The sequence below is a fragment of the Alteromonas sp. ABH4_454 genome (genome assembly GCF_056311775.1).
Map to the genome: position 1 here is coordinate 1614799 of NZ_CM149972.1, position 230686 is coordinate 1845484.

Below are 230686 nucleotides of genomic sequence, written 5' to 3' on the forward strand. Positions count from 1 at the left end.
TCTTTAGTAACTAAAGCACTACCTGGGCGAGGATTCAAGGTTTGAAGCAAACGCATTGCTTCGCGCAGCTGATCTTCTTTCAATCGGCTCTTACGCATTAGCGTGCGGTAGTCTTTACTGCTCAGTAAGTCTGAATATTCCTCAATAAGCTGCTTCGCTTCAGCAAGCCACGGTGTGTCTTCTGAAAACTGGCGCAACTGCACCATAAGGCATTCTTGAGGTGTACGAGAACCTGAACCAATAGGGTCGAACATTTGAATGCGCTTAAGCACACACTCTATTTCGTCCATTTCGATAGGCTCTTCTAGATCATCGTCGTTGACCGCTTCTAAGATGTCGTCAAGAGTAACGGTTAAATAACCTGATTCGTCAATTGAGTCGATGATTGCTGTAGCGATAGCGCGGTCAGTATCTGAAAAATGAGTGAGGCGCATTTGCCAAAGAAGATGTTCTTGGATGTCTTCTGTGGTCTCACCTTGGAAGATTTGTTCATCATCATTAGATGGGCCAGGTGCAGGCGCGGAAGAAGCCGAATAATACTCATCCCAAGTGCTGTCGATAGGTAGCTCATCGGGAAGATCATTCTTCTCCAGTGCATCTCCCGCTTCTAGCGTATCGCTTGATGCAGAAGCGGTCGCTTCAGCAGCGCTATCGTCACCGTCGACATTGTTCTTTTCTACTTGTGGCTCGTCGTTACTTTCTTCCACTTCTAAAAGCGGATTAGAATCGAGGGCTTCTTGTATCTCTTGCTGGAGATCAAGCGTAGAAAGCTGCAGCAGTTTAATCGCCTGCTGAAGCTGAGGTGTCATTGTAAGTTGTTGGCTAAATTTTAGCTGTAAAGATGGTTTCATCTACGTCTTATTTAAATGCTCTAAATTAAATATACCAGAGCGAAACTGAAAAATGACAATTAGGTTACACTAACTATAGCCTGAATTGTTCGCCTAGGTATACGTCCCTTACTTTTTGATTACTTAAAACCTGTTCCGCAGTTCCTTGCGCAATAAGCTCGCCATGACTCACAATGTACGCTTTTTCGCAAACATCCAATGTTTCGCGTACGTTATGGTCCGTGATAAGGATACCAATACCCCTATCTCGCAGATGCTGTATTATCTTCTTTATATCATTAACTGATATTGGATCAACACCGGCAAATGGTTCGTCTAACAAAATAAATTGTGGTTTTGCTGCCAGAGTCTCAGCAATCTCCACGCGACGCCGTTCTCCCCCTGACAAACTCATCCCCGTACTATTACGTATATGGTTGATATTAAATTCATCAAGTAGGGCGTCTGCTTCTTCTTCTTGCTGTTGTAAATTTAAATCTTTACGGGTTTGCAAAATGGCCATGATATTTTCATGTACCGTAAGCTTCCTAAATATTGATGCCTCTTGCGGGAGGTAGCCTATACCGCGGCGTGCGCGCTCATGCATTGGCTGGTGAGTAAGCTCATTATCATCAATTTCGATCTTGCCTTTGTCTAAGTTGACTAAGCCTACAATCATGTAAAAAGTGGTGGTCTTACCAGCGCCGTTAGGGCCGAGAAGACCAACAATTTGACCGGTAGACACTGAAAGGCTTACATCGCGAACAACCTGTCGCGATTTATACGATTTAGCAAGGTTTTTAGCGCTCAAAGTTGCCATTGCTATTCATTGTCCTCGTTGTCTTTCTTAGACGATGTTTTACGAATGGTGTCAGGAGTAAATACTGTGGTAACACGACCTTCACCATCTTCACCGGCAGCACCCGTTGCAAGCAATTGTTCAGTAATCATATCGAACGTAATCTTATCACCTTGCACTTTACTGGTATCTTGCTGTAGCTCAGCATTACCCGCCAGAGAAATAGTGCGATTAATTACTTCATAGCGAATTTCATTGGCTTTCGCTGACACCGGTGTACCGTCTTCTAGTGATTGAGAATAGCTTGCAGGGTTGCCACGGGCGATAAATATTTCACGGCCGCTACCATCTGTAGCTATTACTTCTACTTCATCAGCTTCGATTAGGAGTGAACCTTGGGTAATAAGTACATCTTCCTTGTACAGCGCGGTTTTGTTTTTACCATCAATAAACTGGGTGTTTGACCCTATCTTAATGGGTTGTGAAAAATCTTCTTCACTGGCTATTACCGCACCGCTAGCGATGGCAAGTAGAAGGCTAGTTGCTAGGGGAATAAGTCGTTTGTACATGATCTAAAAGCTCGTATTCTTGTGTGCGTAAATTCGCGTTAAACCCATTGCTTAAAATAAGATATTGCGTACCCAGTATCTCAACGGGTTGATCAGATGTCATTTGTTTCGTGTCTAAATTTATCTGGATGTATTCCGTGGATAAACTTTTGACAAAATCGTCGCTGGTTTGATTTTCAATAACAACGCTATCTTCAAGCTGAATTAATTCATTGTTATAAAGCGTTCCTTCCTCGGCAGTTACAACCCAAGGTGATGAAGCGCTTTCTGTATAAAGGGTATATTTAGGTTGCTGGAATAAAACAAAGCCTAATTGGTCGTAATGCTCCATCGACTCTGCAAAGACTTTGTGATTTAACTCACCGTCTTGGTTGTACAAGGTTGTTGTTAAGTTTTTGGCCTTGTAGGCAGGCTTGAGCGCATCATTTTCGCTACTACCTTGAGTTTCAGGCTGCTCTTCCATCCACGTTGGGATGTACATAAGCATAGCTAAGATAAATAGCGCCGATATACTTAAACCTAAGCGATTGAAGCCAAACTGGCTCATACACTAGCTCCGAAAATATCATTTGCAACGCCTTTAGCTTGCAAAATGGTGTCCGATATTTCTCGAACTGCGCCAAATCCACCCGGAAGTGTGGTGATCCAGTTCGCTTGCTTTGCAACAAAAGGGTGAGCATCGGCAACCGCAATTTTTACCGCTACGTGCTGATACATACCTGTATCGGGCATATCGTCTCCTACGGCGGCAACTTCGCTTGAGTTCAACCCTAGGCTTTTCATTAATTCGCCGAGGGCGTCAGCTTTGTTTTCTTCACCCTGAATAATGTGTGCTACGTTTAGCGCCTTCATTCTGTTTTCTACAATTGCTGAACGTCGTCCTGTTATCACGGCGACGTTAACACCATTACTTACCAAGGCTTTCACGCCATATCCGTCTCGGGTGTGAAAAGCTTTAAGTTCTTCACCGTCGTTGCCCAAGTAAATGCGACCGTCTGAAAATACGCCATCCACGTCACAAACCAGTAGCTTAACATTTGCTAACTGCTCAAAAAGTGACTGGTCTAAATCGGTGTATAGAGTTGTCGTCATTTAGAGTACTCCCGCTTTCAAAAGCATGTGCATGTTGAAGGCTCCGACAGGGTTGCGCTTTTCATCGGTAACCATCAGTGCGCTTATCTTATGGGTTTCCATTAGGTTTAGGGCTTCTACAGCTAGCTGCTCTGCTGTGGTTGTTTTGCCGCCTTTGGTCATTACATCTTCTACTGTCGCACTATGCACATCTATACGGGCATCAAGTATTCGGCGTAAATCACCATCAGTAAACACGCCTGTTAACGAACCATCGGGTGCGATAACACCAGTCATGCCTAGGCCCTTTTTGGAAATTTCTAAAAGTGCATCAGCAACAGTTGCATTCAAATTTACTAGTGGGATATCACTGCCACTTAGCATGATATCACTCACTTTAAGCAGCAGCTTTCTACCTAAGCTACCGCCGGGGTGCGACAGGGCAAAGTCGTCTGAAGTGAAACCCTTTTGGTCAAGTAGGGCTACCGCAAGGGCATCGCCCATAACCAGTGTGGCCGTTGTGCTTGATGTGGGCGCCAGACCCAATGAACACGCTTCTTTTTCTACACTAATATCCAGCACTACATCTGCGTGTTGTCCTAACGAACTATCGGCACTGTTGGTCATTGCCACTACCAGTATACCTAAGCGCTTAACAACGGGCAGCAAGTTAACTAATTCATTGGTTTCACCAGAATTAGAGATGGCTAATAGGACGTCTCCTTTGCTTAGCATACCCAAGTCGCCATGGTTGGCTTCACCGGGATGCATGAAGAACGCTGGAGTACCTGTACTGGCTAGCGTAGCCGCAATTTTATTACCGATATGTCCAGATTTTCCCATACCGCTTACAACCACTTTGCCTTTGCATGAGAAAAGAATGTTGCATGCAGTGATAAAGTCATCATTTAAGCGCTCTGCAAGGTTGGCAATAGCCTGCGTTTCAATGTCGATAACGCGCTTTGCCGATTCGATATAGTGCATCTGAGTTTGTGTATTCATGATTATCCGAACAGCCAATATTGGTAGCCGATAAAGCAAGCCAGAAGTATAAATCCATTGGTTCTTGATATTGTACGCTTTCCAATTAAATCAAAGCTGAACAAGAACAACAGCAAGGTTAAACCGAGCATAACGTACATATCTCGGTTATAAACGTCAGGGTCTAGCAAGCCTGGGGCAATTAAACCTGGCATACCAAGTACGGCTAGCAAGTTGAAAATATTAGAGCCGATAATATTACCAAGTGCTAAATCATCTTCACCCTTAAGCACACCTGCGACACTTGCTGCTAATTCAGGAAGGCTTGTGCCAAACGCGATAATCGTCAACCCAATAACCAAATCAGAAATTCCCATGTATCTGGCAATTTCAACGGCTGAGTTTACAAGAAAGTGGGCACTTAAAGGCAATACGACAAGGCCAACACCAATCCAGATAAGTGCAGATGTATTAGAAACGCCTTTAGGGATTTCATCTGCGGTCTCAGCTACCAACGGGTCTTCTTTATCGACTTGTAGCGATAACCAAGCCATCATTGCCAAAACAAATATAAATAGGCCTAGTAAGATTATCCCTTCGTAAGACTTTAGCTCACCATCGAACATAAATCCGATTGCGATTAATGAGATAATAAGAAGAGCGGGGAGTTCACGTTTAAGCGTTGTAGATGAAACAAGAAGCGGCTTTACTAATGCAGTTACACCTAACACTAGTGCGATATTAGTTATATTTGAACCAAGGGCATTACCCACGGCTGTGTTCATATTGCCATTTGCAGAGGCAATAGCGGAAACCACAATTTCAGGTGCCGAAGAGCCCATAGCGACAATCGTTAATCCGATCATCATAGGAGAGATGCCGATGTTCTTTGCTAGTGCGGAAGCACCGTACACAAAACGGTCTGCACTCCAACTTAAGACAATCAGCCCAACCAGAAAAATGACAATGTTTAAAAGCACAACAACCTGTAATAGTTAGTATTTCGATAGATTGTCGCAAAAAGAGTGCCATTTGCCTATGCTAGCGTTGCTTTATTTTCACCAAAAATTGCTATTTGCTGTGAATTTCCATTTATCAAGCACTCTTGCAGTTTGAACATACTGCTGGTCAGCATTCAGTTTCAGTTAATAAACAACGAAATAGGATGGAGTCTGGAACTACCCGTGGGAATTAGTTAAGGCACTGGCATCACTTCAGCGCGGGATACAAATACCAGGCCGCGTAGATAATTGCCCACTCAGAAGGCGCTGGCAAGTTTCCTAGCAAAGCGTGGGAATGTAGGAATGGCTGTTCCCTTTCAAATTCCCAGAATGAAGCTAGGGAGCTTGCCAGACCTTCCCGAAGGGCGAGTTTAAAATGTCCGTACTCTTTGTTGTGTCACCTTGATGTAGAACCACTATACCTGCGGTAACACGCCGCGATTACGAACTTTTTAACTCTCGCTGAGTGGGTAATTATCTATGCGGTCTGGTATACAATTCGTCTTAATAGAACATAACTTGTAACTTTTTGACTTTGGCGAGGCTCTTGAAAAAGCGTACAATGGCTCCAAATTACACGGCCCATAAGGTATGTCTACTGGACAAGCCAGCCTGTAAACATAAAAAACTACACTGCAGAGTAAACTTTTTTGAATTTGTTGGCTCTTAAAAGTAAACTGTTCAGTAAACTTTATGAGTTATGTGTGTGAAGGCATAGAAATTGAATATGCACATCGCTCATACACTTTTAATATTTTCTAAGTGGATTGATTTTGCCGTTAAAAACGAAATTAATCCAGCGTCAGGGGTCGACATTTAAGTAACTATGGATCATTTAGTTGAAGTAGATAACCTAACCTTCAAACGCGCAGATCGTATCATTTATGATGGGATTTCATTGAAGGTACCTAAGGGCAAAATTACTGCGGTAATGGGGCCAAGCGGAATAGGTAAAACCACGCTGTTGCGCCTTATTGGCGGGCAGTTAACGCCAGATGAGGGCGACGTAAAATTCGACGGCGATTCAATTGTCTCTATGTCGAGAAAGTCTCTTTACGAAACCCGTCGTAGAATGAGCATGCTATTTCAAAGTGGTGCGCTATTCACTGACATGAGCGTGTTCGACAATGTGGCGTTTCCGCTTCGCGAGCATACTGAGCTATCTGAAGACTTGATAGCTACTATTGTCGCTTTAAAGCTACAGGCCGTAGGTCTGAGAGGCGCCGCGCAATTAATGCCGAGCGAACTTTCTGGTGGAATGGCGCGCAGGGCCGCGCTCGCTAGGGCGATAGCGCTAGACCCCGATTTAATTATGTACGATGAGCCTTTTGCGGGACAAGACCCTATATCCATGGGCGTGCTGGTAAAGCTTATTCGAGAGCTCAATGATGCACTCAGCTTAACAAGCATTGTCGTGACCCATGACGTAACGGAAGTGCTGACCATCGCTGATTATATTTACATTTTGGCGGATAAACGCGTCATTGGTGAAGGTACTGCGCAGCAAATTAAAGAAAGTGATTCCGAATTGGTTCAGCAATTCTTAAAAGGTAAAGCAGATGGCCCGGTTCCATTTCATTACCCAGCGCCAGACCTGAAAGCAAGCTTTCTGGGGGCAGATAAATGAAGTTCTTCCAATCATTAGGCGCTAAAACTATAGGGAAAGTTACTGCGATTGGTCGAGCAGCACTCATGCTGTTTGGCGCACTCATCGCTGTTCCCCGAGTTAAAAATGTTCCGCTGGTTATCAAACAGCTTTATGTAGTGGGTGTTCAGTCGTTACTGATCATCATGGTTTCTGGCCTATTTATTGGCATGGTAATGGCGCTGCAAGGCTATACCATTCTAGTGGATTACGGTGCAGAGGGTAGCTTAGGCCCCATGGTTGCGCTTTCTCTTTTACGAGAACTTGGTCCGGTAGTCACCGCATTGCTTTTTGCTGGGCGTGCCGGGTCAGCGTTGACCGCTGAAATTGGCCTCATGAAAGCCACCGAGCAGTTAAGTAGTTTGGAAATGATGGCAGTAGACCCACTAAGGCGCATAGTTGCTCCTCGTTTTTGGGCGGGAATGTTAGCTATGCCTATGCTCGCCATTATCTTTAGTGCCATTGGTATTTTAGGCGGTCATTTAGTTGGCGTAGACTGGTTAGGTGTTGATGCAGGCAACTACTGGTCAATCATGCAGTCGACCGTTGATTGGAACCAAGATGTTATAAACGGCGTAATAAAAAGCCTCGTTTTTGCCTTGGTTGTGACGTGGATTGCCATATTTAAAGGTTACGATTCTATTCCAACATCGGAAGGGATCAGCAAAGCGACTACCGAGACGGTGGTCTATTCATCATTAGCAGTATTAGGGCTGGACTTCGTGCTTACCGCCCTTATGTTTGGTATCGAGTAGGGGATTGGAATGAGTAAGTATAAAACGGAAGTAATGGTTGGTGTGTTTGTCATGCTTACGATAGGTGCTTTGTTATTGTTAGCACTTAAAGTTGCAAACCAAACGGTCGCAACCGAAGGCGATACCTATACCTTATATGCGAAGTTCGACAACATTGGCGGGCTAAAGCCTCGCTCTGCTGTAAAAGTGGGTGGCGTAACCGTAGGTCGAGTGTCATCTATTTCTCTCGATCAAGAAGATTTCACACCGGTAGTAGAGCTATCTATTTTAAATGAATACAACGGCTTCCCTGAAACAAGCTCTGTGTCTATTTTGACCTCGGGTTTATTAGGTGAGCAATACGTAGGTTTCCAGCCAGGGTTTTCTTTTGACGGTGTCGCCAATTTACAAGATGGTGATTACCTACAGGATACGAAGTCAGCGTTGGTACTTGAAGACCTTATCGGGCAGTTCTTATTTAACCGCGGTAGCGACGAAGACTAATCGCAACATAGCGACTGAGCGTATATAACGAAGTCGTCAATCAATTCCAGCGGCCTGATGAAACTATATACCTCATTATCAGGTCTGCTTAAAAGAGTTTGAAGTTAGGAGAGTTATTTTGAAAAAGTTTTTCGTAGCAATTGGCATTTTTATGATGTCTATAGCCGGTATGGCTAATGCGCAAGAAGTTAATGAACAAAACCCTTATGAGTTGGTTCAAGATGTGGCTAACCGCACATTCGAGCGAATTAAAGCGAATCAGGCTGAAATTAAAGCTGACCCTGAAATGCTACGCACTATTATGGAAGAAGAGTTAGTGCCGCACATTGATTATAAATTTGCAGCTTTTATGGTACTAGGTAAGCACTTTAAATCTGTGCCTCAGGAAAAGATGGGTGAGTACATCAGTGTTTTCCGTCAATACCTAGTGACTACGTATGCTGTGGCGATGGGGTACTATGACAATCAGGAAGTTATCTTTGAGCCTGAATCCTCTTTTGATGATAAAAAGTCAGTAACTGTACGCGCGGTCGTTCAAGACCCAAGCCGCCCTGAAATTAAGATTGCATTTAAGGTTCGCAAAGACAGCAAAACGAACGAATGGAAAGCCTACGATATGGTTGCTGAAGGCATTAGTATGTTAAACAGTAAGCGTAGCGAATTTGAATCAATTCTTCGTCAAGATGGCATTGATGCAGTTATCGCACTAATGCGTGACAAAATTGGCAAGCCGGTAGAGCTTGAAACAAGGCGAGCCAATTGAAATCGAAGGAGAGGCTGAGTGAGCCTGTTCGAGGTAAATGACACGGGTAGAATAGTGGTTCACGGTCAATTAGACCGTGAAACGCTGTCGAAAAACTTTTGGGAAAGTTTAAGCGGAGACCAACGTAGCACATTGGTTAGTAACAAAAAGTGCCAAGTCGATTTAGGCGATGTGGAGCGTGCAGACAGTGCAGGTTTAGCATGGCTTATTAATGCTGTTAGGGATGCAAAGCAAAATGGTGTTAGCATGACCCTGTATAAAATGCCCGAGAAGCTACAAAAGCTTGCGAAAATTAGCGACGCGGATAGCTTTTTACCCGTAGAATAAACACCATCAATCGAATAAAGAAGTAAGTTATGGAATTGTCTGAAATTGAAAAAATCTTGAAAGATGCGTTAGATCTTCACGAAGTCCACGTAAAGGGCGAAGGTTCGCATTTTAATATCATTGCGGTAAGCGATGCATTTAACGAAATGAGTCGTGTGAAGCGTCAGCAAGCAGTATACGCACCTTTAGCAGATAAAATTGCGGACGGCAGCATGCATGCAATTACCATCAAGACATTTTCAGTAAAAGACTGGGAGCGCGAGCGCCAGTTCAACATTCCTCAATAATAGGCGTCGTTCGTGGATAAACTTGTAATAAAAAAGAGCCCTGCACTTAACGGTACAGTGCGTATCTCCGGCGCGAAAAACGCGGCATTGCCGCTGTTAATGACCAGCCTACTTACCGATTCCCCTTGTCGTTATACCAATGTTCCTCGTCTTCGGGACATCAATACCACCACGGCGCTTTTGCGCGAACTAGGCGTAGAAGTAGCCCTACCGGCACCTAACGATATCGTTATTGATGCCAGCACACTCCAAAGCGTCACTGCGTCGTATGAGTTAGTACGTACTATGCGTGCATCTATCTTGGTGCTTGGGCCGTTGCTGGCTAAGCAAGGCAAAGCGAATGTCTCTTTACCTGGCGGTTGTGCCATTGGTGCACGCCCAGTAAACCTTCATTTAACTGGCCTCGAAAAGATGGGCGCTAAAATTGAAGTAGACGAAGGCTATATCCGTGCTGAAGTTGATGGTCGTCTAAAGGGCGCTCGTATCTTTATGGATATGGTGAGTGTAGGCGCTACCGAAAACCTACTGATGGCAGCAGCGTTGGCAGACGGCACGACTATTTTAGAAAACGCCGCGCGTGAACCTGAAATTGTTGATTTGGCTAACTGTCTCATTCAGATGGGCGCCAAAATCAAAGGTGCAGGAAGCGATAAAATCACTATTGAAGGTGTAGAAACCTTAAATGGTTGTGATTATGCCGTATTGCCAGATCGCATTGAAACAGGTACTTTCTTGGTAGCGGCTGCCGTAACCGGCGGCAAAATTCGCTGTACCCATGCAGCACCAGATACGTTAGATGCTGTACTAGACAAACTAGAGCAAACTGGTGCGAAGATCACCGTAGGCGAAGACTGGATTGAGCTAGATATGGAAGGGCGTAAGCCACAGGCTGTGCGTGTTAAAACTGCACCACACCCAGCATTTCCTACTGATATGCAGGCTCAGTTTGTTACCCTTAACTGCGTAGCCGAAGGTACAGGCGTAATTACCGAAACGATTTTTGAAAATCGCTTTATGCATGTGCCAGAGTTACAACGCATGGGCGCAGAAATCGCACTTGAAGCTAACTCAGCCGTGTCAAAGGGCAGTTCAAGCTTGAAAGGGGCGCCAGTAATGGCTACTGACCTTCGCGCCTCAGCAAGCTTAGTTATCGCTGGGCTTATCGCAGACGGTGAGACTCACGTAAATCGTATTTACCACTTAGATCGTGGTTATGAATCGATAGAAGAGAAATTGGGTGGCTTAGGAGCCATCATCGAGCGAGTTAAAGAGTAAACCTTATACCTTTGACTAGTCCTGAAATAGGTTGACACTTATTTCGGTTAAAACGCCCGATGTATTTCATCGGGCGTTTTGTATTTAAGAGCCAGATGTGGCCTCCTACCATTATAGATTGTTACTGACTCTGCAACCATCTTTCTCGCTTCTTCTAAATCTCTTGGCTTATGGAGTAAGTATTCATTTTTAAGAATACCGTTTATCCGCTCTGCAAGGGCGTTTTGATAGCAGTCGTAGCCATCTGTCATTGAGCACTGTACATCATGTTTTCTATGGATTTTTTGATACTCTTCTGAGCAATACTGTATACCTCTGTCAGAATGATGTACGAGTTTTTCGTTTGTGCTTTTTTGTTTAAGCGCTCGAGTAAATGCTTGCTTTACTGACTGCGTTCGCATGTTATCGTCGACCTGATAGCCCACAATCTTCCGCGAATAAGCATCTGTAATGAGACTCACATAACTCTCTCCAGTTCGCGTCGGTAAGTACGTGATATCCGCTACCCATAGCTGATTGGGTTTATCCGCTTTTAACCCCGCTTTAATAAGATTGGGATGACAGCGAAACCGATGATGACTGTTCGTTGTTTTGTGATAGGCACGCTTTGTAGGCACTAATAGACGCCTTTCTCTTAGTAAATTAAAGAGATGATCCCTACCAATATCTATTTTTACGAGCGCAAGAAGATACTGTAGTTTCCTAGTGCCGATGCGAGGTTGAATCATTCGCTCATGACGTACGAATTGAATGACTCTAGCCTCATGCGCTTCGCGCTTGATTGAACGAGCACAATGTTGGTAATAGGCCTGGCGAGAAATATTCAGATAACGACAAGCTTTGGCTACGGAAACCCCGTCTATCACTTTTTCCTGGATGACTTTCTTTTGCGCTTTTTTACAACGCTTACTCCATAATCAGTTTCAAGAACATTCACGACGGCTTCAAAGAAATCAGCTTTCATTTTCGTATCAGCAAGCTCTTTCTCCAGTGCCTTAATACGCTGTTCTGGAGTGAACTCTACTTTGGACTTATCCATGCTGTTACCTCGTTTAAGAAGCTTAGGTGTACCACCCGTCCAATTTAGACGACCATGCTTACGAAGCCAAACTAAAACCGTTGAACACCCCTGAATTCCGTAGTGGTCTTGTGCTTGTTTATATGTGAATTCGCCTTTTTCAACTTGGTCTACAACGGCCAGTTTAAAAGCGAGGGAATAATCGCGTTGAGTTCTTTTGCTATTTGATTTCATTACACTCTCCAAATTAAGTTTGAAAAGTGTCAACGCTATTTAGGATGGGTCACTTGCACAAGAAAAAGCGCCGCATTTTCTAATGCGGCGCTTTTTTATATATAAAAATTTACTACCTAATTTTTTCCCAGATGCTTTCTACAAGCGTTGTAGAAGTTTAAGCGTTAACTGTTGGTAAATGCTACTAAGGCTATTGTCCCGCTCGGAGTTCTCCAACAGTTGCAGTCAACGTGATTGATTGCCCATCGCGGCTAAGTTCAATCTCAAGCTCAGTGCCAGGCTCTGTTTCAGCAATCATATCCAGCGTTTTAGATGCGCTTTCCAAACGCACACCATCAATGGCTACTATGATGTCTCCAGGGCGAATACCCGCGATGTCGGCAGGGCTGCCTTTAGCTACCGCTTGTACATCAATGCCTGGTCGGTTGCGGTTCTCTCCGCCTACAAAGCCAAGCTGACCGCGCACAACCCGGCCATTACTGATAATTTCATCCATAACGCGCTTAGCCAGTTCATAAGGAACAGCGAAGTTAATTCCATCTACATTGCGTGCGCGATTGTTAGAATCTAGCACCTGGAAATTGGCGTTGGTGATACCCAGCAAAATGCCATTACTATCTACCAAAGCACCACCCGAGTTTCCTTGGTTTAATACAGCATCGGTTTGAATGAAATCCACATAGTTCGACAGGCCATTGCGACCTGCTCTACTTACGATCCCTTGGGTTATGGTTTGCCCCAAGTCGAAGGGGTTGCCTATTGCCATTACTACGTCGCCGACATGGGTATCGGGTTCTGAAACCTGAGGGATAATATGTAGGTTGTCAGCCGTGACTTTCAATACGGCAAGGTCAGTGAGTGGGTCGGTACCTACAATTTGTGCTTCTAAAATACGACCGTCTTGCACTGCTACGTAAATACTGTCGGCATTGGCTACAACGTGGTGGCAGGTAAGCAGGTAGCCATTCTCTGTCATGATAACGCCAGAGCCCAAGTTGGTACGCCCACGAGATTGATTTCGAAATAGACCTGAGCCGTTTTCGATACTAACACTATAAATGTTCACGACAGCAGGTGCGGACCGGCTCAACGCTGAAAAATAGCTTTCGCGACTGGCGCTAACAGATGGCTCATTAAAAAAGCCTTGGGCGAGCCCCTTACCTTGCCTAAGTTCTGGCAAAAAAATCAACAGTAGAGCCGCAACGGCAACGCCTAGGATGATAGATTTTAGTAAGAAGTTAAATATTGAGCGGCCAGTCACAAGTCACACTTATTGTTGTCTGTTGCACTTACTCCATACGTACCGTTATTGAGGTACTACTTCACAAATTAAAAGCGCAACAATCTGAATTTATCTTTATTACTGTAAAGGATATCACTTTATTCACTAAACTACCGTAATGAAGCGCAAATTTTGTGTAACTCAATACGACAGAAAAGATGGTTGGAAAGTAAGCTAATGTGGATAGGGCTAAGGGGATAGTTTAGCCCAATAAAAAACGGCGCTTTAAAAGCGCCGTTTAACATGTATTCCTGCTTAGGAATTAGTAATTTTGAGAACTGAGCTCTACTGTCTGATAACCAAGTAAAGGGTAGAGTTACCGCGTTTTACATTAAGTGCGATAACGCCTTTGGCTTCGTCTAGCGCGTTTCTGAACTCCGCAACCGTTGATGTGCGAACGCGGTTAACGCCAATGATCACATCTTCAGATTGAAGGCCGATACGCGCCGCAGGTGCACCACGCTCAATCTCAGATACGACTACACCAGCATTGCCAGCATCGTCTGTGCCATTAGACAGTGTGGCGCCTTCTAGGGCTGGGTGAATCTGAGCCGCAGTTACCGTGGTATCAGTAGCATCGTCTAATACCACATCTACGTTCATTTTCTTGCCTTTACGCATAACGGTTAGCTCAACCTCTGCGCCGGCCCCCATACTCGCAATTTTTGCACGCAGTTCTTGGAAGCTGTGAAGTTTGCGACCGTTAATCGCCGTAATAATATCACCTGCTTGAAGACCGCCTTTCTCTGCAGCCGAGTCAGGCTGTACTTCGCTTACGAACGCACCAATATTAACTTCGGCATTCATAGCTTCAGCAAGGCCCGCATCAATATCACTACCTAGAATACCCAGAAGGCCACGGCGTACTTCACCATATTCAGCAATTTGATCAACAAGGCTTTTCATCATATTGGCAGGGATAGCAAAACCAATACCCACGTTGCCGCCATTAGGGCCAAAAATAGCGGTATTGATACCAACCAACTCACCGTGAAGGTTAACTAATGCGCCACCTGAGTTACCCCGGTTAATTGCTGCATCAGTTTGAATGAAGTCTTCGTAACCGCCTATGTTTAAGCCTGAACGGCCTAAAGCACTTACAATGCCTGAGGTTACCGTTTGAGAGAGACCGAAAGGATTACCAATGGCGACTACAAAATCACCAACCCGTAGTACGTCAGAATCGGCAAGCGGCAAGGCTTTTAAATCATCCGGCTCAATCTTAAGCAAAGCGATATCACTTTGCTCATCAGAGCCCAACTTTTTCGCTTTGAACTCGCGTCCGTCTGTTAATTTAACGGTGATTTCGTCCGCGTTGTCTACAACGTGATTGTTGGTAACTACGTAACCTTTGTCAGCATCAATAATGACACCAGAACCAAGACCACGGAAAGGACGTTCTTGAACTTGCTCTTGCGGCGCACCGAAGAAGTAGCGAAACATTTCCGGCACGCGCTGTGTTGAGGTTTGGGTGCCCTCGACCGCAATGCTAACTACCGCAGGGGTAGCTTCTTCAAGCATAGGGGCTAACGAGGGAACCTCATCTTTTGTATCAGAAAAAAATGGTAACGCCGCCTGTGTGCTAGCAGTAAAGCCCAATGAACTTACAACAACGGCAGATGCCAATAGACAATGGCGAAAAGACATTTTCATGTTCGCTTACACTCCTTCATGTTATATGCGACATAGCATGGTTTCAGTAGAAGAGTCTGACGTTGGAATAAAGTTCCCGATGTTACTGTTTTTCTGCGTTATTCTGCTCAGAACCACCGACGAACAGCCCAGAACCTGAGTTAGCGAAGTCTCTTGGCTGTGTGTCAGAAACACGCTTAACTCTCGATTTGTCAGACCCTTTCAAGTTGTTACGTAAATATGTTGTTGCTTGTTCCCCGTAAAAGGGAACTTTGCTGTCATCATCGCCGCCTTGTTCAAGCAGCATTTCATACTCTTCAATTTGTTGCTTAAGCGTATCGCACTGACTTTCAATGCTTTCTAAGCTTTGACGAGTTTGATGAATGTGGTGCTGCGCTTGTTGTGCGAGGATCTCTTTAACTTGCTTTTCAGTTTGTGCAGTATTGCCTGCGCCTTGCTTTTGTTGAAGAAAGCGACCAGCGAAAAAGCCAATAATTAAACCAACAACTAACAAAGCAAGAGATACTAACAATTCCATTATATTCTCCGAATAAATCTACATCGTGCAGCCGACCTTTCTTTCTACGATCTAAAAGCTGCTTTCGACCATATGCTGAATATAGCAAGGTCAAACCCGAAAAGCGCATACATAGTTTCATTTATTCAGTGTATGTCGAATTTCAATGTGAGATTCTACCGTGATTTCCATTAAAATTAAGGTCATAATTGAGAAATTCAAGCAGGTCGGTGCAGCAAGCGCCGCTATTGACTTTTGTACGGAGTGGTTTCGGCGATGACGCCATGGGAAAAATATCAGCTAGATCTGCAGTCGTCTGATTTTCATTATGACGCGGCACAAGAAAATGCAGTAAAAGAACTTCAGCGTTTGTACGATGAATTGACCGAGCCCAAAAAGAAAATGACTTGGCGGGTTAAGTTAAAAGCTGCGTTTGGGAAAGGACATGCCAAGCCGGGTATTCAAGGCATTTACTTTTATGGCGGGGTAGGGCGAGGTAAAACCTATTTAGTAGATACCTTCTACGATTGCTTGCCTTTTGAAAAGAAAATGCGCGTGCATTTTCACCGCTTCATGTATCGCGTGCACGACGAACTTAAGCAACTTAAAAGCGAACAAGATCCTTTGAAGTTGGTGGCGGCAAAACTGGCAAAAGAAGCACGAGTTATCTGTTTTGACGAGTTTTTCGTATCCGATATTACTGATGCCATGATTTTAGGCACGTTAATGGAAGAGTTATTTGGTCACGGTATTGTGCTGGTGGCAACCTCTAACATAGTGCCAGACGATTTGTATAAAAACGGATTGCAGCGTGCGCGATTCTTACCAGCCATCGACTTACTAAATCAGAATACCCGCGTGGTGAATGTTGATAGTGGTATTGATTATCGCTTGAGAACCCTAGAGCAAGCCGAAATTTATCACTACCCACTTGATGAGGAAGCCACAGAAAACTTACATAGCTACTTTTCTCAATTAGCGCCAGAAGAAGGCACCAAAAGCGAAGAAATTGAGGTGAATAATCGTAAAATCGAAACCCTTCGAAACGCAGACGGTGTATTGATGATCGACTTCAAAGCTCTGTGTGGCGGCCCCCGCAGCCAGAGTGACTATATTGAACTCAGTCGCTGTTATCACTCGGTGCTTTTGGCTAATGTCGCGGAAATGGGCCAGCATAATGACGATGTGGCGCGCCGCTTTATTGCTATGGTAGACGAGTTCTATGAGCGTAACGTGAAACTGATTATATCGGCAGAAGTTGCACTGGAAAACCTTTATACCGAAGGACTACTTAACTTCGAGTTTAGACGCTGTCTTAGCCGCTTAAAGGAAATGCAGTCACACGATTACCTAGCCACAGAACATTTACCATAGCCAAAGTGTGTGGGGTCAGAGTACATTTATGTCTAATAAGAGCGGGTAAGCACTATGCTTGCGTCCCTTGAAAGGGGATTCACATTGGTATTAGAGGAAAATTAAGGTAGAATTTCGCACAATTTTTCTGTGTTGCTAAATCAGCGTTTAGTTTGGGAAAGGTTGCACCTAGCAATTTTTGCAATGCCTCGTTTCGCATTAACTCCAAATAAGACAAAGCGGCGCAGCCTGATAAAAGGTTCAGGCAAATAGTACCCCGATAAAACCCAACGCAGCATTTCTAATTGCGAGAAAGAGAATTTTAAGATGGGAAGAGCATTCGAAGTTCGTAAAGCCGCCATGGCAAAAACTGCCGGCGCAAAAACTAAGGTTTATTCTAAGTACGGTAAAGAAATTTACGTGTGCGCAAAAAATGGTGGTGCCGATCCAGACACTAACCTTTCACTTCGCCGCCTTATGGAAAAAGCGAAGAAAGACCAAGTACCAAGCCATGTTATCGAAAAAGCGATTGATAAAGCCGCTGGTGGCGCTGGTGAAGACTTCCAGCCTATGCGTTACGAAGGCTTTGGCCCGGGTAACTGTATGGTTATTGTTGACTGCTTGTCTGACAATGCAAACCGCACTATTACTGAAGTTCGTAACTGCTTCACGAAAACCAATGCCAAGTTAGGTGCGCAGGGTGCGGTATCGCATATGTTCGATCACCAAGCGGTATTCCAGTTTGAAGGTGACGACGAAGACGCTATTCTAGAAGTGCTGATGGAAGCAGACGTAGACGTAACTGACGTTGAAGTTGAAGACGGTAAAGTTACCGTTTATGCGCCGCACACTGAATTCTATCAAGTAAAAACAGCGCTAACTGAAGCTTACCCAGACATTACGTTTATTGCCGATGAGATGAGCTGGATGCCTCAGACTGAAACTGAGATCAGCGAAGAAGATATGCCTATGTTTGAAAAATTCATGGACATGCTTAACGACTGTGACGACGTACAAGACGTTTACCACAACGCGATTACGCCGAGCAGTAACTAAAAAGCGCAAACCTCATGAACAAAAAACCTCGCCAATGCGAGGTTTTTTTATGTGCTCAAACGTTTAACGGCGATTATAGATAAACCGTTTCGTACTTTATCGGCGCTAACTTTTTTAAAATACGATTTTCCTGCTGATAGGTAAGACCTACATCACGCATAGCACCTTGAACATACTCTACCAAAATATAGAATTCACGCTCTTTGATGTTGAGACCTTTGTGAGACTCTAACATTGATTTGCCATCGTACTCGCAAGGCCCGCCAATAAGCTCACAAGTTTGCAAAACGAGCTGATCTCGTAGATGCTTTTTTGGCACCCCTTTAAAGTAGTGGCCAATGACAGGGTCAGTGTAAATACGAGTGATAGCCACACCATAGACAGTGTTCAGGGTTTTATGGCCGCCAATTTCATCATATAGACTTTGCTTTTCAGTGCTTGCACAACCAAAAAGCAAAATGTTTAGTAGCGCTATTGCTGCAATGGGAATACATTTCAACAACTTCATAGGTGGTATCTCCCCATTAAAAATTGCCATTTACCGTTAGGTAGAAACCACTTGAGCTCTCTTGCAGCGGTAAATTACCTAAATCCACATAGGCAGCGGTAATTGAAATAGACTTATTTGGAAAGTAAGCAATAAAAGCATCAATAACCGTGTCCTCTTCGGCTAGCCCACCTAACCGATTCGTTTGCGTTCGAAACTCCGTGCCAATTGCCGTGGTGGGGCTGATTAATACTGCAACGGAGCCTTCCCACTCAACTTTTTCACTGTCGTTACCTTCAGCACCAAAACCCAATAGGCCAAACACATTTGCCTTAGTGTACCTGGCGGTTAAATTAGTGAGTAAATTATAGCCTGACGGTGTGCCCAACCATAATTTAGTCGCCGAAAGGTAAATGTCAGTGCCGCTGTCGTCCTTCGCACCTAACAGTAAAGGTACTCCTATTTTAGGAAGTGGAACGGTGCCATCTGGTAATGAAAGCGAACTATCAACATCTCTATTTTTCTTATACTGGGCGCCTAAAGCGATTTGTGGGGCCCATGAGTTTTGGGTAAAAACACCATCACCGAACAATTTAACCTTTGCCCCCACAATATCTTGCTCGATAGTTGTACTGTTAGCATTGGTCACCGCACCTTCAGTCAGTAGCGCAAACACATTGCTGGTTAACCCAGCTGAAATATCTAAACGCTGGCGCTGTATGCTAATTTCAATGCGGTCAAAAAGACTTATGCCTGCACCAGCAGTAGTGAGCGAGTAATCGTTAAGGCTTAAGTATTGCACATTGGCAGAGTAGCTGACTTCTTCTTTACTCGTGTAGCCGCCAATAAATGCCCAAGGGGTTATGCCGCCCCCTGCGGTGCCTTCAAAGCCGGTAATTCCACCCGAGGCGATTAAGCGAGAACCACTGTCTGCTAACGCGAACGATGAAGTAAAAAGTAGCGGTAGCAGCAAAAGCCTCTTCATAACAAAGTCCTAATTTTATTTTGTGTGATTTTTTAATTAGTCCAAAGCATAGCGGCTAGACAAATAATTGTGAAATTATTGATAAGACTACTAAACTAAAGCAGCTTAATAGTCCGATTACCGATACCCACCGGGGAATAAAACGCTTACTTTTCTCAACGTTAAACGCAGCAAGGTTTGTAATGCCGTAGTACAGAAGTACCGTAAGCGCACTTAATGTCCACGCAAATTGAATACCTCCCAAGGCAACAATTACAGAAATAACGGCAAAAGTAGCCCAGGTTGCAGCGGGCGCAGATTGATTATCGTTACTTAGTTTGCCAAGCGTGTTGGGTAAGTCACCTCGTCTACCCATGGCTAAGATTACCCGCGACACTCCTAATAGTAGATTTAAGATGACCCCACACATGGCAGTGATGCCTCCGAAGAGTACAATTTTCTGCCAAATACTATCAGGTAATAAATAAGCGATGTTGTAGTTATTACTGACAAGTTGCCCAGTGTCGATGCGCAGAATGGCTAGCCCTAGTAGAACATAAAGCAAGCTGATGATGGTCAGGGTAATAACCACAGCTCGGGGGATATTGCGTCTAGGAGCAATAATCTCTTCTCCCATGGTGGCAATGCGTCCATATCCTGTGAATGCGACAAACATTAAGGCCGCGGCGTGAGAAACAGATAGCCAAGAGACCTCTAAGTGCTCATGTACCGTATTATCGCTTCCAGTGACCTGATGTGATGCGGTGCGAAGATCTAAAGACATTGCAGCGATAATGAAGGTTAGCAGCCCAGCGACACTAATAAGGACAAGTAAAGTATTGAGCCAGTTGGTACGTCTAACACCATTTAGCACAAGAAAGGTAAAAAGTAGTAACAGCCCAATTGACAGTGCACTTACAAAAACAGTGTTTAGATTTACTGTAGAGGGCATAACATGTTCGAAAACGTGTAAAGTAAACACTGTGACAGCAAGCGCAGCGGTGGCCGCCGATGCGCTTTTCGCTACCACAAAAAGCCCGCCAGCAAGTTTTCCACTAATCGGGTTAAGGTAGCGATAGCCATATTCATACGTCCCTCCGCTTACAGGGTGTGCAGCGGCAAGCTGCGCAGATGATAGCCCGTTGCACAATGCCGTTAATGCGGCTATAGCTATGGCGAGTACTAAAAAATGTCCAGCGAAGGTTGAGCTTAGGCCAACACTGACATAAGCGCCCGTGCCTAAAATTGAGCCTAGCCCGATTACCAATGCGCCCCACAACCCTGTGGTTTTTGAAAGCATGGTGTGAGTGTTTTGTGTCATTAAATATTGAACCCCGTTTAAAAGATGGAAGGCAGCGCTGAGTAGGAATTGAAGCTGAAAAGTGTGATAGTGTTAATCCATCGACGTATCTCTTTTCTCATGGAAGCAGATATTTGGTGAAATTTTTGACTGAGCTAATTGTATTGATGCAAATGTTTACCTATGCGGTCAGCGTTTTTATCAAATCGTTCCAGTTAAGCGGTTTAGACAAGTAATAACCTTGTGCCCAATCACAGCCACTTTCTTTTAGATATTTGAGTTGTTCTTCAGTCTCAACGCCTTCAGCGATTACACGTAGCCCATACAACTTAGCTAAATTCTGTATGATCATAACCATTTTTTGTCTGGCTTCTCGCTCAGAAAATAAATCATTCACAAATGAACGGTCTATTTTCAGGCAGTCAGCAGGGTAATTGATCAATTGGCTAAACGCAGTGTACCCGGTTCCAAAATCATCTAACGCTAGTGACACTCCCAGTGCTTCTAACGCTTCTAGCGTTGCTATACAGGCGGTATCTCCTGCAACAAAAGCGGTTTCTGTTACTTCAAGCTCAATGTACTCGGGTGATACATTGTAGGTTTCCAGTAAGGCTTTAACTTGGGAAGGGAAAAGTTCGTTATGTAACTCTACGCCAGAAATATTGATACAGATTTTACCGTTGAAGCTATGTTCCGACTGCAGGTTAACGAGTGCCCTTAACGCATTATTGATGACCCAAAGGTCGATATCTTTTATAAGCCCAGTTGCTTCCGCGACAGGGATGAAGCGATCTGGGCCTATTCCTTTGAGGTCTGGCGTATGGCACCTAAGCAAGGCTTCAACAGCAACTATCGAGCTATTTCGGCAGTCGTATATTGGCATAAATGCTAAAGAAAATTGTTCTTCACTTAACGCGCGTTTGAGACCCTGCTCTATTTGTTGGCGATCTCGTAAGCTATCTGCAATATCTTGTGTAAAAAATCTGAAGCAATTCTTACCACTGTGTTTTGCGTTATACATAGCAGCATCAGCGTGATTGATCAGGTCTGAAGGTTCAGTAGCATCGTCTGGGTAAACAGCGATTCCTATGCTCGCATAAGTCATATGCTTTATACCATCAACTTCAAAGCCCCCGTTAAACACCTCTAAAATACGTGAGGCGACGGTTGCCGCATCTATAGGTTCTTTGATGTTAGGCAATAATACAACAAACTCATCCCCAGCGAGCCTAGCTAGACTTTCTGAACTACTTTTGAATACTCGATCTGTTGAGCGAATCGCTTCCCAAAGGCGTTCACTAAATTTAAGTAACAAGCGGTCCCCCGCGTCATGACCATATTGATCATTTACTTGCTTAAAATTATCGAGGTCTATGTATAACAACCCTATACGCTGTTTGTCTTTTTCAGCCCGGCTTAGCATTCGATTTAAATTTGTTTTAAAACTCCAGCGATTAGGTAGACCTGTTAATGTGTCGTAATAGGCCATCTGACGAATATCGTCATCATGAAGCTGCATAATGGTTTGATAAGATTGTTCTTCAGACTTCAACGCCGCGAGACATATTGTATTAAGAGCCAGTGTAGTAAGGATGAAACGAATAGATTCAACAAGTGTGTAACTAGTTACTAGCAACGCGGATAATGGTGTAAACAACAGTAAAGTGCTAGTCACAGTGAAGATAGCAAATACAGCGACTGCAGGCCAAAAGCGGTTGATAAAAAGGTTAATTGCAGCAATAGGGTAAACCCAAAGTAAACCTGTATTATCCTTACCCCCCGTAATCAGCAGGGTCATTGATAGAGTAAATAAAATGCCGCTTAAAACAATAACTGCGCGTTCAACATTATTGCTGCGCTTTAATAGATAAAGGTTAAATAACCCAACTGCCGCGTTGGCAAGGAGGATACTACCTAACAGTACAGACCCATCGTATAAACTGAATCCGCCTAATGCACATAAAAAAATAACGCCAATGGTGGTCAGAACATAGCACAGTGTGTAACGCCTACTTTGGCGTACTGCCCTCATTTCTTGATGTCCTGCAGTGGTTTGTTGAGATGATGAAGTGGTTGTCAAGGTTACCTAGGATCCATGGTAAGAATATCGGCTTTTAGGTTTATAAGAATCTAACTGGCGAAAAATTACAATTATCAAAATAATAGACCACAAAACTAAGCAATTCAAAATGAAACAAAGTGCGCTACCTAATTGCGCTGGAATTACAACGACCACTTAGCTTAGCTGTATAAACCTTGAACGAATTTTTACAATGCCAGTTCAGTTTCAAAAATATTTTGAAACTGATTCATTTTTTATCGGGCTTATCATTGAAAAGCTGAATCTATACCATACACACAACTTTTGAGTTTTCCCTATTTAATGTTCTGAGGAGTTAGTTGTGTCTCATCCAATTATTGAAGATTTAAACAAGCGTTATACGGTTAAGAAGTACGATGCAAACAAACGCATCTCAGCGGACGACCTTGCTACCATTCTTGAAGCTTTGCGTCTATCAGCGTCTTCTATCAACTCTCAGCCTTGGAAGTTTGTTGTAGTAGAAAGCGATGAAGCAAAGCAGCGTTTGCACGATAGCTTTGAAAATAAGCATCAGTTTAACCAACATCACGCTAAAGAAGCATCGCATACTATTTTGTTTGCCTACGACCCTAAATTCACCAAAGAAAAATTCGTTAAGCGTGTAGATGCGGAAGTCGCTTCTGGTCATTTACCTGAAGATATGCGTGAAAACTTTATGGGGGCTTATGCCTTCGCTGAAGCGAACACCGATGAAAACGGTAACAACGCAGCGTGGACTAAAGCGCAGGTTTATCTTGCGCTCGGCAATGTAATGCATGCGTTGGCTCGTTTAGGCATTGCGTCTACACCGATGGAAGGGGTTGACCCTGATATGTTAGGTGAACTGTTCGCTGACGAGCTAGATGGTCATATTTGTGAAGTGGCACTGGCTATGGGTTACCCTGACACTGAGCAAGACTGGAACCATGGCTTACCTAAGGCCCGCTTGCCAAAAGATGACGTAATTGCAGTAGTTTAATCCTTATAGAACAGCCAGCTGTTTTAAGTATAAAATGTAAAAGAGCGCCTTTAACGGCGCTCTTTTATTTGCAATACTGGTGCAATCTGGCGTTGAAAATATTCTGTTTGCCCCCATCTCACTGGCTTGTCTGAAATCGTATTGTTAATAAAACCAGCCTAGATATCGTGCGCGCTTTTTTAAAACGCTATTACCCTTCTTCATTTACGCCGTTTTTCGTGGCGTGGGTATTGTCGTATCTAATTGTTAGCACGGGTTTTCAAACATCTGATGTAGCGAGTAATGCTGAATTTACATCGCAATCTCCGCTGGCCAAGTTTGTTCACAGTACGCAAAGCTACTCCCTTAGGTTTAGCGCAACTAAGCTAACCGGTGATAAAGGCGAAAAGCCTACAGACGCAGAGCCGCAAGACTTAATATCGGCATCGCTAAACTTTGCCTTCTACAACTTGTCATCCACCAAGGTGCCATCAGCAGGCTCTTTCTTTACTGATAAAACGTGGGTAAAAGCGAACCCTCGAGGTCCACCTTCCATCCTGAGCTAACCCCTTTACACGCGCTAACGTGAAAGCAAAACCTCTTGTTTCTCGTTAAAGCGCTTTAAAATTTAATTATTCAGGATTTAAAATGGCACGATTTTCATTTCGTGGCTTTGTGTATGTGCTCATCGTTATGCTCGGTTTACTGAGCGCTGCGCCCAACATATTGCCACAATCAGTTAAACAGCAGTTACCTTCGTGGTACACCACATCAACACTATCTCTAGGCTTAGATTTGCAAGGTGGCTCGCATCTGCTCTTAGCCGCAGACACCGACGCGTTGTTTGAGAAGCAACTCAGCAGTTTTTCCAGCGATGTACTTAGCGAATTACGTACCCAAAACGTACGCTATACCAGAACATCTCACTCGCTTTCTTCAAAGGCGAGTAGTGATAATAATGCTGGAAGCGTTGTATTTACCTTGCGTAATGCAGGCGATGCTAGAAAAGTTAAGGATGTTGCCTATCACATTTCAGCTCAACCGAACGGAGCAAGTGCACTTGATGTTGCAGTAAAGCAAAACACTGTCACCCTTACACTCAACGAACTCTATTCAGAGCAATTGATTAAAGACACATTAAGCCGAAGTGTTGAGGTTGTAAGGAAGCGTTTGAACGAAACCGGGCTTACCGAGCCTAGCGTTACGCTACAAGGTAAAGACGCCATTTTAGTTCAGATGCCGGGTATGTCTGACCCGACCCAAGTTAAAAAGCTTCTGGGTACTACAGCACAAATGACCTTTCACTGGGCGGCAAACAGTCGCTCAGAACAAGTAATGAGCAAGCAAGATGCGGCGGGTAATACCTATCGCTTAGAGCAAAAGGTGGCGCTAGAAGGCGAACATATCACTGACGCGGCCGGTGTTTTAAGTAGCGAAACCGGTCAGCCGGTAGTGACGTTTCGATTAGACAGCGCAGGTGCTAAGCAGTTTGCTACTATGACCCGTGACAACATTGGCCGAGTGCTTGCTATTGTTCTTGACGATAAAGTGGTGACCGCTCCGGTTATTAACAGCGTGATCCCAGGCGGTCGTGGAGAAATTACCGGTAACTTTACGCTGCCAGAGGCTGGTAATACCGCATTAATGCTTCGCACTGGTGCGTTACCTGTGCCCCTTAATATTATAGAAGAGCGTACGGTTGGGCCTGATTTAGGTAGCGACGCTATTCAAACCGGTGTAGAAAGTGGCATAGCAGGTGCGTTGCTAGTTTTAGCATTTATGGTAGCGATTTACGGCAGGTGGGGGGCTATTGCAAGCTTTGCTCTGTGTATAAACATGGCATTGGTGTTTGGCGCGTTAACCTTATTTGGTGCAACGCTGACTCTACCTGGCATTGCAGGCTTGATTCTGACCATGGGTATGGCGGTAGATGCGAACATTTTGATTAATGAACGTATTCGTGAGGAAAGTAAAAAAGGCCGCACTGCAGCCAGTGCAATAGAAGTGGGCTTTGAAAAAGCTTTCGCGACAATAGTAGATTCAAACTTCACTACGCTCATAGCGGTAAGCTTGTTGTTTATGTTTGGTAGTGGGCCTATCAAAGGGTTTGCTATCACCATTGCCCTTGGTCTTGTATCTTCAGTATTTACTGCGGTTGCCTTAACTAAAATGTTGATGCTAAGAGCGGTTAAGTTGAAAAAAAGAAACACGAGAGATCGCACGCCCATGCGCTTCTCATCACCGCTACTGCGGTTGAGTGATAAGCTAAGCGGTATTAATTTTCTGGCTAAACGTAAGATTGCATTAGCTATTTCGGTAGTGCTAACAGTGCTCTCAATTGGTTTATTTGCCAAACCAGGTTTACATTATGGTGTCGATTTTACCGGCGGCACCATGATTGAGTTGACCGCACCAAGCCTTTCTACCGATGAGCTGCGCAATGTCATTGAAAGTAATGGCTTTGATCAGATAGCAATTCAAGAATACGGCAGTGAGCATCACTATTTGTTGCGAGCTCCTGTTCTGGAAAACAGTGGCGAGCTTGAAAATAGTAATGCAAAGCAGACTGATGCCCTAAAACGTGCGATTTCACAGGCTGACGAGCAGGTAAGTTTTGATAAAATTGATATGGTTGGACCCAAAGTCAGCGGAGACTTCGCAGAGCTATCAATTCTTGCGCTACTTATCGCTGGTGGCGGCATGTTGGTGTACTTGTGGGCGCGCTTTGAAGCGCATTTCGCGACGGCAGCACTGCTTACCGTGTTACTGGATTTAACCAAAACCATAGGCTTTTTTGCGTTAACCGGTATCGAGTTTAACTTAACAGCGGTTGCAGCGTTATTGGCGCTGATTGGTTATTCGATAAACGATAAAGTGGTGGTGCTTGATCGTATCCGCGAACTATTACGTTTAGACCCAACCAAACCTTTAGCAAATACCATCAACGAAGCGGTAAACAGCACATTAAGTCGAACGGTATTTACGTCCGTTACCACGCTGTTAGCGCTGCTTCCAATGGCTTTATTTGGTGGTGACGCAGTAGAAAGTTTTGCAGTGCCTATGGTTTTCGCTGTCGTAATTGGCACGTCTTCAACCTTGTTCATCACCTCTACATTATTGTACTTGTTGGGTAGTAGAAGAGAGAAACAGGGGAAAGCACAGTTAAAGCCCACTGCGGAAGAAATTAAGGCTTCGTTGTCGCACATCCCTTAGGCGACACTAGTTCCTTAACCTTATTACCCTGCCGTGTTTTTGTGCCTCAATACTTTGGAACAAAAACGCGGTAAGGTAGCAGTATTAACAGGAACCCTCGATGCGTACTTCCAGTTTTGCGTAAGCATGCATCAGTGGCAATAAGGAACGTATAATGTTTGCAGTTGATCACATTATTTTACTTAGCGCAGTGCTGGCCATTTTAGGTGTGCTGGCCAGTAAGCTGTCTCCGCGCTTTGGCGTACCTGTATTGGTGCTATTCCTTGGTGTTGGTATGCTGGCTGGTGAAGATGGGATTGGCCGAATTTTCTTTGATAATGCCGATGCCGCCCATGCTATAGGTACATTCGCGCTTATCCTTATTCTATTTGATGGCGGTCTTCAAACATCCAAAAAGTCTATAATTCAAGCGTGGAAGCCAGCAGCTTTGCTTGCTACCTTTGGCGTTGTGGGTACAGCGGTGCTTACCGGTGTGGCGGCCATGATTATCCTTGATTTACCGCTTTATAAAGGCTTATTGCTTGGCGCTATTGTGGGGTCAACAGATGCTGCTGCGGTATTTTCGGTTTTGCGCAATGCAGGAATACGAATTCCCGCTAAGATAAAGTCGACGCTGGAGCTTGAAAGTGCGTCGAACGATCCTATGGCCATATTCCTCACTATTGGTCTTATTACACTTATTCAAGACAGCACCACTAAGCCAGTGGACTTACTTTCCCTGTTTGCCAGTCAAATGGGGGTGGGAGCGATAGTGGGCCTAACCATTGGCGGGATCGCAGTGTGGCTTTTCAGAAGAGTCACCTTAATGGCGATAGGTTTGTATCCCGTTTTTGTGATGTTATTTGGTGTATTGTCTTTTGGCCTTGCTGCGAATTTAAACGGCAGTGGCTTCCTCGCTACTTTCATCACTGGCGTAATAGTGGGCAACAACCGCTTTGCGTATCAGCGTAATACCTTTGTGTTTCTCGACGGGCTGGCTTGGTTGGGGCAAATTGCCATGTTCGTTATTCTCGGCTTGCTCGTTACACCCACTGAGCTTTTCGTAAACTGGAAGGAAGGCTTACTCATTGCGTTTGTGCTTATTTTTATTGCCCGTCCGCTGGTGGTTATGCCTATTTTGTTGCTTTCAAAATTCTCTTTCAAGGCATCATTGCTCATATCATGGGTAGGGTTGCGCGGTTCAGTGCCGATTATTTTAGCTATTTTTCCGCTAATATTTGGTATGCCTTACGCTGAACTAATTTTCAATGTGGTGTTCTTTATTGTGCTTATTTCAGCCCTGCTACAGGGCTCAACCTTGCCCTATGCGGCGCGCAAGTTAGGTTTAGTATTAGAAGACCAAGTAAAGGAATCGAGCACGCTGGAAATTGTGAAAGTTGCCAAAAGTAAGCGCGAACTTATAGAGATAGAAGTATCCAAGTTATCGCCGGCGTTAAACAAAACTATCAGTGAAATATCGCTTCCTGACAATACAGTAGTGGCCATGATTGCCCGTGGTGAAGAAACTCTTATACCTAAGGGCAGCACCAAAATAGAAACGGGTGATCAGATTTTTATTATCACAAAACTGCTCGATAAAAATGCTGTTGAGCAATGCTTTTACAACGAGCAGGAATAGGGTGCTATTGTAGGGCACTTCATGTAGAATGCGCCGCGGAGTTGGCCAGGCAATCGCCGCTTTCGTAAGAAAGGGGAGGAAAGTCCGGGCTCCAAAGGGCAGGGTGCCAGATAACGTCTGGGCGGCGTGAGCCGACGACAAGTGCAGCAGAGAGAAGACCGCCTAAGCATGTTTACATGCCGGTAAGGCTGAAAGGGTGCGGTAAGAGCGCACCGCACCTCTGGTAACAGAGTGTGGCAAGGTAAACTCCACCCGGAGCAAGACCAAATAGGATCCCTCAACGTGTGGCCCGCATGGGGATCGGGTAGGTTGCTTGAATCAGTGAGCGATTGCTGATCTAGAGGAATGGTTGCCCACGACAGAACCCGGCTTACGGCCAACTCCACTCTTTTCTTTGATAGCTTCTCAAAGCATGTTTATTGTGCCGCTTTTAGACGATACTTTTCCTAAAGTAGAAAAAGGCTATTCCTTTAGCGGGTGAAGCCTCTACCTGAAGGGACATTCCCTCAGGCAGAGACATATATCGCTAGTTACTGGAAGAAATAGCGGAACGTCGCGCCTACTGTGCGAGGCTGGTTCACCGTAAATCCAAGTCGAGCACGTCCACCACGTTCTCTATCAAACGAAAGCTGTGCGTTTTCATCAAACAGGTTGTTGGCGTATAGCAAGATTTCGTAGTCATCGTAGGTAAGACCAAAGCTCATGTTCATTGTGCCGTAGTCGTCTAGCAACAAGTCTAACTCTGTTGTTTCTGTACCGGTTGCACCACCAAAGGCAAGCCCTGAAGTGAATATACCTGCACCTGCAACTTGGTCACTAGGCTGGGTAATACGGTCGCCCACGTATTGATAAGAACCTTGGAAGTAGGTGCTGTTTGACGAGAATAAAGGCTGCGCTAAATCATAGGTAAATGCGATAGCGAAGCTTTCTTCTGGTACTGACGCCAAACGGTTGCCATCTTCAACGCCACCTAGCACCGCACCATCACCGTCAACAACGGTTGAATCGAACTCAGCTTCGATGATGCTACCGGTCAATGAGAAAAAGAGCTGGTCAGTAAACTGACGTGTAAGTTCAAATTCAATACCTTGGGTGTGGGCTTCAGGTACGTTAAATGACACCCGTGAAGAACAAGAACCCGCATCCAACGTAACTTGAAGGTCTTCAATGTCGTTGTAGAAAGCTGACACGTTCGCCGTCCAGCCCCGTCCTGACGACTTCATACCTATCTCATAGTTGGTGAGTTTTTCATCGTCATAGTCTTGGAATGAACCAAAGATGGCTTCATCTTGGTCGGTACACAAGCTTCTATTTAGCGGATCATTTACACCACCAAGTCTAAAGCCTTGCGATACTTGCGCATTTAAATTCACGTTTTCGTTAAGGCTATACTGACCAATTACGCGTGATGTGAAGCCGTCTGACTCTGTCGAATCAGTTTGGTTGTCGCCATTGGCAAATAAGCCGCCGGAAATAAATTGACGCTCTTCTTCATAATCGTAAAAGCGAGAGCCCACGGTCATCTTGAAGTCATCGTTAACTTGATAATTCACTTCACCAAACACAGCAAGCTGCTTTAAGTCGTAAGGCAAGTAGGCGTTGTATGGCGAATCGGCTTCAAAGCCATTGGCAACCGCTGCTGACGTGCCTTCACCTAACGTAGCATCTGTAAACGCATCATAGCCGGGGGTAGGAAGTGATTGGTCGTAAACGCGTTCAGTTGAAGAGTAGAAAGCGCCAACTAACCAGTCTAGTGCGCCATCGTCATTAGACGCGGCGCGAAGCTCAAAGGTATCTTGCTCTACTTCGGTTCTGTCTAATAAATTCGACGGTAATAATACGGCTTCATCCGGAAAACCTAAGTCGATACTCACCGAACCGGAGAGTGCGCTGGCATCACGGCTAACCAGTATATCTCGGTCGGTATAGCTATAAACAAAGGTAAAGTCGGCAACATCAGCTTGATATTCAGCGGTTACATCAGCTATCAAGGTTTCATCAGTAAACCCTTCCTCAAGCAACAGATACTGTTCGCGCTCACCTAATTGAATAGCAGGACGTGACGTGGTGTAAGGGTTTGCAAACACGTTATAGACTTCTTCCCTATTAAACCCGTTCATCTCGAGTTCTTGGTAGATCAGTCGTGGCGTTATGGTGAGTTTATCATTAGGTGCGATAACAAACGCTACGCGTCCGCCAGTTCTGTCACCGTCATTAACGTCTTCGTTAAACGCGCCATTTTCACCTAACGCATCAATAAAGCCCGCGTAATCAGTGCGGTAAACCACCGCGCGCATAGCAACTGTATCTGAGATTGGTACGTTCACCATACCTTTTACATGACCGCCCACACCGCCGTCTGTCACACTATTGAGGTTAGCTTCAAACTTACCTTCAAATGTGTCTAATTCAGGCTGGTTGGTAATGTAACGAAGGGTCCCGCCGATAGAGCCAGATCCGAAAAGTGTACCCTGCGGTCCACGTAGAGTTTCTATGCGGTTAAGATCAAAAAGATCGAGATCTGGGGTAAACAAAGATAGTGAAATAACGCTTTCATCAAGATAGACGCCTACTTGCTCTTTAACGCCTGGTTGGTCACGCACTATTTGCCCTGCCGATACGCCACGCATTGAAACCTGGCTTTGGCCTGGCCCCAAATTTTGAATAGAGACGCTTGCCACATTTCTAGCTACATCCTCTAAGTTACCCGCGCCGCTGCGTTCAAAGTCTCGCTGTGTTTGCGCGTTAATTGAAAAAGGAATGTCTTCAATGGATTCAGCGCGCTTTGTAGCGGTTACTATAATCTGCTCAAAGTTATCGTCATCCGCTTGTTGTGTGTCCTGGGCAATTGCACCAGAGCTAAGCAGCCCCATTACCGCAATGCTAAGTGTGCTTCGTCTAAACGAAGGTTTATTTATTTTAAACATAAGTCCATCCAGTGTGGTTGTTTCTATTTTGTTATTAGGCAAGGGGGTAATGTGGCAAAAAAAGTTGTCTTTTTCTATATGTAGCGAAACAAATATTTCTACTTTAGTAGTGTGGGGTGATTTTGATTTTCCCATGTTTCTTTTTTGTTAACTAATGTTATGGCCTGAAAATGCGTCTAAAAGGTCAAAATAAGTGTCTATCAGGCTAATTACATCGTAAGTAATCTAGGTATGATCCCGCTTAGATGAGGTTTAGCTTTTACATAAAAATATCTTAGTTCTAGCAAACGGCTGGTGAAAAGATATTCAAAGTGCAAACCCCTTACCTAAGCAGAAGAGCGAAAACGAAAGTCATACGAGAGAGGTGCAATGGAAAAGCCAGTAAAAGCCAATGAACTACTAAAAGGTATGCTAGCAATTGTTGTTGCAAGTTTTCTGTGGGGGACAACAGGTACTGCAGCACAGTTTGCGCCCGAAATCAGCCCATTGGCCATCGGTGCATTTGCAATGGGAATAGGTGGCATTCTGCTTTGCTTAAGTGCTAGAAAATCGCTAGTAGAAGATGCCCGAGTCCTATTGGCTAAACCACTTACCTTTCTGTTTGGTAGTGCTTGCGTAGCAATCTATCCGCTCGCTTTTTACAGCGCTATGCGCTTGTCAGGTGTAGCCATAGGTACTGTAGTATCTATCGCTAGCGCACCTTTATTCGCGGCGCTTTTAGAATATTTTCTAAGTAAAAGGCCTGTATCTTTAAAATGGTTTATAAGCTTTATATTCGGGGTATTGGGAATTGGCCTTCTAGCTATGGGCAAAGCAGAGGGGGCATTGGAACTATCAGCCTCTAAAAGTAATCAGGTATTCGGCGTTATTTTGGGGTTAATTGCTGGTTTAACTTATGCGGGATATTCGTGGGCTGCAAAACAACACATTGACACTGGCGCAAACTCAAAGTCTGCTATGGCCGGGCTGTTCGGCTGCGCTGCAATTGTCCTACTGCCCTCACTTTGGTTTACCGGTCAGAACCTCTTTGATACCGTAATTCACACTAGCGTGTCACTTTATATGGCCGTGGTGCCTATGTTTTTTGGATATTTATTATTTGGTTATGGTCTTCGCACTACTGAAGCCAGTAAAGCTACGCTTATTACACTAATAGAACCACTGGTTGCGACACTTTTCGCTATCTTCCTTATTGGTGAAGTCTTCAAGCCGGTGGGGTGGGTTGGCATGACGCTAGTGTGTCTTTGCCTTTTAATCCAGTCGATTAAATTTCCTTTTGCTCTAAAGCGCTATGGCAGAAAAGCAGCGGCGTAATGTCGAAATAGCGTGCAGCTTATAATGAGAAGTCAGAATACTTTCCAAGTATTCTATCAATTTGACCCGTTTGTTTTAGTTCAGCGATAGCACGGTTTAAGGCAGGAAGCTTATCTTTATGTCGATTGTGAACACGCAACGCCATTTTGCCCGCGGTATGGATGGGCCCCAAGGCAATTTTCATTTCGTGAATTGAAGACCAGTAACGGGCCGATGCCTCCTCCATTATGATGACATCTACCCTTTTTGCACCTAGGGCTAAGATAAGGTTGCTCTCGGCTTGAAAATCCATTCTGACGAACTTATCAGAATCAAAATACACATAGCCGGAGATCATCCCTACAGTTTCACCGTAGATAGAGGCGACGGTTTGGTATCGGCTATGGTTTTCAGGCAGAGTAATAAAGTGTTCTGTGATGTCTATAATGGGATCTGAGAAAGTGAAGTCGGCTGCGGGCTCATCTTTAGACAGCCAGCTTGGACTGAAGAAGTCGAAATCAAGATCGCCTGTTTTAAATGCAAGCATGGCGCGTTTGGTAGACAGCATGACTTTTTCCGTCTTAATACCTGCTTTATTCATAATAAGGGGGAGAATTTCAACTAGAATACCGGCCCTATCTTCGTCGACAGCATTTTCGTACGGGATAGAGCTGCCTGATGTTCCAAGATTATACCTCAATACTTCATCGGCAGTCGCGCCACCGCAAAAAAACGAAACGTTAACCAATAAACTTAACGAAACAACTATTTGGATAAGAGGTGTTAATACTGTTAATGCATACACTCAAGATGTCCTAATATAATAGGTTATGAACTACGCTTTCTTTAGTCTTTCTTTCAATACTTGCCCAATGATCGACTTTATCGATAAGGTCTTCAGCATCGAAGGGCTTACTTAAATAATCGTCCATTCCCGCTTCAACACAGCGCTCTTTATCACCTTTCATTGCATTTGCGGTCAGGGCGATAATCGGAACGTTGAGGTAACGCTCTCCAGCTTCACCGTTTCTAATGCGCTTAGTTGCTTCAAAACCATCCATTTCCGGCATCTGACAATCCATCAAGATGACATCAAAGGTCACCTTCATTTTATTCAGAGCCTCTAGTGCTTCTAAACCAGATTTGGCGCTAAGGGTAGTATGGTTGCTGAGATGCTGTTTCACGATTATTTGATTAATATCGTTATCTTCAACAATAAGTACTTTACGTTTTTTACCTTTTTCTCGTTTTAACGAAGAGGCGTGGTGCACAGGGACCAGTAAAGTTTCATCCGCGGGCTCAAGAGAAATAGTAAAAGAGAACGTACTTCCGTGACCTTTTACACTTTCAAGTTTAATGTTGCCACCCATAAGTTCGCAAAGTTGTTTGCTAATTGATAAACCCAGACCGGTTCCGCCGAACTTGCGGGTGGTTGATAAGTCTTCTTGCGTGAAGACATCAAAAATAGTGCTTTGCTTGTCTTGCGCAATACCTATTCCCGTGTCTTTTACGCTACATAAAAGTGTAAGGCTGTCGTCTGCGTTTTGTTTAATGCTAGTGGTAACTTCAATGCATCCAGAGTCAGTAAACTTGACTGCGTTGCCCAGCAAGTTCGACAAAATTTGCCTGAAACGTACATCATCACCTTGTACAACGTGGAACCCTTGTAGATCAAAGTGGAAGTGTAGCTCAAGACCTTTTTCCTGGCACATGATGGCGTACTGACTTTGAAGGTTCTCAAGGGACTCTAAAATGTCGAAAGGGTTCTCTTCAATCTGTAGCTGACCTGCTTCAATTTTAGAAAAGTCCAAAATGTCATTTACGATATGTAAAAGGCCTTGAATACTAAACTTAGCGAGTGAAAGGTAATGCTTCTGCTCTTCGGTAAGTTCAGAGTTTGCCATTAGCTGCAAAACACCAGATATACCGTGGATAGGCGTGCGTATTTCGTGGCTCATACTTGCTAAGAAGCTAGACTTCAGTCGAGCAGACTCTTCGGCTTTCTCTCTCGCTTCTTGAAGGTATTGCTCCGTTTGTCGTTGCTGCGTAACATCTTGCTGAAAACCGATGTAATGCGTCACTTCGCCATTGGTTTTAACTGGTGTTAAATTTAGTCGGTTATAAAAGGCGCTGCCGTCTTTTCTGTAGTTAAGTAGTGTAGTTTCAATAGGCTCACGTGTCGCAATGGCTTTACGAATTTGCTCAACAGTTTGCTTACTGGTTTCATCACCTTGCATAGAGCGACAGTTGTGCCCAATCATTTCACTTCGTTTGTAGCCAGTTAATTCTTCAAATGCACTATTTACATAAATAATTGGCTGTCCGACCCGTTTAACGTCAGAAATAATAATTGAAACAGTTGCTTCATCCATGGCATGGGTAAGCACATTTACGTGGCTTTCTAATGCGCGCTGCTCGGTAACGTCATTTCCTACATATATATCACCACGAATATTGCCATTTGCATCGGCAAGGGAGGCTTTTGTCCAGCGAATATAACGTTCTTTGCCCGAATTCACTGAAAAGTGCGTCAGCTCATCGCTTAGTTGTGTCGCTAGCTTCCGTACTATCAGCTTTAATATTGCACTCTTTTCACCGTATTGGTCATCGCAAAAAATGTCGAAGCGTTTGTTTGAAATGAGAATTTCTTGATTCTGATCGACCACGACCAGCATGTCGCCCATCGATTCTAATACATTCGAAAACTGTTCGTTAGACATTGAGACCTCGGTCAAATCCCAAATAAGCTTATCGAAAGCGGCTCGAATGTCGGCTAACTCTTTTGCCTCAACTTGAGACTCATTGTTTAAAGACGTTGTATTGTCACTATTAAGGCGATTTTTAATATCTTTATACAGTGTTGAAAGGGTTCGCTCGGCCAAGGTTCCGGTCATACTCACCATATGCAATATAATGAAAATGAACCCCACAACCATTGCTAATAAAACAATGCCTGTCCAGGCAACCTCTCTGTATGCAGTAATAGTTGGTTTAACGCTATATAACTGAAGGTTCTTCCAGCTGGTTTGCTTAATAGAATAGCCACTTTGGTTAAACGCTAAAAAGCTTGAGTTTGGCGCTATTAAAGAGGGCTCGCTACTAAATAGTACGTTTCCGTTTGAATCTGTGACTAACTGGTTAGTCAGTCTAGGGTAGGGCGCGAGCAATGATTGAAGGCTATCGACGTACATGACAAGGGCACCTTCAGAGACGCCATTGAGCAGAACGGGGACGCTGATGACTACTCCGTATTTAGATACGGACGAAAAGGTGTTTGATGAGCCAAGCGTTTGCTGACGCCAAGCACTGCTTAACGACTCAGGAAGCGTAGCACTCCAGTTTTTGTCGATAACTTTCTCACCTGCAAAATCAAACAGTGCAAATTCTACAGTTTTTGCCTGGGTAAGATTTAAAGAGCGAAAAAACATAGGTAGGTAATTATCTCGCTGCTGTAAATCAACCAGCGAATTAATAATAATGTCGTTTGCCGCTAGATCGGCTAACTGACGCGTTGTATCGCTAACAATGAAGCTAATATCTTGCTCGAGCCCTTCTACCGACTGCTGCTGAAGGGCATTACTTTGCTTAACAATGAAATGAAAGGAAAGGGCAACTAGCGTAATAGACAGCACTGCTATTAATAGCGCTAGCCTTGGGATCATGCTTGAAAGCAATAAAGAACGCAGCCTCATAGGTTCATGCTGCATTATTTCTTGCCCGTTGTTACCAAATGGCCTTTATCATTAATCTTCGTCATAAAATAATCCTTTGACCAAAGTGCATCATGCCTTTCTTTAGTGAATGGAGCTTCATAGTATTTTACCGCACCCTGGATGTCTTTAAGCGATTCTAGAGCATTGCGTAAATCGTTAACTTGTATGCTATTAGCTTTATCGGCAGCGATAGCAATTAAGTGAATTAAATCATATGCATGGGCTAAACCTGTGACACCTTCAATAGCTGCTGCATCAATAAGCCCATATTTATTATAATAGGCTTCTAATAATTGTTTAGCCTTGTTATTTTTCTGATGGTGGAAGTGAAACGTTTGAAGAACTGATATGTCGTGCTGATTGATAGGGTTGGCTAATTGAGATGCGAACTGACCTGACGCTATACCCCAGTGAGAAACAACAGGGAGCGAGCTTAGGCCTTGTTCAGCCAATGCATCTACAACAACCACACCTTCAGGTACGTTGGTAACTAATATTACACTGTCCGCCTTCGAATCTTTTATCGCCTTAGCATCTTCAGAAAAATCTTTCTGTTGCCAATTAATCCAATAGGTTGCGCTAATGTTCACCCCTTGTTCCTGTGCCGCTTTAGTTAAAGACTCAAGGTTGGAACGTCCCCATCCTGTTCGCTCCAAGATCAAAGCGACATTAGATAACTCTCTGGATTTTACAAAGTCTATCAGTACAGACGCTGCTTCAGCGTCACGTACTGAGATTCGAAAAACATTATTGGGTGAGTGAGCATTGTCTACTATGGGCGTGCCGGCGGCCCAGGGAACCAGCATGAGAATATTTTTAGCATGTATAATATCAATTTCCGCAAGCACCACGGGAGTATGTACCCCACCAACGACGGCTAGCAAGTTTGGCATTTGCGCAAACTGTTCAATGTTGTAAATACCGCGAGCAGGATTTCCTCGGTGATCTTTCGCAATCACTTTGAGTGTACGGCCAAGTATCCCTCCATTCGCATTAATTTCCTCAACGGCTAGCTCTACGCCTCGAGTAATAGCAACGCCTCCCTCTACAGCAACCGCCGAGAGGTCTGCATCAATACCAATAATTAAAGGCTCTTGAGTACTGTCAGCTCGGCATGAATTAAAGGATATAAAGCAGAGGAGCGCTGATAGAAGAAGATATACACGCATGAATTAGCTACCTGATTGACTACTCTTAAAAGTGTATAGCAATGTGCAGGGCGTTTTATTATTTACGCATTATCCTTTAGTCTAAATTTGCTTGTTATGTAAGCAGTCTTTCTATGAGTTTGCGTTCACTCTCCTTTTTGGAATAACCAATGTGGCACGATTCTGCTATTAAACATAAGGAGTGAAGCTTAATGTTTGTTAGGTGAGCAGCTATGTGAGAGCGCAGAGCACGATGAAAAATAAAAATACCTGTGCCAGTGAGAAGGATATTCTCTTTTGCTAACACAAATTAAGGAGAACAGTAGTTTGGAGTATAAGTGCGAAATACAACATTGCCTACAATTATAGATGTGGAAGCAAGTGGATTTGGGGCGGCAAGTTACCCCATAGAAATAGGCATTGTGCGCTATGATGGTGCAAAGTGGTGCAAGCTACTAAGGCCATTTGACTCTTGGGTACACTGGGATACAAAAGCAGAATCGCTTCATGGCATCTCTCAACAAATGTTACAAGCACGAGGCGAGGAACCTCATAAGGTGTGCGTTGAGCTTAATAATTTTCTGGGGAATACAGTTGTATACAGTGACGGGTGGGTGGTAGATAACCCTTGGCTTATAAAGCTGTTCTCGGCTGCGCAAATTGAAATGTCGTTCACCTGCCGCGCCCTTGAATATATATTGAGTGAGTCTCAAATGGATAACTGGCATGACGTAAAAAATAGTCTTTCCGCTGAACTAGACGTTAAGCGTCATCGGGCGAGTTCAGATGCAATGATAATTCAGCAAACCTATGCTAAAACAATGGCACTCACTCAGAAATGATTCTGTATTGCATTTGTTGTTAGGGTGCGTCAATTTTGGTATCGAGGCGTTCGAAAAGCTAAAGGTAGTGATATTTCTAGAACAGGTAATTAACACCTAATGAAAGCGCCATATTCTCTTCTTCTCCAACTTGTCTATGCTCAATCTCAACGGCCATATTTAACCCTTCGCTTTGGCCAAGTAGCCAGCCTAATCGCGTAAAAGTACCCACATCGTGCGGTAAATAAAGCCACTCAGCATAATGTTGAAAAGCGGTATTGTTTGTTTTGTAGGTCGCATAAACCTTTTGAGGCACCCAGGTGTTAAAACGCCGGCTGGCGCTAAACATACCTTGTGAGCCCGCTGGATAGGTATAACTGTTGTCGTAAAGGTAGGTTTCGGTCGTAGATTGAACGCGGTACATACTGTTTAGCTGCCACCGAGCTATCTTCTTGCTCTTAAATTGAATTGGGCTGTAGAGGGTATCATTTACATTCGCGAACACAGGTAAGGCTGTTATTGAGACAGCCAGCGTGAACGCTATAAGAGTACCGGAAACTACATTCATGGAAGAGCCCAAGTTGTTGTTATCATGGCTTGTAAACAACCAGAAACTACAAGCGATAGTGTGTTGGTTATTTAAGCATAGCTGCAAAAACAAAGGATGGAAATAGGCTTTACCGTATTTAATTTAGGGGGCTAGCTTGTCTCACCTGAAAGACTCAACAAAAAACACCGCTAGGTTGCATAGCTTCAATGTAAAGCGTAACAAGCTAACGGCGTTTTCAAAGAGCGTTAATGGCTTATCGTATTAAATCGATGCTTTTAACGCTTCCGCTTTATCTGTTGCTTCCCATGGGAATTCGTCACGACCAAAGTGACCGTATGCAGCTGTTGGGCGATAAATTGGGCGCTCAAGATCTAGCATTTGGATAAGGCCGTAAGGGCGCAAATCAAAGTGTTCGCGCACTAATGCAACGAGTGTTTTCTCATCTACAACGCCAGTCCCAAAGGTATCGATGCTGATAGACGTTGGCTCTGCCACACCAATTGCATAAGACACTTGGATTTCACAGCGCTTAGCAAGGCCCGCGGCAACAATGTTCTTAGCAACGTAACGACCCGCGTATGCTGCACTGCGGTCTACTTTAGATGGATCTTTACCAGAAAACGCGCCACCACCGTGACGAGCCATACCACCGTAAGTGTCTACGATGATTTTACGACCTGTTAAGCCACAGTCGCCCATTGGACCACCGATAACGAATCGACCTGTTGGGTTGATGTGAAAGCGCGTATTTCCATCAATCCATTCACTTGGTAGTACTGGCTTGATGATTTCTTCCATTACCGCTTCACGTACTGTTTCAGTGCTTACTGAATCACAGTGCTGAGTTGAAAGTACAACCGCGTCGATGCCTACAGGCTTGTCGTTTTCATACTTGAAAGTAATTTGGCTTTTCGCATCTGGGCGCAACCAGTCTAGCTTACCAGATTTACGTACTTCCGCTTGTTTTTGAACAAGGCGGTGAGAGTACGTGATAGGCGCCGGCATTAATACATCAGTTTCGTCGCTCGCGTAACCAAACATCAGGCCTTGGTCACCCGCACCTTGTTCTTCTAGGCTTGCGCGGTCAACACCTTGATTGATATCAGGAGACTGTTTACCGATTGCGTTTAATACCGCACATGAATCGGCGTCAAAGCCCATATCTGAATGCGTGTAGCCAATTTCTTTAACAGTTTTTCGGGTAAGTTCTTCAATGTCTACCCATGCAGAAGTGGTTACTTCACCACCTACTAAAACCATACCGGTTTTTACATACGTTTCGCAGGCCACCCGAGCGCGAGGATCTTGTTCTAATATAGCGTCAAGAACCGCATCTGAGATCTGATCAGCAATTTTGTCCGGATGTCCTTCAGACACTGACTCGGATGTGAATAAATGCGTGGCCATAAATGCTCCGTAAGCGTTAAATTATCAAAATAGTCGTATATTGTACTAAAACAAGTTATAAATACCAGTCTTTACTTCTAGACGTCTAAAAGTCTCTTTGTTACGAATAGTTGACATAACCCGATCATTTTTGGGGTTATTTCGATGTATAACAAAGACAAAGACATATAAGTGTTATCGGTAATGCCGTGGGCTTTATAAGCTTCTTTGATGTTTTTGGATTTACTTTCGATAATGGCAATGAAAATCCATTGAACTGAAAGGTGGCATGGGTAAGAATAGCCTCACATTCAAAAGTGCCTAGAAGTAGAGCAAGAGCAGACAATTGATGTTCCCCAGTGCTCACATCAATTACTACCATGGTACCAAAAGATACAAAATAAATCAGGAGACAACATGCCCTCTCGTCGTGAACTCGCCAATGCTATCCGTGCATTAAGCATGGACGCCGTTCAACAAGCTAAATCTGGTCACCCAGGCGCCCCAATGGGGATGGCTGATATTGCGCAGGTATTATGGGGTGATTTCTTATCACACAATCCTGCGAACCCATCTTGGGCTAACCGCGATCGCTTTGTGCTTTCAAATGGTCACGGCTCAATGCTGTTGTACTCTCTTCTTCACCTTTCAGGCTACGAACTGCCAATTGAAGAGTTAAAGAACTTCCGTCAATTGCATTCAAAAACGCCAGGCCATCCAGAATATGGTTATGCGCCAGGCGTTGAAACCACCACTGGCCCGCTAGGTCAGGGCATCAGTAACGCAGTGGGTATGGCGCTTGCCGAGAAAGTGTTAGCGGCACAGTTCAACAAAGACGGTCACACTATCGTAGACCACCACACCTACGCGTTCCTAGGTGATGGCTGCTTGATGGAAGGTATCTCTCACGAGACTTGTTCACTGGCCGGTACACTAGGCCTTGGTAAGTTAATCGCATTTTGGGATGACAACGGCATTTCAATTGATGGTGAAGTTGAAGGCTGGTTCACCGACGATACTCCAGCACGCTTTAAGAGCTACGGCTGGGAAGTGATTGAAGGCGTTGACGGTCACGATGCTGAACAAGTAAAAGCTGCCATTGAAAAGGCGCAGGCGAATACGGCGCAGCCTACACTTATTTGTTGTAAAACCACCATTGGTTTCGGCTCGCCTAATAAAGAAGGTACTGAGTCTTGCCACGGTGCACCGTTAGGTGATGACGAAATTGTCGCTACACGTGAAAAACTTGGCTGGAGCCACGGCGCGTTCGAAATTCCAGACGATATCTACGCGGGCTGGGATGGCAAAGAGAAAGGCTCAAAAGCGGAAAGCGCGTGGAACGACGCTTTCGCTGCATATGAAGCCGCCTACCCAGAGCTTGCAGCAGAATTTAAACGCCGCGTAAATGGCGAGTTGCCAGCAGATTTCAGCGACAAAGCAGATGCTATCATCGCTGAGCTTCAAGCTAACCCACAAAACATTGCTTCACGTAAAGCGTCGCAAAATGCATTAAACGCGTTTGGTCCTTTACTTCCTGAGCTATTAGGCGGCTCTGCCGACCTTGCTGGTTCTAACCTTACCATTTGGGAAGGTAGCAAAGGCGTTGAAGCAAACGATGCATCAGGTAACTACATTTACTACGGTGTACGTGAATTTGGTATGTCGGCCATGATGAATGGTATTGCTCTTCACGGTGGCTTTAAGGCATACGGTGCAACCTTCCTAATGTTTATGGAATATGCACGCAACGCGGTACGCATGGCCGCACTAATGAAGCAGCCTGCAATTTTCGTTTACACCCACGATTCAATTGGTCTAGGTGAAGACGGTCCAACGCACCAGCCGGTAGAGCAGGTGGTTGCGCTACGTGCAACGCCTAACCTTGATAACTGGCGTCCTTGTGATCAGGTTGAGTCTGCTGTGTCGTGGAAGTCTGCTATTGAGCGCACTGACGGCCCAACAACGCTAATCTTCACACGTCAAGGCTTAGCGCAGCAAGAAAGAACCGCTCAACAAGTTGCTGATATCGCGAAAGGCGGTTACGTACTTAAAGACTGTGAAGGTACACCAGAGCTTATTCTTATTGGTACTGGTTCTGAGGTTCAGCTAGCCGTTGAAGCAGCAGAAAAACTAACCGAGCAAGGCAAAGCCGTTCGCGTAGTGTCTATGCCATCAACTGACGTATTCGACCGTCAATCTGCTGATTACCGTGAAAGCGTACTGCCTTCTAGCGTTGTTAAACGCGTAGCGGTTGAAGCGCTGTCTAAAGATAGCTGGTACAAGTACGTTGGCTTTAATGGCGCTATCGTGGGCATGGACACCTTTGGTGAGTCTGCGCCTGCTGGCGACCTATTTAAGCACTTCAACATTACCACTGACGCTGTAGTAGAGGCTGCACTGTCTCTGTAAGAGGTAATAGATAAGCCTATGGTAAATATTGCCATAAATGGGTTTGGTCGTATTGGTCGTAACGTGTTGCGCGCGCTGTATGAAAGCGGGCGCAACAACGAATTTAACGTGGTGGCCATTAACGACATTGCTAAACCCGAAGGCATTGCACATTTACTTAAATACGATACCGCCCACGGGCGGTTCCGTTTTGATGTGGCCTTAGAAAACAATACGCTTAATGTCGCAGGTGACGATATTACACTGCTTGCGATAAGCGATATTAAAGACCTACCCTGGAAAGACTTGGGCGTTGATATTGTGCTTGAGTGTACGGGCAAGTTTGATGACAGAGCGTCGGGGCAAGCACATTTAGATGCGGGCGCTGGCAAAGTGCTTTTCTCGTCACCCGGGTCACCAGATTTAGACAATACGGTCATTTTCGGAACCAACGAAGACACGTTGACCAGTGAACAAAAATTAGTCTCCAACGGCTCTTGCACCACAAACTGCATTGTTCCTGTTATCCAGGCGCTAGACGCTGCGTTCGGTGTTGAAAGTGGTACGATTACAACCATTCACGCGTCTATGCACGATCAGCAAGTTATCGACGCTTATCACGAAGATTTGCGCAGAACGCGCGCTGCAAGTCAGTCAATTATTCCCGTTGATACCCGCCTCGCTGCCGGTATAGAGCGTATTCTGCCTAAGTTTGCGGGCAAGTTTGAAGCTATTGCGGTTCGAGTGCCTACTATCAATGTTACTGCCATGGATTTAAGTGTAACGCTTCAGTCTAAGGTAACTATTGAGCAAGTGAATCAAGCCCTTCGCAATGCAAAAGCGGGGCGTTTACAGGGCATTTTGGACTACACCGAAGAGCCTTTGGTGTCAGTAGATTTCAATCACGACCCTCACTCGTGTATTGTAGATGGCACACAAACAAGAGTCAGTCACAAACAGCTGGTTAAAACACTGGTGTGGTGTGACAACGAATGGGGTTTTGCAAACCGTATGCTCGATACCGCTAAAGTGATGTTCGACGCAAAATAAAGCATTGATGCTGCCAAGGGTTGGTGGCACCAGCCCGCGCAGCTTTCACAGTTAATTTGAGCGTGTTTGACTTGTTAAAACACGCTCTACTGAATTTAAATTAACATAGGAAAGACGATGGCAATTCCAAGCATGAGCGATATGGCCCTAAATGGTCAGCGCGTACTAATTAGACAAGACTTAAATGTGCCGGTAAAAGACGGCAAAGTAACTTCAGATGCGCGTATCAAAGCATCTATTCCTACTATTAAAGCAGCCCTAGACGCTGGTGCAGCAGTTATGGTGATGTCTCACCTTGGTCGCCCTACTGAAGGCGAGCCTGCGGACGAATTCTCTCTTCAACCTGTTGTTGATTACCTTAATGATGCCCTAGACGTACCGGTTAAGCTTGTTAAAGACTACCTAGACGGTGTTGAGCTTAGCGAAGGCGAATTGGTTATCCTTGAAAACGTACGTTTTAATAACGGCGAAAAGAAGGACGACGAGACGTTAGCGAAACAGTACGCCGCACTTTGCGATATCTTTGTTATGGATGCCTTTGGCACCGCTCACCGTGCACAAGCGTCTACTCATGGCGTTGCTAAATTCGCGCCAAAAGCCTGTGCTGGCCCATTACTTGCTGCTGAATTAGATGCACTGGGTAAAGCGCTGGACAACCCTAAGCGCCCAATGGTTGCTATTGTTGGTGGTTCAAAAGTATCGACCAAGCTAACCGTACTAAAAACACTAGCTGAAAAAGTTGACCAGTTAATTGTTGGCGGTGGTATTGCTAATACTTTTATTGCGGCGCAAGGACACAATGTAGGTAAGTCTCTGGTTGAAATGGACTTAACTGAGCAAGCTACGCAGCTTATGAATGAAGCACAAGCAAATGGCGGTAATATTCCAGTGCCGACTGACGTAGTAGTAGGCAAAGCGTTCGATGAGAATACCGAAGCGACGCTTAAAGTAGTCAGTGATGTTGCAGACGACGATATGATTTTTGATATCGGTCCAGACTCGTCAAAAGCGTTAGAAGATATTATTAAGAATGCGGGCACCATTGTTTGGAATGGCCCTGTAGGCGTTTTTGAATTTGAACAGTTCAGTGCAGGTACGAAAGCGCTTTCAGAAGCGATTGCAGCAAGCGACGCATTCTCAATCGCAGGTGGTGGTGATACACTAGCAGCGGTTGATAAATACGGAATTGCCGATAAGGTTTCTTATATTTCGACAGGTGGTGGCGCGTTCCTTGAATTCTTGGAAGGTAAAACACTACCAGCGGTAGCAGTACTAGAAGAAAAAAACAAATAAGCCTAAGCGCTGCACATGAAAGCAGCGTGCTATAGCGAATAAGAGTTCATAGAAGCTCATGAAAGCTAAGGCCTAGTGCAAAGTTGCCCCAACATGCGTCACGCTCAGTAACAGCATTTTTGAGCGTGACCCTATAATCGGAAACGATTACACCTGCGAAACAGTGAAGTACGCAGGCATAAATACCAATCTTATTACAGATGTGTTTACTTAAGGTGTCGGCGTGCCGAGTCTGAGACAAACAGATCTTTAATAGAATTGGTATAACAATAAACCCTACACCTGTCTATTAAGGCAGTAATATACAAAAGGAGTGTTGCAATGGCATCACAAGCTCAGCAGGCAATGTTGGATAAACTGAAAACACAAACCGGTTTTATTGCAGCGTTAGATCAAAGCGGCGGTAGTACACCTAAAGCGTTACGCTTATATGGCATTGAAGAGTCTGAATACAGCTCAGACGAAGAGATGTTTAACCTTGTTCATGAAATGCGCACGCGCATTATCACCAGCACCCCTTTTAGCGGCGAGCGCGTTCTTGGCGCAATCTTATTTGAAAACACCCTTGATAGAGAAATTGAAGGCATGCCTACTGCTCACTTCTTGTGGCAGAAAAAGCGTGTTATTCCTTTCTTAAAAGTTGATAAAGGGTTGGCAGAAGAAAGTAACGGCGTGCAGGTAATGAAGCCCATGCCTGGTCTTGATGCATTGCTCGCTAAAGCAGTAGCGCAAGACGTGTTTGGCACTAAGATGCGCAGTGTTGTAAAGCTTGCGAATCATCAAGGTATTAAAGATGTTGTTGCTCAGCAATTTGAAGTAGGTAAGCAGATTTTAGCTGCCGGCCTTGTTCCAATTATCGAGCCAGAAGTTGATATTCACAGCCCGCAAAAAGCAGAAGCTGAAGCGCTACTTAAGCTAGAGATTTTAACCCAGCTTAATCTTCTTAGCGAAGGTCAAGAAGTTATGCTTAAGCTAACGTTACCAACCGAATCTAACTTTTATAAAGAGCTTGTTGATCACCCTCGCGTACTTAAAGTGGTTGCACTTTCTGGCGGCTACAGCCGTGACGACGCAAACGCAAAACTAACAGAAAACCAAGGCATGATCGCGAGTTTCTCTCGCGCTTTAACTGAAGGTGTATCTGCACAGCAATCTCAAGAAGAGTTTGAAGCAACACTAGATAAAGCGATTGAAGGTATTTACCAAGCTTCTAAAGCGTAACAAATACATAAATGCTACCTTTAAAGTAAACCCGTAAGAGCGCCATTGGCGCTCTTTTTTGTTTAGCCATTTACTTGCTTCTTATTTGCGCTTAGTCGCCTTGCTAAGGTCGCTCAACGCATATTTCTTACCGAACAAAATTATTTAGTAGTATGGGAATTTAACGATCATCACTCGACAGTGATTACACCATCAAAAATAAAATGTCTGGGGCTATTTCAATTAGGTGTGCCGCGAAGTTCATCGCCCCGAAAAATGAAAACAACAAGGTGAAATATGTCTATAAATATTAATCGCAGAAGTGCTTTGAAAAAGGTGCTCTGCGCTTTAGGGGCCTCGTTATTGAGTGTAGGTGCCTTGGCAGTACCAACCACTGCGTTTGCAAATGTTGAAGCTACACTTAGCGAAGACGATAAAAACCGCTATTTTAAATCGGAAGATATTTTTAACCTTGAATACGTGAGCGATGTCCAGATATCGCCAGACGGTAAACATATCGCCTATGTACGTCGTTCAAACGACATCATGTCAGACAGTAGCCGGGCAAATGTCTGGCTAGCGTCGGTTGATGGCAAGTCAAACCGCCCCTTACTTTCATCAAAAAAAAGTTACTACTCTGTTCGCTGGTCACCGGATGGAAGCCGGCTCGCTTATCTATCCAATGAAGAGGGCAAACCTCAGCTTTATGTGCGCTGGATGGACACGGGGCAAACGGCGTTAGTTACCAACGTTACTTCAAGTCCCAGTAACATTACGTGGTCGCCTGACGGTAAATACATTGCTTTCACCATGAGCGTTGATGCAAAGGAAAAGCCGCTTGACGTTAAAATGCCGAAGAAGCCCGACGGTGCAAAGTGGTCTCCTAGCTTTGAATATATCACTAAGGCGCGCTATCAAGCCGATGGCAAAGGCGTGCTCGACCCTGCCTATACTCATATCTTCATTGTTCCTTCAGACGGAGGCACGGCAAGGCAATTAACCTCGGGTAATTATCATCACAAGGGGCGTTTAAGTTTTGCGCCGAATGGGGAGAAAATCTATTTCTCTGCTAACCGCAGTGATAACTGGGAATATGAACCAGTTGAGGCCGATATATTTTCTGTTGATATGACGGGGAATATTGAACAATTGACGCAGGATAAAGGGCGAGAGTCGTCACCTGTTGTATCGCCGGACGGAAAGCATATTGCTTATGCGTACCGTGACGACGAAAAAGTGATGTACAAAAATAGCTATTTGTATGTAATGAATAGCGACGGCTCTGACCAAAGAAACATAACAAAAGACATTGATAACTCGGTGTCTAATTTTTACTGGAAAGACAACAAACGTATCTATTTTCAACAATCAGTACGTGGCCTAGTACAAGTTAATACAGTGTCTCTGTCGGGCAGAGTGAAAACAGTGGCTAGTGGATTAGGTGGCACTACCCTTGGTCGACCTTATGTGTTTGGTACTTATCATGCGGTAGGCGATGTGATCGCTTACACCAAAGGGCGCACAGACCGCCCTGCAGATTTGTTTGTCACTACAAAAAACGAACGACAACTTACGGCACTTAATGAAGACGTTTTAGGGCATAAAAAATTAGGTGAAGTTAAGGAAATAGTCTACCAATCTTCTATTGATGGTGAAGAAATTCAAGGTTGGTACATCCTGCCGCCTAACTATGACAGCTCAAAAACCTACCCACTAATTTTAGAAATTCACGGTGGACCTAATCTCGCTTATGGCCCCGTCTTTACCGCTGAACTTCAACGCATGGCAGCCGAGGGATATGTGGTGTTTTATGATAATCACAGAGGCAGTACGGGTTATGGTGAGCGCTTTGCACTGCTACTTCAGGGGAAGTATAGCTCTGAGTACGACTTTGCCGACCATATGTCTGGAGTAGACGCGCTGATTGAAAAAGGCATTGCCGATCCAGAGCGTTTATTTATAACGGGTGGCTCTGCAGGTGGTATTGCATCAGCCTATGCCATTGGACTTACAAACCGTTTTAAAGCCGCCGTGGTTGCTAAACCTGTTATTAACTGGCTGTCGAAGGTATTAACCGCCGATTCGGGCCTGTACCAGATACCTTTCCAATTCCCTGGCAAGCCTTGGGATAACGTAGAACACTACTGGAAGCGCTCGCCATTATCGCTAGTAGGCAATGTAACTACCCCCACCATGTTGATTACTGGAGTAGAAGATAAACGCACGCCTATGTCTGAAACTGAGCAGTTCTATCAAGCGTTGAAACTTCAAAAGGTTGATAGTGTACTCGTGAAAGTACCCGGCTCGCCTCACGGTATTGCCTCTAAACCTTCTCGAATGATTGGTAAAGTTGAAAATATTTTGGCGTGGTTCAAAAAGTACGACAGCGTGCATTCAGATAACGCCAAAGCCGAAGATAAATAATTAAGTTAACGCGTTGAGCAGTTAGTTTCGCGAGGAAAAAGATAAATGGGGCTACTGTTCCGATTCAATCGGTTCAAGGCCCCATTTTTTTAATATTCGAGCGTACTCGCCATTCGCTTTTAAAATAGAAAGTGCATTTTTTAGCGAGTTTACTTTGTCTTTCTCTGTCTTTAGACCAGTAGCAACAAAAAGATCTGCACCCAATGCTTCAATGACATACTCGCTCGTTGCGTCGTTGGGGTTAAAGCCAGCGTCACTGATTTCATACTTTCCAGTCTCTAAATTGGCAAGTGCAAAGTCTATTCGTTCCATATAAAGCAAGTTCCACAGGAGTTCAGGCTCGGCAACTAGAGCTAGATTTTTGTTTTCTTCAAAGCCTTTTTGTTGCAGAAAAGATGCTGAACCATAGCCGCGTATTGAACCTATCCGAAAGTTTTTCGCATCCTCTAATGAACTGACATGTGCTGTGTCTCTTTGCTTAAGCCGAATAAGTGCTGCCTGAACATGATTTACTTCGCCCAACCACTCAAACTGGCTTTCTCGCTTTGGAGTCTTTAATAGTGATAACAGCACAAGGTTTGGTTTTTCAAGTGTCTCATGATAGGCGCGTGCCCAGGGCATATGTGCTAGAGAACTGCTAAAAGGCAGCAGAGGCTTTAGAGCGTTAGCAAGGTCTACATTAACCCCTTGCGCTTTACCATTGTTGTCAAACCAATAATAGGGCGGGGTAACCTCGCTGAGAAAAAAGATATGGTTAGGCGAAGCAAACGCTGATGAACTGACGATCAGCAACAAATATATCCAAATACTACGAAACATAATTACTGTTAAGAACCTATAGAGACAACACTAATCGCAGGTATAAATAAGGTAATGCTAATGCGTAGTATACTAGGATTTTAGGCAAATAATACCGATATTTGCCTATAAAATGTTCAGCTTAGTGTGTTGTTTTACCGACTTTGCCTACTCTACAGTGGGATGTAACTGCGAGATATCAGGAAAAACAGAAAGCTTCAAATCAAGGGATTTCCAGTAGTGACTTTCACGTAGTAGGTCAGCAGAGATTATAGGTTTTTCATCTAACCAGCCTTCAGGAAAGGTAATGGCCAGTTCATTCTTTTCTACCTTAACAACGAGATCAGGTACAAAACCCTCTTGGCGTTTAATATTAAGCAGCACACCCAAACGCAGTAGTGCAATTAAATGCTTTACCGACTGCTCATCAAAAAGGTTGAACGTGGGGAGTTCATTGGTTCGAATTTTCTTTCTGTGAAAACGCACGAGTGTAGCTAGCAGTAACTGTTGTTCCTGCGTAAATCCAGGCATGTCCACGTTGCCAAGAATATAGGCGCTGTGTTTTTGAATACCCCGAGAGTTAATTTGCATGCCTACTTCATGAAGTAAAGCAGCCCAACCCAGCATACTTTTAAAGTCACGCCCTTTAAGTTTCCATTCTTTTTCAACATCATTGAAAAGTGACAGCGTTGTATTGAGCACCATGGTTGCTTGTGACGTATCTACATCGTAGCGGGTGGCCAAACTGCTCGCCGTTCTGCCGCGAATGTCTGCGTGATGTAATTCATCTTCCATTTGATAAAGTACGCCTTCACGCAAGGCGGCAGGAGAGTATACCAAGCCTTCAATCTCAAGCGCTCTGAAAACGGCGATAAGAATAGCAAGGCCGCCAGCAATAACCACACGACGGTCTTCACTTAAATCTGCATAACTTAATTTGTCGATATGGCCTGCGCTTATGAACTGCTTCATCAAATTGCGTAAACTTTTAAGCGTTACCGGGATATCGTGGCCATTGGGCCTGTCTTGCTGACAAAGAGTGAACAGAGAGCGGATGGTACCTGACGTACCGATACATTGGACCCAGCCAAGTCTGCGGTATTTATTGTCAATTAACTCAAGTTCTTGCTGCGCAGCAGTTATGGCGCGATTGAACGCTTTGGACTTTAGCTCACCGTTAGGGAAAAACCGTTTGGTATAGCTAACACACCCCATTTGAAGGCTGCGGCAAAGCAAAGGGGTAAACCCTTCGCCAATAACAAATTCTGTTGATCCACCGCCTATATCAACTACCAGTTGTTGACCGTCTGCGTGATTAGTATGGGCAACGCCAGAGTAAATAAGACGCGCTTCTTCTACGCCTGAAATCACTTCTATAGGGTAGGGAAGGATGTCTCTTGCTGCGCTGATAAAGTCTCGTGCGTTATGGGCCTTGCGCAGCGTATGAGTGGCAACGATTCTGACTGAATCAGGCTCAAACCCTTTAAGGCTTTCTGCTACTACCTTAAGCATAGATAGCCCGCGCTCCATTGCCTCATCAGACAATACATCGTCTTCGTTGAGCCCTTCGGCTAAGCGAACTTTTTGTTTAACTCTATGCAGAATTTGCACAGACCCAGCAACAATACGTGCTACTACTAAGTGAAAACTATTCGAGCCAATATCGAGTGCTGCAACTTTACTGACTTCGCGGGTTTCCACGTCATTAAAAACTGATTCGTGCTGGGTCATGTACTAATCTTTTATCCTACATAGTGTCTTCTTGCTTCTTCAAATAGTCGTATATTTCTATTTGCGAGCGAAGTTTTTTACGGTTTCCTCTGCGAACGTACTTGTTGCTCTGATCCTTGTCAATCACTCGCGCCTTCAGGGTGTCTTTAAATTGTAGCTCCATTATATCAACAATGCGCTGTTGAAGACCTTTATCATACACTGGGCAGCCTACTTCTATGCGGTTGTCCATGTTTCGTGTCATCCAATCAGCAGATGAGATATACACTTTTCTCTCGCCGCCGCCTTCAAAAATCATTACGCGAGGATGTTCGAGGAACCTATCAACAATAGAAATGATTTCGATGTTTTCGCTTATCCCTTTTATCCCAGGGTTAAGCGAACACATACCACGAACTATTCCGCGGATCTTAACGCCAGCCTGGCTGGCTCGGTACAAATCATCAATCAGTTCTTTATCAACAAGGTTGTTAATTTTGAAGGTGATTTGAGCCTTTTGACCTTGGTTTAGGTGCTGAATTTCTTGGCGAATTAGCGACTGAATTTTGGTTCTCGCGTTTAACGGCGATATTTGTAGGTGCTGGAATTTATAACGTCTATAAGGGTATTGAATAAGATCGAATACCGCTACCCCTTCATTGGCCAATTCTTGATTGCGGGTGAATAAGCTGTAGTCGGTATAAATTTTCGCGGTTTTCTCGTTGAAGTTACCCGTACCGAAATGGGCATAGTTCACCAAACTGCCCCGTTCTTCGCGGGTTACAATACACAGCTTAGAGTGAATTTTTAGGGTGGGCACACCAAGCACTACACGAATGCCCGCATCTGTCATGCGCTTAGACCATTCTATGTTTGCTTCTTCGTCAAAACGTGCGCGAAGCTCTACCACTACGGTTACTTTCTTGCCGTTATCTACCGCGTCAATTAACGAGTTTATTATGCGCGAATTACTCGCCACCCTATAAATATTGATTCGTATAGTTTTAACGTTCGGGTCGAAAGCGGCCTGTCGAACGAATTCGGTGAAATGCAGGAAGCGGTGATATGGGTAGTATAGTAGTATGTCTCGTGCAGTAATTGCATCAAATACCGTGTTGTATTGAGAGAACGCTTTGCTGTCGATAGCAGGCAGCGTGGTGTGCTCTAAATATTCTCGACCTACGTTGGGGAAGCCAATGAAATCTTTAAAGTTGCGATAGTGCCCAGCAGCGTGCATGGTATCGAGCTTGGTAATTTTAAGGCGTTTGCGAAGGTCTGACTGCATATCTTCTGGCATGTCAGTGTCGTAGATAACACGCACTGGCTCTGCAATAAGACGCTGTTTCATACTTTCTGACATTTTTTCTACGAAACTTTCGTCAATTTCTTCGTTGATCGAATACTCTGCGTCACGGGTCATTTTGAATGAAAAGGCTTCAATTTCGTCAAACTTTACGAAGCCGCGGAAGATATCCTCAATACAAAGCTGAATCATGTCATCGAGCATGACGATGCTCTTTTTCTTACGGCTTTTTTGCGGAGGGATCAGCATAAAGCGCGACATCTCAGAAGTGGGAACTTGAATAACGGCGAATTTAGGGTTGCGTTCTTTTCTACGTAACGCAACATATAAATAGACAGAGTTTCCGTTTAAGCGGCTTAGCAGATCTGTTTTCTTATCAATAAGAATAGGCGCAATATGGCGCAATGCTTTGTTGATAAAATAATTGCGTACCCACTGCTTCTGATAATCGTCTAAGTCATCTTTACGCAGGATATGAATATTGTACCGGGCAAGGGTTTTGACGACGTCTTTATGGATTAGGTCAAATTTTTCAGAAAGCTGTACTACTTTCTTTTGTATCTGCGCCATAAGTTCGGTGAGGCGCTCTGCTTCTTCTTCGTTTCCGTCGTTTTGCGCGATAGTGATAAGGCGTTTAACATCTGCCGCGCGTACCCGATAAAATTCATCAAGGTTATTAGAGTAAATACCAAGAAAGCGAATGCGTTCTATTGCAGGGTTATTTTTATCCGCGGCTTCTTGCAATACGCGTTCGTTAAACGATAGCCAGCTTAGCTCTTTGGGATAATATAAAACGTCGTTATCCATAATGTCTCAATTCACGTTCATAAAAATGGTCAAAGACTGCCACCAGTCAGTGACACTACTGTGACAACACGTATTTTGGCACTAAAGCCTACGTAATACGTTGCGGTGATTCCGTTACCTATGGGCATGACTATGAGACACTGCGATTGTCCCTCGCGCACTCATGCCCCTATATTTATCGCGTTGCAGTAATATCTACGACTAAGTCATTAGCTAACGACTCTAGTGCATCTTGTAATGCTCCGTCGTCGAAGTCTTCCGTTACCGCAATTTCAGCTTTTGCTTTGAAAATCAGGCTACCCCAGTTAGGCGCGCTTTCACAATGAGAAGCAAAAGTGAGAATATTTAAGTTAAACTGGTTAAGTACGGATGTTAACTCCTGAACAATACCTGTCTTGTCATTGCCCATTACATCTACGGTTAGCTTAGTTGTGTTGTTATTTTTATTGCTTGCAACAGCAACAGATTGAACAGACAAGTCTTTGATGGCGTCTAGCGAATCTACTAAACCTTGCTTATTTTCATCGGCAACATGTACTTCTACAAAGCCGGTAAACATACCCGCCATATGCGCAAAGCTCGACCCTTGCCAGTTACCTCCGTGTTTGTAAACACACTTAGCCAGTGAGTCTACCAAACCAGGCTTGTCTTTACCCATAATGCTGATAACCAATGATTGCATGCAAAGCTCCTTATTGGGCGTGTAGAGAAAAACTTTGATCGTCTTCCTGTAGGGTAATACCATAAGCGCAGAATAGGTTGCGCGAAGGTAATGCCATAAACTTTCACTTGCTATTAGCATAACAAAACTTACACTGCTCACCAGTGCAATTTAGGGTTATTCTTCTTAAAAATGAAGAATTTCGAAAATAAGAATTATTAAACAGCCCCATGACTTTCGACAGCAACAGCATAAACAAGAAACGCCAGCGCAGAGATAGTTGGTCGCGCTATGTAGTGACGGGCTTTGGCGGCCTTGTTTTGTTGACCCTGGTTATTCTTATTACCCATCTCATTAGCCAAGCGCTCCCCCTAGCTTACACTCCTACCTTACATCATCAGTTAAGTGTTGAAACACCAGACAATGAAAAGGTGATAAGTGCAGGTGACATTATCAATAGCCAGCCTATGCTGGTTAGAAAATCAGACTGTCGATTAGGTCTTAAATTGCTCCAAGGCAAAGATCTGGTAAGTAACCACGAATATATTCGTCCATGCGAGCATAGATTGTCGGCTCACAGCGTGATGGGGGAGAACTATATTGTCGACGTTTCTCCCAACGCGCAGGTACGGGTCTTACCGGTAAGGTCTTTTAACTTGGCAGGCAGTAAGGCAGTGGATATCGCCACTAATGCACCCCAAACAGCCCTATCGAATAGCATTACGTTCGCGCTTCCCAAAGATGAGTGGGATAAGCGCAGTAGCTGGAGCATGGCATTGTCTTCTAAGTGGGCTGTAGCCTCTATCGCTCAAGACGACAGCTTTTTCATTCGTTGGGTAAATCGGCATCGCCCTACGCAGGTGGTAGATAAACGTTTTTACAATATAGACAGACTAGTGTTGTTACCGGGCAGCGAAAGTGTGTTGCTTCAAGTAGATGACGCCCTTTACCTTAACCGGCTTAATGATAAAGGCGCTTTACTGCTCCCTATCGCGGGAGGCATATCCGGGTCATTAGATGAAACAATTATTTTTCCTTTAGCTAAAGATCGCACCTTCTTCCTAATGGATTCAGAAAATCAAACATTGACCCGCTGGGTGCTCAGTAAAAGTGAAAAAGGTCTCACCTTTGAGCAAACTTATCAGATAGCGGTTCCGGGTGAAAAAGTAAAAGCGGTAACAGAGCACGCCAGTATGAACTTAGTGGCCGTGCTAACTGACAAAGCACGTGTATTGCTAGTAAATAGGGTGTCTGGCGATGTGGTGGCTTCTCAACAAATAGAACGCACCGCTGATCATATCATTTGGTATGGAAATAAGCTTTACAGCTACTCTGACAACATCTTGTCGGTGTGGGAGGGCAAGCATTTAAGTGGTATTACTACGTGGGCATCGCTTTTTGAACCTCAGCACTATGAGGGATATGAAACGGAAGAAACTGTATGGCAAACTACCAGTGCCTCTGACTTTCAAGAGGCAAAATTCAGCTTAACCCCGCTTTTAATCGGCAGTATCAAAGCTTCCCTCTTAGCGCTGCTTATTGCGATACCTGTTGCTATCGGCGCTGCAATTTACACCGCGTTTTTCGCTAAAAGCCGATTGCGCAACATCGTTAAACCTGCCATCGAACTGCTTGAAGCTATCCCCAGTGTTCTTATTGGTTTCATTGCGGCCATTTGGTTATCGCCAAAGGCTGAACAGTTTTTGTTTTCTTTTGCTTTTTTTCTGATTGTTATTCCCTTTGTGCTTATCGCAGTTGCTTTGGTGCAGCGCCCCGTAGCGGAGTATTTACCTAAGAAGTTAAGGAATGGTGCGGAGCTATTCTTTGCAGTTGGTGGCGTGTTTCTTTTAGGTTATGTCAGTGTGGAATATGCGCCATCGCTCATCTTCTCGCTGATGGGGATTGATGGGTTTACGTTGCTAGCGGCGGAATCAGATAGTCCTATTGGAAAAACGACCATAGTGGTAGCCCTAGCGTTGGGGGTAGCTATTTCACCCAGTATTTACTCGCTAGCTGAAGATGCCATCAATGGTGTGCCTAACGACTTAAAACATGCTTCATTCGCATTGGGAGCGACCCGGCTACAAACTTTGCTGTATGTTGTGCTACATGTTGCCCTACCAGGTATTGTTGCCGCAATAATGTTAGGCTTCGGGCGCGCGTTTGGCGAAACTATGATAGTACTTATGGTAACGGGGAATACGCCAATCTCCAGACTGGGGGCTCATAGAAGGTTTGCGAGCACTCACTGCTAACTTGGCAATTGAACTTCCTGAGGCTGATGTTTCATCAGCGCATTACCAAATTTTATTCTTCACGGCGTGCATTTTGTTTGTGTTTACCTTCGTAGTAAATACCATAGCAGAGCTATTGCGACAGCGTATAAGAAGAAGGGCGTATTATGGCTAATCAAGCATCTTTTGGATTAAATCCAGTCCAACGTCAATCGCTAGTCATTAGTTTAACCGCCTTTTTCACTAGTCTATTGCTGATCGCGCTAGTAAGTGTACTTATACTGATTAGTTTTCGCGGTACCGCCTATTTTTGGCCAGAGCCTATTTACACGGTAAAGGGCGAATATCAAGACGGCTCCACGTTCTCAGTACTTGCGAACCTCTTTGATGAGCCATCAAATAACGACATTACCCTTAAGTATTCGGATGCTCAGCATCCTTATGGTTTTCAAATTCAGTTATCCCGCCGACAAGTAAAAGATACGCGACTTGCGAAAGAGAGCGCTGAAATTAAGCTGATAGATGGTAGGCGTATTTTAGCGCTACCTGAGTATATCGTTGTACCGTCTAAGCCACCCCAAACCCTAGATAATATTGATACAGTAATAGAAGAAGTAGCACAGATTAGTGCACAAATTGAAGTGCTCAATACCCGTCATCTTGCGCCTATACACGAAGCGCTGTCTCAGTTTGATAAACGTAACGTGGTTGAAGACGCGCCGGCAAGAGAGCGCTTAGTGGCTTCATTTAATGAATACCAAAAACGAGTAGAGGCGCTGGAAAAAACACGGGCTGAATATAACTTGCTGGTGAGTTTTGCAGACGGTGCGCCCTTTGTTATCCCCATTTCAAGCATTCAAGATGTGGATTTCGTAAGCCGTTTGAGTACATTCGAAAAATGGCAGGTAGTGTTTTCAGAAATTGGCGTGTTTCTTACTGATTCCCCTAAGCAAGCTAATACTTCTGGCGGCGTATTCCCCGCCTTGTTTGGCACTGTCCTCATGGTTTTTTTAATGACCATAATTGTAACGCCTTTTGGGGTGCTAGCCGCTATTTACCTAAGTGAGTATGCGCCCAATACCGCGCTAACTACCATTATTCGTGTGAGCGTAAGTAATATGGCGGGGGTACCTTCGATAGTATACGGGGTATTCGGACTTGGTTTCTTCGTTTATACCCTAGGTGGCAGTATTGATGAGCTATTGTTTAGCGAAACACTACCCGCGCCAACCATGGGCAGTCCAGGTGTGTTTTGGGCGGCGTTGACCATGGCAATTTTGACTTTGCCTGTGGTTATTGTTGCTACAGAAGAAGGCTTGCGCCGTGTACCAGAAGGGTTGAAAGCAGGCAGCTACGCATTAGGTGCAACTAAAATTGAAACCATAGTGCGTACCGTTTTGCCTATTGCGTCTCCTGGCATTATGACTGGCGTAATTTTAGCTATTGCAAGGGCAGCAGGAGAAGTTGCTCCTTTAATGCTTGTAGGGGCGGTTAAGTTTGCGCCAACGCTGCCCATAGACGGTGAATTTCCTTATCTTCACCTTGATAGACAGTTTATGCATTTGGGCGTGCTTATTTATGACGGTGCTTTCCACAGCCAAACCGATGGGAAAAGTGCAAGTATGATGTTTGCTGCCTGCTTGCTTTTACTCGTCGTGGTCTTTGTATTAAACATACTGGCAGTGGTACTTAGAGCGCGCCTGCGCAAACGCTACATCAAAGGATAATACAGGTTTTATAACATGTTGAAGTTGTTTGAACACAATACGCTAAACGTTAATGATATTAGTGAAGCACAAACTGCAGTTGAGGTGAAAAACCTTAATTTATGGTTTGGTAATAAGCATGTGTTAAATGACATCAGCATGCGAATACCCAAAAACAAAATTACGGCGTTAATTGGTCAAAGTGGTTGCGGCAAATCAACCCTAATCAGTTGTTTTAATCGCCTTAACGACTTGTATGATGGCTGTAAGTATGAAGGCGAGATCATAATAGACGGTCGAAATATCAATAGCCGTAAAGTAAACGTATCACGCCTTAGATCTAATGTAGGTATGGTATTTCAGCGCCCGAATCCATTCCCGATGAGCATTTATGAAAACGTGTGTTACGGGCTCAAGCTTCAAGGGGTTAAGGTTCGCCGACACTTAGACGATGCCGTTGAAGGCGCATTAAAACAAGCTGCATTGTGGGATGAGGTAAAAGATCGCTTATTTGAGTCTGCCCATGTTCTATCCGGTGGACAGCAGCAGCGTTTAGTGATTGCCAGAGCGTTGGCGTTAAAACCTGACATACTTCTGTTAGATGAGCCCACGTCAGCGCTTGACCCTTTAACCACACTCTTTATCGAAGAACTGATGGATTCGCTAAAAAAGCAGTGCACCATTATTATTGTGACGCATAACATGCAACAAGCAGCGCGGGTAAGCGACTATACTGCCTTTTTCCATCAGGGGAGGCTGATAGAGTATGCCGACAGTGACAAACTCTTTACCATGCCTGATAAAAAGCAAACCGAAGATTATATAACGGGGCGATATGGATAAGGTACCAGTGAACGAGTGTCCTAATTTCGAATTATGCCGCGAGGAGAATTCACCATGCGTCAAGTAGCCCTAAATACGCACATCTCGGGTACGTTTAATATCGAGTTGGAAAACTTGCGTAACTCGGTATTGACCATGGGCGGTGAAGTTGAACAGCAGCTGGTTGATACGTTAAGAGCGGTAAAGCACAACCATGCCGCACTGGCTGAGAAAGTGGTGTTGAATGACTTAAAAATTAACTCCATGGAAATTCAAATTGACGAAGAATGCCTGCGTATTATTGCAAAACGTCATCCTACCGCCAGCGACCTGCGTTTAATTATGACTATTTCAAAAGCCATTACCGATATAGAGCGAATGGGTGATGAGATTGAACGTATTGCCAAATTAGTAACGCGCAATAAGCTGCCAAGCTCAGATACAATTAAAAGCAGCATGTTGCTTATTGGTGAAAGGGTAGCGGCTATGATGCGTGGCACGTTCGACGCCTTTGCCCGTCAGGATGAAGCTGCTGCATTAGAAGTGTACGACCAAGACAATCGCATTGACAGTGAATACAAACGGTTATTGTCCTATACCACTTCAGAAATGCAGAAAAGCACCGACGATATGCAGGATTGGCTGGATGTTTTATGGGCAATGCGCTCGTTGGAACGTATTGGTGATAGATGCAAAAACGTGTGTGAGTATGTGGTTTATCTTACTCGCGGTACAGATGTAAGACATACGCCGCTGGAAAATATGCAGCAAAAACTGGAAGATTTGACGTAATCCTGTCCAAATGGTCAGTGTTATTTTGCGTATCAGTGTATAAATATGAATATTTGCGAAATTTATTTGTCATAAAACTGCAATATTTGATGGATTTATCATCGCATTCAAATAATTCCGTATACTTTTATCGTTTTTCAGTGATTTTCGCTATGGCTTCTATGACGATTACGTTATCATGCGCCGCAGCCAAGAACAGATCGTGCAAAATTTAATCGAACTTTATGATAAAACACAATTTGTCTTTAACTTCTTTCTCTAACCCTTGGGGTGAAGAGATCATGCTACTTACTCAAGTAGCGTCCAGCCTAAATCGCGTTTAGATCGGGAGCGATTATCCGTGGAATTTTTTGAAAGTTATGGCCTAATTCTTATAATCCTTGCCGCCGGCGTCGGTTTCGTCATGGCATGGGGTATTGGAGCGAATGACGTTGCCAACGCAATGGGTACGTCAGTGGGTTCTAAAGCTTTAACCATAAAACAAGCCATTATCATTGCAATGATATTTGAGTTTGCTGGCGCCTACCTAGCAGGTGGCGAAGTAACGTCTACCATTCGAAAAGGGATTATCGACTCAACCTTTTTTATAGACATACCTGAATACCTAGTATTAGGTATGATCTCGTCACTACTTGCGGCTGGAATATGGCTAGCGGTAGCGTCTTGGTTGGGATGGCCTGTATCTACAACGCACTCTATTATTGGTGCAATCATCGGCTTTACGGCAACTGGCGTCAGTATGGACGCAGTAGCGTGGGATAAAGTGGGTGGTATTGTAGGTAGTTGGGTAGTAACACCGGCTATATCGGGCATCATTGCTTATCTTATCTTTATGAGCGCTCATAAGCTCATCTTCCAAACTGCTTCTCCGTTTGCCAATGCCAAGCGTTATGTGCCGTTTTATATGGCATTAGCGGGCTTTGTGATGTCGCTTGTTACTATTAAGAAGGGGCTTAAGCACGTAGGCTTGGAACTTAGCGCTCTTAACGGTTATCTGCTAGCAATTGGGATAGCTGTAGCACTTGGTTTCTTGGGTAAATGGTTCATAGGCCGTATGAAATTCAGCGGTTCTGAAGATGCAGACTTACAGGCAGCAAACGTTGAAAAAGTATTTGCTTTGCTTATGGTAGTAACTGCGTGTTGTATGGCATTCGCCCACGGTTCTAATGACGTAGCGAACGCAATTGGTCCTCTTGCGGCTGTAGTAAGTGTTGTCACCAGTGGCGGTGAGATTAACGCAAGCGCCACACTGGCTTGGTGGATTTTACCACTAGGCGGTTTAGGTATTGTTGCAGGTCTCGCTTTATTTGGTCATCGCGTTATTAAAACCATCGGTCAAGGCATTACACATTTAACGCCAAGCCGTGGCTTCGCCGCAGAACTAGCCGCAGCGTGTACGGTAGTTATTGCTTCAGGTACTGGTTTGCCTATTTCAACTACGCAAACGTTAGTGGGTGCAGTTTTAGGTGTAGGTTTGGCACGTGGTGTTTCAGCGCTTAACTTAGGTATTGTTAGAAATATCGTTGTGTCTTGGATTGTGACCTTGCCAGCAGGTGCACTGCTTTCAATTGTTTTCTTCTTTATACTGAAGGCAGCATTTGGCGTAGCTTAGTAAGCTTACCCTATTGTTATATTCAAAAAGGCCGCGCTTCAATGAAGCGCGGCCTTTTAGTTTAAGTCGATAGCTGATTAACCTTATCAATCTCGTGAGATTGGCGATTCAAACCCTCTTGGTTTAACGCCTACCACAGCACATTTTAACTGGTGAATAGTCTCTTCTGCAGTATCACCCATGATGTAACCAGGCACTCCCAAGCGAGATACTGTACCCATAACAATTACATCAGTATCTAGCGATGTAGTTGTAGCTGCAATTTCTCGACGTGGGTAACCATGCACAATATGGTTCTTAGGCTGTAAATATTCCCAAACATTGTCGTCGAGTTCATCAGAAAGTTCAGAAAGTAGCTTCTCTAACTCCTTTTCACGCTCAGCGTGAATTTTAGCTAGGTCAGTTTCCATCCTGTCGTTATCGACGGTAATAAAGCCATCTCTGGCTATGTTTTCCGGTACCGCATCAAATACGTGAACAATATGCAGCTGAGCAAATTCTAATAAGGCTATTTGGCTAGCATGTCGTAATATATCGCGGTTAAGGTCGCGTCTTATTGATACCTCGTGACTGGGGTAGTGGTAGTTAAGATCAAGTGCTGCCACTACGTTTTTATACTGGCTACGCGGTTTGTGATTGATAACCCACAGAGGGCAGGGGCATTTGCGAAACAGTTGCATATCCAAACTGCCAAATAGTTTATCTAAAAAGCTTTCTTCTGCTCGCTTTATCACTAAGTCGATATTATTGTTCATCACATAGCGAACGATATCAATCAACGGGTGCCCAACCGTTACAGCTGTTGACACTTCGTATTGTTTACCCCAGCTCTCTGCCTGCTGCTTAAGCCAAAGCTGAGCCTGAGTTTCCATGGTTTGTTGAGAGTCCACGTAAGAGAATGACTCCATGACCATACTCGCATTAGGCGGGAGTGATTCGAGAGAAAGCATAATGGTAAGCGAGGCTTGGTGAGCTTTGGCGATATGCAGTGCTTGAGCAACTGTGTCATCTTGACGATGTGAGTCGCTCAACACACATAAAATGTTTTTATAATGTCCTTTCATACTGCCCTCAATAGTGGTTCGCTTAATTGATTGAATGATACAAGAGCGGGTCTTACTTCGCTGTAAAAACATGTGGTAATTGATGCATTTCTTTAATCCTAACGCTACTTATAAAGGCTTTCCAGTTGGGAATGGCAATTTCTTAAAAGCTTCTTATAGAAGGAAGTAGACAGGCTAATATGCAAAGGCGGTCTTAAACAATAAGTTTAAAGGGTGGTTAACCGTAAGCAACAGCCCTAGGCTGTATTTAATCTTTATGTTAGATTAATCCAATATTTTTTAATCCCTTTTTGAATCATTGTGAGATATCCATGAAATGGCCTAATCTTAAGCACCTGCACTATTTGGTGACGCTACATCAAGAGCAACATTTTCATCGTGCTGCCCAGCGCTGTAATGTAAGTCAGTCAACACTGAGTACGGCCATTCAGAACTTAGAAGAACATTTTGGAAGTCAGCTTCTAGAACGTGAACACAAAACGTTTGTGTTTACTTCACTAGGTTTAGATATTGTTGAGCGCAGTAAGGTGCTGCTACAAGAAGCCGGTGAGCTAGTTGAATACGCGCAAAACGCGGGCAACTGGCAACGAGGGACCTTAAAGTTAGGCGTTATTCCTACCATCGCACCGTTTTTGTTTGAAGGCATGATGGGTGCGTTTTCTACGTTTCTACCTGAGATCAATTTAGAGATGCAGGAAGACACCACCGAAAAACTGCTACAGCAATTGACTGATGGCCGATTAGACTTACTGATCTTAGCGCTTCCAATGGAAACCCCAGGGTGTAAACAAATGGTTTTGGGGCACGACCCCTTCCACCTCATCGCTCATGAAGATATGGCCGAGCAACTGCCTAACCCAGTGGATATTTCGACCTTGCCTAAAAAGAGTATTTTCTTATTACAGCAAGAGCATTGTATGACAGGACACGCCGTAAGCGCATGTAACCTTCAGCATAGCGACCAGATTAGTAGCGTGGCAGCAAGCAGTCTCTACACTTTGGTGCAATTAGCGAACAGCAAAATGGGTTACACCTTTCTACCTGAGCTCGCGATCAATCAATCCATTCTTGAGCACACGGGACTTAAAAGCTTCCCAGCTGAAGAGCAGGGCTTTAGAGAGATTGGATTAGTATGGCGTTCAGGCACAACACGTATGCAGCTGTTTCGTCGTATTGGTGAGATTATCTCGCCTTTGCTGCCAAAGCCAACGTTGAAATAGTTTTTGCCTAACAGCACGCGCGGTTTAGTAATGTTTATTGCCGCGCGTTTTTAATGACCTACATTTTAGGTGCGATATGCCCTAATTCTGCAGCCCAGGTGAGTTCGGATCTTTTAAGATTATTTGCCGCACTAGCGCCAAAGCTGTGCAGCGCATTGTAAGCGCTGTTAGAGGGAACACGGCAATAGTGGCAAAGCGCATAGAACAAAAGACTACAGCGGTGCTGTGAACCGTCGCAGTGTAGATATATCTTCGCTCCCTCAGTTAGCATTTGAGATAGCTCATGAAGGTATTGATGTAGGTGTACATCTTCGGTGGGTGACTCTGACGACGGGTGTAAAAAGGGAACCCATAACCATTCTAACCCTGCCGCGTTCGAGCTATCGCGAATAACCGGAGCTTTTTCTTCACTGGTTTGCACCGTTGCAATATGGGTAACACCCAGTGACTTAAGCCGTTTAAAATCGCTTTCTACGGGCTTTTTCCCCAAGCATATTTGACCTGCGTGTAGTGAAAACCACGCGATATTCGGGTTTGCTGTTGTGCTGTCTTCTTTTTTCTCAGCGTCTTGCATAGCTGCGTTATCTAAAACCTTTTGTTAAACGACGAAATAATAAATAGAAAAGTAATGGCAACTGCATCCGCCAATTACGAATAAGTGCCAAATTGCATGGGTGTACTTTACCTTTTTTGCCACGTAAAAGCACACGCCTACGCTGAAACACAGCCCACCTGATACCAGTAACCAGAGTCCAGCGCCTGGCAGGGCAACATAGAGCGGGTAAATAAGGCCTAGAGCAATCCAGCCCATTAATAAATAGGTCATTACCGACACTTTTGGAAACCTGTGCTGAGCGATAAGTTTAAACGCGACGCCACCTAGCGCTAAGCTCCAAATAATAGCGGTCATGGTAATACCTAAGACGCCACCAATCGAAACCAGTAACAATGGTGTGTAAGTACCTGCTATCAATAAATATATTGCACTATGGTCGAATAACTTAAGCCAGCCCTTTGCCTTTTGATGCGAAATTGCATGGTAAAGCGTAGAACTTAAAAAAACGAGAATGAGGGTAGAGCCGTAAATGGCGGCTGTGGTTAGCGCTAATGTATCTTCAGCGCGGTACAGCATAAATATTAAACCCACGATAGCCGCTATAAAGCCAATACCGTGAGTAATACTATTCAACCACTCTTCTAAAACGGAGTAAGCTTTGGCAGAAATAGCTTTTGTTTGTTCCTTTACGTCTGTCATCACGTTTCCTGTTTTGCAATCAGTAGAAATATGCACACCTCTTATTTATCTTTCCGCATATCTATGACAATTATAGCGCACACTTGTTCGCTCAATATGAAAATATTAACAGAACACGCCGATAGTCTGATGACGATAAGATTACAAAGGAACTTATAAATCGGTGTTTTCGAAACAGCCGCCCAATTTATCCAGAAGGTGTTTTAATGTGCGACTTTCTTCTGTAGTCATACCATTGAACTTGCAAAGCATTTGCGCGGGTACTTCTTCTGCTACGGCTTTTTGCTCCTTACCCATTTTGGTCAGCTGTACACGCTTAACGCGTTTGTCGACCTCATCTTTATTCACGACTAAAAAGCCTTTTTCTTCAAGCTTTTTTAAAATCAAAGACATGGCACCACCGTCAATCACTGTTTTTTCAAGAAGCTCAGCAATAGTGATGTCATCGGTTTCCCAAAGGGCCATTAAAGTTACGTATTGAGGGTAGGTAATATCTAACGCTTTAAGAAGTGGACGATAAGCGCGAGTGAATGCATTCGACAGCGTATAAAAACGATGACAAAGCTGATTTTCCAACTTTAATAATTCTGACATGACACTTAACCCTTATTGTTACTAGTCTCTGAATGTCATTTATATTTTGCATACAAAATACTTGATCTGCAACTGGGTTCAGTGCTAATTTATTTTGCACGCAAAGTAAGTTAGCAGTTCATTATTGAGGAGAGCGACTATGCATAAGCTTCAACAAGTCGTTTATACCGGAATCGCAACAGCAACCGGCGGTCGCGAAGGTACAGCAAAATCTAGCGATGGTAATTTAAACCTTAAATTGTCTACCCCTAAGGCGCTAGGTGGCGCTGGCGGTGAAGGTACTAACCCTGAGCAAATGTTTGCGGCAGGCTATTCAGCGTGCTTTATTGGGGCGTTAAAGCATGTAGCAGCATCGCAAAAGGTAAAGCTAGCTGATGACATTAGCGTAACGGGCGACGTTTCAATTGGCCCTATCGAGCAAGGTTTTGCTATTGCGGTTAAATTAACCGTAGATTTAGGTGATATGGACAAAGCACAAGCACAAAGCTTAGTCGATACTGCCCATCAGGTATGCCCATATTCAAACGCGACCCGTGGCAACATTGAAGTAGAAATTAGCTTAGCCTAATCTCACTTCAATTGGTTTAGCTGTTAACGCCAATAAACACAGATAATAACGCCCGCCGTAGCGGGCGTGCTTATTGAATTAGATTCGCCAGTCATATAACAGATTGATACACTGATATCGTATCAATCATCCTTTAGGAAGTTATATGAAAAAATACGGATTACTGGCTACGTTCGTATGTGCGCCTGTATTGTTTGCGTGCAGCGATAACAGCAATGTAGACGCAGCCAAGACAGACAATGATCAAGCCGTCAGCGTAAGCTCAGATTCAAACACTGAAGCAAAAACAGCTTCGGTAGAAAATCACGCCGATGCAGCCATTGCCTCTGGGGTAGATTATCACTCCTTCGCGAACCCTAATGAGATTCGGGTTACCCATCTCAGTCTAAACCTAACAGCAAATTTTGAGACCCAGCAGCTAGTTGGTGATGTGACTCTTGATATAAAGCGAACAGAGCCTGAAAACAATACATTGGTCCTAGATACCCGCGCTCTGGATATTAAGAGTGTAACCGTTGACGGTGAAATCGTTCCTTTTGAAATGGGGGAGACGGACGCTGATTTAGGTACGCCTCTTACAATTACACTACCTAGCGCGGCAGACTCAGTAACGGTAGCGTATTCAACCTCGCCTGAAGCATCTGGTGTACAATGGCTAACACCAGCGCAAACTGCGGGTAAAAAGCACCCGTTCCTATTCACTCAAGCACAAGCAGTGCATGCGCGCAGCTTTATTCCGCTTCAAGATTCTCCGCAAGTACGGGTAACTTATGACGCAACCATTAAAACACCTGAAGCGCTATTGGCGGTGATGAGTGCGTCGAACGACCCTACTACTGCGCGCGATGGAGAATATGAGTTCACCATGCCGCAACCTATCCCTTCGTATCTTATTGCGTTAGCAATCGGTGATTTAAAGTTTAAAGCCATGGGCGAGCGCACGGGTGTGTATGCAGAGCCCGCACTTCTTGAAAGCGCCGCAAAAGAATTTGAAGATACCGAAGCCATGTTGGAGGTAACAGAAGAAACTTATGGTCCTTATCAATGGGACCGTTACGACCTTCTTATTCTCCCGCCGTCGTTCCCGTTTGGCGGTATGGAAAACCCTCGTTTGTCGTTCATCACGCCGACAGTTATCGCAGGGGATAAAAGCTTGGTGTCGTTAATAGCACACGAACTGGCACACAGCTGGTCAGGTAACACCGTCACTAATGCTACATGGCGCGACCTTTGGTTAAACGAAGGCTTCACGACTTATCTAACTTACCGCATTATGGAAATGATCTATGGCCACGATCGCTTCAAGAAAGAAGCCGTGCTGGGTTATCAAGATTTAGAGAACGACATTGCAGCCCTAGATGAGAATGATGAAATCCTTGCCATCGACCTTCGAGGCCGTAACCCAGACGACGTTTTCTCTAATATTCCCTATGAAAAAGGCGCTCTTTTCTTACGTGAAATCGAACAGAAAATTGGCCGCGAAAACTTTGACGCATTTTTAATGCAATACTTCAAAGACTTTGCTTTTAAGAGTATTACCACTGATACATTTATTACCTACTTAGACAATACGTTATTGAAGCAGTACCCAGATAAGCTAGACGCAGAGCGAATTCATACTTGGATCTTTGAACCTGGTATTCCAAAAGACGCACCACAGCCAGAATCTGATGCTTTTACTAAAATCGATGATACGCGAAGCGCTTGGCTTTCTGGCGACGTGAAAGCGGCGGATATTGAAACCGCGCAGTGGACGGTACATGAGTGGCTATATTTCTTAAACAACATGCCTGAAACGTTAAGCGAAGCTCAGCTTGCTGAACTTGATTCAGCGTTTTCATTAACCTCGACGAAAAACAACGAAATTGCACATAGTTGGTTAATGATCGCAGTAGAGAATAACTATCAGCCTGCGTTTGAACGTTTATATAGTTACCTGGTTTCGATAGGTCGAAATAAACTGGTTAAGCCGCTTTATCGTGAGCTTTCAAAAACGCCAGAAGGCAAAGCCTTTGCAAAGCGCGCATTTGAAGAAGCCAAGTCGGGCTATCACCCACTAACTGTGAAAGCGAATGAAGGCTATGTGGATTGATCATCAGTCTTTCTGTTAAGTGAGTAACAGGTAAAGCAGCGCATTAGGCGCTGCTTTTTTATTTCTACCACGAGTAATACTTATACAAAAAGAATTGAACGATTGTTCAATTGGGCGATCTTAAAGTTAGGACAAGCGTACTAACGCTTACCTAGTGTCGTTTACCTAGTGTAATTCAAGTGCAGCTGAACAGCTTATTTGCTAGCCGCACGCTGAAGGATTTGAATTAATCGTTAAGGAGTTTTTATGTATACACAAAAGATGCACCCAGCTACTACTTTTCCTGAAGTAAAAGCGACGCTATCAACTGGTGAAACTATATCACTGGCTGACAAGGGCGAAGGATGTGACTGGAAGATGGTGGTAGTGTACCGTGGTAAGCACTGTCCGATTTGTACTAAATACCTAAACAAACTTGAAGATTTCACAGGTCGACTACGTGAGCTTAATATTGATGTTGTTGCAGTAAGTGGCGATAGTAAAGACCAGCTAGAAGCGCATCTAGATGACTTGTCGATAAACTTTCCTATTGCGTACGGATTGTCGCAAAGCGATATGGAAAAGTTAGGTCTGTATATTTCTGAGCCGCGTTCAGAAAAAGAAACGGATCATAACTTTGCAGAACCAGCCTTGTTTGTGCTTAACGGTGATAACGAGATTCATATTGCTGAAATTGCTAACGCGCCTTTTGTTCGTCCGGACTTAGAGCAGCTAGTATCTGGCCTAGAGTTTATTCGCAACCCAGAGAATAACTATCCTATTCGCGGTACGTTTAATGGCTAAGATTACGAGTCAGTAATAGTGATATGTCGTTCAAAAGTGAGGCTCTAGTGTTTATGAAATGACCCCATACAGTTGGACTCATTTTTTAAACGGCAACCAAGGCCTGATTTCGATATTGTATCGGACTCAGGCCTTTTAATTTTCTTGAGCTTACTCGTTTTTAGCAGATACTGAAAAAGCAATGGGCGCCATCTGCTTTCTAAAGTCACCTAGTGCATCTAAAGGTAGCTCAACCTCTATTGCTACACTGCTTCCATAGTTGCAATTGGCAATTTTACCTTTGGCTTGTTCTACCAAGTGACGTACGAACTGTTCATGTTTAAAGTCGATATCCACGCTAAGTGCTTCTAGCTTAATTTCTTGTCTTATTTCAAGAGCGTCAATGGCTTGCTGAGCAGCTGCGGAGTACGCGCGAACCAAGCCTCCTGCACCTAATTTAATCCCGCCAAAATACCGAGTAACAATAACCATAATATCGCCAATATCTTTGTGCTGAAGCACATTCAATATGGGTTTACCGGCAGTGCCGCTAGGCTCGCCGTCATCGGCCATCGCCGCACTAGTAGGCGCGTTAGGGTTTCCGAAGACATAAGCCCAGCAGTGGTGTCTTGCGTCGGGATACTGCTGTTTAACGCTTTCTAAAAGCGCCATTGCACTTTCACGAGAGTTGGCAAAGCCAGCACAAGCGATGAATTTGCTTTTTTTAATTTCGTACAGGGTTTCAACCTGTTTAGCGGGAACGGGATAAGTCATCGGCACATTGTAAGCTAAGACAATAGCAAGGTACAACGCACTCGGCTTCTCAAAAAAAGGGAGCTGCCAATAATCGACAGCACCATTTGGTTTGTGTGATTGTTCTTAACGCAATATACCCGAAACCGTTTCAGATACGTTCAATGCGCCTTTTTGAATTTCATCAATTATGCTTTGAACTTGTGCAATCTGCTGACTGTTTTGGTCAACACTGTCTTTAACCCCTGCCATTTTCTTCGTGGACTTGTCTGCAAGCTTTCTGTTTTCTGCAACCACGCTTTCTATTTCAACCGTCGAGTCGCTAGTGCGTTGTGCAAGCTGTCTAACTTCATCTGCAACCACGGCAAAACCCCTGCCTTGATCGCCAGCTCGTGCTGCTTCAATCGCCGCATTTAACGCTAACAAGTTGGTTTGCTCAGCAATACCACTAATGGTCGTCACGATGGTTTCAATCTTAAGCGACTGTTCACTGAGCTCGTGCATGAGTAGATTGGTCTCTTCAACCTCTGAAAGAGCAACGTCGAAAGTTTCTACGCTGCGCTGTAAGGAAGAAGCGCCATCAGCAGCAATTTGTGAAGTCTCTTCAGCGGTTGATACTGCTAATTCAGCTGCTTGTGCAATGGCATCTTTCTCATTCACTGCATCGGTGATATTAGATGCGAATTTAATCACTTTCACTACTCGACCTGAAGCGTCGAACACGGGATTGTAGGTTGCTTCTAACCACAATGCATTACCGTGTGCATCTACTCGTTCAAACTGGCCTGAAGAGAAATTTCCGCGAGCAAGGTTATCCCAAAAAGTAGGGTTTTCTTGATAGAACTTATCGCGGCAAAACATGCGGTGGTGTTTGCCCTGAATATCAGACAAACTGTATTTGACTGTAGCAGTGAAGTTGTCATTTGCTGTAATAATAGTGCCGTCAGGCTCGAATTCGATAACCGCCATCGATTTGTTTAGCGCATCAGTGACTGCTTTACCTTCGAAGTACGCTTTTTCGTGCTCAGTAACATCATGATAAATAGCGTGTATTTCCACACTACCATTTCTATTCACAGTAACATAGCTTGCTTTAAGCCATTTGGTTTCACCAAGTGCTGACTTTCTAGCCACAGTGTCGCTAAAACTGCCACCATTGACGAGCTGTTGCCAAAACGTCTTGTATTGAGATTCGGTTTCAATACCTTCCACGCGCATCGCAGCATGGGAAAAAGATGCTACTGTGGAGTTTGGATAATTTAAAATGGAAAGTAATGCTGGAGAGGCATAGGTGCACTGTCCATCGGTACTGTAGATGGCGTAAGCCATATTATTTTTAAACGCATCCAGCGTACCAAGCAAACCTTGACTCTCATCCCTAAGAGCCGATATGTCATTATTGTATCGAGAGCTTGATACAAACATAATGTCTCCTTAAGTTACATACATATTTTTGAATGCGCGCAGTATAGATGCTCTTTGTTGAAGAAATATTTCGTTTAAACATTTAGCGGATTTCACGAGCTAGGTATTATCCATTTGGCTTAATTCCGCCAAGAATGGTTGTGTTTTTATTACAGTGAAGTAACTATCAGCATTGAGCAAGAATTAATAAAACTGATAAGACCACCCGATGCCATTAGAACGATTTATTCCTTTTCGTAAACGAGATGTCGCTAATTTATGTGAGGGATTACTCTCTTACGATTCTGCGGGTTTTCGCACTTTCTCTACGTTGTTGGTCAGCCGTATACACTACCAGTACCATGAACAATTAGAGGCGTTGAAAAACAGTTATAGCCATTTCGATCCAAATAAAGACACACGTGAATTGCAGCCTTCAGATGAAAGGGTACGCAAACAGAACCAAAAAGCGTTTGCCAAGGGGTTTGCCAGCCTCTTAAACGCAGCTAATTTTGAGAAAGTCACAGATGATGATTTGGAAGCTGCGCTGAATGAAGAATCCTTGTTCAAAGTGCGTCTCGCGGTAAGTTTCAATGACTTTGAAAATGTGGTGTTTTATCGACGGGGGGAGTCTATAAAAACGGAAACTGTACGTACCTTTTTCGGGCTTCGCAAAAAGCAGGTGTCATTTACCAACTACGACAAAGTGGCCGTTTATATCACTTTTAAAGATGAAGCCTACTTCAAAGAGAAAGGGCAAACGCCAGTCACCTTTAAACCTGGCTCCACCATAGTAAAGCTTTTCCAAAACGTACCTAAAGCAGACTTGGAGATGCTGTTTCCCAATAGCGAAGTCAAAATGCGTCCGCTCGATAAGTTAATTATAAGTGCATCGGCTGCAATAGGCGGCACCGTCGTCTTGGTAACTAAGTTAGGCGCGTCGCTACTTCTTGTGGCGTCCTTTTTGGCGTTTTGGCTGGGCTTTAAAAACGAAGAAGTGGAATTGACTAAGCAAAGCCTAATAACTTTTGGTATTGGCATGGGTGTATTCGGCAGCTTTATCTTTAAGGAATGGACAAAGTTTAAAAACCGAAAAATACGTTTTATGAAAGCTTTGTCTGACAATCTTTATTTTAAGAATTTAGATAACAATGCAGGTGTATTTCATACGTTAATTGACGCTGCAGAGGAAGAAGACTGCAAAGAAGCTTTGTTGGCTTATACGTTCTTGCTTAAATGTAGTGAAGTGTCCGTAGAAGGTGATGCTGCATTTTGCGCGGTGCGTGCAGAGCGGGAGATTGACGCTGGTGGAATGACATTAGCAACGCTTGATAACATTATAGAAAATTACTTTTCAGAAGAGCTTGATTGTGCGCTCGACTTCGACGTTACCGATGCTATTACTAAGCTGGTGGACATGGAACTAGTCGAACAAAACGGCGATGTTTTTGTTGCGCGTGCGCTTAATGATGCCGTGAAAATACTTGATGAGTATTGGGATAATATTTATCAGCCTGTTTGATTGTTTCTTGTACCGTCTAGCAGATTGCCCAAGCTAGGTTATTTCATCTGGTATCCTTTGCGACGCCTTTGGTTTTAAATAAACGAGGCCAAGGAAAAAAATAAGACCGGCAATCGAAGTTCCAAACCATTGTCATAAAAACACAAAATCTCTATAGTTGATGTACGGTGCGTTGATTAACATCGACACTCCATAGCAGCAGCGCCATTGCGCCAAATGCGTTTCTCTATCTCCAATGCAACAAGTCTGGTTCACTTCTACATGAAAATATTGCATACATCTGACTGGCACTTAGGTCAGAGCTTTTTTACGAAAAGTCGCAAAAACGAACATGCCGCTTTCCTTAAATGGCTTCTTCAACAAGTAGAAGTGCATCAAATAGATGCGATTATTGTTGCGGGTGATGTGTTTGACACGGGTACGCCGCCTAGCTATGCCAGAGAGCTCTACCATGCATTTATCGGTGAATTACAGGGCATGCAGTGTACATTGGTGGTGCTGGGGGGAAATCACGATTCAGTGTCGGTGTTGAACGAAAGTAAGGCGCTACTGAAATACTTAAATAGCCACGTAATTGCCAGTACATACGGCGAATTAAGTGAACAAGTCATTACGCTGAATGATCGCAAGGGGCTGCCCGGTGCCGTATTGTGTGCCGTACCCTTTATTCGCCCACGTGATGTGCTGGTCAGTGAAGCAGGGCAAAGCGCCACTGACAAGCGTCAAGCGCTGGGCGATGCGATAAAGCAGCATTATGGAGCGCTTTATAATGAAGCCCTGTCACTGCGCGCCTCAATAGAAGAAAAGCGGGTAGAGGAACAGCATGTAGAAGAGGGCAGCGAAAATAGCGCAGCCATTCCTATTATCGCTACAGGGCACTTAACCGCTTTGGGCGTGAGTCAGTCAGAGAGTGTACGCGATATCTACATTGGTACTCTTGAAGGCTTTGATGCCAAAGGGTTTCCGCCGGCTGACTACATTGCACTTGGGCATATTCACAGGCCACAAAAAGTAGCAAAAACCGAACACATTCGCTATTCAGGTTCGCCAATACCGTTAAGTTTTGATGAGCTGAATACACAAAAACAAGTGGTGTTAGTCTCGTTCGAATCTGAAAGCACAACGCCAACTATCTCAACGCTTCCGGTACCGCGCTTTCAGGCCATGGAAGTAATAAAAGGCGATTTACAAGCGATTGAGGCGGCCATTAATGAAAGCGAAGCCATCGCGCTAGCTTCTTCTCAAACAGGTGATGCCGTTAGCGAAGTGGATAAAGCCCTTAGCGAGGTAAATAAACCCCTTAGCGTAACGGATAACGCCATTAGTCCTCAAAACCCTGTGTGGTTATGCATTGAAGTTGAAACAGAGGACTACCTAACCGATTTGCAGCAGCGTATACAAGCCTTGTTAGAGGGTAAAAACGCTGAAATTCTTCAGCTAAAACGCAAACGTAAGCCCACGGTAAATAGCTTAACGGAAAAGCAAAACGTCCAGCTTAGCGAACTATCGGTAAACGATGTGTTTGAAGCGCGTTTGGCACTGGAGAGCATAGAAGATAATCCAACGGGTGAGTCGGCACAAGAAGCTTTGCTAGATGATGATCAAAGCGCCGAAGAAACGAAAGAAGCCGGTTCAGAGAAAAACGCTCCACGCATAAACCGGATAAGGCAGCTGTTCAATGAAGCAGTAGAGCGGGTGCATACCAATGATGAAGATGCTGAAGCGCCAATAGAGGCATCATTGGCAAACACGACAGACAACAAAGGCGAGTAATACAATGAGAATATTGACCTTACGCCTTAAAAACCTAAACGCCCTAAAAGGGGAGTGGAAAATAGATTTCACCCAGTCGCCGTTTATCGACAATGGCCTGTTTGCTATCACAGGCCCAACCGGGGCGGGTAAAACCACGCTGCTTGATGCCATTTGTTTAGCGCTTTATCACCAAACCCCTCGCTTGGGGCCAATTTCAACATCTAACAACGACATCATGACCCGCGGCACGGCGGAGTGTTTGGCGGAGGTTGAGTTTGATATTAAGGGGAAAGCATACCGTGCGTTTTGGAGTATGCGCCGTGCCAGAGGAAAAGTAGACGGTAACCTGCAAAGTGCCGATGTTGAGCTTGCCGAAGTTGAAAGCGGCAAGGTATTGGCCACCCAAGTTAGGCCGAAAAGCGAAGAGATCGAAAAGCTGACTGGCCTTAATTTTGCCCGTTTCACAAAGTCTATGATGTTGTCGCAAGGGGATTTTGCTGCGTTTTTAAATGCTAACGAGGCCGACCGAGCTGAGCTGCTTGAAGAGTTAACTGGCACCGAAATTTACGGGCAGATATCACAGGCAGTACATCAGCAATTCAGTGACGCTAAACAAAAGAAAAAAGAGTTTGCGATAAAGCTAGAAGGCGTAACCTTGCTTAGCGACGAGCAAATCACCCAGCTTGAAGAGGAGCAAGCACAAACCAAGATCCAAGTCGCAGCGTCTAACCAAACACTTGTTCAGTTACAAAAGCAACAGCAGTGGCAACATGCGTTTAACACAAACGAGCTAACCATAAAAGAAGCCAGTGAAGCGCAGCGGAGCGCGAATAACGCCATCAATGAGGCGAAGCATGAGCTTGAACTCCTCACCCAAAGCGAGCCAGCTGAAAAGCTTCGCCTGCCATTCTTGCAAAGAAATGGGCTTCAGCAAGATGTAACCCGCTATAAAGAAAAACTTGAAGAGAAAGCAGCCCAGCTGCCCGACTTAAAAACGCAAAAGGCACAGCTCAGTTTGGAAGTGACCAATGCTGAACAAGCGTTAGTTCTTACAAAGCAACAAAGCAGTGAGCTTGAAAAGCGCGTAAATGAGCAGGTAGTTCCGCTAGATAACCAAATAGCGCAGCTCACTACTGAACAGCAAAAAGCAAACGAAAACGCGGCACTTTTAAGGCAGTCAATAAACGCGTTAACGCTAAAGCGCACAGAAATTGAAAACGCTTCGGCAGATAACAAGACCAAGCTTGGTGAACTGGAAGCTTACTTGAGTGAGCATCATTCACTCAGCGGCATGGCAGAATTTATAAGTGGTTGGAGTGAAACGGCGCGTCATATTGAACATGATAAAAAGCAGTTAGAAACACTGACACAAAGCGTAAAGAATGATCGTCAGGCGCTTTCATCCCTAGATGAAGCTATCGTAAAAACAAATGCGTCGTTGAGCGCGTTAACGCAGACCTTCGATGACAAAAACGCGCAAGTAGCCAAGTGCGAAAAGGCACTTCAGGCCGCGCTATCTGACAAACCAAGTGATACTAATAGTGCTAATGCAACCAGCAAAGCAAGCCTTCAGAAAGAGCGTGATACAAAACTTCAACATTGGGATAACGTGTTACAGATAGGGCATATTCAACAGCAATATTTGGCACTAGAGCAAGACAAAGTAGCGCTTAGCTCGCAGAAAGAAGACTTGGCGAAGCAACTAGCGCAGCAGCAATCTGACCGCCAAGCCTTGGTTGATGCTTACAGGCAAATTCGTAGTAATTTAAAAGATATAGAATCGCTTATCGCCCTGGATGCTGAAGTGGCGCACCTGCGCGCACAGTTAAAAAGTGGCGAGCCATGCCCTGTTTGTGGGGCTAACGAACACACCACGTCTAGCGTGGCGATTGATGTACCTGAAACTATTCAAAAGCGAGATAGCTTAAAGCAGCAGTTAGATGATATTGAGCAGCAAGGGGCGCGGGCAAAAGAAAGCGTTACACACACTGAATTCACTCTTGCTCAGGTTAATAAGCAGCTAGAACAGGCAAGCGGGCAACGAGATACGCTGCTAGAAAAGTGGCAGCAGATTTCAAGCGTACTTAGCGCTGATATATCGAGTTTTGAAAAGGTCGACATTAATACATCGCAAAGCGTCGCTCAATTTACCCAGCAGTTTAAAACTCGTCTTGATGATATTAGTGCCCAATTAACGCGTTTAGAAGAGTACGAGCAAGCTCTAAATGCTGCATTGCAGGCTAAAAATGAAGCGCAACAGCTGCTACAAGCCAAACAGTCAGAACTTGCAGTTTCTCTGCAGCAGCGCGAAACCTTGGAAAAGCAATTTACCGAACATAGTGCAGAGTTAGAGAATAAAACAAAAGGGGTTAACGATGGTATTTTAGCGCTCAGCGAGACTATGACGGCGCACGGTGCTGACATTCACAACCTGTCTATTGATGGAATTACCACGTGGTTAAATGAAAAAGCCGAAGCGCTTAAAACCTATAAACACAATTATCAGCTACACGCCAAACTTAAAGATGAGTTGCAAGAGGTAAGTAGCACCTTGCTTGTGGTCAATCGTGATGTCGAAAGCGCTGAGAACCAGCTTAAGGGCGTATCCGAAGAGCTTGTGCAGCTAGATGATAGTTTAAAGACGCTGCGAAACTCACGCACAACTGTATTCCCTGAAGGCAATATTGCTGAAACAAGGAATAAGGCAAGCGCTGCCCAAGAAAAGGCTGAGCAAAACGTAAGTGAATGCAAATCTCGCTTGCAACAAACAGACACTATTTTGTCTCGTTTAGAAGCCGAAATTGCCCAGCTTAATGAGCAAATGCGCGAAAAAGAGCAAGCACTTACGGAGGCAACAGAGCACTTTAGCCGTCAGTTGGCGAGCAGCCCATTTGTCGACGAGCACGCGTTTAGCAATGCCCTTTTAGACGAAGAAACTCGCAACACCCTGCTTGAACTACAACAGCGACTAACGCAGCAAAAACAACAAGCAGACTTAAAGCTGGAGAATGCGCTAGCAACCGAACAATCGCTAAAAGCCCATGCTGATGCAGGGCAGTGGCAGAGCGAGTTAGAAGAGCACGGTGCACAGTGGCTCGATACGAAAATTACCCAGCAAGCTCAGCAGCGTGACACCCTGTTATCTTCTTTAGGGCAAATTGAGCAGCAACTAAGTGCTAACAATCAAGCCCGCGAAAGGCAGCAGCAGCTTGTGGATGAGATGGCCGCGTTTGAGGCGTATTATGATGATATTACTTACCTGCACTCGTTAATTGGTTCGGCCAGCGGCGACAAATTCAGACGTTTTGCTCAAGGGCTTACTTTAGATAACCTAGTGCAGCTTGCTAATCAGCAGCTTGATAAATTGCACGGTCGCTATCAGCTAATGCGAAAAGAAAAAGAAGGGTTGGGTTTAAGTGTATTAGACACCTGGCAAGGTGATGTTGTACGAGATACCAAAACCCTATCTGGCGGAGAAAGCTTTTTGGTAAGCCTTGCACTAGCCTTGGCGTTATCTGACCTAGTCAGCCACAAAACCAGTATCGATTCACTGTTTTTGGATGAAGGCTTTGGCACCCTTGATGCAGAAACGTTAGATGTGGCCCTTGATGCACTAGACAACCTAAATGCCAGCGGAAAGATGATTGGCGTGATAAGCCATATTGAAGCCATGAAAGAGCGTATCCCTACGCAGCTTAAAGTGATTAAACGCAACGGTGTGGGGTTAAGTGCACTAGAAAAACCTTATGCGGTGGGATGAACTCACCGCGTAAACCCTCATAAACGGCAAGCATACGGTAATTTGCAAGTAACTAAGACTAAACAGGTTCATTTGTTGCGCGTAATACATTATGGTGCGTCGTCAAAAATAATAATGGACCAGCATTTATGGATTCAACGTCACGCCCTAGCCTGTTTCAGCGCTACATGAATGGCAGTTTGGTACTGCAAATTATCATTGGTATCGTATGTGGTATTGCGATAGCGAGTTTTTCACCGTCTGCCGCCCAATCAGCAGGGCTGTTGGGGAGCTTATTCGTAAAGGCCCTTAAAGCTATAGCGCCTCTATTAGTGTTTGTTTTGGTCATGGCGTCAATCGCTAACCACAAACAAAACGAGCAAACCTTTATCAAACCGGTACTAGTGCTGTATTTATTAGGTACGTTACTGGCTGCACTAACTGCTGTATTAGCAAGCTTTGCTTTTCCCACAAGTTTAAGTTTAGTGACCTCTGACATTAGCCAAGCTGCACCAAAAGGGGTGTCGGAAGTGCTTACCACCTTGCTTTATAACATGGTGGATAACCCAGTGAATGCACTAGTAAATGGAAACTACATCGGTATTCTTACTTGGGCTGTAGGCCTAGGTTTAGGCCTACGACACGCTAGCGAGGCAACGAAAGCCCTGCTGCAAAATATGGCAGATAGCGTAACAACCGTAGTGAGTTTTGTTATCAGGCTTGCGCCATTTGGTATTTTCGGTTTGGTAGCCAACACTATTGCTACAACAGGCTTTAAAGCTTTGCTTGGCTATTCCCATTTATTAACGGTACTCATTGGCGCAATGTTATTTATTGCACTTGTAACCAACCCGCTGTTAGTCTTTTTGGCAACGAAAAAAAATCCGTACCCTCTGGTGTTTAAATGCTTAAAAGAAAGCGGTATCACGGCATTTTTCACCCGTAGCTCTGCCGCCAATATTCCGGTTAACATGGCGTTGTGCAAACGTTTAAAGCTAGATGAAGATACCTACTCGGTATCCATTCCGTTAGGCGCTACCATTAATATGGCTGGGGCTGCGATCACCATCACGGTGCTTACACTAGCTGCGGTTAATACCTTAGGTATTTCTGTAGATTTCCCTACTGCTGTACTGTTAAGCGTTATTGCTGCGGTATCAGCATGCGGAAGTTCAGGTGTTGCTGGCGGTTCGCTATTGCTGATTCCGCTTGCCTGTAGCCTGTTTAATATACCGAATGAAGTGGCTATGCAGGTGGTCGCAGTAGGCTTTATTGTTGGCGTGTTGCAAGACTCTGCTGAAACCGCACTAAATAGCTCCACTGATGTCTTGTTTACCGCCGCTGCGTGTGAAAGGGCAGGCGGCAAGTAAATGTTAAATCGTTAAGTGTGCGAGCTTATTGCATCTACCGCCTCAAAAATTAGCCGTGCAGCCAGCTTTGCTGTACGGCTATCAATATCATAATTCGGGTTCATTTCCGCAATGTCACACAGTCTCCATTGATACCCGTAAGTATTTTGGTGTTGAGCTAAAAAGTGGAGCGTGTTGATAACAAGAGCCGGAGAAATCCCCAATGCACAAGGTGCACTAACACCAGGTGCCTGTGCTGCTGGAAATGCATCTAAACACACTGTGACGTAAAGCTCATCAATGTCTTTTAACATCGGAGATAGCAGCTCATCTATTCGCTGCATACAAAGTGATTCATCACTTAATGCCACGTCGGTTAAAAAGCGCGTGTTAGATGTGTTAGCAAAGTCAAACAGTGCTGGTGTATTGGCTGCTTTCGATACGCCCAAACAGGCATAATGAAACGGTGTGTCGTGTAACTGGCAGTGCTCATACACTTGCCTGAACGGCGTACCTGAACTGGTGTTTGGAGAAGGTTTTCTTAAATCAAAATGGGCGTCGAAATTAATAATACCAATACGGGACGTTTTTGGGCTTGCATTAAAAACGCCTTGATAGCTACCCCATGCAATTTCATGTCCCCCTCCCAGCCCAATGACCAATCCATCATGTTGCTTGAGCGCATAACAAATGGCGTCGGCATATTGGGTTTGTGCTTGGGCTAAGTTCTCTTTAGCGGTAACATTCCCTAGATCAGCCAATCCTGCGCTTGGCCAGTGCCAGGGCAAGTTTGCAAGTGCTTGGCGAATAGCGTTTGGACCCGCGGCTGCACCTACGCGGCCTTTGTTAAATGCCACACCCAAATCACTTTCAAAACCAACAAGAGTAATAGTGTTGGTCAAGGCGCTATCTTCAGCATCCTTAATTTCGTTAACTTTTTGATGCCAGCGCAAGCCTTCAGCACCATCTTCACTGTCTATTCTGCCTTGCCACTTAAACATGTTTACCTTCCTTAAACACCGCAACGGGGCGGTGGCCATTAATACAATAGGCGAGCTCTGCCGGCGTTTCGATATCCCACAGTGTTAAGTCTGCAAGCTTACCTGCTTCAATAACACCTCGGTCGTGCAGCCCAAGTGCGCTCGCCGCGTGTGCAGTGGCGCCGCGTAGCGCTTCTTCTGGCGTAAGTTGAAACAGCACACACCCCATATTTATCGCGGTAAGGATTGAGGCTAACGGTGAGCTGCCAGGGTTAAAGTCTGTCGCTATCGCCATTGGAATATTATGGGCCCGAAGTGCATTTACCGGCGGCTTTTGCACTTCACTTAGATAATAAAACGCGCCCGGAAGTAATACGGCAACAGTACCACTTTGGGCAAGTAAGGGGATATCGCTGTCAGCTAAGTATTCGATATGATCTACCGACAGTGCGCCGTACTTAGCTGCTAGAACTGCACCTTTGCTGTCGCTAAGCTGCTCTACATGAGCTTTAATGGGTAAACCGTGCTGCTGCGCGCAGCTAAACACCCGTTCTGTTTGTGAAGTTGAAAAGCCGATGGTTTCACAAAATACATCAACGGCGTCAGCCAAGTTTTGCGAAGCAATATGAGGCAGTGCCTTGTTGCAAATGAAATCGATATACCCGTCTGGGTCCTCAGTAAATTCATTTGGCAGGGCGTGAGCGCCTAAATAGGTAGATTTAATACTCACAGGAAGGTGTTGTTCAAGAGATTTAGCCACACGTAACATGCGTTCTTCAGTGTCTAAATCTAGCCCGTAACCTGATTTTACTTCAATGGTGGTAACACCTTCTTCGCATAGTCGCTTTGCTCGCTTTATCGCATTGTGAAGCAGAGTGTGTTCATCAGCCCTGCGTGTTTTTTCAACCGTTCCTTTAATGCCACCACCGCGATGCGCTATGTCTACATAACTTGCGCCCTGTAATCGCATTTCAAATTCTTCGGCGCGGCTGCCGCCGTACACTAGATGAGTATGACAATCGATGAAGCCAGGCAATAGCCACGGGTGTTTGGGCGTTGTACCTTCATTTTGCGGAACTAGGGTAGTGGCATTTATTACGCTTTTGGTCTGCTTAAGCACTTCGCTCAGTGAATTATCGCAGGGAATTAGTGCAGCAATTTTGCCGTCTTTTATGGCAATGGCGTGTGGCGGTAATTCGCCATAAGGCTGCTCACTTTCCTGCATAGATGCAATGCGAACGTTGTAAATAAGCGTGTCGTACTGATAACCCATAATGTGCTCAACCCTAAGTCACCTACTGTCTAGCTCTTTGCCTAGTTTTACCCAGTGTTTTCACTGAAACATAGTGCAATTTTAAAAGTCAGTGTACTTGTGCATACTTGTATATACAAGTATGCTGTTATCATATTATTAACAATTTAGTTGTGAACTCACGATATGCAACCTCGATACAGGATTATCAAAACGGCAATTTTGGATGCCATTGAAAGCGGTGAAATGAAGCCGAGTAGTCAGGTGCCTTCAGAAAACCAACTTGCCCAGCAACATGGTGTTAGCCGAATGACAGCGCGGCGTGCGTTAAGTGAGATGGTAGATGAAGGTATCTTAATGCGCAGTCAGGGAATAGGCACTTTTGTGTCAGATAGTCGCCCTATGAGTTCAATGTTAGAAATTAAGAGTATTCGCGATGAAATTGAGAGGCGGGGGCATAGATACACTAACGAGATATTGGTGCTTGAAACTGCGCCTGCCAGTGATGCTATTTCACAGCGCCTAGCCGTTGATGTGGGAGAAACTGTATTTCACAGCATTATTGTCCATTGCGAAAACAACTTGCCTGTTCAGTATGAAGAAAGGTGGGTTAATCCAGCTTGGATTAACGACTACTTAGATAAGGATTTTAAAGCGCAAACCGCAAACTTCTATCTGAACCAAGTCGCGCCGCTTTCTCAGGCGGACCACAGCGTTGAAGCTGTAATTGTTGAAAAAGATATTGCACAAGCGTTACTGATAAAGCCTAAAGAACCTTGCCTAAAGATTACTCGAAGGACATTTTCCCGTGGGACGGGGAATGGAAAAGGGTCAGCCGCTGTGGTTAGCCACGCCGTGCTGCTCCACCCTGGCAGTAGATACCGACTGGGAGGGCACTTGGAGTTTTAAGTGTAAACGCGCCTAAGACGCTAATTCTAAAGGCGCTTTTTATAAAGATACTGATTCTTATAACACTAATATTTCAGTAAAAGAAAAAGATGCCTAGGAGAAGTTTATGAAACGCCTCGACCCTACAAGAGAAATTCGTGCCCCAAGAGGAAATACGTTAAACGCAAAGAGTTGGCAAACCGAAGCGCCGCTTCGCATGTTAATGAATAACCTAGATCCAGAAGTGGCGGAACATCCACAAAACTTGGTAGTTTACGGCGGCATTGGGCGAGCGGCCCGAGATTGGGCGTCATACGACAAAATTGTTGAAGTGCTTAAGCGCTTAAATACTGACGAAACATTGCTTATCCAGTCAGGCAAGCCGGTTGGCGTATTTCCAACCCATGAAAACGCACCTCGCGTGTTAATTGCTAATTCTAACCTTGTTCCGCACTGGGCTAACTGGGAGCACTTTAACGCGCTGGATAAAGAAGGCTTGATGATGTACGGGCAAATGACGGCAGGGTCGTGGATATACATAGGCTCGCAAGGTATTGTGCAAGGCACGTATGAAACCTTCGTGAGCGTGGCCAAAACCCATTTTGACGGCAACGCTAATGGGCGCTGGATTTTAACGGGCGGCTTAGGCGGTATGGGTGGAGCACAGCCACTTGCGGCTACCATGGCTGGCTTTTCAATGGTGGCAGTGGAAGTTGATGAAACCCGCATAGATTTCAGAATTCGAACGGGCTATCTGGACAAAAAAGCGCATTCGTTAGAAGAAGCTATGCGCTTGCTAGATGAGGCTAAACAAGACGGGAAACCCGTTTCAATAGGCTTGCTCGGCAATGCTGCTGAGGTATTTCCCGATGTGCTAGAAAACGGAATAATTCCAGATGTCGTAACCGATCAAACCAGTGCTCACGATCCGCTGAATGGTTATCTACCTGTGGGGTGGACGCTAGATCAAGCCGAGGCGCAGCGTATAAAAGACGAAGCTTGCGTGATTAAAAAAGCGAAAGAGTCGATGGCATTACAGGTTAAAGCCATGCTGGGCTTTCAACAGGCGGGCGCGGCGACGCTCGATTATGGCAACAACATTAGACAAATGGCACTGGAAGAAGGCGTTGAGCATGCTTTTGATTTCCCAGGTTTCGTACCCGCTTATATTCGTCCGCTGTTCTGTCAGGGCATAGGGCCCTTTAGGTGGGCTGCTTTATCTGGCGATCCAGAAGATATCTATAAAACGGACGCTAAAGTTAAAGAGCTTATACCCGATAACCCGCATCTACATAACTGGCTAGATATGGCCAAGGAACGCATTCAGTTCCAAGGCCTGCCTGCGCGTATTTGCTGGGTTGGACTAGGTGAAAGACAAAAGCTTGGGCTTGCCTTTAACGAAATGGTGCGCAGTGGTGAGCTAAGTGCACCAGTAGTGATTGGTCGAGATCATCTCGACTCTGGTTCGGTAGCGTCACCAAATAGAGAAACTGAAGCCATGCTCGATGGTTCAGATGCGGTTTCGGACTGGCCGTTATTAAACGCGCTATTAAACACAGCGGGTGGTGCAACTTGGGTAAGCCTTCATCATGGCGGTGGTGTAGGAATGGGCTTCAGCCAACACTCAGGCGTGGTTATCGTTTGTGACGGTACTAATGCAGCGGCCGAACGTATAGCTCGGGTACTTCATAACGACCCCGCCACAGGCGTCATGCGTCATGCCGATGCAGGCTATGACATTGCAAAAGATTGTGCGGACAAACATAACCTTGACCTTCCTATGGTAAATTCCGTGGCTAATAATCGAGGGGCTGGCAATGAAGGTTCAAATTATAGTTCACTCCAAAATAGCTCACACCAAAGCTTACACGGGGAGGCGTAATCATGTCCCAGATGTCTTTTTTCACTGAGCAAGACGGTATTAAAAAGTTAGTGCTGGTGCCTGGCACACTGACCCTAGAACAGTTAAGAGAAGTGCATCGAAACCATATTCACTTGTCGCTGGTGGAAAGTGCGATACCTGCCGTAAACGCTGCCGAGCAAGTTGTGTTGAACGTCATAGAAGAAAACCGAACCGTGTACGGCATTAACACTGGCTTTGGGTTATTGGCTAATACACGAATTGATGTCGATGAATTGGAGTTATTGCAGCGCAGTATAGTACTTTCTCATGCGGCCGGTACCGGTGACTTTATGCAAGAAGATACAGTGCGTTTACTTATGCTGCTAAAGATTAATTCGCTAGCACGGGGTTTTTCGGGCATTCGGTTGAGTGTGATAGAGGCGCTGATTACTTTATTTAACGCACAGGTTTACCCTGCCATTCCTGAAAAAGGTTCGGTAGGGGCTAGTGGAGACTTAGCGCCTTTAGCACACATGAGTGTGGTGCTTTTAGGAGAAGGAGAAGCCTTCTACAAAGGAGAACGTATAAGTGCAGCCAAAGCATTAGAAATAGCGGGCATGGAGCCAATTGCGCTGGCACCCAAAGAAGGCTTAGCACTGTTAAACGGTACACAGGCATCAACAGCGTTTGCACTTCAGGGGTTATTTTACACTGAAAATGCACTTCATAGTGCTATCGGTGTTGGTGCGCTTACGGTCGAAGCCGCGTTAGGCTCTCGCGTGCCATTCGACGCGCGCATTCACGAAGTGCGCGGCCATAAAAGCCAGTGCGATGTAGCCTCGGCTTTTAGAGCATTGCTAGATACCTCAGAGATTGGCAATTCACATCAAAGGTGTGAAAAAGTGCAAGATCCGTATTCATTGCGCTGCCAGCCTCAAGTGATGGGAGCCTGTTTACAGCAAATGCGCTACGCTCAAGATATTCTAGTGACTGAAGCAAATGGCGTTAGCGATAACCCGTTAGTTTTTGTTGAAACTAGTGATGGCTCAAATGTTGGCGATGCTACCGCTGGCGATATTTTGTCTGGCGGAAACTTTCATGCGGAAACAGTGGCGATGGCAGCAGACATGTTAGCTATTGCGCTGTCTGAAATTGGCGCGCTGTCAGAGCGTAGGATGTCGCTAATGATAGATACTCACTTAAGCGGCTTGCCGCCATTTTTGGTTGAAAACGGTGGTGTAAACTCAGGGTTTATGATTGCGCAGGTGACCTGTGCGGCACTTGCTAGTGAAAATAAAACCTTGGCGCACCCAGCATCCATCGATTCTTTGCCTACGTCTGCTAACCAAGAAGATCACGTGTCTATGGCTACATTTGCGGCAAGGCGATTAAGAGACATTTTTGACAACGTAGCGGGCATTTTAGCCATTGAATGGTTAGCGGCCTGCCAAGGTTTAGATTTTAGAAAACCGTTAACAACGAGTGAAAAGCTGCAGGAATTAATGCAGTTGCTAAGAAAGCAAGTGCCTTTTTACGACAAAGATCGCTATTTCGCGCCGGACATTGAAAAAGCCAAGCAACTTATAAAACAGCATGCGCTTATGGATAAAATACAGCTAAACCTGTTAGGCTAAAATGATCACAGACTCGGTAATTCGAGTAGGTACATAAAAGGTTATAATTAGCATAGAGGCGATAAAGGTATGAAAACAAGCGGACGTTGGGTGAAGCTCAAAAAACACCGTGCTTTTTTAAATAGGATTTCAATAAAAAGCAGCGCTTTCAAAGGTTCTGTACTTGGGCTACTCACTGCTTCGCTTTTTACGCTAGCAGGCTGTAGTGATAGCGAAGTTGGCGACGTGTCGCTTGGCCTCTTTACCACAAAAGACATCAAAATTGATGCGCTTCAAGACCCTGTTGTCACCGGCGTTACCTGTCATATTTCAAGTATTGAAGCGAATTTAGATTTGTCTGATCCGTCAGACAGTTCTATTGCGTGCAAACAAACCGGTCCAATCACAGAAGAGATGCTAGAGGCTATTGATAAGTCAGATTCCGGTGAAGTGATATTCAAAAAATCTAAAAGCGTGTTTTTCAAAAATATGAAGATTCGACGGATTTATGATGCAGACTCGAAAACTCTGATTTACTTGTCTTACAGCACTAAAGAAACATCAGGAAGTTACAAACATAGCTTGTCTACCGTTCCCCTGTGGGAGACGCTTGCCTTCAAAAAATCGACGTAGATACTATCGTGTAAATAACGCGAATGCCCTCAAAAGTGAGGGCATTTTTAATGGTGTTCATAGCTTTCAAGGCTAAGCGTGATAGCGTTTATAAACTAGTACAGGAAGCTCAGCTATGAAACTTTACACGACTGTAGTGAAAGGTGGCAATCGCTTAGAAAAAGCGCGTGTAAACCAGCATGGCACTTAATGCGGTGTCATCGTCGGTTAGCGGGCTATCACTAATGCTATCGTCAAAGAAAGTTGCGCCAACCTCTAAACGGGTCATTCCGCCTAGAAACTGGCGGGTAGAAACAGCGACACGTATTTCTGTATTAAGCGCGCTATCACCGTTATATGTGTTTCGAAACGCAGTAGCTTCCTCGGGGCGCACACCGTAATAGTAGTCGACATAATTACTGTCTTGGTAGGTAACGCCGACCGATGGCTCTATCATGAAGTTATCTACTCTAAATTGTTTGCCTATTCGAGCTGACGCTTGGTAGCCGTCGAACTTACCCAGAATATCCGCATTGGTTGACAATGAATATACCCAGCTGCCCGCATTATAGTTGAGGCCAACGCCAGCCGCGTAACTAAAGTCTCTATCTTCCATACCGGTAAACACGGCGCTGTCATCTTCTTCATAACCTGCAAATACCGGCACAAGTTGGGCATCAAGAGTGAAGCCCTTTTCTCTAAACAACTCGTAACCTATGAATGGTCCGTACACCCTAAGCTTTTCACCTGTATAGCCAATAATAGGTATAGGCACAATGCGGTTATCAAAGTCGGTATAAACGTCTTGAGATGCGGCAACACCAAAACCCCACATCCAGCCTTGAGGCTGTTGTGGTCTTGCTGACTGCTGTGCAGAAACGGTGGAGGAGAACGCGAGTAATGTTGACAGGCTTACTGAGCCTAAACACTTTAATAGAGTCATTAATTAATTTCCTTTTTAATCACAATACAGCCTAAACTTCAGGTTCGATCAATTCTTTGCCCGCTCTTCACATACGGTGTTTATTCAAAGGTGTAACCCAAAAGGGCTATATCTTTTTCAAAGCGGGTAGTTAGTAGGCCAACTAACCCCGTTTACAAATCGCAGCGGTAATCATCTCTATTGTTAGCTTTTCTTTTATGAAAAATGAAATCACTGGAAGCAGTGTGAAGGTTGTTTGTTACAGGTAAATTTAAAGCGATTTGGAAAATTAAACTGTGCGTGAGAATGCTTAAAGTAACTTTCTATCGATAGAGAAGATTGCTTGTAATAAACTGAGAAGAGGTTTAGTGCAAAACCAGAATAGTCTAAATTCAGTATTAAGCTCATTAGCTTTGAAATAGGGAAGTGTTATGAAGTTTGTGACAAAGTTTAGTGTGCTGGTTGCCATATCAATGCTGGCAACAGGATGTGTAACGCAAAGAGGTGTGGATCCAGGTGAAAGTGTTCCTACCGAGATTAATGTCGATAAATCAAGTTCAGGTGATCAAACAAACAATGATGCGGTAGATAAGAAGGTTGATGATTCAGAGCAAGAAAGCGAGGCCGAAGCCGATGAAGCTAAAGAACCGATAGAAGCACCGAAGCAAAAGATAGGGGTTTTCATCAATGCTAATGAATTCCCATCGCACACCCATGTAGGTACGACTAAGTTTAATAACTTCACGAAAGAGTATTCATACGACTGGCAGATAGCATCTACGCTTTTTACTAAACTTAAAACAGCAATAGAGCAGTCAAGCCGATTTGAAGTAGTTGATGTGTCACCCAAAGTTAAAGGAGCATGGCAACTAGATTTCGTGGTGAAGCAAGATAGCAATTGGTCTTTTAATGAAAACCAAAATGCACTTAGAAAGTCGCTGTTAGCTGACGGTGTTACAAAAATTATTATTGTTCAAGAGGCACCAACAGTAGCCATCACAGAATGCGGTACTTATGGTTGCTCAGAACATCAAAGTGAAGGGTTCGGCCTATTTACTCGGAGCTTTTTGGGAACCGATTATTACATCGCCTCCGCAAGTTTTGATATAACTATCGAAAGCTTGGACAAGCCCGTAGACATTGTTTCGAAACCTTTGTTTAAAGAGTTACAAGATGACGCCATGAAGAACGTGCGCATTGAAGAATTTGTCCCACCTGAAGACTTTGATGAAGTTACAGAAAAAGAACTAGCGCCTATTAAAAATTCAATAATGAGCTATTTTGAACGTTTAGCTGAAACGGCGGCTAAGTATTTTTCCAATCAATAAGTTTCAAAAAAACAAAAAACGGGCACTTAATTAAGTGCCCGTTTTTTTAGGTTTACCATCAAAACCTTAAAGGTGTGTAGGTGACGTTAGTGGCGCGTACGCGTTTTTTATGCGTTTTCTTTATGCGCCAAAAACTCTTCATAGTTGCCATCGAAGTGATTCAGACTGTTTGTCTTTTATCTCTATAATTTGTGTCGCCAGCGATGAAACAAACTCGCGATCGTGACTAACGAAAATAACCGTACCGTCAAACTTGTAGAGTGCATTGTTCAGCGCTTCAATCGATTCCATGTCCATGTGGTTGGTAGGCTCGTCCATTACCAATACGTTGATGTCTTCAAGCATAAGCTTTCCGAACAATAAACGGTTTTTCTCACCACCAGAACATACCTGAACACGTTTATTGAAATCATCAGAAGTAAACAATAAACGGCCTAACATGCCCTTAATTTGCAGGTCGTCATGTTTCGGACTGCGCCATTGGCTCATCCACTCAAACATAGTGATATCTTCAGCAAAGTATTTGGCGTTGTCCTGTGGAATGTAGCCAATTGCGGCATTTTCTGCCCACTTATAGCTACCAGCGGTAGGCTCAATGTCATTCACTAGGCATTTTAAAAGCGTAGTTTTACCTGCGCCGTTTTCACCGATGATGGCTAGGCGCTGCCCCGCTTCCAACAATAAGTTAGCATTGTCGAATAACGGAAGGTCTGGATAGCTATGGCCTAAATCTTCAAGGGTAATTGCAAGGCGGTGAAGTTTTTTATGCTGCTTAAATACAATATAAGGCTTACGACGGCTAGACGCTTTTACTTCAGCTAGCTCAATCTTCTCAAGGCGACGTGCGCGCGAAGTAGCTTGTTTAGCTTTCGATGCGTTGGCAGAGAATCGCGCTACAAAGCTCTGCAACTCTTCAATTTCGGCTGATTTTTTAGCATTTTCTGCATGAAGCTGCTCTTGAACTAGCATGGCTGCCTGAATGTAATCATCGTAGTTACCTGGGTAAACACGCAGTTCACCATAATCGATATCGGCCATATGTGTGCACACAGAATTTAGGAAGTGTCTGTCGTGCGAAATAATAAGCATGGTCGACTTACGCTTATTAAGTTCTTCTGCAAGCCAACTGATGGTGTAAATATCCAAGTTGTTAGTTGGTTCGTCTAGAAGCAGAATATCAGGCTCGGCAAATAGGGCTTGGGCTAAAAGTACACGTACTTTTTTACCTGGGGCCACTTCCTTCATCAAACCGAAGTGATAGTCTTCGTCGATACCGGCAGATGTAAGTATTTCACCAGCGCGGGCTTCAACTGTATAGCCATCCATTTCGGCAAACTGAGTTTCTAAGTCTGCCACGCGCATACCATCTTCTTCACTCATTTCAGCCTTGCTGTAAATGGCGTCACGCTCTTGTTTAACCTCCCATAATTCACGGTCACCCATGATCACGGTGTCAACCACACTGTATTCTTCGAACGCAAATTGGTCCTGACTTAATATACCTAGTTTCGTACCCGGTGCCATTGAGACGTTGCCCGAGGTTGGCGTAAGTTTACCGCTTAAAATTTTCATAAAGGTAGACTTACCACAACCGTTAGCGCCTATCAGGCCGTATCGGTTGCCGTTGCCGAATTTTGCGGAAATATTTTCAAATAATGGCTTAGAGCCAAACTGCATTGTGATATTTGCGGTGGTAATCAAAACAGGTATCCAAAGGGTGGTGAAAGAGTCTAGCGTCTGTGAGTACAAAACTCATACAAATGACGATGGCCGCGCACTATAAGGAAAAGGGCGTGGGATGTCGAGCCTTATCGGTGTTGCTTTCTGTTAATGCTTAGCATTTTGCAAAGCGAAATTATAAAAGTGGTAGACGTTGAAGCTGAATGAGTTTTTGTTGCTCATATTAAATCTCGGAATATCAACGAATTAAGCCGATTTGCTGTAAGTGGCATCATTATTGATAACAATTAAAAACTGGAGGCGCCTATTATGTTAAATCTTATCGATATTATTCGATGTTTTATTCATCATCGAGGTTACAGTAGTCATGGCATTTCTTTTATTGATAATCAAACTGGCTTTTTAGAATGCATGATAGCCGAAAATAGACTTCTAAATGCTTTGCCTCAAATCGATGTCGCGTTGAATAACCTTAGCAAAAAAGTAGGGGGAGGAGCGCTAGTTATCAGTAGAAGCCGTTCTTCTTTGCGTGTTTCGTTTAACGGTAAAGTTATATCGCGTTTTGACAGAGAAATCGTATATCGCGTGCCGTTCCCTGCTAAGACAGAGCTGTCTCAAATAGAATTAGGTCTTAGAACTATTGATGATGTTCAGCGTTATAGCGACTTTCGTATGGGAAATAGCCGATGGAAATGGCGCTGGTCCAACGAATCTAATTGCAGTGCGTCGACAATACAGGTCTATCCCATCAGTAGTATTTCTCAAGCGCTAAAAGAAAACCCCACAGCCCCAAAAGCTTACTTTCCTTTTCTAAATTGCGAAATTGAACTCATTTTGCAGACCTTGAAGCGCAAACAACTTTCTGTACTGGTAGCAGATGATAGTCCAGCGAGCCTCGGTGCGACCGCAGCGATGTTAAAAAGCCTTGGCGTGGACGTGTTTACTGCCAAAGATGGAAAAGAGGCACTATCTCTTGCCATGTCTCATCATTTTGACGTCCTACTTTTGGACGAAAAAATGCCGGAATTGTACGGCAGTGATGTTATCAGTAAAGTACAAAAGACGGGACCAAATGTGGCTGCCGCCAAAGTTATCTTATCTGGAATTGCAAATTCAAAAGAAATCGCACATGTCGTCAAAAAAGGCGCTGACAAAATGATATCTAAGCCGGTATCAAAATTAGTTTTAAAGCGATTGGTACAAGAGTTTATTGAAGAGCGTCGTTTAGTAAAACTTACCCCACTATAGTTACTTGTGAAATTATCTCGGGCTTAGGAGCATGCTAATGCCTAAAATGACAGACAGAATTCTTCTTCATATGTTGGCGTTGTCGGGTCAGCAAATGGTTATTTGTAGTGCCAACGGGGATGTTGTCGATTGCAGTTTACTCATTGCGCGAAAAGTCGGGCTCTCAACGTCAAAGCTAATAGGCCGGTCGTTTTTCAGTTTTGCTAAAGTTGAAGGTGCCTACCTTCCAGAATTGTGTGAACTAGTTCCTGATAACACACCACAAGAGGTTATATTACAGTTATCGTCTAAAGGCGCCACGCCTGATATTTATGAGTGCAAGATAGTAAAGAGTAATGGCTTTTTAGGCTTTTTTCTTGCCGTACAAAGCGATATCCATGAAAGTGCTGAGAAAGGGGCTCATCAGTATGTGATAGAAAGTGGCTATCGCTTTTTCTCTGACATTGTTAGTGAAGTTATCTTGCGCGTAACGCGAAAGGGAGAGATTCTATTTTCCAGCAAGGAATGGGTGCGTAACATTAATTATAACGGCGCAACCAATATCTTTAGTGTAATCGCCGAGCCCTTTAAAGCAGATGTCGCATCCGCGTTAATTGCTGGTAAGCCCCACAAATTAGATATCCAAGTGCTGACCAAAGAAAATGAACTGTGTTGGTTTGAGTTATCAGTAGAAGATATGTCAACTCAAAGTCAAATAAACAAAGCTCGTGCGTCAATCCCATATGAGCAAGATTACTGCGTTATAAAACTCCATAACATCAATCAACGTATTTTAAATACTATGGCGCTAGAGGAGGAAAAAAAGCGCGCTGAGGCATTGGCGCAAACTAAAACGCGATTTATGGCGAGTATTAGCCATGAAATTAGAACACCACTAAATGCAATACTTGGAGCATCAGAGCTACTTAGTGATTCAGGGCTAACACCTGACCAAGCGGAATTTTCTCACCTCATACAGGTAAGCGGAAAATCATTACTCAACATCGTAGATGATGTTTTATTTTACTCCCGCAGTGAAGAGCGAGGCATAGAGTTGAGTAACGAGCGCTTTTCTCTGATAGACAGCATAGAGCATGTATTCTCAGTAGTAGAATCTCTTGCTTTTAAAAAGCAACTTTCACTTGTTTGTGACATCACCTCGACATGTCCCCTTTACTTCTTAGGTGACGAAAATAGGTTTAAACAAATTATTCTAAACTTAGTCACTAACGCCATTAAATTTACCGACAAGGGATGGGTACTTGTGAGGTGCAGTATCAATGAGAACTTAATTGTAGAAATTGAAGATACTGGACTGGGTATAGACAGCAATTATATCAACACACTCTTTAAGCCCTTTGTACAAGGTGATAATTCAATTAAGCGACGTGTGGGAGGAAGTGGGTTGGGACTGGCGATTTGCCATCAAATTGTTACCGCTATGAAAGGGAGCATAACTGTCCGCTCCAAAGTTAATGAAGGTAGTTGCTTTAGCTTGTCTTTACCGTTTGAGAAAGTTTGCGAAGCAAAGCCTAAAAAAGAGACAACTGAAATAAGCTTTGTCATATGCTGTGAAATTAAACCTATAGCCGATGCCCTCTTTAATTTTATAACTCGTGCGGGTCACACTGTTGAGTTCGAACATAGTTCCGATCTAAATATAAACACCCACTATAAAAACACACACTTTATTTTTCACTGTGGAGGGAGCCAAGCCCTGGCATTTGCTCAGCAGCTTTCACAGGATAACCTAGTGCTTTTTATTAATAGCAAACGTGATACTTCTTTCGAAAAAGATTTAAGGGAAAATGTTCACTTTGTAGAAGGACCAATTACGCCCTTTTTATTGGGAAAAGCTCACCAAAAATTTGAAGAAGAACTGCGTGATTTTGGCTTACAAGCATACGCTAACTATAAACTGCATGACGTAAAAAACACAGTAAGCCGCGACTATAATGGAGTAGCAATACTTCTTGTTGAAGATAATGTAAATAACCAGTTCGTTGCTTGCCAGTTTCTAGAAAAATATAACTGTAAGGTGACAATTGCCGAGAATGGTCTAGAAGCGTTAGAGCATATGCGACAAGCTGTATTTGAGTTAGTACTAATGGATATTCATATGCCAATTATGGATGGAATTGAAGCAACGAGGGTTATACGCGGGCAGGCAAAATATGCCGCACTGCCAATTGTTGCTGTTACTGCCAATGCGTTAGAAGGCGATAAAGAGATGTTTCTTCAAATTGGAATGAACGACTATCTCCCCAAACCAATAAAGATAGAATCGTTAGTTGCTGTGCTAGATAAATATGTGGGCACACGCAATCAAGCAAGAATGAAAAGCGAGCATATTGAAAACGCTAACCTTTGGGTTTCAAGTCTTCTTAATCGCTAAATGCTTTGCATTTTGCAAATCATTTATCTCCCAATATTCACTCTCCTCGGAAATAGAGTTATTTACCTGAATAACTTCAATTGGTTAGCGTTTTGTTCGGGCTTGGTCAGTTCTTTGCAACCTTCCTTTCGACAACCTGGGGAGGTTAATATGAGATTTATTCTTTTGACTATATTATGTGTTTTAAGTGTTTCAACACTTGCTAACAGTAATTTAGATTACATCGAAATGGCAGATGGTGAGAAGGTGTCCAGTGTCGACCACCTTGTTAAATGGACGCATACGCGTTTTGTGTTTAACAAAGACATAAAACGTGTTGCGGTGGGTCATGAAACGACCCTTGATGTGCAAGTTGTAGACGGTCGAGAAATCCTGATTTTGGCTAAAAAATTAGGTCGAACATCTATGATGGTTTGGTATCAGGATAATCGTTCTGAAACGTTTTTACTCAGCGTTACAGAAGATTACAGTGTGTTAGAAAACGCGCTTAAAGACATTCATCCTGCTGTACAACTCACGATAGCACCAGACAGGCACGCCATCGTGTTGCGCGGCACGGTACCCACAGCAACATATCGTCAATCAGCCTACACTGCTGCTCGCAATTACTTGTATGCCAGTAGTTCACAACAGTCGCAGCCTGTGCTTAATCCTCAAGCTGACCAAAACATTCTGCAAACACTTCAGCAAAGGCTTCAAGGAACGGGTGGGCTCCCATCTAGAATGGCTCAGTCAAACAAAGTCGCTATTATTAACTTAATTAAAGTTACTCAAAAGCCTAAGAAAAAAGAGGAAAGAATAACTGAGCTTCTAACAGAGCTTGGCGCAGATAACGTAGAAGTCGAGCGCATACGCGTAGGGGAAATAGATGCCGATGAGCAAGATGTATTCATGCTTACAGGCTACGTAGAAAACCAAATTGAACTTGTTCGCGTGTTAAGTGCGGTTAGTAAACTTTTCGTGCCCGTGGGGCTAGGCGCCGCGCAGCCAGCTTCACTAGCTATACCAGGAGCAGGTCAGCAACCACTTGGCTCTGGCGACCAGTCAATGATTGAAGTGGTCGCAAATGAATCTGGCGCGTTAACCGCAGCAGATGCCAGCGCTCTGCAATTAAGTAATGTTAAGTCGAACATTGGTAGAGCGACACTGTTGTCGCTAGCAGGTGGCCGAGTATTGTCGAGTATCGAAGTAAAGGATTTACCTCAAATTCGCGTATCAGTTCAACTTTACGAAGTAAATCAACGTCAGCTTCAGCAGTGGCGTCCCGATATCAGTATATTGACCAATGGATATAACCAGGAAGAAGGGATATTCGGGTTAGGAGGAATTACCGAGCGCCAAAGTGGGTCAGCGAGTATTGAAAATGCATTACAACTCGTAAGCGGGCAATTTGCTAATAACCTTCAATTGAGTACTTCTCAGTTCGCGATTGATATGCTTTTTTCACTATTAGAGCAAGAAGGGATATCGCGTACATTATCACGTCCAACCCTGACCGTTTTGGCAGGTGAAAGTGCTGTATTTAAAGTGGGCGGTGAAATTCCAGTACCTACCACTTACAGTCCCTCAGGATTACAAGGTACAGACCAAGGGGCCGCCGGCTCTGTTTTTAGTGGAACTGAATTTAAGTCTTTTGGTGTTGAGCTAAGCGTTAGGGCGCTGGTTGATGATAAAGATAGAATTACCCTTGATCTCAATCCGGTTATTTCGTTGCCAGACACCACACTAACTGCACAAATAGCGCAAAGCAGCGGTAGCGACCTCAACAGCAGTGCGTTTAATACTCGTAGTATGCAAACATCAGCGCGTCTTCGCGATGGTCAGCCTCTTGTAGTGGGAGGGCTATTGAGTACAGACAGTAATTCTAGTCACGATTTTGTTCCTAACACCAAAGGCGAAAGTCTTTTCGGAAAGCTTAGCGAAGCGACCAGCAACAGTAGTAACAATCGAGAGCTTATTATTGTGGTTACACCTACGTTAGTCAGAGAGTCTGTAAACGATACGTCTCTATGGATGCAGCTTTCTCATTCTAAGGAAGCGTTGGTCTATTTTGAGGAGAATGCACAATGAAGTTGCTTATATTTGTTCGAAACACTTTATCCTTTTTAGTAGTACTTTTTATAACAGGCTGTGCATCGGTTGATTTTCTTCCAATTCTTAACCCTGATGCCGCTCTAAATGAGCTTGTTGAAAGGTATGAGATCAAACAAAACGGGATTAATTGCTACGGCGAAAAGAAAATTGATTGCGCAGGGGCCGCGTCAGAACTTCAGCAACTACTGCTTGCAAATCCCAACCACACCAACACACAAGTTATTGCATCTTCAGTCTTCTTGTATTCAGGTCGTCAAATTCAAGCTCAGGTCGTGCTGGATGAATTAGTAAACCAATATCTCCCACCGCTTGTTGCCTTAATAATGCGTACTGATATGGCACTAAATGAGGGGAATATAAAGTTAGCTAAGCGTTTGAATGAACAAGCGATTACGCTTTATGCCAGCAATCCGAAGCCATACCTGCAAAAAGCCTCAATTTATTATATTGAAGGTAGCTACAAGCAAGCATTGAGTTACTTAAGTACTTCGCTTCGTTTCGGGTTGGAAGATAGTATTTATTATTATCATCTGGGGCTTATTAACCAAGTAGGAAACCAGTTAGATCAAGCGTGTAATTATTATAAGCAGTCTCTCTCTCTGTCACCGCCGAATCGCGCTTTGGTGGTGTCCCGTTTAGCATCACTAGAGTACCTCCCCAATTGTTAATGTGATGCTGTGAAAAGGCCTTCGGGCCTTTTTTTTTGCATTTTGAAATGTGGGTTTTCTTTTGATTTGCAAAATGCAAAGCGTATTGCAGTAATATGATTTTTGTAAAGCGGGTTTCTTTTATCTTTATGAAATTTAAGGTTTTTTGTGTTTGGCATGCTTATCGCAAAATAACTTATGGGAATACCCCAAAATTTATAGATGCACAAAAGGTGATCAAAATGAAAACTGTAAAAGCTACTAGAAATGCCAAAAATCAAAAAGGGTTTGTTCTTACTTCAGAACTAATCATCTTATCTACTTCAATGGTTGCTGCACTAGTTATCGGGCTAGCAACGCTACGCGATTCGGTAACGGCAGAGCTTGAAGATGTGGCTGAAGCCATTGGTTCACTTGACCAAAGCTATGCCTTCGACGGCATTGTAAATGGCGAGGCTTCAGCGGAAATCAGTGGCTCTGGCTTTGTTGATGCAGTAGACACGAATGCAGGTGACCAGGTTGCCTTTAGTTTCGTTGATTCAGACTTCAGCGAGACAGCTGCGTCTATAAGCGCTACAGCAAGTACCGCAGCTGATGGCCCTGCAGCGAACGGTTCTTTCGACTAAGTGTTGCTTTGATGTGGCTGCAACTTGAGTTGCAGCCACACCTAAAAGCATACGGGGGAGGGTGAGTAATGAAACAGACAAAGAATAAAGGCGCCACAACAGTAGGAATTACGCTACTGATGACGTCGGGGTTAATGGCTTCTGCACTGGGTGTACGCCAAATAAACGACGACGAATCGAAAGATATTTGGGTGCTTAATAAAAACGTTCCAGCCGGTCAAGTGATTACTATCAAGGATATTTCGCAACAAGAGCTTTCTGGAGACCTTCTAAAAACGGCAGCACTGAGCGTCCAAAACCCACGTGCGATTATAGGTAAAAAGCTGGCGAACACTAAGTACAAAGATGAGATGTTATTCAGTTCAGACTTTGTAAGAGTGAAAGCGAAGGCCTTATCAGAGGCAATACCGGCAGGTCGAGTACTATACACTTTAAAACTACCTAACCTTGATATTCCTATCTCAAGGCTTCACAAAGGAGACCGATTAGACATCGTTGCTAAATCAGGCAGAAGTGTTCGAACTGTCGCTCGCGATGTTCAGCTCATCGGTGTTTCTAAGCAGCCTGGAAGCCAATCTAAAAATAGCGGTGTAATAGATGCGTTGTCGAGCCAATCTGGCGGGGCGCAATCTGTAACTTCGTTAGTATTAGCGGTGATGCCAAAAAATGTATATTCCCTTGCTGGTATAGACAGTTCCGATCGCGTCTCTGTTATCGTCCATAGTGCTTTTGATATAGAGCAAGGTAAATTACAAGACTTCACGCGCTTACAAACTACAAGAACAGTAGAAGTGGTTAAGGGCGTTAAAAAAGAGTCTGTCTTTGTTGCGAGGTAACGCATATGTTCGGGCGCAACTTTCTAAATGAACCTACAATTGAAACGTCAGTGGCTGAGCTCAAAAAGCTTCTACATCAAGCGGTGTTGGACGAGTTTGAAAACGAGCCAGAACGTTTATTTTCGACGAACCTTAATTCGACGCTTGATTCGTTATGTTCTGATATACCGGAAATAGAGAGTGGTCTTCTTTCCGAGTATCAAAAAACACACCTTATTCAGTCGGTATGTGATGAAGTTCAGGGGCTAGGACCCATCGCTGAGCTCATGATTGATAACGACGTATCCGATATTCTTATTAATGACTTTGACGAGATTTGGGTTGAGAAGAAGGGGAGTTTAGTACGTTCTTCTTCTCGTTTTGATGATCCTGTCCACCTCAGACGCTTTGTGGATAGATTACTAGAAAATTGCGGTCGTCAAGCTAGCACTATTAAGCCGATTGTCGATGGGAAGTTGCCAGATGGTAGTCGTCTTCACGTTGTTGTTCCCCCTGCTTGCACTCAAGCTGCACTTGTTTCTATTAGAAAGTTTAGCCACAAAGAGGTAGATGAGCGCTACTTAATTGAAAGTGGTTACGTAGATGCTGCGGTAATGAATTTTTTAAAGACGGCGGTAACGGCCGGCGTAAATATGGTTATCTGTGGAAATGCCGGCGCAGGCAAAACGACACTGCTAAATGTACTTGCAAACAGTATCAGTGCTCACGAGCGGGTTATCACGATAGAAGAAAATATTGAACTTCAATTGCATCATGAGCATGTCGTTCAACTCGAAACCCATATGGCGAACAGTGAAGGTCAGGGTAGTTTATCACTTCGTGACTTGGTTAAAGCAGCGCTAAGAATGCGGGCGGATCGCATCATTGTGGGTGAAGTGAGAGGTGGAGAAGTTGTAGATATGCTTCAGGCGATGAGTTGTGGGCACCAAGGCTCGATAACCACATTGCACGCGAACAGCGGTGTTGATGCACTAACCCGACTGGGAACACTGGTTCAACTCAACAACCAACAGCTAACCGACGCGCACGTTAATACATTGATAGGAAGTAGTGTGCAATTGATTGTTCATGTAACGCGAGACGTTAATGGACGGCGCCAGCTACGAAGCGTAGGTGAGATAGTTTCTATCGGGCAACGTTATTCGTACCAAACAATCTTCTCAAGCGATGGCGTTGCTTCAATGGATAGTTTTGAACCGCAATCGTCACCTACTTTTGACTTCATCTCCCAGCAGGGCTTTAGCTTAAAAGATTTTATTCACTTTTTAGAGATAGAAGGTGAATGCTATGGGTAGTTTTGACTTGCTATTAACAGGCGGTGCTCTGCTGGCTGCAGGCGGGTCTTATTTTATATTCTCTCGCATTCAGCCCGCGCAAAGTATCAAAAAGCCAAAGCTGGATTCACTGCGAGAACGCGACACCTTAAGCACATCGTTAAGTGTGTTGGGCATTAAAATTCATCCCTTTTTAGTAATCATAGCTTTCGCTGGTATCAGTGCAATCAACTGGGCGATTGTTAGTTTTCTATACCCCTCGGCTACTACCAGCGCATTAATCATCGCAATGGTCAGCTTTTTGGGCTTATTTATTTTTACAGTAGATATAGCTCGCTTGTTACTTGTTAAGTTTGAACAGGAATTTTTAGCGTTTATCGAATCGACACAAGCCTGTCTCAGCACGGGGATGTCTTTACAGGGCGCTATCAAGTTTGCCCACGAGCACAGTGAAGGCGCCATTAAAAGAGAAAGTGGCGCACTAATAAACCGGTTAAGTCTTTCATCTGATGTTGAAGCGTGTTTAACGCCCTTAGTTGAACGCTATAACTGCGAAACCGTTCGGCTTTTTAGCCACAGTATTATTACCTACAGCGAAAGCCACTGCGATCTAAACGATATGCTCAAAGGTGTGTGCGCCATGATGTCATCGCGCGAGCTAGACAGACAACAACTAAGGGCTAAGCTGTCAGGAACAAAATACGCAGCGCTTTTCAGCGGAATTTTGCCCTACGCTCTGATACCACTTTTCCAATACAAAGATCCAACATGGTTTGAACCTTTACTGAATCACGAAAGCGGTAGTGCGTTTTTAACCGCCGCTATTCTATGCCAATTATTTGGACTTCTGTGGCTTCGCTTATCAGTGAGGGTAACAGCATGATAGATATCTTTTTACTCTTAGGTGTAGTGGTAACGACAGCACTGCTTATTCGCGTAGAAAAAAGTGGTGAGAATAAGCTTTTCGAACGTAAATCACCGTTAAAGAAAACGTCGTGGCTTCCCATGATGTTGATTTCCAATAAGCATCTACGGCAAGCAGGGGTTTTTATTAACAGTGACATTATTGCTGTTTTTTGCCTAAAAGGTGCGTCCACATTCACGATGTTCATCGCCTTACAATTGGTTCCTTATGACTTAAACAACACCTGGGTACTAATAAGTTGTTCTGTCGCTTTCTTTCTTCCAGACCTCTGGTTTTATATCAAACGCAGCAACAGGCAAGCAGCAATAGACAATAGCCTAGAATTCTTTTTGCGAGTGTTACTAGTATATATGCGCGCAGGATTTAACTTTGAAAGAGCGTTCATTTTGGCGGTTAATCACGGCCTAAGTAAGAAACACCCCCTTTCTATGGAGCTAAGGTTATTCGTTTACGAACTCGAAGCGGGGCTACCGCGAGAAGATGCGTTTAAAGCGCTATATTTAAGAACCGGCGTTAAGGGAATAAAGCGTCTTGCAAGCTTAATGTCGATAGGTGTTGAGCTTGGTACTTCGCTAACGCAAGCAGTAGAAGCGCAGCTTCAAACTTTTAAGCTGCAACGGGCTGCTATCTTGGCTAAAAAAGTGAATAAAAAAGCTCTGCACACCACATTTCCCATCATCTTGATTAGCTTTCCTATGTTTCTTGTGCTTGTCTTTTTTCCCGCAGCATTGCAAGTGCTAACTGTGCTTAAGCTACTAGTGTCAAACCTTTAAGGAGCGAATATGAAGCGATATCAGCAGGGGTTTGTCCTTACCATTGAACTAATTTTGATTATAACAATTCTTGTCATCGGTACTTTTGGCGGCATTGTTATGGTGCGCGATGCACTTTTTAAAAGACATATGGCTAGAGTAGATACCCAAGTCACCGTGGTAGATAGCGTTAATACGCCGCTAGGTGTAGCCGTTGGTTTTGATGAGCATCAAGCGCCCCTTATTTTTTACTTCGATAGAGAGGCCGAGCAGGCATACCGCACGCTCATAGGTGTTCGCGACGACCGGTTTACAAGTCGAGAAGCGATATATTACAACTCTCCAAACTGTAGTGGTGATCCGTGTATCAAAGGGCTAAGCGATGAATTTTCTGACGCGCGAGGCATTGGCCAGCTGCCGTATACAGGTAATGTAAGTTATTTAAATGCGCTACAGGGAGGGCCTAATTACGCTATAGGTTTTGATGGTAGTGGCGTGACAGGGAAATTGCTAAGAAGTACAGCACTGGCATGTCCTGCACTTGATGAGGATATTCAGTCGCGATATGTGTCTCAAAAAGTGGTAACCGGGATCCCTTGCGAGCCTTTTTCTCAAGCGATCGAGCAAGCTGATAGTAGTTGCTTAGTGGGAGCAACGGCATTGGGCTCAGTGCTATTGGGTACAAGCGATGTTGAACTAAGCGTTGCCTGCGATACTTGTCCAGCTGGATTCGAGTCACAAGGCGATATTCTAGATAACTATCTGCCAGAAGTTGAATTGCTCCTTTCAACATCTTTAGATGCATTAGCGTTAACAGGAGTTATTGGACCGATAGATGTCACGCTTGGAACAGTATGTTGCCCTGAAGGCACGGTTTTAGAAGAAGATGAGGATATTGTTCAAACGCTGGTCTTCACCATTTTAGAAACAATATTCGATTTGATTGGTATCGATTTACTTTCTAATCAACTTATCCGGGACACACTCTCTCTACTGGGTATTGAAGAAGGTGTAACTAACTGCAAAACCCCTTTAAATTTAGTCAGTGCAGAACAAGTCAACACGCAGGGAACTACAGTGCCTGCGTTATCAAATTTAACTCCACCTTTTAGAATTACGTTGCCGCAACGCGCTGTATCAAGCAGTAGCGATAATTGGCAATCTGTCTCACCTGATGGTGAAGGAGTACAGCCATGATACCTATACAACAGAGTCATGTGGAGAATGCTATCCGTCACACCCAAACACGCTCAAATGATTTAGAAGCTGCCCTGCGGCTAGTGCAACAGTATTTTGGCGTTGCAGTTGTAGACTTTTATTGCGCTGAGCGAAATTTATCTAAACGCATTTCACTTGTTGATATGTCACATGATATTGACGATGAACTAGCGCAACTGAGAGAGAAGTTCCAGGATAACAACCTTCATGTTATAGAGGACGTAGATGAGCTACAGGAACGAAAGAATAGTGCACATGCATCGCTTAAGTTTTACGCTCAGTACCCAGTATTTGGCAAATTTAATGAGCCCGTAGGAATTCTTTCTATCGCCGATGTGAAAGTGCGCTCATTTTCACGGGGTCAAGCGAATCAACTTATGGGATTCGCTTCTATGGTTTCACACCAAGTAAAGTTTACGCCAACAAATGATGGCACAAGTCCAAAGGAAAGCAGTAAAAGCAGTAGTCAGGTTAGCCTTGGACTCTCTCAGTTAACGCAAATATTCAGTCATAAAATAGTTGCCGCTTTATGCGCTATTTTTATTAGCTGGGCAGTCACAACTATAGTATTTAACTTGGATAAGGCTCGTCATAAAGCTCAACTGGAACGACAGTCATCTAGCTTGGCGAGTGCGCTTATTGAATCGCTAGAGCGTCTTGATAGAGAAGGAGAACGCTTAGCGTCAAGCAGTTTGCTCATTCAGGGCTATTTAGCAAGCCAAGAGGGTATTAGCGATATTGGGCTTACTCGGCTAATGTCTCTTCAATATACAAGAACGCGTTACCTAAAAGGGTACAGTGTATTTAGCTCAACTTATGAACAATTGGCTATCTGGTCAAAGCCCTCATTTGATATGCAGGCTTACGGACTTGGGAATTGGCTGCGCCAAAGCTCCTTTGGCAACAGGGATGGTGTGAATATTAGAATGGTTGCAGACACGGCTTTTCTGCTTACTAAGCTTCAATCTCAAGACAACCGAACCTATTTCATTGTGAAAGCACTCAATCTAACACAGCTCGTTTCATCAATAGCTTCACAACTTAATACGCCGAATTATCAGGTCTATTTAGATACACCTAACTTGTTTCTTTCTCAGTCAGGCCCTACTGCAAGGCAAACCTTCCAACATGGGGCGAGCGCTTCTAGTGACGTATTTCCTTCTTCCTGGAAAGTAATAGTGACACCTTATGTAACCCCTGTAGGAAAAGAGATCCCTCAGTCGGTACTAGTTAAAAATGTGTTTATATTAGTAAGCGTGTTTGTCTTTGTTTATTACTTTCTTCGTCTGCCGCGTCGCCTACACAGAGGTATAAGACAAGCACACCAAACTATATTAAGTAGAGAAGCCTTATACAACGAAGCACTAGACACGCTTCCCGACGCTTTTGCTGTTTTCAATAGCTCTGGCACGTTATTAGTATGCAACAGAGCGTTCAATGACGTTTTTCGTTACGACGATGGTGCGCCAATTAATAACCGAACCTACGATGCAATGTTCGACGAAGCAAAGCGCAATAAAATCATAACGCACTTTGAAGAGAGCGACAGTAACATTGGGGACTTAGATAAAGTTATCGATATCGGCCTGAATGACGGACGATGGATCACAGTATTGCAAAGAGGGATGGGACAAGGGGCATTTGTCTGCTATTTCCATGACATTACAGATATTCATCGCAGAGAGGAAGAGCTGGCAAAAATGTCAGATATTGCTAAGCATGAGGCTGTGGTTAAAGGACGTTTTGTTGCACAATTCAACGAGCAAATAAAAGCGCCTTTATTACTATTACACGAACTAGTTGAGCAATTACAAAACCCTAAAACCAATGCGTCAGTATGTTTGAACCAGCTTAACGAAGTCGATAGTCAAATACGTTGTGTTGCTGAGCAGCTTGCCAGTTTAGAAAAAGAGAAAACCAGCAAAGTGAAGCTCAAACTGTCTGATTTTGATGTTAACAGCGTAATAGACCGAGGCGTAGATATTCTTTCTACAAAAGCGCAAAGCAAGAGGGTTGAGCTTGGTGTGGAAACCAATAGTAATTTGCTCGTTAATTCTGATGAGAAGTTACTATCTCAGCTTCACCTGTATATGTTGACGAACCTTATCGAAACTATTGAACACGGGAGAGTAGTGACAGAGGCTAGGCTTAAAAGAAAAGACAACAGTGTTGCTCTGGAGCTCATTTATAAAATTCATGGCGCACTACAACAAAGTGACTTCAGTTTCGAGCTAAAAACCATGTCTGAAAAAGGGATGAGGGAAAAGGCGAACTACGATAAAAGTGTTGAACTTCGCTACTTTGACTCTCTTTTAAAAGCGTTGAGCGCTTCGAACGTTCTTATCAGAGAAAAGAAAGGTTTTGTACGCGTAGTTTTGTCTTTACCTGTCAGCAAGCCATATATTAGCCAAGCGAGTCAGGCTTCAAAACGCATAGCTCAAGCTGAATCTGGCGACAAGGTTAAAGGGCTAAATGTTCTATTAGTTGATGATGACCCTATCAACGAAGTTCTCACAAAGAGTATGTTGGAAAACAGTGGTTATGAAATCGACTGTGCGGGCACAGCTGTAGAGGCGCTAGTGAAAGCGTCTCAACAGGAATACGACATCATACTTATGGACATCAATCTACCCGATATATCTGGTGTTCAAGTGATGAGAAAAATCCGAAGAAGTAATAACAACACGCACACGCGAATTATCGCCTATACCGCTAATGAAGATACTGATCAGCAGTATGAGAAGTTGGGGTTCGATGACTATGTATCTAAACCAGTGAACAAAGAGAAGCTTCAAGAAAAACTTGAAATGTGTTATCTGCAATAAGCGTCAAATGGGCTTTTATACTAAATGATGACCCAGGGCGATTTGCAAATTGCTAATGTACTTCCATACTTGTAATTGAAGTAGTTTAAGGGGAAGTACATGTTTAATCGAGATGTATTAGAGCTTCTCAAAAACGATGTTGGTGTGGATGTATTAGCGCATTTACTTAATTTATTTCGAGAAGAGCTTGAAGCTCAACAAAACCAGCTTGCAAAGTACCCCTTTCAAACAAGCCCTAAAGAAGTGAGAGACCTTCTCCATATACTCAAAAACACATCAAAATTATATGGCGTTACCACATTGAGCAAAGTCGCTGAAGAGTTGTATCAGTACGATGTTATAGAGCCTACTGATGTTGTAACGCTACGCAGCATTATCTTAGATACGGTAGCGGCTCTTCCCACTTATCAGGAAGTTGAATGAAACACAGTAAAGTTTATGTTGTCGAAGACAGTGTTGCCGCAGGAAACCTATACAAAGCGGTGATCGAAAAAGCAGGTTTCGATGTTTCTTTATTCAGTGACGGTTATTCAGCTATGGCCGCTATTAAAACCAGTCCACCGGATATTATTATCCAAGACGTTTGCCTTCCTGATATCTCTGGTATAGAAGTACTAAAATTTGCACAGAAAAAAAGCCCACTCACGCAGGTTATTGCTGTTACATCAAACAGTTCAATTGAAGTTGCCGTGAGCGCCATACGCGAGGGGGCTTTCGACTTTTTAGAGAAACCCTTCGATAACGCGTCATTATTGCAAGCAATAAACAATGCTCAAGCCGAAGTTAATGTTGATGGTTCAATAAAAAAGCATGAAGCTGCAAAGCTCGAGGGCAATGCTGGGTTTATCGGCTCTTGTGAAAAGATGATGAGGGTTAAGCAAACACTCACTAGTGCGGCGCGATCAAAGGCCAGTGTTCTTGTTACGGGCGAGAGCGGTACAGGTAAAGAGGTGTGTGCAGAGTTTTTGCATAAATCAAGCAGTCGCGCGCTAGGTCCATTAATTGCAGTTAATTGCGCGGCGATTCCTGCCGATCTGTTTGAGTCTGAATTTTTTGGGCATGTTAAAGGGGCATTCAGCGGCGCTCTAACCAATAGAGAAGGGGCGGTAGAGGCTGCAAATGGAGGCACCCTTTTTCTAGATGAACTATGTGAAATGGCTCTACCGCTGCAGGCTAAGCTATTGAGATTTATACAAACCGGTACATATAACCGGGTGGGCAGCTCAGAGCTTAGAAAGAGCGATGTCCGCATCGTTTGTGCCACCAATCGCCAGCCGGAAACGGAAGTAAGCGAGGGGCGCTTCAGGGAGGATTTATTCTATAGGCTAAGCGTTATCCCTGTGACCATTCCACCACTTAGAGAGCGAAAAAGCGATATTCTTGACCTCGCGAACTACTTTTTAAATTTAAGAGCTGCTGAAGAAGGGAAAGAGTTTTTAGGTTTTACTGATAAAGTCATCGCGCAGTTTAATAGTTACGAATGGCCGGGCAACGTTAGAGAGTTACAGAATGTTGTAGAAAAATGCGTTGTGATGAACGATGGTGGCTAGATAGATATTCCAGAAATAGGCGATTTACATCGCGTTTCAATAGAAAAAGAGCCCACACGAATTTCAATACCTCAAGAGCCGAAAGCTGTTAGCCCGCAAAGTTTGACCCAGGACTCCGCATCATCATCGGATGGAATAGAACCTTTATGGATTGTGGAAAAGCGTGCTATAGAAAGTGCCATAGATATATGTGATGGAAATATACCGGTAGCCGCTGTTCATTTAGGCGTAAGTGCTTCCACGCTTTATAGAAAAATCAAAGGCTGGGAAAAAGGTGATCTCACTAGGTGAATTAAGGCGTGGTTTTGCCTGTCGCTAATGCGTGAACTTATATTTCATAAAAACGTATTACATATAGTTAATGCTAAAAATAATGGAGTAGAAATGAGAAACGTTAAATATTTAGCTATCGCTGCAAGTTCAGTTTTTTTGCTAGGCACCTCAAATGTGAATGCAGAGGCAATTAGCTCAGACTCTGTGATGCAAACTCAAGCCGCTCACTACAATAAGCAGCAGCTTATTGACATGGTTAACCGTTCAGATGTGCAGAGTAAACTAGTAAGCTTAGGTGTAGATAGCAACCAAGCTATTGCTAGAATCAACGGCATGACCGACAGCGAGATTGCGCAACTAAATGATGAAATCAATCAAGCGCCAGCGGGTGGTGTTGTAGGCGCAGTGCTTACTGTACTTGCTGTTGTCGCAATTTTGGACCTCATTGGTGTAACCGACGTTTACCCATTTATTCGCCCAGTAAACAGCTAATTGGATGATCAATTCAGTTAACAAGGCCTGCGTGTTGGCAGGCCTTGTGCTTCTATTTTTGCTTTCAGGCTGTCAGTCCACTCCTCAAGCTGACAAGTTAAGGCAAGAGGGTCTGGCCTCTTTGCCGGAATCACACACTATTCAATCTGTACCATTTTTTCCCCAAGAACAGTTTTATTGCGGGCCAACTACACTGTCTGAAGTGTTTGGTTACTATGGTGAAAGTACCTCTCCAGAGGACATTGCGCCTAAGTTGTTCATTCCGAAAAAAGAAGGAAGTCTGCAGCTCGAAATGATCAGCGCTACCCGACAATTTGGTTTCTTGCCATACACTGAGCGAGGAACATTATCGTCTATTATGTCGTTAGTTAATGACGATATCCCAGTGATTGTTTTTCAAAATTTATCCATTCAATTAATACCCCATTGGCACTACGCTGTTGTAATCGGATTTGATAGTGATAAGGGTACGGTTACCTTACATACTGGCCGTACGCCTAATCACGAAATGTCGCTTGAGCTTTTTGAAAGAACGTGGGGAAGGGGAAATTACTGGTATTTAGCTCCGGTTCCTCCCAATGTGACGTCTTCTGAAATGACGCCTTTTACTTATGTAAGTGCAGCCTACGATATGCTTAAAGTGGGAGACAAAGCGCAGTCGCTAGCGTTTTTAAAAACTGCATCTCATACCTGGCCTTCTTATTGGTTAAGCTACTTTCTAATTGCCAATTATTATCTCGAACAGCCTGATATGGAAGGCAACAACAAACTGGCGATAACCTGGTTTGAAAAAGGTTATGACGTAGGCCAACATCAACAAGCGTTTGTGCACAACTATGTTATTGCATTGCGTAAAGGCAATAGGCTTGAGTCAGCAAACGAGGTGCTTAAACAAGCACTTGCACGCTTCCCAGATAACGACAGGTTGCTAGCACTAAGAGAGTAGCAACTTTCAGTGAATCTTAGTGAGAACTTTGCGAATTCAATGCTAACGTTATTTTTTTAGCTATACTTTAGTATGATTAAGAAGACTAACGTTGGATATGTTAAAGAATTTAAGTAACGCTTCGGTATCCCACGCAAATGGGATTATTACAACTAAGCTCTATGGCATTTTTAATGAAAGTAGCGCCGAAAGCTATCGAGAAGAGCTTTTCGAATTAGTTAGGAGGTTGAAGGGCAAGCCTTTTGCCTTACTTGCCGACATTAGCCAAGTAGAAGGCGCTACGCCCGAAGCGTTTGATATGGTTAAGCACATTATTAATCGTCTACCTGAGATGGGCCTCATTGCAAAAGCCTATGTATACAAAGGGCCTGTGATCCGCGGGATCATGTATCAACGCATTCCTGAGCTTGCTTCAATGGATTACTTGTTTTTTACAGATAACGAAGAAGCTTATCAATGGCTTGAACAAGAATATAAAAGCAAATTACAGTCTCTTTCCTAATTATAACCTATTAATAAATAATGCATTTAAACGAAGAGTGAGCTTAATTCTCTTTATCTGGTTGGTGCAGTTCGCTCTAGTGGTTCACCCCTATGGTGAATGCTCTCTTTTTGCTCGATCCTAATTTGGTTAACGCTATCAAGTGAAAGCTCAGTATTAACGCTGAGCGCATTGGTAGCTCCAATTTTTAAGGATTGAATAATGAAAAAAAGAACCCTTATTTATGCTGCGATAGCAGCTGCTTTACCTTTTGTAGCAAGCGCCTCTGCGGTACACGCTCCTTTAGATACCTCATCGCACCGTATTGCTGAAATAAATCTCACTGATAATGTTGTTAACCCGCCGCCAAATAATTTGTTTCAAATAACGTTAGACCAACTGCAAACCTCGTTCCCATCATCTACGTTAAGAACGGCTAATGGCCATCTAGACAGTGTTTTTGGTATTGCCATTGACGTTTCGGGTGCCTCGCCTGAACAAATGGGGTATGACTTTATAAGTCGTCATTCAGCTCTTCTAAGCGGTCTTAGTGATGAAGATTTCGTTTTTAACCCTCACCGCAGTAAAGCTGCATTGGGTGGTCATTTAGTAAGATTTGACCAAGTTATAGATGGTGTAAAAATCAAAGACAGAGGCGTTGGGCTCTTAGTTGACGAGTCTCAGGTGGTGAGAGCGCTGTTCGCCGATACAGCTATAAATACGCCTATTGCAAATACACAGGTACTTTCTGCTAATAGCGCGATCAGCGTGGCAACCGCCGATTTAGCGTCTTACAAGCGAACACTTCCGGTAGAAGCTCTTGATGTATTGGACCCTGCTTTTTCTCAAATAGAGAAAAGCCTCGGCGTATTCGCCAAGCCAGTTCCACAGAAAGTAGTTGTACAAGATAACAATAAACTTAAACTGGCATGGAAGTTTTTCTATTACTCTACGAATCCGTTTGGTGTGTTTGAGTATGTTATAGATGCCCAGTCGGGAGACATTCTGGCGCGTAATGACAGAGTTAAAACCATTCTTCCTACAGGTGAAAACGAAGCTGCGCAAACGGAGCAGATTGGCTTAGTTCAGCAGACTGCGGATTATTTTCCAACCTTCCCGCCGATTACGCCATCGATGCAAAGCGAATGTTTGATAGAGGATGATGCAGGTGGCTACACGGGGAAACCAAAAGGAATGGAACGCATCAACTTACGGAAGTTTGATGAATCAAACTTAGTAACGGGCGTTGAAGGTTTACTTACCGGTAAGCACGCACTTATTGAAAGCGCGATGCTGACAAAAGGGCCGTTTCCACAAGCGGCAACGGGAACATATCACTTCAGTGAAGATGCTGCCATTGAGGCAAGACCTGTTGAAAATGATCATGTAACACCTTCAACGGCACACCACATTGATGGCATAAGCCAGTTTATTTATATCACCACATTGCTTGAGTATTTAGATTACCTTCACAAAGACGGCGATGATGTACATAGTCGTGGCGTGGGCGATGGCTCATTTCCAAATAGCTATCCTAATGAAGCGGTACCGTTAACCGGTGTGGTACACATACCTAATGTGCTCGATCCACCAGATAATCCAGCAGACCCTGAATTTATGGCGAAGCTTTTGGGGTTAGACAACGCATTTGCAGTTCCGTTATCACAGGAAATTGCGGGTGAAGAGGTAGTGGTTAATCCAACAGCTTATGGTCATGGCTACTTATTTAACAATTTAGCAATGGACTTTTCTGTTCCCATTCATGAGGGGACCCATGCGACTATAACGCCTATCGCAGGCTTTGAAGGCGAGCCAGAAGGCGGCGCGCTTAACGAAGGGCAAGCCGATCTTTGGGCGTATACAGTAGGGGAAACGCCGGATTTAGGTACTTATCCCGTTAACTCGTGCGATCTACGGAAATTCTTAAGAGAGCAGGGTGTTGATCCCGACTCATTTGAGTTTATTCGTTCTGCACAGAGCCAAATTCGTTATTCGCAGTTAGGTACAAGAGATAACGCGTTCGAGGTGCATCGCGATGGGGAAATTTATGCGGGAGCTATGTGGGATCTACGCGAACTTATGGTGGCAGTGCAGCCTAGCCAAGAATTCGTTCGCCCAGATCCGGTTACAGGTGATCCTACCCAAAAAACTAGCTTGGGCAAAGAAACCTGGGAACGTATCTTCTTGGGCTCAATGTATGTGTTAGGTGTGTCTGCGCCAGACACCTTTGTACGCGCAAGGGACGCAGTGCTTATAGCAGATGCCGCCTTGTATCCGACCGATCCTCTAGATTTAACTTCACCGGGTCGCCACCATGCGCTCATTGAGCGTGTCTTTGCTGCCAGAGAGCTAGGAGCAAACGCGAAGGCTCCAATAGGCGGTCGACAGACTATATCAACCGCAGTGAGCGAGTTTACGGCTACCCAAGCTAAGCCATCGACACCAGGCGCTATTGATGCGCATATTATTTCAGATGATGCGATTGAAATTACGTGGGAAACCGTACCTGATGCTTTTGCTTATCAAGTACTGAAACGCAGAAAAGGGTCGAATGCGCGTTTGTTTACCGGTGTACCAACCCGAGAGTATTTTGACGGCGACCTCACATTTTCTGGTTTTACCCATGTTGAATTTATAGTGGGCGACAATTACTACATCGACAAAGGGCAAGGTTTAGGACGTGGAGCTGGTCAAGGCATAGATTCGTTTGACTATGAATACGTAGTACGCGCAATTAGCCTTAACCCAAATCAGCAGGTTGGCTTTTCTAATATGTCAGGGATAGCTTCAACCGGTTTAAACACGGTTGATGTGAGTGACCAAGTTGACTACAAGGTGGGTAATGTTAACTATAATAACGGCATTTTTGCCTTCGATATTGCTTTGATAAACAATGGCGATGAGAGAATTTACGGCCCAGTTGATTTCGATATTACCTACATTAGCAATAGCAGTATTACCGTGTTGAATGCAGATAATGGTGGCACTGGTAAAAACGGCGACATAGCAAGGTTCCGTTTCGACCAATCGCTGGATGTAGATAGAACATCTGCGCTGCGTTACGTAAAGTTTGATAACCCAAACGGAAAACTCTTTACGTTTCAAGCACGGATCAGCGGTTACGAAGCTGGGGCTTCATCAACGGGAAGGGGCGAAACGCCTACCTTTGATACGTCTGAGCCAAAAGAACAATCAGTGGTCTACCATAATATTGAAGAGCACACAGGCGTTATATTAGTCGGTGCTGCAGATGAAGCATTGGTTGATGGCGTAGACTATGTTGATATCCCATTTACCGCGCTGCCTAGTGCATCAAGTGTAGTTGCAACACTGAGCGCTGATGTTGAAGTAGTAGCAGTCCCAGACCTTGACTTTGAATTGCTAGACGCTGAAGGCAATATTATGGCGAGCTCAGGCAACTTGGGCTCTAACGAGCAAGTTGGCGGCGGTATTGTTCCTGGTGAAACTTATCGTGTTCGCGTAAATGGTTGGGCTAATGGCCCGACTTCATACCGAGTTGTTATTGACCAGTTTGTAAGTGATATCAGCGACGCAAACGTTGATGAAAACGGTAATGCGACCACGGGTACAGTAACGTTCGAGTTTAACCCTGTAACAGGAAAAGTATTGCCTTTGAACTTACTTAAATAGTCGTCTGTAAAGGCGTCTAGAAACTAGGCCAAATAGGCGAAATGTAATCCACACATAAGCGCCTTGCTAAAGGCTTATGAAACAAATTAAAGCCCCACGTTGTGAAAACAGTTTGGGGCTTTTTTTATTATCTTAGGTAAACGACCTGCATATTGAACTTTACATAAAAACAAAACAATTGGTGCACCTTTTGCGTCTTCTTTTACGTATTAACCTATAGCTAATACCAAAAGCGCCATACCTTTACGCAGGAGCACCATCAGCCGTGGATAGCACCCAACTTCTTGAAAATAAGCAGGTACTTGCAATAGCCGGATTAATCGGTGTTGTTATTGTGCTTTTCATCATTAAGCGCCTTATATTAGTGCGCTTAAAAGCCAAGGCGCGTTCTGAAAGCAGCAGCATGTCTGATATTTATCGCGTGCTAGTTCTATCGCTAAATGCCCCGCTTAATTTGCTTATTTGGGTTATCTTTCTGCTATTAGTGAAAAGTATTGTTTCAGTATTTCAGGTAGAAGATGAAAGGGCTATTGAGGCGTTAACTATTGTTATTGAGGCAGGTCTTATAATTACCCTGTTTCTTTTCTTCGAGCGCTTTGTTACCTATTCCCTAAGTCGTTATCGCGACCAATCAACCATTGTGAAAAACACCAGCGCTATTGCTGGTGGTGCAGTAAGAGCAGTGTTTGCCGTACTCGCAATTTTAATCATTTTAAGCACAATGGGAGTATCGATAACGCCCATCGTTGCTTCATTGGGTATTACGTCACTTGCAGTAGCTCTAGCCCTACAGCCCACGCTTGAAAACTTCTTTTCAGGCATTCAACTAGTGATGGATAAGCCCATTCGTATAGGCGATTTCATTGAACTAGATTCAGGGGAACAAGGGTTTGTTGAGAAAATAGGGTGGCGCTCTACGTGGGTAAGAATGCTGCCGAACAACATTGTTATTATGCCGAACAGCAAGCTCTCTAATTCCAAACTGATTAACTACTACTATCCTGAACGCGAACTATCAGTACCCGTTGAAGTGGGCGTGCACTATAGCTCTGATTTAGACCATGTTGAAAAGGTCTGTTTAGAGGTGGCCAATACTATTTTAGAGCAGCATGAGTTTGGTGTTGAAACCTACCAACCTTTTGTGTTGTTTCATACCTTCGACAATTCGAGTATTAACTTAACCATAATGCTGAGAACCCGCGAATATTTTAACCGCTTCTTTATTAAAAGTGCGTTTATTAAAATGCTGAAAAAACGTTTTGATGAAGAAGGGATTGTCATACCGTTCCCAATTACTGCGCTTAATATAGAGCAAGAAGGCGCGGCTAATGGGGTGTCGACAGCACATGAGCAAGGAATGCCGCAAGGCTGAGCAGAGGTAATGACGTCAACGTAGCGCTTTTAAAACGTATGATTGCACTGACATCACCAGAAAAATGATCAATTAGGGCTTTTTCAATGTGAAGCAAATGGCGATACTGGCAATACTTAGCGCACAAGTCATTAAACTGAAAGACTCTGTAGGCTCTAGCGTTAGTAATGTTACAGCGTAAGCGCCTATGGCGGCCCCTGTCAGGTGAAAAAAGCCAGTGAGTGCTGCTAAAAAACCGGCAGATGTTTCAGAATAGCCAAGCATAATAGTTACGCTACAAGGCATAGCGATACCGATGAAAAAGAACGTGATATAGCAGTAAGCCAAAATACTGACTAACCCACTCTCTATGCTCAAGAATACGGTCAACGCAAAAAGTACGGAAAGTGAAGCTAAACAGAAACTAGATACCCTGAACTTTTGCAAAGGTGACAAAGACTTCAGCCAAATATTAAATACGCTGCCTACAACGAAAGATAAGGTGGCTAGCAGTGAGTATACCGAGAACAGGGTTTTGGAAAGCCCGAACTGCTGCATTACCATAGAGGGCGCGATGGTAATGAAGCAAAACACAATGCCATACAAAAGCCCGCTAGCCATGCCTACCGAGACGAGCTTTAATATTGTACTTTTTATAAGTATTAACGTATGACTAAAAACATTGTCAGATACTGGCGGCGTAAAATAACTAAGAATGCTAGATACTGAGAATAACAAAAGTAGGGCAAGTAGCCCCATTACCAACACGAAATAAAAAATAGCGGAAATACCCAAAGACTCGCCAATTATTGTACCTACTAGAGGCGCTATTGCTGGGGCAATAGCAAAAGCAATATTGATGAGCGAAAGTGAAGTATTTAGCTGCTTTTCGCTAAATATTTGACGTGACAGCCCTCGCGATACTGATACGCCAACGCCACCACCTAAGCCTTGCACCACACGACCTATAAGAAAAATAGACTCTTCACTGGCAAGCGCCACCATAAGTGTACCTGCAATAAATACTAAGATTCCACAGAACAAAAATTTTTGCTTGTTTATGTAGTCGCACACTATGCCAGACGCTAACTGTGAAACTGAGAAGGCGACTAAAAACACAGCTACGCTTTGCTCAATCACGCTCACCTGACTGTCATACATTGTCGCTAAGTCAAAAAAGAAGGGGCTATAAATGCTGGTAGAGACTTGGCCAAGAACAGACAAAATAGTGAAGGTAACCGTTAGCGAGTAAAACGCATGGCGCGACATGGTGTGCTTCATCTAATAAAAAACCGGTAACAAAGTAGGCTAATAATAAAGATAGGCTACAGATGAGGTATTACAGTTTTAATAAAGGCGCTTTTTCAAATTTGAGCAAAAGTGCACAGCAAAGTGCTTTCTAGTGGGGGATTCTTAGTCGATGACGCTGAAGAAAATGGTGGCCCCACCCTGACTTGAACAGGGGACCTGCCGATTATGAGTCGGATGCTCTAACCAACTGAGCTATGGGGCCATTTTGAGATGTGCTGTGTAATTCTGTCTGCAAATTGTTTTGCATAACAACCACAAGCGAGCGCAAGTATAAGCAGTTTTATTTACCTTGTCACGCCTAGCTGATGGCTTTGTGAATTGTTTGCTTTATTTTTGTTCATTTTGTCGCTGTTTTGCTTGTTTTATGAATAGCTTTAGCAAACATTATTCGAAATCCAATACTTCCCACCCCCCCCCTAACTACTAGAAGAAAGCACTAGAAGAAAGCACTAGAAAAAAAGCGCTAGAAAAAAGCATTACGGAAAAGTACTGGAAGAAAAGCTAACACTTTCTTTACCCCAATATCGCATATTTACTCTTTTTGTATGTTAGTCCGCCTTGACTCACAAACGCTAAAAGCAGCACTATTGCGTTTAATAGTCATGCACTCATTTTATCGATTACGTGGTGGGTGAAAGTGCAGCAGCTTCTGGCTGCGGAATATTTGAAGGAATTATTGAAGTAAATGAAAATACCTTTTCGCATGAAAGCTATATATACGTTACTTTTCGCTGCATTGCTTACACTGGTAGGGTGCGACGTGATTAACCTAAAAGGGCGCGAAGCGGGAGAAATACCCTTTAAACTTGTGGGTGTAGACACAGGCGCGTGCCCAATGATCATGAGCATTGGTCAGCAGCGTTGGAATATCGATTATTTCGGGTTCTATCTTAGCAAACCCGAAGTGCGCATAGATGGAAAATGGCAACGGGTGAAGTTCAAGCAGACTCAGTGGCAAACGCCTAATGAAGCATTGTTGAAATTTCACAACAAATGTAGCAACCCAGATGATGCTAACAGCAAAATAGTGTTAGATGTGTCAGAGGAACTCTTAAAACTAGCAACTAACCTCCGTTTTACTATGGGGTTACCTTTTGATATTAACCACGGTGATCCCCTTACTCAACAGACGCCCTTAAACGATAAGACGATGTTTTCGAGTCGTCAAAATGGGCACCAGTTTTTAAGGCTGGATGTTTCAAAAAGTGGTAAAGAAACACGTAAATGGTCTTATCATTTGGGAAGCGTAGGGTGTTCATCTGAGTCAGCATCAGCGCCGCCTGAAAAGTCATGTGCATTTACTAATCGCGTAGAGTTTATTTTGCCAATGACTCAGTTAGATACTGACTTAGACTTGGAGGTTTCTGTTTCAAACATAGTGGCACAAGTTGATATAAACGAAGCTGAAAGCTGTGTTTTTAAGTCTCCTGAAACTAAGCCCTGTGAGAAGCTTATCCATAATCTCGTTTATAGACCGTGGATAAAATGGCAGTAAAATTGAAATAAACATAATTAAACACTAAAAATTAGCGATTTATTGCTCACATTTCGCAATTTATGTTTATACTTTGCACACATATATCAACCAAATGCTTATGTGCTGATTATTAACATCGTGATAGACTCGACGTTCACAATCTATGTTAATTATAAAAAAGCAGGTAAGCGGTCGCGGAGATGAGAATGACTGAAAAACCCTTCATTACAAGTGGTCGAAACACCATCATTCATAAAATTAGAAAGTTAGATTTATTGGTTATTAATGGCGATGACAACCCGCCAATCCTTGTGACCTACAAAGGCATTAAGCAATACGAAGGTAAAGTACCTGAGAATAAGCGTGATGCAAAAATGATGGATATGGAATTAGTAGATGTAACGACTAGCGATGTTTTCGGCGACGAAAAAACTTTAGTATTCATTCAAACGCTAAACGGAAAAGAATATAAAATTGACTACTCGAAAATTGGTACGGGTATGTTTATTAAAATTCACCAAGACAGCATTTTCTAAAAGCAGAACTACCTTTTGCAGGTAAACTAGCTTTTAGCTATTTGGGGTTAGGCAATCTGACCCCAATTGTCTGGCACTAAAGAATTAAAGCCTGCGATAACTCGGCCTTCTCCTTTAAGCTGCACATAACGTTTTTTAAAGATATTGAACCGACAGATGTCAACTGGGGTTACCTCGGATGAGTTTACACCTGTAACCACACCCGCGGTCTTTAGCCCTTCAGAAATAAGCTCTGAACAAAACCAACTGCTAAAATCCTCGTTATTATAGCTAATACTACTAAATAGAGGGTGCTCGTCGAGTGCGTCTACAGCCGAACCGAATAGCTGAAGTATGTCGTAGGGTTTTCCTTCTTGCTCGCACATAAAGTCAAAAAACTTGCGTTTGTTTTGTTTGAAAATACTGCGCGATGCGTTTGATAAGGGCAGCCACCAAATATCGCCGTCGTACGACGCAACACGCTCGCTTAGCCGGTTTGTCATAACGCCCCGCTTGCCCTTGAACGACGTAGCTTCCATGACGTGATTGTAATATCGGCTTCTTTCCTGGTCGTGCGGCATAGTATGTGTAGCTTTCGTGTGTGTCACTTTTGTATGTGTAACTACGGCAACATGGGTAACGGCTGAGCGCGTAGTAAGTTTTGTCCATCGGGAAAACAAGCTGTTTCCGCCAAACGCAATGATGTCGCCTGGCTGCATATGCTCTCTTATATGGTGATAGTGCTGCTGCTCTAACATTTCTCTTCCTTGAATTAATGCTATTGGCTTACGACATGCCTACTTTAAATTCTATTTTTATAATATCTTAGCGCTTCTTAACTATAGCTAGCAATTTTAAAATTTTTAGGTTGTTTCAAAATATGTTTTAAGCACGACTAATAACAGTTTAGGCAGATAGTTAAACCTTATCTTTTGTGCGCTTATCGCTACAACTCAGGTAACCGTATTTTAACGCTTCTGTAGCGTAAACATCATAAAACTTAACTAGGTTATGGGTGCGGCGACAAGTAGAGGTCGTCACCGCGTTGCCTAATACTATCAGAGGAAATTGTTATGTTTACGTTACGCCGTGTTACCCAAATCGCTTTACTAGGAACCACACTTTCTTTAACTGCTACTGCTGCTAATGCTGGCTCTTACCCAGCTGAGATAGAAGATAAGCTAATTGCTGTATGTGAAGCCGTAAAGAGCGATAGCCGCTTTAAACTACATCGCGCGGTAAAAGCAACAGGCTTAAATATGAGAGACCTGCACGAAGGTTTGGTTTGTAATGGCCAAGATATGTTGACCTTTGCGGCTACTCATAACGCGTCTAAGAATGCTCAGCATATCGCGCGCCGAGTAAATGCAAACCCAAGCGTATTGACCGCTAAACGCTAATTTGAGTTTTTTGCCCTGGACTTAGGGCTATGTGATACATAGCCCCTTTTTTCCATCTTTCTTCAGCTAGTTCTTTAAAAAGCTGCGGTATAAAGCCTAAAAAGTCATAGCATCAATTAAATTGCAAGGGAGCGCAGATGATCTCATTAGTATTCTTACAATCTGCATCTAAGCAAGCCGCTCTTTGCAAAATCTTGAAGCAACTAAACCTGTTTAGCCATGTTTTTGGAGCTGAGTCGGTGGGTCACTGTTTAGCTTTGGCTGAAAAGTACCCTCAATCAATCGGTTTCTATTCGGTTTCAAAGTCATGTCGTAATCTTGCTTCAAAGTATTGGTTGGCGGTGGGCGACAAGGATGAAGAGGCGCTTCTGGCGTTCTCGCACAACGCATCTGGTTTTATTACAGCGCCTTTTGAAGAGGACCAGCTAATACGTGCTATCGGATACGTTAAAAGCAAATTTGACTGTTTCGAACGTGATTTTCAATTTAACACAATGGTAAAAGGGCTGTGCAAACAGTACGGGGTATCTAAGCCCGCGTTGTTAGCGACATTACGCCAACAGTTAAGCAAGAGTATCAAACCTAATGTGGTCGGTATTAGAACTGAGAATGGGTGGTGTTGCTTAAATCCCGCTGATATTAAATGGATAGAAGCGGCAGGGGACTACATGTGTGTACAAACACTGTCTGAATGTTATGTAGTTCGCACAACTTTGTGTGAATTACTGAAGCGTCTTGGCGAGCAGTACTTTAAGCGCTGTAATCGCTCAGTAGCAGTAAATGCCAAGCACGTCGCGCATTTAGATCAAAGGCTAAATCAGCAAAGAGTGGTTATGCAAGATGGCGAGATCTTTAAAATAACCCACAAGTACTACTATCAGTTTTGGCATGTCGAGGGCCAAGAAAATCAAGAAAGAACATAAGGCCCATAAGACCATAGTCCCGCTGGTGGTGGAACTCGCTAATCGTTACACTTAGTACTTTATACTTAAAGGCAAGGACAGAAAGTGCGAAATGTAAGTAACGCAGTAGTGGGGGCCATAGTTATTTTCGCTGCGTATTATGCTGGGCTTTTCGCCGTTACCATGTTGGCGTTACCTATTCCAGGGCCGTTGGTTGGGCTTTGTCTGCTACTTAGTATGCTCTTCACTTTTCCGAATCTGGAAGTTGCTACAGCTAAATTTGTTACCTTTCCCTTAAAACATATGTCATTGTTTTTCGTCCCAGCAGTACTAGGTGTGTCTATTTACTGGGACGATATTCAAGCCAATGCGCCAGCAATCGCCATTGCCATTATCCTTACTACTTCATTAAGCTTAGGCGTCACAGCTTTGTTCGCACAGAAGTTATTTTGTAGCAAATTGAATAAACCTTCTAGCACTTCACAAACGGAAGGGGAGCTTGAATGATTGATGCTTTGAATCAGGTAATTAGCTTAAATGGGCTGTTATGGCTATGTATCACTGTTATCGGTTACCTTATTGCGCTTTGGGTTAATAAAAAGTGTAACGGTCACCCAATCGCGCACCCCATTATTTTTACGGCTGCGTTTGTTTCTGTACTCCTTTATTTGACTAATACTGAAGTTGTTGAGTATCAGAACTCGGCATCATTACTTCATTGGCTATTAGGGCCTGTTACTGTAGCGCTTGCATTACCAATTTATCGGCAATGGCAGTATTTAAAGCACTACGGATGGAGGTTAATAGTCAGTATTGGCTTTGGTGGAATAATTGCGCCTGTTACCGCATGGCTCACGCTTTTTGCGTTAGATGCACCATCGGCGCTAAAAATGACCATGTTAGCTAAATCAATCACTACGCCTCTTGCGATGGAAGCCAGTGCTCACATCGGCGGAATTCCCGCGCTAGCAGCCGTTTTTGTTATCACTACAGGTATTGTGGGCGCTATTGTAGCGACCGGGGTATTCTCTGTATTTGACGTGCGTGACCGACAGGCACAGGGCATTGCTTTAGGTACTGTTGCGCATGCTATCGGCACTGCCAAATCAATACAAATGGGTGAGGACGTCGCCGCTATGGCTACCCTTGGGCTTTGTGTAAACGGGATATTTACGGCTTTGATACTCCCCCTAATCTTTGGCGTTTTTGTTTAAACTTTCAGCCCGAGACTTCAAACTTATAGCTATGTTGTAAGCTTATAGTTAAATGTAAAACACGCTGGCAATATTCCCCAAAAGTGCTATTTCTTAGTGAGGTGTTTCGTATCACCATATACAGGTTATCTGTTTATAACATCGATAGGGCACTACCGCTTACTGTACCTGATACAAAAATCATTACTTCAGTTCACAGTAGTTGTGCCGATACAATTGAAATTACTAGAAAATATCAGCAGCAGCTGGTTGTAAAAGCTAGGTGGTAAAAGAACTTAATGTTTTCAGTACTCGTATGTGACGACTCGTTAGTTGCGCGCAAGCAAGTGGCTAAGTGCCTCCCCCAAGATTGGGACGTAGCCGTGCACTTTGCAAAAAATGGCCAAGATGCTTTGACTGCGCTCGCCGATGGTAAAGGCGATCTTTTACTCTTAGATTTGAACATGCCTGTTCTTGATGGATACGGTACGTTAGAAGCAATTCAACAACGAGGTCTTAAAACTAAGGTTATTGTGGTGTCTGGTGACATTCAACCGGAGGCGCACGAAAGAGTGACGTCGCTCGGGGCGTTGGACTTTATCCGCAAGCCTGTAGACCCCAAAAAACTTGCTGAGGTTCTTGATAAATATAATATTCTTCACGCCGAAGAAGAACAGCCAGAAGAAATTACGCCGCTTGACCCTGATATTCGCGATTGTTACCAAGAAATAACCAATATTGCGATGGGGCAGGCGGGCGATCACCTCGCGCGCACCATGAATGTGTTCGTAGAACTTCCCATACCTAACGTTAATCTCATTGAAGTTTCAGAGCTTCATATGATGCTTTCTGATATTGAAAGCCACGAACAAGTTACCGCTGTTTGCCAAGGCTTTTTGGGGCCGGGAGTAAGTGGCGAAGCGCTTTGTATTTTGAGCGATTCAAGCTTTGATGATGTTGCTAAGATTTTAAACGTTGAAGGTGAAGTAGACGACCAACTTCAATTAGAGCTGCTTATGGATGCAGCTAGCATTCTAATTGGAACCTGCCTGACTGGGTTAGCAACTCAAATGGATATTAACTTTAGCCAAGGTCACCCTATTGTGCTTGGTCAGCACCGTGCCATCACTGAAATTATTAGTATGAATCAAATTAAGTGGAAGCGAACATTGGCGATAGAGCTTAGCTATGGGCTTGAAGGATATAACGTTCAATGCGATTTGATTTTGCTGTTCACGGAAGAGTCCATGAAAATGATGAATTCAAAGCTTGCCCACTTGTTGGAGGATTTCTAATGAGCCAGCATTTAGATGAGTTACAAGAATTCCATTGGATGATGGACATGCTACAAACGGTAGATGTGGGGATTGTTGTACTTGATCGCAACTTCACCGTACAGGTATGGAATGGCTTTATGGAAAGTCACAGTGGACTTTTGCCGAGCGAGGTAAGAGACAAAACATTATTTTCGCTTTTCCCTTCAATTAAGCAAGACTGGTTTATGAAAAAAGCTAAGCCCGTCTTCGACTTAAAAACTCGCGCTTTTATGACCTGGGAGCAGCGCCCGTATTTGTTCAAGTTTCCTAACTACCGGCCGATTACAGGTAGTGAGTCATTTATGTATCAAAACATCACGCTATCTCCACTTACTTCCGCAACTGGGAAGGTGGATTTTATTAGCATGATGATTTACGACATGACTGATGTGGCGGTAGGTAAAAAGCAGCTCGAGGCTCTGCAAGTTACGATGTCCGAAGAGCAAGAAGCGAGATTAGTCGCGAATAAATTGAAACACACCTTATCTTAACCGCTATTTGTAACGCAGCAGAGGCCATAAGCCGCTTTGCGAATCCATCTATATCGAGTTTTTTCACGCGCTGCGTCTGGGCATTTCAGCACTGAGTGCGATGGGAGTATGTATGCAATTAATTAAGTCTTCATTTTCAGGCTATTTACCACGTACTGTGGTGCGTGGGCTAGCCATTTTGGGCGGCGCATTTATTTTAGCTGCCTGCGGTGGTGGCGGAGGCGGCGATGGTGACTCGAGCGATGGTGGAACGGGTAATGGTAATTTAGTGATAAATGCTGGCCCTGATGCAACAGTAACAGAAGGCGTAACTTACTCGCTTAGCGCAGAGGTAAGCGGAGGTGATGGCACTTACACGTATAATTGGAGCGCATCTCCGTCACTAACCATCACCCATGAAGACACGAGTTCTTCTGCCGCTAGCTTCGAAGCGCCGCTGGTGGATAGTGCTACTGAATATACGCTGACCGTGTCGGTTAATGATCAGAGCGGTAATACGGCCAGTGACTTTACAGTAATTACGGTTGCGCCTGTAAATATTGCCCCTGAAGCCAGTATAGAGGTTCCTGAATGGGACGATTTAGCAGAGAACACTTTCCCCGGTGGTGTTGAAGTTGTTTTTGATGGTACTGGTAGTAGTGACTCAGATTCGACTGCCACAGAAGGTGAAATAGCCGATTACATGTGGTCGCAAACCAGCGGGACTAATGTGATAACTGGCGTGGAAACTAACCTTTCTACGTTGACTATCGTAACGCCCATTGCCAACGATGCACAGCAGCTTACCTTTCAGTTAGAAGTGACCGACAGCGAAGGCGCGACTGATACTGATACCGTCACTATATCCGTTCAATCAGAAACTGAAACCTTGCCGGTTGTTGATGCGGGTTATTCTCAAGGCGTATTTAGTGGAGAAGTGGTTATTTTAAATGGCGAGGCCAGTTCTAGTATTCCTAGCGCTTTGCCGCTTACTTATTCATGGGAGCGCAGTAATAACGTTTCCTCAAGCACTACGCTAGCTTCAAATGCGGCAATTAGCGCAGTAGATGACAATGATGCACTATCCACATTTGCGATAGCACCTTCGGTATCGTCCTCTACTGTTGTGGCCTATACCCTTACTGTGACTGATGCCAACGGTAATAGCGTTGAAGATACAATTAACGTAAATGTGCGCCCAATGCCTACGCCGCTTTTGAACGATACAGGCCTTTTACAGCAAGCGACCAATAATGCATTAACCGAGGCACAGCAAAACGACTTTCCTGGGCAGGACGGGCAACGAGGCGCTGATATTATTGAGCAAAACGGCTTAATAGAAAAAGCAGGGCGTGGTAAAGCTGGGTTTGACTTCACGCGCTTAAACGCTAACGGTGATGAGCAGGATGCCAGCGCTGATACATGGTCGTGCGTTCGAGATAATGTAACCGGGCTAGTATGGGAAGTAAAAACCGACGACGGTGCATTTCAAGACAAAGACTATACATACTCTTGGTATAGCGACGAGGTAAATGGTGGATTTGAAGGTGATGAAACAGGTTCGAATGCAACGTGCTTATTAACTAACTGCAACACATCTGCGTATGTTGAAGCTGTAAATGCGCAAGGCTTGTGTGGCTTTTATGACTGGCGTTTACCTACTCATCATGAACTATTTTCTTTAATGCACTTAGGCATTGCCGACGATGTTGCTATTGATGAAGATTATTTCCCTAATACAGGCGCAGTCTCTACCGAACCGCTTTGGTATTGGACATCCGTGCCTAGTGCAGACGGGGTAAATAGCGACGACGCGCAAAATGCATGGGCATTGGACTTTGACTCGGGCGTAGATAACTTTCTAAACAAGTCATCAGCCGCACGTGTTCGTTTAGTAAGAGCGGGGAGATAGTCATGAGTAAGCTAGTTAATACGATCGCCAAAAAAGTGATGAAAAAAACAATGATTACTTCAATTAATCTGTTCGCTGCATCAGCATTGCTTATGGTTGGTTCGGCCTCAGTTCATGCCCAAGAATGTTTATCAGATGGGCTTGAAACCACGCCCAACGATAATTTTGAAGCAGTGACTACCAGTACTTTGTTGGATACCACTACAGATTTAGTCTGGAGACGATGTTCCGAAGGGCAAGCCTGGGATGGCTCTACGTGTAGTGGTGAAGCGGTAAAATATACGTGGCAGCAGGCCTTACAGCTTGCGCAGCAGGCGAGCAACGATGATTTATTGGGGTGGCGCTTGCCTAACGTTAAAGAGTTGGCAACGCTAACAGAACGAGACTGCGTGCGACCTGCCATTAATAGTTCACTTTTTCCGGCAACGCCGCCAGATGACTTTTGGACTTCTACCCCTTCAGCGGACGATCCAGACCGAGCATGGGTTGTTGCCTTCTTTAACGCTAGCCATTCCATAAAAGAAAAAGACCGATTCATATATGTACGTTTGGTGCGCACTTACACCGATGAATAGGTATAGGTAAAGATCTACATCCTTTCTTATTAGTCTTTCGTCTAGTATCCGATACTGAGACTTTTTATCAACAAAGCACGCTCTATAATGCGTGCTTTGTTGTTTTAGGTCTGAACGTTAGTGATGCAGATATTTATCGTTTTCATTAATGACCCATTTGCGTGTTGCGTAAATTGATCATCTCGACATGTTCAACCTGATTTTTAGCACGTTAGACTCATGATGGCTTTTTATTTCTTAGTAAGCTAGCCACAATGATGGTATGAAAATGATATCGCGCCTTAAGGCTTTTCTCTTCACAATTTGTTTATTCGCTGGACTCAGTACATCGGCGCAAGCTGAATATACGTGCAACATCGATTTTGCCTATGGTATTGCCGTAAATAATGCGCAGCTTCGTGTAATGGATAAAACCCGCACCGTAGTTCAGATTAACGACCAAAACCAACTGTTTGTAGGCGGACGTTGGCAAACCTTAAGCGAACAAGAAAAGCAGTGGCTTAACGAGTATTCTTCAGGTTTGCACTATGTGGTTCCCAAAATGATTATTTTGGCTACCGAAGGTGTGGACTTGGCGATTGACACCATTGAACACGTGTATTTAGGTTTAGTTGGTAGCGACCACGATAGTTATGAACGATTAAACGCTGCAATGAAGCGCGTGCAAAATCGTGTGAAAGATAAATTCAGGCACGCCAGTAATCATTATTTTATCGGCCCCGGGTCACTGGAAAGCGTTGACGAATTTGTTGATAGTGAAATAGAAGCACAGCTTGAGGAAGCAATTTCTACCTCAGTAGGCGGTATATTATCGGCAATTAGCGGCATTAATACGGGAAGCGGCGAGGTTAACCAAGAGAAAGTAGCGGAAATTACTCGTCAGCTAAATAACGTGGGCGAGCACCTGGATGTAGGCGACAAAGCTACGACATTGCGTAAAAAAGCAGAGTGGTTTTGTGAAAAGCTCAAACGCCTAGACGTTGCAGAAGAAAACCTTCGCGCTAGCGTACCTGCCTTTAAACCTTACAATATCATTACTCGTCACGACGAAAGCGAAAACTAGACGCAGTTAGAAGAGTAATACTATCTATTAAAAGATCATTAGAATAATAAAGCCTGCGCGAGCAGGCTTTTTCGTTCTAAGTCCTCATAGAAACCAGGAAAGCAAAGAGCTTAAAAGAGCGGGTTTAAACGAAGCACGACAGTAGGGAGTTAAGGTATCTTCGTCCTTTAGCAGTTACCTGCCAGTGACTATCTGAAATAGAAAGTAGCCCTTGGTGATGAGCATCAGACAATGCGCGCTTAACGTCATCCGTTAACTCAGTACCTGTGAAGTCACTAAAGTCACTCATCGGGCAAGACTCAACTAAACGAAACCTGTTCATAAAGAATTCAAACGGCAGATCGTCTGCACTAACCAGCGTTTGCGTATCTAAATACGGGCGGCTCATTTCCATATAGCCTCTTGGATGCTTCACTTTGACGGTACGATGAATTGTGCCGTTAGCGGCATCGGTAATCTTTCCGTGTGCACCGCATCCAATACCTAAGTAATCGCCAAAGCGCCAGTAATTAAGGTTATGGCGGCATCGGTGCCCCGCTTTGGCGTAGCCTGAAATTTCGTACTGGTGATAGCCTGCTTGCTCTAAGAGGCTGTGGCCTTTTTCCTGTATCTCCCACAGAATGTCGTCGTCTGGCAGCGCTGGTGGCTTTGAATAAAAAGGCGTGTTTGGCTCGATAGTTAGCTGATACCACGACAGGTGATAGGGATTTAACTCAATACCTTGTTTTAGATCTGCCATGGCATTGTCCACGCTTTGTTCCGGCAATCCATGCATAAGATCTAAATTAAACGTAGGTAGCCCCGCGCTGTGTGCTTGTTTTACCGCATTTTCAGCTTGGCTTTCATTGTGGATACGGCCTAGCACTTTTAAATGCTTAGGCTGGAAACTCTGAATACCCACCGAAATACGGTTTACGCCTGCCTGATAAAAGCCAGCGAACTTACCCGCTTCAACGGTACCTGGGTTGGCTTCCATGGTTATTTCAGCGGTGTCACTCAAATTAACCCGCTGTTTGACGCCGTTTAAGATGTCAGCCATAGCTTCGCTTGAAAACAAACTGGGCGTGCCACCGCCTATAAAGATTGTCTCGACAGTACGGTCGCCAATGCGTTTGGCATCAATGGCTAAATCGTCCAGCAGATGCGCCACATATTCTTTTTCGGGTAAATCAGATTTAAGCCCGTGAGAATTAAAATCACAGTACGGACACTTTTGAACACACCAAGGGATGTGGATATAAAGGCTAAGCGGAGGATTACGCAAAAGTCGCTCTCATACTATCAAGCAAAGTCGCTAGGGCGTTGCCGCGATGGCTAATGCGGTTCTTTTCGGCTTTTTCTAGTTCTGCCGCAGTGCATCCATGAGTTGGAACGTGAAAAACAGGGTCGTAACCAAAACCGTCGTTACCAGAGCGAGCATTTAAAATTTCACCTTGCCATTTACCTTGGCTAACTAATGGTACTGGGTCGTCAGCATGGCGCATAAACACTAAGGTACAAAAGAAGTGCGCTTTACGCTGGCTCTCGCCATCAAGGGCAGCTAATAGCTTGTCGATATTGGTATCATCAGTTGCATCAGCGCCAGCATAGCGGGCTGAATAAATACCAGGTGCACCGCCAAGAGCGTCGACTACTAAACCTGAGTCGTCGGCAATAGCTGGCAAGCCTGTTACTTGCGCCGCATGACGCGCTTTAATAATGGCATTTTCAACGAATGTTGTGCCTGTTTCAGGCACATCAGATACACCTAATTCTTTTTGCGCCACAACGTCTACGCCGTAATCTGCAAGCAAGGATGCAAACTCACGCACCTTACCTTGATTACCTGTGGCTAAAACAATTTTTTCTGGGAATTTCATTGTGCCAGACTCCTCGTTCTTTCTTTATTCCTGAAATAAGCTCGAATACATTAAACGAGTGCTTGAGACTATTCAGGACGAAGGTTGGGAGTGGTTTGAGCAAACCCTCTGCCGCAGGGATGCGGCAGCGGAGCGCACATGGATGTGTTTACCGCGTGTTTGCGAAAGCCACTCCCAACCTTCGGCCTTCGCATCACTCACCCTCAACGTGCTCAAGCTTTACTTTTTCTTTTTAGGCTTAGCTTTTGCCTTGGTTTTGTCTTTGGCCTTTACTTTTTTCTTTTTCGGGCCAATTTTAGGCGTTTTATTTTTAGGGCGAAGCTCGTCAATGACGCGAGCTTTAAGCGGTTCGCCCATGTAACGTGCGGTTTTGGCTACCATGTCAAAATCGTGGGCTTCTACCAACGATATTGCAGTACCTTTGGCACCAGCACGACCGGTTCTGCCAATACGGTGTACGTATATGTCAGCTTTGCGCGGCATGTCGAAGTTAATAACGTGGCTTACATTGGGTACGTCGATACCACGAGCTGCAACGTCAGTTGCCAATAAGATTGGTACTTCACCACTTTTAAAGCGAGCCATGGCCGCATTACGCTTGTCTTGCGGCATTTCGCCCTGTAGCCAACACACTGGAATGTCTTTAGACGCTAAGAAATCTTTCAGCATCTGTAAGCGGTCGCGAGTTTTTACAAAAACAACAGCAGATGTAGTCGTCTCTTGCTTCAAAATATTCACCAGCAACGCTTGCTTGTGATTCATGTCGTCAGCAAGGTGATACCACTGATGAATTTTGTTCTTTTCTTTGCGTGACGGGTTCGCTTCCACAACTTCAGGGTTGTTAAGAATGTCATGAGCGAAAGTCTTAACGCCTTTGCCTTCAAGCGTGGCAGAGAACAATAGGTTTTGCTTGCGCCAGCGCGCTTCGGCAGCAATTTGGTTAACTACCGTTGAGAAACCCATATCCAACATGCGGTCAGCTTCGTCAAGGATCAAGCACTCGATATCACGGCAATCTGCGGCTTCTTTTTCGATATGCTCAAGCAAACGACCTGGCGTGGCCACAAGAATATCGAGATTCTTGCTTAAGGTTTCTTTATCGGTGCCGTAGTTAATACCGCCGGTTATTACGCCGCACACAATTTGTGTATGCTTTGTTATTGCTAGGGCTTGTTCGTAAACCTGTAGCGCTAACTCGCGGGTAGGTGTTAGGATCAAAATGCGTGTAGCACCAGGCTGTCTGCGCGGGTAATCAAGTAAAAATTGGCACGCAGGCAATAAGAATGCGGCTGTTTTACCAGTACCTGTAGGCGCAGAGGCCAAGATATCTCGTCCATCCAACGCATGCGGGATAACCAGTTCTTGAATGCTAGTTGGAGTTTCAAACCCCATATCGGCAGCTGCGTGACACAGTGCTTCGTCTAATTCGAGTTCTTCGAAAGTCATAGTATAAAAAACGCTCTAAATGAATGGGGCGTATTGTAGCATTGCTATACCAAAACATTGAGAAAAACTGGCGTTAAATTCGCACACCGTAGGTAAATACATATTCTGACGCTAACGGGTTGGCACTGTTGGCGTTAAGTAAATGCAAGTGGGTTAAATCGAGCTTACTCACTTTATCCTCACTTTCAACCCGTGAAATTTCGAAGTAGTAGTCAGTTTACAGTTCTGGACCAATGGAATTAAAGAGGGTTGGCTATTGCGCGGTAATCCCAGCTTTGAAGCACGCCATCAGAGGAGAGGGTAACAACATCACCATTCTCGTTAAGTGTAATAGCGTGAGTTGTGGCTTCGCTTGAGTAGCGTTTAATTTCCCATGAGGCTATCTCTTCGCCAGAGTTAGCATGCCATAGCGTCACCACTGATTTGGGTGATGTTGTCATTAGGTAGTCACCGTTTTCTAAAAATAACCCTTTTCGGAAAAAGCGGAAACGTTCCATAAATTGCAGTTCAGACATCACTTCATGGGTGGCGAGATCAATAATTTCGTGGCTGTTTAGCGCATCGGATATAAAAGCTCGCTGAGCTCTATTGTCTAGCACTGAAGCGGTAACTCGACTGCGATATTGCCTTTCCAGCAGCACATCGTTTTTGTCTAAATCCCATAGAAACCAGCGCTTATCTATCCCTCCAGAAAACGCATAGTCATCAGAAAAATAGCCTACATGAAGCACTTTCATTGTATTGTGCTGGTATTGCAATGCAGTACCGTTATCAAAATTTAGTAGCAATACGGTCCCGTCAGTCATACCAACTAGTGCGCTGTCACCATGGTGGGATAGGGAAGTTGATGACGCTGTGGCGCCGGGATCTTTACCACTAAAATGCCAACTACCTACCACATCACCTGAGTGCAAGTTAATCAGTGTAGTGCTCCAATAGCCTGTGAGCGCTAACCATGCCTTGTCTTTGGAAAACGTAATTAGGTGCAGTGACTCTTCATCAAGCACGTCACTATGCCATTTGTAGCGCTCTCGTTTTTCATCAACATCCCAAACAGACACAGAGGAGTCGTCAAAAATGAATGCCGCAAGACGGGCATCGTCTGAAAGCGCAGCTTTCCTCACTGGCTCTTGGGTAAAGCGAAACTCGTGAACAGGTAATACGCGCGTCTCTTCAGTGCAACCAGAAAGCGCAAGGAGAACGGTGAAAAGTAAATAAAAAAGTGGTGACACTAAGGGTGAGAGAAAGCGTCCGTTCGTTTTTCTTTCGATCATTGCTTTAGCACAATTATGTATTAATACAGGCAATAGCGGATAGCTTTGCCCGGTTAATCGCGTCTTTTATTTCAGGGCCTTTAACGCCCGTGGCAATGATATCTTGCACGTTCACTTGGTTGGCGGCTGATAATGCATTTTCAATGCGCTTTCGTTGGCGTTGCCAATCTATGCCCTTGTTATGAGCATAAGGCGCAAAAGCGCTAAGTAATAATGTGAAACGTTCCTCTCTGCGCCATGCATCACAGCCATTGAACAGGGCAAGTAAATCGGCGGGCGAGTTCTGCGCGTTCAAAAGAAAGCCTTTGAATTTGCAGGCAAGGCTGACGATTTCACTAACTTGGTTCTGCACTTTCAAACGGCCGCACAAACGTTTTGCTTCTTCCTCATCAAGGTGAGTGAGCAGGGCTGTAAACCTTATTATCAGCCTAGCAGTTTCTGAATCGCTGCTTTCAGCCTTTTCTAGGGCTACCGCCGTTTTTAACGTTTCCAGAGCAGTATCTAGCTTACTTTCAAGTTCAGCGAACCAGTCATTGAGGCCATGAGCTTGATTCAATACAGTGAAAAAAACATGGGGTGTTTTCTCTAAAAGACTGCGCTTTGTTTCTTGCCATACCCGCTCTGCACTTAGCGTGCTTAGCTCGCCGCTTTGCGCCATAGACTGCATAAGAGCCATGGTTTCAGTGGCGATAGTAAACCCCAAATAAGCATAGCGGGTTGCAAACCGAGCAACGCGAAATACCCGAAGCGGGTCTTCACTAAAGGCTTCAGATACGTGGCGAAGTATGCGGTTTTCTAAATCTTTTTTACCACCATAAGGGTCAATAAGGTTACCAAGGTTATCTTGAGCTATCGCATTAACGGTAAGATCTCGGCGCAGTAAGTCTTCTTCCAGAGTTACGGTACTTGAAGCGTCACAAACAAAGCCCGTGTAGCCTTTTCCTGATTTACGTTCAGTGCGAGCTAGCGCATATTCTTCCTGTGTTTTTGGGTGTAAAAAAACAGGGAAGTCTTTGCCTACTTGGGTATAACCCTGGCTAAGCATTTCTTGCGGTGTGGCGCCCACCACTACATAGTCGCGTTCTACAACTTTTCTGTTCAACAGTGCGTCACGTACTGCGCCACCAACGAGATATACTTGCATGCTCTTCCAATCGTCTTTTTGTCAGTAAAAGTTAGACGTGTTGATATTTGGCGTATAACCGTATTCAACAGTCTTAATTTATAGTGGCGCAGTATAGCAATGTTACAAATAAAATTCGTCGCCACATCGTTATGCGCTTTCACTTCAAGGTTGCGTCTGGTAGTTTAATCGTCGTTAAAAATTAAAACAGATAGGCGCTTCAGCAACCATGTATTTGAACTACTTCGGGTTAAATGACAATCCTTTTTCGATTGCGCCTAACCCCGATTATTTGTATATGAGCCCAAGACACAAAGAGGCATTAGCCCATTTGACCTTCGGCCTTAGGGAAAGCGGTGGCTTTGTGATGCTCACCGGAGAAGTGGGCACTGGGAAAACCACAGTTTCAAGAAAATTGTTGCAGCAGCTACCGGACAATACCCAGGTAGCTATGATATTAAACCCTACCTTATCTGCTCTTGAGCTATTAGCGACGGTGTGTGATGAACTAGGCTTACCCTATACGCCAGAGAAAGCCAGCCTTAAGTATTTTACTGATTTAATTTTGTCTAAGCTGGCCGAAAATCACCAAGCAGGCATTAACACGGTACTTATGGTAGATGAAGCACAGCATCTACTGCCTGAAGTATTAGAACAACTTCGTTTATTGACCAACCTTGAAACAAACCGTGAAAAGCTGTTAAAGGTCGTACTGATTGGTCAGCCTGAATTACAGCAGTTGTTAAAGCGTAACGAATTACGTCAGCTAGCTCAACGCATTACCGCTCGTTATCATCTGCTGCCCTTAACTGCGCCAGAAGTTAGTGCTTACATAGCACACCGCTTAAGCGTGGCTGAAGGTGATATCAGTATTTTCAGTAAGTCTACATTGCGCGCGGTGCATCAGATTACTGGGGGAATACCAAGGGTAATTAATTTGCTGTGCGACCGGGCGTTAACCTTATCTTTTACTAAGCAGCATGCGGTTGTGCAAAAGCCTATATTCTTGGCCGCGGCAGAGCAAATTCTAGGTGAAGATGTTGTCAGTCAGCGCGTGCAAAGCCAGCGTAAATGGTATCTAGCATCGGCGTTTGTTTTGGCCATTATTTTCGGTTACGGGTTAGGGAGCTTGTATGTCTAATATCGTTGCCATTGAAAATCTAACGCCCGGCATGGTGATTGTCCAAATCATCAAGCAGAACGGGCCGGTTAAAATTAGAAAGTCGGGCTTAGTGACCAGCGACGCCATGGTGCAGGGCTTGGCTGAAATGGGTGTGCAAGAGGTTGAAATAGACCCTGAGCAAACCGTGGAAATAGCCCCCGCGACTACACATCACAGAACGCAAACCCAAGCTTTGCTTCGCGGCGAGCATGATACAAGCGCCACGTTTGATAAATCGCTCAATGAGCAGTTTAATCGCAGTTTGTTTTTGCCAACAGTAGAAGGATTACCTTCGGCGTGGAAGCTATACACTAAGCAAGTTGCGCTATTTGCCGTCGTTATTCTTGGCGGTTTATGCATTGGCTTTTCCGCAGCCACAGCCAAGCGCTGGTGGCCGATGTTAACGGCGCACACGGCAGCACCTACGACAGCATCCGAAACCAGCGCTGAAAAGGAAGACAAAAGCGAGGACACTTCGGAGCTTGTCGCTACGCAAAGCGGTAGCGAAATGCCCGCTACTTCGGAAAATAAAAGTGAACAAACACAACCTACAGACCAGACGGGTACACAAAGTGGCAGTTCGAATGTTCCTAAAGACGAAGCTGTCGATATAGTTGCCAACACGACCTCCTCTAGCGAAGCAGCCATTGAGCCAAACACACAGCCCGACATTGCGCGAAGCAACAAAGCAGATGACAGTGTAGCGGCTACACAGGGTAGTAACTCAAGCGAAACTCAGTCTTCACAAGATTACGAAGGTACAGTGTTAAACGAAACCGCACCTCAATCTGACGTATCAGTGTCGCCAGAGCTTATGGCGCGCTTTAACGCTGCTGTGGCGGCATTAGACTCAAAAGCGCAAGACGATACTCCGGCCGAAGAAGAAACTAAAGTCACAGTTAAGGACGACTTGCCTCGTGTCGATCAATTGCCCGTTCGCTTGCTAACGCGCCTTCCTACAATGAATTTTAGTGCACACATGTATGCTTCTCGACCAGCCGATAGATGGGTCAGAGTCAATGGACGTCAGATAGGCGAGGGCGACTGGATTGCCGACAGAGTGCAAATTGTAAACATTGAAGCACAGCGTGTGGTGCTCTCTTTTGAAGATGAAATCTTTACCATGGCGGCATTAACTGACTGGTAGTCGTTTCATCGATTAGAGCAGAAAAATTCATCAGAAATACAGTGAGTACTATGAAAATAAAGGCCCTGAATTCAGGGCCTTTAAGCACCTTTTTGTTTTGCCAGCAATACGGATAAAATGGGTTTACAGTGGCATTTGATTCACAAAAACGTCTTTAAAGAATTTAGGCAGGTTCAAGCTAAACTCTTCTGGGCGAACCCCCGATACAATCTCATCATCATATTGGCTTAAGTCAATTCGCTTCACTTCATTAAAATGTTGCGAGGTAACGCTGTAGAAAGTCATTACGTGAGGGCTTACTGGATCTTTGGGATTAATTTTACTTACAATGCCTAACTTACCGCTTTTCAAACGTACCAAAGAACCTACAGGGTGCACGCCAATACACTGGATAAATTGTTTTACCAATTCTTGGTCTAAGTTATCTGTCGCAGTTAGTCGCTTTAGCGCCTGAGTAGGCGTGATACTGTTTTTGTGCGTACGATTAGATGTCATGGCATCGTATGCATCCACAATGGCAGCAATACGCGCGAACTCTGAAATTTTGTCACCAACCAATCCTCTCGGGTAGCCGCTTCCATCAACGCGCTCGTGATGCTCTTCAATGATGCGTAGCGATAGGTCAGAAATATCGCCACACTGTTCAACTAGGTCTGCACCAATTTCAACGTGGGTTTTCATCACTTCCCAATCATCACTGGAAAATTCGCCTGTGTTATTGCGAATTTCATCTGGCAGGGAAGACATGCCGATATCCATCAATAGGGCACCTAAACTCACTTGCTCTGTGGTATCTCTGTCATAGCCAAGAAACTCACAGAAAATGCCGCTTAGTACACTGCAATTAATACTGTGCTCAAGAAGGTACTGGTCGGTATCCTTGATCATAGTCAGGCAGCTCAGCGCATCTTTATTATCAAATACACTTTCGATCAGGCTTTGCGACAGCGACTCCATGGGAGACAAATCTTTTACCGCCCCATTTTTAAGCGACTTTAAAAAGCTGCTTTGAATGGCAATTGCGCTGCTGTAAAGCTCGTTGGCTTCATTAATTGAATCACGACCCACTGGCTTAACAACCGGTTTAGTCACTTCAGAATCTTTTTCTTTAGCTGGCTCGGGTGGCACAGCTGGCTCCGGCAGCTTAGATTTCGCAAGATCTACTTCGACGCTTAAAATACCTTTCGATTTTAGACTATCAATAATGGCTTGTGTTTTCACAATGCCTTTAGAGCGCATTTTAAGTGAACCTGTTTGTTCAAGTACTTGATTGACGTACATTCCTGGCTGCAAATCATCAATGGGTACCTGTTCTAGCATTATCTCTCCTGTGAGGCACAACGTTGCCATAGCCTTCAATTACAATAGAAACGAATAGTACGATATTCCAGTGAAAAAAGTGAGGAGTTTATTAGTCTTTAGTATAGCTAGAGTCGGCGAATATAGGATTAACGAATTCGTGAGAAAACGTGTGACGTGTAAATGTGCCGAGAAGTTGCTTATAGCTCAAATCAGGTGAACTGATATTTTTAATGCGGACTGGTATTAGACGTCTTGATGCGAAGTTAAGGTAGAGGCATAGATGAGAGAAATAAACAGGGTGCCATCTCGCGACAGCACCCATGTGTCATGCTAGGGCTTTGTTAAGCGCTAAAGCCCCACGCTTTTACAACCACACGGGCTGTTTATCTTCGAAGGCTTCTATAGCACTTGTGAGTTCAAGCGTTTGACCGATAGCATCTAAGCCTTTAATAAGGTTATTTTTGTGATGCTCAGCAATAACGAAGCTGAAGCTTTTATCGTTAAAACTTACCGTTTGCGCTGGAAGATCAACGGTGATCTTAGTTGCTGGGTCTGCCTTCACTGCAGCAAACAAAGCGTCCATTTGTTCGCTTGATAATGCCACTGGCACTAGCTGATTATTAATGCAGTTGCCGTAAAAAATATCAGCAAAGCTGGTGGCAATAACCGTTTTAAAACCGAAGTCGGCAAGTGCCCACGGCGCGTGCTCACGGCTTGAACCACAACCAAAGTTTTCGCGAGCTAGTAATAGACTTGCGCCTTTGTGCTCAGGCTTATTCAGCGCGAACGCTGGGTTTGGCTCTTTCTCCTCTAAATCTAAATAACGCCAGTCGTGAAACAAGTGCTTGCCGTAGCCAGCACGCGTTACGCCGGTTAGAAACTGCTTTGGAATAATTTGGTCGGTATCGACATTCGCCTGATCAAGCGGCGCAGCAATGCCTGTGTGTTGTGTAAAACCTTGTTCAGACATAAATTACTCCTGATAATCTCTAACGTCAGCAAAGCGACCGGTAATTGCCGCAGCAGCAGCCATTGCTGGGCTTACTAAATGAGTACGCGCACCACGGCCTTGTCGGCCTTCAAAGTTACGGTTACTGGTAGAGGCACATCTATCGCCTGCTACTAGCTTGTCGTCATTCATACCAAGGCACATAGAGCAGCCTGGCAAACGCCATTCAAAGCCAGCATCGATAAAGATTTTATCTAAACCTTCAGCTTCTGCTTGGCGCTTAACATTACCAGAGCCCGGAACAACAATAGCTGTTACTGAATCGGCGACTTTACCGCGCTTGGCAATTTGTGCCGCTGCACGCATATCTTCAATACGCCCATTAGTACATGAGCCAATAAATACGTGATTTACCGGAATATCAGCTAGCTTTTCGCCTGGCTTCAAACCCATGTATTCGAGTGCTTTTACCGCGCTTTCTTTTTCAATCGGGTCGCTGAAATCTTCAGGGGCTGGTACCGGTGTGTTTACGCCAATGACCTGACCTGGGTTGGTACCCCAAGTAACCTGAGGAGCGATATCTGCTGCTTCAAGTTCAACCACAGTGTCGAAGGTTGCGCCTTCTTCGGTATAAAGGGTCTTCCAATAAGCGACTGCGTCTTCCCAGTCTTGACCCTTAGGTGCGTATTCGCGGCCTTCAAGGTAGGCAAATGTTGTTTCATCAGGCGCAACAAGGCCAGCTTTCGCGCCAGCTTCAATACTCATGTTACACACTGTCATGCGCTCTTCCATGCTCAAACCGCGGATAGCTTCACCCGCGTATTCGATAACATGGCCAGTAGCTCCAGCGTGTCCAATCTTCCCAATAATGGCAAGAATGATGTCTTTTGCGGTAATACCTACAGGAAGCTTGCCATTAACGTTAATCAGCATGCTTTTAGCACGGCTTTGCTTTAGCGTTTGCGTAGCTAGAACATGCTCTACCTGAGAGGTACCAATACCAAAGGCCAGCGCACCAAATGCACCGTGAGTCGCAGTATGTGAGTCACCACACACCACCGTCATGCCTGGCTGAATTAAACCTAATTCAGGCCCCATAACGTGCACAATACCTTGCTTTTGGTGACCCACTGGAAATAGCTGAATGCCGTGATCTTCACAGTTTTTTGCCAAGGTTTGTAGCTGAAGTGCATTGGCTGGTCCACAGGCATCGATTGCTAATGAACGAGTTGAAATACTGTGGTCCATGGTGCCAACCGTGCGGTCAGGACGCCGTACTTTGCGGCCTTTTTCATTAAGACCAGCAAATGCCTGAGGCGACGTCACTTCGTGAATTAAGTGGCGGTCGATATAAATTAAACTGTCTTCACCGATTTGGTCGATAATGTGGGCTTGCCACACTTTGTCATATAAGGTCTTGGCCATGAGATGTTTTTACTCCTGCGCCATTAATTGTTTAACGATTTCATCGCCTACTTGCGACGTGCTTGCCGCTTGACTGCGTTTATCTGCAGGTAATAACTCGCCCGTAAGTACACCTGCTTCTAGTGTCGCTACCACTGCTTTTTCAATTGCGTCGGCAGCATCGCCTAAGTTCATGCTGAAACGCAGCATCATAGCGGCTGATAAAATTTGTGCGATAGGGTTAGCAATGCCTTGCCCTGCAATATCTGGGGCCGAACCGCCTGCTGGCTCATAAAGGCCGAAGCCTTCTTCGTTCATGCTTGCCGATGGCAACAAGCCCATAGAGCCTGTCATCATGGCGCATTCATCAGAAACGATATCGCCAAAAAGGTTTGAACACAGCATCACATCGAACTGCGCCGGATTCTTCATTATTTGCATAGTGGCGTTGTCGATGTAGATGTGGTCTAGCTCTACATCTGGATAGTCTGTTGCGACTTCTTCAGCAATTTCACGCCATAAGCGGCTGGTTACCAGTACGTTGGCTTTGTCTACTGAAGTCACTTTGCCGCGACGCTTCTGTGCTGCTTCAAACGCTGCAATAGCAATACGGCGAATTTCACGTTTGCTATAGCGCATGGTGTCATACGCGAACTCTTCTTCGCCTTCACCTTCACGGCCCTTTGGCTGACCAAAGTAAATGCCGCTGGTTAGCTCACGCACAACTAAAACGTCTACGCCTGATTTAGCAATGTCTTCACGAAGGGGAGACAGGCTTTCAAGGCCCGGATAAATGCGAGCTGGGCGTAAGTTACTGAACAGGTCAAAATGGCTGCGAAGGGTAAGCAATGCGGCACGCTCAGGGCGTTGTTCTAGCGGTAATGTGTCCCATTTAGGGCCGCCGATACTGCCAAACAAAATTGCATCGGCTTGTTCGCAGCCCAGCAAGGTTTTAGAGGGCAGAGCTTCACCTTCAGTATCAATGGCGTAGCCACCTACAGGGTATGCAGTACGGTTTAAGCTAACGTTAAACTTCTTTTCAACAGCATCTAAAACCTTATTGGCTTCCTGCATAACTTCTGGGCCGATACCGTCTCCGGCTAATACGGCAATTGAATACTGGCTCATTTATACTCCTGCAACGCGTTCTTGTTGATTTTTCTGCTGATCAATCTGATCGGCTAAATATGTGTTGTTTAATACAAAGATAAGGGCTTTAACGCCGGCTTCTACAATGTCTGTAGCAAGCCCAATCCCGTGGAAACGGCGACCTTTATATGTGGCGATAACGCTCACTTGTGCCAAGGCATCGGCACCTTCACCTTTTGAATCTAGTTTAAAGTCGACAACTTCTAAATCTTCGTGGCCCAGTATAGACATAATAGCTTTGTAAGCCGCATCAACAGGTCCATTTCCAATACTAGATTGAGTAATTTCTTCATCGCCCACTTTCATTTTGACCGTAGCGCTTGGGATGATTTCACGGCCTGAGTTTGCTTGAAGGTATAGCAACTGGAAGTGTGCTTGATCATGCTTTTGCTTATCGAAGAACAATAATGCTTCAAGGTCGTAGTCGTATACTTGACCTTTCTTGTCCGCTAGCTTTAAGAATGCGTCATACACGGCTTCTAAATCGTAGTCTTCTGCTTTGTAACCCAACTCTGTTAAGCGGTGCTTAATTACATGGCGGCCAGAGCGAGACGTTAGGTTTAGATTATTCTTATTAATGCCCACACTTTCCGGCGTCATAATTTCATAGGTATTTTGCGCTTTTAAAACACCATCTTGGTGAATACCTGAAGAGTGACTAAACGCATTGGCACCTACAATGGCTTTGTTGGCCTGAACCGGCATATTACAAAGCTGGCTAACTAATTTAGAGGTGCGAGAAATTTCGGTTGAGTTGATATTGGTATCAATGCCCAACATGCTCTTACGGGTTTGCAAGATCATCGCGATTTCTTCAAGCGATGCATTACCAGCACGCTCACCAATTCCGTTTATAGTACATTCGACCTGTCTTGCACCTTGCTCAACAGCAGCTAATGAATTTGCTACCGCTAAGCCCAAGTCGTTGTGACAGTGAACGGAGATTGTAGCTTTGTCGATGTTGGGCACTCGATTAAACAATTGCTGGATAATGCCGCCGAACTCTGTAGGTGTGGTGTAGCCCACTGTATCTGGGATATTCACGGTAGTTGCACCGGCATTAATCGCAGCTTCTACCATGCGGCATAGATAGTCTATGTGAGTACGACCGGCGTCTTCACACGAAAATTCAACGTCATCTGTGTATTGACGTGCATGCTTAACCGCCTTCACCGCCATTTCAACAATTTCATCTTGTGACTTGCGAAGCTTGGCACCTACGTGAATCTCTGACGTAGCGATGAAGGTATGAATACGAAATTGTTCTGCGACGCTTAGCGCTTGACCACAGGCATCAATATCGCCTGGCAAAGCACGAGATAGGCCACAAACAACAGAGTTTTTAACCTCTTTTGCAATCATTTGTACAGAGCGGAAGTCACCAGGAGAAGACACGGGAAAACCCGCCTCAATAATATCTACGCCTAAGCGTTCGAGCGCCAGCGCGATCTGTAATTTCTCTTTGGCACTTAGGCTTGCAGGTAAGGCCTGCTCACCGTCTCGCAATGTGGTATCAAAGATCTTCACTTGATTTGTCATGACGCTCTCTCAGTTGAATAGTTAAAAAAAAACCCGTGCTTGGCACGGGTTTTTGTGAATTTAAATCGCTGGTCGCAATCTACCCGTGCAGTCTGGCTGCCATAAGGAGTAGAGATAGAAGAAGAAAACGAATACGCATTTGCTGTTGTTTCTTTGCTGACCAAGTTGATAGCGACAATGTACCCATGTGACGGGGAGAGGTCAACCATTGTTTACGATAATGAGTATATTTTTCGTATATAAAAGCTATCTTTTAATTATTTAGGATGGATATCCTAATATTCGCTCTTTAGGTTTAAGGTGCCTCACACTTTACGTAATATTAAGTAAATCTTAATATCGCTTAAGCAGGTTGTTAGGATGCATATACTAAAAAACTTAAAAAGATGGTTTTCTGATTAGTGAAATACCATGCAGTAAAAGTGAATAATTATTGCTTGCTGCGTGTTGAAGTGAAATTTTTCCAATTGAGCCGAGTGGATAAGCGCATCTCTCGTAACGAAAGAGAACGCGGGCTAGATTTTGATTTATAGTTCCACATATGACCGCAGCAAGCACTACTCATTATAGCTTTAGTAGGTTTTAGCAACGTAAGTGTTGTGCTTGATAGTTGGGACGAAGAGAATACGCTTTTTGATAGTTCATCAATCGGTTGAATGTTAATAGCATCTTGTGACGCGCATTTTTTAGTTAATTGGCCTTTGCCTATATCGAACCAACCATGCTTATTTAAATGAATCTTATCCCTAGACTCGCGAAACATATCAATAGAATCAAGTTCAATCGTAAGTCCTTCAATGCTTTGAACGAGTACAGGAACAACTAAACCGTAATCCGTATTCTTCTTGAACCATTGCACGCATTTTTCATTATCTTGCGTTGAACCAGGACACTTACTCGGTTGCTTAGCAAACCAACTTCCATTGTGCGTATCGACTTTCAGCGGAGGGGACAATTGAAGTTGTGTAACCATAAAGCGAGCAACGCTTCGAATATGATAGGGCAGGCCACCCATTCGACGTTTTATCATCGAAGCATTGTTTGTGTTCAAATGAGCAAGTGTCAATAATTCTCTCTCATAGAGCGCAGTACAAATTTCGGTGAACTGCGCATGGCTTCCCCCTAATTCACCCGATTCACTGAAAAAGCCTGTTTGAGATCGAGAAGAAGGTTTCTCTGATGTCATTACTTATCTGCACATGTGTTTGATTATTGTTTAACCGTATCAAGAAACGGCAATAAGCGCCACATAGCGATTTCAATAGGTATTGTCTCCAATGAGCTGAGCGAACGCCAAATTTAAGTTTCATCCTTTTTTTAAACAATGGATTGGCATACTACTTATTAATAACCAACCTGTATGACCAATTATGTTGCAAAGCTTACCGCTTGTGTAAGTAATGTTAAAAACAACGAAAAATACATTTAAATTGCGTAAGTCATTGTATTTTATAGTTTGCTTGGTGTTTTTCGTGATGTTGAACCTTATTTAATCATCCTTTATAAATATTGGTAATGCCAAAATAATAAATATATTTGACCATTTTTTTAACATTTTATGTTGACCAATGTAAAAACTTGTCTTACTTTTGTAACTGTCTTGTAAAGTAGGTGTAAGGCAAATTTGCAGGGCGGGTAAGTTGCAAATCAATTAAGTGGTAAGGAATGAGTGATTAGACATTCCTCAATCCTTAAGAGGAAAACACACATGGCACACAAATTATCAAAGATTACACTTGCGGTACTTTCGGCTACGACACTAAGCCTAACCGCATCAGTAAACGCACAAGAAACACAGCAAGAACAAAACGAAGATGTTGAAGTCATTGAGGTATCGGGTATCCGAGCGTCACTCGCTAGCGCAATGAATGAAAAACGCTTTAAAAATAACCTTGTTGAAGTTATCGAAGCAGAGGATATTGGTAAGTTACCAGACCAAAATTTAGCAGAAGTACTAGAAAACATTACCGGTATTCAAATCACTCGTGAAGCAGGTGTTGGTACAGGCGTACAAATTCGTGGTACCGATGCTAACCGTACAGAAATTAACGGTGTTTCCACCGTTGGTTCTGGTGCAGGTCGAAGCGGTATTGATTTTGAAGACGTTTCAGCTGCAATTATTGCTGGCTTGGAAGTGACTAAGTCGCCCGACGCTAAAACCATCGAAGGTTCAGTGGGTGGTACAATTAACCTAAAAACCATCCGACCCTTACAGCTTAATGAACAGCTTGCAGCATTTCGTGTACAAGGTGAGAACAGCAACTTAACCACCGATAGCAACTTCCAACCTCGTATTTCGGGAACATTTGGCGATAATTGGGATACCGACCACGGTACCATTGGTGTGGTAATAAGTGGTAGTTATGCTCAGCAAGACGTAACGGCATTTCGTCCTCGCGCAGATAGAGATAACCTAGTTGCTTCAGATAGTGGCGTAGCAAGTGCTCAGTCTTTTGATTTTCTACCTATCCAGTTCTTCGTTCAAGACTACGATAACTTTGAGTACGAAACTAAAAACCTTGTAGGTACCATTGAATGGGCGCCTAATGACAACACCAAGTTTTTCTTTGACGCTATTATTAATGATCAAGAACGTCTGCAAGAGAGTTCTCGTGTTCAAGCGTCAGGGGTAAGCGCGCTTAATGACATTTCTGTTCCTGATGAGTTTGAAACTATCAACTTTGGTTCATTAGGTGGTACAAACTTAGGTTCTATACAGGCAGCACTGCGTGGTGTTATCCCTGTGAATTTGGAAAACGACGACGACGATCCTAACTTACGTTTCTCAAGCGATACTAATTCACGTGTAACTAAAAGCGAGATATTCCGTCTAGGTGGAGAATGGCAGGGCGAAAAGTGGAGCGTGTTTGCGGAAGTTGCATCAACAACATCTGACACTACAACGCCAAGCTTCAATACAACCCTTAACTTTATCAATCCAAACGCGCCGTTAGATGCCGGAGGTGCAAACGATAACTCTGTTCCTTTTGCTTATGACCTGACAGGCGGCGCATTGACGTTTGGTATTGCTGAAGGCGCTGAGTATGCTCCTACGGTTGAACAATTACTTGACCCGAACAATGTAGTGCTTCGTGATGTAAATATTGGTCGTGATACTACCGAAAACTTTGAAGATGCATTCCGCGTAGATTTTACGTATTACGTGGATACTATGATTACGTCAGTGGATTTTGGTTACCGCTACAACAAATCTGGTAGCAAACGTGAGGATATTGGTACTAGCGTTGGCTTGCGTACAATGGAAGATAGTCCTCGAGGCAGCTTATTTAGTGACTTGTTGGTTGCGGGCCCTGATAACTTCAACGATGCAGACGGACGTGCGCTTTACGTTAGTGACTTCCTGTTAATTGACCCTGAGCAAGTGTCATCTGACCCTGATGCGGTACTAGCGACGCTTCAAGCGGCAATGGAAGCACATGGTTCTACACGTTCGTTAAGTGCTCCTACGGCAAGCTCATCAGGCTTCTTTGACATTGAAGAAGAAACCCATGCATTGTACGCACAGGCTAACTTTGAGTATGAAATGTTCCGCGGTAACTTTGGTGTTCGTTATCTGCAAACAGACGTAACGTCTGTGGGTAACTCAATAACCGTAGACGATGAAGGTAATGAGTTGGTTTCTCGAGTGACTAACACTGGCGATTACGACTTCATTCTACCTCGTTTCAACTTAGTGGCAGATGTTACTGATGACGTAGTATTAAGATTTGGTGCGGGTAAAGATATCCGTCGTCCTAACTTCAATGACTTATCAACGTCAGTGACCTTCAGCACAAGCCCTAACCCTAATGTGGCTATTGGTAACCCAAACTTAACGCCAGAAGAAGTTATTTCTTATGACTTAGCGGCCGAGTGGTACTTTGCTGAAGCCAGTGTAGTAAGTGTGGGTATCTTCCACAAAACTCGTAAAGATTTGTTCGTAGATCAAATTGTAAGCCCATTTGAAGACCCGACGACAGGCTATCGCGACCTAACTGACCCTTGTGAAGGTGGTGGTGTCTTTAACCCAATTGCTGATATTAACGTGTTTGGCCCTGAGCTTGGTACAGGCGTTTGTGTAGGGACAGAGACGAAAATTAACGATACGGGTGAAACAACCCAGAAAGGTATCGAATTTGCGGTTCAATATGATTTATCTGGCTTTGAAAGTGAGCTAGGTTGGGCTTCAGGCTTTGGTGTGCTTGCTAACTATACCATTCAAGAATTTGATGGTGGTGAAGCTGAGAATACGGCTACAAGCCGTGCAGCTAACGTTTTTGCTGCTACTACTGGAAGCGATGAAGAGGTTAGCGCAGTTCAAGGCTTATTAAACCTTTCAGAGAACGCTTACAACATTACGCTTTACTACGAGAAGTTTGGTTTATCTGCTCGTATGCGCTACACATGGCGTGAAGCTTATCGCACCGATGACTTTGGTAGTACGTCTAGCTTCCCATGGGGCTTCCCAGCGGTACAAGCTGACCGTGGTCAGTTAAATGCAAGCGTGACTTACGATGTTAACGAAAACCTTAATATTGGTGTTGAGGCAGTAAACATTACTGAGTCCGAAGTAGAGCAGTACTGTGTTAACGAAGGCTCACTTCTGTGCTTCCAAGGTCTTACTGACCGAAGAATTACTGTAGGTGCAAACTATCGTTTTTAATTTGTAAAACAACTGCCGTGACACGCGGCAGTAGCTACACCCTGGATCACAAAGTGTGGTTGTGATGTGTGCATTAGCCCTAACGCCAGTTAGGGCTTTTTTTGTTTGTCAGCATCGCTGGGCAAACAAAAAAGGCACCGCGAATTACGCTGGTGCCTTTCAACAAAGCTAGTTAAACCATATTTGGCTTAAGCTTATTGACCTTTAATTTCGCTACGGCCTTTATAGGTAGCTGCGTCACCTAGCGCTTCCTCAATGCGAAGAAGTTGGTTGTACTTAGCAACACGGTCAGAACGACACAGTGAACCAGTCTTAATTTGACCCGCCGCTGTACCTACTGCAAGGTCAGCAATGGTCGCATCTTCAGTTTCGCCAGAACGGTGAGAGATAACCGCTGTAAAGCCAGCGTCTTTCGCCATTTTGATTGCGTTAAGGGTTTCAGTTAGTGAACCGATTTGGTTGAACTTGATAAGGATTGAGTTACCAATACCGTTATCGATACCGCGCTTAAGAATTTTAGTGTTAGTTACAAATAAGTCGTCACCAACTAGCTGTACTTTGTCACCAATCTTCTTAGTTAGGCTTGCCCAGCCGTCCCAGTCGCTTTCGTCTAGGCCATCTTCAATTGATACAATTGGGTATTGTGAAGAAAGGTCAGCAAGGTAGTCGCCAAACGCTTCTGAATCGAAGCTCTTGTCTTCGCCAGATAGTACATATTTGCCTTCTTTGTAGAATTCAGACGCCGCACAGTCTAGTGCAAGGGTGATGTCTTCATTCATTTTGTAGCCGGCATTTTCAACGGCTTCAACGATAACTGCTAGTGCTTCAGCGTTTGAGCTAAGGTTAGGTGCAAAACCACCTTCGTCGCCAACTGCTGTGTTAAGGCCTTTAGCAGAAAGTACTTTCTTAAGTGCGTGGAAGATTTCAGCACCCATGCGTAGTGCTTCTTTGAAGCTCTTCGCGCCAACTGGCTGTACCATGAACTCTTGAATGTCTACATTGTTGTCAGCGTGCTCACCACCGTTGATGATGTTCATCATAGGTACAGGCATTGAGTATTGACCAGATGTGCCGTTAAGGTCTGCAATGTGCTCGTAAAGCGCTACGCCTTTTTCCGCCGCTGCCGCTTTAGCTACAGCAAGAGAAACAGCAAGGATCGCGTTTGCGCCAAGGGTCTCTTTGTTTTCTGTGCCATCAAGGTCAATCATGATGCCGTCGATATCAGCTTGTGCTAGTGCATCTTTGCCGATAAGTGCTGGCGCGATGGTATCGTTAACTGCTGCAACTGCCTTTGTTACACCTTTACCTAGGTAACGAGACTTGTCGCCGTCGCGTAGTTCTAGTGCTTCGCGGCTACCAGTAGAGGCACCAGATGGTGCTGCAGTCTCGGCCCATTACGCCCGATTCTAAATATACGTCTGCTTCTACAGTAGGGTTTCCGCGTGAATCTAAGATTTCGCGTCCGATAATGCGACTAATTTTCGCCATGTTTTTTCCTCAACAATTGAATGGGGCGCAACGGGAGAGAGCACCCCTTTTATTAGAAATTAGTGATTTTCTTTCTGGTATTTTCCTGCCGCAGCAACGAAACCAGTAAATAGTGGGTGTCCATCCCGAGGAGTTGATGTGAACTCAGGGTGGAATTGGCCCGCAATGAACCATGGATGATCAGGGATTTCCACCACTTCTACAAGTCGCTTGTCAGTGGACAAACCACTTACCTTTAATCCCGCCGCTTCAATTTGATCGCGCAGGTTGTTATTTACTTCGTAACGGTGACGGTGACGCTCGTAAATCTCAGCATCGCCATACATCTCGTGAACTTTTGTACCTTCAATAAGGTGGCAAAGCTGGCTACCTAAGCGCATTGTGCCGCCCAAGTCAGACGTTTCGGTACGTACTTCAGTGGTACCCGCAGCGTCTAACCATTCGGTAATAAGACCCACAACAGGATAAGGCGTGTCTGGGTTAAATTCAGTACTGTTCGCGTTTTCCATACCTGCCACATTACGTGCATATTCGATAAGCGCGACTTGCATACCTAAACAAATGCCTAGGTAAGGCACCTTGTTCTCTCGAGCATAACGGGCAGCTGCGATTTTACCTTCAATACCGCGTTCACCAAAGCCGCCAGGTACTAAGATAGCGTCTAACTGCTCTAGAATTTGTGTGCCTTTGCTTTCCACATCTTGTGAGTCGATGTGATGAATATTTACGGTCAGGCGGTTTTTAAGGCCGGCATGCTTAAGCGCTTCATTGACTGACTTATAGGCATCAGGCAATTCAACGTACTTGCCGATCATACCGATGTTTACTTCAGCCGTCGGGTTAGACTCTGCGTAAAGCACTTGCTCCCACTCAGATAGGTCTGCTTCGTTGCACTCTAAACCAAAGCGGTCTACGACCAGCTGGTCCATACCTTGCGCTTTAAGTGCCGCAGGAATGCGGTAAATGCTGTCTACGTCTTTAAGTGAAATAACAGCTTTATCAGCAACGTTGGTGAACAGCGCGATTTTAGAACGTTCGCTGGCTGGTAATGCACCCACTGAACGACAAACAAGAATATCTGGCTGAATACCAATCGAGCGCAGTTCTTTTACCGAGTGCTGTGTAGGCTTAGTTTTTACTTCGCCTGACGCTGGCATATAAGGCACAAGTGTTAAGTGCATGAACATAGCGCGTTCACGGCCCACTTCAGTACCAAGCTGGCGAATTGCTTCTAAGAATGGTTGTGACTCGATGTCACCTACGGTTCCGCCCACTTCAACAATAGCCACATCGTGACCTTCAGCACCTTCAATTACGCGGCGCTTGATCTCATTTGTTATGTGAGGGATCACCTGAATAGTTGCACCTAAGTAATCACCGCGACGTTCGCGCTTAAGTACTTCTTCATACACGCGACCGGTAGTAAAGTTGTTGCGCTTTGTCATGCGGGTGCGAATAAAACGCTCGTAGTGACCAAGATCGAGGTCGGTCTCAGCGCCGTCATCAGTAACAAATACTTCACCATGCTGGATAGGGCTCATAGTGCCCGGGTCGACATTGATGTAAGGGTCGAGTTTTAACATGGTTACGGTGAGACCGCGAGCTTCCAGAATTGCGGCCAGCGATGCTGCAGCAATACCTTTACCTAGCGATGAAACTACACCACCTGTGACGAAAATATAATTTGTCATGCGAAACCTAGAACGTTTGGGTTGTATGGTAAATATAGGCTGAGTTTAGAACAAAACCAGCTACACTTTGGACGGGGTGATAGTATACGCAAAATCATGTGGGCAGACAATCAATTTGCCCACATGATGCGCAATTTATACGCGCTTAAGCTTGGTTTAAGACTGGCTTAGACGCTTAAGTGTGTAAATAAGGTCTAGCGCTTGGCGCGGTGATAGCTCATCGGGCGATAAGTTTTCAAGTGTCTCTACCACGGGGTGCGGTTTATCTGGAAATAGCATTTCAGCTTGGCCTTTGGTATTTGATGTGACTTTACCTGATGCGCTTGTATTATTTAGGTCTTTACGAGTACGCTTTGACTCAGTTGATTTACCAGCAGCTTCAGCCTCGTCACTGGTCATAAGATGTGACGACTCTAATACGGCAAGTTTTTGTTGGGCCGCTTTTATTACCGCTTTAGGTACACCTGCAAGTTGCGCAACCTGTAAACCAAAGCTTTTACTCGCCGCGCCTTCTGATACGGTATGCATGAAGCGTATGGTATCTTCAAACTCCATCGCGTCTAAGTGCACGTTCACCACGCCACTTTGTGTTTCAGGTAGTTCAGTAAGTTCGAAATAATGGGTAGCAAAAAGGGTATAAGCATTCAGCTGTTTTGCTAAGTAACTTGCACAGGCCCAAGCCAGTGATAAACCATCATAGGTACTGGTACCGCGTCCTATTTCATCCATTAATACCAAAGAATTTTCTGTGGCATTGTTTAGGATGTTCGCCGTTTCTGTCATCTCAACCATAAAGGTTGAGCGACCTGAAGCTAAATCATCCGATGCACCAATACGGGTAAAGATGCGATCAAGCTTTCCTATGTGTGCATTTTCTGCAGGCACGAAACTGCCAATACAGGCTAATAATGCAATGAGCGCGGTTTGGCGCATATAGGTCGATTTACCGCCCATGTTCGGGCCAGTAATAATCAGCATGCGGCGCTCAGTATCTAACTGAAGTGGGTTAGCAATGAATGGATCTTTCATCACGTTTTCAACCACAGGGTGGCGACCAGCGTCATAGGTAAGTGCGCATTCTTGGCTTAGGTTTGGGCGATACCAATCAAGTGACACGGCACGTTCAGCAAAACAGCACAGCACGTCAAGCTTGGCTAGCGCTGCGGCGGTTTCAATTAAGTTATTTAAGTATGGGGCAAAACTGTCGAACAAGGCTTCATAAAGCTGCTTTTCAAGAGCAAGGGCAGCACCCTGACTGCTTAACACTTTATCTTCGTGCTCTTTCAGTTCTGGTGTTATATAACGTTCAGTGTTTTTTAGGGTTTGTCTGCGAATATACTCAGCGGGCGCTAAAGCACTGTTTGCACGGCTAATCTCAATAAAAAAACCGTGGACCTTGTTATAGCCCACTTTTAGCGTAGAAATGCCGGTGCGCTCACGCTCTCGTTGCTCCATAGCGTCTAGGTAGTCAGTAGCGCCTTGTGATAGCTTGCGTAGCTCATCAAGCTCTGCGTTGTAGCCTTCGGCAATTACGCCACCATCCCGTATTACTACTGGCGGATTATCAATAATGGCATCGTTTAATAAGGCTTGAAGCTCAGGGTAAGTGCCAATGGTTTCGCTGATACTTCTGACTTGGCCTGTATCGAACCTAGCTAAGGCATCTTGTAAATCAGGCAATGCATTAAACGCATTTTTTAGGCGAGCAAAGTCACGAGGACGCGCAGAGCGAAGAGCTAATCGCGCCATAATACGTTCTATATCACCAATGTGCTTTAACGCGGTGCGAATATCTTCAGGGTCGTCGTTAATGAAAGTTTCAACAGCATCTAAGCGGCTGTGCAATTCATGTTGGTCTGTTAAAGGCGAATGAATAACGCGCTGTAGCATACGACTACCCATGGCCGTGGTGGTGGTATCCATCACGCTAAACAGCGTATTTTCCTGCCCACCCGACAAATTATGGGTAAGTTCTAAATTTCTGCGCGTGGCAGCATCAAGCTGCACACGGCTGTCTTGCTGTTCGGTTTGAATGCGACGAATGTGGGGCAGAGCAGTGCGCTGGGTATCCTTTACATATTGTAAAACACAGCCCGCTGCGCCTAAGCCTTTAGTGACGCCTTTTATTCCAAAGCCTTCTAATGTTTTGGTTTCAAACTGGGCGTTTAATTGCTCTGTGGCGGTGTCTATGTCAAATTCCCATTCAGGACGGCGTCTAAGCCCTTTGCGGTTTTCAACAAGAGGTAAACTTTCAAACCCTTCAGGATAAAGAAGTTCTGCTGGGTTAATGCGCTGAATCTCTGCCAATAGGCCTTCATCACTATCGCTTTCAAAGATAACGAACCTGCCACTTGTAACATCTAATGTCGCTAAACCATAATGCATACTATGACCGCAGACTGCCGCAAGAATATTGTCGCGACGTTCTTCTAGTAGCGCTTCATCGGTCACTGTACCAGGCGTAACAATACGTTGTACTGCACGTTCAACAGGGCCTTTACTGGTGGCCGGATCGCCAACCTGTTCACAAATGGCAACCGACTCGCCCATCTTGACTAAGCGTGAGAGGTAGCTCTCCACTGCATGATAGGGCACACCCGCCATTGGGATAGGCTCGCCGCCAGATTTCCCTCTTGCTGTTAGCGATATATCCAGTAATTCCGCAGCTTTTTTGGCATCGTCGTAAAACAACTCATAAAAGTCGCCCATGCGATAAAATAGTAGAATATTCGGATGCTGCGCCTTAATAGTCAGGTACTGGCGCATCATAGGAGTATGTGATTCCAAAAAAATGCCTCTATGAATTTGTTGCTGGGTTTAATGCCTGTTAAGGGGAATAAATGATAAACTCACGCCCACTAAGATCAAGCGAAGATCTGATAAAGCACAACAGGTGTAACTAGGTATATCCAAATGAGCACAACATTTTCAACTGATTCGACGGTAAACGCCAGCCCTTTAAAGCTTGATAGCGCATTATCTGCGCAAGTTCAGGCACTAGGAGATGCACTTAGAGCAAAAGGTTGGAGTGTATCTAGTGCAGAATCCTGTACAGGTGGTGGGATTGCTTTTGCTTTCACCAGTGTTTCGGGAAGCTCTGACTGGTTTAATCAATCTTGGGTGACCTACTCGAATGATGCGAAGCAAGGCATATTAGGCGTTACCGAGCAGACGCTTAAAGAACATGGTGCAGTGTCAAAGCAAACGGTAAAAGAAATGGCAGAAGGCGTGCGACGCAATAGTGGTGCTCAGCTAGTTGTGACCGTAAGTGGCATCGCCGGGCCTGGCGGTGGCAGCGAAGCAAAACCGGTGGGCACTGTGTGGTTTGGTTTTTTGTGTGGAGAGCAAGAAGCGCAAATCAAACAGGTTTTCAGCGGCAATCGCGACGAAGTTCGGCAACACGCTATTAGCTTTGCTATTACTCAGTTAATTAAAATGTTGAGTGAAAATTAAAAACACTGGTTGAAACTGTATGCTTGTACAGTATAGAATGTGATCATTATTTGGTAACTTCATACAAAATATGGAAAGTACCAAAACAGAATTTAACCGCAAATCCTAGAGGATATATACGTGGACGATAACAAATCAAAAGCTTTAACCGCCGCAGTTGGCCAAATTGAAAAGCAATTTGGTAAAGGCGCTATCATGCGCTTAGGCGATAACCAAGCCATGGACATTGAAGCGATTTCTACTGGCTCACTTACCATTGATATCGCTCTAGGTATAGGCGGTTTGCCATGTGGACGTGTTGTTGAAATCTACGGGCCAGAATCATCAGGTAAAACCACGCTAACACTTCAGGTTATTGCTGAAGCGCAGAAGAAAGGTAAAACCTGTGCGTTCGTAGATGCTGAGCACGCCCTAGACCCAGTTTACGCTGAAAAGCTTGGCGTAAACATCGACGAACTATTGGTATCTCAGCCTGATACTGGTGAGCAAGCGCTAGAAATTTGCGACATGCTAGTACGTTCAGGTGCAGTAGATGTTGTTATCGTTGACTCGGTAGCGGCGCTTACACCTAAAGCGGAAATTGAAGGTGACATGGGGGACTCTCACGTTGGTCTTCAGGCACGTCTTATGTCGCAAGCGTTGCGTAAGCTTACGGCTAACATTAAGCGCTCTAATACGCTGTGTATCTTCATTAACCAAATTCGTATGAAGATCGGTGTAATGTTCGGTAACCCTGAAACCACTACTGGTGGTAACGCGCTTAAATTCTACTCTTCTGTTCGTCTAGACATTCGCCGTATCGGTGCAGTGAAAGAAGGCGACGAGGTAGTAGGTAACGAAACTCGCGTTAAGGTAGTGAAAAACAAGGTTGCGCCTCCGTTTAAGCAAGCCGAGTTTATGATCCGCTACGGTGAAGGTATTAGTAAAGAAGCTGAGCTTATCGACCTTGGTGTTAAGCAGAAGCTTGTTGATAAGGCCGGCGCTTGGTACAGCTACAAGGGCGACCGCATTGGTCAAGGTAAAGCGAACGTAATGAAGTACCTTAAGGAACACCCTGAAACGGCTAATGAGATTGAAACAAAGATCCGTCAAGAGCTATTGCTCTCTAAAACCATGCAGGCTGAAGAAGCATTGCCACAGGGCGAAGACGACGTACTTCCTGAATAAGATAGGTTTTACAAGTATCTTAAAAACCCACCGAAAGGTGGGTTTTTTTATGCCCTTGCTACATAGGGTATATTAAGAAATATTTACTAACACTTAATATCCGCTTGAAACTTGTACAAAAAATAAAAACAGGGAATGCTGTAATAAAGTACGATAAGCGAAGACTACAAAGAAAGGTTGGCTTTTGGTGTATTTCCAAGGTTCAACGTTTCAGAATATAAATAAGGAAAATTTGCGGCTACAGCAAACAATGCCTTAAACAACAATTAATATTGAGAATAGCTTACATCAAGAGGGAAAAGGGAATGATTGAAATATCAGGTCTCGCTAAACGCTTTACGGTGGAGAACCCGAAAAAGCTTAGCGAACAAGAGAAGAAGGACCCGCGTTTAAAAGGGCGTTATTTTCAGTCAGTAAGGGATGTGTCTTTTACTTGCGAAAAAGGTCAGGTTCTGGGACTGCTAGGGCCTAACGGCGCAGGTAAAACCACTACTTTGCGTATGCTTTCAACAGCGCTTAAACCCGACAGCGGTAAAGTGCTTATAGGTGGCGAGGACGTACTTTCTAACCCCAACATTGCGCGAAAGAAAATTGGTTTTCTTTCCAGTTCAACAGGTCTATACGGCCGTTTAAGTGGGCGTGAAAATATTAGCTACTTCGGTGAGCTACACGGCATTTCAAAAAATGTAATTAATGCACGTATTGAAGAGTTAGCTGATTTGCTCGACATGCAAACCTTCCTTGATAGACGAGCGGAGAATTTTTCATCAGGCATGAAACAAAAAGTGTCGATTGCCCGTGCGGTTATTCACGAACCAGAGTTGGTGGTTCTCGATGAGCCTACAACTGGCCTTGATATTATGGCAACCAGTACGGTAATGGAATTCATTCAACGTCTTAAGGATAAAGGTACACCGGTAATCTTCTCTACCCACCATCTTGATGAGGTGCAAACCCTTTGCGATAAGGTGACCGTGATTAACCAAGGTGAAACGGTATTTAACGATTCGCTTGCTGCATTTAGTGCGCTTTCCGGTAATGGTGGAGAGGCAGGGCAAATGCATAAAAGCTTCCTAAAAACACTTTCAATGGATTCTGAGGAGATGGGCAATGTGGTTAATCTTTAAAAAGGAGTTCAAAGAGCTATTAAGGGATAAAAAGACCATCATATTTATGATTGGTTTACCGCTTTTATTATTCCCAGCTATTTTCGGTGTCGCGTTCTTTTTCATGAGTTCAGCGGCGGATAAAGCAGAGAATGAAGTGTTGAAATACGCGATAGTTGGTGAAGCTTATGCGCCAGCAATTGTACAGTCTTTTAACGGTGCCTCTGATAAATTCGAATCGGTTGCGATTGGCGATGAGACTGACTATGCCAAACTCATTAAAAACGAAACCTTGGACTTTGTGTTGGTTATACCAGAGAGTTTCGATAGTGACGTATTAAGTTCAGGGCAACATAAGATTCAGCTTTATTTAAATGATGCAGGCCTTAACAAAGTTATGGGGCGTGTTTCCGATATTATTGATGAATATACAGACGCGTTTCAGCAAAGCGCGTTTGCACAGCTAAACCTTGACGAAACTCAGCAAGAGGCTTTACTAAAACCAATCAAAATAGAAAAGCAAAATGTGGCGGATGATCGCGAAGTGTGGGGTGAACGTTTAGGCGGTATGCTGCCTTACTTTATATTCATCTTGTGCCTACAAGGTGCAATGGCGCCAGCTTCAGATTTGGGCGCAGGTGAAAAAGAACGTGGTACCTTAGAAACCTTACTTATATCGCCAATGGATCGCCACAAATTGGTATTGGGTAAGTTCTTTACGGTAGCCACCGCAGGCATTGTTACTGCGCTAATAACGGTGTCTTCCATGGCCATATGGGGGCTAGTGCTATCCCAAGGCATGGCCGTTGAATTTGTGGTAGAGATCATGTCAATGATAGGTCTTGTAGACTTCTTACTGATATTCTTGATGTTAGTGCCTGTGGTCGCAGTATTTGCGGCGGTATTGTTATCGCTTTCTATTTATGCTCGCTCTTTTAAAGAAGCGCAAAGCTACATGGGGTCACTGATTATGGTGGTTATCTTCCCCGTAATCATTGCGATGATGCCGGGCGTAGAGCTTAAAGGTGGCTGGGTTTGGGTACCGCTGACGAACGTTGCCCTTGCTATGAAAGAACTGTTTAAAGGTACCATGGACTATTTCGCGCTATTTGGCATATTTACGTCTACGGCAGTCATCGCGGCAGGTCTTATTTTCTTTTGTATCCATTGGTTCAACAAAGAAAAAGTACTGTTTAGATAATCTGAAAAGTATTGAGTAAATAGCAAAAGAGCTCGCTTAACGCGGGCTCTTTTTTTACCCTCACACTTCAAAATCTACCCGTTTGATAATACCTTCCCACCCAGGAGGAATTTTCCCCTGTAAAACATACGAGTAAGCAAGAAGTTCCGCGATGACGTAATAAAGCGATTCAGGGATATCTTGCCCCACATCAAGGGTAGCAAGGACGTCGCTTAAGTAAGGGTCTTCGTGAATTAATATCCCAGTTTCTTCAGCCATGGCGATTATTGCCTCAGCTAAGTCTCCATACCCCTTAGATACTACCTTCGGCGCATTTTTCTTGTCGCCGCCATCGTATTTTAGGCCAATAGCGCGTTTTGTCTTTTGAGAATCAGTCATACTCCTTCTACCTATACCCTAGTTTCAAATATTTGATGAGGGCGTGTGTTTAACGTTTCAGGAATATGGCCTCGCTGGTAACTTGTGTTTTCAACCACAAGTCCGAGAGAGGAAAGGCGTTTATGCAGGTAGGGTAGCGTATCACCAATACGCCTGAGCACTTCATCGTTTGATGCATACAAGTCTAAGTTAATCGTGTCGTTATCGATCTTTGACTTCGCCAATACTTGACCGCTATCGCCAATGTCTAGCTTCATCGTGATATTCCAAAGCGAGCGCTGACCCGCCTGTGTTTGTTTATTGTGTTGCCCGCTTTGGTCTCGAGTTATCAAGAGCTCGGGCGGACTGTGATGTTGTGAAAGCGACGGTAACACATAATAGAAACTATCTTGTCCTTGAATACGGGAATCGACACTCGCTACTTTACTTTGCTGATGACTGCTTAGTAAGGTTTTAAGTTGAGAAAGCAACTGCTGTCGCCCGTCTAACTGGTTCAAGTCTTGGCTAACACGACTTGGTTGGGTGGTCACTCCCATATTCGATAGCGTCTTAGAAACGATAGAGTCGGGTGCATCTATTTGGGTTTTTAAGCTAGGCTGTCTTTGCATGGCACGGCCTGCTAGCGCTAGCTGAACTAACGCAACCATGCCTTGTACGAAACTTGATGAACTTACAGGCGATGTCAAATTAATTGGAGTCGTCACCAAGGCTTGTGTTGAGATAAGCTGCTGCAAGCGTTGGGATAAACCTTGGTCGTTCATGTCTAGTGCGAGTTTTTTAGGTCCGCCATTAACGTCACTGGTAGTATTTACGCTCTCTCCCATGAAGCTTTCGCTCGCTTTAACTCCAGCAAGAGGCTTATCGGTATCAGAAATAATAGGAGGGACTTCTGCGCCCTTACTTTGTATAGCAGTCAATTGTTGAGCAATACTACTCAGTAAACTATTCGATAATCCTTTTGCTTGTGTGCTTAGGGACTGAACTAGGGAGGCAAGTGAAACCTGTGCTACAGAGGGCGATTTACCTCCACTATCCTTTCCTTGGATTCCCACCGTTTCTTCAGACCCATTGGTCTTCGACTGCTTTAACGCATTTGCCGCCGCCATCAATTGCTCAATAGTAGGCTTAGGAGGCCCGATAAAGTCACCATTAATAGCTCTGGCTTGCGAAGGTTTGGCGTTAAGGGCATCAAGGCCTTTTAGCTGCTGCAATATTTTATCAATATACTGTACTTCAGGTACTTTGGTCGCACTGCCATCTTGCGATAACTTTCCATTTTCAACAATAGTGACGAGTTGGCTTAACGCTTGGTTTGTATTGCCCGTCTGGCTTAGTAAGACTCGAGAAAGGGCGGTGATCGCCCTGTGCACATCCGAGCCTTTAAGTGATGTGGGGGCTTCTTTATCAATGTGTACGACAGTAGATGTGATACTTCCTACACCTCTATCTGAGACAGTCTCGACCCCTTTTGCGTTTACTTTTGGAAGTTGTGACAGGTCGAGTTTGTTTACCTGCTCTGCGTTTAAAGAGGGAATGGCTAAGGAAGATGAGCTACTCTGAGGCAAGCTTATTTGTAATAACGGACTTTGTTGCACTGTACGTATGGAAAGTTTGCTATCAATCAAGGTTAGCGCAGATACAGCTTTCAATGCGCCGGGGTTGATGCCTGAACTTTTTATAATAGCATTAAGACTTGGAGGGTTATTAGAATTGTGTTCAATGGCAACGCCACCTTGCCTAATCGAACTTGCGATAACCTGCTGTTGTAAATTAGCACTTATATTTTTGTGTGTAATGATGGCGAGATTACCGGCGTTAACGCTTGGGTCATTGCCTGCTTTAGAAATTCCCTGAGAAATCTGAAGTGTGATATGGCCATTACTTTCTCTACTTAGCCTTAAGACAACTTGCTGACCAAGCAGCTTTTGAAGTGCGGTTTTAGCAGTGCTATCAAGCTTTTCAGTACTAATGTCGTTAAGCGGCAGGACGTCGCTTTTGGAGGTGTTAATTTGAAGCTGCCCGAAGCTCTCGCTTTTTGTTGAAATAGCGAGTTCACCTTTAAGGGTCACGGCAGCATTATTTGCAGCGAGCGCCTTTGCCACGGCTTTGAACAAATCTGCTTTATCGGAGAGCGTTAGTTCGGCGTTCTTTTGCGAGGAATTTGTAAAAAGCAGTACCGCACGCTGAGCACCAGATTGGTCAGGTAGAGTACTTTGAGGCAAAAGTGCAAGCTGAGCATTGTTAATTACTTGTTTTGGCAGTTTTGCATCTGTCTCGGCGGGTAAAACAATATTTAGTGTCTGTGAAGCTGAAACAGCACTACTTGATGGAATATTATTTACCGGGGCGCTTATCGCTAATACCCGTTCGGGCAAGCGTTCAACTATTACTTTTGCCGCATTATCTAACGCGGCAGCCTGAGACAGTGTGGCATTAGTAATAGCGGGAGACGTACTTCCTTTTTGCCCTTGAGCCGCAGCGTTTACTTTTCCTGCTTGTGATAAGGATGCTGAAGCCGAGCCAGAAGATGGATTCGAAGCGGCTGCCAATAGTGATGATAATGGTGTTGTCATGATTGTAATATCGGCACGGTGGCGCTTTTCCTTACTAATTAAAGTATAGCAAAGCTATTAAGCGCTGTTTCCAATTTACGCATGGCCACCAATAGAAAAGAGAAAAGCTTCCCATTAAAGGCAAGAGAACTTAAATGAAAATGTCTTTGTCGTTGAAGTAAATCATATTTAATTGGAATTCACGACTGCGAAAAAGCGTTCGTGTGGTAGACTAGCGCCATTTTTTATAACCTCTTCTGAACGTTGGAGTAGCTAGGCAGTGTTAGAGGCGCGCGGGTTAACATGCAGCAAACGAGACAGAACCCTTTTTGAAGGTCTTTCACTTGCCGTTAGTGCTGGTGAATTGCTGTATTTGCGTGGACCTAATGGCGCGGGGAAAACCAGCTTGCTTCGCATTCTCACAGGACTGAGTTCACCTGATTTAGGTACTGTTTTTTATCAAGGAACAGACGTATCTAAGGACAAGTCAGGCTATTACCATGAGCTTCCTTTATCTAGGTCACAAAAGCGGCACTAATGGAAGCCTTTCGGCATTAGATAACCTGTCGTTCTGGTTAGCTCAGCACAAGGTATCGGTGCCAGTTAATACATTATATAACGTATTAGAAAAAGTGGGGTTAGTTGGTCTTGAAGACGTGCCTGTTAGGTATTTGTCGGCAGGTCAGCAACGTCGTGTAGCGCTATCAAGACTATGGCTTAAGCCAGCAAAGGTGTGGATATTAGATGAACCCTTTACAGCACTTGATGTAAAAGGAGTGCACATGCTTGAAACTAGCATGAAAGAGCACGTAGGTCGCGGCGGTCTCATCATTACTACTTCGCATCAACCCCTTTCAGAAACCGCTGGGGAACACCGTGTATTCGACTTGGAGTACCGCTTCTAATGTCACTTTATCAAGGTATTTTTAAGCGCGACATGCAGATTGCGTTCAAGCAAAAAGCGGAATTGGTGCAACCACTGATGTTTTTAACCATGGTCGTGACTTTGTTTCCGTTAGGCGTTAGTCCGTCTCCCGATACCCTGCAGCGCATTGGGCCAGGGGTAATTTGGATTGCGGCAATTTTATCTTCGCTCATGGCGATGGAAAGGCTGTTTCGCGATGACTTTCAAGATGGTACGTTAGAGCAATACATGCTTTCTGGTATGGCGTTGCCAGCGGTAAGCGCGGTGAAAGTGACCGTACATTGGTTGGTTAGCTTCGTGCCCTTATTTTTGCTTTCCCCTTTATTAGCGATGTTTTTGAATTTGACAGTAGATATGTATATCGCGCTTGTTTTAACGTTGCTGCTGGGTACGCCGCTACTTTCTCTAATTGGTGCTATTGCGGTAGGACTTACCGTCGGATTGCAAAAAGGTGGGGTGCTGTTGGCATTACTACTTATCCCTGTCTTTATTCCTTTACTGATATTTGCCACGTCGGCTGTGGATTCTGCCGCACTGCAATTACCTTATCATGCGCAACTTGCTATTATTGCCGCCATGCTTTTATTGGCTGCGGCATTGGCACCGTTTGCCATCGCGTATTCTTTAAAAGTGAGTCAAAACTAATGTGGAAGTGGTTACACCCCTACGCAAAAACAGAGCGTGCTTACCAGCTTTGTTTAACTTTACAGCCTTGGTTTTGGGTTGGTGCTTTAGTGTGTTTGAGTATAGGCACTGTATGGGGGCTTGCCTTTGCACCCCAAGATTATCAGCAAGGTGATTCGTTTCGTATTATTTACATTCACGTGCCTAGCGCTATTTTGTCTATGGGAACTTATGTTGCTATGGCAATTGCGGCCTTGGTGGGTATGGTTTGGCAGTGGCGCACTGCTTACATGAGTATGATTGCTTTGGCGCCTATCGGCGCAGTAATGACCTTTATCGCTCTTTTCACTGGCGCCGCTTGGGGTAAACCTATGTGGGGCGCTTGGTGGGTGTGGGATGCGCGACTGACGTCAGAGCTTATTCTGCTTTTCTTGTACATGGGAGTTATAGCCCTCTACGGAGCATTTGAAGACAAACAGCAGGCTGGTAAAGCCGCAGGCGTAATGGCTCTTGTTGGTGTTGTAAATATCCCCATTATTCACTACTCAGTAGAGTGGTGGAACACGTTACATCAAGGCGCAACAATCAGTAAATTTGACAACCCTTCGATTGCGCCTGAAATGTTGTGGCCGCTGTTAATTAATTTACTGGGTTTTGCTTTCTTTATTGGTGCTGTAACCACAGTGCGTCTACGCAACGAAATTGTATTACGAGAAATGCACAGGCCTTGGGTACAAGCGTTGGCAATGAAAGCAATGTCAAAGCATCAAAGCGATACGGCAAGTACATTTGAGAAAGAGGGCAATTAAGATGCAGTTTGAGTCCTTTGCCGATTTTTTAGCTATGGGTGGCTATGCGTTTTACGTATGGCTGTCGTTTGGCGTTACTTTTGTGGCAATGGCCATAATCGCCGTACAAAGTTTTATAAAGCATCGCGGCCTTTTAAAGCAGGTGGTGGTGGAAAAAGAACGCAAAGTGCGCATTAAAAAAGCGCGACAGCAACAGCAAAACAACGCCTAGTTTAACGTTAAAAGTTAACTTGGCATTTATTTGCGTTTTTATCGTTTATTAGTTTTTTCGAAGTGAGAGTTGCATGAACCCGAGACGAAAGCAGCGATTGACCGTAGTAGGAATTATCGGTTTTTTAGTAGTAAGTGCAATTGGATTGATGCTTTACGCTCTAAACGACAGTATTGACCTTTTTTATACGCCCAGCGAAATTATTGAAGGCAAAAATGGACAAAAACCACAAGTAGGCCAGCGTCTTCGTATAGGCGGTATGGTGGTACCTGGTAGTGTGAAACGGGATCAAGAGAGTTTGGCTGTGAGCTTCGACCTAATCGATACTGGTCCAATGGTTACCGTGACTTATACAGGTATCTTGCCTGATTTGTTCCGCGAAGGTCAGGGCATTGTGGCAACGGGGATACTTACCGGCGAGAAGAATATCAAAGCGCAGGAAGTACTTGCTAAACACGATGAAGAATACATGCCACCTGAGCTGGCAGAAAAAATGAAAGGCATTAAACACGTTAAACCTGACAGTATACCTTCTTACGAGTCGTCTAACGGCACTGGAGGCAAATAATTTATGGTGCCTGAGATTGGAAATATAGCGCTAACGCTAGCGTTGGTATTGTCTATTTTATTAGCAGTTTATCCTCTATGGGGGGCTCACCGTCAGCACGAAGCGTTAATGGCAACGGCCAAACCGTTAGCCATTGGCTTGTTTACGTTTACGCTTATTGCCTATGTGTGCTTGACCTATGCGTTTGTCACCGACGACTTTAGTGTGGCCTATGTGGCACAGCACTCAAATAGCCGGCTTCCTATTTACTATAAAATTACCGCTGTATGGGGCGGTCATGAAGGTTCATTCCTACTGTGGGTATTGATGCTTTCAATCTGGACAGTGGCAGTGGCGATATTCAGCAAGGGTATTCCACTTGCTATGGTCGCACGGGTGCTATCGGTATTGGGCATGGTTGGCATTGGTTTTTACTTATTTATGCTGCTTACCTCTAACCCTTTTAACAGCATGCTGCCGTTTTTCCCTGTAGATGGGCGAGATCTTAATCCGCTGTTGCAAGATTTTGGTATGATCATTCACCCGCCTATGCTTTATATGGGCTACGTAGGCTTTTCTGTCGCTTTCGCGTTTGCTATTTCGGCGCTTATTTCTGGTCAGTTAGATTCAACCTGGGCGCGTTGGTCAAGGCCTTGGGTTATCTCTGCCTGGGCGTTTCTCACAGTGGGCATTGCACTAGGTAGCTGGTGGGCGTATTACGAACTTGGCTGGGGCGGCTGGTGGTTCTGGGACCCAGTAGAAAATGCCTCGTTTATGCCTTGGTTGGTAGGTACGGCCCTGATGCACTCGCTGGCAGTGACCGAAAAGCGAAAGGCGTTTAAATCATGGACCGTGCTACTTGCAATTGCCGCATTTAGTTTGAGTTTATTAGGTACCTTTTTAGTACGTTCCGGGGTCATCGTTTCGGTGCACTCTTTTGCAAGCGATCCTACTCGAGGCTTGTTCATCTTAGGCATATTGATTGTACTTAGCGGTTTTGGGTTGCTGCTTTATGCCATGCGTGCGGCTTCGCTTAAAAGCCCTGGCCGCTATCAAGCATTTTCCCGTGAAGTGCTGTTGATGGGCAACAATGTCTTTTTGTGCGCAGCAACACTGGTTGTCTTGTTGGGTACACTACTGCCACTTGTACACAAAGAGTTAGGCTTAGGCAGTATTTCCGTGGGCGCTCCATTCTTTAACCAAATGTTCACCTTGTTGATTGTGCCCTTTGTACTGATGCTAGGGCTTGGTCCGCTAACACGTTGGAAGCAGCAAAAAGCGAGCGAACTGCAAAAACAACTTTTGGTTGCAGGTGGAATTGCGCTAAGTGCAGGTGTGCTAGTGAACTTTGCCTACGACGAACCAACTTACATGGGTGTACTGGGAATGGTGTTGGTGTTTTGGATCCTCGTCACCACAGTGCAAGAAGTCATGCAGCGTTTATCAGCTATGCCTTCAAGTGGCTCTGATAATGCATCGGTACTATCTAAACTTCGCAAACTTACGCCAAGCCACTGGGGCATGGTGTTGGGCCACGTTGGCTTTGCCATTTGTATCATTGGTATTACCCTTGTTTCAAACTACGAAATGGAGCGGGATGTTCGCATGGACATTGGCGATACCGTTTCTTTAGGTGGTTATGATTTTAATTTCAAAGACGTACGTAAAGTACAAGGACCGAACTTTGACGCGGACAAGGGCGTATTCGACGTTTATAAAAACGGCGAATTAATAGCGCATTTAGAGCCTGAGAAACGTTTGTATATAGTTCAGCGCATGCCAATGACGGAAGCGGCTATCCATTCAAACCTAGCACGAGACTTATTTATTGCCATGGGAGAACCGTTAGACAAAGGTGCTTGGGCCATTCGTATTTACATTAAACCGTTTGTTATCTGGTTATGGGCTGGCGCGGTAGTAATGGCGATAGGCGGCATTTTCTCCATTAGTGACAAGCGTTATCGTATGGCTAAGGTGAAAAAGATAAAGCGAGTATTTGGTGGCAATAATGACGCGAACTCGTCGACAGGTAATGAGCAAGCACCTGTTGTTTCTGATGCTTCAGTGAAAGGGGACGCATAATGAAAAAAGCTCCACTTGTTGCCATTCCATTGGTGCTGTTTTCTTTGCTGGTTATTTTCTTATTTAAAGGGCTTTTTTCTGACCCTAGAGAGCTAGACTCTCAAGTTCAGGATAAGACGTTACCTGCATTCTCACTGCCAGATCTTATGCAGCCAGACATTACCTATACCCCAGAAGATTTAAAAGGAAAGGTGACTATCTTAAATGTATGGGGTGTATGGTGCGTGACCTGCGCTGTCGAAATGCCGTACCTTACTCAGCTTAAGAACGAGCAAAATGTTCACATTGTGGGGTTGTATTTCGACCAGGATTTAGACCCAGACTTTGGCACAAAAACACTGAGCCGTGTTCAGCAAGAAGTTACCGACATGCTCAGCCGTTACGGTAACCCTTACGCGTATAATATTTTTGATGTCTATCGCGATACGTCGCTCGACCTTGGAGTAACAGGAGCGCCAGAACACTTTGTTATCGACGCTGAAGGCATTATTCGCATGCATCATATAGGCGATATTAACGAGCGCGTGTGGAATTCAAAAGTTGGGCCGCTTTACAATAAGCTTGTTGCCGAAGCGTCTGGCAAAGTAAGTGAAGATAGGAAAGTGGACGTTGATGCTGTAATGAGTGATGGCCAAAGTGTTCAAGGAGGTGAGTGAGGATGTTAGCTAGAAATGCTACTCATATACCTTGTAGAGCCTACAAGGTTGATACAGATGTGCATGTTGCTCACAATATAACTATTAACTTTTCCGTTTATAAAACGCTAGTGACTAGTGTTTTTGCCCTTTTGCTGATAGTTGGCGCTTTCTCGGTACACGCCGCTGAAGATAAATTTACCTTCGACACTTCAGCGCAACGTGAGAGCTTTTTAAAACTTACCGCTGAACTGCGTTGCCCAATGTGTCAAAACCAGAATATTGCAGATAGCGACGCCATGATTGCCCACGACATGCGCCGAAAAGTATACACCTTACTCAAACAGGGCAAAACAGAGCAGGAAGTCATTGAATTTATGAAGTCGCGCTATGGCGACTTTGTACATTACCAACCGCCTGTTACGGCTGCGACACTTTGGCTTTGGGCTGGCCCCGTATTGTTTATATTCATTGCCTTGTTGGTTGTAATTCGCCGGAAATCGGTAACGCCACCTGAAGATATGGCCGCTAAGTTAGCCAAAGCAGACAAAATGTTGGAGCAAGAGAAAGAATGAGTTGGTCTGAGTTTTATATTATTGTTTCAGGCTTAATCACGCTTGTTCTTTTAATTGTCGCTTTTCCATGGCTTCGCAATAAAAATCACGCAAAACAAGACAGTTTAAGCAATACGCAAATTGTTAAGCAGCGCCTTGCTGAACTTGACCGCGAGGTGCAAGAAGGGCTTATTAGTGAGCACGACAAGCGTCAGGCGGTTGATGAACTTAAACTGGCGCTAGTGGATGAAAGTGCATTTCACCAAAACAAAACCGGTAACGCTAAATTGCCACTGGCAATAGGTGGTCTACTTGCTGTGTTATGTGGAGCAATTGTGTATTCGCAGGTTAACCAGATGGAACGTGTTGCGAGAGCCCAGCAGTCTATTGAAGCGCTACCCGAACTGAGTCAGCAACTTGCCAGCGGTAACGCGAACAATTTGACTCAGCAAGATATCGCAAGCCTTTCCTTAGCTATACGCCAGCGTTTGCGAGAAGAGCCCGAAGACGATACAGGCTGGATGTATTTTGGCAGATTGATGCTGAGTGTTGGGCAAGAAGTGCAGGCTATTGAGGCTATTGATAAAGCTGTGAGCTTGGCACCTTCTAATTCAGCTAATCGTATTACACTTGCTCAGGCTTTAATGACCACGGGTGATGTAAATAACTTGGAACGTGCGCAATCTATCTTATTAGGCTTGCTTAATGATAACCCTGAGAATGATAATCTCGCGCTTATGATGGCAGTGGTGTCGGCTCAACTTGGTGATCTTAATAATACTCGCCGTTTTTATCAGCAAGTTGAAGGCAAACTGCCAGCAGATAGCGATATGGCCCAGCGTTTGGTTGCACGTATAAAAGAGCTAGAAGGAAATACCAGTGAAATGGTAGCGTTACAAAGCTCGGATGCAAAACCTACGGATGAGACGGATGTACAAGGCGATAACAAGGAAGCCGTTACCGGTTTTACTATCACCGTTAACTTGTCCGACAACGCTGAAGTAAGCGCGCCTAAAGAAGGCTTTTTAATTGTGTTTGCTCAAGATGCCAACTCAGATAATAGAATGCCTGCTGCAGTGGTTAAGTTGCCAATAAAAGACTTTCCGGTCTCTGTAACATTAACTACCGAAAACGCTATGATGCAACAATTTACGCTAGCTGCGCTTTCTGATGTAGTGGTTACCGCAAGGCTATCGGAAGATGGTAATGTGGCAGTTTCGAAAGGTGAATGGCAGGGGAGTGTGAGTGCAAGCGTTACTGCCAACGAAATATCTTCACTAAGCGTTATTATTGATAAGGAATTATAAGTATGGAACTGTCTAAATCACTCGCAACCGGCTTGATTGTTGCGGCAAGTCTTCTAGGTGGCTGTGCGAGTAACCATACTCAAGATCAGGCTCAAGCATATTCTCAAGACGCTGGGTCAAACGAGGCTGTAGTGGATACATCGGACCCACGGGATCCCCTTGAACCGGTTAACCGCGAGATTTGGGACTTCAACTGGGATGTATTGGATGCCTATATTTTACGCCCTATCACAGTTACCTACGTTACCGTGATGCCTCAGCCTGCACGAACTGGTTTGGTGAACATCACGGATAACCTACAAGAGCCTGCAAACTTTTTGAATAATATGTTTCAAGGCAAGGTTGATGATGGCTTAGATAGCTTGGCTCGCTTTTTAATTAACACCACAGTAGGGTTAGTTGGCACCTTTGATGTCGCGTCAAAAATTGGCATTGAGCGTAAACGCGAGCAGTTTGGTGAAACTCTGGCTGTGTGGGGTGTTGATACAGGGCCTTTCTTAATGCTGCCCTTTTTAGGCCCAAGCGATCCGCGAAGCTTTACCGGTGATTATGTTGACGGTTTTGCGTTTCCAATGTCGTTACTCGAAGGTTCCGTAAACTTAGCGCGCATTGGTATTTCGGTACTGGAAACAAGAGCTCAATTACTTGATCAAGAGGCGCAACTAGAGCAGTCCGTTGATGACTATGCTTTTGTGAAAAATGCTTACTTTGAAAACTTGGAGTTTCGCGTTACCGACGGAAAAAGCGGCGATAAAGCTATTGATGATGAGCAGCTAGACGACTTTGCTGATTTTGAAGCAATGCTGGAAGGCAATGACTTTGATAGCTATGAAGAAGCGTCAGAGGAAGCTGTCGACGAGCCTACAAATTCAGAAGATGCGTCAGCTGATGACAGTGAAAAAGCTAAGCTAAAAGAAAAAGACTCGAAGTCGAAAGACGGCAAATAGAGAAAGAGTAATAAATAAAACGAAGTTGGATAAGGTTCGGGGGCCAGGGGGTATTTATTATTATCTAATCTAAACCTTGACCTTAACCTCAACGCCAGCCTAGCGATATATACGCGCAAAAAAGCCATGCTCGACAGCATGGCTTTTTAGTATGTGAATAAGCCTATTGGCAGCGTTCAAACGCCAAGCTAGTCCTTTGGATAGCCCATTGGGTTTTGCGATTGCCAATTCCATGTGTCTGCACACATGTCTTCTAAGCCTTTTTCTGCATGCCAATTGAGCTCTGTGGCAGCTTTAGTTGGGTCGGCATAACAGGCTGCTACGTCACCGCTTCTGCGTGGAGCAACTTTATAAGGCACAGTTTTACCCGAACCTTTTTCGAAAGCTTTAATCATTTCGATGACTGAATAGCCTTGACCCGTACCTAGATTGTATTTATCTAGCCCCATATTTAGGTTAAGTCGATCGAGCGCTTTTAAGTGACCGTTTGCAAGATCTACAACATGGATGTAGTCGCGAACGCCAGTGCCATCAACAGTATCGTAATCATCACCAAATACGCTTAGTTGCTCTAGCTTACCGGTGGCTACCTGAGAGATATAAGGCATTAAGTTGTTTGGAATGCCGTTAGGGTCTTCACCAATTTGGCCAGACTCATGCGCGCCAACTGGGTTAAAGTAGCGAAGTAATACTATGTTCCATTCGTTGTCCGATACGTAAAGATCGCTAAGCATATGTTCAACCATTAGCTTAGACATACCATAAGGGTTTGTCGGTTGGCCTGTAGCCATATCTTCGCGTAGCGGTAGCGATGCTGGGTCGCCGTAAACCGTAGCAGATGAGCTAAATACGATATTCTTCACATTGTGCTTCTGCATAGCTTTACATAGCGTTAGCGTGCCATACACGTTGTTTTCATAGTATGACAGTGGCTTTTGTACAGATTCGCCAACGGCTTTTAAACCGGCAAAGTGAATAACAGCATAAATGTTATGCTCGCTGAAGATGTCATCTAAAACAGCAGTGTCGCGAATATCGCCTTGCACAAATGTCACCGATTTGCCCGTCAGTGTTTCCACGCGACGCAACGACTCAGCACTTGAATTGGCTAGGTTGTCCAGTACGACAACGCCGTAGTTTTGTTCAAGTAACTGTAGAACTGTGTGGCTACCTATATAGCCGGCACCACCAGTGACTAGGATGGTCTTCATGCATTCTCCTTGCTAGACGGTTGCGCAATGTATTTAGCGCATATGGAATATTGAATAGGTTTTATAACCAATGGATAAACTAAAAATACCACAAAAGCCCAGAGTAACGAGGTCCAATTTGATGCGGTTTGAAGAATAAGAGCAAACACAGGCACGATAACAAGTAGCTTTAGAACATTCAGTAAGGTCTTTTCTGGAACCGTAAGCCGTTTAGCTGCCTTGTCGAGCAACTTAACGCGCTCTGTTAAAGGAAGACCTTGTAAGGCAGGAATGTCTCTTGTAGAAAAATAAAACTTCATAGGTTTGCTCTAAGCCTTTATTTCGAAACCTTAAATAAAAAAACCGCCGGAACGTTACGTCGCGGCGGTTATTGTAGGGTAATTGGTTAACACTTAAAACATGCTAACAATAAATTACGCTTTTTCTTCAATACCTGCTTTTTCCCAGAAACGAGACTTAAAGCTCATTAAACCAATCACGATAGCAATAGCTATACTGAATAGGGCAATTTGAAGATACAGGTCTGGCATCTGCTCAACCTTCTCTGGATCAAAGTTACCAGAAAGCAGGCCAGCAATAATGTTACCGATAGAGTAGGTTAGTACAAACACCCCCATCATTTGTCCTGCAAAACGCTTAGGCGAAAGCTTACTTACGGCGCTTAGTGCAACTGGGCTTAGGCAAAGCTCACCAACAGTATGCAAGAAGTATGTTGTAACAAGCCACATAGGCGCAACTTTAAGGCCTTGAGCAGCGTATTGTGACGCCATAAACATTACTAAGAAGCCCGATGCCATGATAACGATACCAATAGCACACTTGATGGTGTACGACGGGTCAATCATTCGCTTAGCAAGGTTAATCCAAAGGGCGGCGAAGAAAGGCGACAAAATGATAATGAATAGCGAGTTTGAAAGCTGGAACCATACGGTTGGAATTGCATCCATTCCGAATAGGGACGTAATAAGCGAACCGCTTTCAAGTACACGGTCGGTATAGTTCTGAGCGAATAGGTTGAGTGAAGAGCCAGCCTGTTCAAAACCAGACCAGAAACAGGCTGATGCAACACAAACTAAGAACAGCGCCCACATGCGCTTCTTCTCGTTGTCGCTTAGTTGGCCTTTAAAATAAATAAAGCCGAAATAAAGGAAGAAGATGACCGTAAAGGCAACGGCAACCTGTTGAGCAAGGGCAACAGGCTCAATAACGATGGTACCCATGTGCGCAAGTACAATAACCACAACTGCGAGTGCAACTACTGCCCATACGCCCATCCATGCACGCTGTTTAGCCGCGCCTTGATATGGGTTGGCTGGTGCCACAGAATCAGCCGATAACGAACGGTTGCTGAAGTAATATTGAATTAGGCCAATAGCCATACCAATAGCAGCTGCACCGAATGCATAGTGCCAGCCCCAATTTTCCTGTAAGTAACCGGTAACTAGGTAGGCGATGAGTGAACCTATATTGATACCCATGTAATACAGCGCATAGCCACTGTCACGACGGCCATCATCCTCACCATATTGCTGACCGACCATGGCTGAAATATTGGGTTTAAGTAAGCCAGTGCCTGAAGCCACAAGAATTAGGCCGACAAAGAATAAATTTTGTAAGTCTATCGCAAGCACTACGTGACCTGCGAAAATGATAATACCGCCGTACCATACGGCGTTCTTACCACCAATTAAGCGGTCAGCTAGCCAACCACCTGGCAACCCTAAAAAGTATACCGCGCCAGTGTATAGGCCGTAGATAGCGCCAGCCGTTGCAACGGTAAAACCTAACCCTTGGGTTTGTAAGCTTGCTGTCATGAAAAGAACAAGTAGCGCGCGCATGCCGTAGTAACTCATGCGCTCCCACATTTCTGTAAAGAATAGCGTTCTTAGGCCCCCTGGATGGCCGAAAAAGCTAGTATCGTTAGATGGTTTCATAATTATATTTTAATTCCATATTGCTTATGGTTGTTATTGTAGAGCACTTATAGGATAGGCTCTTTGATAGTAGTCCGTAAGGCGGATAGCTTCTTATACTAGAGCTTGCTTAAAGACACAAGATTTGGGCGACAAACTACATTAAAGCGGTGTCAATTGACCAAGTCTTAATCGACTTAGCCAATTGACAAAAGGGTTTGCTGAAAGGGAGCCCCTAAAGTTCGCGGATGGTCGCCACTACAATTCTTACAATTCCGTAAATAAGCAGCAATGACACACCGAAAAGAACCAGGTTATAGATTACCGTTGGGTAAGCATTATCGTCTGGAAGGGTAGGCGATTCTACCGTGACCAAGTGTTGCAGCTTTTGATATGCCTCTACGCGCGCATTCTCAAGGGTGATAAGCGATGACGAGTAAGCTTGAATAGCCAACTGAAGCTGAACCTGCAGGTTGCTGTATTGTGCCATAAGCTCACTCACTGACAGTGCCTCGCTTTCACCTTCAGCAGTACTGATTCGCTCTTTCTGCTTTTCTACTTCTTTTTGAAGTGCAGCTATTTCACGCTTAATGTTAATCACTTCAGGTGCAACGTTAGACATCATGGTCGACATGGTACTTAGCTCAGCCTTTTTCTGGGCAAGGGTTGCTTCTAATGAAAAAGCAATCTGCTGAAACGCTGCTCCTTCAGCAGTAGGGTCAAGCACGTTGTATTTAGATTGAAAACCTAAAATTTCCGTCTTTGCTTGTTGAAGTTTTTGTTCAACAATCTCATGTTCACCTTTAGCAAAAGTGAGCTTTGATTTCGCCAAGTTGTTATTGATGTTGTTGATAAACTCTTCTGCCTTATCAACAATAGCCTGGTTGATTATTTGCGCATATTCCGCATCAAATGCACGGGTACGCAGGCTAATTACAGAAGACGCTGAATCGACGCTTACCTCAATATGATTTAAGTAAAACTGATAAAAGTCTTCTTGCTTATGAGAAGATGACAGGCCGCTAAACATATCAGCTTTGTCTGACATGTAATGCTCTCGAAGGCCAATAGTCTCATCTAGGTACTTAATCATATCGGCAGATTGAATATAAGCTTCTACAAGCTGACTTTCTGTGCCGCCTGATGCACCAGAAACACCAGCAGCCATCAATAGGGAAGATGGGTCAAAGCTGCTGCCGCCATCGCTTGATTTAACGATAAGCTGACTTTTACTTTCGTATTGTGGTGCCGCCCATAGAACAAGATAGGCGGCGTAAAGTACCCATGGAAGTACAAGCAACAGCATTTTGTGTTTACTTAGAAGGGCATTGAGCTGTGTAAGAGATTTTTCCACTGTGATTTGAACCTATTTAAGTGATTTCTTATTGTCTGCATCCTGCGTATAAACGTCGATGCCTTCTTCGAGATCGTGATAATAAGTGAGTTTTCCATCGTCAATGATGACGGCAGAAGTACAGAATTCGCGAATTTGGTCAAGTTCATGGCTAACCATAATGACCCCGGCTTGCTCACTCTTTTCCTTAAGCGATAAACGTGCTTTTTTTCTAAAAAGCGGATCGCCTACTGATGTCGCTTCATCGATAAGGTAAATATCGAAATTAATATTCATGCAGCACGCAAACACCAATTTGGCACGCATGCCCGACGAGTAAGTGCGAACGGGAAGATCAAAGCGTTTACCTAACTCAGCGAACTGTTGCACCTTTTCTTCGTATTCAGGGAGGGATTTAACGTTATTGATCCGTCCCACAAAGCGCGTGTTTTCACGCCCGGTCATTTGCGGGTGCACACCGGTTTGCAGAGCCACCGGCCACGACATCGATTTGTTCGTTAAAACACGGCCTTTGTCGGGGTATTCACTTTTCGCTAGCATGCGGAACAGGGTTGACTTACCCGCACCATTTTTACCTAAAATTGCGACGTTATTCTCGGTTGGAAAATCAAAATTTAAGTTTTTAAATATATACTGAGGGCCCATTTTACTGGGATAGCTCTTTGTTAAGTTTTCTATTCTGATCATCGAGATAGCACCCTCTTCCACGTGATGTGGTACATCGAAAGGCTTAGAAATAAAAAAGCGATGGTAATTTCTACAATAAAACTTAACGACACCCCTTTGGTCCCGTAGGACTCGAAGCATGCATAGCGCGCGAGCTCATTGAAATGTACAAGCGGGTTCCACGTCAGATACGGCCAATACTCTTCGGGCAAGTCTTGCAAGCTGAAAAATACGCACGAAATAAACATTAACGGGCGAGTTAGCATTGATTTAATTTTATCGACTTCTGGTACGAATGCGGCAGCGATGGCAAAAATCATCCCAATGGATATAGAGAATACCCATAAAAGTAGAAATAAAGATATCAGCAGCAATGGGTCGTTTACCGTAAAGGTCTCACCCATCAAGTAAAGCGCAAGGCATAGTAATGCGACAACCACTACCTTTACAGAAAACTCGAGGAAGCCGGCTGTGAGTATTGCTGAAATAGGTTGAACCTGTCTGAACGCATAGAGCGGCTTATTTCTTCGTACAGATGTTGAGACTGACTGTAGGCATGTAGTCAAAGACTGCAGGCCGACCATTCCTATCATCATAAATAGAAAGAGAGGAATAGAGTGGATATCATCGCCACTGATCAGTCCGCGCAGGTATGACAGCGCGAAAATAAATGCAAAGGGCTCTAAAAATGCCCATCCCAAGCCAAACTTATCGTTAAATTTACTTTGAAGCTCACGCAGGAAAAGCGCAAAAATAACGCCTCTCCATGCATAGAGCTGATCTTTAAACGTTACCATGCTTAGTTAGTAGCAACGTTAGCTGCAATAGCAATTTGATAAACGATTTGGGTAATATCTTTAACAGCTTGCAGTACTTTGGTATCAATTGCAGGCAGAACGATAATCTGATCCCCTGGCTCAAGCTTGCTTTCATCGCTTGAAAGGAATGAGTCGTTCACGCTTGAAAAAGTAACGTTCCCATTTTTGCGAACAATAAGTATACGCTCGTCTTCAGCGCGTTCAGTAAAGCCGCCAGCCCAAGCTACGTAATCTTCAGTAGTTGCATCTGGGTTAAATACTACAGATTGTGGTAGTAGTACTTCACCGCCTACATGTATCAAGTCAGTCACTTCAGGAATGACGATGGTGTCATTAGGTTCAAGCAGAATATTCGCTATGTCGCCGTTTTCAGATACAACAACACGGCCTTGTGGCTCTACTTGCCTTGCTCGAGCTATAAAGTCTGCAACAAGCTGTGCTTCTTGAGCGCGTATAGCACCTTCACCCGTCGAGCTTATCGGAGCGGTATACATGCTTCTCTCAAGACGCTGTAGACCTTCTTCAATGATTTCCTTTTGCTTAACGGCAACACTTTCTCTAAGTAGGTAGATATTTTGCGTGTCAGAGAGCGTGGTATCAGCTTCAATATGATCTAACACGTCAAGTAAGCGTGCGCCTTTATCAACCATGATTTGTGATGCACCTGCGAAGGCGCCAGCAACATTGATTCGATATATTTGCGGCTCGTGATCCGCAATGTATTCTACCGTGTCGCCTGCGCTTAGCTCTAAAGAAGCGAACTCTTTTAAATCTAGGTAGCGTGCGAACTGTTTATTATTGCGAACACCTGATACTGAGGCATGAGAAGCGAATTCACCAGGTCGTGCAAAGTAATTAACCACGCCACCGTTAAGCTCTTCATTTAAAAATTCAAAGGTAAAGCTATTGCGAGCACCGGTTTCAACAACGATAGTGTTGCCAATTGGGTGCACTAAAATGGTGTCGCCGTCTTTGAAGGATACTTCTGGAAGCTTTCCACTTCTAAAAAAGGCATACAAGTCTGCAGATGCGACGACCTTACCATTGCGAACGACATCTATTTGCCTAAAACTGCCGCGCTGGAAATCGATGCCGCCTGCACGTTTTAAATAATAAAGCACGCTATCTGAAGCAAGGCCGGCGTATTGACCGGGGCGCAATACTGGCCCTGATACAAATATGGACACCGGGGTCGACGTAAGAAGGTTTACGTAAACATTCACATCATTGGTATACACCTGCCTGATTTTCGCTGTAACCGTTTGGTTAACGCTTCCTGCTGGTGTATTTGCGACTCGGATAGGGCCAATATTAGGAATAAAAATATTGCCTTGGTTATCTACGGTAACTACGCTAGAGAAATTGACCGCGCCCCATAGCCAAATATTTATTTTATCACCCGGCGCCACTAAATAATTGTCGTTTAAGCCTGAACTGCGCTCTGACTCAAAGCCACCAATAAATAGGTTCGCAGCAAATGGCGGATTTTCCATAGGGGGTTGGGCAGGAAAAACCGTTTCAATAGTAGGTTCTCCAGGTAAATTTACACCGTTTCGCGGCTGAGTGGAAAATTGCCCCATCGAGTTTGCAGTACCTGTGGCGCCCGGCAGAGTTCGCTGTGTCGAGATACTAAGAGGAGAGACTGACTGCGCAGCGCCTCCGCTTTGCGATTGTTGAGCCCTTTCTCTTAGCTGCTGTAGTTGTTCGACACTTTGTGCGAAAACAGGTTGCAAAAGAAGGCAGCCAACTACTGCTGAACATGCTGTTACTGAAAGCGTTTTGATTGTGTTTTTTATATCCATAAACTTCATTAACTTATTCACCTTGCGCGGTTGCCGAAACTACGAGAGGAGAAACGACTTTCCATCGCCCATCCCGCTGGCAAGTGGTTACTTTGCGCTGCGCGCCCGTCGGAACCGAGTCACTGTCTTGTAAAGAAAAGCGGATACACTTATTGCCGGTGGCTGAAATGTAGTGTTTGGTGGCTGCGTAATCATAGTCACCAAAACGTATTGAAAAAGATTCTTTTTTATCGAAATAAATGTTGGCTTTTGGAATATTTATTGCAGACTCTTTTTCCGGTGCTAGGGAATATGCAAGAGAAGAGTGCACCAAGGGTATGTCAGCTTCGGTAACTGTCGGTGAGTTTGTACACCCTGCGGCGCTCACAATTAATGCGAACGGAAAAATTAAACGTTGGAATTGTTTGAACATTAGCTTTCATATCCATATAGCAATTTCGCGCTAGGATAACACAAGTTTTAAAAAAAGCATGTTTGCTATCGCAGTGGCGCTAAGGTTTAAGACTTCAAAATGACTATATTGTTATTGGAAAGTTCACAATGAGTAGGAAATTTAATAGTTAGTGAAATAATTGCGCTTGTGGTACGTCTACATTTTGTATTTGCGAGTAACTGAGATGTCACGAAACGGCTTCATGTGGCAGTTAGCGTAATATTTGTGCGTGGTAAGCGCAGCTAAAACTGTAACTATTACGAAATGTTTTGAAACGATAATTTTGCGATTGGGGTGGTTACTTAAACAAATGTTTTATATCATATGGCAGTTTTCGACCCGCATAGTTATAACGATAAACCCTCACCGCGCTGGAAGAAATGGAAGTTGTACAAATATGGAATCGATATTGAGCTTTTTAAACAAATTTACAAGTGCATTGGTCAGGCTGGAAAACTCGCGTGTTTCGGTAACCGGTGACGAGAGGTTGTGTGTTTTATGCTAGCGTACTTGCAGTTCGTCCCGCTTTTTACTGCATTTTTCGTAGCCCTAATTCTTTTAGTGGTGATGACGCCTCTAGCGCATCAGTTTGGTTTAGTTGATCAACCTACAGCACGTAAGCGCCACGCAGGTATTGTCCCTTTAACAGGGGGCGTGGCTATATTTATGGCTGTACTTGTTGCAAGCGTCGCCACCGATGTGTGGATGAAAAATAACCCGCTATTTTTTACCGCATCTGCTTTTGTAGTTTTGCTTGGTATGCTGGACGACCGCTTTGACTTAAGTGCGAAAGGTCGCCTCATGTGTCAATTTGGTGTGGCCGCCATTATGGCATGGAGCGCGCAAAATTATATTACGTCGTTAGGCAATATCTTTGGCACTGGCGAGGTGCTTCTCGACCTCGGAGGCTATTTCTTCACCATCATTTGTGTTGTCGGTGTTATCAATGCATTTAACATGATAGACGGCATTGATGGTCTTGCAGGCGGTATGAGCCTGGTTATATTGCTTACCGTGGCAGGTTTTTTAATTTTCACTGGCAATGGCGTCTCTATTATGGAGCCACTTATTATTGTGGCTGCTATTGTTCCTTTCTTGGCGTTTAACCTGAGTTGGAAAGGGTTCAAAGGGAACAAGATATTTATGGGCGATGCAGGCAGTATGTTTGTCGGCCTCACCATTGTATGGCTACTTGTTGATCACACCCAAGGTGAAACGGCTGCGTTTAGACCTATAACGGCGGTGTGGCTTGTTGGGCTTCCCTTGATGGATATGGCTGCAATCATGTACCGTCGAGCGCGCAAGGGGCAGTCTATGTTGAAACCAGACAGGCAGCACCTTCACAACATTTTCATGCGAGCAGGGTTAAGCAGTAGGCAGTCACTGGTTGCAATATTGTGCCTAGGCGCGTGCTATTGCCTTATCGGTATATTAGGCGAAGTTTATCAAGTACCTGAAGCGTTTATGTTCTATGGTTTTATTGGGCTTCTAGTCGTCTATAGTCTTGTGATTCAGCATATATGGAGCGTACTTCGCTTTATTAAGCAAGTCAGGACCTAGATTCGGTAAAACCCATAGCAGGTTGCATAAAATCTCTGTAACATACTGTCGAAAAAGAAGCGCGTAAAAGCGCTTTTATTTCCTCTGTTACTTTTATTGCTGGTAAATAATTCTTGATAAATCAATTCTCCGTCATTCACAACCAAAACAAAAAGAAGCATGTTGAATCGATTGTCGCAATGGCCGTTTATCAAGCTGACAATGCGAAATGGTTGCGAGAGGCTATCGAGAGTATAACAGGCCAAACTTATACCGATTTTCTCTTTATCATTGTTATCGACGGGCCGGTTCCAGGGCCCATTACTCAAGTACTTCAACACGCTGCAAAAAATGACGATAGAATTATATTGGCGCAAAATAGCCAAAATATCGGTCTTGCAAGTAGTATGAATTCTGCCATCGATTTTGGCTTGCAGTATACCCCCTCTTATTTTGTGAGAATGGACGCAGACGATATATCCGAAGAACACAGACTTTTGCGCCAAATCACTTACCTAAATCGGCATAGCAATATTTCGGTTCTAGGCTCAGCGCTCACTGAAATAAATGAAAGCGGGAAAAAAGTCGGAGCGAGAGTAATGCCTGCTTCACACAAACAAATAACCCGAATACTACCTAGGCGCTGCTCGCTAAATCACCCTACAGTGGTGATTCGTTACAACGTGTTTCATGATGGACACAGATACAATGGCGACTTACTTAACACACAAGATTATTTTTTCTGGGTTTCACTAGCTTCACAAGGTTATATCTTTAGAAACCTGAAGGACAGATTATTAAAGTTTAGAAGAGTGAATAACTTCTATAAGCGGCGTGGGCTGAGCAAGTCTCTCAATGAGTTTAGAGCGCGCATCTTTGCGATCACTAAATTAAAACAGTTTTCACCCTATAACTTTTTTTATGCTTGCGGTGTCTTATCACTGCGATTGATGCCAGGGAAAGTGGTCAAATTAGCATACAAGCTCGACAGACATTTGTTAGAGAGGTTTGGTAAGCATTGAAAACAGGGATTGTCGTAATACTTTATAACCCCGATATTGACCACCTTACTAGTGTGATTCAGGCTTTTTCGGCTCCAGAATGGGATTTAGTGCTAGTTGATAATTCAGCTAATGCTAATGAACGTTTGAATACATCTAGCTTCACTTACATTCATTGTGGAACCAATCTGGGTATTGCTAAAGCTCAAAATATAGGTTTGGAAAAGCTTTTTGATAAAGCTGTTGAATACGCTTTCCTGCTCGACCAAGATAGCCAGTTTACACCTAGCATTGCCAATGAATTATTAGGCCAATTTACTACTTTGGAGCAAGAAGTGCCTATCGCCGCTATAGGTCCCTCTATTTACTGTCAATTTTCTGATTGTGTTGATCAGGGTGTGCTTCAAAAGGGTAAAAAGGTCTCCGATAGCTTGAAGGAAGTGAAACAAATTATTGCCTCAGGCATGCTTATCTCTCGTCGTGCTTTTGAGAAAGTGGGCGGAAAAGAAGAGGCACTTTTCATAGATGGTGTCGATCATGAATGGTGCTGGCGAGCTCGAGCTAAGGGTATGGTCATTTACCAGTCGTTGAGCGCTTGTATGCCTCATCGGCAAGGCGACGATAGAGTGAAGGTATGTGGTGTTATGTTTAAGCAAGGTGCTCCCATTAGACTCTACTATCAGTTTCGCAACGTACTTATTCTTGCCCGACGTAGCTACGTTCCGCTTTATTGGAAGCTCCGTCATGTTTGTGCAATACCCGTAAGGTATCTTGTTAATCGATTTTGCTTTGGGCAGGGAAAAGCGAGAGGTCAATATATGCTTAACGGGTTAAAAGATGGTTTTATGCGTAACGGCGGTCCTATTCGATCAAACAAGTGGGCTAAATAAGCGTCGCTAATCAGCTACTTCTAACCGATTGGATCGTAAGTAAAGTGAAAAATATACTCACTGCTCTTTCACTAAATTGGTGCATTAGATATTATTTATCCCAAATTTTGTGCATTAATGAGTGGAAAATAACCGTAATGCCCATTTTCAAGACATAAATGCTCTAAAAGGGTAATTGGAACATCGATTGCATTACTCTTTTGTATAGTAGCGAATATAGATAAGCTTAAGAAATAACTGACGGCAAGGCGCCGACTTGAGCGAGTAACTAGGATTTTAAAAAAGGATATTAACTTATGAGTCAGGTTAAAAAAGCGGTAATTCCTGTAGCAGGTCTTGGGACGAGAATGCTTCCGGCAACGAAGGCTATCCCTAAAGAGATGTTGCCTGTGGTTGATAAGCCACTAATTCAATACGTTGTTAGTGAATGTGTTGCGGCTGGTGTAAAGGAAATTATTCTAGTAACTCACGCTAGTAAGAACAGCATCGAGAACCACTTTGATACTTCATTTGAGCTTGAAGCTACGCTTGAAAAGCGTGTTAAGCGTCAACTTTTAGAAGAAGTTCAGTCAATTTGTCCGAAAGATGTAACTATCATGCACATTCGTCAAGGCGTAGCTAACGGATTAGGCCACGCGGTATTGTGTGCACGCCCGTTAATCGGTGATGCTCCTTTTGCTGTAGTGCTTCCTGACGTAATTATTGATGATGCAGCGAGTAACCCGAAAAAAGATAACCTTGCTGATATGGTTGCTAAATTCAATACCAGCCGTGTAAGCCAAGTTATGGTTGAGCAGGTACCAGAAGAAGATATCTCTAAATTTGGTATTGCTGATCTTGATGGAGCAGCTATCACTCCAGGTGATTCAGCGAAAATTCACGCAATGGTTGAAAAGCCACCTCGTGACGAAGCGCCATCAGACCTAGCTGTAGTAGGTAGATATGTGCTTTCAGAAAAAATTTGGGATTTGCTAGAGTTCACACCACCAGGTGCGGGCGGCGAAGTTCAACTTACCGATGCTATTGATGCATTGATGAAGCTTGAACAAGTAGATGCTTACTACATGAAAGGTAAGAGCCATGATTGCGGAAGCAAGCTAGGCTACATGAAAGCTAATGTGGAATACGCATTGCGCCATCCTTCTTTAGGTGATGAGTTTAAAGAATACCTAGCGTCTGTAGTGAAATAATAGAGTATTTCGGAAGCTACAAGTAATATAAAAATGCGCCAATATTGGCGCATTTTTTTTAATCACTTTTTTGTACTCTGCTAAACGAACCATTAAATTGTTATCTAAAGCCGTTAAGCTAATGTCATTTACTTAACACGTACATGACCTTTTATCTTACTTAGCATTTTTTCGCCAATGCCTTTTACTTGGGTTAGCTGCGCGACTTCAAGAAACGGTCCCACTTCTTCACGGTACTGAATAATCGCTTTTGCTTTAGACTGACCAACACCTGGTAGCGAAATTAACTGCTCCACAGTCGCTGAGTTTAAGTCGATGCGCTGTTGCAGGTTTGTTTCTTTATGCTGTGTTTGCTTAATACTTTCTACTTCAGCATGAACCACAGGAGCTTGAATAGCTAACGCTGATAGAACGAGTAAGCCAGATATTAATTTTTTCATCATCTTTCCTTGTAAGTGTTGCTAAGTACGCTACCCAATTTTGAGGCATTACGTCTTAGCTAAATGGGATTAAATTTATGTACCCAGAGTGCACTGACTTTTTCTAGTCTTAGTACTATCGAAACTAACTCGTCCATAACTATTAGACTCTATTCGATGTAGCGATTAGTAACAAAGCGCAAAGCACTTTAGTGTGTACAAACAAGATAATAGGGGCGGGTTGAAAAAGCGGTAGTCCAGTTTTAGTACAGTTTTTAGTCGGAAAGTGGAAAGTAATGTATAAAAAAACGGGCTAGAAAGCCCGTTTTCAAATAATATCAGTGCTAAAGCACAAAGCGTTTATAGACGGTCAAGAAGCGCTTGGGTAAATTCTGTAGTACCGGCTTCACCACCTAGGTCGCGAGTAGTGCGGTCGCCAGATTCAATAACGTCTTTCAATGCTGCGCGAATTTTCTCTGCTTTATCACCCATGTTTAGGTATTCAAGCATTTGCGCTGCAGCAAGTACTACAGACGTTGGGTTCGCAAGGTTTTTACCCGCGATATCTGGTGCAGAGCCATGAACCGCTTCAAAGATCGCACAGTCTTCACCAATGTTTGCGCCTGGTGCCATACCAAGACCACCAACAAGACCCGCACACAGGTCTGAAAGGATGTCACCGAAAAGGTTAGTGGTTACGATAACGTCAAACTGGTGAGGGTTCATCACAAGCTGCATACAGCAGTTATCTACAATCATCTCAGCAGATTCGATGTCTGGGTAACGCTCGCCAACTTCACGAGCAACTTTTAGGAATAGACCTGACGTCGATTTAAGAATGTTTGCTTTGTGTACCGCTGTTACTTTCTTACGGCCTTCGCGACGTGCTAGCTCATAAGCGAAAGTTACGATTTTCTCAGCGCCGTCACGAGTAATTTTACTCATTGCTTCAGCTTCGTTTCCGTCTTCTGAAACAACTTGCCCAAGACCAGAGTACATACCCTGCGTGTTTTCACGTACAGTGATGATATCAATATCTTCGTAACGTGCTTTTGTGCCTTTAAAAGACATTACCGGGCGAAGGTTAGCGTACAGTTTAAACTGCTTGCGAAGACTAACGTTGATAGACGTAAAGCCTTCACCAACTGGCGTAGTTAAAGGGCCTTTAAGCGCAACTTTATTTTTTGCGATAAGGTCTAGTGTTTCTTGAGGTAGAAGCTCGCCATGTTCTTCCAGTGCAACTAAGCCCGCATCGGCATAGTCATAGGCAAAGTCACAGCCAACCTTATCTAGAATTTTTGTGGTCGCATCGATAATGTCCGGGCCAATGCCGTCACCGCGAATGACTGTAATACGTTGCTGAGTCATGTGGAGGGATCCTCTGGTAATTCTGTTATCAAAATCGTTAGGTTTATTCAATTTTTGGTTTGGCGCGTGAGGTGCCAAGTTCTGCTTGCTTACTTATTATAATTGAAATTGTAGGGAAAAAGGATAAAGCACCGCAAAAGTTGCCGTATTTTATACGATAGCCGGCGCAAGTTATAGCCATTCGTAAAGATAAATTAAGGTGATAGGGCGATTAATCTGTCGTTACGCGCAGATCCAGTTATTAAATAGTATTGATGCGGGCATAGGGTATGAGTTAATAAGTCGGATACGTGTACTATTTCACACTTGTTAGACCAAGGGCTAATAAAGCATTTTTATTGATTTGAGTGTGGTTAAAAGCTCTTATTTGTAACTAAAGATAAAGAGGGCAATAGAGCAGCTGTCCATTGGACTCAAGTGCATTATGAACATCATTAGGTTGTATATTTAAAATGCTGATGAGCGTTTTCACATTAATATCATGAAGTAACGAATAGACACCTTGGTGAAATAGACATGCTTTCGCGAGAGCAAAACTTAATACTAAAATCGCCTGTTCTTTTTGAATCGATTTTGGGACCTCAGTACTCGCTTTTCCGCATTGATGTATTACCGCGCGCCAGGTAGAACTTTGATGCCAACTACCAGCAAGTTCCGACGCTATTGCTAGCCAAGGCGTGTCGGACTTCACTTTAAACGCGTTATTAATAGATACGGTTTTGTCGAGGTCGACAGGCAAGGATTTTGATACTTTGAAACCTGGAAGAGTAAATAGCGGCGTGCAAACGAAGGTCATCGTTAAGGCTGCCGACTGCGGCGTAAATTTCGAATCTACAATTTGTGCAAAGTAGCTAGAAAATGAGCACGCTAGTAAGGTTATTTGCTTACACATTCCCATCAGTGGAAAGTGATTCTGCGTCAGCCGCTCTAAAAGTGCAAACTGAATAAGCATGTCGCCCACCCGTTCTATACCATAGGTTAATACTGCCTGTTTGATACTTTTCACTGGCAGTTGCAGCCTGTTGTCTTGACTCGCTGTGTGCATCAAAAAGTGGTTAAAAGTAGGGACTTTTTCAATTTTTTCACACAGCTGTTCAATCACGACATCTTGCTTTTGCAATTCATCGATAATGGTAGTAAGCGCTTTGGGAGGATGCTGTATAGCGAATGTTGAAGGCAAGTATGGTGTGCCGCCCTGGTTCACTCTGGCATTGGCGGTGTCTGTATACAGCGCTATGAAATGTTCAAAGGGTAATGATAAAGGCACCGGAGCTTGAATAGCCGATAAAGGAAGCCATTTGCCATCTTCGTCATCCTTGCTGAGCGTAAATACATACCCGTGATTTTGCTGCACATCTACCAAAGCGCCGGGTACACCCTTAGCAAAAACTTTTGCTCCAGGAAGCAAACCTTCGAATAGCTGAATAAGCGGTGCGATATGATGGCGATGATGGGCAGGCAGGCGACAGGCTATGTGGGTAAACACCGTTTGGTAATCGGCTTTTGTTGCGTTTGAGGCGAAAACACCCGAGAGAAGACTGAGCCTCTGCGCTAAATTTAGTCGGTTATCTGCAATAAAGTTAATGTATTTTCCCATCTGAAAGGCTTTTTGCAATTTTACAGTATCTTGCCAAATGGCCAGATTATGTTTACGCAAAAAGCGAATGACTTCAGGAATACTATCTCGTGGTGTTTTAGCGCTTGATAGCCAAAAAGTGGCAAGTAAAGACGCAAGAAGGTGCTGTAAATAATGATCGTTGAATCGACACAGCTTGCCGAATAGTGCCAGCAGCAAAAGTTGTTGCGTGTCTTTAGGTAAGTCGTTATCAATATGAAGCGTGGCCGCAGCTAGGGCTGGGTTTGCATTAACTAACGTCAATATCCGTTTTGCGTTTTTTAACCAATGATTAATACGCTGCTCGACTGATAACTCAGCTTCGCCTATATGAACAAGGCGTTTAAGTGTGGAAATGATGTCGGTCACTCCCCATCCTTTTTAACTTTTTTGATAGCTAGAGTAAGCCCCTTCACCCCAAGCTATAAGCTTATCGTTTTCGAACAGTAAAGGTGTGCACTCATCTTGTGTTGTAAGTCCGTCTGCGCGTACGTGCTGAGTTCTAAAAAACATAACTTGAATCGCTGTAGCACCTTGTCGTTTTGCTTCTGTAATGTCAGGCGAGCCCAGTAAAGCAAGTACCTCTTCTCTAGTACTGCCCAATTTCAATTTAGTAATTTGAACGCGGTTGTACTCTTCACGGTCTTTCCAATCCATATTTTCAGGTTTATCAGGGTAAAAGGCGATAACCATAAAAACAAACACCGCGTATAACGCAACGCCAGCTAATATTAGACGAATAACCTTGGTATTCATGACCGTTACTTCTCGTTTTCTATACTAAAATGTTAGTGAGGGACATTGGTGCCCAAAAGCATGACCATTTAACAAGGTAAACTTGCAGCCCGTAACATTTTTCTGTTTAACAATACTCTAGGCAAGTGTACCTTAAAACGCCTATTAAACATAAGTAGTAAACGTAAGCAAATGCGTCACCTTTTCATTTTGCTTAATTAGCCATTTTTTACAACATAACAAGGCTCGTAGGCACTGCCAGGAAGCTTCATCCTGTGCTGTTTTACGAATGACTCTAATAATGTATCCACTTTGTCCATAAGTGTACTATCGCCGGTAAGCTCGAAGGGACCGTGTTCTTTGATTTGTGCGATGCCTTCGGCCTTTACATTTCCAGCAACGATGCCTGAAAATGCTTTACGCAAATTTGCAGCAAGATCGCTTTCACTTTGATCTAGATGTAGCTGTAATGCTGCCATGCTTTCGTGAGTGGGAATGAAAGGTTGTTGGAAGTCCTGTTCAATTTTAAGTGACCAGTTAAAGCTGAAAGCATCACCCATTGCCCCTCTAAATTTTCTGACTTTTTCAAGGTGTTTGCTCATAGTACGGGCGACTTCTTCAGGGTCATCCACGATAATCTGATATTTTGATTGAGCTTGGGCGCCTAACGTTGCCCCTACGAAGGTATCTATGGCTTCGAAATATTCTTCGCTGCCTGCAGGACCGGTTAATATAAAAGGAAATGGTTGTTGCGCATTGCGCTCATTCATCAATATGCCAAGTAAATAAAGCAGTTCTTCAGCAGTTCCTACGCCGCCTGGAAATACAATGATACCGTGCCCTAATCTAACGAAGGCTTCTAAACGCTTTTCAATATCCGGCATGATAATAAGCTCGTTCACAATCGCATTGGGTGGTTCTGCGGCAATAATGCTAGGTTCAGAAATACCTATGTATCGACCCGATTTGTGACGTTGCTTGGCATGACCTATAGTCGCTCCTTTCATTGGGCCTTTCATTGCGCCCGGTCCGCAGCCAGTACAAATATTCATATCGCGCAGGCCTAACTGATAGCCTACTTCTTTTGTGTATTTATACTCGACTTGATTGATAGAGTGACCGCCCCAGCACACTATAGTATTCACGCTATCGTTACCTTCAAGGGCTTTTGCGTGGCGTAGCATGTCAAACACCATGTCGGTGATCTCACTTCCTTCAGCGGGCGCTGTTTGATGAAGAAATGCATACTTATTGCCCATGTAAAGCAAATCACGCAGTACAGCAAACAAGTGTTCATGAACACCGCGAACAAGTTTTTCGTCTACGAATGCGACTTCTGGCGGATTAACAAGTTCGATCTTTACGCCTCGCTCACGGCGGATGAGTTTAATTTCAAAATTCTCAAAAGGGGCGAAAAGCGCTTCAAAATTGTCTTCATCCACTCCGCTGTTCAATACTGCAAGGCTGCAGTTTCTAAACATCGAGAAGAGCTCGCTATTTGTTGCATCTTGGAGGCGAGAGACTTCCACTTGCGAAAGCTGACTCATAGAGCCAACGGGATTAAGCTGAACTTTCTTCATACTTCACACCTTATAAGTCAGTGCTTAAATCAGTTACTACAAGATTGCGGCCGTTTCGCTTCGCTTTGTAGAGGTATTCATCCGCGCGTTCGAAAACTGTTTCTGTCGTGTCTTCTTTACCAAAGCAGGTCGCGCCAAATGAAGCAGTAATTTTGACTTTTTCTTGCTTAAACTTAAACGGCATAGCAGCCAGTTTAGTTCTAATTTCATTGAGCTTTTCGTCAATTTCTGTCATTTGCGATTCAGGCAGTAGCATCACGAACTCCTCGCCTCCCCACCGTGCGACAAATTCGTTTTCAGAAAGGTTCTGCTTCAAAAACTTACTTACTACTTGAAGGGTTTTGTCACCGGCAGCGTGACCAAATCTATCGTTGATCGATTTAAAATGGTCAATATCTAAAACGGCAACGGCGAGTGTTGTTCCACTTTCCTTGTAGTCAGCAAAAGCGGCTTCCAATTTCTCGTTATAAGCCTGTCTATTTGGTAGGCGAGTGAGTGGATCGGTGCGGCTCTGCATTGCTTGCTCTGCCAGTTTCTTTTTATAAGCGCTGGTTTGCTGTTGCAACGTGTCTATGCGCGATTGCATGGACGATAGCAACGCCAAAAGCGCTTCTTGCCCTTGTTCATCGTTATCTTGCTGCTCGCTTAAGGTTGCTACAAGTTTTTCTACGCGAAGTTGGGTTTGCTCTTTCAGTGATTCTAATGAGTCACTCTCTGATACGGTTTCTTCAATATGACTAATGTGTCGTTTTATCTGCTCTGTACCGGCTTTCCGCTGCTCAAACTGTGCTTGGCTACCCTCAATGGTTATATTTACGTCGTTACTGATTTCGCCTAGCGAGCGATGAAGGCTTTGAATCACTTTCCCTGTTAAGCTCGCCTCTGACATTGCGTCTTGCACGATCATGCGTAAAATTACAACGCAGCTCCTAAGTAGCTGCTCTTTATCCATACCTTCATCGAGGCGTTGCTTAATATCATTGAGCTGCTGATCACTCGGCTTTTTCTGAGCATAAGAAGTAATTAGGTGGTTAAGCTCGACTAAAATAGAACGGTAGTGAGGATTTTCATCTTTAATTGAGCCAACTGTAGCGCTTTCTTTGTCTTCTGGTTTTGCTTCTACTGGTTCAGGTGGCTCAAGGCCTATCATTTCTTTATTCAGCGCGATGCGATGAAGAGCAATGGCTTTGGCGTAAAGCTTATAGATACTGAAAATATCGCCTACAGGTTGGTTAAGTTTAATTAGCTCTTGTGTAGTAAGGCCTTTCAATTCATTGTCTTCAAAAACAACTTTTTGCAGCTGTTTCATTGCATCTTCAAGGGTCGAAACGGTGTCAATACTGTACTTTCTTAACGTAATTTCTTGACGCTGAAGAGATTTGTTGAGCTTTTCAATGCTTACAGCGGCAAGGGTAAAATTAGGCGTACCTGAAAGATGACCGCGCAGCACTTTGAGTTCGGAATCTATTTTATCGGAAAAGCCCTCATAGAATGCTGAGAGCCTCACGATAAATTGACAAAGAAGCGCGTTATTTTGTTTTAGTGCTTGTAGTTGTTTTGCTTCCATAATCTCGTCTTTGTTCTAATTCGCAATTACCGTTGCGATTTAGTTCGCTTTTGTTTGTGTGCTTCATCGCTGTATTACTGACGCGCCTGACGATGGTTTGCATAAGGTGCTTCGAAATTCGAACGGAAAGGGTTGATGTCTAACCCCCCACGTCGGGTATAACGGGCACACACTGTTAATTTAGCGGGCTTACAATGCTGCATAATATCGTTGTAAATACGCTCAACGCATTGCTCATGAAATTCATTGTGCTGCCTAAAGCTAATCAGATATTTTAAAAGCCCTTCGTGATCAATGGCTTTTCCTTCATATCTAATCTGAATACTAGCCCAATCTGGCTGACTTGTGATTAAACAATTAGATTTAAGTAAATGAGAAACCAAAGTCTCCTTGGTATCGACATTATTCTCGGTAACCGCTAAATATTGTGTGTTAGGTGAGTATTGCTCGATTTCCACATCAAGGTTATCTAATAAAATTCCCTCGAATTCCTTAAACTGCAATGCGGTAAACTGTTGAGGAAGAATGAGTTTTACCTGAACCTGCTCCCCTGCACATTTAGATAAATCAGCTTGAAGAACTTTTTGAACCTCTTCTGGTGAAGCAAGCTTTGATTGGTTGAAACTGTTCAAATATAGCTTGAACGATTTTGATTCAATAAGGTTTGGGGAAGTAATTGGAACGTGACACTCCAAAATTGCCACATTAGGCTTCCCTTTTTCGTTAAGCCAAGAAAGTTCATATCCCGTCCAAGTGTCTATTCCGTCAAACGGTAATTCAGAATCGTTAAGGGATAACGTATCTCGGCTTAAACTGCGAGGTACCCCTTGCAATAAGCTTGGGTTGTATTCAAATTCATAGTCAACCTGTTTGCCCAGAGATAGGTCATCAGGTGCGGAGATAATAATTTTTTGAGGCGAATTGTCAGTCGACATAAGAACCTTTCATCTATCTACTTAAAGTGCTAACCGGTGTGCTGCTACAGCGTAATTTTATAAGGGTACGTTATGAACTAGCAGTACAGCCGAAGCAAGCCGAGTATTGACTTAACTGTTTAGTTGTATAGTGTACCCCAAAAATACGAGGGTAATGTCAAAATGGCTCTAACAATTCCTGCACAATTAGATAAATTTGTATCATCTTATGTCGAACAAGCTGAAGGTAAGGGATTAGAAATCGCATTTGACAGCGAGTGGCCATCGCCTTGCTATAAAAATAGTGCGAATGACGGTGAGCTCGTCAGTTGGGCTCCCGTGCTGCAATCTCCTCCACACTCTTTCGATAATGTTGAAGAAGCACTGACCTTAACGCTCAATCCAGATTATTGTCAGTTTTTCACTCGTTATTACAGTGACAATTTAAAGGCAGTGGCACCTCAAGGTAACTGCGAATTGCTTCAAGTGTTTAATAGCGAAGACTTTGAAAGGCTACAACAGAATTTAATCGGCCACTTGTTAATGAAGCAAAGGCTCAAACAAGCACCTACGTTGTTTTTCGGGTTAACAGACGAAGAGGATTTTATATTAACGGTTGTCAACGAAAGCGGTGAAGTGGCATTAGAACAAGTAGGAAGAGAGCCTGCTAAAATACTTGCCCCATCTCTAGCCGTATTTCTTGAGCAACTCACTCCTCGTGCTTGAAAATAACGCCTTTATACAACCTACCTAAAAACAGTCACTACTTTCTTTGTTCGCATTAGTGTTTACTGCGCATCCATCAATTTAAGTAGTGCCTGTTTTAATTCAGCGACTTCCTTTTCTAATGTTTCCACACGCGCTTGAAGGCTGTCTGGTCGATGTGTATTTAACGAAGTACTTTGTGCAGATTGGGCTTCTTTGCCGGTGGCGTCAAGCTGAGGCTTATGTGCATTGAATCGTTTAATTGCTTCAATAGCTTCTGTTACTGACACTTTAAATGGGGCTTTAGACCTTAAAATGCCTACCGTTGGCGTTTTGCCTTCCTGATACATTTGAAGACATAAAACGTGAAGCTGCTGCAAGTTCGAATTTGACATAAGAGTAAAGAGTTTTTAAATCGCGAATATAGCTAGTGTAGCTTGTTCACATAGTCAATTTCACTAATAAGTTGCTGATTTCACTATTTTTCAAATGTGCAAAAGTTGAGTGGTAAATAAAGTTTATAAAAATCAAAAGGATATGCTTTTGGTACTATTCTTGTTTACTTAGTTTTGAATCACGTTTGTTTACACCATTAAGTGGATGAAACATAGACAGTGCATTGCATTCAGTGTCGATTCACATAGTAGGCGTAATACTCTACATGGTTATAAGTACTGACAATGTTTGCATTTGTAAGGTTTGCAACTGAAAGGCCATCAGGCTCTTAATTTAAAAATAAAAAACAACACACATATTTAAGGAATTCACATGAAAACGGTTCTTCTTTCTGTAGCTTTAGCATCTTCTGTTTTGCTTTCTGGCTGTGTCGTATCTGTAGGGGGCGGGTCAGATAGCCACTATGGCGCAGATTGGGAAGATAGAGAGTTTAATAATCGCAAACATATCGCAAATCTTGAGACGGGCACGAGCTATGAAAGTGTCTTAAGAAAAATGGGCGTTGCAGACTTTAACGAATTGTTTGAAAAGCAAGACGGTACATATCGCGTACTGTATTACCGCACCCAAAAAACAATGGGCGATGGTATAACGACGAAAGATGAGTGTACGCCTCTTGTTTTTAGAAATAGCAGCTTAGTAGGTTGGGGCGATAGCGCATACAGCCTGATGAATTAATTTAATGTGTGATCTGGCAAATGTATAGCGATGGATAATTTGTCAAAAAGCTAAATGTTAATTAAAAGTTAACATGATAGGGGTTTTCAAGTAGGCTAAAGTTTAGACAGGGTGTGTGGGGCGCGAAAATAAAGCGAGTGCCCCAGTGCCCACTTTTTCTTATTTTACCGTACTAGGTATGAGTAACTAAACAGCTTTGCGTACATGGAGCCCCTATGAACACCGATGCCCACAACAACGCGTTGGCCCCCTTGCAAGACACTGTCAAAGCGATTTACCTTTCAGTCGACGATCTCAAAGTTGCCGCGTCTATACTTTACAATGCGTATGTAGATGACCCCCTATTCATAGATATCTTTCAGGCGGAAAAAGAAGGTTATGAAAGTCGCCTTCGGTCAGCCATTCGCGAGGAACTTAACGCATTTTGGGTAGCAGAGCAGCCCATGATTGGTTTATTTGACGACGATAGATTGATTGCGGTGGCATGCCTTACCGCACCGGATGCGGCTTTTGGTGCAGGGCGTTACTGGCACTGGCGATTGAGAATGCTGCTAACCGCAGGTTTGTTCGGCACCAAACAAATGCTGGAAAAAGAAGAGAAAGTAAGAGCGCTAGTACCTGCAGATAATTTCCATATGCTGAGTTTCATTGCGGTGCATCCTGATTATCAACACCACGGTCTCGGGCATATATTGCTAGGCGCCATCGATAGTGTTGTCGAAGAAGACGACAAAAGCGAAGGCGTTTCGGTATTTGTGACTGTAGATAAACATCGTACTTTTTTTAACGATGATAACTATCAGGTTGTCGGACAACTAAGCCTTTCCCATGTTCAGGGGGAAGTCATGTTCAGACAGAAGTGACGCTTTTTTATTCAAAAAAAATGTACCTATCAGAACCTCGCCAAAAACAGTTCCAATCTTTACGCCAAATTTACTACAGCGCTTGTAAGACATGTCCTACAAATGCTGTGAGTGATCTTACCTAAATTCTGAAAGAATTAGTCATACTAAAGTATACGACCTTTGTTTTTTAAGGATTTTTTCTTGTTAGCCAAAAGTCGTACAAAAACTTTTCTTAAATCTCTGTAATTCAATATGGCGGTAATATTTGGAAGGGATACTATGAACATGTCACAAGGAAACACGACGAGTCACGGATTGAGTCAGGAATTCATTAAAGGAATGAATTAGGACAACTTAAGGAAGAGATTCTCATAAGGTTGTGAGTAAAAGGAAGGGACGCAGTAGGGAATTGCGAAACAAGGAAGTGACAAAGGACTGAAGGGAACGAACGGATTTCATGGACGGTACGTGTGATAGGAATGTCACAGACAGGACGTAGCATGGATAAGGACAAAGCTTGCAGGGAGACTTAGTGGCAAGGAGCCAAGGGCAAGGCGGCCTTTAAGGAATTTCTAGTTTGCATGGACGAGCAAACCAAGGATGAAAGAGGGACATGCTGAAGGATTAGCAAAGCTGTAGCAGGATGTGCAGCGAACAAAGGACGAAGGAAGGGAAGGTCAGCGGAGACTGACAAGGACAGCCTCAGGATGAGGAACACTGCATGAAGGATGTGCAGTAATAAAGGAAAAAAGGAAAGGGACCTACGCATGGAAGTGTAGCTCGCGCAGGAAGTCGCGAGAGTAGATGGAAAGGGGTGTATACGGATTTTAATCGGGAAGATTTTAGTCGCAAAGGATCGCGGAGAAGGATACTCAAAATTCCAGGAAAAAGGGGAGCCGTCAGGTTCCCCTTTTTTTTGGTGGTTTGGAGAGGCATATTTTTCAGCTTTCTGAGAATTATTTCTTAGTTATAAAAAAACTGTAAAACCCCGGGCGTAAGCATTTACACCCTATGCGGCGGCACTTCGGTTCGCATGACTCTCACGCCTATCAACTCGACTTCGCCGGTATACCTGTCTTCACCATTACTTGAAAACTCAAAATTAAATAAGCTGTGCCAGTCCGGTTTGCCAAACTTAAATGAGAACCGAGTTTTTGCCCTAGCCACACTTAACAGCTGCAAACCATGCTTATCGCAATATTGCGTTAGATAAGCGTTTGTTCGTTCTGAAATAGCCCGAATACGCCAAAATTGATAGCCGGTAAAACCAATCGTTAACCATATGACTAATTCAAGTAACGTCATCTACTTTCTCGCCTGCGCAAATAATCGCTGAAATGCTTTGCTGAGAATATCCGAGTTAGCATCCGAGTGCAGCAGCGTAAGTACTTGTCTCCGCAACTTCGGGATTTGGACTAAATCAGAAAAGAAACCAGCAAATAAGGCACCCTGATGACCTTCTTTTTCATCAACTTTTGCAGCTTGTTCTAAAAAGATGCTCAGCAATAGTGGTTCCATTTGCTCGAAATGCCGTGCCGCAATAACACTTAAAATATCGAGGCGCTGCGTTTTCTCATCGTTCAATAAATCTAGTAGCTTACTATTTATCGTTGGGTTGAAGTTTCCTTCAGAGGAGCCTCTCAAAGCCGCTAGATTGGTGTCGTCTCCATCATCAATTTTGCTCAAATATATCGCTAATAAGTTATCTGACAGAGAAACGCTCTCGCTTGTCTCCATTAGCGTATTAACAAACACATCTGAGTAAAGTGCTACATTGGCTTTAATTGCTTCTTCTAACACATCTCGCTTTGGGTGCATGCTGAAACCATGTATAAAATCGGCTACGCTTTGCATTGATATTTTTTGCCAATCCACAAGCTGCGGGGCTTGGATATAAGCTTCAACTTTCTGCGCCTCTTCGCTTAAGGGATGGTTCAACGTGCTTTTGACTAACGCATTAAACTGAGCGAGTTGCGTTTGGTTCGGAACGAAGGAATAAGGGTTGTCGGGCAATTGCTGTGCATTTTCGGTATCTTCTGCAATCGACTCCCCTAGAGCATCCACAATAATCTCTAGAAAATGATTTCTAGCAGCTGCAACGACTAAGCCTTGCTCATCAAGTGGCAGCTTTATAAACCAAATATAGTGTTGCGAAGATGCATTTTTGTTCCAAAAAACAATACCGAACCACGCATGTTGTTGACGAGGGTAGGGCGCGTAAGCACTGCCATTTTCTATTTCTAGAAACGTTTGATTATCTGTGGGTTCAATACGTCGACCTAAATCAAAAACATGATATTCAGTGCCTGCGTGTAACAAAAACTCACTGATAGAATTGATACTGTTAGCGCTCATAACTCGTTCCAAAATACTGCTTTAAATAAATGTTGCTAGGCCCGTAACCCTTTGATGTTCAGCAAAGAACAACCGCCTCTAGGACGTGCTTATATTCGCTAGGGCCATCAGCAAACCTCATTAATGGTATCACAGCAGAAGAATTTCAACGATACAACACACTGACTTATGTTGACCTTAAGCCCCTGATATACTGCGCGCTATAAATTGAAGCGTATTAGGATAGGGGAGGAGTAGTGAATCAAGCGAATAGTAGCAGTCATTTAGCTTTCATCAACGCACTTGAGCAATTAGAAGCGGTAATGCAGCAAGATGGTGTTTGGCCAGATGAAGTACCCAATGACCAAGCGCTTAAAAATGCTATGGGAAGTGAAGTACCTTTCGCAGCAGATTGTTTTTCTTTTGAAGCTTGGCTTGCTTTTATTTTTATACCCAAAATGCGCACTTTATTGAGCCAATCGCACCCTATACCGGCGATGCAAATTACACCCGCAGCAGAAGTATATTTATCTCCCGCGAATCAAAGTACCCTGTCTGCGCTAAAGTATATTGACGATATTGCCAGTGGAGACATTGGATGAGTAAGCTAGAGCAATCGCCAAGAGCCGTTGAGAAAGTGTCACTAAATGATGAAGTCGAGCTGACGGAAAAGCAGACTGGCGAAAAAAACAATGTTGAAGAACAAGGTAGTGCGAACTCTCTACACTTGCCTGTTTTATACCAGGATGAGCATATCATTGCGATAAATAAGCCCCCAGGTCTGCTAGTCCACAGAAGTCCTATAGATAGGCATGAAACCGTATTTGCGGTGCAGACGCTTAGAGATCAAATCGGCAAGCACGTGTTTCCAGCTCACCGCTTAGATAGGCCTACATCAGGCGTATTGGTGTTTAGTTTTAACTCAGAAATTGCGGCAAAGCTAGGCCAGCAAATGATGGACAAGCAGGTGGTAAAGGGTTATCACGCTGTGGTTAGAGGCTTCGTCAACCACACGGGCTTTATTGATTATGCTCTTAAGTATCGTTATGACAAAATTGCAGATAAACACAAAAGGCCACAGCAAGCACCTCAGCCAGCGTCCACCATGTATGAGTCACTCGAAAAGTTTGAAGTGCCCGAGCCTGTAGGTAGGTACCAAAGTGCTAGATATTCGTTAGTAAAACTTTCTCCGAGCACTGGTCGTAAGCACCAGCTTCGAAGACACATGGTTCACATTCGTCACCCCATTATTGGCGATACAACTCACGGCGATGGGAAGCAAAACAAATTCGCTAAACAGCACTTTAATTTTAATAATTTGGCCTTAAGTTGTACTCATATGGGCTTTTCTCATCCTGTTAGTGGTAAATGGATAACGATTAATGGTGAGATGCACAATGAAATGCAACAATTCGTAAACAGGTTAAAACCGTTTAGCTTGATAAGATAGAAATACTTTCCGCCTGTCGACATGGGCGACGATCATTGGTTTAAGAGGTAAAAATGGCAACATTGAAAATTATTGCGGGTACAGTATACGGTAACGCACAACACGTAGCTGAGCAGGTGGAAGAAAATTTAGCTGAGCAGGGAGTTGATTGCTCACTGGAAAGCGACCCTTCAGTAGCCGATTTTACTGATGCTGACGCACTGTTAATTATTACCTCAACGACAGGTCAGGGCGATGTTCCACCTAACCTAGAGTTTGTGTTTTCAGATTTAAAAGACGAATCACCTATGCTAACGGGCAAGCCGTTCGCTGTTGCAGCGCTAGGTGATAGCAGCTATGGAGAAAGCTTTTGTGGTGCTGGTAAACAATTCCAAGAATTACTTGCTGAACTGCAAGGTAACGCGGTTGCTGATATGTTAGAAATTGATGCTATTGAAACCCTAGAGCCAGAAAAAGACGTGGTGGAGTGGGTTAACACCATCAAGGACAAGCTTTTGTCTTAAGCGTTGATGGCTTATGGGTTAAAAATGAAAAGAGGCGCTAAGGCGCCTCTTTTTTTATATGCGAACGTCGTTAGTTACCTAACGACGCATAAGTTATTACTCAACGCCGCGAAGTAGAGCGTTAATACCTACTTTAGCGCGGGTTTTTGCATCAACTTTTTTCACGATGATTGCTGCGTATAGGCTGTACTTACCATCTGCGCTAGGCAGGTTACCCGCAACAACTACAGAGCCCGCTGGAACACGGCCGTAGTGAACTTCGCCGGTCTCACGGTCATAGATACGCGTGCTCTGACCGATGTAAACGCCCATTGAAATTACTGACCCTTCTTCAACGATAACACCTTCTACAATTTCAGAACGCGCACCGATAAAACAGTTATCTTCAATAATGGTAGGGTTTGCCTGAAGTGGCTCTAATACGCCGCCGATGCCCACGCCACCAGAAAGGTGAACATTCTTACCAATCTGTGCACACGAGCCTACCGTAGCCCACGTATCAACCATTGTGCCTTCGTCTACAAATGCACCAATGTTTACGTAAGAAGGCATAACAACCGCGTTCTTACCTACGAAAGTACCTGTACGTACTGCCGCTGGCGGAACAATACGTGCACCGTCAGTCGCAAATTGTTCAGCTGTGTAGTTAGTGTACTTAAGTGGTACTTTGTCATAAAACTTGCTTTCAGCGCCTTCAATCACATCGTTGTTGTGAAGACGGAAGAAAAGTAGAACAGCTTTTTTCAGCCACTGGTGTACTACCCATTCGCCAGCAATTTTTTCTGCAACGCGGCCTTTTCCGCTATTAAGTAGGTCGATAGCTTGCGCTACCGCATCTCTTACTTCATCAGGTGCTGATGACGGGCTAATGCTGTCGCGATTTTCGAAGGCGTCTTCAATAATGGCTTTCAATTCATTCATGGTATTGTGATATCTTCAAGTTGGTCGAGTTTAAACAGGATACGCTTTTTAAGGTTTACCTGTTGTTCTTGGGTTAATGCGATGCCAGCCTCATTGCTGACAATAAAAATATCTTCGGTCTCGCTCGCCAATGGTGGCAATTTTTGCAAGCTTAAGTGTCATATTAGTATCAACGAATGCATGACCAATTTTAGCTAAAATGCCCGGTGCGTCTAGGGCTTCTAACTCGATAAGCGTGGCTTCATCGTTGATATTGAAAAAACGAACCTTGGTTGGCACGTCTAACTGTTTCATTTGGCGCGGTAACTTTCGTTTGTTTTCGTGAGAGCGCCCCGGCTTTTCTAATTGGGCAGAAATGGCATTCTCAATAGAAGCAATGCGCGACTCTGAGCTTATACGACTCCCGTCATTTTCAAGAATAAGCATGCTATCGAAGACATAACCGTCTCTGGTCACGGTGACGTGGGCGTCGTGAATTGAACAATTACGGCTATCTAGTACAGATGCGACTTGAGCAAACAGGGCTTTTCTATCTTTTCCATAAACAAATACTTCAGTACCGCCTTTAGCGCTGTTGTCGTTAGCCTTTACTAATAGACCATCGTGTTCTGGTGTAAGCCATTCATTCTGAGCTTTAATAATTTCATCGGTATGCCATGCAATTTGCGTAGGCTTAAAGCGAACAAAGTAATCATCATCAAGTCTTGCCCACAGCGCATCGATGGCAATAGGGTCTATAGCACGCTCTTGCAGGATCTGTCTTGCCTGGTGTTTGTGAGTGGTTACTCGCTCGTTGAGTGTAACCTGACACTGTAGCCCATTGTCTAAGGCTTTTTGCGTCATTAAATACAGTTCGCGAAGCAAAGACGCTTTCCAATCATTCCAGAGGTTATCGTTGGTGGCGCGAATATCGGCAAGGGTCAGTGTATAAAGTAAATTAAGGTGATTATGGCTTCTTACCGCACCAGCAAACTCACTAATGACATCAGGATCGTAAATGTCGCGGCGTTGGGCAACCACTGACATAAGCAGGTGGTTTTCTACTAGCCATGCAATCAGTTCTGCATCTTTACTAGGTACGTCGTGTTGTGCACAGAACTTGGCGACATCTTGCGCGCCTAGGGTTGAGTGGTCTCCATTACGACCTTTTGCGATGTCATGGAAAATTGCAGCAATGTAAAGTATTTCAGGTTTGTCTAGGTTTCGACAAATTCTGCCGCAGCGTGGAAAATCTTTGTTCTCTTTCGAGAAAAAATAGTTTACATGCTTTACTAATCGGTGAGTGTGTTCGTCCACAGTGTAGGCGTGAAACAAGTCAAACTGCATCATACCCACAATGGTATCCCACTCTGGAAGGTAGGCTTGTAAAATACCGTACTGGTGCATAATGTCCCAACCGAAATCAAAAAATTCGGGTTGCTTCATTAATCGCATAAATTTATCGCGGCATAGAGGACGTTCAACGTAATATTCTGCTTCGAAGGCCCGGTGAGCGTTACGCAATTGTCGAATACAAATGGTACTTAAGCCTTTTACTTCTGGCGTGTTTGCCACCAAATGTAAGAAGTCTAAAATTGCCTCAGGTGATGAAAATACGGTTTCGTGACGCGGCGAAATCATATTGTCGAGCAGTTCGAAATCTTCGTTTATGATTACGCTTTTTTGCACGCTTTGGTTAAGCATGTCGTACTTGAAGCGCTGAAGCAGCATTTGGTTCAGTTCAGACACGCGCGCTACAGTGCGGAAAAAGTCACGCATCATTTTTTCCACAGATGCCTTACCTTCTTCACCGTATCCCATCATTTGTGCGACATCGGGTTGATAGTCGAAAAGCAGTCGGTTTTCGCTTCTGCCAGCAACTAAGTGCAGCGCACAACGCATTTTCCACAGGTGCATACGACAGGCGATTAACTCACTGTGTTCTTGTTCGGTGAAGTAACCGTGACCCACCAAGTTCCATCCGTCATACTCTTTAAAGTGCTTTTTCGCTACCCAACCGATAGATTGAATGTCTCGCAAACATCCCGGGTTTTCTTTAATGTTTGGTTCAAGGTTGTAAGCGGTGCCGTTGAACTTGGCGTGGCGCTTCTTTTGCTCGTCATATTTAGCCGAGAAGAAAGATTTACTCGACCATGAATTGCGACCGTTTACCTCATCTGACAGTTTGTCGAATGTAGTTTCACTTCCACAAAGCAGACGGCTTTCAACGAGATTCGTCGCAATAGTAATATCGTCTTTCGCCAGTTTAACCGTTTCTTTAATGGTGCGTACCGACTGTCCAACATCTAGCTTGATATCCCATAAAAGGGTGATGAACATGCCAATTTTTTCTTGCACTTCAGGCTTTAGCTTCTTCTTGCTGACAATGAGTAAATCGATGTCTGAGTGGGGTTGTAAATGGCCGCGACCGTATCCACCCACCGCGCAAAGGGAAAGTTCGTCCACGGTATCTAAGCCGTAAAGTTGCCAAAGGTGACAAAGCAATGCGTCGACAAACTGCGCACGACCGGTAACGAGTTGATTAACTGGCGTAGCGTCGAAAGACTCTGTTATCCAAGTATAACTGGCTTCCACGCACGATTTAATGACGGGAATTTCATCAACAGAGTTAATTGTGTCGATATTCTTTATCAGTGATTGCAGCGTCAAAATGCACCTTTGAAATAGACTTCTATTAAAACGCTAAGAACAATAGCATGAATTGATAGTAGTTCGCAGTAGCAAATTTATGCATAAGTTAGGTTGAATTGTGAATATTTATGGTTTTTTGTTATAGGTGTGTAGCCCGTTTAATAGGCGCATCGTATGAGAATTAAAAATAAAGATTTAGTATGCCGTTTTGAATGAGGCAATGAGGCAATCAAAGCGGCTGTAAGCTTAACAGCCGCAATATGAAAATTATCCGTGTGAAATAACACGCTCTAAGCTTTCTTCCTCGCGAAGCGTAAGAATTTCAACACCGGTCTCTGTAACTAAAAGAGTGTGCTCCCATTGGGCACTTAAACTTCTGTCTTTGGTCACAACAGTCCATTGATCTGGCAAAACTTTTGAGTAACGTTTGCCTGCGTTAACCATAGGTTCGATGGTAAAGCACATCCCAGGCTCTAAAACGTCACCTGTACCAGGCTTTCCATAGTGAACAATTTGCGGTTCTTCGTGGAAGCTTGCACCAATACCGTGACCGCAGTATTCACGCACTATTGAATAGTTATGCGCTTCAGCATGGGTTTGACAAATATGGCCAATATCGCCAAGACGCATACCCGGCTTCACTTGTTCAATCGCTTTATATAGGCACTCTTGAGTAACGCGAATAAGGCGCTCGGCAAGAATAGATGGCTTACCTACAACGAACATCTTCGAAGTATCACCGTGATAGCCGTCTTTTATAACAGTTACATCAATGTTGATGATGTCACCGTCTTTTAGCTTCTTGTCAGAAGGAATACCGTGACATATACAATGGTTCACCGACGTACAAATAGACTTTGGAAATGGTGGGTGACCATAGTTTAGCGGAGCGGGCACTGCCTTTTGCTCGTTTACTATATAGTCGTGACAAATGGTATTAAGTTCATCGGTAGTTACGCCTTTTTTCACATAAGGCCCGATCATAGTAAGTACTTCAGCAGCCAGTTTACCGGCTACGCGCATTTTTTCGATTTCTTCTGGGGTTTTGATAATAGCTGTCACAGCGCCTCTCAAATCGTTTGAAACTAGTTTGGTGAAGAATTTAAATTACTTACGCAGTATAACACTATTCAGGTCATTCTTAGTAAGGTGCTGATATTCAAGGTTTTTAATTGATGATTTATAAGGCTGATAGCAACGGGGTGAGTAGTCTTAATAAAGGTTGGCAAAAATACTTAAAAGCCTGGTTTATTAACGTTAAAACTTGAGGCTGTCGTGGTATTGTGATATAAAGCGCGCGCCCTGACGGAAAGCTCATTTTGCTATGTGCAACAAGCACCGTTTTAGAGGGTAAATTTATTTTATTAAAACACACATATACCGACACTTCGTATCGGGGTGTTCAGTTCAACGTAGGTTGGCCTGAATCGATACAAGGGGTATATGGAGGCCTAACCCCAAGAGGAAAATAAAATGGCTAATGTTTCTATGCGTGACATGCTGAAAGCAGGTGTGCATTTCGGTCACCAAACTCGTTACTGGAACCCAAAGATGAAGCCTTTCATCTTCGGTGCTCGTAATAAAGTTCATATCATCAACCTTGAAAAAACGGTTCCACTTTTCAACAACGCACTTAACTACCTTTCAGGTGTTGCGTCTAAGAAAGGTAAAATCCTTTTCGTTGGTACTAAGCGCGCCGCTGGCGAAGCAGTAAAAGATGCTGCTCTTAAGTGCGACCAGTACTACGTAAACAAGCGTTGGTTAGGTGGTATGCTGACTAACTGGAAAACAGTACGTCAGTCAATCAAGCGTCTTAAAGATCTAGAGCAACAAGCTCAAGACGGTACGTTTGAGAAGCTAACTAAGAAAGAAGCACTTATGCTTCAGCGCGAAATGGACAAGCTTGAAAACAGCCTTGGCGGTATCAAAGACATGGGCGGTCTTCCAGACGCAATCTTTGTTATCGACGCAGATCACGAGCACATTGCTGTAACAGAAGCTCGTAACCTAGGTATTCCTGTTGTTGGTGTTGTTGATACTAACTCTAACCCAGACGGTGTTGATTACATCATCCCTGGTAACGACGATGCTATCCGCGCTATCCAACTTTACTTGGATGCTGCTGCAAACGCTATAAACTCAGGTCGCGAGAGCAACCTTGAAGTACAAGCTGAGCAAGACGACTTCGTAGAAGCGGCAGAGTAATTCTGATTGCTTACTGTCATATCTAGATAATATGGCAGTACTACAATACGAAACGTATTGAGAGGGGCGACATCGCCCCTTTTACCTAACGAATTTATATTTAATGCTGAGGAATTGAAAAATGGCAGTGACTGCAGCACTAGTTAAAGAACTGCGCGAACGTACTGGCGCAGGTATGCTGGATTGTAAAAAAGCCCTGGTTGAAACGGATGGTGACATTGAGTTAGCCATTGAAAACATGCGTAAATCAGGTCAAGCGAAAGCGGCTAAAAAAGCAGGCCGTATCGCAGCTGAAGGTGTTATCCTTACTAAAGTTGAAGGTGGTCGCGCGACTATGCTTGAACTAAACTGTGAAACTGACTTCGTAGCACGTGACGAAGGTTTCCTTAAGTTTGGTAACGAGCTTCTAGAAGTAGCAGCGGCTAATAACATCAACGACATCGACGCACTTAACGATGCAGAACTTAACGGTTCTAAAGTAAGCGAAGTTCGTGACGCACTTGTTGCTAAAATCGGTGAAAACATCTCTCCTCGTCGCGTTATCAACGTTGAAGGCGACACGCTAGGTGCATACGTACACGGCGGCCGTATTGGTGTTATCTCTATCCTTACCGGCGGCGACGAAGAGCTAGCAAAAGATGTAGCAATGCACGTTGCAGCTGCTAGCCCGCAGTTTGTTAAGCCAGAGAATGTTCCGGCTGAAGTTGTAGAGAAAGAGAAAGAAATCCAAATCGAAATCGCTATTCAGTCTGGTAAGCCAGCTGAAATTGCTGAGAAAATGGTTGCAGGCCGCATGAAGAAGTTCACTGGCGAAGTGAGCTTGACTGGTCAGCCTTTCGTTAAAGATCCTTCAATTTCTGTTGCTGAGCTTCTTAAGAACAACAGCGCAGACGTAATCAACTTCGTACGTTTCGAAGTTGGTGAAGGTATCGAGAAGAAGACTGAAGACTTCGCTGCTGAAGTAGCTGCTCAAATGGAAGCTGCTAAGAAATAATTGAGCGTTTATCTTTTGCATTACGCAATAGTTAGATAAACTACAAAGCACCTCTTAGGAGGTGCTTTTTTATAGCTGCATATTTTTAGTATTGCTAATGCAGTGCGCAAGTGTGAAGCTAGGCGAGTTACAAGCGTGCGCCTGCCAAACAGACGAAAGCGCTTTGTCCTATGTTTTTTACGGTAATGCTTTATTGAAAGACATAGGACAAAACGGGTTTACGAGGACAATTCAAACTATGAGTATCACACCAAAATCAGCATATCGACGCATTCTGTTAAAGCTTAGTGGTGAAGCCCTAATGGGCGAAGAAGGCTTTGGCATAGACCCTAAAGTGTTAGATAGAATGGCACAAGAAATTAAAGAGCTGGTTGAACTTGGTGTTCAAGTTGGACTTGTTATCGGTGGTGGTAACTTGTTCCGTGGCGAAGGCCTAGCAAAAGCGGGAATGAACCGTGTTGTTGGCGACCACATGGGCATGCTGGCTACGGTAATGAACGGTCTAGCTATGCGTGACGCGCTTCATCGTGCATTTGTAAACGCGCGTATGATGTCTGCTATCCCACTAAACGGCGTGTGCGACGCTTACAACTGGGCAGAAGCTATTAGCCTTCTTAAGTCGGGCCGCGTTGTTATCTTTTCTGCCGGTACTGGCAACCCTTTCTTCACTACCGACTCTGCGGCGTGCTTACGCGGTATCGAAATTGAAGCCGATGCTGTGCTTAAAGCCACTAAAGTAGACGGCGTATACAGTGATGACCCAGTAAAAAATCCTGAAGCGACATTGTATGATCAATTGTCTTACCAGGAAGTACTAGAAAAAGAATTAAAAGTAATGGACTTGTCAGCTTTCACTCTAGCACGAGATCACAGCCTACCAATTCGCGTATTCAACATGAATAAGCCGGGTTGCCTCAAGCGTGTGGTGATGGGTGAAAAAGAAGGTACCGTCATTTGCCACGCTGACAACGATTAATTAAGAACAATAGGATACAAAACGTGATTGATGAAATTGAATTAGATGCGCAAGAGCGCATGGAAAAAAGCCTAGTTTCTCTAAAAGGCCAATTCAGTAAGATCCGCACTGGTCGTGCGCATCCAAGCCTTCTAGATGGCATCATGGTACCTTATTACGGTGTAGACACGCCTCTAAAGCAAGTCGCTAACGTTGTTGCGGAAGACAGCCGTACTCTAGCGTTGACTGTTTTTGATAAAAGCGCTATTCAAGCAGTTGAAAAAGCGATTATGCAGTCTGACCTGGGCTTAAACCCAATGAGTGCTGGCGGTTCAATTCGCATTCCTCTTCCGCCGCTTACAGAAGAGCGCCGTAAAGACCTTATCCGCGTTGTACGCAACGAAGCGGAAGGGGGTCGTGTTGCCATTCGTAATATTCGCCGTGACGCTAACGGTGACATCAAAGATCTTCTAAAAGAAAAAGAGATCAGTGAAGATGAAAGCCGCGCAGCGGAAGAGAACATTCAATCTGTTACTAATGAATTCATTAAGAAAGTTGACAGCATGCTTGCTGACAAAGAAAAAGAACTAATGGAAGTATAAGTTAGCATTATGATTGGAAAGCGTTTAAGCGCAGCCAAATCGAAAAAAGTTGAGGCGCCGGCAGTGACTGCCGGCCCGAAGCACGTTGCTATCATCATGGATGGCAACGGTCGATGGGCGCAAAAGAAAGGGAAAATTCGTACCTTCGGTCACAAAGCCGGGGTAGAGTCTGTACGTTCTGTTGTGCGCTTTGCACGTCAAAACGGTATCGAATCACTAACGCTATTCGCGTTTTCAAGTGAAAACTGGAAACGTCCTGAGGAAGAAGTCAGCGTCCTTATGGAGTTGTTTAATCTCGTCCTCAATAGTGAAGCAAAACGCTTACACAAAAATGGTGTACGCTTGCAGGTTATTGGTGATGTTGAGGCTTTCGACGCCAAGCTAGTCGAAAAAATTCGCAAAGCCGAAGACATGACTAAAGACAACAAAGATTTGGTCTTAAATATCGCAGCAAACTATGGCGGTAGATGGGACATCGTAAATGCGGCCAAGCAACTCGCATCGCAGGTGAAAAGCGGCGAGCTTGATGTAGATAACATCAGTGAAGAAGCTCTTGGTTCGCACATTTCTACAGCTAACCTTCCAGAGTTAGATCTCCTTATTCGCACTGGTGGCGAGCACCGAATTAGTAATTTCTTACTATGGCAGTGTGCTTATGCCGAATTGTATTTCACCGATGTACTATGGCCCGACTTCAATGAAGACGTGTTTCAATTAGCCGTAGATGATTTCAATGTTCGTCAACGAAGATTCGGTCTAACCGGTGAACAGGTAGTCACAGCCGATGGTTAATACCATGCAGGCAATTATCAGGCTAGCCCTGGTAACCAAAGCCAAGGGCAAATTATGCTAAAACAACGGATAATAACTGCATTAATTCTCGCGCCGCTGGCGCTCTACGCTATTCTTTTTCTTCCTATTTTCTGGTTTGAAATAGCCATAGCCGGTGTTGTCGGCATTGGTGCCTATGAGTGGGCGAATATGTCAGGCGTGTGCGAGCGTCCTAAAAAACTTATTTACATGGCGGGAGCCTTTGCAATATGTATTGCTCTATCGCTTACCGTTGATGCCAGCACCATTTGGTATCAGGGCCAATTGCATGGCCTGTATCGCGCAATTTTAACCATCGCTGTGTTGTGGTGGATAGCCTCTTTATTTATGGTGCTTGCCTATCCGAAGTACTCACGATTCTGGAAAGACAGTCGCAGTGTAAGAACCGTATTTGGCGCACTTACGCTTATACCAACATGGGTAGCCGTAGTTGCACTTCGCACTAGCCTGCATGATGTTGATCCATTTTATGGCGCATCGCTGATTTTTTATGTATTGGGTATCGTTTGGGCGGCTGATATAGGCGCATTCTTCGTAGGCGTTAAATTTGGTCGACACAAGTTACGCCCTAACGTATCGCCAGGTAAAAGTTTAGAAGGTTTGTTAGGCGGTATTGCTGCCTCGTTCGCTATTATTGCTTTTGCTGCACTGCACTATCAGGTGGAGCCGTCGCGCATTTGGCTACACCTTGCAATTGGCGGTATAACCGTTGCTGTTTCTGCGCTTGGTGATTTGAACGAGAGCATGCTGAAGCGATGCGCTGGTATTAAAGACAGTGGTAAGATACTACCGGGCCATGGTGGTGTGCTAGATAGAATTGATAGCCTAACTGCAGCATTTCCAGTATTTGCCTTCTGCTATGTAACTTGGATGGCGTAATGCAAACAGTAACAGTGTTAGGGGCCACAGGCTCCATTGGTTGTAATACACTCGACGTAATAAATCGCCACCCAGACAAATACCGCGTTTTTGCTATTACTGGTAACTCTCAGCTTGAACTGCTTATGGAGCAAGCGCAAAAATGCGCGCCCCGTTATGTAGTGATCGCCAACGATGCTCACTATAAAGCCGCCTGCGAGTTAGCTTCTCAATACGGTGTAGATGCTGAAATTCTTTCAGGCACCAAAGCATTGGAAGAGGTATCAAGCGCACCTGAAGTTGACGCTGTCATGGCTGCAATTGTAGGGGCAGCCGGTCTTTTGCCAACAATGGCGGCGGTAAAGGCAGGGAAACGAGTTTTGCTTGCTAATAAAGAAGCCTTGGTCATGTCTGGCGCTTTATTTATCGAGGCTGCAAACCAAAGCGGCGCTGAAATCCTTCCAATCGACAGTGAACACAATGCCATATTCCAGTGTCTCCCGCACAATTACGAATATGGTAACTTTACTGCTTCAGGTATTCGCAAAATCTTATTAACGGGTTCTGGCGGCCCCTTCAGAGAAAGGCCACTTAATAGCTTTTCGTCAATTACCATCGATGAGGCCAGTACTCACCCTAACTGGTCAATGGGCCGAAAAATAACAATCGATTCGGCAACTATGATGAACAAGGGGTTAGAGTTCATAGAAGCCTGTTGGTTATTTGGTGCCGGCGCTGAAGACATTGATGTTGTTATACATCCACAAAGCATAATCCATTCTATGGTGCAGTACATTGATGGCTCTGTAATAGCGCAAATGGGTAACCCAGATATGCGAACACCTATTGCATATGGTTTGGCTCACCCAGATCGAATTGAAGCAGGTGTGAAGCCCCTCGACTTTTCGGATATGGCTAATTTCAGTTTCCAGACCCCTTGTTTTGAGCGTTACCCTAATTTGAAGTTGGCTATTGATGCATGTAAGGAAGGGCAATGCGCAACGACAAGAGTCAATGCGTCAAATGAAGTGGCTGTAGAAGCTTTTTTAGAGGGCAAAATTCAATTTTGTGATATTGCTAAAGTAAACGACGCTACGCTCAATGCTATGCCGCACGTATCGGTAAGTTCTATTCAACAAATATTAGAACAAGACGCACTAGCAAGAACCAAAGCTAACGAGATTATTCGAGGTAAATTTCAGTGCTAGCATTTTTATGGAGCCTTGGGGCATTCATTGTCGCCTTAGGTATTTTGGTAGCCGTACATGAATGGGGGCACTTTTACGTTGCTCGCAAATGCGGTGTACAGGTAGAGCGTTTCTCAATTGGATTTGGCAAGCCAATTTGGCGAAAGTTAAGTAAGTCCGGTACAGAATATGTTATCGCTATGATTCCCCTTGGTGGTTACGTTCGCATGCTCGATGGGCGTATTGATGACGTACCGCCTGAGTTAGAAGATAAAGCCTTCAATAAAAAACCTGTATTGCAGCGCATGGCGGTAATTGCAGCGGGCCCTGGCGTAAACTTCATATTCGCATTTTTTGCTCTTTGGCTAATGTACCTTGTCGGTTTAGAAACCGTTAAACCTGTTGTTAAAGCTGTCGAGCCACAAAGTGTTGCAGCTGTAGCAGGCGTTCAACCTGGTGATGAAATCATTAAGGTCGGCGACAGAATTACACCGGACTGGGAAGCGGTTAATTTAGAAGTTGTCTCTAACATAGGGTCAGAAAAAATCACTGTTACGGTTAAAAATGCATCAAATATCGAAAAAGAACTGACATTTACACTGGGTTCTTGGAACTTTGACCCAGATAGCGAGTCTCCATTAAGCAGCTTAGGCCTAACCCCATACCGACCGGATGCAACGTTAACTGTTGGGTTTGTTGGTGAGGGAAGTGCGGCGCAGGAAGCAGGGTTGAAACCCGGTGATGAACTTGTCGCACTAAATGGCGCTAAATTGACGTCGTGGGAAGGTTTGGTTGACGTTATTGTTGAAAGCCCCGGTGAAAGTATCTCTCTTGATATACAAAGGGATGGACAGCAACTAACGTTAAATGCCACGATAGCGCGCCGCGATACACCACAAGGGCAAAGTGGTTATTTAGGTGTGAGCCCAACATTCGAGCCTTGGCCTGAAGGGTATGTGTTTACTCATCAATATGGCATTATAGAGGCTATTGGGAAGGCGCTAGACAAAACGTGGCGTCTAATGACACTGAGTGTCGAAATGATAGGAAAGCTTATCACCGGCGATGTATCGGTGAAGAATTTGAGCGGTCCTATCTCAATTGCTCAAGGTGCGGGAACAAGTGCTGGGTATGGACTTGCGTACTTTTTGAGTTTTCTTGCCTTAATAAGCGTAAATTTAGGCATAATAAATTTATTACCCTTGCCCATGCTTGACGGTGGCCACCTCATGTTTTTCATTGTGGAGTGGATCACTGGTAAGCCTGTGCCTGAAGCGGTGCAAGAATGGGGTTACAGAATAGGTGGCGTGCTTCTGTTTATGATCATGGGTATCGCAATTTTTAACGATATCGCTCGCATAACCTGATACAAATCAGGAAGTACAAAACAGCTAATACAAAACGCGGCCAGGAAAAGAAAAATAGATGAAGTTAAAACAGTTAGTAGCAGCCGGAGCCATTTTTTCCAGTGCTAGCTTTGCCAATGCTGCGGCGCAAGACAGTGAATTTGTTGTTGAAGACATTCGCGTAGAGGGTTTGCAACGTGTTGCACTTGGTGCAGCCTTAACCTACTTGCCCGTTCAAGTTGGCGACGAGCTTAATACATTCAGGGTAACGCAGCTTATTCGCTCGCTTTACTCTTCAACTCACTTTGAAAATGTAGAAATTCTTCGCGACGGCAATACCCTTGTGGTTCGTGTGGCGGAGCGTCCAACCATCAGTAATATTATTTTTGACGGCAATGATGATATTAAAGATGAGCAGCTTCAAGAAAGTTTGGATGGCAATGGTGTTCGCATCGGTGAGCCACTTGATAAGACCGTACTAACCTCTATTGAGAATGGCCTTAAAGACTTCTTTTACAGCATAGGTAAGTACAATGCTGACGTAACGGCTATTATCACGCCGTTACCGCGTAACCGTGTCGATTTGAAGCTACTTTTTGAAGAAGGCGATGCCGCTGAAATCGAGCAAATTAATATTGTAGGTAACGAAATTTTCTCAGACGAAGAGCTGATGGAAGCGTTTGAGCTACAATACGATACGCCTTGGTGGGACTTTCTATCAGAGACTCGCTATCAGCAACAAACGTTACAAGGTGACATGGAAACCTTGCGTAACCACTATTTAAATCGTGGTTACCTACGATTTAACGTTGACTCTACTCAAGTGTCGATGACCCCTGAAAAGTCCGGTATCTACATTGCTATGAACGTATCAGAAGGTGAGCAATACACCATTTCTGAAGTAGAACTCGTAGGTGATGTACTTGGCCATGAAGAATACATCGAGCGCGTACTGCCGCTAACAGAAGGCGAGCTATACAACCAAGCGGAAGTCACCTACACAGAAGAGTTTATTAGTAAATATCTAGGTCGCTTCGGCTATGCTTATCCAACGGTAACCACAGTACCTGAAATTAATGACGAAGATAAAACGGTTAAGCTGACGCTATCTGTAGACCCGGGTAAGCGTATTTATGTTAACCGTATTAAGTTTAACGGTAACGTGGTAACCGCTGACAGTGTACTTCGTCAAAACGTAAGTCAGATGGAAGGCACCTGGTTATCTAATAATTTGCTAGAGTCTTCAAAAAATCAGCTTTCTCGTCTTACCTACATGGAAGAAGTAGAGTTTGAAACTGTACGTATTCCAGGCTCTGAAGATAAGGTTGATGTTAACTATAATGTTAAAGAGCAGCCTTCGGGCTCGTTTAACGCAGGTATCGGTTACGGTGACAGAACCAAGTTAAGCTTACAGGCGGGTATCCAACAAGATAATTTCTTGGGTACAGGTAAACGTGTTGGCCTTAACCTAAGTACGGTTTCGTATCAGCGCAGTGCGCAAATCACCTATAACGACCCTTATTTCACCATTGACGGTATCAGCTTGGGTGGAAGCATTGGTTATAGCGAGTTCGACGGCTCTGACTTTAACGTAATCCAGTACAACTCAAAACGTTGGTCAATTGGTGCGAACGTTGGTTATCCAATTAACGAGTTTAATCGTATCAACTTCGGTTTAACCTATAGCAATGTAGAGCTATTTAACCGTGGTTATTATGAGCAAACAGAGCAGTTCTATAACCAGTTTACCAATGGCGAAGATCCGGATGCGGCTATTAAATACGATAGCTATCTTGCTAGCGTAAGCTGGAGCAGAAGCACGCTAAACCGTGGTCTATTCCCAACGGCGGGCTCGTCTCAACGTGCATCCTTTAGCATTACTACGCCAAACTCTGACGTTAACTACTTTAAAACTGTATTCGATGGTAAATGGTATTTCCCATTATCACGTGATCAACGCTGGTCGTTCCTAACACGAATTCGTCTCGGATACGGTAACGGTTACGGTGATATCGATGGCAACGAACAAATATTGCCGTTCACTGAGAACTTTACCGCAGGTGGTTCAGATTCACTGCGTGGATTTGAGAATAATACGGTTGGTCCTCGAGGTATTTTCCTCGGTAACACTGGCACCATTTCTGGTCCTGATGGGGAAGTATTCCCGGCGGACCCAGCTGACGCTGCACTTTCTTGGTCGACGCGAAGCCTAGGTGGTAACGCTATGGCACTCGGTGGTATTGAGCTAATCGTGCCTACGCCGTTTGTTGAAGAAGAAATGGATAACTCTGTTCGCACAAGTTTGTTTGTGGATGTGGGTAACGTATGGGATACTGAGTTTGATTATGACTACTACCGTCAGTTTGATATAGCATCTACTCAAAATGGTGAGCTATTGGACTATTCTGACTGGAGTCTGTATCGTAGTTCGGCAGGTATATCGGTCCAGTGGATTTCACCAATGGGGCCGATGGTATTTAGCTTCTCGAAAGCGATACAGCAACGTGATGGTGATGATGCTAGATTCTTCACTTTCAATATTGGTCAAACTTTCTAAGACATTAAAACGAGCGCGTTTTAACCGCGCTCTATAATAAGATTCACAAAAGGAGTTCCCTTTGAAACAGTTGGTTAAACATATCGTTGCAGGAGCAATGTTGGGTAGCGCTTTAGTAAGTACATCTGTAATGGCAGAACAGAAAGTGGCTGTTGTTGACGTGCAAGGTATTTTTCAAGCGATGCCTCAAGCGGCTGAGATTCAAAATGCTATTCAAGCTGAGTTTAAAGACCAGCTTGAAGAAGTGAATCAACTGCAGCGTGACGGTCAGTTCTACGCAGAGCGTCTTCAGCGTGATGCAGCTACAATGAGCGATACCGAGAAGAAAGAACTAGAACAAAAAATCTTGTCAGTTCGTGAAGAGCTATCTAAGAAAGGTCAGCCTTTACAACAAAACATTCAGCGTCGTAGCAACGAAGAGCGTAACAAACTGCTTGGCCTTATCAAGCAAGCTATCGACTCTGTTGCATCAAAGCAAGGTTACGACTTAGTACTTAATGCGGGTGCAGTTGCTTTTGCTAAAGAAGAGCACGACTTATCTGAGCAGGTACTTCAGCAAGTAAGCAAAACTAACTAATTAACTTAAGACCTGTCGGCCTTCGCTGTTCATCAAAGTTCAGCAGGCGCTGGTTAGTTATAAAATTTGTCAGACCAACCCCTCTAAAGGTGTTGGTCTGATTTGTTTTTCGCGCTTTACAGCGTATGGTTGCCGCCGTTTTTAGTTTTTACGGCGAGTTTGACCCAAATACCAATGTATCATCTGTATTGGTATAAAATAGCTAAAGGTCATGCTTGTATACAGGAGAAAGTTTTTGGCCAATTCACTTAATACCATCGAAATCCAGGAAATATTGGAACTGCTACCACACAGATATCCTTTCCTACTTGTTGATCGTGTTACTGATTATGTTCTGGGTGAGTCTGTAAAGGCTTACAAAAATATTACGATTAACGAGCCATGTTTTATGGGGCATTTCCCTGGACAGCCAATTTTTCCGGGCGTTTTAATTCTAGAGGCCATGGCGCAAGCTGCCGGAGTTCTAGGTTTTAAGACCATGGGCAACAATGATAAGTTATACTTGTATGCAGGGATTGATAACGCACGCTTTAAACGTCCAGTTGTTCCGGGTGATAAGCTTGAGTTTGATGTTGCTCTGGTAAAAGAGCGCAGAGGGATTTGGAAATTTAAAGGTACTGCAAGTGTCGATGGCGATATTGCTTGTAGTGCAGAGTTTATGTGTGCGATGAGAGAGATAGCGTAACGTGATCCATCCTACTGCGGTAATTTCAGAAAGTGCAACGATTGGTGAAAATGTCACCATAGGTCCATTTTGTGTGGTAGACGACAACGTCACCATAGGCGACGGCTGTATTCTGAAATCACATGTGGTGGTACGCGGCCCGACGCGTATCGGTAAAAACAACAAGTTTTATCAGTTTTCTTCAATTGGTGAAGACTGCCAAGATAAAAAATATGCGGGTGAGCCTACCGAACTCGTTATTGGTGATGATAACGAGTTTAGAGAAGGGGTTACCGTTCACCGTGGCACAGTCCAAGACAACGGCATAACGATTATCGGTTCTCGTGGTCTATTTATGGCTAATGCACACGTTGCCCACGACTGCGTTCTTGGCGATGACATCATAATTGCCAACAATGTGGCTGTGGCCGGCCATGTTCATATTGATGATTTCGTTATTATTGGCGGCGCTACAGGCATTCATCAGTTCTGTAAAATCGGCGCTCATGCATTTTTAGGGGCAGGCGGTATTATTCTGCGCGACGTCCCGCCTTTTGTTATGGTGAGTGGTCAGAAGAATATTCCTCAGGGGATCAACTCTGAAGGCTTGAAACGCCGTGGTTTCTCAAAAGAAGAAGTGCTTGAAATCAAGCGCGCCTATAAAGCGATTTATCGTGAAGGTAATACTATTGACGAAGCAGTGGACAAGCTTGCTGAACCAGCACAAAAGTTTGATGGTGTGGCGCTAATGGTTCAATTCTTACAAGACTCCAAGCGAGGCATTATTCGCTAATTATGTCTAAACCAATTCGTATCGGCATGGTTGCCGGAGAGCCCTCTGGTGACATCCTTGCCGCTGGAATGGTTGCCGAGTTAAAACGCCAATACCCAGATGCTATTATCGAAGGTATTGGGGGCCCAAACATGATAAAGGCGGGTTTCCATGGTCTATTTGATATGGAAACCTTGTCGGTTATGGGGCTTGTTGAAGTCCTATCCCACCTTCCAGCCATCTTAAAAGTTAAAAAGCAGCTTCTTGCTCATTTTGAGCAAAATCCGCCAGATATTTTTGTAGGTATTGACGCGCCTGATTTTAATCTGAGAGTAGAGAAAGCCCTCAAAGCCCGCGGTATCAAAACCATGCACTATGTAAGCCCTACCGTGTGGGCGTGGCGTGAGAAACGCATTCACAAGATAGCGAAAGCGGCTAATCGCGTACTGGGGTTGTTCCCTTTCGAACAGCAGGTTTACGATAAATATAACGTTCCCTACACCTTTGTGGGGCACACAATGGCTGACGCTATAGCCATTGAGCCCGACCAAAATGCGGCAAGGCAGGCATTAGGTGTAGATAGCAATGCTCCCATATTGGCTGTACTACCCGGCTCGAGAAGAGGCGAAGTGGATACGTTGCTTCCCGTGTTTCTGAAGACCATAGAAGCTATTCATGCTAAACGCAGCGACATTCAATTTCTTATCCCTGCGGCAAATGAGCATCGTCTTTCGCAAATTAAAGCACTCTTGCTTGAAGCTGATAATGCTGAAGCACGCTTACCCATTCAGGTAACCCAAGGCACTTCTCGTGATGCTATGATAGCGAGCGATGTTATCTTGCTTGCTTCAGGCACGGCTACCTTAGAGGCGATGTTATGCAAGCGCCCCATGGTGGCCGCTTATTTACTTGCACCGCTCACGTATAAAATTATGCAGCGTTTGTACAAAGCGCCGTACTTTACGTTGCCAAACCTCTTGGCTAACGAGGCAATTATTCCTGAATTACTTCAAGACGAGGTAAACGCAGAGAATATGAGCAATCAGTTACTTAACTTCTTCGAAAGTGATAATTCAGCGCTTATTTCCCGTTTCACCGACCTCCACCATACGCTAAAATGCAACGCTGATAAAACAGCAGCAAAAGCTGTCGTGGAGGAATTGTTTGCATAAGTTAATTGCCGGTGTTGATGAAGTAGGGCGTGGCCCTTTAGTTGGAGATGTGGTTACTGCTGCGGTTATACTAGACCCAGAAAACCCCATTGAAGGACTAACCGACTCTAAAAAGTTGAGTGAAAAGAAACGTGTAGCCCTTGCTCAAGAGATTCGTGAGAAGGCGCTTTACTGGAATATCGGTAGAGCAAGCCCTGAAGAAATAGACAAGCTCAATATATTGCACGCTACCATGCTCGCTATGATCCGCGCAGTGGAAGGTTTACCTGTAAAACCTGACTTTGTGCGCGTAGACGGCAACCGTGTCCCAGCTTGGAAATTTGACTCTGAAGCGGTAGTGAAAGGTGACAGCCTACACGCTGAAATTTCTGCGGCATCAATCATTGCTAAGGTAGAGCGAGATAACGATATGATTTCGTTGCATGAGGCCTACCCACAATATAACTTTGCCGGGCACAAAGGTTACCCTACAAAAGCACATTTTGAAGCTATCGCCGAATATGGCATCTTAGATTGCTATCGCAAAAGTTTTAAACCCGTAAAAGCGCTACTCGAAGAGAAATAATATCATGTCATCGCCATTTATTCATTTACGTGTTCACAGCGACTTTTCGATGATGGACGGCCTGAATAAGGTTAAGCCTATTTTAGGTAAAGTGGCCGCGCTTGGCATGCCTGCCGTGGCAATCACAGATCAAATGAATATGTGTGGCTTGGTAAAATTCTATTCGGAGGCACATAATTTAGGTATCAAGCCCATAATTGGCACCGATTTTTGGGTGACTAATGAAGCTTTTGGCGATGAACCTTTCAGACTTACCCTCATTGCGATGAACAACGAAGGGTATAAGAATATTACTATTCTTATCTCCAAGGCTTACCTTCGCGGACACTTGGCGCACCGTGCAGTCATTGATCAAGCATGGTTAGCAGAGCATAGCGAAGGCGTTATTGTTTTATCGGGCGCACAGCACGGCGATATCGGCGTAGGTTTAATGAAAAATAACGCCAAGCTTCTTGAAGATGCGCTTGAGTTTTATCAAACCCATTTTCCCGACCGTTTTTATTTAGAGCTGATTAGAACCGGTAGACAAGGCGAAGAAGATTATTTACACCATGCCGTAGAGCTTGCTGAGCAGCGCGGTTTACCCGTGGTTGCCACTAATGAAGTATGCTTTATTGACCAAGAGGGTTTCGACGCGCACGAAATTCGTGTGTGTATTCACGATGGCTATACCTTAGATGATAACCGTCGCCCTAAGCGCTACAGCGATCAGCAATATCTACGCACTGCCGAGGAAATGGTTGAGTTATTTAGCGATATCCCCGAAGCCATAGAAAATACGGTTGAAATAGCCAAGCGCTGTAACGTTACTGTCCGGCTAAATGAATATTTCTTGCCTCAGTTTCCAACCGGCGGTATGACCACCGAAGACTTCTTGGTTAAGGTGTCTGAGGAAGGCTTGGAAGAACGTCTAGAGTTTCTATTCCCCGATGAGGAAGTGCGCAAAGCCAAACGTCCAGAGTACGATGACCGACTTCGCATTGAGCTTGAAGTTATTAACCAAATGGGGTTCCCGGGCTACTTCCTTATCGTAATGGAGTTCATCCAGTGGAGTAAGGATAACGGTATCCCTGTAGGGCCAGGGCGTGGTTCAGGTGCAGGTTCATTGGTGGCCTATGCCCTAAAAATTACCGACCTAGACCCGCTAGAATTCGACTTGCTATTCGAACGTTTCTTGAACCCAGAGCGTGTATCTATGCCCGACTTCGACGTCGACTTCTGCATGGATAGACGAGACGAGGTAATCGACCACGTTGCTGAGCTCTACGGGCGACAAGCGGTATCTCAGATCATTACATTCGGTACTATGGCGGCAAAAGCAGTAGTGCGCGATGTAGGCCGTGTGCTTGGTCATCCTTATGGTTTTGTAGACAGAATTTCAAAGCTAATACCACCTGACCCTGGCATGACGTTAGAAAAGGCTTTTAAAGCCGAACCTCAAGCTGCCAGAAGTTTATGAAAGCGATGAGGAAGTGAAAGACCTTATCGATATGGCGCGAATACTCGAAGGGGTTACCCGAAACGCCGGTAAACACGCCGGTGGTGTTGTTATTGCGCCAACCACAATTACTGATTTCTCGCCTTTGTATTGTGATGACGAAGGAAATAACCCGGTAACACAGTTTGACAAAAACGACGTTGAAACCGCTGGGCTTGTAAAATTTGACTTCCTAGGTCTTCGTACGCTGACGATCATTCAGTGGGCGATAGATATGATCAAGGAAGGGAAGAACGTTGATGTCGATATCAGCGCTATTCCTCTTGAAGATCCTAAGAGTTTCAGAACCCTTCAAAACGCCGAGACAACTGCTGTATTCCAGCTGGAATCTCGGGGTATGAAAGAGCTAATTAAGCGCCTTAAACCTGACTGCTTCGAAGATATTATCGCACTGGTGGCCCTGTTCCGTCCGGGCCCGTTGCAATCAGGCATGGTAGATAACTTTATTGATCGTAAGCACGGACGTGAAGAAATTTCCTACCCCGATGCTGAATATCAGCACGAGTGCTTGAAAGAAATTCTAGAGCCTACCTATGGCATTATCTTGTATCAGGAACAGGTAATGCAGATAGCCCAGGAAATGGCGGGCTACTCACTGGGCGGCGCTGACTTGCTTCGTCGTGCTATGGGTAAGAAAAAGCCTGAAGAAATGGCGAAGCAGCGCGGCACGTTCGCCGAAGGTGCGAAGGGCAATAATATTGACCCGGACCTTGCGATGAAAATCTTCGACTTGGTGGAAAAGTTCGCAGGCTACGGCTTTAACAAATCTCACTCTGCCGCTTACGCGTTAGTGTCTTACCAGACTTTGTGGCTGAAAGTGCATTATCCTGCGGAATTCATGGCTGCGGTAATGTCGGCAGATATGGATAACACCGATAAAATCGTGACGCTTGTCGATGAATGTGAGCGCATGGGCATCGAAATACTGCCGCCAGATTTAAATGCGGGTAAATACAAATTTACCGTCGATAGCGAAGGTCGCATTGTTTACGGTATCGGTGCGATTAAAGGGGTAGGTGAAGGCCCAATTGAAGCGATTATTGAAGCGCGGGAGACCCAAGGGGCATTTAAAGATCTTTTTGATTTCTGCGCCAAGATAGACATTAAACGGGTAAACAAGCGAGTGCTAGAAAAGCTAGTGTTAGCGGGGGCAATGGACAACTTAGGTCCGCATCGCGCTAGCCTTATGGCGAGCTTACCAGAAGCCCTTGCCGCCGCTGGGCAGCACGCAAAAGCTGAGTCATTTGGTCAGTCAGATATGTTTGGCCTACTGACTACCGAGCCTGAAGATGTGAAGCAAGCATTTGCTGACGTGCCTGAATGGCCTGAGAAAGTGTGGCTAGAAGGTGAAAAAGATACCCTAGGCTTGTATTTAACAGGTCACCCCATCAATCAGTACGCTGAAGAACTTCGTTACTATACTGACGGGCGTTTAGTTGATTTAAAACCAACCAACAAAGATCAAATGGCCAGTGCAGTAGGATTGGTGCTTGGCGTGCGTGTTATGACGAATAAACGTGGGCGCCGCTGGGCTATAGTGACACTGGATGATAAGAGTGCCAGAATAGACGTACGTTTCTTCCCCGATATGTACGAACAGTTCGAAAGTGTGTTAGAAACTGACAGAATATTGCTTATAAAGGGACAGGTCAGCTTTGATGATTTCTCTGGGGGCAATACAATCACCGCCCGTGATGTAATGGACATTGTTCAGGCACGAGAGAAAAACGCGAGAGCGCTGGCACTTAATATTGATACCCAGTTGCTTGAACCGAAGAAAATGAGTCAGATGCAATCTATCCTGCAGGCATTTAACGGTGGAAGTTGTCCTGTTCAGTTAGCGGTAACCCATCCAGACGCTGAAGTAACTTTGGCGTGTGGCGCAAGATGGTACGTTACCCCTGAAGACCAACTTTTACACGATCTCAAGCAATGTTTGGGAGACAAAGCCGTTTCAATTCTCTACCATTAGGGTTAAGAGTTCGATAGATTGGACATCTCGCGTTTGCATAGACGAGCGTAGTACGAATAGGACATGAAATGAGTATACAGTTTTTGGACTTTGAACAGCCAATAGCCGAACTAGAAGCAAAAATTGAAGAGCTTAGGTTGGTGAATCAAGGTGGCGAGTTTGACGTTGGTATTGAAGAAGAAATCAATAAGCTTCGCGGCAAAAGCGCGGAGCTAACTAAAAAGATCTTTTCTGATCTTGGCGCATGGCAAGTTTCTCAACTTGCACGTCACCCAATGCGTCCATACACGCTAGATTACATTCCTCGTATTTTTACAGAATTCGACGAGCTTGCTGGCGACCGCGCGTTTGCTGACGATAAAGCGATTGTTGGTGGCCCAGCAATGCTAGATGACCAGCCTGTGATGATTATAGGTCATCAAAAAGGCCGTGACACAAACGAAAAAATTAAGCGTAACTTCGGTATGCCTAAACCAGAAGGTTACCGCAAAGCATTACGTCTTATGAAGATGGCTGAGCGCTTTAACATGCCTATTATTACCTTCATCGACACGCCAGGGGCATACCCAGGTGTGGGCGCTGAAGAGCGCGGCCAAAGTGAAGCAATCGCGAAAAATTTATTCGAAATGGCTGAGCTTACTGTTCCAATCGTGTGTACCGTAATTGGTGAAGGTGGCTCAGGTGGTGCATTAGCTATTGGTGTTGGCGACCGCGTTAATATGCTTCAATACTCTACCTACTCGGTTATTTCACCGGAAGGTTGTGCGTCTATTTTGTGGAAAAGTGCAGAAAAAGCCCCACTCGCTGCTGAAGCCATGGGTGTAAGTGCGCCACAAATTAAAGAACTGGGTCTAATTAACAGCATTGTTGAAGAGCCATTAGGTGGTGCGCATCGCGATCACAATGGCATGGCGGCTAATTTGAAGGCCGTTATTAAGCAGCAGCTTAATCAACTTAAAGAGCTAGATAAAACAAAGCTAATGGAAGAGCGCTACGAGCGTTTAATGTCGTTCGGGTATTGCTAATTCTAGTTAGGGCTACGAGTTCGAAAACTGCGAATAGTCACGTCATGATACGAAGCGGTGTACGATTAGGCGAAGCGGTGTACGATTAGCAAAAATGTTTGTTGTAAACGTCTATTAAGCCTTTGCTTAGTTCATGTCGATTCAGATTATTCGAGAGGGTTGTTTACCATTGGTAACCAACCCTTTTGCGTTATTAGAAAACGAGTAATCAGCAGATACAAAGCTAAACCCTAATAAAACATAAAGTTGAAACAATAAGGTATTACTGGTCTGTGACCCCTCTACAATCCCCCACTATTGAACATATCGTCAACCGCATAGCCACGTCACTGACTAATGTAAAGCGACCACTTCAAACGCCACTCGTCGTTGCTTACAGCGGTGGCGTGGACTCCACCGTACTGCTTCAAGCCGTCGTCGCGTATAGGGAGCAGTTTGATAGCCCGATACATGCTGTACATGTACATCACGGTTTAAGCGAAAATGCGGATGACTGGGCCCGCCACTGTGAACTGCAGTGCCGTCTTGAAGATGTTGAGTTTCATCAATATCGTGTTGCCGTTGATACCAACTCTAGAAAGAGCTTAGAAGCTGAGGCGCGTAAAGTTCGATACAGCGCACTATTAGAAGTGTGCGAACAAATTGGCGGTGTACTGCTTTTGGGGCAACATGCCGAAGATCAGCTTGAAACTGTATTGCTTCAGCTCAAACGCGGTGCTGGCCCTCAGGGATTAGCGGGTATGGGCGAAGTGCAGTACCGCGGCGATACGTTAATAATGCGACCTATGCTAGCTCTTGAGAAAAGCGACATTATCGCTTATGCCGAAGAGGAAATGTTGCAGTGGGTCGAGGATGAATCTAACCAGCAAAACAGCTTTGACAGGAATTTCTTGAGAAACGAGATAATACCTCATTTGCTTGAGCGGTGGCCCCAGTTAACTAAGACAGTGGGGCGAAGCGCTGAGCTTTGTGCAGAGCAAAGTGAGCTAGTCAGCGAATCTGCACAGCAATACTTCGAAGACTGTAAACGTGCTGATATCAGGTTAGATGGACAAAAGCTTGCTGCATTGTCTATCCCTTGGCAGGCTATGGTAATTCGCGCCTGGTTCAAAGCGCAGGGACAGCTTGCACCTTCAAAAGCGCAGACAGACCAAGTACTTGCTATGCTGGGGGCGAAACATGATGCTACCCCTGAAGTAAACTTTAAGTGGGGCAGGGTTATACGTTTTGACCACGACCTTTACTGGGTTGTTAATGATACGTGCGAGATCCCAGATCGTCTTGCGTTAGTGTTAGACCAGTACAATTCTCTTCCTTGGTTACACGGGCAGGTGAGGGTAACAGTAACGAAAGAAGAAAATAACGATACCGTCTCTTTGCAAACCAATGCGCGTAATTTGCGAATGAAACCTGAAGGCGCCAATGTATCAAAGCTATTGAAAGAGTGGTTTAAAGTATGGCGTGTACCTAGATGGAAACGAAATGGCGTACCTACTATCTTTTTAAATGAAACACCTGTGGCAATCATCATTGATGAGAAAGTTGTTTATCTACAACCAAAAGTTGAGCGTATCAATATAGCCTTTAAACCAATTTAATCGTTAATTAGTCTTACCATTACTATGTACAAGATTTAAAGTGCCAAAAACACTTTATCAGTTGGCGTAGAAAAGCCAGTCATTAGAGTTTTCAATTTTTTTCGGCAGAATGTATTGATAAAGCGGCATCGAATTGCCGCTTTTTTTGGAAACAAGTAAAAGGGATTAGTTAGGCAGCGTCATAGCTGTTTTTGCCTGAGTTTTTCACCCGATATAGCGCGTTATCAGCGCGGTTAAATAAACTATCAACACTGTCACCGTCTCGATAAATCGCGCCACCGAGACTTGCCGATACACCTAATCGTGATAAGTAAGCAGAGCTATTTATACTCATCTGAATTCGCTGAGCAGCACATGCTAATTGCTGCTGTGTTTGGCAGTCTAGTAAACAGCAGAATTCATCTCCGCCATAGCGAAATGCTTCGTCTTCATCGCGCAGTACATTTTCAAGATGTGTTGCCACGTGAACCAGTACTTTGTCGCCCTCACCGTGCCCAAAGTTATCGTTCACATATTTGAAGTTGTCTAGGTCGATAACTAAAAGTGCAAATGGTTCATCGTGTCGTTGCGCCCACCCCAGTTGTCTTGTCATAGACTGCTGAAATCCCGCACGATTGCCTAAACTCGTCAACACGTCTTTGGTTGCCATTTGCTGAACACGCATTAAAGATAACGCGTGTTTTACTTGTTTTCCAAATAAATCATGAAGTTGGAATAGGCTCTCCCGTTGCGATAACGACAAGGGTGAACTAATGTAATAATAGACATGGGCTTGCTCGCCATTAACAGAGCGCGCCCCTTGTAGTGGTAAATCAATCAGTGTTGACGATATCTTTGCGTTACCGTAGACCCAACGAGAGTCGAAGTCAGATAAACTGAATCCGACAACAGGCAATAGCATATTAAGCTGCTGAAAATACACGCCTCCTAACTCTTGAAGTTCAAGCGTAGTCAGGAGCTGTGTTACAAAGCCCGATAATTCACTAAAAGAAAGTGATTTACCTGTGCTCTCAGCAGGATAAAAATTGTTGTGTTGTGTGCTATCGTAGACTGACGTTGAAAAATCCACAGTAGTGCCCCTATACAAAATGCGTTGATATGCCGCAGAAATGAAACCAGTGTCAAAGCTCTGACGTTTCTGTGGTCATAATCGCATTTTCGCGAAATTTATGACGATCACAGCGGCAAAACTTGCCGGATCTGCATTTACATAGGGGATTTTGCAAACTGAATGCCAACAAGATATCTGTCGCATTAGTCTTTAGTTTAAGTGTTAAGCAGAGTTGATTACTGTGCTTATTTAACAATCGTAAGTTGATGTTGCTCTAGGAGGTTATGTGGGGACGAGTTTTTTAAATATCGTGATATTGATGTTCATATCGGTATGCGCAGTCGCCCTATTTAAACGAATTCATCTTCCACCTATCCTTGCTTATCTCTTTGCCGGTGTACTCGCTGGCCCACAGACTGCTATCTGTGTTTGCTCACCCCGAAGAAATGCACTTATTGGCCGAAGTGGGGATTGTTTTTCTACTCTTTTCCCTTGGACTAGAATTCTCCCTTCCTAAATTGTTGGCTATGCGCTCTTTGGTGTTTGGTGTGGGATTAGGGCAAATGGCGTTTACTACAGCGATATTTACCTGCGTACCGCTTTTTTTGGGGATCCCGATTAGTGCATCAATTATTATTGGCGGTACGCTGGCGCTAAGCTCTACCGCTATTGTTATAAAGCAAGCAACCGAAATGGGTATTCTCAATAACAGGCGTACACAACTCGCCATCAGTATCTTGCTCTTCCAAGACTTAGCCGTGGTCCCGTTTCTTATCGCTATTCCTCTTTTAGCCCAGACTGGCGAGGTAAGTATCGCGCTGGCTTTAGGCGAAGCATTGCTAAAAGGTGTGTTTGTTATTGCATTTCTTATGTCAGTAGGTAAGTGGTTACTACCTTGGGTGTTTAGAGAAATCGCAAGAACAAGGACTGATGAGCTGTTTGTTCTGACCACTATTTTAATAGCCCTATTGGCCGGAGGGTTAACTTATTACTTCGGGCTGTCCATGGCGCTAGGTGCCTTCTTAGCTGGGATGATGTTAGGAGAAAGCCAATACAAATATCAACTTGAAGCCGACATCCGCCCGTTTCGCGATATTTTAATGGGCTTGTTCTTTGTGACCGTAGGTATGCAGTTGGAACTTACCGTGCTCTGGAACAGCTTGTTTGAAATCGTATTTGGCGTTTTTGCGTTAATGATAGTTAAAGTTATCTTGGTAAGAGCCGCATCCATGTTGGTCAAAACTGACGCCATTGACGGCTGGTCCGCAGGCGTAAAACTTTGCCAAATAGGGGAGTTTAGTTTCGTTATCGCAGCGCTTGCCACAACGCATGGCGTATTAACCACCGAGCAATCATCGCTAATAGTGTGTATGGGTGTGATAAGTATGGCGTTAACGCCTTGGCTTATGAACAACAGTGTGACTATCGCTAAACGCATTGTGAATAATGATATCTCCTTTGATGATAACGCTAGCTTTGGCAATGTCGGGCAGCTGACTAACCATGTCATTATTTGTGGATTTGGACGGGTGGGACAGTCGGTAGCGCGCATGCTCAAAATGGAAGGTATTCATTTTGTCGCTATAGATATGGACCCTGTCAGGGTGCATGAAAGCCGAAATGCGGGTGAACCCGTAATATTCGGCGATGCCAGTCAAAAAGATATTCTGAGCAGTGCTAATGTAGAAAATGCGAAGCTTGTGCTTGTAACATTTGATCAGGTCGATAAGGCGAAACAAGTGATAACGCAGACACGAAGTATAACGAGCACTACAGATGTTATGGTACGTACCAAACGCGACTACCAGTTAGAAAGCCTGTACAGCGCAGGAGCAAACCAAGTGGTGCCCGAGCTACAAGAAGGCAGTTTGATGCTGGTCTCGCAAGTGTTGCATTACGCCGGTGTACCTATGTCACGTATTTTAAAGCGGGTGCGGGCCGAGCGAAAAGGCCGTTATGATCATATGCACGGCTTTTACCCGGGAGAAACGACAGAAATCACTTACGGGACGGAAGATAAGCTAGAGTTTATTCATGCAGTAGTATTATCTGAACGCGCCTCTTGCATTGGAAAAGCAATAAAAGATATCGACTTCACAAGAATGCGTGTCGCTATTAAAGGTTTAAGACGTAACGGTAATGAAGTGAAAGACCCAGACCAAGACGCTATTCTACAGGCCCATGATGTACTAGTAATCGCAGGTAAACCCCGACGAGTAGAGCGGGCTGAACGCAAACTCTTAGAAGGGAGTTGATGTTTAACTGCCAGCGCAGGTTAAGCTTTAGGCATAGGTTGCGCTGGCAGAGGAATTAAGTTCACTAAACTTAAGCAACGCGGTCTTTCTCTAAATCGGCAAACTGCTTTTTTAGGTCGTAGCGTTCATCAGTTACAATTTTTTCGAGTACAGATACGCGCTCTTTCAAATTTGCAATTTCTTGTTTATACGCTTCAGTTTCTTTGTTACTAAGCTTCTTTTTGCTTTTGTCTTTCGCACTTTCGACAATGGTAACTAACGCCCAAGCACAAATGGCTACTATTGCAATCGCTGTCATGTCCACGGTGGTATCCCTCACAAATGGTTTAAAAAGAGTTTAGGTGAAAATGTGGTCAGTTGCCTAATTCACCCAGTATTTAGTTTCCACATCTAATAAACAGAGGCTAAATACTTATTAGTAAAATAACTGCTGCGCTTGGAGTACTATAACGGTTATTACGCTAAGTTTTCTATAAAAAGTGTAACCAGTTAAGCCCTTAACACCAGCAGTGTTATAATGAAAAATTGCAAGTAGGTTGCCAAGTGACAAAAGTCATTACTTTCTAGTAAGTTAGAATGTTTACCTAGGTTTATGCAGAATTGTTGTTAACTAATTTCACTAAATAAAGTAGCAAAATTGACTAATGAGTGACCAAAATAGCGACCATCCGGCATCAAAGATCGACACTGAAAAAACACAGGCTCTGGAGCAAAACACCGAACATGTCGCAGCGCAAACGTTAGCGCCTAAAGTGCTAACCGCTGCCGACGAGCTTGCGAAAGTAAGCCTTTCAAAAGAAAGCATTCCCCAAGAGAACGCAATTAAAGAGAACTCAATTAAAGAGAACTCAATTAAAGAGAGCCGAGGCAAAGAGAACCCTCTTAAAGAGGGCATTAGCCAGGAAAATCTTATTAATGAAACGGTTACTCAAGAAGACGTGATGTGGATGAAGCATGCATTAACCCTGGCGGACAAAGCAGAATCCATAGGGGAAGTGCCGGTAGGTGCCTGCGTAGTATTAAACGGTGAGCTTATCGGAGAAGGCTACAATACGCCAATATCGGATAACGACCCGTCTGCCCATGCAGAGTTGCGCGCTGTCAAAGAGGCCGCTTCTAAAGTGCGAAACTACCGGCTTATTGACGCTACCTTGTATGTCACTTTAGAGCCCTGCTCTATGTGTGCAGGTATGCTTGTGCATGCACGAGTAAAGCGGGTGGTGTTTGGTGCTAAAGATGCGAAAACAGGTGCTGCGGGTTCGGTTATGAATCTATTACAACATCCTGCGCTAAATCATCAGGTTGAGATTGGTTCTAATGTGCTAGCAGACGAGTGTGCTAACAAACTGTCAGATTTTTTTCGCAAGCGCAGGAAAGAGATTAAGGCAGCCAAAAAGGCGAAAAAACATCTAGAGGGGGATGCTTCAAGCTAATGCTTATTTTGCTGGCTTGAAGGGGGGTGTTTTATTCGCCTATTTGGTTTGCTGGGTTGCAAAGAGAGTTCTCAATAAATTGATGCCTATCAATAAAAGCAACCAGCTTATATGTATTCTAGCTAGGCTTGCGAGTCAACTGAGTGAACATGTCGCTCGTTACAAATAGCTTACGACGTTGAAGTACTTTCTGGTGGCAACGCTTAAGCATAAGTCTGCGTCTGTTGTTGTTTTTCAATTTTATTCCTTTTTTCATAAAGCGATTTTTTTTCATTTATTCTCCTTTCTCACAGCGAGGCTATTTTTCCCCTCGTTGTGACCATTCTTCCAATTAAGAAAAATGCTCTGTCGTTTGAACTAAGCGCTCATTTTCCGAGAGTCACTGTTCTTTTAGAGTTAATAATCTTTTAGAAAAATTAAGGTTCTGAGAAAGCGAGTTAGTTAATCACTAACTCGTTCAAAGGGTACAGAGTAAAGATGACACCGAAATGACAGTTTTCAAGAGAGAAGCAAAGCGAACGAGATTAAATTTTTCCTTGTTCATCTAACCAGACTAGGCTGTCGTAGTAGCGGCGAATATTTTCTACGTATTGCAAAGCCTCATCACCTCTCGCGTAGCCATAGCGGGTGGTACGGTAATACTTTTTTTGCCTTAGCTGTGGCAAGCGTCGTTTAACATCTACCCACAAATCAGGGTTTCCCCCTTGTTGCTCGGTAAGCACCCTTGCATCTTCCAAATGCCCCATCCCAATATTATATGATGCCATAGCCATCCAGGTTCTATCTGGCTCGCTGATTCGTGCAGGTATGCGACTTAGCAAGCTGGCAAAATAACGTGAGCCCCCGCGAATACTTTGCTCTGGATTGGTTCTGTCATCCACATCCCAATCACTTGCTGTATCCAGTGTTAACATCATTAGGCCGCGAACCCCGGTTCTTGAAATAGCATCACTGTCCCAGTGGCTTTCTTGGTAGCTCATTGCGGCAAGTAGTCGCCAGTCTAAATCACCGGCATATTGTTGGAACAACGGTTTATATTGAGCTAATGCACTTTCAGCTGCGTAGTTAAATGCGCGACTGTCAACGTAATCGAACTGGCGAATATGTCCAAAGTACTTGTCTTCTAACACCGTAAACCAGCCTGATTGATGTACGGTTCCAAAATACTCAATGAGCGCTGCTTTCACTGAATCGTCTTGATCTAAAGGAAGGGCCCATGCCATCGGCATATCTTCGTTAAGTGTTTTGGCTACGGCGAGGTTAGGGTAGCGTCTACGTTGTAACGCTAGGCGATTGCTGTCGGCCACCGTATAAGCAATGTCACCATTAGCAACCTGTTGCAAAAGTTCTTCAGAATCTGAATCTTCGGTGGTAACTAACTCGGTCTTTATCGCTACTTTTTCAGTATCAGTTGCTTCGTCACCTAAATCGCTTAAAAGATCAGAAAGTAAGTGAGCTTGGCTGCTTTCTGCTACTGCAATTATAGGGGAATCGAGGTCTAAAAGGTCTCTAGGTCTAGATGTGCCTGCTTGAAATACTAGCTGCTGTTTGACATGTTGGTAAGCAGGGCCATAAGTGAAGCGGTTTTTTAGTGAAGGTGTCACCGCATCGCCCGTGGCGACAATGTCCAGGTTACCTTCTTCTAATTGTTCGAGCATGACTTCATAGCTGTAAAAAGGGTACAAATCGAGAGTGACGCCAAGGTAATCGGCGAACCCTGCCAGCAACTCATACTCAAACCCCTGGGGCCCTTCAGCGCCATTATAAAAGGTTCCTGCACCGTATACGGTTCCTACGCGGATGGTTTCCCGTTCTAATAATGAGGAAAGGGCAGTGGGGACTGAGGGCACGCCACAACTCATAACAGCAATGGATAAAATGATTATTAATTGTAGTTTTAATCGTTTTTTATAGTCTTGTGACTGCATAGACCTTTACTTGTTGTTATTAAACCGTCTAAGTTTAAAAAAAAGTTCATGTAAGCGCGTTATGAGGTTACTTACTGTGCATAATTGCTCTATAATCCGCGCCGAAATACTCATCAATCCAAGAGGCAACGCGTCGCATTGGTGGTCGTTGTTTCTAACAAACCAGGTAAATCAATATGTTGGTCCTTCGAGGCGCTCCTGCACTATCAGAGTTTAACCAAACTAAACTGATTGCAAAGCTGGGTCAATCCGGCGTTAGGGTTAAAAACCTATATAGCGAATATGTTCACCTAGTCGATTCCCAAGGTGACTTATCTAAGCAGCAAATAGAAATACTCGAGAAGCTGCTCACTTACGGCCCCGCGAGGCAAGCACAAACACCTTCTGGAACCCTCTTCCTTATTACTCCTCGCCCCGGCACTATCTCTCCCTGGTCTTCTAAAGCCACCGACATCGCTCACAACTGTAGTTTAAAAAGTATCAATCGTATAGAGCGTGGATGCGCGTTTTATATCGAAACAGAAGATACAATAAGTGACGATGATTTTGCACTTATCGCTAGCTTCTTACACGATAGAATGACTGAATCAGTGTTTACCGATACTGATGATGCAGCGGTGCTATTTGCTCAAACCGAAGCGAATACTTTCACTAGTGTAGATGTATTAGGGGAAGGCAAAGAAGCACTGGTTAATGCAAACGTGTCGTTAGGCCTTGCATTAGCTGATGATGAGATTGACTACCTGTTTGATAGCTTTACCAAGCTAGGCAGAAACCCGACCGACGTTGAGCTTTATATGTTTGCACAAGCAAACTCTGAACATTGTCGCCATAAGATTTTCAACGCAAGCTGGACCATCGACGGCGAAGAACAAGAAAAATCGCTGTTCAAAATGATCAAAAACACTTACGAGTTATTACCTGATCACGTTTACTCAGCTTACAAAGATAACGCAGCGGTAATGGAAGGCTGGGAAGCAGGGCGCTTCTTCCCGAACCCTCAGTCCCATCAATACGAATACCATCATGAAAATATCGATATTTTAATGAAGGTAGAAACCCACAACCACCCAACGGCAATTTCACCGTTCCCTGGCGCAGCAACAGGCTCTGGCGGTGAAATTCGTGATGAAGGTGCTACAGGTCGTGGCTCAAAACCTAAGGCAGGTTTAGTTGGTTTTACCGTATCTAACTTACGTATTCCTGGCGCTGAGCAGCCATGGGAAGCCGAATACGGCAAGCCACAGCGCATCGTGAGCGCTCTCGATATTATGCTTGACGGCCCACTAGGTGGCGCAGCCTTTAATAATGAATTTGGTCGCCCAGCGCTACTTGGTTATTTCCGTACGTACGAGCAAGAAGTTAAGAGTTTTAACGGCGTAGAGGTAAGAGGCTATCACAAGCCTATTATGCTAGCTGGTGGTTTAGGCAATATCCGCCGTGACCATATTGAAAAAGGCGAAATCACAGTAGGCGCTAAGCTTATTGTTCTTGGCGGCCCTGCAATGAACATAGGTCTTGGCGGCGGTGCAGCGTCATCAATGGCATCTGGTCAGTCAAACGAAGATTTAGACTTTGCGTCAGTACAGCGTGACAACCCTGAGATGGAGCGTCGTTGCCAGGAAGTGATTGATGCCTGTTGGCAGCTAGGGGATAACAACCCTATTCAGTTTATCCACGATGTGGGCGCAGGTGGTCTTTCAAACGCACTACCTGAGCTGGTTAATGACGGTGGCCGTGGCGGTAACTTTGAGCTTAGAAAAGTATTGTCTGATGAGCCAGGTATGACGCCGCTGGAGCTATGGTGTAACGAATCGCAAGAACGATATGTTATGTCTGTGGCACCGGAAAACATGCCGGTATTCGAAGCGATTTGCGCCCGCGAACGCGCGCCATTTGCGGTAGTGGGTGAAGCGACTGCTGAGCAGCATCTAAATCTAAATGACAGTCAGTTTGAGAACAAACCTATTGATATGCCGCTAGATGTACTTTTAGGCAAGCCACCTAAAATGCATCGCGACGTGAGCTCAACCAAGGTAAGCTCACCCGCATTAGACGACGCAGGCATTACTTTAAGTGATGCAGCGACGCGTATTCTGTCATTGCCTACTGTGGCAGAGAAAACATTTCTTATCACTATAGGCGATCGCTCGGTAACTGGTCTTGTAAGTCGCGACCAAATGGTTGGGCCATGGCAAGTGCCCGTGGCTGATGTAGCAGTAACCGCTTCGGCATTTGACACTTATCACGGTGAAGCGATGACAATGGGTGAGCGCACCCCGGTGGCACTTTTATCACACGGTGCGTCTGCGCGCCTTGCGGTAGGTGAAGCGCTAACCAACATTGCCGCAGCAAACATTGGTGATATTAAACGTATTAAACTGTCTGCTAACTGGATGGCAGCAGCTGGACATCCAGGTGAAGACGCAGGTCTTTATGAAGCGGTGAAAGCCGTGGGTGAGGAGCTATGCCCAGAGCTAGGTTTAACCATTCCTGTAGGTAAAGACTCTATGTCGATGAAAACCGCATGGAATGAAAACGGTGAAGATAAAGCAGTAACCTCTCCGCTGTCACTGGTTATTTCTGCGTTTGGTGCAGTAAAAGATATTCGCAAAACCCTAACGCCTCAGCTACGCACAGACAAAGGTGCAAGCCGCTTGTTGCTACTAGATTTGGGCGAAGGTAAAAATCGCTTAGGCGCTAGCTGTTTAGCGCAGGTCTATACACAGCTTGGCGATAGCCCAGCCGATGTGGTTTCTGCTACCCGCCTTAAAGCCTTCTTTGACGCTATGCAAACGCTTATCGAAAAAGGTTTGGTGCGTGCTTATCACGACCGTTCAGACGGCGGCCTATTTACGACAGTGGCAGAAATGGCCTTTGCCGGTAAAACAGGTGTGAGCGTTAACCTTGATAGCCTTAAAGGTAATGACATTGCTGTACTATTCAATGAAGAATTAGGCGGTGTTATTCAAGTGCTTGAAAGCGACCTAGACGCCGTGAACGCTGTACTGGCTAAATTCGATTTAACTGAGTTGACTCACGATATCGGTACATTAAATAGTACAGATATGATTGAGTTTAATCGCGATGGTGTAGCTGTACTTGCGGATAGCCGTGTATCAATGCGTACAACCTGGGCGCAAACTACGTTTGAAATGCAAAAGCTTCGTGATAACCCAGAGTGTGCTGAAGAAGAACACGCTGCGAAGCAAGATGCTGCCGACCCTGGTTTGCATGTAGCACTATCTTACGATGTTAACGAAGACGTTGCCGCACCTTACATTGCCAAAGGCGTTAAGCCAAAAGTGGCGATTTTAAGAGAGCAGGGCGTTAATTCACATCTAGAAATGGCGGCAGCATTTACACGCGCAGGTTTCGATGCTATCGACGTACACATGAGTGACGTGCTGGCGGGTCGCATTACCCTTGAACAGTTTGCGGGTCTTGCTGCTTGTGGCGGTTTCTCTTACGGCGACGTATTAGGTGCAGGTGAAGGTTGGGCGAAGTCTATATTGTTTAACAGTATAGCTCGTGATCAGTTCGAAGGCTTCTTTAACCGCAACGACACTTTCAGTTTAGGTGTGTGTAACGGTTGTCAGATGCTATCGAACCTAAAATCATTGATTCCTGGCACTGAGCACTGGCCGCACTTTGTCACTAACCAGTCAGCGCGCTTTGAAGCTCGCGTTGCAATGGTTGAAGTGATGGAATCTAAGTCTGTGCTGCTAGATGGTATGGCAGGCTCGCGTATGCCGATTGCTGTATCGCACGGGGAAGGTCAGGCTGAATTTGCAAATGAAAACGCGCTATCGCAGGTTAGCGGTCAGGTAGCCATGCGTTATGTAGACAACTATGGCAAGCCAACAATGCAATACCCGGCTAACCCGAACGGTTCACCGCAAGGTATTACTGGTTTAACGTCTGTAGATGGGCGCAGCACTATTATGATGCCTCACCCTGAACGTGTATTTAGGGCAGTTGCAAACTCATGGTGCCCGGACGATTGGCAAGAAGATGGTGCGTGGATGCGTATCTTTAGAAATGCCCGTAAGTTTGTTGGTTAATATTTCAGTGTGACCTTGATAAACAGGGGGAAACCCCTGTTTATTTTCTATAAAAATACTGTTTAATAAATGCGCATACCTTAAATGGGTGTCAAAGCTTTGGCAAAGTGTCAAAAATCTGATTTTTGCCCTTGTCATCAGTTTGTCACTGATCTATTGTAGTGCAAGCAAGGATTGCAATTAGGTTACAGGAGTTGAGTTAGGGTTGTACCAGTGTTTAGCAATCGCTTACTGGTTTTAATAATAAGAGACGACCAATGAATCGTTCTTCAAAAGGGTTTGGCTTAACCGGAGTGGCTGTAGTTGTAGTGCTGATG

At 44.3% G+C, this 230686-nt stretch carries 187 protein-coding genes, 1 tRNA gene, 1 other RNA gene and 8 pseudogenes (2 of these 197 running past the window's edge); 117 read left to right on the plus strand and 80 right to left on the minus strand.

Going from position 1 to position 230686, the window contains the following annotated elements; all coding sequences use genetic code 11:
• From ACYX4W_RS07090 to ACYX4W_RS07120, 7 genes and pseudogenes are all read right to left on the minus strand, one after another.
• Positions 1 to 851 (minus strand): annotated as a pseudogene (locus ACYX4W_RS07090) (RNA polymerase factor sigma-54) (it extends 632 nt beyond the left edge of the window).
• 73 nt (positions 852 to 924) lie between these two features.
• Positions 925 to 1650: an LPS export ABC transporter ATP-binding protein gene (gene lptB / locus ACYX4W_RS07095; protein WP_476075099.1), complete on the minus strand. Its 726-nt coding sequence runs from the start codon at positions 1648 to 1650 to the stop codon at positions 925 to 927.
• Positions 1651 to 1652: 2 nt separating this feature from the next.
• Positions 1653 to 2198, minus strand: coding sequence for a lipopolysaccharide transport periplasmic protein LptA (gene lptA / locus ACYX4W_RS07100; RefSeq protein ID WP_476075100.1), 546 nt, complete (start codon positions 2196 to 2198; stop codon positions 1653 to 1655).
• On the minus strand, positions 2167 to 2745 hold the full coding sequence (gene lptC / locus ACYX4W_RS07105) for an LPS export ABC transporter periplasmic protein LptC (protein ID WP_269917291.1): 579 nt from the start codon (positions 2743 to 2745) through the stop codon (positions 2167 to 2169). The genes lptA and lptC overlap by 32 nt, the downstream gene beginning before the upstream one ends.
• Positions 2742 to 3290, minus strand: coding sequence for a 3-deoxy-manno-octulosonate-8-phosphatase KdsC (kdsC, locus tag ACYX4W_RS07110; RefSeq protein ID WP_476075101.1), 549 nt, complete (start codon positions 3288 to 3290; stop codon positions 2742 to 2744). The genes lptC and kdsC overlap by 4 nt, the downstream gene beginning before the upstream one ends.
• Positions 3291 to 4271 carry a KpsF/GutQ family sugar-phosphate isomerase gene (locus ACYX4W_RS07115; protein WP_269917293.1) on the minus strand — a complete coding sequence of 327 codons (981 nt, stop codon included), beginning with the start codon at positions 4269 to 4271 and terminating at the stop codon, positions 3291 to 3293.
• A 2-nt stretch (positions 4272 to 4273) separates the two neighbouring features.
• On the minus strand, positions 4274 to 5230 hold the full coding sequence (locus tag ACYX4W_RS07120) for a calcium/sodium antiporter (RefSeq protein ID WP_118490202.1): 957 nt from the start codon (positions 5228 to 5230) through the stop codon (positions 4274 to 4276).
• A gap of 847 nt (positions 5231 to 6077) precedes the next feature.
• Between ACYX4W_RS07120 and mlaF the strand changes: the two genes are divergently transcribed.
• The 7 genes from mlaF to murA all read left to right on the plus strand — a co-directional run bounded on the left by mlaF (position 6078) and on the right by murA (position 10786).
• Complete coding sequence (gene mlaF, locus ACYX4W_RS07125; RefSeq protein ID WP_462574418.1) at positions 6078 to 6878, plus strand: phospholipid ABC transporter ATP-binding protein MlaF; 801 nt, start codon at positions 6078 to 6080, stop codon at positions 6876 to 6878.
• A complete protein-coding gene (gene mlaE / locus ACYX4W_RS07130; protein WP_476075102.1) occupies positions 6875 to 7651 on the plus strand; it encodes a lipid asymmetry maintenance ABC transporter permease subunit MlaE in 777 nt (258 codons plus the stop codon). Before mlaF ends, mlaE begins: the two co-directional genes overlap by 4 nt.
• A gap of 9 nt (positions 7652 to 7660) precedes the next feature.
• Positions 7661 to 8134, plus strand: a complete 474-nt coding sequence (mlaD, locus tag ACYX4W_RS07135; RefSeq protein WP_012517348.1) for an outer membrane lipid asymmetry maintenance protein MlaD — start codon at positions 7661 to 7663, stop codon at positions 8132 to 8134.
• A 118-nt stretch (positions 8135 to 8252) separates the two neighbouring features.
• Positions 8253 to 8897: an MlaC/ttg2D family ABC transporter substrate-binding protein gene (locus ACYX4W_RS07140; RefSeq protein WP_476075103.1), complete on the plus strand. Its 645-nt coding sequence runs from the start codon at positions 8253 to 8255 to the stop codon at positions 8895 to 8897.
• A gap of 18 nt (positions 8898 to 8915) precedes the next feature.
• Positions 8916 to 9224: an STAS domain-containing protein gene (locus ACYX4W_RS07145; RefSeq protein WP_476075104.1), complete on the plus strand. Its 309-nt coding sequence runs from the start codon at positions 8916 to 8918 to the stop codon at positions 9222 to 9224.
• A 29-nt stretch (positions 9225 to 9253) separates the two neighbouring features.
• Complete coding sequence (locus ACYX4W_RS07150) at positions 9254 to 9511, plus strand: BolA family protein (protein WP_012517351.1); 258 nt, start codon at positions 9254 to 9256, stop codon at positions 9509 to 9511.
• A 12-nt stretch (positions 9512 to 9523) separates the two neighbouring features.
• A complete protein-coding gene (gene murA, locus ACYX4W_RS07155) occupies positions 9524 to 10786 on the plus strand; it encodes a UDP-N-acetylglucosamine 1-carboxyvinyltransferase (RefSeq protein ID WP_476075105.1) in 1263 nt (420 codons plus the stop codon).
• Between the two features lie 47 nt (positions 10787 to 10833).
• On the opposite strand, the gene ACYX4W_RS07160 is transcribed toward murA, so the two are convergent.
• From ACYX4W_RS07160 to ACYX4W_RS07175, 4 genes are all read right to left on the minus strand, one after another.
• Positions 10834 to 12038, minus strand: a protein-coding gene (locus ACYX4W_RS07160; protein ID WP_476075106.1) for an IS3 family transposase whose coding sequence is annotated in 2 segments (ribosomal slippage) — positions 10834 to 11666 and positions 11666 to 12038 — 1206 coding nt in all. Because the reading frame shifts where the segments join, the coding sequence is not laid out codon by codon here.
• A 190-nt stretch (positions 12039 to 12228) separates the two neighbouring features.
• A complete protein-coding gene (locus ACYX4W_RS07165; RefSeq protein ID WP_179982451.1) occupies positions 12229 to 13299 on the minus strand; it encodes a trypsin-like peptidase domain-containing protein in 1071 nt (356 codons plus the stop codon).
• Between the two features lie 306 nt (positions 13300 to 13605).
• Positions 13606 to 14967 carry a DegQ family serine endoprotease gene (locus ACYX4W_RS07170; RefSeq protein WP_334059193.1) on the minus strand — a complete coding sequence of 454 codons (1362 nt, stop codon included), beginning with the start codon at positions 14965 to 14967 and terminating at the stop codon, positions 13606 to 13608.
• A gap of 88 nt (positions 14968 to 15055) precedes the next feature.
• Entirely contained in the window at positions 15056 to 15490 is a 435-nt protein-coding gene (locus tag ACYX4W_RS07175; protein ID WP_476075107.1) for a ZapG family protein, read from the minus strand.
• A gap of 255 nt (positions 15491 to 15745) precedes the next feature.
• On the opposite strand from ACYX4W_RS07175, the gene zapE reads away from it, so the two are divergent.
• A complete protein-coding gene (gene zapE, locus ACYX4W_RS07180; protein WP_476075108.1) occupies positions 15746 to 16843 on the plus strand; it encodes a cell division protein ZapE in 1098 nt (365 codons plus the stop codon).
• A 306-nt stretch (positions 16844 to 17149) separates the two neighbouring features.
• Positions 17150 to 17878 (plus strand): YebC/PmpR family DNA-binding transcriptional regulator, encoded by a 729-nt coding sequence (locus tag ACYX4W_RS07185; protein ID WP_024015752.1) that lies wholly within the window; start codon positions 17150 to 17152, stop codon positions 17876 to 17878.
• A 73-nt stretch (positions 17879 to 17951) separates the two neighbouring features.
• Here the strand turns inward: ACYX4W_RS07185 and ACYX4W_RS07190 are convergent, their stop codons facing one another.
• From ACYX4W_RS07190 to ACYX4W_RS07205, 4 genes are all read right to left on the minus strand, one after another.
• Entirely contained in the window at positions 17952 to 18386 is a 435-nt protein-coding gene (locus tag ACYX4W_RS07190) for a group I truncated hemoglobin (protein ID WP_476075109.1), read from the minus strand.
• A gap of 16 nt (positions 18387 to 18402) precedes the next feature.
• Positions 18403 to 19350, minus strand: a complete 948-nt coding sequence (locus ACYX4W_RS07195) for a DUF3034 family protein (RefSeq protein ID WP_476075110.1) — start codon at positions 19348 to 19350, stop codon at positions 18403 to 18405.
• A gap of 55 nt (positions 19351 to 19405) precedes the next feature.
• The gene (locus ACYX4W_RS07200) at positions 19406 to 20650 is read right to left on the minus strand and encodes an APC family permease (RefSeq protein WP_476075111.1); all 1245 of its coding nucleotides are present in this window, start codon (positions 20648 to 20650) and stop codon (positions 19406 to 19408) included.
• Between the two features lie 160 nt (positions 20651 to 20810).
• Positions 20811 to 22709, minus strand: coding sequence for a putative bifunctional diguanylate cyclase/phosphodiesterase (locus ACYX4W_RS07205; protein WP_476075112.1), 1899 nt, complete (start codon positions 22707 to 22709; stop codon positions 20811 to 20813).
• Between the two features lie 322 nt (positions 22710 to 23031).
• Between ACYX4W_RS07205 and ACYX4W_RS07210 the strand changes: the two genes are divergently transcribed.
• From ACYX4W_RS07210 to rnpB, 5 genes are all read left to right on the plus strand, one after another.
• The gene (locus ACYX4W_RS07210) at positions 23032 to 23688 is read left to right on the plus strand and encodes an NAD(P)H-dependent oxidoreductase (RefSeq protein WP_476054929.1); all 657 of its coding nucleotides are present in this window, start codon (positions 23032 to 23034) and stop codon (positions 23686 to 23688) included.
• Between the two features lie 167 nt (positions 23689 to 23855).
• Positions 23856 to 24233 carry a hypothetical protein gene (locus ACYX4W_RS07215; protein WP_476075113.1) on the plus strand — a complete coding sequence of 126 codons (378 nt, stop codon included), beginning with the start codon at positions 23856 to 23858 and terminating at the stop codon, positions 24231 to 24233.
• 82 nt (positions 24234 to 24315) lie between these two features.
• A complete protein-coding gene (gene secD / locus ACYX4W_RS07220; protein WP_476075114.1) occupies positions 24316 to 26880 on the plus strand; it encodes a protein translocase subunit SecD in 2565 nt (854 codons plus the stop codon).
• A 154-nt stretch (positions 26881 to 27034) separates the two neighbouring features.
• Entirely contained in the window at positions 27035 to 28498 is a 1464-nt protein-coding gene (locus tag ACYX4W_RS07225) for a potassium/proton antiporter (RefSeq protein ID WP_476075115.1), read from the plus strand.
• A 37-nt stretch (positions 28499 to 28535) separates the two neighbouring features.
• Positions 28536 to 28886: RNase P RNA component class A (rnpB, locus tag ACYX4W_RS07230), an RNA gene on the plus strand.
• Between the two features lie 142 nt (positions 28887 to 29028).
• Here the strand turns inward: rnpB and ACYX4W_RS07235 are convergent.
• Entirely contained in the window at positions 29029 to 31425 is a 2397-nt protein-coding gene (locus ACYX4W_RS07235; RefSeq protein WP_476075116.1) for a TonB-dependent receptor, read from the minus strand.
• A gap of 369 nt (positions 31426 to 31794) precedes the next feature.
• On the opposite strand from ACYX4W_RS07235, the gene ACYX4W_RS07240 reads away from it, so the two are divergent.
• A complete protein-coding gene (locus tag ACYX4W_RS07240; RefSeq protein ID WP_476075117.1) occupies positions 31795 to 32739 on the plus strand; it encodes a DMT family transporter in 945 nt (314 codons plus the stop codon).
• 19 nt (positions 32740 to 32758) lie between these two features.
• On the opposite strand, the gene ACYX4W_RS07245 is transcribed toward ACYX4W_RS07240, so the two are convergent.
• Genes ACYX4W_RS07245 through ACYX4W_RS07255 form a run of 3 tightly spaced genes read right to left on the minus strand, consistent with a single transcriptional unit; the run spans position 32759 to position 37600 of the window.
• Positions 32759 to 33523 carry a substrate-binding periplasmic protein gene (locus ACYX4W_RS07245; RefSeq protein WP_476075118.1) on the minus strand — a complete coding sequence of 255 codons (765 nt, stop codon included), beginning with the start codon at positions 33521 to 33523 and terminating at the stop codon, positions 32759 to 32761.
• 10 nt (positions 33524 to 33533) lie between these two features.
• The gene (locus ACYX4W_RS07250; RefSeq protein WP_474808551.1) at positions 33534 to 36425 is read right to left on the minus strand and encodes an ATP-binding protein; all 2892 of its coding nucleotides are present in this window, start codon (positions 36423 to 36425) and stop codon (positions 33534 to 33536) included.
• Positions 36425 to 37600, minus strand: a complete 1176-nt coding sequence (locus ACYX4W_RS07255; RefSeq protein WP_474808549.1) for an ABC transporter substrate-binding protein — start codon at positions 37598 to 37600, stop codon at positions 36425 to 36427. The genes ACYX4W_RS07250 and ACYX4W_RS07255 overlap by 1 nt, the downstream gene beginning before the upstream one ends.
• A gap of 317 nt (positions 37601 to 37917) precedes the next feature.
• Here ACYX4W_RS07255 and ACYX4W_RS07260 point away from each other — a divergent pair, with 317 nt between their 5' ends.
• Complete coding sequence (locus ACYX4W_RS07260) at positions 37918 to 38421, plus strand: 3'-5' exonuclease (RefSeq protein WP_474808547.1); 504 nt, start codon at positions 37918 to 37920, stop codon at positions 38419 to 38421.
• Positions 38422 to 38497: 76 nt separating this feature from the next.
• On the opposite strand, the gene ACYX4W_RS07265 is transcribed toward ACYX4W_RS07260, so the two are convergent.
• Positions 38498 to 38968, minus strand: coding sequence for a hypothetical protein (locus tag ACYX4W_RS07265; RefSeq protein WP_474808546.1), 471 nt, complete (start codon positions 38966 to 38968; stop codon positions 38498 to 38500).
• A 243-nt stretch (positions 38969 to 39211) separates the two neighbouring features.
• A complete protein-coding gene (gene metK, locus ACYX4W_RS07270) occupies positions 39212 to 40357 on the minus strand; it encodes a methionine adenosyltransferase (protein WP_014948382.1) in 1146 nt (381 codons plus the stop codon).
• Positions 40358 to 40753: 396 nt separating this feature from the next.
• On the opposite strand from metK, the gene tkt reads away from it, so the two are divergent.
• The 5 genes from tkt to ACYX4W_RS07295 all read left to right on the plus strand — a co-directional run bounded on the left by tkt (position 40754) and on the right by ACYX4W_RS07295 (position 48691).
• On the plus strand, positions 40754 to 42745 hold the full coding sequence (gene tkt, locus ACYX4W_RS07275; RefSeq protein WP_476054918.1) for a transketolase: 1992 nt from the start codon (positions 40754 to 40756) through the stop codon (positions 42743 to 42745).
• Positions 42746 to 42763: 18 nt separating this feature from the next.
• Positions 42764 to 43774 carry an erythrose-4-phosphate dehydrogenase gene (gene epd / locus ACYX4W_RS07280; protein WP_014948384.1) on the plus strand — a complete coding sequence of 337 codons (1011 nt, stop codon included), beginning with the start codon at positions 42764 to 42766 and terminating at the stop codon, positions 43772 to 43774.
• A gap of 117 nt (positions 43775 to 43891) precedes the next feature.
• Positions 43892 to 45067 (plus strand): phosphoglycerate kinase, encoded by a 1176-nt coding sequence (locus ACYX4W_RS07285; RefSeq protein ID WP_348669537.1) that lies wholly within the window; start codon positions 43892 to 43894, stop codon positions 45065 to 45067.
• Positions 45068 to 45388: 321 nt separating this feature from the next.
• Entirely contained in the window at positions 45389 to 46288 is a 900-nt protein-coding gene (locus ACYX4W_RS07290) for a fructose bisphosphate aldolase (protein WP_476075119.1), read from the plus strand.
• A 276-nt stretch (positions 46289 to 46564) separates the two neighbouring features.
• Positions 46565 to 48691, plus strand: a complete 2127-nt coding sequence (locus tag ACYX4W_RS07295) for a prolyl oligopeptidase family serine peptidase (RefSeq protein WP_476075120.1) — start codon at positions 46565 to 46567, stop codon at positions 48689 to 48691.
• A gap of 51 nt (positions 48692 to 48742) precedes the next feature.
• On the opposite strand, the gene ACYX4W_RS07300 is transcribed toward ACYX4W_RS07295, so the two are convergent.
• From ACYX4W_RS07300 to ACYX4W_RS07315, 4 genes are all read right to left on the minus strand, one after another.
• The gene (locus tag ACYX4W_RS07300; protein ID WP_476075121.1) at positions 48743 to 49510 is read right to left on the minus strand and encodes a substrate-binding periplasmic protein; all 768 of its coding nucleotides are present in this window, start codon (positions 49508 to 49510) and stop codon (positions 48743 to 48745) included.
• Between the two features lie 147 nt (positions 49511 to 49657).
• Complete coding sequence (gene ppx / locus ACYX4W_RS07305) at positions 49658 to 51220, minus strand: exopolyphosphatase (RefSeq protein WP_476075122.1); 1563 nt, start codon at positions 51218 to 51220, stop codon at positions 49658 to 49660.
• A gap of 16 nt (positions 51221 to 51236) precedes the next feature.
• Positions 51237 to 53309 (minus strand): polyphosphate kinase 1, encoded by a 2073-nt coding sequence (gene ppk1, locus ACYX4W_RS07310; RefSeq protein WP_476075123.1) that lies wholly within the window; start codon positions 53307 to 53309, stop codon positions 51237 to 51239.
• A 175-nt stretch (positions 53310 to 53484) separates the two neighbouring features.
• Positions 53485 to 53991: a glycine cleavage system transcriptional repressor gene (locus ACYX4W_RS07315; protein ID WP_476075124.1), complete on the minus strand. Its 507-nt coding sequence runs from the start codon at positions 53989 to 53991 to the stop codon at positions 53485 to 53487.
• A 209-nt stretch (positions 53992 to 54200) separates the two neighbouring features.
• Here ACYX4W_RS07315 and ACYX4W_RS07320 point away from each other — a divergent pair, with 209 nt between their 5' ends.
• The 5 genes from ACYX4W_RS07320 (at position 54201) to ACYX4W_RS07340 (ending at position 61136) form a co-directional block, all read left to right on the plus strand.
• Positions 54201 to 56225 (plus strand): ABC transporter permease subunit, encoded by a 2025-nt coding sequence (locus tag ACYX4W_RS07320; RefSeq protein ID WP_476075125.1) that lies wholly within the window; start codon positions 54201 to 54203, stop codon positions 56223 to 56225.
• A gap of 146 nt (positions 56226 to 56371) precedes the next feature.
• Complete coding sequence (gene pstA, locus ACYX4W_RS07325; RefSeq protein ID WP_476075126.1) at positions 56372 to 57931, plus strand: phosphate ABC transporter permease PstA; 1560 nt, start codon at positions 56372 to 56374, stop codon at positions 57929 to 57931.
• A 15-nt stretch (positions 57932 to 57946) separates the two neighbouring features.
• Complete coding sequence (pstB, locus tag ACYX4W_RS07330; protein ID WP_476054907.1) at positions 57947 to 58753, plus strand: phosphate ABC transporter ATP-binding protein PstB; 807 nt, start codon at positions 57947 to 57949, stop codon at positions 58751 to 58753.
• Positions 58754 to 58807: 54 nt separating this feature from the next.
• The gene (gene phoU, locus ACYX4W_RS07335) at positions 58808 to 59524 is read left to right on the plus strand and encodes a phosphate signaling complex protein PhoU (protein WP_476054905.1); all 717 of its coding nucleotides are present in this window, start codon (positions 58808 to 58810) and stop codon (positions 59522 to 59524) included.
• Positions 59525 to 59864: 340 nt separating this feature from the next.
• Positions 59865 to 61136, plus strand: coding sequence for an inorganic phosphate transporter (locus ACYX4W_RS07340; protein WP_474808525.1), 1272 nt, complete (start codon positions 59865 to 59867; stop codon positions 61134 to 61136).
• 86 nt (positions 61137 to 61222) lie between these two features.
• Here the strand turns inward: ACYX4W_RS07340 and ACYX4W_RS07345 are convergent, their stop codons facing one another.
• A complete protein-coding gene (locus tag ACYX4W_RS07345) occupies positions 61223 to 62200 on the minus strand; it encodes a universal stress protein (RefSeq protein WP_334057183.1) in 978 nt (325 codons plus the stop codon).
• Between the two features lie 311 nt (positions 62201 to 62511).
• Here ACYX4W_RS07345 and ACYX4W_RS07350 point away from each other — a divergent pair, with 311 nt between their 5' ends.
• Positions 62512 to 63420 (plus strand): LysR substrate-binding domain-containing protein, encoded by a 909-nt coding sequence (locus ACYX4W_RS07350; protein WP_474808522.1) that lies wholly within the window; start codon positions 62512 to 62514, stop codon positions 63418 to 63420.
• A 58-nt stretch (positions 63421 to 63478) separates the two neighbouring features.
• On the opposite strand, the gene ACYX4W_RS07355 is transcribed toward ACYX4W_RS07350, so the two are convergent.
• The 3 genes from ACYX4W_RS07355 to ACYX4W_RS07365 form a co-directional block, all read right to left on the minus strand.
• The gene (locus ACYX4W_RS07355) at positions 63479 to 63994 is read right to left on the minus strand and encodes a protein-tyrosine phosphatase family protein (RefSeq protein ID WP_476075127.1); all 516 of its coding nucleotides are present in this window, start codon (positions 63992 to 63994) and stop codon (positions 63479 to 63481) included.
• 24 nt (positions 63995 to 64018) lie between these two features.
• On the minus strand, positions 64019 to 64675 hold the full coding sequence (gene trhA, locus ACYX4W_RS07360) for a PAQR family membrane homeostasis protein TrhA (protein ID WP_476075128.1): 657 nt from the start codon (positions 64673 to 64675) through the stop codon (positions 64019 to 64021).
• A gap of 153 nt (positions 64676 to 64828) precedes the next feature.
• Positions 64829 to 65269 carry a MarR family winged helix-turn-helix transcriptional regulator gene (locus ACYX4W_RS07365; protein WP_476075129.1) on the minus strand — a complete coding sequence of 147 codons (441 nt, stop codon included), beginning with the start codon at positions 65267 to 65269 and terminating at the stop codon, positions 64829 to 64831.
• A gap of 139 nt (positions 65270 to 65408) precedes the next feature.
• Here ACYX4W_RS07365 and ACYX4W_RS07370 point away from each other — a divergent pair, with 139 nt between their 5' ends.
• The 3 genes from ACYX4W_RS07370 to ACYX4W_RS07380 all read left to right on the plus strand — a co-directional run bounded on the left by ACYX4W_RS07370 (position 65409) and on the right by ACYX4W_RS07380 (position 68712).
• Positions 65409 to 65837 carry an organic hydroperoxide resistance protein gene (locus ACYX4W_RS07370; protein WP_476075130.1) on the plus strand — a complete coding sequence of 143 codons (429 nt, stop codon included), beginning with the start codon at positions 65409 to 65411 and terminating at the stop codon, positions 65835 to 65837.
• Between the two features lie 145 nt (positions 65838 to 65982).
• Positions 65983 to 67929, plus strand: a complete 1947-nt coding sequence (locus tag ACYX4W_RS07375) for a M1 family metallopeptidase (RefSeq protein ID WP_476075131.1) — start codon at positions 65983 to 65985, stop codon at positions 67927 to 67929.
• 246 nt (positions 67930 to 68175) lie between these two features.
• Positions 68176 to 68712, plus strand: coding sequence for a peroxiredoxin-like family protein (locus tag ACYX4W_RS07380; protein WP_476075132.1), 537 nt, complete (start codon positions 68176 to 68178; stop codon positions 68710 to 68712).
• Between the two features lie 85 nt (positions 68713 to 68797).
• Here the strand turns inward: ACYX4W_RS07380 and ACYX4W_RS07385 are convergent.
• The 3 genes and pseudogenes from ACYX4W_RS07385 to ACYX4W_RS07395 all read right to left on the minus strand — a co-directional run.
• Positions 68798 to 68860 (minus strand): annotated as a pseudogene (locus ACYX4W_RS07385) (hypothetical protein); the annotation flags it as partial.
• 2 nt (positions 68861 to 68862) lie between these two features.
• Entirely contained in the window at positions 68863 to 69465 is a 603-nt protein-coding gene (locus ACYX4W_RS07390) for a YigZ family protein (protein WP_476075133.1), read from the minus strand.
• Between the two features lie 105 nt (positions 69466 to 69570).
• A complete protein-coding gene (locus ACYX4W_RS07395) occupies positions 69571 to 70869 on the minus strand; it encodes a methyl-accepting chemotaxis protein (RefSeq protein ID WP_476075134.1) in 1299 nt (432 codons plus the stop codon).
• Positions 70870 to 71077: 208 nt separating this feature from the next.
• On the opposite strand from ACYX4W_RS07395, the gene ACYX4W_RS07400 reads away from it, so the two are divergent.
• From ACYX4W_RS07400 to sstT, 4 genes are all read left to right on the plus strand, one after another.
• Entirely contained in the window at positions 71078 to 72370 is a 1293-nt protein-coding gene (locus ACYX4W_RS07400; RefSeq protein WP_476075135.1) for a TMEM143 family protein, read from the plus strand.
• Between the two features lie 261 nt (positions 72371 to 72631).
• Positions 72632 to 74143 (plus strand): exonuclease subunit SbcD, encoded by a 1512-nt coding sequence (gene sbcD, locus ACYX4W_RS07405; protein WP_476075136.1) that lies wholly within the window; start codon positions 72632 to 72634, stop codon positions 74141 to 74143.
• A gap of 4 nt (positions 74144 to 74147) precedes the next feature.
• Positions 74148 to 77885: an AAA family ATPase gene (locus tag ACYX4W_RS07410; RefSeq protein WP_476075137.1), complete on the plus strand. Its 3738-nt coding sequence runs from the start codon at positions 74148 to 74150 to the stop codon at positions 77883 to 77885.
• Between the two features lie 128 nt (positions 77886 to 78013).
• Entirely contained in the window at positions 78014 to 79234 is a 1221-nt protein-coding gene (gene sstT / locus ACYX4W_RS07415) for a serine/threonine transporter SstT (protein WP_476075138.1), read from the plus strand.
• Between the two features lie 11 nt (positions 79235 to 79245).
• On the opposite strand, the gene hutG is transcribed toward sstT, so the two are convergent.
• Together hutG and hutI are read right to left on the minus strand one after the other, a co-directional pair.
• Positions 79246 to 80214, minus strand: a complete 969-nt coding sequence (gene hutG / locus ACYX4W_RS07420; RefSeq protein WP_476075139.1) for a formimidoylglutamase — start codon at positions 80212 to 80214, stop codon at positions 79246 to 79248.
• Positions 80207 to 81466, minus strand: coding sequence for an imidazolonepropionase (gene hutI / locus ACYX4W_RS07425; RefSeq protein ID WP_476075140.1), 1260 nt, complete (start codon positions 81464 to 81466; stop codon positions 80207 to 80209). The genes hutG and hutI overlap by 8 nt, the downstream gene beginning before the upstream one ends.
• 165 nt (positions 81467 to 81631) lie before the next feature.
• Here hutI and hutC point away from each other — a divergent pair, with 165 nt between their 5' ends.
• From hutC to ACYX4W_RS07445, 4 genes are all read left to right on the plus strand, one after another.
• Entirely contained in the window at positions 81632 to 82354 is a 723-nt protein-coding gene (gene hutC, locus ACYX4W_RS07430) for a histidine utilization repressor (RefSeq protein WP_476075141.1), read from the plus strand.
• Positions 82355 to 82460: 106 nt separating this feature from the next.
• Positions 82461 to 84215 carry a urocanate hydratase gene (gene hutU / locus ACYX4W_RS07435; protein ID WP_476075142.1) on the plus strand — a complete coding sequence of 585 codons (1755 nt, stop codon included), beginning with the start codon at positions 82461 to 82463 and terminating at the stop codon, positions 84213 to 84215.
• A 2-nt stretch (positions 84216 to 84217) separates the two neighbouring features.
• Positions 84218 to 85810 carry a histidine ammonia-lyase gene (gene hutH, locus ACYX4W_RS07440; RefSeq protein WP_476075143.1) on the plus strand — a complete coding sequence of 531 codons (1593 nt, stop codon included), beginning with the start codon at positions 84218 to 84220 and terminating at the stop codon, positions 85808 to 85810.
• A 69-nt stretch (positions 85811 to 85879) separates the two neighbouring features.
• Positions 85880 to 86422, plus strand: coding sequence for a CreA family protein (locus ACYX4W_RS07445; protein ID WP_476075144.1), 543 nt, complete (start codon positions 85880 to 85882; stop codon positions 86420 to 86422).
• 154 nt (positions 86423 to 86576) lie between these two features.
• Here ACYX4W_RS07445 and ACYX4W_RS07450 read toward each other — a convergent pair whose 3' ends face one another.
• A complete protein-coding gene (locus ACYX4W_RS07450) occupies positions 86577 to 87344 on the minus strand; it encodes a MipA/OmpV family protein (protein ID WP_476075145.1) in 768 nt (255 codons plus the stop codon).
• A 410-nt stretch (positions 87345 to 87754) separates the two neighbouring features.
• On the opposite strand from ACYX4W_RS07450, the gene ACYX4W_RS07455 reads away from it, so the two are divergent.
• Positions 87755 to 88651, plus strand: coding sequence for a hypothetical protein (locus ACYX4W_RS07455; RefSeq protein ID WP_476075146.1), 897 nt, complete (start codon positions 87755 to 87757; stop codon positions 88649 to 88651).
• Positions 88652 to 88758: 107 nt separating this feature from the next.
• Here the strand turns inward: ACYX4W_RS07455 and ACYX4W_RS07460 are convergent.
• Positions 88759 to 90352: pseudogene (locus ACYX4W_RS07460) on the minus strand (ABC-F family ATPase).
• 288 nt (positions 90353 to 90640) lie between these two features.
• On the opposite strand from ACYX4W_RS07460, the gene ACYX4W_RS07465 reads away from it, so the two are divergent.
• The 19 genes from ACYX4W_RS07465 to ACYX4W_RS07555 all read left to right on the plus strand — a co-directional run bounded on the left by ACYX4W_RS07465 (position 90641) and on the right by ACYX4W_RS07555 (position 113915).
• Positions 90641 to 91579 (plus strand): response regulator, encoded by a 939-nt coding sequence (locus ACYX4W_RS07465; protein ID WP_474853824.1) that lies wholly within the window; start codon positions 90641 to 90643, stop codon positions 91577 to 91579.
• A 37-nt stretch (positions 91580 to 91616) separates the two neighbouring features.
• A complete protein-coding gene (locus ACYX4W_RS07470) occupies positions 91617 to 93953 on the plus strand; it encodes an ATP-binding protein (RefSeq protein ID WP_476075147.1) in 2337 nt (778 codons plus the stop codon).
• Between the two features lie 150 nt (positions 93954 to 94103).
• Positions 94104 to 96023 (plus strand): pilus assembly protein N-terminal domain-containing protein, encoded by a 1920-nt coding sequence (locus ACYX4W_RS07475; RefSeq protein ID WP_476075148.1) that lies wholly within the window; start codon positions 94104 to 94106, stop codon positions 96021 to 96023.
• Positions 96020 to 96715 carry a tetratricopeptide repeat protein gene (locus ACYX4W_RS07480; protein ID WP_476075149.1) on the plus strand — a complete coding sequence of 232 codons (696 nt, stop codon included), beginning with the start codon at positions 96020 to 96022 and terminating at the stop codon, positions 96713 to 96715. Before ACYX4W_RS07475 ends, ACYX4W_RS07480 begins: the two co-directional genes overlap by 4 nt.
• A gap of 221 nt (positions 96716 to 96936) precedes the next feature.
• Positions 96937 to 97320, plus strand: coding sequence for a hypothetical protein (locus ACYX4W_RS07485; protein ID WP_474853832.1), 384 nt, complete (start codon positions 96937 to 96939; stop codon positions 97318 to 97320).
• Positions 97321 to 97388: 68 nt separating this feature from the next.
• Complete coding sequence (locus ACYX4W_RS07490) at positions 97389 to 98156, plus strand: SAF domain-containing protein (RefSeq protein WP_476075150.1); 768 nt, start codon at positions 97389 to 97391, stop codon at positions 98154 to 98156.
• Positions 98157 to 98161: 5 nt separating this feature from the next.
• Positions 98162 to 99451, plus strand: coding sequence for a CpaF family protein (locus ACYX4W_RS07495; RefSeq protein WP_474853834.1), 1290 nt, complete (start codon positions 98162 to 98164; stop codon positions 99449 to 99451).
• Positions 99444 to 100313 carry a type II secretion system F family protein gene (locus ACYX4W_RS07500; protein WP_476075151.1) on the plus strand — a complete coding sequence of 290 codons (870 nt, stop codon included), beginning with the start codon at positions 99444 to 99446 and terminating at the stop codon, positions 100311 to 100313. The genes ACYX4W_RS07495 and ACYX4W_RS07500 overlap by 8 nt, the downstream gene beginning before the upstream one ends.
• Entirely contained in the window at positions 100310 to 101128 is an 819-nt protein-coding gene (locus ACYX4W_RS07505) for a type II secretion system F family protein (protein ID WP_476075152.1), read from the plus strand. Before ACYX4W_RS07500 ends, ACYX4W_RS07505 begins: the two co-directional genes overlap by 4 nt.
• Positions 101129 to 101137: 9 nt before the next feature.
• Positions 101138 to 102304, plus strand: a complete 1167-nt coding sequence (locus tag ACYX4W_RS07510) for a hypothetical protein (protein WP_476075153.1) — start codon at positions 101138 to 101140, stop codon at positions 102302 to 102304.
• The gene (locus ACYX4W_RS07515; protein ID WP_476075154.1) at positions 102301 to 105150 is read left to right on the plus strand and encodes a response regulator; all 2850 of its coding nucleotides are present in this window, start codon (positions 102301 to 102303) and stop codon (positions 105148 to 105150) included. Before ACYX4W_RS07510 ends, ACYX4W_RS07515 begins: the two co-directional genes overlap by 4 nt.
• Positions 105151 to 105249: 99 nt before the next feature.
• Entirely contained in the window at positions 105250 to 105573 is a 324-nt protein-coding gene (locus ACYX4W_RS07520) for a hypothetical protein (protein WP_476075155.1), read from the plus strand.
• Positions 105570 to 106700: a sigma-54-dependent transcriptional regulator gene (locus ACYX4W_RS07525; RefSeq protein WP_476075156.1), complete on the plus strand. Its 1131-nt coding sequence runs from the start codon at positions 105570 to 105572 to the stop codon at positions 106698 to 106700. Before ACYX4W_RS07520 ends, ACYX4W_RS07525 begins: the two co-directional genes overlap by 4 nt.
• Positions 106701 to 106802: 102 nt before the next feature.
• On the plus strand, positions 106803 to 106991 hold the full coding sequence (locus ACYX4W_RS07530) for a helix-turn-helix domain-containing protein (protein WP_476075157.1): 189 nt from the start codon (positions 106803 to 106805) through the stop codon (positions 106989 to 106991).
• Positions 106992 to 107084: 93 nt separating this feature from the next.
• A complete protein-coding gene (locus ACYX4W_RS07535; RefSeq protein WP_476075158.1) occupies positions 107085 to 107465 on the plus strand; it encodes a PA2779 family protein in 381 nt (126 codons plus the stop codon).
• 4 nt (positions 107466 to 107469) lie between these two features.
• Positions 107470 to 108411: a PA2778 family cysteine peptidase gene (locus tag ACYX4W_RS07540; protein WP_476075159.1), complete on the plus strand. Its 942-nt coding sequence runs from the start codon at positions 107470 to 107472 to the stop codon at positions 108409 to 108411.
• A 97-nt stretch (positions 108412 to 108508) separates the two neighbouring features.
• Positions 108509 to 108913, plus strand: coding sequence for a hypothetical protein (locus ACYX4W_RS07545; protein WP_476075160.1), 405 nt, complete (start codon positions 108509 to 108511; stop codon positions 108911 to 108913).
• Between the two features lie 201 nt (positions 108914 to 109114).
• A complete protein-coding gene (locus ACYX4W_RS07550; RefSeq protein WP_476075161.1) occupies positions 109115 to 112543 on the plus strand; it encodes a M36 family metallopeptidase in 3429 nt (1142 codons plus the stop codon).
• A gap of 265 nt (positions 112544 to 112808) precedes the next feature.
• Positions 112809 to 113915: a mechanosensitive ion channel family protein gene (locus ACYX4W_RS07555; RefSeq protein ID WP_476075162.1), complete on the plus strand. Its 1107-nt coding sequence runs from the start codon at positions 112809 to 112811 to the stop codon at positions 113913 to 113915.
• A gap of 72 nt (positions 113916 to 113987) precedes the next feature.
• On the opposite strand, the gene ACYX4W_RS07560 is transcribed toward ACYX4W_RS07555, so the two are convergent.
• Together ACYX4W_RS07560 and ACYX4W_RS07565 are read right to left on the minus strand one after the other, a co-directional pair.
• A complete protein-coding gene (locus ACYX4W_RS07560) occupies positions 113988 to 115175 on the minus strand; it encodes an MFS transporter (protein WP_476075163.1) in 1188 nt (395 codons plus the stop codon).
• 155 nt (positions 115176 to 115330) lie between these two features.
• Positions 115331 to 115407 (minus strand) — tRNA-Ile (locus tag ACYX4W_RS07565).
• 483 nt (positions 115408 to 115890) lie between these two features.
• Here ACYX4W_RS07565 and ACYX4W_RS07570 point away from each other — a divergent pair.
• Together ACYX4W_RS07570 and ACYX4W_RS07575 are read left to right on the plus strand one after the other, a co-directional pair.
• On the plus strand, positions 115891 to 116700 hold the full coding sequence (locus ACYX4W_RS07570; RefSeq protein WP_474853863.1) for an MbnP family protein: 810 nt from the start codon (positions 115891 to 115893) through the stop codon (positions 116698 to 116700).
• A 188-nt stretch (positions 116701 to 116888) separates the two neighbouring features.
• Positions 116889 to 117218, plus strand: a complete 330-nt coding sequence (locus ACYX4W_RS07575) for a hypothetical protein (RefSeq protein WP_334057245.1) — start codon at positions 116889 to 116891, stop codon at positions 117216 to 117218.
• A gap of 47 nt (positions 117219 to 117265) precedes the next feature.
• On the opposite strand, the gene ACYX4W_RS07580 is transcribed toward ACYX4W_RS07575, so the two are convergent.
• Positions 117266 to 117955, minus strand: coding sequence for a hypothetical protein (locus ACYX4W_RS07580; RefSeq protein WP_476075164.1), 690 nt, complete (start codon positions 117953 to 117955; stop codon positions 117266 to 117268).
• Positions 117956 to 118270: 315 nt separating this feature from the next.
• On the opposite strand from ACYX4W_RS07580, the gene ACYX4W_RS07585 reads away from it, so the two are divergent.
• The 9 genes from ACYX4W_RS07585 (at position 118271) to ACYX4W_RS07625 (ending at position 126028) form a co-directional block, all read left to right on the plus strand.
• Positions 118271 to 118597, plus strand: a complete 327-nt coding sequence (locus ACYX4W_RS07585) for a DUF3718 domain-containing protein (RefSeq protein ID WP_474808448.1) — start codon at positions 118271 to 118273, stop codon at positions 118595 to 118597.
• 137 nt (positions 118598 to 118734) lie between these two features.
• A complete protein-coding gene (locus ACYX4W_RS07590; protein ID WP_476075165.1) occupies positions 118735 to 119520 on the plus strand; it encodes a LytR/AlgR family response regulator transcription factor in 786 nt (261 codons plus the stop codon).
• A gap of 84 nt (positions 119521 to 119604) precedes the next feature.
• On the plus strand, positions 119605 to 120006 hold the full coding sequence (locus tag ACYX4W_RS07595) for a CidA/LrgA family protein (RefSeq protein WP_476075166.1): 402 nt from the start codon (positions 119605 to 119607) through the stop codon (positions 120004 to 120006).
• Positions 120003 to 120713 carry an LrgB family protein gene (locus ACYX4W_RS07600; RefSeq protein ID WP_476075167.1) on the plus strand — a complete coding sequence of 237 codons (711 nt, stop codon included), beginning with the start codon at positions 120003 to 120005 and terminating at the stop codon, positions 120711 to 120713. Before ACYX4W_RS07595 ends, ACYX4W_RS07600 begins: the two co-directional genes overlap by 4 nt.
• A gap of 278 nt (positions 120714 to 120991) precedes the next feature.
• Positions 120992 to 121987: a response regulator gene (locus ACYX4W_RS07605; RefSeq protein WP_476075168.1), complete on the plus strand. Its 996-nt coding sequence runs from the start codon at positions 120992 to 120994 to the stop codon at positions 121985 to 121987.
• Positions 121987 to 122499: a PAS domain-containing protein gene (locus ACYX4W_RS07610; protein ID WP_476075169.1), complete on the plus strand. Its 513-nt coding sequence runs from the start codon at positions 121987 to 121989 to the stop codon at positions 122497 to 122499. The genes ACYX4W_RS07605 and ACYX4W_RS07610 overlap by 1 nt, the downstream gene beginning before the upstream one ends.
• 112 nt (positions 122500 to 122611) lie before the next feature.
• Positions 122612 to 124390: an Lcl C-terminal domain-containing protein gene (locus ACYX4W_RS07615; RefSeq protein ID WP_476075170.1), complete on the plus strand. Its 1779-nt coding sequence runs from the start codon at positions 122612 to 122614 to the stop codon at positions 124388 to 124390.
• Positions 124391 to 124392: 2 nt separating this feature from the next.
• Complete coding sequence (locus tag ACYX4W_RS07620) at positions 124393 to 124965, plus strand: Lcl C-terminal domain-containing protein (RefSeq protein ID WP_476075171.1); 573 nt, start codon at positions 124393 to 124395, stop codon at positions 124963 to 124965.
• Between the two features lie 268 nt (positions 124966 to 125233).
• A complete protein-coding gene (locus ACYX4W_RS07625; RefSeq protein WP_476075172.1) occupies positions 125234 to 126028 on the plus strand; it encodes a YggN family protein in 795 nt (264 codons plus the stop codon).
• A 124-nt stretch (positions 126029 to 126152) separates the two neighbouring features.
• Here the strand turns inward: ACYX4W_RS07625 and hemW are convergent, their stop codons facing one another.
• The 5 genes from hemW to ACYX4W_RS07650 form a co-directional block, all read right to left on the minus strand.
• On the minus strand, positions 126153 to 127292 hold the full coding sequence (gene hemW, locus ACYX4W_RS07630; protein WP_476075173.1) for a radical SAM family heme chaperone HemW: 1140 nt from the start codon (positions 127290 to 127292) through the stop codon (positions 126153 to 126155).
• Positions 127285 to 127887, minus strand: a complete 603-nt coding sequence (locus tag ACYX4W_RS07635) for an XTP/dITP diphosphatase (RefSeq protein ID WP_476075174.1) — start codon at positions 127885 to 127887, stop codon at positions 127285 to 127287. The genes hemW and ACYX4W_RS07635 overlap by 8 nt, the downstream gene beginning before the upstream one ends.
• Positions 127888 to 128106: 219 nt before the next feature.
• Entirely contained in the window at positions 128107 to 129333 is a 1227-nt protein-coding gene (gene srmB / locus ACYX4W_RS07640; protein ID WP_476075175.1) for an ATP-dependent RNA helicase SrmB, read from the minus strand.
• Positions 129334 to 129572: 239 nt separating this feature from the next.
• Positions 129573 to 130607 carry a WD40 repeat domain-containing protein gene (locus ACYX4W_RS07645; RefSeq protein WP_476075176.1) on the minus strand — a complete coding sequence of 345 codons (1035 nt, stop codon included), beginning with the start codon at positions 130605 to 130607 and terminating at the stop codon, positions 129573 to 129575.
• A gap of 13 nt (positions 130608 to 130620) precedes the next feature.
• Positions 130621 to 131751 carry a tRNA nucleotidyltransferase/poly(A) polymerase-related protein gene (locus tag ACYX4W_RS07650; protein ID WP_476075177.1) on the minus strand — a complete coding sequence of 377 codons (1131 nt, stop codon included), beginning with the start codon at positions 131749 to 131751 and terminating at the stop codon, positions 130621 to 130623.
• Between the two features lie 208 nt (positions 131752 to 131959).
• On the opposite strand from ACYX4W_RS07650, the gene ACYX4W_RS07655 reads away from it, so the two are divergent.
• Positions 131960 to 132871: an ExeA family protein gene (locus ACYX4W_RS07655; protein WP_474827516.1), complete on the plus strand. Its 912-nt coding sequence runs from the start codon at positions 131960 to 131962 to the stop codon at positions 132869 to 132871.
• A complete protein-coding gene (locus ACYX4W_RS07660) occupies positions 132864 to 134039 on the plus strand; it encodes a general secretion pathway protein GspB (protein WP_476075178.1) in 1176 nt (391 codons plus the stop codon). The genes ACYX4W_RS07655 and ACYX4W_RS07660 overlap by 8 nt, the downstream gene beginning before the upstream one ends.
• A gap of 123 nt (positions 134040 to 134162) precedes the next feature.
• Here ACYX4W_RS07660 and ACYX4W_RS07665 read toward each other — a convergent pair whose 3' ends face one another.
• The 6 genes from ACYX4W_RS07665 to ACYX4W_RS07690 all read right to left on the minus strand — a co-directional run bounded on the left by ACYX4W_RS07665 (position 134163) and on the right by ACYX4W_RS07690 (position 141568).
• Positions 134163 to 135359, minus strand: a complete 1197-nt coding sequence (locus tag ACYX4W_RS07665) for an HD-GYP domain-containing protein (protein WP_476075179.1) — start codon at positions 135357 to 135359, stop codon at positions 134163 to 134165.
• 346 nt (positions 135360 to 135705) lie between these two features.
• Positions 135706 to 136311 carry a 3-isopropylmalate dehydratase small subunit gene (leuD, locus tag ACYX4W_RS07670; RefSeq protein WP_476075180.1) on the minus strand — a complete coding sequence of 202 codons (606 nt, stop codon included), beginning with the start codon at positions 136309 to 136311 and terminating at the stop codon, positions 135706 to 135708.
• A 3-nt stretch (positions 136312 to 136314) separates the two neighbouring features.
• The gene (leuC, locus tag ACYX4W_RS07675) at positions 136315 to 137715 is read right to left on the minus strand and encodes a 3-isopropylmalate dehydratase large subunit (RefSeq protein ID WP_476075181.1); all 1401 of its coding nucleotides are present in this window, start codon (positions 137713 to 137715) and stop codon (positions 136315 to 136317) included.
• Positions 137716 to 137724: 9 nt separating this feature from the next.
• Positions 137725 to 138822 (minus strand): 3-isopropylmalate dehydrogenase, encoded by a 1098-nt coding sequence (gene leuB / locus ACYX4W_RS07680; RefSeq protein WP_474808416.1) that lies wholly within the window; start codon positions 138820 to 138822, stop codon positions 137725 to 137727.
• Positions 138823 to 140382, minus strand: coding sequence for a 2-isopropylmalate synthase (gene leuA, locus ACYX4W_RS07685; RefSeq protein ID WP_474808415.1), 1560 nt, complete (start codon positions 140380 to 140382; stop codon positions 138823 to 138825). It lies immediately after the preceding gene.
• Positions 140383 to 140812: 430 nt separating this feature from the next.
• Entirely contained in the window at positions 140813 to 141568 is a 756-nt protein-coding gene (locus ACYX4W_RS07690; protein ID WP_476075182.1) for a hypothetical protein, read from the minus strand.
• A 522-nt stretch (positions 141569 to 142090) separates the two neighbouring features.
• On the opposite strand from ACYX4W_RS07690, the gene ACYX4W_RS07695 reads away from it, so the two are divergent.
• Positions 142091 to 145045 (plus strand): TonB-dependent receptor, encoded by a 2955-nt coding sequence (locus ACYX4W_RS07695; RefSeq protein WP_476075183.1) that lies wholly within the window; start codon positions 142091 to 142093, stop codon positions 145043 to 145045.
• A 194-nt stretch (positions 145046 to 145239) separates the two neighbouring features.
• Here the strand turns inward: ACYX4W_RS07695 and eno are convergent.
• From eno to mutS, 3 genes and pseudogenes are all read right to left on the minus strand, one after another.
• A pseudogene (gene eno / locus ACYX4W_RS07700) lies at positions 145240 to 146533 on the minus strand (phosphopyruvate hydratase).
• Between the two features lie 59 nt (positions 146534 to 146592).
• Positions 146593 to 148224 carry a CTP synthase gene (locus ACYX4W_RS07705; protein WP_461851445.1) on the minus strand — a complete coding sequence of 544 codons (1632 nt, stop codon included), beginning with the start codon at positions 148222 to 148224 and terminating at the stop codon, positions 146593 to 146595.
• A gap of 156 nt (positions 148225 to 148380) precedes the next feature.
• Positions 148381 to 150993, minus strand: a complete 2613-nt coding sequence (gene mutS / locus ACYX4W_RS07710; protein WP_476075451.1) for a DNA mismatch repair protein MutS — start codon at positions 150991 to 150993, stop codon at positions 148381 to 148383.
• A gap of 144 nt (positions 150994 to 151137) precedes the next feature.
• On the opposite strand from mutS, the gene ACYX4W_RS07715 reads away from it, so the two are divergent.
• The 4 genes from ACYX4W_RS07715 to ACYX4W_RS07730 all read left to right on the plus strand — a co-directional run bounded on the left by ACYX4W_RS07715 (position 151138) and on the right by ACYX4W_RS07730 (position 155151).
• A complete protein-coding gene (locus ACYX4W_RS07715) occupies positions 151138 to 151677 on the plus strand; it encodes a CinA family protein (protein ID WP_476054842.1) in 540 nt (179 codons plus the stop codon).
• A 120-nt stretch (positions 151678 to 151797) separates the two neighbouring features.
• Positions 151798 to 152844 (plus strand): recombinase RecA, encoded by a 1047-nt coding sequence (gene recA / locus ACYX4W_RS07720; RefSeq protein ID WP_179982559.1) that lies wholly within the window; start codon positions 151798 to 151800, stop codon positions 152842 to 152844.
• 305 nt (positions 152845 to 153149) lie between these two features.
• Entirely contained in the window at positions 153150 to 153971 is an 822-nt protein-coding gene (locus ACYX4W_RS07725) for an ATP-binding cassette domain-containing protein (RefSeq protein ID WP_476075184.1), read from the plus strand.
• Positions 153955 to 155151 carry an ABC transporter permease gene (locus ACYX4W_RS07730; protein ID WP_476075185.1) on the plus strand — a complete coding sequence of 399 codons (1197 nt, stop codon included), beginning with the start codon at positions 153955 to 153957 and terminating at the stop codon, positions 155149 to 155151. The genes ACYX4W_RS07725 and ACYX4W_RS07730 overlap by 17 nt, the downstream gene beginning before the upstream one ends.
• A gap of 60 nt (positions 155152 to 155211) precedes the next feature.
• On the opposite strand, the gene ACYX4W_RS07735 is transcribed toward ACYX4W_RS07730, so the two are convergent.
• Complete coding sequence (locus ACYX4W_RS07735; protein WP_476075186.1) at positions 155212 to 155529, minus strand: EscU/YscU/HrcU family type III secretion system export apparatus switch protein; 318 nt, start codon at positions 155527 to 155529, stop codon at positions 155212 to 155214.
• Positions 155530 to 155540: 11 nt separating this feature from the next.
• Positions 155541 to 158102 (minus strand): flagellar hook-length control protein FliK, encoded by a 2562-nt coding sequence (gene fliK / locus ACYX4W_RS07740; protein WP_476075187.1) that lies wholly within the window; start codon positions 158100 to 158102, stop codon positions 155541 to 155543.
• Positions 158103 to 158361: 259 nt separating this feature from the next.
• Here fliK and ccmA point away from each other — a divergent pair.
• The 10 genes and pseudogenes from ccmA to ACYX4W_RS07790 all read left to right on the plus strand — a co-directional run bounded on the left by ccmA (position 158362) and on the right by ACYX4W_RS07790 (position 166722).
• Positions 158362 to 158986 (plus strand): annotated as a pseudogene (gene ccmA, locus ACYX4W_RS07745) (cytochrome c biogenesis heme-transporting ATPase CcmA).
• The gene (ccmB, locus tag ACYX4W_RS07750) at positions 158986 to 159651 is read left to right on the plus strand and encodes a heme exporter protein CcmB (protein ID WP_476075188.1); all 666 of its coding nucleotides are present in this window, start codon (positions 158986 to 158988) and stop codon (positions 159649 to 159651) included. Before ccmA ends, ccmB begins: the two are co-directional and overlap by 1 nt.
• The gene (locus ACYX4W_RS07755) at positions 159651 to 160439 is read left to right on the plus strand and encodes a heme ABC transporter permease (protein ID WP_476075189.1); all 789 of its coding nucleotides are present in this window, start codon (positions 159651 to 159653) and stop codon (positions 160437 to 160439) included. Before ccmB ends, ACYX4W_RS07755 begins: the two co-directional genes overlap by 1 nt.
• 1 nt (position 160440) lies before the next feature.
• The gene (ccmD, locus tag ACYX4W_RS07760; protein ID WP_476075190.1) at positions 160441 to 160650 is read left to right on the plus strand and encodes a heme exporter protein CcmD; all 210 of its coding nucleotides are present in this window, start codon (positions 160441 to 160443) and stop codon (positions 160648 to 160650) included.
• A 73-nt stretch (positions 160651 to 160723) separates the two neighbouring features.
• Positions 160724 to 161218: a cytochrome c maturation protein CcmE gene (gene ccmE / locus ACYX4W_RS07765; protein ID WP_476075191.1), complete on the plus strand. Its 495-nt coding sequence runs from the start codon at positions 160724 to 160726 to the stop codon at positions 161216 to 161218.
• Positions 161219 to 161221: 3 nt separating this feature from the next.
• Entirely contained in the window at positions 161222 to 163279 is a 2058-nt protein-coding gene (locus tag ACYX4W_RS07770; protein WP_476075192.1) for a heme lyase CcmF/NrfE family subunit, read from the plus strand.
• Positions 163279 to 163935 (plus strand): redoxin family protein, encoded by a 657-nt coding sequence (locus ACYX4W_RS07775; RefSeq protein WP_476075193.1) that lies wholly within the window; start codon positions 163279 to 163281, stop codon positions 163933 to 163935. Before ACYX4W_RS07770 ends, ACYX4W_RS07775 begins: the two co-directional genes overlap by 1 nt.
• A gap of 2 nt (positions 163936 to 163937) precedes the next feature.
• Entirely contained in the window at positions 163938 to 164489 is a 552-nt protein-coding gene (locus tag ACYX4W_RS07780; protein ID WP_476075194.1) for a cytochrome c-type biogenesis protein, read from the plus strand.
• Positions 164486 to 165775 carry a c-type cytochrome biogenesis protein CcmI gene (gene ccmI, locus ACYX4W_RS07785; RefSeq protein WP_476075195.1) on the plus strand — a complete coding sequence of 430 codons (1290 nt, stop codon included), beginning with the start codon at positions 164486 to 164488 and terminating at the stop codon, positions 165773 to 165775. The genes ACYX4W_RS07780 and ccmI overlap by 4 nt, the downstream gene beginning before the upstream one ends.
• A 2-nt stretch (positions 165776 to 165777) precedes the next feature.
• Positions 165778 to 166722, plus strand: coding sequence for an MlaA family lipoprotein (locus ACYX4W_RS07790; protein ID WP_476075196.1), 945 nt, complete (start codon positions 165778 to 165780; stop codon positions 166720 to 166722).
• A 188-nt stretch (positions 166723 to 166910) separates the two neighbouring features.
• Here ACYX4W_RS07790 and galE read toward each other — a convergent pair whose 3' ends face one another.
• The 8 genes from galE to ACYX4W_RS07830 form a co-directional block, all read right to left on the minus strand.
• Positions 166911 to 167933, minus strand: coding sequence for a UDP-glucose 4-epimerase GalE (gene galE / locus ACYX4W_RS07795; RefSeq protein WP_474853921.1), 1023 nt, complete (start codon positions 167931 to 167933; stop codon positions 166911 to 166913).
• On the minus strand, positions 167930 to 168232 hold the full coding sequence (locus tag ACYX4W_RS07800; protein ID WP_474808384.1) for a DUF6170 family protein: 303 nt from the start codon (positions 168230 to 168232) through the stop codon (positions 167930 to 167932). Before ACYX4W_RS07800 ends, galE begins: the two co-directional genes overlap by 4 nt.
• Positions 168233 to 168346: 114 nt before the next feature.
• Entirely contained in the window at positions 168347 to 169867 is a 1521-nt protein-coding gene (locus ACYX4W_RS07805; RefSeq protein WP_476075197.1) for a peptide MFS transporter, read from the minus strand.
• A gap of 214 nt (positions 169868 to 170081) precedes the next feature.
• Positions 170082 to 171200, minus strand: coding sequence for a KpsE/RkpR family capsule polysaccharide export protein (locus ACYX4W_RS07810; protein WP_474827432.1), 1119 nt, complete (start codon positions 171198 to 171200; stop codon positions 170082 to 170084).
• A gap of 12 nt (positions 171201 to 171212) precedes the next feature.
• Positions 171213 to 171887 carry an ABC transporter ATP-binding protein gene (locus tag ACYX4W_RS07815; RefSeq protein ID WP_025254261.1) on the minus strand — a complete coding sequence of 225 codons (675 nt, stop codon included), beginning with the start codon at positions 171885 to 171887 and terminating at the stop codon, positions 171213 to 171215.
• Positions 171884 to 172663, minus strand: coding sequence for an ABC transporter permease (locus ACYX4W_RS07820; RefSeq protein WP_476075198.1), 780 nt, complete (start codon positions 172661 to 172663; stop codon positions 171884 to 171886). Before ACYX4W_RS07820 ends, ACYX4W_RS07815 begins: the two co-directional genes overlap by 4 nt.
• 2 nt (positions 172664 to 172665) lie before the next feature.
• Complete coding sequence (locus ACYX4W_RS07825) at positions 172666 to 174495, minus strand: polysaccharide biosynthesis/export family protein (RefSeq protein WP_474853927.1); 1830 nt, start codon at positions 174493 to 174495, stop codon at positions 172666 to 172668.
• Positions 174496 to 174499: 4 nt separating this feature from the next.
• Positions 174500 to 174898, minus strand: a complete 399-nt coding sequence (locus tag ACYX4W_RS07830; RefSeq protein WP_476075199.1) for a hypothetical protein — start codon at positions 174896 to 174898, stop codon at positions 174500 to 174502.
• 519 nt (positions 174899 to 175417) lie between these two features.
• On the opposite strand from ACYX4W_RS07830, the gene wecA reads away from it, so the two are divergent.
• From wecA to galU, 4 genes are all read left to right on the plus strand, one after another.
• Positions 175418 to 176479: a UDP-N-acetylglucosamine--undecaprenyl-phosphate N-acetylglucosaminephosphotransferase gene (wecA, locus tag ACYX4W_RS07835; RefSeq protein ID WP_476075200.1), complete on the plus strand. Its 1062-nt coding sequence runs from the start codon at positions 175418 to 175420 to the stop codon at positions 176477 to 176479.
• Positions 176480 to 176592: 113 nt separating this feature from the next.
• Entirely contained in the window at positions 176593 to 177480 is an 888-nt protein-coding gene (locus ACYX4W_RS07840; protein WP_476054822.1) for a glycosyltransferase, read from the plus strand.
• Positions 177477 to 178349 carry a glycosyltransferase family 2 protein gene (locus tag ACYX4W_RS07845; RefSeq protein WP_476075201.1) on the plus strand — a complete coding sequence of 291 codons (873 nt, stop codon included), beginning with the start codon at positions 177477 to 177479 and terminating at the stop codon, positions 178347 to 178349. The genes ACYX4W_RS07840 and ACYX4W_RS07845 overlap by 4 nt, the downstream gene beginning before the upstream one ends.
• Positions 178350 to 178645: 296 nt before the next feature.
• Positions 178646 to 179539, plus strand: coding sequence for a UTP--glucose-1-phosphate uridylyltransferase GalU (galU, locus tag ACYX4W_RS07850; RefSeq protein WP_474853937.1), 894 nt, complete (start codon positions 178646 to 178648; stop codon positions 179537 to 179539).
• Positions 179540 to 179667: 128 nt separating this feature from the next.
• Here the strand turns inward: galU and ACYX4W_RS07855 are convergent, their stop codons facing one another.
• From ACYX4W_RS07855 to queF, 7 genes are all read right to left on the minus strand, one after another.
• The gene (locus ACYX4W_RS07855) at positions 179668 to 179979 is read right to left on the minus strand and encodes a ComEA family DNA-binding protein (RefSeq protein WP_474853939.1); all 312 of its coding nucleotides are present in this window, start codon (positions 179977 to 179979) and stop codon (positions 179668 to 179670) included.
• A gap of 339 nt (positions 179980 to 180318) precedes the next feature.
• Complete coding sequence (locus ACYX4W_RS07860) at positions 180319 to 181326, minus strand: isocitrate dehydrogenase (protein WP_012517475.1); 1008 nt, start codon at positions 181324 to 181326, stop codon at positions 180319 to 180321.
• Positions 181327 to 181699: 373 nt separating this feature from the next.
• Entirely contained in the window at positions 181700 to 183310 is a 1611-nt protein-coding gene (locus tag ACYX4W_RS07865; RefSeq protein ID WP_476075202.1) for a histidine kinase, read from the minus strand.
• Between the two features lie 12 nt (positions 183311 to 183322).
• Positions 183323 to 183697, minus strand: coding sequence for a DUF3192 domain-containing protein (locus tag ACYX4W_RS07870; protein WP_269918820.1), 375 nt, complete (start codon positions 183695 to 183697; stop codon positions 183323 to 183325).
• 197 nt (positions 183698 to 183894) lie between these two features.
• Positions 183895 to 185256: a nucleotide 5'-monophosphate nucleosidase PpnN gene (ppnN, locus tag ACYX4W_RS07875; RefSeq protein WP_476075203.1), complete on the minus strand. Its 1362-nt coding sequence runs from the start codon at positions 185254 to 185256 to the stop codon at positions 183895 to 183897.
• Between the two features lie 10 nt (positions 185257 to 185266).
• Positions 185267 to 186823 (minus strand): GGDEF domain-containing protein, encoded by a 1557-nt coding sequence (locus ACYX4W_RS07880; RefSeq protein ID WP_476075204.1) that lies wholly within the window; start codon positions 186821 to 186823, stop codon positions 185267 to 185269.
• Between the two features lie 74 nt (positions 186824 to 186897).
• Positions 186898 to 187758 (minus strand): NADPH-dependent 7-cyano-7-deazaguanine reductase QueF, encoded by an 861-nt coding sequence (queF, locus tag ACYX4W_RS07885; protein ID WP_476075205.1) that lies wholly within the window; start codon positions 187756 to 187758, stop codon positions 186898 to 186900.
• Positions 187759 to 187920: 162 nt separating this feature from the next.
• Between queF and syd the strand changes: the two genes are divergently transcribed.
• Positions 187921 to 188463: a SecY-interacting protein gene (gene syd, locus ACYX4W_RS07890; RefSeq protein ID WP_476075206.1), complete on the plus strand. Its 543-nt coding sequence runs from the start codon at positions 187921 to 187923 to the stop codon at positions 188461 to 188463.
• Positions 188464 to 188525: 62 nt separating this feature from the next.
• Here the strand turns inward: syd and ACYX4W_RS07895 are convergent, their stop codons facing one another.
• Positions 188526 to 188837: a hypothetical protein gene (locus ACYX4W_RS07895; RefSeq protein ID WP_474808351.1), complete on the minus strand. Its 312-nt coding sequence runs from the start codon at positions 188835 to 188837 to the stop codon at positions 188526 to 188528.
• Positions 188838 to 189210: 373 nt separating this feature from the next.
• Between ACYX4W_RS07895 and ACYX4W_RS07900 the strand changes: the two genes are divergently transcribed.
• Both ACYX4W_RS07900 and ACYX4W_RS07905 read left to right on the plus strand, forming a co-directional pair.
• On the plus strand, positions 189211 to 189576 hold the full coding sequence (locus ACYX4W_RS07900; RefSeq protein WP_474808349.1) for a DUF3192 domain-containing protein: 366 nt from the start codon (positions 189211 to 189213) through the stop codon (positions 189574 to 189576).
• Positions 189577 to 189791: 215 nt separating this feature from the next.
• Positions 189792 to 190439 carry a GNAT family N-acetyltransferase gene (locus ACYX4W_RS07905; RefSeq protein ID WP_474808347.1) on the plus strand — a complete coding sequence of 216 codons (648 nt, stop codon included), beginning with the start codon at positions 189792 to 189794 and terminating at the stop codon, positions 190437 to 190439.
• A 984-nt stretch (positions 190440 to 191423) separates the two neighbouring features.
• On the opposite strand, the gene ACYX4W_RS07910 is transcribed toward ACYX4W_RS07905, so the two are convergent.
• Positions 191424 to 191726 carry a DUF3301 domain-containing protein gene (locus ACYX4W_RS07910; protein ID WP_476075207.1) on the minus strand — a complete coding sequence of 101 codons (303 nt, stop codon included), beginning with the start codon at positions 191724 to 191726 and terminating at the stop codon, positions 191424 to 191426.
• Positions 191727 to 192776, minus strand: coding sequence for a DUF3549 family protein (locus ACYX4W_RS07915; RefSeq protein WP_476075208.1), 1050 nt, complete (start codon positions 192774 to 192776; stop codon positions 191727 to 191729).
• A 236-nt stretch (positions 192777 to 193012) separates the two neighbouring features.
• On the opposite strand from ACYX4W_RS07915, the gene ACYX4W_RS07920 reads away from it, so the two are divergent.
• The 3 genes from ACYX4W_RS07920 to ACYX4W_RS07930 are packed head-to-tail and all read left to right on the plus strand — an operon-like array spanning position 193013 to position 194708.
• Positions 193013 to 193357, plus strand: coding sequence for a YqcC family protein (locus ACYX4W_RS07920; protein WP_476075209.1), 345 nt, complete (start codon positions 193013 to 193015; stop codon positions 193355 to 193357).
• Positions 193354 to 194205: a tRNA pseudouridine(65) synthase TruC gene (gene truC, locus ACYX4W_RS07925; protein WP_476075210.1), complete on the plus strand. Its 852-nt coding sequence runs from the start codon at positions 193354 to 193356 to the stop codon at positions 194203 to 194205. The genes ACYX4W_RS07920 and truC overlap by 4 nt, the downstream gene beginning before the upstream one ends.
• A gap of 53 nt (positions 194206 to 194258) precedes the next feature.
• A complete protein-coding gene (locus ACYX4W_RS07930; RefSeq protein WP_476075211.1) occupies positions 194259 to 194708 on the plus strand; it encodes a flavodoxin in 450 nt (149 codons plus the stop codon).
• Between the two features lie 96 nt (positions 194709 to 194804).
• Here the strand turns inward: ACYX4W_RS07930 and dapD are convergent, their stop codons facing one another.
• The 3 genes and pseudogenes from dapD to map all read right to left on the minus strand — a co-directional run bounded on the left by dapD (position 194805) and on the right by map (position 199322).
• Positions 194805 to 195629 carry a 2,3,4,5-tetrahydropyridine-2,6-dicarboxylate N-succinyltransferase gene (gene dapD / locus ACYX4W_RS07935; RefSeq protein WP_476075212.1) on the minus strand — a complete coding sequence of 275 codons (825 nt, stop codon included), beginning with the start codon at positions 195627 to 195629 and terminating at the stop codon, positions 194805 to 194807.
• Positions 195626 to 198278, minus strand: a pseudogene (glnD, locus tag ACYX4W_RS07940) ([protein-PII] uridylyltransferase). The gene dapD and the pseudogene glnD overlap by 4 nt, the downstream one beginning before the upstream one ends.
• A 249-nt stretch (positions 198279 to 198527) precedes the next feature.
• Complete coding sequence (map, locus tag ACYX4W_RS07945; RefSeq protein ID WP_179982597.1) at positions 198528 to 199322, minus strand: type I methionyl aminopeptidase; 795 nt, start codon at positions 199320 to 199322, stop codon at positions 198528 to 198530.
• Positions 199323 to 199733: 411 nt separating this feature from the next.
• Between map and rpsB the strand changes: the two genes are divergently transcribed.
• The 17 genes and pseudogenes from rpsB to tilS all read left to right on the plus strand — a co-directional run bounded on the left by rpsB (position 199734) and on the right by tilS (position 219638).
• On the plus strand, positions 199734 to 200465 hold the full coding sequence (rpsB, locus tag ACYX4W_RS07950; RefSeq protein WP_015066407.1) for a 30S ribosomal protein S2: 732 nt from the start codon (positions 199734 to 199736) through the stop codon (positions 200463 to 200465).
• A 121-nt stretch (positions 200466 to 200586) separates the two neighbouring features.
• Complete coding sequence (gene tsf, locus ACYX4W_RS07955) at positions 200587 to 201459, plus strand: translation elongation factor Ts (protein ID WP_012517564.1); 873 nt, start codon at positions 200587 to 200589, stop codon at positions 201457 to 201459.
• A gap of 238 nt (positions 201460 to 201697) precedes the next feature.
• Positions 201698 to 202435, plus strand: coding sequence for a UMP kinase (gene pyrH, locus ACYX4W_RS07960; RefSeq protein WP_069943865.1), 738 nt, complete (start codon positions 201698 to 201700; stop codon positions 202433 to 202435).
• Positions 202436 to 202458: 23 nt separating this feature from the next.
• Positions 202459 to 203016 carry a ribosome recycling factor gene (gene frr / locus ACYX4W_RS07965; RefSeq protein WP_476075213.1) on the plus strand — a complete coding sequence of 186 codons (558 nt, stop codon included), beginning with the start codon at positions 202459 to 202461 and terminating at the stop codon, positions 203014 to 203016.
• 9 nt (positions 203017 to 203025) lie between these two features.
• A complete protein-coding gene (gene uppS / locus ACYX4W_RS07970; protein WP_476075214.1) occupies positions 203026 to 203808 on the plus strand; it encodes a polyprenyl diphosphate synthase in 783 nt (260 codons plus the stop codon).
• Between the two features lie 54 nt (positions 203809 to 203862).
• Positions 203863 to 204726 carry a phosphatidate cytidylyltransferase gene (locus ACYX4W_RS07975; RefSeq protein WP_179982600.1) on the plus strand — a complete coding sequence of 288 codons (864 nt, stop codon included), beginning with the start codon at positions 203863 to 203865 and terminating at the stop codon, positions 204724 to 204726.
• Positions 204726 to 205913: a 1-deoxy-D-xylulose-5-phosphate reductoisomerase gene (gene ispC, locus ACYX4W_RS07980; RefSeq protein WP_476075215.1), complete on the plus strand. Its 1188-nt coding sequence runs from the start codon at positions 204726 to 204728 to the stop codon at positions 205911 to 205913. Before ACYX4W_RS07975 ends, ispC begins: the two co-directional genes overlap by 1 nt.
• On the plus strand, positions 205907 to 207259 hold the full coding sequence (gene rseP, locus ACYX4W_RS07985) for a sigma E protease regulator RseP (RefSeq protein WP_476075216.1): 1353 nt from the start codon (positions 205907 to 205909) through the stop codon (positions 207257 to 207259). The genes ispC and rseP overlap by 7 nt, the downstream gene beginning before the upstream one ends.
• 58 nt (positions 207260 to 207317) lie before the next feature.
• On the plus strand, positions 207318 to 209795 hold the full coding sequence (gene bamA / locus ACYX4W_RS07990; protein WP_476075217.1) for an outer membrane protein assembly factor BamA: 2478 nt from the start codon (positions 207318 to 207320) through the stop codon (positions 209793 to 209795).
• A gap of 61 nt (positions 209796 to 209856) precedes the next feature.
• Positions 209857 to 210372, plus strand: a complete 516-nt coding sequence (locus ACYX4W_RS07995) for an OmpH family outer membrane protein (RefSeq protein WP_474808322.1) — start codon at positions 209857 to 209859, stop codon at positions 210370 to 210372.
• A gap of 235 nt (positions 210373 to 210607) precedes the next feature.
• Complete coding sequence (gene fabZ / locus ACYX4W_RS08000) at positions 210608 to 211057, plus strand: 3-hydroxyacyl-ACP dehydratase FabZ (protein WP_118490056.1); 450 nt, start codon at positions 210608 to 210610, stop codon at positions 211055 to 211057.
• A gap of 1 nt (position 211058) precedes the next feature.
• Complete coding sequence (lpxA, locus tag ACYX4W_RS08005; protein ID WP_269915916.1) at positions 211059 to 211829, plus strand: acyl-ACP--UDP-N-acetylglucosamine O-acyltransferase; 771 nt, start codon at positions 211059 to 211061, stop codon at positions 211827 to 211829.
• Positions 211830 to 211831: 2 nt separating this feature from the next.
• Positions 211832 to 212980: a lipid-A-disaccharide synthase gene (gene lpxB / locus ACYX4W_RS08010; RefSeq protein WP_476075218.1), complete on the plus strand. Its 1149-nt coding sequence runs from the start codon at positions 211832 to 211834 to the stop codon at positions 212978 to 212980.
• A complete protein-coding gene (gene rnhB / locus ACYX4W_RS08015; RefSeq protein ID WP_476075219.1) occupies positions 212973 to 213545 on the plus strand; it encodes a ribonuclease HII in 573 nt (190 codons plus the stop codon). Before lpxB ends, rnhB begins: the two co-directional genes overlap by 8 nt.
• Positions 213546 to 213549: 4 nt before the next feature.
• Positions 213550 to 217015: pseudogene (dnaE, locus tag ACYX4W_RS08020) on the plus strand (DNA polymerase III subunit alpha).
• A gap of 68 nt (positions 217016 to 217083) precedes the next feature.
• Positions 217084 to 218040, plus strand: coding sequence for an acetyl-CoA carboxylase carboxyl transferase subunit alpha (gene accA, locus ACYX4W_RS08025; protein ID WP_012517579.1), 957 nt, complete (start codon positions 217084 to 217086; stop codon positions 218038 to 218040).
• 272 nt (positions 218041 to 218312) lie between these two features.
• Positions 218313 to 219638, plus strand: a complete 1326-nt coding sequence (gene tilS / locus ACYX4W_RS08030) for a tRNA lysidine(34) synthetase TilS (RefSeq protein ID WP_476075220.1) — start codon at positions 218313 to 218315, stop codon at positions 219636 to 219638.
• A gap of 169 nt (positions 219639 to 219807) precedes the next feature.
• Here tilS and ACYX4W_RS08035 read toward each other — a convergent pair whose 3' ends face one another.
• On the minus strand, positions 219808 to 220707 hold the full coding sequence (locus tag ACYX4W_RS08035; protein WP_474808311.1) for a GGDEF domain-containing protein: 900 nt from the start codon (positions 220705 to 220707) through the stop codon (positions 219808 to 219810).
• A gap of 268 nt (positions 220708 to 220975) precedes the next feature.
• Here ACYX4W_RS08035 and ACYX4W_RS08040 point away from each other — a divergent pair.
• Positions 220976 to 222944: pseudogene (locus tag ACYX4W_RS08040) on the plus strand (monovalent cation:proton antiporter family protein).
• A 70-nt stretch (positions 222945 to 223014) separates the two neighbouring features.
• On the opposite strand, the gene ACYX4W_RS08045 reads toward ACYX4W_RS08040, so the two are convergent.
• Positions 223015 to 223242, minus strand: coding sequence for a hypothetical protein (locus ACYX4W_RS08045; protein ID WP_476056464.1), 228 nt, complete (start codon positions 223240 to 223242; stop codon positions 223015 to 223017).
• Positions 223243 to 223837: 595 nt separating this feature from the next.
• Between ACYX4W_RS08045 and tadA the strand changes: the two genes are divergently transcribed.
• Positions 223838 to 224377: a tRNA adenosine(34) deaminase TadA gene (gene tadA, locus ACYX4W_RS08050; protein WP_476075452.1), complete on the plus strand. Its 540-nt coding sequence runs from the start codon at positions 223838 to 223840 to the stop codon at positions 224375 to 224377.
• Positions 224378 to 224495: 118 nt separating this feature from the next.
• Here the strand turns inward: tadA and ACYX4W_RS08055 are convergent, their stop codons facing one another.
• Together ACYX4W_RS08055 and mltF are read right to left on the minus strand one after the other, a co-directional pair.
• Positions 224496 to 224651 carry a hypothetical protein gene (locus tag ACYX4W_RS08055; RefSeq protein ID WP_012517585.1) on the minus strand — a complete coding sequence of 52 codons (156 nt, stop codon included), beginning with the start codon at positions 224649 to 224651 and terminating at the stop codon, positions 224496 to 224498.
• A gap of 250 nt (positions 224652 to 224901) precedes the next feature.
• Positions 224902 to 226305, minus strand: coding sequence for a membrane-bound lytic murein transglycosylase MltF (gene mltF, locus ACYX4W_RS08060; RefSeq protein ID WP_474808307.1), 1404 nt, complete (start codon positions 226303 to 226305; stop codon positions 224902 to 224904).
• A gap of 176 nt (positions 226306 to 226481) precedes the next feature.
• Here mltF and purL point away from each other — a divergent pair, with 176 nt between their 5' ends.
• Both purL and ACYX4W_RS08070 read left to right on the plus strand, forming a co-directional pair.
• Positions 226482 to 230369 (plus strand): phosphoribosylformylglycinamidine synthase, encoded by a 3888-nt coding sequence (gene purL, locus ACYX4W_RS08065; protein ID WP_476075221.1) that lies wholly within the window; start codon positions 226482 to 226484, stop codon positions 230367 to 230369.
• 257 nt (positions 230370 to 230626) lie between these two features.
• Positions 230627 to 230686, plus strand: the 5' portion of a protein-coding gene (locus ACYX4W_RS08070) for a hypothetical protein (RefSeq protein WP_476075222.1). 81 nt of this gene lie beyond the right edge of the window; only the first 60 of its 141 coding nucleotides appear in the window; it begins with the start codon at positions 230627 to 230629; its stop codon lies beyond the right edge, outside the window.

What these genes read in the sequence shown, in the direction of transcription:
- lptB (WP_476075099.1), bottom strand. Translation starts at nt 1,650, where the DNA reads ATGGCAACTTTGAGCGCTAAAAACCTTGCTAAATCGTATAAATCGCGA.
- lptA (WP_476075100.1), bottom strand. Translation starts at nt 2,198, where the DNA reads ATGTACAAACGACTTATTCCCCTAGCAACTAGCCTTCTACTTGCCATC.
- lptC (WP_269917291.1), bottom strand. Translation starts at nt 2,745, where the DNA reads ATGAGCCAGTTTGGCTTCAATCGCTTAGGTTTAAGTATATCGGCGCTA.
- kdsC (WP_476075101.1), bottom strand. Translation starts at nt 3,290, where the DNA reads ATGACGACAACTCTATACACCGATTTAGACCAGTCACTTTTTGAGCAG.
- ACYX4W_RS07115 (WP_269917293.1), bottom strand. Translation starts at nt 4,271, where the DNA reads ATGAATACACAAACTCAGATGCACTATATCGAATCGGCAAAGCGCGTT.
- mlaF (WP_462574418.1), top strand. Translation starts at nt 6,078, where the DNA reads ATGGATCATTTAGTTGAAGTAGATAACCTAACCTTCAAACGCGCAGAT.
- mlaE (WP_476075102.1), top strand. Translation starts at nt 6,875, where the DNA reads ATGAAGTTCTTCCAATCATTAGGCGCTAAAACTATAGGGAAAGTTACT.
- mlaD (WP_012517348.1), top strand. Translation starts at nt 7,661, where the DNA reads ATGAGTAAGTATAAAACGGAAGTAATGGTTGGTGTGTTTGTCATGCTT.
- ACYX4W_RS07150 (WP_012517351.1), top strand. Translation starts at nt 9,254, where the DNA reads ATGGAATTGTCTGAAATTGAAAAAATCTTGAAAGATGCGTTAGATCTT.
- ACYX4W_RS07170 (WP_334059193.1), bottom strand. Translation starts at nt 14,967, where the DNA reads ATGTCTTTTCGCCATTGTCTATTGGCATCTGCCGTTGTTGTAAGTTCA.
- ACYX4W_RS07175 (WP_476075107.1), bottom strand. Translation starts at nt 15,490, where the DNA reads ATGGAATTGTTAGTATCTCTTGCTTTGTTAGTTGTTGGTTTAATTATT.
- zapE (WP_476075108.1), top strand. Translation starts at nt 15,746, where the DNA reads ATGACGCCATGGGAAAAATATCAGCTAGATCTGCAGTCGTCTGATTTT.
- ACYX4W_RS07185 (WP_024015752.1), top strand. Translation starts at nt 17,150, where the DNA reads ATGGGAAGAGCATTCGAAGTTCGTAAAGCCGCCATGGCAAAAACTGCC.
- ACYX4W_RS07190 (WP_476075109.1), bottom strand. Translation starts at nt 18,386, where the DNA reads ATGAAGTTGTTGAAATGTATTCCCATTGCAGCAATAGCGCTACTAAAC.
- ACYX4W_RS07195 (WP_476075110.1), bottom strand. Translation starts at nt 19,350, where the DNA reads ATGAAGAGGCTTTTGCTGCTACCGCTACTTTTTACTTCATCGTTCGCG.
- ACYX4W_RS07200 (WP_476075111.1), bottom strand. Translation starts at nt 20,650, where the DNA reads ATGACACAAAACACTCACACCATGCTTTCAAAAACCACAGGGTTGTGG.
- secD (WP_476075114.1), top strand. Translation starts at nt 24,316, where the DNA reads ATGGCACGATTTTCATTTCGTGGCTTTGTGTATGTGCTCATCGTTATG.
- ACYX4W_RS07225 (WP_476075115.1), top strand. Translation starts at nt 27,035, where the DNA reads ATGTTTGCAGTTGATCACATTATTTTACTTAGCGCAGTGCTGGCCATT.
- ACYX4W_RS07235 (WP_476075116.1), bottom strand. Translation starts at nt 31,425, where the DNA reads ATGTTTAAAATAAATAAACCTTCGTTTAGACGAAGCACACTTAGCATT.
- ACYX4W_RS07240 (WP_476075117.1), top strand. Translation starts at nt 31,795, where the DNA reads ATGGAAAAGCCAGTAAAAGCCAATGAACTACTAAAAGGTATGCTAGCA.
- ACYX4W_RS07250 (WP_474808551.1), bottom strand. Translation starts at nt 36,425, where the DNA reads ATGCAGCATGAACCTATGAGGCTGCGTTCTTTATTGCTTTCAAGCATG.
- ACYX4W_RS07255 (WP_474808549.1), bottom strand. Translation starts at nt 37,600, where the DNA reads ATGCGTGTATATCTTCTTCTATCAGCGCTCCTCTGCTTTATATCCTTT.
- ACYX4W_RS07265 (WP_474808546.1), bottom strand. Translation starts at nt 38,968, where the DNA reads ATGAATGTAGTTTCCGGTACTCTTATAGCGTTCACGCTGGCTGTCTCA.
- metK (WP_014948382.1), bottom strand. Translation starts at nt 40,357, where the DNA reads ATGGCCACGCATTTATTCACATCCGAGTCAGTGTCTGAAGGACATCCG.
- tkt (WP_476054918.1), top strand. Translation starts at nt 40,754, where the DNA reads ATGCCCTCTCGTCGTGAACTCGCCAATGCTATCCGTGCATTAAGCATG.
- epd (WP_014948384.1), top strand. Translation starts at nt 42,764, where the DNA reads ATGGTAAATATTGCCATAAATGGGTTTGGTCGTATTGGTCGTAACGTG.
- ACYX4W_RS07285 (WP_348669537.1), top strand. Translation starts at nt 43,892, where the DNA reads ATGGCAATTCCAAGCATGAGCGATATGGCCCTAAATGGTCAGCGCGTA.
- ACYX4W_RS07290 (WP_476075119.1), top strand. Translation starts at nt 45,389, where the DNA reads ATGGCATCACAAGCTCAGCAGGCAATGTTGGATAAACTGAAAACACAA.
- ACYX4W_RS07295 (WP_476075120.1), top strand. Translation starts at nt 46,565, where the DNA reads ATGTCTATAAATATTAATCGCAGAAGTGCTTTGAAAAAGGTGCTCTGC.
- ACYX4W_RS07300 (WP_476075121.1), bottom strand. Translation starts at nt 49,510, where the DNA reads ATGTTTCGTAGTATTTGGATATATTTGTTGCTGATCGTCAGTTCATCA.
- ppx (WP_476075122.1), bottom strand. Translation starts at nt 51,220, where the DNA reads ATGACCCAGCACGAATCAGTTTTTAATGACGTGGAAACCCGCGAAGTC.
- ppk1 (WP_476075123.1), bottom strand. Translation starts at nt 53,309, where the DNA reads ATGGATAACGACGTTTTATATTATCCCAAAGAGCTAAGCTGGCTATCG.
- ACYX4W_RS07315 (WP_476075124.1), bottom strand. Translation starts at nt 53,991, where the DNA reads ATGCAATCATTGGTTATCAGCATTATGGGTAAAGACAAGCCTGGTTTG.
- ACYX4W_RS07320 (WP_476075125.1), top strand. Translation starts at nt 54,201, where the DNA reads ATGACTTTCGACAGCAACAGCATAAACAAGAAACGCCAGCGCAGAGAT.
- pstA (WP_476075126.1), top strand. Translation starts at nt 56,372, where the DNA reads ATGGCTAATCAAGCATCTTTTGGATTAAATCCAGTCCAACGTCAATCG.
- pstB (WP_476054907.1), top strand. Translation starts at nt 57,947, where the DNA reads ATGTTGAAGTTGTTTGAACACAATACGCTAAACGTTAATGATATTAGT.
- phoU (WP_476054905.1), top strand. Translation starts at nt 58,808, where the DNA reads ATGCGTCAAGTAGCCCTAAATACGCACATCTCGGGTACGTTTAATATC.
- ACYX4W_RS07345 (WP_334057183.1), bottom strand. Translation starts at nt 62,200, where the DNA reads ATGAAAGGACATTATAAAAACATTTTATGTGTGTTGAGCGACTCACAT.
- ACYX4W_RS07350 (WP_474808522.1), top strand. Translation starts at nt 62,512, where the DNA reads ATGAAATGGCCTAATCTTAAGCACCTGCACTATTTGGTGACGCTACAT.
- ACYX4W_RS07355 (WP_476075127.1), bottom strand. Translation starts at nt 63,994, where the DNA reads ATGCAAGACGCTGAGAAAAAAGAAGACAGCACAACAGCAAACCCGAAT.
- trhA (WP_476075128.1), bottom strand. Translation starts at nt 64,675, where the DNA reads ATGACAGACGTAAAGGAACAAACAAAAGCTATTTCTGCCAAAGCTTAC.
- ACYX4W_RS07365 (WP_476075129.1), bottom strand. Translation starts at nt 65,269, where the DNA reads ATGTCAGAATTATTAAAGTTGGAAAATCAGCTTTGTCATCGTTTTTAT.
- ACYX4W_RS07370 (WP_476075130.1), top strand. Translation starts at nt 65,409, where the DNA reads ATGCATAAGCTTCAACAAGTCGTTTATACCGGAATCGCAACAGCAACC.
- ACYX4W_RS07375 (WP_476075131.1), top strand. Translation starts at nt 65,983, where the DNA reads ATGAAAAAATACGGATTACTGGCTACGTTCGTATGTGCGCCTGTATTG.
- ACYX4W_RS07380 (WP_476075132.1), top strand. Translation starts at nt 68,176, where the DNA reads ATGTATACACAAAAGATGCACCCAGCTACTACTTTTCCTGAAGTAAAA.
- ACYX4W_RS07390 (WP_476075133.1), bottom strand. Translation starts at nt 69,465, where the DNA reads ATGACTTATCCCGTTCCCGCTAAACAGGTTGAAACCCTGTACGAAATT.
- ACYX4W_RS07395 (WP_476075134.1), bottom strand. Translation starts at nt 70,869, where the DNA reads ATGTTTGTATCAAGCTCTCGATACAATAATGACATATCGGCTCTTAGG.
- ACYX4W_RS07400 (WP_476075135.1), top strand. Translation starts at nt 71,078, where the DNA reads ATGCCATTAGAACGATTTATTCCTTTTCGTAAACGAGATGTCGCTAAT.
- sbcD (WP_476075136.1), top strand. Translation starts at nt 72,632, where the DNA reads ATGAAAATATTGCATACATCTGACTGGCACTTAGGTCAGAGCTTTTTT.
- ACYX4W_RS07410 (WP_476075137.1), top strand. Translation starts at nt 74,148, where the DNA reads ATGAGAATATTGACCTTACGCCTTAAAAACCTAAACGCCCTAAAAGGG.
- sstT (WP_476075138.1), top strand. Translation starts at nt 78,014, where the DNA reads ATGGATTCAACGTCACGCCCTAGCCTGTTTCAGCGCTACATGAATGGC.
- hutG (WP_476075139.1), bottom strand. Translation starts at nt 80,214, where the DNA reads ATGTTTAAGTGGCAAGGCAGAATAGACAGTGAAGATGGTGCTGAAGGC.
- hutI (WP_476075140.1), bottom strand. Translation starts at nt 81,466, where the DNA reads ATGGGTTATCAGTACGACACGCTTATTTACAACGTTCGCATTGCATCT.
- hutC (WP_476075141.1), top strand. Translation starts at nt 81,632, where the DNA reads ATGCAACCTCGATACAGGATTATCAAAACGGCAATTTTGGATGCCATT.
- hutU (WP_476075142.1), top strand. Translation starts at nt 82,461, where the DNA reads ATGAAACGCCTCGACCCTACAAGAGAAATTCGTGCCCCAAGAGGAAAT.
- hutH (WP_476075143.1), top strand. Translation starts at nt 84,218, where the DNA reads ATGTCCCAGATGTCTTTTTTCACTGAGCAAGACGGTATTAAAAAGTTA.
- ACYX4W_RS07445 (WP_476075144.1), top strand. Translation starts at nt 85,880, where the DNA reads ATGAAAACAAGCGGACGTTGGGTGAAGCTCAAAAAACACCGTGCTTTT.
- ACYX4W_RS07450 (WP_476075145.1), bottom strand. Translation starts at nt 87,344, where the DNA reads ATGACTCTATTAAAGTGTTTAGGCTCAGTAAGCCTGTCAACATTACTC.
- ACYX4W_RS07455 (WP_476075146.1), top strand. Translation starts at nt 87,755, where the DNA reads ATGAAGTTTGTGACAAAGTTTAGTGTGCTGGTTGCCATATCAATGCTG.
- ACYX4W_RS07465 (WP_474853824.1), top strand. Translation starts at nt 90,641, where the DNA reads ATGTTAAATCTTATCGATATTATTCGATGTTTTATTCATCATCGAGGT.
- ACYX4W_RS07470 (WP_476075147.1), top strand. Translation starts at nt 91,617, where the DNA reads ATGCCTAAAATGACAGACAGAATTCTTCTTCATATGTTGGCGTTGTCG.
- ACYX4W_RS07475 (WP_476075148.1), top strand. Translation starts at nt 94,104, where the DNA reads ATGAGATTTATTCTTTTGACTATATTATGTGTTTTAAGTGTTTCAACA.
- ACYX4W_RS07480 (WP_476075149.1), top strand. Translation starts at nt 96,020, where the DNA reads ATGAAGTTGCTTATATTTGTTCGAAACACTTTATCCTTTTTAGTAGTA.
- ACYX4W_RS07485 (WP_474853832.1), top strand. Translation starts at nt 96,937, where the DNA reads ATGAAAACTGTAAAAGCTACTAGAAATGCCAAAAATCAAAAAGGGTTT.
- ACYX4W_RS07490 (WP_476075150.1), top strand. Translation starts at nt 97,389, where the DNA reads ATGAAACAGACAAAGAATAAAGGCGCCACAACAGTAGGAATTACGCTA.
- ACYX4W_RS07495 (WP_474853834.1), top strand. Translation starts at nt 98,162, where the DNA reads ATGTTCGGGCGCAACTTTCTAAATGAACCTACAATTGAAACGTCAGTG.
- ACYX4W_RS07500 (WP_476075151.1), top strand. Translation starts at nt 99,444, where the DNA reads ATGGGTAGTTTTGACTTGCTATTAACAGGCGGTGCTCTGCTGGCTGCA.
- ACYX4W_RS07505 (WP_476075152.1), top strand. Translation starts at nt 100,310, where the DNA reads ATGATAGATATCTTTTTACTCTTAGGTGTAGTGGTAACGACAGCACTG.
- ACYX4W_RS07510 (WP_476075153.1), top strand. Translation starts at nt 101,138, where the DNA reads ATGAAGCGATATCAGCAGGGGTTTGTCCTTACCATTGAACTAATTTTG.
- ACYX4W_RS07515 (WP_476075154.1), top strand. Translation starts at nt 102,301, where the DNA reads ATGATACCTATACAACAGAGTCATGTGGAGAATGCTATCCGTCACACC.
- ACYX4W_RS07520 (WP_476075155.1), top strand. Translation starts at nt 105,250, where the DNA reads ATGTTTAATCGAGATGTATTAGAGCTTCTCAAAAACGATGTTGGTGTG.
- ACYX4W_RS07525 (WP_476075156.1), top strand. Translation starts at nt 105,570, where the DNA reads ATGAAACACAGTAAAGTTTATGTTGTCGAAGACAGTGTTGCCGCAGGA.
- ACYX4W_RS07535 (WP_476075158.1), top strand. Translation starts at nt 107,085, where the DNA reads ATGAGAAACGTTAAATATTTAGCTATCGCTGCAAGTTCAGTTTTTTTG.
- ACYX4W_RS07540 (WP_476075159.1), top strand. Translation starts at nt 107,470, where the DNA reads ATGATCAATTCAGTTAACAAGGCCTGCGTGTTGGCAGGCCTTGTGCTT.
- ACYX4W_RS07545 (WP_476075160.1), top strand. Translation starts at nt 108,509, where the DNA reads ATGTTAAAGAATTTAAGTAACGCTTCGGTATCCCACGCAAATGGGATT.
- ACYX4W_RS07550 (WP_476075161.1), top strand. Translation starts at nt 109,115, where the DNA reads ATGAAAAAAAGAACCCTTATTTATGCTGCGATAGCAGCTGCTTTACCT.
- ACYX4W_RS07560 (WP_476075163.1), bottom strand. Translation starts at nt 115,175, where the DNA reads ATGAAGCACACCATGTCGCGCCATGCGTTTTACTCGCTAACGGTTACC.
- ACYX4W_RS07570 (WP_474853863.1), top strand. Translation starts at nt 115,891, where the DNA reads ATGAAAATACCTTTTCGCATGAAAGCTATATATACGTTACTTTTCGCT.
- ACYX4W_RS07575 (WP_334057245.1), top strand. Translation starts at nt 116,889, where the DNA reads ATGACTGAAAAACCCTTCATTACAAGTGGTCGAAACACCATCATTCAT.
- ACYX4W_RS07580 (WP_476075164.1), bottom strand. Translation starts at nt 117,955, where the DNA reads ATGTTAGAGCAGCAGCACTATCACCATATAAGAGAGCATATGCAGCCA.
- ACYX4W_RS07585 (WP_474808448.1), top strand. Translation starts at nt 118,271, where the DNA reads ATGTTTACGTTACGCCGTGTTACCCAAATCGCTTTACTAGGAACCACA.
- ACYX4W_RS07590 (WP_476075165.1), top strand. Translation starts at nt 118,735, where the DNA reads ATGATCTCATTAGTATTCTTACAATCTGCATCTAAGCAAGCCGCTCTT.
- ACYX4W_RS07600 (WP_476075167.1), top strand. Translation starts at nt 120,003, where the DNA reads ATGATTGATGCTTTGAATCAGGTAATTAGCTTAAATGGGCTGTTATGG.
- ACYX4W_RS07605 (WP_476075168.1), top strand. Translation starts at nt 120,992, where the DNA reads ATGTTTTCAGTACTCGTATGTGACGACTCGTTAGTTGCGCGCAAGCAA.
- ACYX4W_RS07610 (WP_476075169.1), top strand. Translation starts at nt 121,987, where the DNA reads ATGAGCCAGCATTTAGATGAGTTACAAGAATTCCATTGGATGATGGAC.
- ACYX4W_RS07615 (WP_476075170.1), top strand. Translation starts at nt 122,612, where the DNA reads ATGCAATTAATTAAGTCTTCATTTTCAGGCTATTTACCACGTACTGTG.
- ACYX4W_RS07620 (WP_476075171.1), top strand. Translation starts at nt 124,393, where the DNA reads ATGAGTAAGCTAGTTAATACGATCGCCAAAAAAGTGATGAAAAAAACA.
- ACYX4W_RS07625 (WP_476075172.1), top strand. Translation starts at nt 125,234, where the DNA reads ATGATATCGCGCCTTAAGGCTTTTCTCTTCACAATTTGTTTATTCGCT.
- ACYX4W_RS07635 (WP_476075174.1), bottom strand. Translation starts at nt 127,887, where the DNA reads ATGAAATTCCCAGAAAAAATTGTTTTAGCCACAGGTAATCAAGGTAAG.
- srmB (WP_476075175.1), bottom strand. Translation starts at nt 129,333, where the DNA reads ATGACTTTCGAAGAACTCGAATTAGACGAAGCACTGTGTCACGCAGCT.
- ACYX4W_RS07645 (WP_476075176.1), bottom strand. Translation starts at nt 130,607, where the DNA reads ATGATCGAAAGAAAAACGAACGGACGCTTTCTCTCACCCTTAGTGTCA.
- ACYX4W_RS07650 (WP_476075177.1), bottom strand. Translation starts at nt 131,751, where the DNA reads ATGCAAGTATATCTCGTTGGTGGCGCAGTACGTGACGCACTGTTGAAC.
- ACYX4W_RS07655 (WP_474827516.1), top strand. Translation starts at nt 131,960, where the DNA reads ATGTATTTGAACTACTTCGGGTTAAATGACAATCCTTTTTCGATTGCG.
- ACYX4W_RS07660 (WP_476075178.1), top strand. Translation starts at nt 132,864, where the DNA reads ATGTCTAATATCGTTGCCATTGAAAATCTAACGCCCGGCATGGTGATT.
- ACYX4W_RS07665 (WP_476075179.1), bottom strand. Translation starts at nt 135,359, where the DNA reads ATGCTAGAACAGGTACCCATTGATGATTTGCAGCCAGGAATGTACGTC.
- leuD (WP_476075180.1), bottom strand. Translation starts at nt 136,311, where the DNA reads ATGTCTGAACAAGGTTTTACACAACACACAGGCATTGCTGCGCCGCTT.
- leuC (WP_476075181.1), bottom strand. Translation starts at nt 137,715, where the DNA reads ATGGCCAAGACCTTATATGACAAAGTGTGGCAAGCCCACATTATCGAC.
- leuB (WP_474808416.1), bottom strand. Translation starts at nt 138,822, where the DNA reads ATGAGCCAGTATTCAATTGCCGTATTAGCCGGAGACGGTATCGGCCCA.
- leuA (WP_474808415.1), bottom strand. Translation starts at nt 140,382, where the DNA reads ATGACAAATCAAGTGAAGATCTTTGATACCACATTGCGAGACGGTGAG.
- ACYX4W_RS07690 (WP_476075182.1), bottom strand. Translation starts at nt 141,568, where the DNA reads ATGACATCAGAGAAACCTTCTTCTCGATCTCAAACAGGCTTTTTCAGT.
- ACYX4W_RS07695 (WP_476075183.1), top strand. Translation starts at nt 142,091, where the DNA reads ATGGCACACAAATTATCAAAGATTACACTTGCGGTACTTTCGGCTACG.
- ACYX4W_RS07705 (WP_461851445.1), bottom strand. Translation starts at nt 148,224, where the DNA reads ATGACAAATTATATTTTCGTCACAGGTGGTGTAGTTTCATCGCTAGGT.
- mutS (WP_476075451.1), bottom strand. Translation starts at nt 150,993, where the DNA reads ATGATGCGCCAGTACCTGACTATTAAGGCGCAGCATCCGAATATTCTA.
- ACYX4W_RS07715 (WP_476054842.1), top strand. Translation starts at nt 151,138, where the DNA reads ATGAGCACAACATTTTCAACTGATTCGACGGTAAACGCCAGCCCTTTA.
- ACYX4W_RS07725 (WP_476075184.1), top strand. Translation starts at nt 153,150, where the DNA reads ATGATTGAAATATCAGGTCTCGCTAAACGCTTTACGGTGGAGAACCCG.
- ACYX4W_RS07730 (WP_476075185.1), top strand. Translation starts at nt 153,955, where the DNA reads ATGTGGTTAATCTTTAAAAAGGAGTTCAAAGAGCTATTAAGGGATAAA.
- ACYX4W_RS07735 (WP_476075186.1), bottom strand. Translation starts at nt 155,529, where the DNA reads ATGACTGATTCTCAAAAGACAAAACGCGCTATTGGCCTAAAATACGAT.
- fliK (WP_476075187.1), bottom strand. Translation starts at nt 158,102, where the DNA reads ATGACAACACCATTATCATCACTATTGGCAGCCGCTTCGAATCCATCT.
- ccmB (WP_476075188.1), top strand. Translation starts at nt 158,986, where the DNA reads ATGTCACTTTATCAAGGTATTTTTAAGCGCGACATGCAGATTGCGTTC.
- ACYX4W_RS07755 (WP_476075189.1), top strand. Translation starts at nt 159,651, where the DNA reads ATGTGGAAGTGGTTACACCCCTACGCAAAAACAGAGCGTGCTTACCAG.
- ccmD (WP_476075190.1), top strand. Translation starts at nt 160,441, where the DNA reads ATGCAGTTTGAGTCCTTTGCCGATTTTTTAGCTATGGGTGGCTATGCG.
- ccmE (WP_476075191.1), top strand. Translation starts at nt 160,724, where the DNA reads ATGAACCCGAGACGAAAGCAGCGATTGACCGTAGTAGGAATTATCGGT.
- ACYX4W_RS07770 (WP_476075192.1), top strand. Translation starts at nt 161,222, where the DNA reads ATGGTGCCTGAGATTGGAAATATAGCGCTAACGCTAGCGTTGGTATTG.
- ACYX4W_RS07775 (WP_476075193.1), top strand. Translation starts at nt 163,279, where the DNA reads ATGAAAAAAGCTCCACTTGTTGCCATTCCATTGGTGCTGTTTTCTTTG.
- ACYX4W_RS07780 (WP_476075194.1), top strand. Translation starts at nt 163,938, where the DNA reads ATGTTAGCTAGAAATGCTACTCATATACCTTGTAGAGCCTACAAGGTT.
- ccmI (WP_476075195.1), top strand. Translation starts at nt 164,486, where the DNA reads ATGAGTTGGTCTGAGTTTTATATTATTGTTTCAGGCTTAATCACGCTT.
- ACYX4W_RS07790 (WP_476075196.1), top strand. Translation starts at nt 165,778, where the DNA reads ATGGAACTGTCTAAATCACTCGCAACCGGCTTGATTGTTGCGGCAAGT.
- galE (WP_474853921.1), bottom strand. Translation starts at nt 167,933, where the DNA reads ATGAAGACCATCCTAGTCACTGGTGGTGCCGGCTATATAGGTAGCCAC.
- ACYX4W_RS07800 (WP_474808384.1), bottom strand. Translation starts at nt 168,232, where the DNA reads ATGAAGTTTTATTTTTCTACAAGAGACATTCCTGCCTTACAAGGTCTT.
- ACYX4W_RS07805 (WP_476075197.1), bottom strand. Translation starts at nt 169,867, where the DNA reads ATGAAACCATCTAACGATACTAGCTTTTTCGGCCATCCAGGGGGCCTA.
- ACYX4W_RS07815 (WP_025254261.1), bottom strand. Translation starts at nt 171,887, where the DNA reads ATGATCAGAATAGAAAACTTAACAAAGAGCTATCCCAGTAAAATGGGC.
- ACYX4W_RS07820 (WP_476075198.1), bottom strand. Translation starts at nt 172,663, where the DNA reads ATGGTAACGTTTAAAGATCAGCTCTATGCATGGAGAGGCGTTATTTTT.
- ACYX4W_RS07825 (WP_474853927.1), bottom strand. Translation starts at nt 174,495, where the DNA reads ATGAAGTTTATGGATATAAAAAACACAATCAAAACGCTTTCAGTAACA.
- ACYX4W_RS07830 (WP_476075199.1), bottom strand. Translation starts at nt 174,898, where the DNA reads ATGTTCAAACAATTCCAACGTTTAATTTTTCCGTTCGCATTAATTGTG.
- wecA (WP_476075200.1), top strand. Translation starts at nt 175,418, where the DNA reads ATGCTAGCGTACTTGCAGTTCGTCCCGCTTTTTACTGCATTTTTCGTA.
- galU (WP_474853937.1), top strand. Translation starts at nt 178,646, where the DNA reads ATGAGTCAGGTTAAAAAAGCGGTAATTCCTGTAGCAGGTCTTGGGACG.
- ACYX4W_RS07855 (WP_474853939.1), bottom strand. Translation starts at nt 179,979, where the DNA reads ATGAAAAAATTAATATCTGGCTTACTCGTTCTATCAGCGTTAGCTATT.
- ACYX4W_RS07860 (WP_012517475.1), bottom strand. Translation starts at nt 181,326, where the DNA reads ATGACTCAGCAACGTATTACAGTCATTCGCGGTGACGGCATTGGCCCG.
- ACYX4W_RS07870 (WP_269918820.1), bottom strand. Translation starts at nt 183,697, where the DNA reads ATGAATACCAAGGTTATTCGTCTAATATTAGCTGGCGTTGCGTTATAC.
- ppnN (WP_476075203.1), bottom strand. Translation starts at nt 185,256, where the DNA reads ATGAAGAAAGTTCAGCTTAATCCCGTTGGCTCTATGAGTCAGCTTTCG.
- ACYX4W_RS07880 (WP_476075204.1), bottom strand. Translation starts at nt 186,823, where the DNA reads ATGGAAGCAAAACAACTACAAGCACTAAAACAAAATAACGCGCTTCTT.
- queF (WP_476075205.1), bottom strand. Translation starts at nt 187,758, where the DNA reads ATGTCGACTGACAATTCGCCTCAAAAAATTATTATCTCCGCACCTGAT.
- syd (WP_476075206.1), top strand. Translation starts at nt 187,921, where the DNA reads ATGGCTCTAACAATTCCTGCACAATTAGATAAATTTGTATCATCTTAT.
- ACYX4W_RS07895 (WP_474808351.1), bottom strand. Translation starts at nt 188,837, where the DNA reads ATGTCAAATTCGAACTTGCAGCAGCTTCACGTTTTATGTCTTCAAATG.
- ACYX4W_RS07900 (WP_474808349.1), top strand. Translation starts at nt 189,211, where the DNA reads ATGAAAACGGTTCTTCTTTCTGTAGCTTTAGCATCTTCTGTTTTGCTT.
- ACYX4W_RS07905 (WP_474808347.1), top strand. Translation starts at nt 189,792, where the DNA reads ATGAACACCGATGCCCACAACAACGCGTTGGCCCCCTTGCAAGACACT.
- ACYX4W_RS07910 (WP_476075207.1), bottom strand. Translation starts at nt 191,726, where the DNA reads ATGACGTTACTTGAATTAGTCATATGGTTAACGATTGGTTTTACCGGC.
- ACYX4W_RS07915 (WP_476075208.1), bottom strand. Translation starts at nt 192,776, where the DNA reads ATGAGCGCTAACAGTATCAATTCTATCAGTGAGTTTTTGTTACACGCA.
- truC (WP_476075210.1), top strand. Translation starts at nt 193,354, where the DNA reads ATGAGTAAGCTAGAGCAATCGCCAAGAGCCGTTGAGAAAGTGTCACTA.
- ACYX4W_RS07930 (WP_476075211.1), top strand. Translation starts at nt 194,259, where the DNA reads ATGGCAACATTGAAAATTATTGCGGGTACAGTATACGGTAACGCACAA.
- dapD (WP_476075212.1), bottom strand. Translation starts at nt 195,629, where the DNA reads ATGAATGAATTGAAAGCCATTATTGAAGACGCCTTCGAAAATCGCGAC.
- rpsB (WP_015066407.1), top strand. Translation starts at nt 199,734, where the DNA reads ATGGCTAATGTTTCTATGCGTGACATGCTGAAAGCAGGTGTGCATTTC.
- tsf (WP_012517564.1), top strand. Translation starts at nt 200,587, where the DNA reads ATGGCAGTGACTGCAGCACTAGTTAAAGAACTGCGCGAACGTACTGGC.
- pyrH (WP_069943865.1), top strand. Translation starts at nt 201,698, where the DNA reads ATGAGTATCACACCAAAATCAGCATATCGACGCATTCTGTTAAAGCTT.
- uppS (WP_476075214.1), top strand. Translation starts at nt 203,026, where the DNA reads ATGATTGGAAAGCGTTTAAGCGCAGCCAAATCGAAAAAAGTTGAGGCG.
- ACYX4W_RS07975 (WP_179982600.1), top strand. Translation starts at nt 203,863, where the DNA reads ATGCTAAAACAACGGATAATAACTGCATTAATTCTCGCGCCGCTGGCG.
- ispC (WP_476075215.1), top strand. Translation starts at nt 204,726, where the DNA reads ATGCAAACAGTAACAGTGTTAGGGGCCACAGGCTCCATTGGTTGTAAT.
- bamA (WP_476075217.1), top strand. Translation starts at nt 207,318, where the DNA reads ATGAAGTTAAAACAGTTAGTAGCAGCCGGAGCCATTTTTTCCAGTGCT.
- lpxB (WP_476075218.1), top strand. Translation starts at nt 211,832, where the DNA reads ATGTCTAAACCAATTCGTATCGGCATGGTTGCCGGAGAGCCCTCTGGT.
- accA (WP_012517579.1), top strand. Translation starts at nt 217,084, where the DNA reads ATGAGTATACAGTTTTTGGACTTTGAACAGCCAATAGCCGAACTAGAA.
- ACYX4W_RS08045 (WP_476056464.1), bottom strand. Translation starts at nt 223,242, where the DNA reads ATGACAGCGATTGCAATAGTAGCCATTTGTGCTTGGGCGTTAGTTACC.
- ACYX4W_RS08055 (WP_012517585.1), bottom strand. Translation starts at nt 224,651, where the DNA reads ATGAAAAAAAATCGCTTTATGAAAAAAGGAATAAAATTGAAAAACAAC.
- mltF (WP_474808307.1), bottom strand. Translation starts at nt 226,305, where the DNA reads ATGCAGTCACAAGACTATAAAAAACGATTAAAACTACAATTAATAATC.
- purL (WP_476075221.1), top strand. Translation starts at nt 226,482, where the DNA reads ATGTTGGTCCTTCGAGGCGCTCCTGCACTATCAGAGTTTAACCAAACT.